We start from the raw sequence: 225,420 nt of genomic DNA on the forward strand, positions 1-225,420 counted from the left end.
GGCGGCAGGCTGCCCTTGAGGCGGGTAAAGGCATCTTCTTTATATATCTTGACCTGGCGATCCCCCCGGAACTCCTGCAGCAGCAGGGGGAAATCGGACGGGTGCAGCTCAGTCAGCACCATCCGGTCCTGCTCGCGCAGCTGGGCGCGGGCAACGCGGGGAGAGCCCGGATAGTAGCGCAACTCATCACCCTGGTTCAGCGTTTTGATCGCTTCGATATAACTGGCGATCGCAGCCGGGATATCATTCCGCTGCCAGATCCGGGCAATGCCTTGTTTGAACTCGCCGGTTTTTTCGCTGCGCTCATCTTCCAGATCGTAGCGGCCCACGCCGGAGTGGGTGTCGTGGTAGACAAAGGCTTTGTCCTTTTGCTTCAGGGCATCGAGGATCAGGCTCTGGACGATGTGTTTCACAACGTCGGCATGGTTACCGGCATGGAAACTGTGGCGATAGCTCAGCATTGCAAGGCTCTCTACAGGTCAGGGGGGAATAGGGCGCCTATTATGGCGGAATCGCGGTGGGGCGCAATAGCGGCGGATCTCCGCTGCGGGGGCGATGCTTTTGCCGGGCAGGGGGCGGATTCCGGGTTAGACTATAAGGATAAAGGTGGAATTACCGCCCTTAAGGGATTGAATTTATAAGTTTGAAGACACATCTTGTCAGTAACAGACGAATTAAGGATTAGCGCATGTCGAACCCATTACTCACCATGACGGACCTGCCTCCGTTTTCTCAGATCGAAGCGGCACATGTTAAACCAGCCATTGAGCAGGCGATTGCCGACTGTCGTGCCAAGGTTGAAGCCGTGTTGGCCAATGAGGCCGCACCGAGCTGGGACACCATTTGCGCGCCGCTGGCCGAAACTGATGATCGCCTGAGCCGGATTTGGTCACCGATCAGTCATCTGAACGCCGTTAAAAACAGCGAACAGCTGCGTGAAGCATACGAAAGCTGCCTGCCGTTGCTGTCGGATTACGGCACCTGGGTCGGGCAACATAAAGGGTTGTATGAGGCCTATAAAGCGATTAAAGCGGATGCCGGTTTCAGCCAGCTGACCCAGGCCCAGCAGAAGTCGGTGACCGATGCGCTGAAAGAGTTTGAACTGTCCGGGATTGGTCTGCCGGCGGCAGAGCAGCACCGCTATGGTGAGATCAGCAAGCGCTTGTCTGAGCTGTCGTCAACGTTCAGCAATAATGTGCTGGATGCCACCATGGGTTGGACCAAGCTGGTGACGGATGTGTCTGAGCTGGCCGGGATGCCGGAGTCGGCGCTGCTGGCGGCGAAAGCGGCTGCTGAAGACAAAGATCTCGACGGATACCTGCTGACGCTGGAGATCCCGTCTTACCTGCCGGTGATGACCTACTGTGAAAACCGCGAGCTGCGCCGGGAAATGTATGAAGCCTTTGCCACCCGTGCTTCCGATCGCGGCCCGAATGCCGGCAAATGGGACAACAGCGAAATCATTGCCGAGAAGCTGAAATTGAGCCACGAACTGGCGCGCCTGCTGGGCTTTAACTGCTATAGCGAGAAGTCTCTGGCGACTAAAATGGCCGAGACGCCGGATCAGGTGCTGAGTTTCCTGAACGATCTGGCCGCCCGGGTCAAGCCTCAGGGCGAGCGGGAAGTGGCGGAGCTGCGCGAGTATGCTGCCGCTGAATTTGGCGCAACCGAGCTCGAGCCGTGGGATCTGGGTTTTTATGCCGAGAAGCTCAAGCAGCACCGATACAGCATTTCTGATGAGCAGCTGCGTCCGTACTTCCCGGAGCATAAGGTGGTCGCAGGACTGTTTGAAGTCCTCAAGCGGGTGTTCGGGATGGACGTCAAAGAGCGTCAGGGCGTCGATACCTGGCACGAGTCGGTGAAGTTTTTTGATATCTTCGATGCCAAGGGTGAACTGCGCGGCAGCTTCTACCTGGATCTCTATGCCCGCGACAACAAGCGCGGCGGAGCCTGGATGGATGAGTGCCTGGTGCGCCGGACCCGCGCAGACGGCAGCCTGCAACCCCCGGTCGCCTACCTGACCTGTAACTTCAACAAACCGGTGGGCGGAAAGCCGGCACTGTTTACCCACGATGAAGTGGTGACGTTGTTCCACGAAACCGGCCACGGCATTCACCATATGCTGACCCGGGTTGACGTACCGGCTGTGTCCGGTATTAACGGCGTGCCATGGGATGCGGTCGAGTTGCCAAGCCAGTTCCTGGAAAACTGGTGCTGGGAAGAAGAGGCATTGTCCTTTATCTCTGGCCACTATGAAACCGGCGAGCCACTACCGAAAGCAATGCTGGAGAAAATGCTGGCAGCCAAGAACTTCCACTCGGCCATGGGGATCCTGCGCCAGCTGGAATTCGGCCTGTTCGATTTCAGCCTCTACACTGACTACGATCCGGAAATCGGTGCCCGGGTGCTGGAAACCCTGCATTATGTGAAATCGAGGGTTTCTGTAGTCCAGACCCCGGAGTGGGGACGTTTCCCGCACAGCTTCAGCCATATTTTTGCCGGCGGTTACAGCGCGGGCTATTACAGCTACCTGTGGGCCGAGTTGCTGTCTTCTGATGCCTATTCCCGCTTTGAGGAAGAAGGGATCTTCAACCCGCAAACTGGTGCTGATTTTCTCGACTGCATCCTTGAGCGCGGCGGCAGTGAAGAGCCGATGGTGCTGTTCAAGCGCTTCCGGGGCCGGGAGCCGAAGATTGATGCGTTGCTGCGTCATTCCGGCATCACCGGATAATTGACTGATTGGGCTGGTTATTTCACCTCATTGCTGCATCGGACATGCTCATTGATAGTTATCAACTCCGCGTGTCCTCTTTGCTCTGAGGTGAAATTCCTGCGCCGAATCAGCAATGATAATTTTGCAGACGAAGGGCGTGCTCATTGATGGTTATCAACGTCGCGCGCCCTCTTAGCTCTGGTTAGCTCTGGAATGAAACTCCTGCGCTGAACACCAGCCAATAAAAAAGCACCCGGTCGGGTGCTTTTTTGTGTGGGGCCTTTGTTGTTTTGGGAGCGGTTAGCTTTCGATCAGCGTCAGGGGCCAACCCATGTCAGTTTGGCGGGTGGCTTCCTGTTGCAGCTCGGCCCGGGTGAGCGGGTTGTCAGCCAGCCAGTCAGCCGGAAGGGTCAGGGTCAGTTGGTTGTCCTTGACCGCCAGGGTCGCTGGTGGCTGATTGTTGTCGTCGCGGCGGTGACACAGGATCACGGCCAGGCGCAGCAAACGCAGCAGGCGGGTCGCCGTCTGGGCCGACACCGCGTGTTGCTCCGGCAGGCTGCTCAGTTGCTCGCGGAAACGGCGCAGCAGCTCGGCGATCAGGTGCTTCTGGGCCCGGGTGAAGCCGGGTAGGTCGAGATGGCTGATCAGGTAGGCCGCATGTTCGCCGCTCTGTTTGAACTCGATACAAGTCCCGATCTCATGCAGCGAGGTACAGGCATGGAGCAGGTACTCGGCTTGCGGCTCCAGTTGCCAGTGCGGCTCGCAGCTGGCCAGCAGGGACATCGCCGTTTGGGTCACCGTCTCGGCATGCTGGCTGTCGAGCTGGAAGCGGGCGTGCAGGCTGTCCAGTGTTCGGGCCCGTACATCATGATGGCGCATCTGGCTCATCATTTCGTACACCATGCCTTCTCGCAGCGCGCCACCGGCCAGGGTCATCGACTCGATGCCCAGGGTTTCGAAAATGGCGATCAAAATCGACAGGCCGCTCGGGAACACCAGGGCCCGCTCCAGGGTCAGCCCTTCGATATCGAGATCTTCGAGGTGCTCATACTGCATCGCCTGGCGTTGCATCCGCTTGAGCTTGGGTAGGGTGATGAGCTCATCCATCCCCTGGGCCAGCATGATTTCCTGCAAGGCCTGAACGGTACCGCTGGCGCCGACGCAGGTTTCCCAGCCGAGCGTCTGGTATTGCTCAATGATCGGCTCGATGGCCAGCTTGGCAGCCTGAATGGCGGCATCAAAGTTTTCGCTGTTGAGACAGCGGTCTTTGAAGTAGCGCTCAAGCCAGGTGACGCAGCCGATTTTCAGGCTGGTCAGGGCGCTGGCATCGAGTCCTTCGCCGATCACCACTTCGGTACTGGCCCCGCCGATATCCACCACCAGGCGCTTGCCGCAGCCGCCTGATGTGTGGGCGACCCCCTGGTAGATGATCCGGGCTTCTTCTTCGCCGGGAATGATGGCGATCGGGTGGCCCAGGATCGTTTGGGCTCTGGAAAGAAAAACATCGGCATTGACGGCGGCGCGCAGGGCGGCGGTGCCGACAATCCGGATTCGCTCCGCCGGAATATCCTGCAGCCGCTCGGCAAACAGGCTCAGGCACTCCCAGCCGCGCTGCATGGCTTCATCACTGAGCTCATAGTGATCATTGAGTCCGGCTGCCAGGCGCACTTTGCGCTTGATTTTCGCCAGGGTGTGCACGCTACCGGCCACTTCCCGCACAATCCACATGTGGAAGCTGTTCGAGCCTAAGTCAATGGCGGCATACAACGGAGATACGGTTCTTTCCATAAGCCTTGTCTATGATTGTTGCTGCTTTTGCGGAGAGCGACGGCGATTGCGCTGACGCGACTGACCCTGGCCCTGACCTTTGCGCTGCGAGGAGCCGCGGCGGTTGCCACCCTGGCGTGGTGCACGTGGCACGCTGACAGGCGCCGGCAAATCGGTTAGCAGCGCTTCACTGTCATATTTGGACAGTGGGATCGCATGTTCAATATATTGCTCGATGGCCGGCAGGTTGATGGCATATTCCTCACAGGCGAAGCTGATGGAATGGCCGCTGGCGCCGGCACGACCGGTCCGGCCGATCCGGTGGACGTAGTCCTCGGCATCGTCAGGCAGATCGTAGTTAAAGACGTGGGTCACCTGCGGAATATGCAGGCCACGGGCTGCAACATCGGTTGCCACCAGGATATCCACTTCGCCCTGGGTAAACTGCTCCAGGATCCGCACGCGTTTTTTCTGCGGCACGTCGCCGGTCAGCAGGCCAACACGGTGTTGATCGGCGGCCAGGTGGGCCCAGATATCTTCACAGCGGTGCTTGGTATTGGCAAAAACAATCGCGCGATCCGGCCACTCTTCCTCGATCAGGGTTTGCAGCAGGCGCATCTTTTCTTTGTTCGATGGGTAGAACAGCTCTTCTTTGATCCGGTGGCCGGTTTTTTGCTCCGGCTCAACAATGACGCTTTCCGGGTTGTTCATGTGTTCAAACGCCAGCTCTTTCACCCGGTAGGACAGGGTGGCAGAGAACAGCATGTTCATCCGTGCTTTCGGCGCCGGCATACGGCGGAACAGGAAGCGGATATCTTTGATAAAGCCCAGATCGAACATCCGGTCGGCTTCGTCCAGCACCACGACCTGGATTGAGCGCAGGTCAATCACGCGCTGCTTATAAAAGTCGATGATCCGACCGCAGGTGCCGATCAGAATATCGACGCCGTCTTCCAGGGTCTTCTGCTGCTTCTCATAGGCTTCACCACCATAGGCCAGGCCGGCTTTGAGGCCGGTGCTGTCCAGCAACGGTTTGGCATCATTGAAAATCTGAATGGCCAGCTCGCGTGTAGGTGCCATAATGATGGCACGGGGGTGGTTTTGTTTACGTTCCTCCGGTGCCGGGTTCAATAGCAATTGGTTAAAAGTCGCTGTCAGGAAGGCCAGGGTCTTTCCGGTCCCTGTCTGCGCCTGACCAGCAATGTCTCGGCCGGTGAGCACTACCGGCAATGCCAGCGCCTGGATCGGCGTACAATGATGGAATCCTTTGGTTTCCAGTCCTTGTAAAACCAGGGGGTGTAATCCCAGGTCGGCAAATTTCTGCTCTGTGATATGAGTCGTCTTCATTCGTATAGAATATCAGCTTAGGGTTGCATTACGAAACGGATTCCATTCAAATAGAGCATCGATTTGCTGGTTAAAATCAAATCAGCCAACAAAATCAACCATTGGAGTGGAAGATGAGCGACAAGATTGTGCAGCTGACAGACGCAAGTTTTGAAAGCGATGTAATTAATGCTGCGGGCCCTGTTTTAGTCGATTTTTGGGCTGAATGGTGCGGGCCTTGTAAAATGATTGCCCCGATTCTTGACGAAATTGCGGATGAGTACGAAGGTAAGCTGACGATCGGTAAACTGAATATCGACCAAAACGCCGGCACGCCGCCGAAGTTTGGTATCCGTGGTATTCCGACCCTGCTGTTGTTCAAAGACGGCGGTGTGGCCGCGACAAAAGTAGGCGCCCTGTCAAAAAGCCAGCTGAAAGAGTTCCTGGACGCGAACCTGTAAGTGGCTTTCAGCAAACCATGCACAATTTCTCGTTGTGCATGGTTTGACTTCCGACTATGCTAGACGGACAGCGTGTTTAGTGCTAACTTATTGCACGTTAATCGTATAATCGTTCATTCCTTGACCAGCCCCATTGGTCGACACTATCTCAACTAACATAGAACCCCATTTTGACTGACAAGAAACCCACCACTATGAATCTGACAGAACTGAAAAACCAACCTATTTCCAAGTTGGTTGCGCTTGGCGAAAGCTTAGGACTCGAGAACCTGGCGCGTTTGAGAAAACAAGACATCATCTTCTCGATTCTCAAGCAGCATGCAAAAAGTGGTGAGGACATTTTTGGCGATGGTGTTCTGGAAATCCTTCAAGACGGCTTCGGCTTCCTCCGCTCAGCAGACAGTTCTTATCTCGCCGGTCCAGACGACATCTACGTTTCTCCTAGCCAAATCCGCCGTTTCAACCTTCGTACCGGTGATACCATTTCCGGCAAAATTCGCCCGCCGAAAGACGGTGAGCGTTACTTTGCGTTGCTGAAGGTGAACGAAGTTAACCACGACAAGCCGGATAACGCGCGAAACAAGATCCTGTTTGAAAACCTGACGCCGCTGCATGCCAATGATCGGATGCGGATGGAGCGCGGCAACGGCTCGACCGAAGATATTACCGCCCGTGTGCTGGATCTGGCCTCGCCAATCGGTAAAGGTCAGCGTGGTCTGATCGTGGCACCGCCGAAAGCCGGTAAAACTATGCTGCTGCAAAACATTGCGCAGAGCATTGCTTACAACCACCCGGAATGTGAGCTGATGGTGTTGCTGATTGACGAGCGCCCGGAAGAAGTGACCGAAATGCAACGTCTGGTGAAAGGGGAAGTGGTGGCGTCGACCTTCGATGAGCCGGCCTCCCGTCACGTTCAGGTTGCGGAGATGGTGATCGAAAAAGCTAAGCGTCTGGTTGAGCATAAGAAAGATGTGGTGATACTGCTCGATTCGATCACCCGTCTGGCCCGTGCCTACAACACCGTGGTGCCGTCTTCCGGTAAAGTCCTGACCGGTGGTGTGGATGCCAACGCCCTGCATCGCCCGAAGCGTTTCTTCGGTGCGGCCCGTAATGTCGAAGAAGGCGGTAGCCTGACCATTATTGCCACCGCGCTGGTCGATACCGGCTCGAAGATGGATGAAGTGATCTACGAAGAGTTCAAGGGTACCGGTAACATGGAACTGCACCTATCACGTAAGATTGCGGAAAAACGCGTCTTCCCGGCCATTGACTTCAACCGCTCCGGCACCCGTCGTGAAGAGCTGCTGGCGAAAGCGGACGAGCTGCAGAAAATGTGGATCCTGCGCAAGATTGTTCACCCGATGAGTGAAACCGACAGCATGGAATTTTTGATCGACAAGCTGTCGATGACCAAGACCAACGATGAGTTCTTCGATGCGATGCGCCGCCAGAAGTCATAATTTCGTCGGCTGACTCACAGTTTATTTAAACGCCACCTCGTGTGGCGTTTTTTATTGCCGGCGCTTGTCGCATAATCGGACACAGCAGTCGGTCAGTATGGGCGAAGAGGCAGCCAGGGTATTTCTCCGGTGATGTCATCTTCCTGTCATGCAGGTACGGTATACTGCAAGCGCCCGCAAGGAATGCCCGGAGCGCTGCCAGGATGGCGGTTGGCCGGACGCGGGACAGACATTCTCTATTCACCATAAGGAGGTGGTGATGATGCGACAAACATGGAGCCTCATGTTGCTGTTGTTCGCAGGCAGTTTGCACCCGGCGGTTGCCGCGCAGGAAGTATCACAACAGCAACTGGACCAGGTGACGACATCGGCCCGGGTTCAGGATCGGGTCATGGCCCTGACCAAATTGTACAATCGTAGTGACTTCCGGGCGCTGGAATTTAACCTGTCGCAGTTGCCGTTGTTGCAGCAGGAGGCGGTTCGGGCCCAGCTGGTCGCACATGCGTTGGCGCACGGCGCGCTGGATCAGGCCAAGGCGGACTGGCTCCAGGCGCAGTCTGATCGCAAGCAGGCCTTTACCGTGGTGGAGCAGGGCGACGGTTATCAGATCACCCAGTCTGCTTTTCACTATCCAACCCAGGCGCGCAGCCTGGTTCGCCAATGGCAGGAAACCCTGTTGGGTCAGGACATGGTGGCACAGGCCGAAGCCGGTGAGTTGGTGCTGTCGCGCTGGCTGGCCGGGGATCTCCATACCCAGCAAACCCGCCGTGATCTCTTTCTGCACTACCTGCCGCAACTCTCCGCCCAGGCGATCGCTGATCTGGTGGCCCAGTTTGCTTCTGACAGCCAGCTGATGTGGCTGCCGGATAACGGGGTGATTGCCAACCTGGCTGCTGCTTCCGGCGATCCGGCGATGTATCATCTGCTCTGGCGTCGCCGTACCGACCGCTACAGCCAGGCGGAGCTTAACCGGCTGGCAGCCAAAGCCCCGGCGCCGGCGGCTGTCGAGCAATTGATGGCAGCGACGATGAACCCTTCCCTGAAACCCCAGGCTTATAAAGCGCTGATCACGCTCAAGCCTTTACCGGCGGAGGCCCGCGCTTTCCTGGCCCAGAAACTGGATGAGGTCGATGACGGCCGTCTGGTGGCGTCGGAGCTGGCCCGTCACGGCTATAGCCAGTGGCTGACTCAACTGGCCGCGGATAGCCGGAACCCGTTGCGGCAAAAGCACTTACAAGCAGCCTTGGCCCTCGAACCCTGACGCCTTGAACTGATTTTCCCAGTGTGCTCAGGTTAACAACTCGTTATAATGGCGCCCAATTCATTGCAGATCCCGGCTCGTGATGACAGCGTGCCGGGGTTTGGCGCGTTGGGGAAAACGAGAATCACGAGCCTATGAAATTCAAGGATCTGCGAGATTTTATCAACGAGCTGGAGCAGACCGGCGAGCTGATCCGGATCACTCATCCGGTGGACCCGGATCAGGAGATGACCGAAATCTGTGACCGCACCCTGCGGGCCGGTGGCCCGGCCCTGCTGTTTGAGAACCCGGTCGGCTACGGCATGCCGGTGCTGGCGAACCTGTTCGGAACCCCGAAGCGGGTTGCGCTCGGCATGGGGCGCGAGGATGTGCTCGAATTGCGTGAGGTCGGCAAATTGCTGGCGTATCTGAAAGAGCCGGAGCCGCCACGCGGCTTTCGCGATGCGATTGATAAGCTGCCGCTGTTCCGGCAGGTACTGAACATGCCGGCCAAACGGCTGCGCAAGGCACCGTGCCAGGAGATTGTCTGGCAAGGCGATGACGTCGATCTGGATAAAATCCCGGTGATGAGTTGCTGGCCCGGTGATGTGGCGCCGCTACTGACCTGGGGGCTGACGGTGACCCGTGGCCCGAACAAGAAGCGCCAGAATCTGGGCATTTACCGCCAGCAGAAGCTGGGGAAAAACAAGGTGATCATGCGCTGGCTGGCCCACCGGGGCGGTGCGCTGGATCTGCGTGACTGGATGGAAACCCACCCGGGTCAGCCGTTTCCGGTCTCGGTCGCTTTTGGCGCCGATCCGGCGACCATTCTCGGCGCGGTAACCCCGGTGCCTGATACCTTGTCTGAGTATGCCTTTGCCGGCTTGCTGCGCGGCAGCAAAACCGAGGTGGTCAAAAGTATCAGCAATGATCTGGAAGTCCCGGCCAGCGCGGAAATCGTGCTGGAGGGGTATATCGATCCCGAGGAGTTTGCTGACGAAGGGCCGTATGGCGATCACACCGGCTACTACAATGAAGTCGAGCGCCACCATGTGTTTACCATTACTCATATCACGATGCGTAAGGATCCGATCTACCACAGTACGTATACCGGTCGTCCGCCGGATGAGCCGGCGGTGCTCGGGGTCGCACTCAATGAGGTTTTTGTACCGATCCTGAGTAAGCAATTCCCGGAGATCGTGGATTTCTATCTGCCGCCGGAAGGCTGCTCGTACCGGATGGCCGTGGTTACGATGAAAAAACAGTATCCGGGTCATGCCAAGCGGGTGATGATGGGTGTGTGGTCGTTCCTGCGCCAGTTCATGTACACCAAGTTCGTGATTGTCTGCGACGAAGATGTTGATGCGCGGGATTGGAACAGCGTGGTCCAGGCGATGACCACCCGGATGGAGCCGGTGCGTGATACCCTGATGATCGACAGCACGCCGATCGACTCGCTTGATTTTGCTTCCCCCGTGGTGGGGCTGGGCTCGAAGATGGGTCTGGATGCGACCCGCAAATGGGACGCGGAAACTGCGACCACCCCGGTCGCTGACACGCCTGAGCCGACCGCGAACCCAACGGTTGACGGCGAGGCGATTGCCGGCACGATCCGGGCGCAATTTCCTGAGGTCGTGGATTGCTATCTGCCACCGGATGCTGCCGCAGGCGGCATGGTGATGGTCAGCATGAAGAAGACGGCGGCGGATCATGCCCGCCAGCTGATGGGTGGGATCTGGCCGATGCTAGAGGCTGCGCAGCTTGAAACCAAGTTTTTGATCCTCTGTGATGAGGATGTCAATGTCCGGGACTGGCATGATGTGATCTGGGCGGTGACGACCCGGATGGATCCGAGCCGGGATACCCAGATGAGCGAGCCGGGTCCGGGCTCGCGGATGAGCCTGGACGCGACCAATAAATGGCCGGGGGAAGTGCAGCGCGAGTGGGGCACACCGATCGCCAAAGATCCCAAGGTCGTAGCCAAGGTTGATGCGATCTGGGATGCGCTCGGCATCCCGCGCTAAGCCGTGAGCAAGACGAACCGATAGCGACATCAACCGAAACGACCGGCGTGACTGCCGGGTTAGATGAGTGACCGATATGCACCAAGTACGCCTGTTGCCGCACAACATTACGTTTCCTGCCGATGGGCAGGAGACGGTCTTGCAGGCAGCGCTCAACGCAGGCGTCGCGTTTCCCAATCGGTGTCAGGTCGGGGCTTGTGCCATGTGCCTGTGCCGTAAACGCTCTGGCGAGATAAGATACCAGCTTGAACCTATGCTTACTGAGAATGAGCAAGCCGAAGGATGGATCTTTGCCTGCCAGGCGATGGCCAGGAGCGACTTGGTACTCCAGTTAGACTAGAGGAAAACAATGTCAATACAATGCGAAGTAAAGTCAGTTGAACCGCTTGCGTGTAATACCTATCGTATTCTGCTGCAGCCTGAAGAAAAGCTGGATTATAAAGCCGGCCAGTATCTGCTGGCGGTGATGGGAGAGAAAGACAAGCGCCCGTTCTCGATTGCCAGTAGCCCGTGCCGGGAAGGCGAGATTGAGCTGCACATTGGTGCGGCAGACCACAACCCGTTTGCGATGGAAGTGGTCGAAGCGATGCAAGCGGCGATGGCGGCGGGCCGTCCGTTTACCGTGGAAGCGCCGCATGGCGAAGCCTGGGTTCGGGAAGACAGTGACAAGCCGCTGCTGATGATTGCCGGCGGGACCGGGTTCTCCTACGTGCGCAGTATTCTGGATAACTGCCTGAGCCGCGGCGTCACCCAGCCGATTTTTGTTTACTGGGGCGGTCGGGATGAATGCCAGCTCTATGCCCATGAGGAGCTGGAAGCGCTGGCAGCCAAGCACAGTAACCTGACCTATGTGCCGGTGGTGGAAACGGCGCCTGAAGACTGGCAGGGCAAGGTGGGTAATGTGCTTGAAGCGGTCAGTGATGATTTTGTCAGCCTGCAGGCGTACGATATTTACCTCTGTGGCCGGTTTGAGATGGCCGGTGCCGCGCGCGAGCAATTTACGGCAGAGAAAGGTGCCGAGCGCGAACGGATGTTTGCCGACGCGTTTGCGTTCATCTGATTCGGCTTGTGACAAACCGCGCAGCAAAAAGGCGAGTCTGAAACTCGCCTTTGTCGTTATGAGCGGGTGGGCAATTTAGGCTCGCGCCATCGCCACTTTGCGTTTGACCCAGGTTTCGTTGAGCCACAGCGAGGCGATGATGATCACCCCGCCGATGACGAGGCGCGGATAGTCAACATCGCGGTTCCAGATCAGGATATTGACAATCAGGCCTGCCGGAACCAGGGCATTGTTCATAATCGCCAGGGCACCGGCGTTGACCAGGGTCGCCCCTTTGTTCCAGATAAAGTAGCCGAGGCCGGAGGCAACGATACCGAGGTAGAGCAGAATGCCCCACTGGGTGTCGGTGGTCGGCAGTTTGTCGGTGTTGCCGAACAACAGGAACATCGGCAGCGCGACACAGATAGCGCCGAGGTAGAACAGGCCGAACACGGTATGCTGCGGCAGATCGGTCTGCTCCTGCTCCATGATCCGCTTGTAGCCGACCTGGCCAATGGCAAAGCACAGGTTGGCACCCTGAACGATGAAAAAGCCGAGGATGAAGTCTTCGTTAATTCCCTCGAATTTGATCACCGCCGCTCCCAGCACGGCAATGGCCGCCGTCAGCAGGTACCAGGCTGAGAACTGCTTGCGCAGCAGATCGTAAATCAGGGTGACGTAGATCGGGGTGAAAATGGTAAACAGCAGGACTTCCGGTACGCTGAGGTAGAGGAAAGACTGGTAGTAGAAACAGTACATCAGCCCGAGCTGGCAGGCGCCGACGAACATCAGTTTGAGCGCTAGTCTCAGGTGCAGGTGCTGTTTGCGCAGAAACGGCAGGAAAACCAGGGCAGCCAAGCTGACCCGGGTCAGGACCGAGAACCAGGCATCGACCTGTCCGGCCAGATAAACCCCGATCAGGCTGAATGAAAACGCCCATAGCAGGGTGACGGCAGATAAGTATCCCATAACAACAATTCAATTTGGTTTCAGAACATGATGCCGTCAGTGTACCTGATCCTTCGGCACTGAAATATCACAAATCTGAATTGCTTGAAGTCGTTCGGTTGGGGGATGTGATGGTGCGGGTGAGGGGGTGCCGACCGGGTGGCGAGGCGTAAAAAAGCGACCCCAGGGGATCGCTTCGCATATGCAGCTGGTACGTGGGCTATTTCAGCGGTACCATCAGCAAATCGACCGGGGTGCGGTTGATCAGCTGCTTGGCTGAAGAGAGCACTTTGCTCCAGAAGTCCTGGTGGTGGCCACACACAACCAGTTCGACATCAATATCGTTGATAGCAAGGCAAATTTCTTCACTGAGATCGCCGCTGCCGACCAGGGTATGGGACACCGGGTAGTTGGCTTTTTGAGCCAGCGCTTGCAGTTGCTTCTGGGCATCTTCCGCCATCCGATGCTGGGCTTCGGCCAGGTTTATATCAATCAGGCCGGTGTAGAGTTCGGCATAGTTCACATCAATATGGATCAGCGAGAGCTTGGCATCCAGCGCTTTCGCCAGTTCGGCTGCTTTTGTCACCAGGGTAAAGCTGTCGTCAGACAGATCGACTGCCACCATAATGTGTTGATAGGCCATTCATTGCACTCCATGTCATATGTTTGGGATCATGCTAGCATCGAACCGCGGCAAAAAATATCGGTCTGATCGCATCCTGACGGCAGCGTAAATATGGCGCGCGCTGAAAAGGATTGCTTTGAGTTGCATTCTCAATGTTGCATTGTGACAATGGCTTACCGGGGATTTCTTACCAATCCACGGGATTGGTATACACTAGAATAGATAGGAGTAGTGCGATGCTAGCTCAGGCGATGGTTGAAAAACTAAACGAGCAAATCAACTTGGAGTTCTTTTCTTCGAACCTGTACCTGCAGATGAGCGCGTGGTGTGAAGACAAGGGGTTCGAAGGGGCGGCTGAGTTTTTGCGGGCCCATGCGGTGGAAGAAATGGAGCATATGCAACGTTTATTCACCTATGTGAGCGAGACCGGCTCGATGCCGATCCTGGGTGCGATTGAAGCACCGAAGCATGAGTTTGCATCGCTTGGGGATGTATTCCGCGAAACATATGAACATGAGCAGTTTATCACTCAGAAGATCAACACACTGGCTCATGTCGCGTTTACCACCCAAGACTACTCAACGTTTAACTTCTTGCAGTGGTATGTTGCAGAACAGCACGAAGAAGAAAAACTGTTTAAAGGTATCCTGGATAAGATTGAGCTGGTCGGCGAGGATGGTAAGGCTTTGTTCTTTATTGATAAAGATCTTGCTGTACTGGCCAAGGCTGAGTCGACATCCGTGATGGATACACCAGCTGGCTGATCAGTGCCGGGGCGCCGCCAGGCGCCCTTTGCTTCGCCCGGCCAGCTGTGATGACACGTTGTTCGGGGGTTGTTATGATCAGTGGTGATGCGCTTCTTTTAGCTCTCTTTTTTGTCGCAGTCGTGAATATTTCCCGCTATGTCAGTACGTTGAAAACACTTCTGGCGGTCATGCGCGAATGTGATCCATTGCTTTATCAGCAGGTTGACGGTCGCGGCTTCTTCTCCTCCCAGGGGAATGTATCGAAACAGATCCGCCTGTTTCACTACATTCGCAGCCAGCAATACCAAAATCACCATGACCCAATCTTCATGGAGAAGTGTGTGAAGGTTCGCAAGCTGTTCATTTTGGCCAGTACCTTCCTGATGGTCTTTTTCGTATCCATTTTTATCGTGGCCTACCTGGGTATTTAATGATTTGCTCATAAATGTGTCACTTGCTGCATACATGATGTTTTTTCATTGATTGAACAAAACGTTGCGATTAATTTATCGCCATTTGTAGCCAAACAATGAAAAGCGGTGATGATGAACAGAGTGTATGCATGGTGGGCGGCCCTGGAGCGTGGGGTGAGTCAGGACTGGATGAGCAATGTGGGATTGCTGTTGTTGCTCAGTGCTTGCCTGTGGGGAGCCTGGCTGCTGCTCACCCGCCATTTGCTGGTTGCGGTCGGGAAAACCCGGCTGGTGTGGGATGACGCGCTGGTTCATGCGGTCCGGCGCCCGATCAGCTGGCTGATCTGGCTCTGGCCTGCCGCGTTCTCTCTGGGCGTGGTGATTGAAAACACCTCAGACTATCCGACTCAATTTCTCTCCGTCGTCCGCCACCTGATGCTGGTGTGGACTTTTATCTGGGTGCTGCTGCGGCTGATCACCAATGCCGAAGATGCGATCAGCGAGACGGCCAAGGATGTCACCACCATTAATGCGATCTCCAAAGTGCTGCGCCTGGTGGTGCTGGTGATCGGCGGCCTGGTGATGATGCAGAACCTCGGCCTGAGCCTGTCGGGGGTGCTGACCTTCGGTGGGGTCGGTGGTTTGATTGTCGGTATGGCGGCGAAAGACTTGCTGGCCAATTTTTTCGGCGCGATCATGATTTACTTCGATAAGCCGTTTAAACTGGGCGACTGGATCCGCAGCCCGGACCGCGAGATTGAAGGTACTGTAGAGCGGATTGGCTTTCGGATGACGGTGATCCGGACCTTTGATAAGCGACCGTTGTATGTCCCCAATGCGGTGTTCAGTTCGATTGTGGTGGAAAACCCGTCGCGGATGCTCAACCGTCGGATCAAGCAAAAAGTCGGGCTGCGCTATCAGGATGCCGCTGTGATTGAGGATGTGGTGGCCGATATCAAGGCGATGTTGCTGGCACATCCGGACATTGATACCACCCAGACGATGATCGTGAGCTTTGACAACTATGGCCCGTCATCGCTGGATATTCTGGTGTACACCTTCACCAAGACCACGCACTGGATCGCCTTTAAAGAGATCCAGCAGGATGTGATGTTGCAAATTGTCGAGATTGTTCAACGCCATGGCGCCGAATTTGCTTTTCCTACCTCAACGGTGCATTTGCCGGAAGCTGAAGCGGAGGTGCAAGCACACAGGGTGGCCAAGCCGGGCCGGTTGGCCCGGGTGTAACATTGCGACACCGGTGCAGCTGGCGGCAGTCGTGACTGCGGGGTGGTATTCCGCGTCGGCCGCGGTAAAATAGCCAGGCTTTGAGGGATGCAAGCGCAGTGTGCTGGCATCCCTTTTTCATTGGCGGGCAAAAAGTGGCAACAGAAGGGTTGCGTGGTGAGCGGGACGGAAATGGCAGAAAAGTTTGATGTAGTTGTGGTTGGGGCCGGTGCGGCAGGGCTGATGTGCGCAGCCGAAGCGGGCAAACGGGGCCGCTCGGTGCTGGTGGTGGATCATGGTAAGAAGCCGGGACGGAAGATCCTGATCTCCGGCGGCGGGCGCTGCAATTTCACCAATTATGATGTCACGGCCGGCAACTACCTGTGCCGCAATCCGCACTTTGTGAAATCGGCCTTGTCCCAGTACACCCAGTGGGACTTTATTGCCATGGTTGCCAAGCATGAGATTGCGTTCGAAGAGCGCGACCACGGCCAGCTGTTCTGTGAAGACTCGGCTAAAGACATCGTTAAGATGCTGCTGGCGGAATGTGATTTGCCGTCGGTGCAGCAGCGCTACCAGGTCGATGCCCATCAGATCGAACAAACCGAGACCGGCTTTCGCCTGATGCTCAATACCGACGCGGTCGAATGTGACTCGCTGGTGATTGCCACCGGCGGCCTGTCGATGCCGAAACTCGGCGCGACCCCGTTCGGATATCAGGTGGCTGAGCAGTTTGGCCTGTCTGTGGTGCCGACCACGGCCGGTCTGGTGCCGTTCACTCTGCATAAGGAAGAAAAAGAAGCTTACGCGGAGCTGTCCGGGATCTCGATCCCGGTGGTGGTGGAAGCGGCTGATGGCACAAGTTTCAAGGAAAGCCTGCTGTTTACCCACCGCGGCCTGTCCGGGCCGGTGATCCTGCAAATCTCCTCTTACTGGACGCCGGGCCAGGCGGTCACCATCGATCTGCTGCCGGCGCTGGACTTGCAGGAGACGCTTGGTGTGATGCGCGAGAAGCATCCGAACCAGAGCCTGAAAAACTCGCTGGCGCGGCTGCTGCCCAAACGGTTTATTGAAGTGTTGATTGAGCGGGGGGATATTCAGGATAAGCCACTCAAGCAACTGAACCCGAAAGAGGTTGCCGCTGTCGCGACCTATTTCCACCAGTGGCGGATTGCGCCGAACGGCACCGAGGGCTATCGCACCGCCGAAGTGACCCTGGGCGGGGTTGATACCGATGCGCTCTCGTCCAAGACCATGGAAGCCAAGCAGATCCCGGGGCTGTATTTCATCGGGGAAGTGATGGATGTCAGTGGCTGGCTCGGCGGCTACAACTTCCAGTGGGCCTGGAGTTCCGGCTTTGTCGCCGGCCAGCATGTGTGATGTGCTGAGCCCGTCATATTAATTGACAGAGATGTCGATGCCCGGTCACACCCGTGTGGCCGGGCATTTTTGATCTGATGGCCTGCATAGAGGCTGATTCAGGCGCAGCGCATGGCCTTGTACGGATATGACATATGTCACGGCAAACTGCGAGCCGTCACAAATACTCAACAAATTGCTGTGATGGTTCGTGCTTTTTGGTTGAATATGTCCTGTATGTTTTTTAGCCTAACCAAACAATAAAAAACAAGGTGCATAGAATGGTCAGCAAACACAACAGTAAATATGCCATTATTCTGCCATGGGTCGCCGGCCTCGTCCTGGCCGGGTGTGGCGGTGGAGACAATAATAATTCGACCCCTACGCCGGGGACGGGTACACCAAATACAGTGGCGATTTCTGTGATTGACGGTTATCTGGGGGAGGCCCGGGTGTGCGTCGATCGCAACCATAACCGCAGCTGTGAGGCGGAGGAAAGGCTGGCGGCGACCACGAATACGCAGGGGGAGGTGGCGCTGGATAAAGCCGATACCCAATACGGGTTGATCGCGCAAATCAGCGCCGGAGAGACCCGGGACAGTGATCGGATCGGGTATGTCGCGAGCTCGTATCAACTCTATGCTTCAGCCGGCAGCGCCCAGGTGACGCCGTTTACCACCCTGGCGGCGTTGAAAGATGTGCCCATGTCGACGCTGGCCAGCGAGCTGGGTCTGGCTGAGTCTGTGATCGCCGGAGACTTTGTGGCTCAGAAAGCGACTCACCCGGATGCGGTGTATGCCCATCTGCTGGCTCGCAGTTTAGTCCCGCAGCTGGCTCAGTCACTTGCTGAGAATGATGTCACAGCACTGGATACGGCACTGACGCTGATCCGGGCTGAAGCGGATCGCCAGGTCAACCTGGGGACCGACCTCGACACCATTGAGGTGCGCATTGATCACCAGGGGCAGGCGGTCACCAAACGGCTGACCGGGGATCTGGCCGGTTATCTGAGTAACAAGAGCTTCTGGTTTATTCCGATGACGAACGACGATTATCTCCCGGCGAAGGTGACGCTTAAAGATCAAATCTATTCGTCGAGTCTGTTAGGACGCGATTTTCCCTATACGGTTGAAGACAATATCCTGCGCTTTTCCCGTTTCAGTGACACCTTTTTGTACGCCGACGACAATGTGGCCTTGAGTCTCAGTGAGGCCGGCCGACTGTGTCTGTGGTCTGAACAGAATTTTTGGGAACAGACGCTACCGCTGACCGAGGCGCGCTTTGCCGGAAAAACCTGGTATCACCTGCGTGATTTAGCGAAGAGTGACACTGAGATAAAGCCTGCCTTGACCCAACTTGATTTTGCTGAGAACGGCGCAGTGACCGTGACGCCGGATGGAGAGCCGGCCATTACCGGCAGCTGGGAGATGGTGGAATTAACCCTGACCGACAAGTCGACATTGCAGACCTTGAGAATTATCTTGCCGCCGGGGACGGATAGCCCGGGCCTGAATAAGGAAGAGCAATGGACGTTGGGTGCCGCGCTTGATGCCGGGGAGTTGATCATGGTGTTCAATGACGACTCCACGCTGTTTGCTGATGATCTCCTGTTCCAGGATCCGGCGTTTGCCCGCGCAGTTGCTCAGCAATGGATCAAGGCTGCGGAAGGGCCGTTTGCGCCATTCGACCGATAATCGCTGCTCTACCTCGTCGCTGCAGGGAGTCGGTTAGCGGGACTGCGGCGACAACCCCCGCCATAACATCTCAAATGCGCTGTCCTGATATTCGGGTTGCTCTGCCAGCGCCGGGTGCTCGGCGAACAGCCCGGCTGTGGCCAGGAAATGGCTGTGGCAAAAGTTGAGTACCAGGGGTTCCGGGTGTGGGGCGATCAGCCCCGCACATCGGGCCTTATCGAGTAATTCAAGCAACAAAGTCATTGAGGTCACCATCAGCTCGCGGTGTTGCTCACTGCTGCAGTAGGGGCTGTGAGCCATATGCTGCATAAACAGGATCTTGGCCGGGTTGTGTTGGGCCCAGCACAGTGCCTGCTGCCAGCAGTGCCTTACCTGATGTTCAAGCCCCTCCTGTGCCGACGCAGTCTGCATCGCCTGTCCGAGCTCGGTCTTGATCGCCTGATACAGGGCGATGACCAGCGCCTGTTTGCTGGCAAAATGGTGAAACAGGGTACCGGTTGCCACATTGGCCTGCTTGGCGATGCTGGCGGTGGACGTGGCCTCGATCCCTTGCCGGGAAAACAGGGTCAGCGCGGCATCGAGGAGTTGTTTTTTCTTTTGGGTCATGGTGTTGCTGGTCATGGTGTTGTCGGACGTCATGTCATACTCACGATGGCTGGATCTGATCATCCCGGCCCTGGTCGATGCAGGGCCGGGAAAGCATTAGCGGAGAAAGAATGCTAGCATCAGCTTTTGCAGCCAGCCGCCGTAAGGCGGGGTGATGAGTTTGCCGGTGCTGAATTTGCCACGGCTGAGTACGGTTTTGGCTTTGGAAAAAGTCAGAAACCCTTCCTTGCCGTGGTAATGACCCATCCCGGACGCGCCGATGCCGCCAAACGGGGCATCGTCGGCAGCGACGTGAAAGACAGTGTCATTGATACACATGCCGCCGGCATGGGTGGTGGTTTTCACTTGTTGCTGTAGTGCGGTGTCAAAACTCATCAGATACATCGCCAGCGGACGTGGCTGCCGGCGCAGTGTGGCCAGGGTTGTCTCGAGATCCGAGTACGGGATCACCGGCAACAGCGGACCGAAAATTTCCTCCTGCATTAGCTGCATGTTATCGCGGGTTTCAAGCACCAGATGGGTGATCATCCGGTGGCCTTGATCATCACGTGCATCAGGATGGCAGGGGAGCACCGTGGCACCTTGCTGCTCGGCTTCCGCCAGCCAGCGGGTCAGGCGCTCATATTGCCGGGCGTTTACCACCGAGGTGTAATCTTCACTCGCGACGCCCTTGGGATACATGGCCTGAAATTGTTGTTGGTATTCGGCAACAAATTCATCCCGTTTATCTTCCGGGACCAGGACGTAGTCCGGTGCGACGCAGATCTGTCCGGCATTGAGGCTCTTGCCGTAAATCAGGCGCTCCACCGCCAGGGGGATCGGCATATCCGGGGCGATCAGGGCCGGAGATTTACCGCCCAGCTCCAGGGTCACCGGGGTGAGATTGTCGGCGGCGGCGCGCATTACATGGCGGCCAACCTGGGTTGAGCCGGTAAAGAGCAGGTGATCAAACGGCAGCGCGCTGAAGGCGGCAGCAACGTCGGCTTCGCCTTCAATGACTGCGACTTCTTCGGGGGTAAACAAGTCGGCGAGCATCTTGCGCAGCACCTGGTTGGTGGCCGGGGTAAATTCGCTGAGTTTGATCATCGCCCGGTTGCCCGCTGCCAGGGCGGTGATCAGCGGGCCCAGGCTGAGCATGACCGGAAAATTCCACGGCACGATAATGCCGACCACGCCCAACGGTTGGTAGATCACTTCGACCTTGGCCGGTACCAGCATGAGTCCGGAATGGCGTCGGGATGGCTTCATCCATTTTTTCAGATGCTTGCGGGTGTAGTTCAATTGGGCGACACAGGGCAGGATGTCGGCGATCAGCGTGTCTTGGTGGCTGCGCCGGCCGTAATCCCGGCTCAGCGCCTCGCACAAGGCCTGCTTGTTTTTCAGCAGTGCGCCCTTGAGGGCTTTCAGGGCTTGCAGACGTTGTTCGAGTGACGGCATGGGCGCTGCGCGGAATGCGGCTTGTTGCGCGTGCAGGATCGTATGGAGCTGTGCGTGGTCTGTGTCGTGAGTCGACAGTGTCTCGATCGCGGTCATAGCTTGTCCCCCGGAGTTCCGTTTCGGTGCGAATGTGGTAAAACTGACTAGTCAGTCGGTTTTATCAGTATAGCGGGGTTTTCTGAACCGGGCATAAATTGATTTATTTTTTGCGATGGCCGCTTTGCTCGGCCGGAAAAGCCTCGAGAAAGGTTTGATAATAATGCGCCAGCTGCGCAGCTTGGCGGGATTCGCCGATGAGATCGAGCAGGGCAATTCCGGCTTCGCAGGTACAGAGGTTGCCTGCTTGCTGGTTGCGGCGCAGGGTGTAGCTTGAAGCTTTCGGTGCGTTCAGGCTCAGGCGCGGTATACCGGCCAGCCAGGGACTTTTGCGTACCATCTTGCGCGCTTCCTGCCAGGTCGCATCAAGCACAATAAACAGCGGCTGTTTGCCTTCGCTGGGCTGGAACGGCTCCGCCGGATGTTCAGCATCGGCGGGAAACAGCAGCCAGGGTTGCAGGTCCGGTTGGCGCAACTGGTCCAGCAGTGCCTGCGGCGGATGGACCCGATCCCAGACCTCGCGGCGACAATGGGGCAGGGTCCGCAGCATCAGCGCGCCGGTATTGGTGGATTTGCTGAGCTCACGGGGATGAGTGAGCAGGACGAACCGGGCCTGGGTGCTCAGGGCCGGCTCAGCCGGGCAAATACAATTGTAGTGAAATTGGCAGCGGGGGCAGGACACGGGAGGGCTCTTCTCAGTTCAGGTGGCGGCAGTGTGGCATAGTTGGGTGTTGGGGGGCAATGCCCTCGATCCAGAACGCTCCGGGGGCGTCCCGGCTTGTGCGCGGTTGCGGCTATGGTAGGCTGAACGCCGGAATGTGTTTCACCTGCCGGGTTGACCGGCACTAGTCAGTGAGAGTGACGATGGCCTATTGGTTATTTAAAACAGAGCCCGATACCTTTTCGATCGATACCCTGAAGCAGCAGGCGGTGTCCTGCTGGGAAGGGGTGCGTAACTATCAGGCGCGCAACATGATGCGCGATGAGGTGAAGCTTGGCGATCAGGTGTTCATTTATCATTCATCATGCAAAGATGTCGGGGTGGTCGGGATGGCGACTGTGGTGAAGGAAGCCTATCCGGATCACTTCCAGTTTGACCCGGAGAGTCCGTATTACGATCCCAAGTCGGACCCGGACAACCCGCGCTGGATCATGGTCGATGTGGAATACCAGCGCCACCTGCGGCTGGTGTCGCTTAAACGGATCAAAGCCAATCCGGCGCTGGCCGAGATGCCGCTGGTCAAGCGGGGCAACCGGCTCAGCATTATGCCGGTCACGCCGGCACAGTGGCAGGAAATCCTGTCGATGACCGGCCAGTTCTGACCGGCCCAACGGCTTGCCGCAGGAAGCTCCTCACCTGTGGCATTGCCGTGTTACAACCGGCTTGTGACCGCTGGCGGTTTACAATAAGTGCTCGGCTAGGTAACGGGCTACGGCTTCATCGCTGCTGCTGCCGATCACTCCGTTGTCCGGCAGTGCCCGTTTGACCTTCTCGTGGGCGGTGCCCATCACCAGGCCTTTGCCGGCCATGGTCAGCATTTCAACATCATTCATCCCGTCGCCGAATGCCAGGCAGTCCGCTAGGGTGTGGCCTTTCTCTTTTGCCACCGCTTCCAGTGCATGCCCTTTGGAGACATTGGCATCCATCACTTCCAGGCACCAGGGGGTCGAGAAAGCAATATTGGCACGATGGCCGAAGGTTTGCTTGAACTTCTCTTCCCACAATGCCAGCAGGTCATGATCCTGATCGTCGCGAATAAAGAACACCTTGGCGACCCCGTCCAGCGGTGGATTGTCGACATCAAACAGCTGGTAAGTAAAGGATTGGTGGAAGTCCCTGAGATTTTCATCTTCGGTGCTGATCAGCCAATCATCATTGCGGTAGATATGAATTTTCAGCGCCGGATCATGCTTGGCCATTTCGATCAGGCCCTGGATGACTTCCGGGTGCAGGTCCTGCTGAAAGATCACCTCGCCCTGGCAGTTGTGTACCCGGGCACCATTGGAGGTGATCATGTATGCCGGGATCCCCAGTTCATCGCGCATATCCGCCACGTCAATGTGGTGGCGGCCGGTGGCAAAGATAAAGTCTTTGCCCTGCTGGTGGAGCCGGGTGAGGACGTCTTTGGTAAACGGGGTAATTTGATGGTCCGGGGTGAGCAGGGTTCCGTCCAGATCGGATGCGACAATTTTATACATGGCAACTCTCGGCTGAGTGAAACAGGCCCCCGATCGTGCGCCGGGGGAACAACACGTTCAATCTTAAACCAGTTTGGCATTGAGAAAAGGGGTTAATCTAGCTTTCGATTGTTTCCGCCTTCCGGAAATGGCTGATGGTGGCGCTCAGGACGGGGTGGCGGTACTTGTCGACCTCGAACAGCAGCTCATGGCGGGCGCCTTCGATCACCTTGAGCTGGCAGTGACGCCCGGCCTGTTGCATGGTGTGACAGAACAGGTTCTGGGCCTGGTTATCAACAATGTTGTCTTCGCTGCCCTGGAGCAGCAGGATCGGGGTGGTAATATCCGGTGCCCGGGCGATACAGCGCCGGGCGGCAGCCAGCCCCTGCCAAACCCAACGGGCACTCGGGCCGCCGATTTTTAGTTCCGGCTTTTGCTCATACAGATCCCGGAACCACTGGTAGCGGATCTGGCTCTGGCAGAGCGGGTTGTCGGCAAACGGCTTCGGGTAGTAGGGAACCTGGCCCGGGGCATAGCCGGGCTGGCGTTGCATCTGCTCGACCACCCGGGCCAGCGGCGAGGCGATCGGCTTCATCCAGTTGTTGATATGGATCCCGTGCATTGGGGCGCTGAGCACCGCACTGTCGATGAGGCCCGGATTTTCGGCCAGGAACAGGCTGGCAATGGTACCGCCCATCGAGTGTGCCAGCATGAAGTGCTGGCAGTAGTTGCGCGGGGCAATCTCGCACTCAAAGAAGGTCTTGAGATCGCTGACGTAGTCATCAAACTCTTCGATATGGCCCAGCTCGGTATCTTCGGCTAATCGGTCGGAGACGCCCTGGCCGCGGTGATCCAGGGCAAAGACGTCATAGCCCTGCTGGACCAGATCATAAAACAGCTCCTGGTACTTCCAGTAGCTTTCGATCCGCCCGTTCACCACGATAATGGCTTTGTCGTGGTTGAAGCCGGTCAGGCTGACCCAGCCGACCTTGAGTTGGTCGACCCCCTCGAACATCCCTTCCTGGCGGCGCTGCCACAGCTCCGCCACCGGCCCGGCCATGGTTTCACGAAACTGCGATTCCTGGGAAAACTGAAAGTAATGTGGTGGTTGGACTGTCATGGCAATTCTCAACATCGCAAATCATTTAATCGTCAGGGAGCCGAGTGGAGAAATTCGGCAAAAATCTAAGCTTCATTATAACCTGCTTTTCTTTCCATCGGGGGGAGCTTCACCCGCAATGAGTGATCTGTTGTTAACCTCTGATGTTTGGTGGTCGCCATAAACAGGTTGGGTCGTTTATACTGCCGCGAGAGAATATATATCGTCGGGTGACGTAACGGATGAGGGTTCGGGATGAACGTTCGTGGTTGCGTCCGGCAGGCTATCGGGAGAGGGTATCATGAGTGTGGAGATCTGGCTGGCTTATCTGGCAACAGCGGTCGTGTTCAGTCTGGCGCCCGGATCGGGCACGGTGAACTCGATCAGCAACGGCATGGTTTATGGCTGGCGCAAATCCCTGGCATCGATTCTTGGCCTGCAGGTCGGGCTGGGAATCCATATTGTGCTGGTCGGCGTCGGCCTGGGGGCGATTGTAGCCCAGTCAGCAACTGCTTTTACGGTGATCAAATGGGTCGGGGTGGTCTATCTGATCTGGCTCGGGATCCAAAAGTGGCGTGAGCCGGCCCCAACCGCCGGTCAAGGTGCCAAAGGCGGTGCCAATGCCTGGCAGCTGTTTCGCCGGGCGGTGCTGGTCAACCTGACCAATCCGAAAAGCATTGTGTTTCTGGTGGCGTTGTTTCCGCAATTTATCGATCCCAACAGCTCGCAGTCGATGCAGCTGGCGGTGCTCGGGATCACCACCTTAGTGATCGATGCGCTGGTGATGCTGGGGTATGTCACCCTGTCGTCCAGGCTCACCGATTATCTGCGCTCAGGGAAAATAATGGGCGCCCTGAACCGGGTGTTCGGCTCGATGTTTATCGGCTGCGGAGCGCTGCTGGCGACCGCAAAAGCCTGAGCAGGTCCAGATACCGGATATTTGTTATAATCGAAAACTCTTTCTTTATACCTTCACCAGTCAAGAGGCACTCCAGGCATTATGTACTCTTATGTCGCACGCCAACCGATCTTTAACCGCAAGCAGCGCACGGTCGGTTATGAGCTGCTGTTTCGGGATGGCGAGAGCAACGCATTTCCGATGATCGAAGCGAACAAGGCGACATGTCGACTGCTGGTCGAAAACTATATGGCAGTCGGCGATAACCCGGCGACCGCCGGTCAGCGTACCTTTATCAACTTTCCCCATGAAAGCCTGGTGCGCCTGTTGCCGTTGCTGCTGCCCAAACGCAAAGTGATTATCGAGGTGCTGGAAACCTGTACCCCGGACGAGGAGCTGTTTACGGCGATCAAGCATCTCTATCGCCAGGGGTATGTGATTGCGCTGGATGATTTTGAACTCGATCCGCAATGGCATCGGTTTCTGCCGTATGTCCACCTGATCAAGCTGGATTTCATGACGCTCGGAGCCGACAAGGCGTGTGCATATGTGCGCAAGCATCAGGACCGTAAGCTCAAGTTCCTGGCGGAAAAAGTGGAAACCCGGGCAGAGTTTGAGGCGGCGTCTGAGGCTGGGTTTCATTTCTTTCAGGGGTATTATTTCAGCAAGCCGGAGCTGATGAAGAACCGCCAGGTCCAGCCGGAGAAACTGACCACGGTGCGGCTGCTGCAGGAGATTTGCCGCGAAGAAGTAAACTTCCAGCGGGTCGAGCAAATTATTGCCAGTGATGTCTCGCTGTCCTACCTGTTGCTGCGTTATGTCAATACGGCGGCCCACCGCACGATTGAGCCGATCAGCTCGTTTCGTCAGGCGCTGGTATATCTGGGGGAAGAAAAACTTAAAATGTTTGTCAGTGCCGTGGCGACGGCGCATGCGGCGATCGATAAACCCAAAGAGCTCTATGCCCTGTCGCTGCAGCGGGCCCGGATGTGCGAGATGCTGGCCGTGAGCGGGCACTTGGCACCGATGAAGGAAAAAGCTTTCCTGACCGGTATGTTCTCGCTGCTTGATGCGTTGCTCGACAACACCCTGGCGCAGATCCTCGGGGTGTTGCCGCTCAGCCGGGAGGTCCGGGCGGCCCTGCTCCAGCGCAGCGGCGATCTGGGGTTGTTGCTCAACCTGCTGGACGCCTATGATCGGGCGGACTGGGAGGAGGTGAGTACGTGTTGTCAGGCGCTGTCGCTGTCGGAGACTTTGGTGGCCAAGACTTATCAGCAGGCGATGCAGTGGTCGCAGAACTATCTGGAGACTTCGGGCAGTCCGGCGGCGAGGCCGCCCGTCAAGCCCGGCCCGGAGAGCTAGCGGGTATGCCCGTGAAGTTTTGGTGAAAAAGCGGCAGCAGGCCTTACCTGCTGCCGCTTTTTTCTTTACAGTGGTTATTTTGGACTATACCAGTATGGAGCGGCGTGATGTCGGGATTGGCATTGGGGTTGGTGGTGTTGTCGGCAGTGATCCATGCTGCCTGGAATTTGCTGGGAAAATCGCGCCGGCCCTCGCCGGCATTTTTTGCTGTGGCCAGCTTTGGCGCGGGTGGGCTGTTGTTGCCATTGATCGTGACCGTGCTTGGGACCGCCGCGTCGCTGCCGGGTGTGTTCTGGTGGGTGCTGCTTGGCAGCGGCTTCTGCCAGATGATTTATCTGGCCAGCTTAGCCCGGGCTTACCAGCAAGCGGATGTCGGGGTGGTGTATCCCATTGCCCGGGCCTTACCTGTGCTGATGGTGGCTGTGGTCAGTACCCTGTTGGGACAGTCGCTCCCGGTGCTGGTTTGGCTCGGGATGGGTCTGGTGACGGTAGGTTGTTTGTTGGTCCCGGTGGTGAGCTTTCGGCACTGGCGCTGGCAGGCGTATGGCCAGGCCGGGTGTGTGTGGGCTTTGTTGGCAGCACTGGGCACGGCCGGTTATTCCGTGTTCGATGATCGGGCGCTGGCCATCATGGCCGGTCATTATCCGTCCTTCATGGCCCCCGCGCTGCTGGCTTTTACGTATTTGGGGATGCAGTTTGTGGTGACCGGCAGCTGGCTGATGCTGTGGTGCTGCCATCGTGAAGGGCGGCGGCAGTGGCGCCAGAGTTGGGCCGACTGGCGGGTTGCCCTGCTAACCGGTGTCATGATGGGCGGCACCTATGGCCTGGTATTGCTGGCGATGAGCCTGACTGAGAACGTCAGTTATGTGGTGGCCCTGCGTCAGCTCAGTATCCCGGTCGGTGTGGGGTTGGGGATCTGGCTGCTGCGCGAGCCGGCGCATCGCCCCCGCCTGATTGGTGCGGGTCTGGTGTGTGCCGGGCTGGTGGCGGTCTCCCTGAAATAGCGGTGCGGCACTGCAATAAAAAGCCGGGACTGGGTCCCGGCTTGTTATTTGGTTTCGTCTCTCAGGGAGGGTTAGCCGCCGATGTTGTAGAAGGTCGCAGCACCCGGACCGACCGGGATCCCCAGCACAAAGACCCACACGTAGAACATGATGCTCCAGCCCACGATGAAGACCATCGAGTAAGGCAGCATAGTCGAGATCAGTGTTCCCAGACCCAGGTTCTTCTGGTAACGGGTTGCCACAGCCAGGATCATCCCGAAGTAGCTCATCATCGGGGTGATGATGTTGGTCACTGAGTCACCGATCCGGTAGGCAGCTTGGATGGTTTCCGGCGCGTAGCCCACCAGCATCAGCATCGGGACAAAAATCGGTGCTGTCACTGCCCACTGGGCAGAAGCAGAGCCAATCATCAGGTTGATAAAGCCACACATCAGGATGAAGGCGAAGAACAGTGCCGGGCCGGTCAGGCCGATAGATTGCAGGAAGTCTGCACCGCCGACGGCGAATACCTGGCCGAAGTTGGTCCACTTGAAGAAGGCGACAAACTGCGCGGCAAAGAAGACCAGCACAATGTACATGCCCATCGAAGACATCGATTTGGCCATGGCATCGATCACGTCACGGTCGTTCTTCATGGTGCCGACCACTTTGCCGTAGACAAAGCCCGGGATGGCGAAGAAGACAAAGATAAAGGCCACAATCCCTTTCAGGAACGGCGAGCCTGCAACCAGGCCGGTCTCCGGATGACGCAGGATGCCGTTTTCAGGCACGATAGTCAGGGCCAGCAGCGCCGAGACCACCAGGGCAGCCAGGCCGGCAGCCTTCAGGCCTTTCTTCTCCAGTGCGGTCAGTTTGCCCATTTTGTCATTGCCCAGATCTTCGCTGGCTTCTTCCGGGTTGTATTGACCCAGTTTCGGCTCGACGATTTTCTCGGTGACGAAGGCACCCATAATCGTGATGGCAAACGTCGACGCGAACATGAAGTACCAGTTCACTTCCGGACCTACGGTGTAGGTCGGGTCGATCATTTGCGCGGCAGTTTCAGTGATCCCGGACAGCAGCGGGTCAACCGTTCCCAGCAGCAGGTTGGCGCTGTAGCCACCGGAAACCCCGGCAAATGCCGCAGCCAGACCTGCCAGTGGATGGCGGCCCAGTGAGTGGAACAGCATCGCAGCCAGCGGTACCAGAACCACGTAGCCCAGCTCAGAAGCTGTGTTGGAGACAATACCGGCAAAGACCACGACCAGTGTGACCATGCGGCGTGAAGCGCCCATCACCAGGCCGCGCATCGCAGAGGACAGCAGGCCGGAGTGCTCGGCAATGGCCACACCCAGCATGGCGACCAGGACGGTCCCGAGCGGGGCGAAGCCGGTGAAGTTCTTCACCAGGTTGGCGACGATTTTCTGTGCGCCGTCTTCGTTGAGTAGGCTGACCACATGGATCATGCCGTCCGCAGCACGGCCTGGTGCGCCTTCCGGACGCGGGTCAACAACCGATACGTCAAAATAGCCGGCCACGCCTGATGCAATCAGGATTGCCAGACAGAACAGGGCAAACAGGGTTATCGGGTGTGGTAGCAGGTTGCCCAGCCATTCCACAGTGTCGAGAAAGCGGGTGAACAACGCTTTCTTGTTGGGTTGCAGTTTTTGTTGTGAAGCAGATGAGTGCATCACGACCTCCAGTTATCGTACTTATCCCATCAATGGGCACATCTCTTGTCGGTGGCGAAGGTTACGCTATTGTTAATGCAATAAACAAGATAAAATTATGTATAGATATTTTAAATGATGTTTTTTTGTCTGATTTTGGTTACTAAATTGATGCAATATACCGTTTCCTTTGGTGTTGATGGTGGCAATAATTGCTCATGATTATGAAAATGGTTGGTTATTAATCAATACCTTTGAGAACCAAGAAACAACGATTTATAAATTGGCCTGAAAATCAGATGTGATCGACCTCTCAAAAATGAAGATTGCCTCCCGTTCTGCACAGAAAATGAAACGGATTGGTAACATTTACACGGCGTTCTGATCACCGTCACACCGAAGTTCAGACCGTTTGTCAGTTGATGGCCGGGGAGCAGGGGCGGTAGCACCGTTATGTCAGAAATCGGTCAAAGGCGACGGTTGCCCGGGAGGTGACGGGGGCGCAATGCTATAGTGGAAACAAACGGATGCAGGCTGGGGGAGTGGGTGAGAGAGAAGGTTGTCTTTTTTGATGTGTTGCGCTGTGTGGCTGCGGTGGCCGTGGTCACAATCCATGTTCTCGGCCCTTATCGTGAGCAATTGGGTGTGATCAGCGACAGTGCTTGGAGCACGGCGGTTATTTTTAATAGCTTCAGCCGCTGGGCAGTGCCGATCTTTATTATGATCACCGGGGCGCTGATGCTCTCCGACACCCGCCCGTTTGAACCCGGCTATTATCTCCGGCGGCGGTTGGGCAAGGTCCTGATCCCGTTTCTGGTCTGGTCGCTGTTCTATGCCGGGCTCTCGGGCCTGAGTGCAGAGGGATATGATGCTGGACACGCCTGGGAGACGTTAAAACAGCTGCCCGTGCATGAAACCTATTATCACCTGGGTTTTTTCTATTACTTCATTCCGCTCTACTTTGTGGTGCCGTTCTTGCGTTATTACGTCCAGCACACTGATCGGACGGGCACCATCGGTCTGACCTTGACCTGGCTGGTGATGACCACGCTGTACCTGATGTCGGTCGACGGGTTGTGGAGTGAGCAGCTGATCCTCTATAGCGGTTACCTGCTGCTGGGCTACTGCTTGTTTGTTTACCGCTGGCCTTTGCTGTCATGGCTGTTAGTGCCGGGTATCGTTGCCTTGCTGCTGACGGCCTACATGGTGATCAGCCATAGCATGGCGGCGGAGGAGTACACAGTCGGCCGCTGGTTGTCTTATAAAACTCTTAATACCGCGCTCATTGCGGCGCTGATTTTTGCCCTGTGCCGCTACTGGAGCGCGCGAATGTCACCGCGCTGGCTGGCGGTTGCGGCCTTTGTCAGCCGTTATAGCCTGGGTATTTACCTGTTGCACCCGATCTTCTTATGGCCGGTACGCGCCTGGGACTGGTACTTCATCCACCCGCTGGTGATGATCCCCTGCTGGACCCTGATCATTACTGCCCTGGCTCTGGGGGCCAGCTGGTTGCTGGCGCGTAGTCGCCTGACCGCGTGGCTGGTGCCCTGAGCACAGCCTGATCGGTTTGTGCTAGTCGCGCTGGAGGGCGAAATGGCGGAAAGTCTGGCCCTGGTAGGTCAGGGTGCCCTGATCGCCGGGGTTGAGCGCATGGTAGTAGTGAACACCGACTTCGAACTCCCGTTTCGGGCCGCCTCGCAGCGGTTGCACGTAAATCCAGTAGGCTTCGCTGTCTTCCCCGGGCCGGGCACCGTCGACAGCAGCGCTCTGTTTATCCAGGATCCGGACCGCCACACGTTTCTCCGGTGCCTGCTCGCCCAGCACATGGCGGCGGTAGATCCGAATCGTATAAAGCGCTGAGATGACCAATAACCCTGCCGCGATCAGAATGAGCTCAGTAGGCACAGTTGACTCCCTGTTCACTCAATGAAGATGAATAGGGCGTATTATGAAAGAAGGGCAGTCTGGCGAGTACTTCGGGATGGAGAAACTGTGAGCTTCCCTGGCTTTCTCTGAAGTCGAGAGCACCGGATATACCTTGCGGTTATATTTACGCTGGAGCCCATCGGCTGAACGGTGGATTGATGCTTTTAAGTCTATGATTTAAATGAGTCCGTAAGGCTTGCATCTCGGCCGGGGCACGATATGTTAGGGAAGAGATGAGTCGAGAGGAGTTCGATATGGCGAATATTGAGTTAGTGGTGACACGGACGCGGCGGCTTGAGCGCTTACTCCGCCAGCACTATCATGCCGAAGGCAAAGGCCTGCATCAGCTGATCACCAGCTGTGAGCGGCGGCTGCCCCACGAAATTATTCCGACATTGCGCTTTGTCGCTACGGTGCGCAATAAAATTGTGCATGAAGATGGGTATCAGTTGGATGATAAAGCCGGGTTTATCGCGGCGTGTAAGGCGTGTGAGGCCGAGCTGACCCCGCGCAGTGGTCGCTTTGTCTGGACGATGGCAGCGCTGGTGGTGCTGGGCTTTACTGCCCTGGCACTGTGGTTTTACTCTGAAAATTGGCACCACATTCGTCTGCTGCCCTGAGCCATGATGTTCAATCACGCCTCTCCCTGTCGATCCCGTGGCATCTTGCGCTGATGCACAACTCGTTTTATTCCCTGCAAAAATGAAAAAAGGTGCCAGAAGGCACCTTTTCCTGAAAATTATTCGAGACTTAGTAGATCACAGGCAGTGTCATGAGGCCAACAACGACGGCAATCATCATAAGCCCTTGTTTTTGGGAAGATGTAAACATAGAAAAGATCCTTACTGTGCTGTTGTTGGTTAGATGGTAATCATACTAGCACCATTTTGTGGGTTTGATCAAGTTTAGTACTGTATTTGCGATAAAAAATAAATTTTATCGTGATGTTTTGCGCTTTTTATTGTGGTTTTTTATTGTGGTTGATTTTTGTTTGTCTCGGTTTTTCTCACTGATTCTTGTATTAACCTATTGATATAATTTGTTTTTATTTTTGTTGTTATGTCCTTTTGGGTTGTCTGGTTTGGTTTTGTTTTATTTTTGGTGTGATATTTCTTATTGGTTTATCAGTTCTGTGAATCTCTTGGATTGGTGGCGGTTGGTGGTTGGGTTTTGCACATTGGTTTTGCGCTTTGGTGAATGAATATGCGTTGGTTGGCCATATCCACAAGTTGAGGTGCTCAGGATGGCATGATTTCATGGGTTTTTGATCGGGCGTTTAAAAGCATGTATTTTCTTATGTTGTTGTCATTAAACATCTTGATATTAAATGACTTTATTGTTTTCTTATGCGTCATAATCACCCGGTGATTCCTTTGTTTGTGACCCGAAGTGATACTATGTTTTGTCTCATCGACTCTATTCATCTTGCACGGCAGGCGTAAACGTTTGCTATTTGTCTGTTTGAGAACCTTGCGCCAGATGGCGGGAGTGAATCCAATGTGCTTGTCATTTTTTCTCTTTGGCGGCCAGTTGGCGCAAGCGGATGTAGGGGACAGTGTTTTTATAAGCGGGGTCTAGTTCTGACGGTTCGCCGCTAGACAATCCGAAATCGGTTCCTAAACTGTCCCTGCTTATAACTATAATGATATCGGTGATGTTATGTGGGTTTGGTTAGCCATCTCATTTTCTGCACTTTTACATATAACTGCGGCATATTATGGTCCCAAATGGCAATATTATCTGTTTAAGCCGTTGACTATGGTACTGCTGCTGATCCTGGCCTGGCAGTCCGGGCTCGACAGTGTTTATCAGCAAGCGATCTTTATCGGCTTGATCCTGTCGACGTTCGGGGATGTGTTTCTTATGCTGCCCAAGGATCGCTTTATTCAGGGACTGGCGAGCTTTTTGCTGGCCCACACGGCGTACTCTGTGGCGTTCTGGAGTCAGGTGGACGGTCCGATGGTCTGGTGGTTGCCAGCCATGCTGGTAGGCGGCGGGATCATCGTCTTTTTACTGCTGTTGCCGTCACTGGGTGCAATGGTGCTGCCGGTCATGGTCTATATTGCGATGATCGTTCAGATGACTTGGGCCGCCGGGGAGTTCTGGTTGACGGTCGGCTCGACGGCTGGCTTGTTGGCACTGATTGGCGCATTGGTGTTTATTGTCTCGGATACGGTGTTGGCCGTGGATCGGTTTCGCGGTCCCTTCCGCGCATCCACGTCAGTGATTATGACCAGCTATTACCTGGCGCAGTCTTTATTTGCGGCAACGCTGCTGGTGTAGCGGCGCAGTCGCGGTAGACAGCAGACGGCTGTTGCCCGGAGCCCGGTTGTTCGTAGGGGATTGTCGGGGGACAAGCCGTATGGCCGGATGCTGCAAAGGAGTCATGATGGAGATATCCTGGGTTCGGGTGTATCAGGCGGCCAATAGCCTGGAGGCCCACAGTCTTAAGGGCATGCTCGAGAGCGAGCAGATTGAGGTGACGCTGAGCGGTGAAAGCCTGTCTGCCGGGGCGGGTGAGCTGCCGATGGACGTGGTCCAGGTGTGCCTGTGGGTGCCAGAGACCCAGGTGACGCGGGCCAGAGCCAGGCTCAAAGCCTATGAAGCGGCCGGCGAGGTGGAATGGCAGTGCCCGGACTGCCGGGAGTGGAATAGCGGCCGGTTTGAGATCTGCTGGCAGTGTGGTGGCGAGAAACCCTAAGCTAGAAACATAGTTTTGAAGTACCTGTTTCTTGCGCTGGGTCAAACCCCCTGGTGCTGGCTGTGTTTTAATCGGGTTCTCTGAATTAACCCAGGCGAGAATGACCATGACTTCAATCCATGCCCACACGGTGCTCAACCTGCTCCTGGCCGCAGAAACCCCATATAGCGAGCAGTCTCTGCAGCAGGCGATCACAGCCGAATATGGCGAAGATGTTCGGTTTCACACCTGCAGCTTGCAAGATTTGACGCTAGAAGCGTTACTGATTTTTTTCCTTGAACGCGGCAAAGTCATTCGCGAAGGTGATGCCATTGTGGCCAACCCGGCGATGATGTGCAGCCATTAAGCGCTCCCTCGTCGTAGTTTAAACCTTGCTCAGGTGGTAAAAAAGTCGCCACCTGAGTGCTCAGTTGTTATACTCACCTGCCGTTGCTCGGCTGTCTGGCCGATGCTTCTCATAATCCTTTTCTTCTGAATATTTTTCTCTGTTTGAGGTCTGCACTGTGGAAATTATCTCTGCAGCGGTCATGCTGTTTCTGATCATGGACCCGCTCGGCAATTTGCCGGTCATGCTGTCGATTTTGCGCCATATTGAGCCGAAAAGGCGGCGAATAATCATGATCCGAGAGCTCTTTATTGCGCTGGTGATCTTGTTGGCGTTCCTGTTCGGCGGCCAGAAAATGCTCAATTTTCTTCATGTCTCCACGGAAACGGTCAGTATTTCCGGTGGCATTATTCTGTTTCTGATCGCGATTCGGATGATTTTCCCGACGCCGGGCGGAGTGACCGGGCTGGCCGCGGGCGAGGAGCCCTTTATTGTACCGATGGCAATCCCGATGATTGCCGGGCCCTCGGTGCTGGCGTCGTTGCTGCTGCTGTCCAATCAGGAGCCGGGCCGGGTCGGGGATTGGGTGATCGCTGTGCTGCTGGCCTGGGGAGCAACCTTTGTGATTTTGATGTTCTACGAGGTGTTCAACCGCCTACTGGGAGAGAAAGGACTCAAAGCCGTGGAGCGGTTGATGGGGCTGTTGCTGATCATGATCTCGACCCAGATGTTTCTGGACGGGATCCGCAAGTTCTTCCAGTTGGGTGCTTAAGCGGCGAGTCATGGAAAGCGCGAGGCCTGTTAGGGCCCCGCGTTAGGTTACATCATGTGCTTGCGGCGAATATCGAGCAGGGCGAAAATGCCGAAAATCAAAATGGACCACTTTTCCCAGCGGCTCATTGAAATTTTGTCGCCGAAGGCGCCGATAAAAATCAGCATCTGCAGGCCGTGCATCATCAGCAGAAAGCCGGTCATGATATACAGGGCCATCGCCGCGACGCCCGGGAAGGGATAGAAAATGTTGATGAGCAGAACCAGCCAGACAAAGCCGATGGCTGCTTTCGCCAGGGTAATAAGCGCTTTCATGTTGCGTCTCTCTCGTAGAGCCGGTAGCTGACTTGACCGGCGGTTTTTTCCTTGAATAAATGCCAGTGGGCCGGCGTTTCCGGCAAGCCCAGCTCTTTTTCCGCCTCAATGTAAATGATGGCCTTGGGGGCCAGCCAGCCATTGTTTTCCAGCCGTGCAATCACATCTTGCAGTAAATGCTTGCGAAAAGGCGGATCTATAAAGATGATATCAAATGGTGTGCCCGGTTTGTCGAGAAAAGCCAGGCTGTCGGTTTGATGGATACGGGCATTGTCAGCCCCCAGGGTCTGGCGGTTTTTTTCCAGTTGCGCAGCCGCCTGGCGATCCAGTTCCAGCATGGTGACGCTGTCGACCCCGCGGGAGAGGGCCTCGAAGCTCAGGCTGCCGCTGCCGGTAAACAGATCCAGGCAGTTCGCCTGATACAAATCGGGGGCCAACCAGTTAAAGACGGTTTCTTTGACCCGATCGGTCGTTGGTCGGAGACCTTCAACATCGTGTACCGGCAGTTTGCGTCCGCGCCAGCGACCGCCGATGATCCTTACGACCCCTTCCCGGCGGTGATCGGGCTGATTTCGCCCGGATTGTTGCCTGCGTCTCGTCATAGATTTATTCGACCGTTGAGAAAATGTTAGTATACAGCAGTTTTTAAGCTGCAAATTGTACCAATCAAGCTTTAGGATTTGCCAATGGCAGAAAAAAAGAAACGCGGATTATTTTCGTGGCTGGGTTTTGGTTCCGAAGAACAGGCCGAGCAAACAGAGCAACAAGCCACCCAGGCTGAAGGGAAAGAACAGCAAGAGGCTGCGCCGGCGCTGACGCCGCAGGATGAAGCGACCGAGCAGCCAGCGCAGGAACAGTCCGCGCCAGACGCAGGGCTGCAAGAAACAAAACCAGCAGAAGCAAGCCATGACGAGACAGCGCAGGCCGATGTATCGGCAGCAAGTGCAGAGCCCGTCGCGGAGCGCAAAGCGCCGGCCTCTGAAGAAGCCACTGCGTCCGAAGCACCGGTTGACGCTGAAGTGGCCACGGTGGTCCAGGAGACAGCAACAGAAGATACGGCGGCAGAAAGCGAGCAAGGGCTGGCGGCTGCGGAGCAGGATAAACCGAAAAGTGAAGGTTTCTTCGCTCGCTTGATGCGTGGTCTGAAGAAAACCAAAACCAATATCGGTTCCGGCTTTGTCGGATTGTTCCGCGGCAAGCAGATCGACGACGATTTGTTTGAAGAGCTGGAAGAGCAACTGCTGGTGTCCGATGTCGGGATGGATACTACGCTCAAGATTATTGAGAGCCTGACCGAAAAAGCTGATCGCAAATCCCTGAAGGATGGCGAAGCCTTATACGGTTTGCTCAAAGAAGAGCTGGGTGAGATGCTGACGCAAGTCGAACAGCCACTGGTGATCGACACCACCCGCAAGCCTTATGTGATCCTGATGGTCGGGGTCAACGGGGTCGGGAAAACCACCACTATCGGCAAGCTGGCCAAGCAGTTCCAGAGTCAGGGTAAATCTGTGATGCTGGCTGCCGGGGATACCTTCCGCGCCGCGGCGGTGGAGCAGTTGCAGGTGTGGGGCGAGCGCAATAATGTCCCTGTGGTTGCCCAGCACACCGGGGCCGACAGTGCGTCGGTGATCTTCGATGCCATCGAGTCGGCCCGCGCCAAAAATGTGGATGTGGTGATTGCCGATACGGCTGGTCGCCTGCAGAACAAGAGCAACCTGATGGAAGAGCTGCGCAAGATTGTGCGGGTGATGAAGAAAGTCGACCCGCAGGCGCCGCATGAAATCATGCTAACGGTCGATGCCGGCACCGGGCAGAATGCGATCAGCCAGGCCAAGTTGTTCAGCGAAGTGGCGCCGGTGACCGGGATCACCCTGACCAAGCTGGACGGGACCGCCAAGGGCGGGGTCATTTTTGCCATTGCCGATCAGTTCAACATTCCGATCCGCTACATCGGCATCGGCGAGGGGATCGACGATCTCCGTCCGTTTGCGGCCAATGAGTTTATTGAAGCACTCTTTAGTGACGAGGAGTAAATCGTGATCCGGTTTCAGCAGGTCAGTAAAGCTTATCGGGGCGGGCGCCAGGCCCTGCAAAAAGTGGATTTCCACCTTCAACCGGCGGAAATGGCGTTTCTAACCGGGCACTCCGGTGCAGGTAAGAGTACCCTGCTGAAACTCATTTGTGCCATTGAACGGCCGAGTGATGGCCAGATTTTCTTCAATGGCCATGATATTACCCGGATTGAAAATAAGCACATCCCGTTTTTGCGCCGCAATATCGGGATTATTTTCCAGGATCACAAGCTGCTGATGGACCGCAGTATCTACGACAACGTGGCCCTGCCGCTGCGGGTCGAGCTGGCCTCAGAAACCGAGATTAAACGCCGGGTGTCGGCGGCGCTGGATAAAGTCGGGCTGCTCGATAAAGCCCGCTGCCTGCCGCTGCAGCTCTCCGGCGGTGAGCAGCAACGGGTCGGTATCGCCCGCGCCGTGGTCAACAAGCCCCGGCTGTTGCTGGCCGATGAGCCGACCGGGAACCTGGATGCGGCTCTGTCACAGCAGGTGATGCAGCTGTTTGAAGAGTTTAACCGGGTGGGGGTCAGCGTGCTGATGGCTACCCATGATACCTCGCTGCTCAGTACCCACCATTATCGACGCCTGGACCTGCACCAGGGGCACTTGAGGGAGGTTGCTCGTGGCGCGTAAACAACCCGGCTTTTTTGCCGTGCATAAGATGCAATGCATCGGGGCGCTGTCTGAGATGAAGCGACGGCCACTGGGCAATCTGCTGACTCTGGCGGTGCTGGCCTTTGCCCTCACGTTGCCGGCCAGTTTCTACCTGCTGGCGAAAAATATCACCTTGGTAGCCCAGGCCTGGCAGAGCCCGACCCAGTTAACTGTGTATCTGGCGCCGCAACTGCCGCAGAGCACGGCGACCCAGCTTACCGAGCAACTGGCCGCCTGGCCTGAAGTGGAAGACGTGCGCTATATCTCGCCGCAGCAGGGACTGGAAGAGTTTCGTGAGCAGGCCGGATTTGCCCAGGCGCTGACCCTGCTGGAGGAAAACCCGCTGCCGGCCGTGGTAGTGATCCGCCCGATCACGGCGTGGCAGGGCAATGAGCAGGCCACTCAGCTGGCGGCGAAGTTACGTGCCGAGCCGGATGTGGATGAAGTTCGGCTCGACAGTGACTGGCTGCAACGTCTGGCGGCGATCAAGTCGCTGGCCATCACGCTGGCCGCGCTGATCTCCGGCCTGATGTTGTTCTCGGTCTTCCTGATCGTCGGCAATACCCTGCGGTTGCAGGTCCTGAACCAGAAAGATGAGATCCAGGTGATGAAGCTGGTGGGCGCTACCGACAGCTTTATTTTGCGTCCATACCTGTACACCGGGGCCTGGTATGGCCTACTGGGCGGGATCGCCGCTTGGGTGCTGGCGGCGATCATCACTATACTGCTAGATGGTGCGGTCGCGCAGTTGGCCACGCTGTATGACAGCGGGTTCCGGTTGGTGGGATTGAGCTGGGATGAAACCCTGATCCTGCTGATGACGGCTGCGTTTCTCGGGCTGCTGGCGGCCCGGTTATCGGCCGGACGCCACTTGAAAGAAATTGAACCTGTGTGACGTTTCGGACTCTATAGATGGGCCATGTGACGGGAAATTACATGGCCGACTTGCAATGACGGCCACTTTGCGGGCATCATTACGGGTTATAGCAATGTTCCATCTGTATACAAAACACACGAGGTTTGTTGAATGGCACAAGAAATGACTTCATTGGCGTTAGTTTCCTCAGACAGCCTGGACAGTTACGTTCAGAGTGTCAACAGCTACCCGATGCTGTCGGCGGAGCAGGAGCGTGAGCTGGCTGAGCGTCTGCATTATGATGGCGATATCGATGCGGCCAAGTCCCTGGTCATGTCCCACTTGCGCTTCGTAGTGCATGTCGCGCGCGGTTATTCCGGTTATGGCCTGCCGATGGCAGATCTGGTTCAGGAAGGCAACATCGGCCTGATGAAGGCGGTGAAGCGTTTCAATCCGGAAGTCGGTGTGCGCCTGGTGTCGTTTGCGGTCCACTGGATCAAGGCTGAAATTCACGAGTACGTGCTGCGCAACTGGCGGATCGTCAAAGTCGCGACCACCAAAGCCCAGCGCAAATTATTTTTCAATCTGCGCAAGGCGAAAAAGCGCCTGGGCTGGTTCAATAACGACGAAGTCAACATGGTTGCCGAGCAGCTCGGGGTCGATGCCAGCGAAGTCCGTGAGATGGAATCCCGTCTGGCGGCCCAGGATCCGACTTTTGAGAGCCCGGTCGATGATGATGATCGCGACAGCGGCTTCAGCGCCCCGGTCTATTTCCTGGAAGATAAATCGTCCGACGTGGCCCTGAGTTATGAAGAGAATAACTGGGAGAGCCATGCCACCAACCGGTTGTCGCAGGCGCTGGCCTGTCTTGATGAGCGGAGTCAGCACATTGTCCGCTCGCGCTGGCTGGATGAGCAGAAGACCACCTTGCAGGAGCTGGCAGAGCATTATGGCGTTTCTGCAGAAAGGATCCGTCAGCTTGAGAAAAATGCGATGAAAAAGCTCAAAGAAGCGGTGGGTGACAGCCTCTGAGGATCCTCAGGAAGTATCCACAATACTGAGCACAAGGAACCGGCCTAACGCCGGTTTTTTTGTGCCTGATTTCTGGGAACTAGTTCACGTTTTGGGGTTGAAACAGAGCTGTATACCAATCTTATCCACAGATTATGATCGGATCCGATCTACATATAGTGGATCCTTTTGGAAAAAAACACATTATCAACGCTATTCACAGACTTTTCCACAGCTGGTGATTGTTTGTCCGCTCTGCCCGCTACCGTGGTGTGAGCCATCGGCAGAGCCCTTGCCCTGTCTGTAATATCGTGTATGGGTTGTAGCTGCTGAAACCCCTACATTCTGTGCGAGGTTGTGAGTAACTTTGTGGGGTACAATAGGCACCAGCGCAGATACCCCGTGATCGCTGCGGCCGGGATCCCAAAACGGAGGATCATCACAGTTTCACGGCCGGCGCGGATCCTCGGGTGGATCGGCAATCCCATAACCCCAATGCTGGCGGCGCCAGCAGCAAGTAAGTGAGGCAATCAATGGATCAGTTCGAGCATATTTCGGTAGAGCAGGCATTTGAACTGCTGCAGCAACCGGATGCCGGGGCCGTACTGGCCGATATCCGGGATCCGCAGTCGTTTGGCCTGTCACATCCGCAGGCGGCGTTTCACCTGACCAACGACACTATGGTGACGTTTATGGAGCAGGTGGATTTCGAGCAGCCGGTGATCGTGATGTGTTATCACGGGATCAGCAGCCAGGGCGCGGCCCAGTATTTGATCAACCAGGGCTATGAGACGGTTTACAGCCTGGATGGCGGGTTTGAAGCCTGGCGCCGGCAGGCGTATCCTTGTCACCAGCAGGTATCATCCTAACGGAGACGCAGATGCATCGGTTAGCCGGATTGAACAACCCTCGCCTGGCCCAGGCATTCATCGATTATATGGCATCACGGGGGATCCCCCTGAGCCTGGCCCCGGAGCCGGAAGGGCGGTTTGCAATCTGGCTCGAAGACAGCCAGTACCTGGTGGAAGCTGAAGCGGAGCTTAACCTGTTTCTGGCCAACCCCAACGACAGCAAGTATCAGGCCGCCTCGTGGGCGCTGGCTGAGTCCCGCACGGCTAAATTCACTTATCACAGCCCGGATCTGCTGACCCTGATCCGTGCCCGTGCCGGGCCGCTGACCCTGGCAGTGATGGTTGCTGCGATGGTGATTTACGGCTTGTGGCTGTTCGGGTTCGAGCAGCCGCTGTTTCGCTGGCTGCATTTTCCGCTGATGCAGGGAGATGAGTGGCAGCTGTGGCGCTTCTTCTCCCATGCCCTGATCCATTTCTCGACCCTGCATCTCCTGTTCAATTGCCTGTGGTGGTGGTTGCTGGGCGGCCAGCTTGAGCGTCACAGCGGCAGTACTAAACTGTTGCAGGTATTTCTGATCTCGGCCCTGATTTCCGGTTTTGCCCAGTTCTGGTTTCATGGGTCGGGGTTCGGTGGTCTGTCCGGTGTGGTTTACGCGCTGCTGGGGTATCTGTGGTGGATGGGATGGCTGGTGCCCGAGCGTGGCCTGGCGATCCCCAAACCTTACGTGGTGTTTATGCTGGCGTGGCTGGTGATTGGTTTTGCCCAGCCGATGGGGATGTCGATCGCCAACCAGGCGCACCTGTTCGGACTCATCAGCGGCTGCGTTATCGCCCTGGTCGACGGTAAGCTGCGTCGTCCGGCCCGGAGTTAGGGGGCGCTCACCCCGCGTTTCTGTTTGCTGGGCTGGCCCGGTCGCGCCGTCGCCCGGGCACGTCCCTTCAGTTCATGTTTACGGAACCTGTTGATCCACATGGCTACCTCTGATATTTCACAAAAAAGATAGAGTCATCGCTCTATTTGTGAAAAATTAACCTTCGTTTTTGATTCCTTTCACATTTATTTATCTTCTTTCGAGCAATAATTTGCACATTGTGAGCATTATTGAGTATTTTCGCTCATCAATTTTTTGCGCTTTCGCAAACCATCGCTAACAAAACGACAACTTTTAAAGGAACATTTTCATGTTTGGCATTTTTAAACCCGCCATGCATACGGATCGGCTATCGGACAGTCAGATCGATCCGGTGTATAAGCGCCTGCGCTGGCAACTCTTTTTCGGGATTTTCTTTGGTTACGCCGGCTATTATCTGGTCCGGAAGAACTTCAGTCTGGCGATGCCGCACCTGATTGAGGAGTACGGCTACAGCCGCGGCGATCTGGGGGTGGCCCTGGCGGCGGTATCTATCGCTTACGGTCTGTCGAAGTTCCTGATGGGGAGCGTCTCGGATCGCTCGAACCCGAGGTATTTCCTCACTGCCGGCCTGACGATGTCGGCATTGGTCATGTTGTGCTTTGGCTTTATGCCCTGGGCAACCGGCAGTATTGCGGCCATGTTCATCCTGTTGTTCCTCAACGGCTGGTTCCAGGGCATGGGCTGGCCGGCTTGTGGCCGGACCATGGTGCACTGGTGGTCGCGCAAAGAGCGGGGTGAGATTGTCTCTATCTGGAACGTGGCCCACAACGTGGGTGGCGGTCTGATCGGTCCGATGTTCCTGCTGGGTCTGTGGGCGTTCAATGACGACTGGCGCGCAGCCTTCTATGTTCCGGCGTTTTTCGCGCTGCTGGTGGCGGCATTCACCCTGCTGGTGATGCGTGATACCCCGCAGTCATGCGGCCTGCCGTCGATTGAAGAGCACAACAAAGATTACCCGGACAGCTATGACGAATCTCACGAGCAGGAGATGACAGCCAAGGAAATCTTCTTCAAGTATGTCTTCAACAACAAGCTGCTGTGGTTCATCGCCATTGCCAACGCCTTCGTTTACCTGATCCGCTACGGGGTATTGGACTGGGCACCGGTTTACCTGAGCGAAGTCAAGCACTTCACTGTCGACAAGTCTTCCTGGGCATACTTCCTGTACGAGTGGGCCGGGATCCCGGGCACCCTGCTGTGTGGCTGGATGTCGGATAAGTTCTTCAAGGGCCGTCGTGCGCCGGCGGGTATCCTGTTTATGGCGCTGGTGACGATTGCGGTGCTGGTATACTGGTTCAACCCGGCCGGTAACCCGATGGTTGATATGATGGCACTGGTGGCGATCGGCTTCCTGATTTATGGCCCGGTGATGTTGATCGGTCTGTATGCGCTGGAGCTGGCACCGAAGAAAGCAGCGGGTACCGCTGCCGGTCTGACCGGCCTGTTCGGCTACCTGGGCGGCGCAGTTGCAGCGAACGCGATTCTGGGTTACACCGTGGACCACTTTGGCTGGGATGGTGGCTTTATGGTCCTGACGGCTGCATGTGGTCTGTCCATCTTCTTCCTGACCCTGGCGCTGATCGGTGAGAGCAAGCTCCATAAGGAAGCGGTTCAGGCGCAGGCGTAACAAAATGCGTGATTGAGATCGCCGTCATTGGCATCTTGGCAACGCACTAGGTAAGATGACAAGGCTTCGCATTGGCGAAGCCTTGTTGCAATTAGGAGCCGCGTGAGCAGTGAAGCAAAGCAAACGTCATCAGGAAATCATCGATCTCGTTAAAAACCAGGGATACGTCAGCACTGACGATCTGGTGGAGCGTTTTAGCGTGAGTCCGCAAACCATCCGTCGTGACCTCAATGAGCTGGCGGCGGACAACAAAATCCGCCGGCATCATGGTGGAGCCACGATTCCGTCCAGCTCGGTCAATACCTCGTACAGCACCCGCAAGGTGATGCAACTGGCGGAGAAAGATCGGATTGCCCAGGCGATGGTTCAGCATATCCCGGACGGGGCCACCCTGTTTATTGATATTGGGACGACCCCTGAGGCTGTGGCGCGTGCACTGCTTAACCACCATGATCTGCGGATTGTCACCAACAACCTCAATGTCGCCAGTATTTTGACTGGCAAGGATGACTTCCGGGTGATCCTGGCGGGCGGGGAAGTACGCAACCGCGACGGCGGGATTGTCGGCGAAGCGACCCTGGACTTTATCTCCCAGTTCCGGCTTGATTTCGGCATTATGGGGATCAGCGGGATTGACCTTGATGGCTCGCTGCTGGATTTTGATTACCATGAAGTCCGGGTGAAGCAGGCGATTATTGAGAACAGCCGCTGTGTGATGCTGGGGGTCGATCATACCAAGTTCGGTCGCAATGCGATGGTCAATCTGGGTGATATCAGTCAGATCGATATGCTGTTCACTGATCAGCGTCCGCCCGAAGCGCTCGACAAGTGCTTGGTTGAACACGAGATCCACCTCGAAATTATTAACTGAACCATCTTCGACCCCCAATTGAATCTTGCGGGCTGCCCATCAAGGCAGCCCGTTTTTTTTCTGTTCTTGTTATCTGTCTCATACTTATGTAACAAACCGAAAATATAAATGATGATCTTCGTCAACACATGATCTATTATGTTCGTTATCGAGCATTTTTGAGCGTTTTTGAAATTTCTATTTTCGATTGAGGTGGGGATATGAGGGTAGCAACATCTGAAGTTCTGGATTTGATCGTCGTCGGCGGCGGGATTAACGGCGCAGGAATTGCCGCAGATGCAGCGGGCCGCGGCTTGAATGTCGGGCTGTATGAAGCCAATGACTTTGCTTCAGCCACGTCATCGGCCAGCTCCAAGTTGATTCACGGTGGCCTGCGTTACCTGGAGCATTATGAGTTCCGCCTGGTCGGGGAAGCCCTGGCTGAGCGGGAAGTGCTGCTGCGCAAGATCCCTCATATCGCCCGCCCGATGCGATTTCGTCTGCCGCATCGGCCGCACCTGCGCCCGGCCTGGATGATCCGTGCCGGCTTGTTCCTGTACGATCACCTGGGTAAGCGGACGACGCTGCCGGCGAGCCAGGGCCTGAAGTTCGGTGCCGACTCGGTGCTGGTACCTGAAATCACGAAAGGTTTCGAATACTCAGACTGCTGGGTCGATGATGCGCGTTTGGTGATCCTGAACGCTATGGAAGTCGCAGCCCGTGGCGGCGAAGTCCGCAACCGCTGCAAAGTGGAAAAGGCTGAACAGGACGGCGAGCTGTGGAAAGTCGTCGTGCGCGATATGATCACCGGTGAGACCTTCGAGCGCCGTGCCCATGCCCTGGTGAATGCGGCTGGCCCTTGGGTGAAAGCATTCTACGATCAAAGCCTGGATACCCCGTCGCCAAGAAATATCCGCCTGATTAAAGGCTCACACATTGTGGTGCCACGGGTCCATGATGAGCCGCAGGCCTATATTCTGCAAAATGAAGATAGCCGGATTGTGTTTGTGATCCCGTACCTGGACCGTTTCTCGATAATCGGGACCACGGATGTCGAGTACAAGGGCGACCCGCGCGAAGTGGCGATCGACGATAATGAAATTGATTACCTGCTGAAGGTGTACAACCACCACTTTACCCGCAAGATGGCGCGGGAGGATGTGGTCTGGACCTACAGTGGTGTTCGCCCGCTGTGCGATGATGAATCGGATTCGCCGCAGGCCATCACCCGCGACTATACGCTGGAGCTGGAGCAGGCCGGCAATCAGCCACCGCTGTTGTCGATTTTCGGCGGCAAGCTGACCACCTACCGCAAGCTGGCAGAAGCGGCGATGACCAAGCTGTCGCCGTTCTTCCCGCAAATGGGGGCTGCCTGGACGGCGGATGCGTTCCTGCCGGGCGGTGAAGCAAACTTTGACGGCCAGCAACTGGCGACGCAGCTGCAGCAACAGTGTCCGTGGCTATCTCGTTTTACCGCTGAGCGGATGGCGACCAACTACGGTACCCGCGCCCTGACGCTGCTGGAAGGGGTCAGTGAAGAAGCTGAGATGGGTCAGCACTTCGGGGAAGGCTTCTATGCCCTCGAACTGGACTACCTGATGAAGCATGAGTTTGTGCAGGAAGCTGAGGATGCCTTATGGCGCCGCAGCAAGCTGGGGCTTTACCTCAGTGCCGAGCAACAGCAGGCAGTGGCGGACTATATTGCGGTAAAGTACCCGGGACACTCGGCCGCGGCCTGAGTTGACGTAGCAAGATAAAGAAAAAGGCGCTCATCATGAGCGCCTTTTTCTTTTTATTACAATGGCTTAGTTGAGACATCCGCAGTGAGTCACTGGCCAGACAGGCTTGTTCAAATGCTCGATAACTGCGTGAGAACTTTTGGTTGTCGAATAACGTCTTATCTAAAAATTCTGCCTTGTTCTCAAACACTTTTCCTGCGCTATTTCTGATCACTGATTTACTTTGATTGGTATTATTATTGATACAGGTACTTGGTAAACAGCAATTCGGTCAGGATGCGCTGGCGGGTTTCCATGATCAGCAGCTCGTTGACCTTGTTGAAGCAAGCCTGGCGGATCTCTTCGCGTCCGGCGAGTGATTTTATTCGTGCTTCCGGCTGCTCGCCGATGATGTTAATAATGGCATCACGGATCAGCGGTGCGTGGTGCTCAATCTCTTTGATCAGCGATGGGTCGGCGACCATTAAGTCGACCTGAAGGCGTAAGTAGCCTAATTTTTTTCCCTGGGTGACGTAGTTGGTGGTGATGTCTGGTTCCAGGGTGTAATAGGTGTACAGTGGCGCAGCCGGGCCTTCATCATCAGCTGCCGCCTGAAATGGTGCCGTCAGGGCAGCCATACCCAGGGCAAGCGCAAAAAATAGTGGTTTCATTATGACACTCATCATGAATTTACCGCTTTCGGGCGGCGGTGAATGGTGTTCTTTCGATCGTAACGATATTCGTACCCGTTACGGCTTGCTACAATAGTGTTTCCTTATGGTAATCAATTAACACTGCGCGACCAAGCCTTTCCCAGTGCAGAGGTAGCGTTTTTATTAGAAAAATGTCGAAATTCAAGCAGTTGTACAAACCTTTATTGGATGATGCCCGCTGGCAGAGCCCGCAGGAGATCGCCATTGAAGGGACAGCGTTCGGGCCCTGGTTGCTTGAACCCGATTCGCTGTCGCGACGTTTTCAGCGATATTGCGAGCATTTTACCGTGACGCTGCTCGAGCAGCGCGTGATCGAGAATCAACAGTTGCAGCCCGATGAGCGGGCATTGCTCGGCGAGGCCGACTGCCTGCTGCGCAAAGTGGTGCTCAAAGGCGACGGGGTGCCCTGGGTCTTTGCCCGGACGCTAATCCCGCAGTCGACCCTGACCGGCCAGGAGCAGGATCTGGAGCAACTGGGTGAGATGCCGCTGGGGTTCCGGGTCTTTACCGACCGTAGCGCGCGTCGCGATGCGCTGGTGGTGGCCAACCTCCGGGATGACAAACATCCGCTGTGGGCCCGCCGTTCGCGGCTATGGGTCAATGACAAACCCATGTTGGTCGCTGAATTGTTTCTTGAACAAGCCCCGATTTATGCAAAGGAGACGCTCCGTTGGAATTAAGCAAAGCAAAAGCTTTCTGGCAACTTGCGCGATTGGATCGCCCGATTGGGAGTTTGTTGCTGTTATGGCCGACCTTGTGGGCGCTGTTTTTGGCCGCGGACGGCTGGCCGGACCCCCAGGTGCTGGTGGTGTTTGTGCTGGGCGTGATTTTCATGCGGGCGGCGGGGTGTGTCATCAATGATTATGCCGATCGTAACTTTGACGGCCATGTGAAGCGCACGGCGCAGCGGCCGATGCCGTCGGGAAAAATCTCTGAGCGCGAAGCCCTGGGGTTGTTCGGGTTTCTGATCTTAGCGTCCTTCTTGTTGGTGTTGACCATGAACGCCCTGACGATCCAGCTGTCGGTCATTGGATTGCTGCTTGCGGCGGCTTATCCGTTTATGAAGCGCTATACCCACTTGCCACAGCTGGTGCTGGGCATGGCATTTGGATGGTCAATCCCAATGGCCTATGCAGCCCAGGCCGGTGAATTGCCAGCGACAGCCTGGTTGCTGTTCGTCGCCAATATTCTCTGGACGGTGGCTTACGATACCCAGTATGCGATGGTCGATCGGGATGACGATTTGAAAATCGGCATCAAATCGACGGCGATCCTGTTTGGCCGCTTCGACAAGCTGATCATCGGTTTGCTGCAATTGGGCACGGTGTTGCTGCTGATTGTGGTCGGTGCATTACAGGGACTGCATCCGTTGTACTTCTGGGGTTTGTTGCTGGCATCTGCGCTGCTGGTTTACCAGCAAATGCTGATCCGTGGTCGTGAGCGAGAGCCCTGCTTTAAGGCCTTTCTCAACAATAACTACTTCGGTATGTTGGTGTGGCTGGGGATGGCGGTGAGTGTGGCGCTGGGATAAGCCAGTGACGCGATGGTAAGGATTGATAAAAAGCGCCGTCCGGCGCTTTTTTGATGGCTGCTGTTTTCCCGCAAAACTGCTTGCAAGCTGGCAACATTCGACGAAGGACCGGGTTTTGTGGTTGTCGTGATCCCCAAGCCGAATCACCTGGACATTCTGTGGTTTGCGACACCTGGGTTCTGGGTAGATTATAGTTTAAACTCAATAAAATCAGCTTGTTACAGGTTTTTTCGGTGTGGCTGAGCTGCCTGGTGGTGGGGGAGAGGTTGCCATGATCCACATGCTCTCAGAGCTGATCAACAGGTCTGTGGCAGGTATCGCTCGACAGTGCCGTGCCATAAAAGAGCCGGCCCGAAGGCCGGCGCTGTTTTTCAGGGGGAAGAGTGAGCGCGCCTTAGATTTCGGGCGTCATTTCTTCTCCTTTGTCTTCCCGGCTCATCACTGCCTGAATGGTCAGTTTCACTTCCGGCGATACCAGTGCGGCCAGCAGATCGGCCAGGGTTTCGACCGGGCGGGAAACGGCATGGCAATCCTCATTCAGGTAGCCTTCGTTGCGCAGGGTTTTGACCAGGGTGGCAAAGACGCCCTTATCAAAGAACTCCGGCGCATTGATGCCGTGCAGTCGGCTTAACCGCTGGGCCATCATCTGGCTCTGTTGCTCCAGATCACTCTTCATCAGCTGCGGCTCGGAGCGCAGCAGGGTCAGGGCAATGGCATAACGCTGCAGCGTTTCGGTGATCGTCCGGGCCAGTAATTGCAGCGGACCGATGCGGGCGCTGTTGAGAGCCACTGTGTCCCCGTCGCGTAGGATCAGTCGCTGTCGCACCAGTTCATCAACCTGGGCATCAATCACCTCATTCAGCTCGGCTTTGCTGTAGCGCAAGAACAGCTCTGCTTTGAGGAACGGGTAGAGCCGCTCGACCTGCTCATGAATCGCACCGACGGACAAGTGCTGGTGCTGCACTACGATATGGGCGATCAGCGATGGCAACGCAAACAGGTGGATGATGTTGTTGCGGTAATAGGTCATCAGGATCGATTGCTGGCGATCCAGCGACACGATATCGCCCAGGCTGTCGCGCTCGACAATAAACTTGTCCATGCTCAGGGCATGTTCGACCAGGACTGAGGTCTCATCAGTCGGAATGGTGCACTGCGATGAGTACGGCACATTACGCAGCAACTGCAGGTAACAGTCGATTTGCTGCTCCAGCTCTTCCCGGCTTAGGGCGCGCTGACGCGAGGCCAGCAGAGCCAGGGCACACAGGGTCAGGGCATTGGTCGCTGCGGCGTCATTGATGTGGGTCATCATTTTGTTGGCCAGATCATTGACCACCGGGTTGAGCCATTGCGGACGCTGCGGCTCGATCGGGTCGATATCCTGATGCCAGGTCGGGACTTGCTCGTTGAGGTAGCTGTTGAGCGGAATCGGCTCACCGAAGTTGACGTAGCCCTGGCCCAGGTTGCGCAGTTTGCGCAGGGTCCGCAGTACCTGACCAACGTTTTCCTTCTCTTTCCTTTTGCCGCGCAGCTCTTTGGCATAGGTGCCCACTTCCATCACGTGCTCATACCCGATATAGACCGGTACCAGGGTGACCGGCCGGTTCAACCCGCGCAGCATCGCCTGGATGGTCATCGACAGCATCCCGGTCTTTGCCGGTAACAGACGTCCGGTACGGGAGCGTCCGCCTTCGCTGAAGTACTCAACTGAATAGCCTTTGGCAAACAGCTCGGCCAGGTATTCGCGAAATACGGTTGAGTACAGGCGGTTGCCTTTGAAGCTGCGACGGATGAAAAACGCGCCGCCGCGGCGGAAAATCGGCCCGGCAGGGAAGAAGTTGAGGTTGATCCCGGCGGCAATGTGTGGTGGCACCATGCCTTCGCGATACAGTACGTAAGAGAGCAGCAGATAATCCATGTGGCTGCGGTGGCAGGGAACATAGACAATTTCATGGCCGTCCTGGGCCAGCTGGCGGACGCGTTGGGCATTGTGGACATTCAGGCCCTGGTAGAGCTTGTTCCACAGCCAGCCGAGGAAGCGATCACCACGCTTGATCAGCGAGTAGGAGAAATTGGCGGCAATCTCTTCCATCATGTCGATGGCTTCTTTGCGCACTTTTTCGATCGGTACATCGCGGCTCTGGGCCTCTTCGGTGACGACTTTTTCAATCGCTTTGGAAGCCAGCAGGCGCTTGAACAGCATATGGCGATCCGGCAGTTTAGGGCCGGAAGCTGCCAGTTGCTGACGGGAGAAGTGGATCCGGGCGACCCGGGCCAGCTTGTGGGCAATGGAGTCATCGGTGCCATGGCGATCGGCCATGTAGCGCAGTGATACCGGGGTGCTCAGGCGTACCATGCTGTCCCGGCCGCTGCCGAGCACGGCAACAAACTTTTCCGGCCCGTTGAGCGGGCGCAACGACGGCTTCTGGTTCTCTTCCCGGCCCGGCTTACGGCCCCAGAGAATGGCGGCCGGTACCACCTGAACATCCAGTTCGGGATCTTGTTTATGTTGCTCAAGTAATGCGGTAAACAGGGCCAGCGATGCTTTGGGCAGTTCGCCGTCCGAGCCGAACACGCTCGGGCCGTCAGCGACATAGACGAAGCGATCAAACAACTGGCCACCCAGCGCCAGCGGGGCCAGGGGGTCGGGCAAACCCAGCGTCAGGGCACTGCTGCGCAGGGTCATTAAATCCGTATTCGAGCGGAATGGCAGGATATAAATAATAGGACGGGATAAGTCCAGTGCCAGATCCGCGACCGGGTCTGAAGGTATAGAATGAGTTTTGACCAACAGAGAAAGCGGCAAATTCAATACTTTTCGATAAACTTTCTGCCAATTTGACATATATTTACTAGCCTCGAAATCCTAATGCGTGGCAAGGATAGCAGAAAATGCCACGTATGATGCGCTGAAATACCACATCCTGATGGTGAAAGATCAGATTTCAGCAGATTTTGTGCTAACCCATTGTTTCTTTGTTGTAGAGATCAAGAGAGCCGGTGATTTCGGGGTAGAAGGCAGCGCGTTCGGAACACAGAGCCGACAGGCTGGACCAGCTGAGTAGCTATGGCCGGGAAAATTGCTCTTTTCGTAAACAATTGTCTTTTCAACTTTGTTAACACTGGATATACTCACAGTGAACTGTATAAAAAGACAGGATAGAGCCATGAAGCCGTTAACGCCGCGCCAACAAGAAGTCTTTGACTTGATCAAAGCCAGGATTGAAGAGTCCGGAATGCCGCCAACACGCGCTGAGATTGCCCGTGAGTTGGGTTTCCGCTCGGCCAACGCTGCCGAAGAGCATCTCAAGGCGCTGGCCCGTAAAGAAGTGATCGAAATTATTCCCGGTGCATCCCGTGGGATCCGCGTGCTGGGCATGCACGGTGAGGATGCAGACCAGGGGCTTCCCCTGATTGGCCAGGTCGCGGCGGGTGAGCCTATCCTGGCTCAGGAGCACGTGGAAACCCATTATGAGGTTGACCCGGCCCTGTTTAAACCGCGTGCCGATTTCCTGCTGCGGGTGAACGGGATGAGTATGAAAGATATCGGGATTATGGATGGTGATTTGCTGGCCGTGCATAAAACCCAGGATGTCCGCAACGGCCAGGTCGTGGTGGCCCGGGTTGAAGATGATGTGACCGTGAAGCGCCTGGAGCGTCAAGGGGCTCAGGTATTGTTGCATGCCGAGAATGAAGCCTTTGCACCGATTGTGGTCGATCTCAACCAGCAACAGCTGACGATTGAGGGCATCGCGGTCGGGGTGATCCGCAATACCGACTGGATGTAAACGCTCCGGCGTCCGCCCAGGAGACTCACTTGGAAATCGTCAGGCAAAAACCTGGCGATTTTTTGTCTCCGGGTCTTTACAAAGCTTAATGATAGTCATTATCATCCACTCATGATCAGATGGAGATGATAATGACCAAAACTTCCCGTTACCACATCCCGACAGCGCTGCTGCAACCTTTATGGCTCCGGAGTCGCGAAAGCCTCGAGGATGATGGTCTGATCTATGATCCGGTTGCCGCCGCAGCGTGTAACCAGTGCCATTTAAAGCCGGACTGTCTCAGTGGCAACGTCAATGCCCGCCAGCTGCTGCACGCTACACTGACGTTGCAATGTGATCGTCTGGTTCAGCAATTTTTGCGTCGTCATCCCAATGGCTGGATCATCAATGTTGGTGCGGGTCTTGATACCCGGTTTTACCGGCTGGATAACGGCCGTTGCCGCTGGTTTGAGCTCGATACTGATGAGAACCTGTTGTGGCGTGAGCGCCTGTTCCACCGCAGCGAGCGTTACACCATGCGGCCGGGATCGGTCACCGAGCTGTCTTGGCTGAAATCGCTGCCGGTGATGGGCAATGCACCGGTCCTGCTGCTGTGCGATCAGGCACTGCTGCAGTGCACGGAGACCGAGCTGGCGCATTTCGTTCAGCAAATTGGCTGCCACTTCAGCCAGATTGAAGTGTGCCTGGTGATTGCCGGGGATCGCTGTGGCTCAGCGCTGGCCGGTCGAATGGGGTCCGGACAGTACCAGCACGGCTACAAAGATCCGGTGCGCCAAATTCTGAGCTGGCTGCCGTGGAGCGAGGTGATCAGCAGTCACAGCCCGCTGGAACAAGCTTGTCCACGTTGGCGGCCCTGGCAGCGGTGGCTGGCAAAAGTGCCCAGCCTGAAATATCGCCTGACGCCGGTATTGGTTCATTTTCGGCTGTAATGACCGGACACGCATTGTTCCCCTTCCATATCTTGCCTTGAAACGACTCATTTCCTGCTTTTTACCGGTTCAGCAACAGGCATCCCGTCATCGGCGTCTGCGAACGCAGGCGGTTGATTTTTTTTAGCCATTTTTTTGCTGATCTTTTCCTTTTTGTCCTAAGTTGAATGTAAACAAAGTGTTAATCATGTTGGTGTGATTTTGCCTGCTGGACGGGCTGGCAAACCACACATTTTGCGCTGCGCTGGAATGGGTTGAGGCGCTGGAAAAGGAGGGATTGCGGTGAAAATTCGCAAATGGCTCTGCGGGTTACCGGCTGCCGGACTGGCATGGTCGGTGGCTGCCGAAACGGATTCGATGCGCTTGAACATGACGGCCGGGGTCACCGATGTCAGTCAGCGAGTCTACGATCTTCACATGACCATTCTCTACATCTGCGTGGCTATCGGCATTGTCGTTTTCGGGGTGATGTTCTGGGCGATCCTTCATCACCGCAAATCAAAAGGGGCCGTTGCTGCCTCATTCCACGAAAGTACCAAGGTAGAAATCCTCTGGACCCTGATTCCGTTTGTGATCCTGATCCTGATGGCCATTCCGGCCACTCAAACCCTGCTGGCGATGGAAGACACCACTGAGTCGGACATCACAGTGCAGATCACCGGTTCGCAATGGAAATGGCATTATCGCTATTTTGATGAAGATGTTGAATTTTACTCGCTGTTAGCAACCACCAGGGCGCAGATCGCCAATGAGCGGGATAAGCGTGACAATTATTTGCTGGAAGTCAACCGGCCGCTAGTGCTTCCGATTGGCAAAAAAGTGCGCTTTCTAATTACCTCACAGGATGTGATCCACTCCTGGTGGGTGCCGGATTTTGCGGTTAAGAAAGACGCCAACCCGGGTTTTATCAATGAAGCCTGGACCCGGATCGACAAGCCGGGGGTCTACCGCGGCCAGTGTGCTGAGCTGTGTGGCAAGGACCACGGCTTTATGCCGATTGTGGTGATAGCCAAGTCGCAGGATGAATACCAGCAGTGGCTGCAGGCCACCAAAACTGCCCAGCGGGCTGCGTATGAGGAAGAGCAGCGCCTGCTGGCGATGGAAATGAGCATGGATGAGCTGATGAGCCTGGGTGAGCAGGTTTACGGCACCCGTTGCGCGATGTGCCACCAGATCAATGGCGAGGGGATCCCGGGTGCCTTCCCGGCGCTTGCCGGTCAGGGGGTCTCGATTGATCCGGCGCGTAAGCTCGAGCATATCAGCCTGGTCGTCCATGGCCGCAGCGGAACGGCGATGCAGGCGTTTGGCCCGCAATTGAGCCTGAAAGAGCTGGCGGCGGTGATCACCTATGAACGGAATGCCTGGGGCAATAACACCGGCGAGTCCGTACAGGCGGCGGAAGTGCAGGCTGTGATGGATGGCAAAGCGCTTTAATGGCATGTGGCTTCGGGCCAATGTTTTCAGGACACAGGTTTTTCATTCAGGGCAAGAGTTGAGGAGAACAGCGATGACGGACATGTTGCGTGAGCAGGCCGGGGTGGCGGATGAACGGACAACCGAGCATGAACATCATGACCATCCTCAATCCGGGTTCAAGCGCTGGCTGCTGACGACCAACCATAAGGATATCGGCTCGCTGTACCTGATGTTTAGTTTTGCCATGTTCCTGATCGGCGGGGCAATGGCGATGGTGATCCGCGCTGAGCTGTTTCAGCCGGGGTTGCAGCTGGTGGAGCCGAACTTCTTTAACCAGATGACCACGGTGCATGGTCTGATCATGGTGTTCGGCGCGGTCATGCCGGCGTTTACCGGGCTCGCCAACTGGATGATCCCGATGATGATTGGCGCGCCGGATATGGCGTTGCCGCGGATGAACAACTGGAGCTTCTGGATCCTGCCGTTTGCCTTCACCCTGCTGCTGGCATCACTGTTTATGGAAGGGGGCGGGCCGAACTTTGGTTGGACCTTCTATGCCCCGCTCTCGACCACTTATAGCCCCGCCAGTACCGGGCTGTTCGTGTTTGCCATCCATATCATGGGGATCAGCTCCATCATGGGGGCGATCAATGTGATTGTCACCATCGTCAACCTGCGGGCGCCGGGGATGACTTATATGAAAATGCCGCTGTTTGTCTGGACCTGGCTGATCACTGCCTTTTTGCTGATCGCGGTGATGCCGGTGCTGGCCGGGGCTGTCACTATGGTGCTGACGGACAAATACTTCGGCACCAGCTTCTTTGATGCCGCCGGCGGTGGTGATCCGGTGATGTTCCAGCACATCTTCTGGTTCTTTGGCCACCCGGAAGTTTATATTATGATTTTGCCGAGTTTTGGTATTGTTTCGGCGATTATCCCTGCCTTTTCTCGTAAGAAGCTCTTTGGCTATAGTTCAATGGTCTATGCGACGGCGTCGATTGCCGGGTTGAGCTTCCTGGTCTGGGCCCACCATATGTTTACCACCGGGATGCCGGTCGCCGCCGAGTTGTTCTTTATGTACTGCACCATGCTGATCTCGGTGCCGACCGGGGTCAAGGTCTTCAACTGGGTGGCGACCATGTGGCGTGGTTCGCTGACGTTCGAAGTGCCGATGCTGTTTGCGATCGCCTTTATCATTTTGTTTACCATCGGTGGCTTTTCCGGCTTGATGCTGGCGATCACCCCGGCGGATTTCCAGTATCACGATACCTACTTTGTGGTGGCTCACTTCCACTATGTCCTGGTCTCCGGGGCGATTTTCTCGATTATGGCTGCGGCCTATTACTGGCTACCGAAATGGACCGGGTACATGTTCGACGAGAAGCTGGCCAAGTGGCATTTCTGGTGTTCGGTGGTGTCGGTCAACATTCTGTTTTTCCCGATGCATTTCCTGGGGTTGGCCGGGATGCCACGGCGGATCCCCGATTACGCGCTGCAATTTGCGGATATCAATGCGGTGGTCAGTATCGGCGGCTTCCTGTTCGGCCTGTCGCAGCTGATCTTCCTGGCGGTGGTGGTGAAGTGCGTGCGTGGCGGACAGCAGGCGGCGGCCAAGCCCTGGGACGGGGCCGAAGGCCTGGAGTGGACGGTTGCATCGCCGGCGCCGCACCACACCTTTACCACTCCGCCCAAGATTGATTGAACGCGGATATCGGAGGCACCCATGCGCAGGAAAGCAGATCCAAAGGACATGAAACCGGCATCCGCCGAGCAGCGCAAGCGTCGCTCGATCTGGTCGTTGGTCGGCCTAGCACTGGGGATGTTCGGCTTCGCGTTCGCGCTGGTGCCGCTCTACGACGTGTTTTGTGATATCACCGGGATCAACGGCAAAACCGCCTCAACCCCGACCGCAGCCAGTGAGCGGATCGATACCTCGCGGCAGGTCACGGTAGAGTTTGTCTCGTATATCAACCCTGGCGTGCAGTGGACGTTTGAGCCGGAGGTACGGCGGATGATCGTGCACCCCGGACAGACGCAAACGGTGAATTATGCCGCGCGAAACCTGGCGCAGGAGGCGAGTATCGGCCAGGCAGTACCGTCGGTCTCACCGGGTCAGGGGGCCCAGTATCTCAATAAAATCGAATGCTTTTGTTTTAACCGTCAGCCGCTGGCGGCCGGGGAGTCAGCCCGGCTGCCGTTGGTGTTCTATGTCGACCCGGCGTTGCCGGCCGACATTCACACCCTGACGCTGGCGTATACCTTGTTTCAAGCCCCGTCGAGTGAGACGGCTCAAACCCAATGAGGTGGCACGATGGCAAATCCCTACAGCGAACATGATCAGGCAATCCAGCCTCCCCATGAACCTTATTACGTGCCGGCGACCAGTATCTGGCCGATTGTCGGGGCGGTGGCGCTGTTCCTGATTGCCCTGGGTGCCGGGGCCACGGTCGGTGGCTTGTTTGGTGGCCAGGGGCCGTGGATCCTGCTGGTCGGGGTCGGGATTTTGCTGCTGATGGTGGTGGGCTGGTTCCGGGATGTGATCCGTGAATCTATGGGCGGGCTGTACAGTCACCAGATGGATCGCTCGTTCCGTCAGGGCATGAGCTGGTTTATTTTCTCGGAAGTGATGTTTTTTGCCGCCTTCTTCGGTGCGCTGTTCTACGCCCGGATGATTGCCGTGCCCTGGCTCGGCGGGGCCGGCAATAACGCCATGACCCACGCGGTCCTATGGCCGGATTTTGTTGCTCAGTGGCCCTTGGTGGTAACGCCGGGCGGTACCACGACCGAGGCGATGGGGGCGCTCGGGCTGCCACTATATAACACGCTGATCCTGCTGACATCCTCGGTCACGGTGCATATTGCTCATACCGCGCTGGAGGAGGATAACCGGCCGCGCCTGACCTTGTTCCTGTTGCTGACTGTCTTGCTCGGCAGCCTGTTTGTCTACCTGCAGGGGGTGGAATATGTCCATGCCTATCATGAGTTGGGATTGACCCTGGATGCCGGGGTGTATGGCAATACTTTCTTTCTGTTGACCGGATTTCATGGCATGCACGTGACCCTGGGGACGGTGATCCTGTTTGTGGTCTGGTTGCGGGTGCTGCGTGGCCACTTCTCGTCTGAGAAGCATTTTGCCTTCCAGGCCGGGGCCTGGTACTGGCACTTTGTCGACGTGGTTTGGCTCGGGCTGTTTGTGTTCGTGTATATCCTCTGATGGTCGGTGGTTTATCTCGCCGGTCAGTAGGGACGGGGGTTGGGCGTGATATAGCCGGTGGCCAGCGCAATGAGCAGCAGGGCGAACAGCAATACTGAGATCAGCAGCCGCCGACCGAGGTGGCGGCTCATCGGTTGGCCCTCCCGGCCCTTGAGCATCACCGGCAACGCCCGGAACAGGTTGAGGATGATGAAAATCAGCAGACAGACAGCAAGGGCTTTTAGCAACATTGGCGCTCCATGGAATGACAGGTAAGTATGCGACGGATTGGGTTCATCTTTTTTACTGTGGTGGTCCTGGCGACATTGGTCAAGCTGGGGATGTGGCAAATGTCACGGGCGCAGGAAAAAGAGAGCCTCAGTGTGGCGCTGAAATACCGGGGTGAGCAAACTTATTTCAGCCTGGCGAGTTTGCCGGGCGATCCGCGCTGGTACCGTCTGACCCTGCGTGGTCGCTTTGATCACCGCCAGGCGGTGTTGCTGGATAACCAGTTGTATCGGGGCCAGGCCGGCTATCATCTGCTGTATCCCTTTGCTGCCGAAGATGGCTGGGTATTGGTCAATCTGGGCTGGATTGCGGCACCGACCTACCGGGATCAGATCCCGGTCCTGCCCGAGCACCATGGTGAGATGCGGATCACCGGGGTGATTGCCCCGGCCTCAACCTTGCCGGAGCTGGCGGCGACAGTGCCGGAGCAGCTCGGGGCCGGGGGGCCGCTGCGGGTACAGAACCTTGATCCGGTTGAGTTGGGCGAAATGATGGGACTGGCTCTGCAGCCCTGGGTGCTGCAAATCGAGCCGGACAGTCCGGTGGCGTTGCAGCAGACCTGGACCCCGGTGGTGATGGGGCCGCATAAGCATTATGCCTATGCGGCGCAGTGGTTCCTGATGGCGCTGGCCATTGGGGTGGCCGCATGGTGGTGGCTGAGACGGAGCAAGGGATGAAAAGATTCGGGAAGTTATGGTTGCTGCTCGCTGCATTTGCCCTGCCGGTCGGGTTGGCCCAGCTGATGTTGTCGATGCAGTGGTATCAGGGCGGAGTGACGAACCGAGGCCAGTTGCTGGACCCGCCGTTAAGCGCACCCGGGGTGGCTCAGGCAGGGCGCTGGCAACTGCTCTATGTGTTGCCGGATGACTGTGACGTGGCATGTGCTGGTGCGTTGTTTCATCTGCGTCAGATCCCGCAGGCGGTTGGAGCCGAGCGGGATCGGGTCGCGAGTTTGCTGTTGGTGAACGGTTCGGCCGGGCAAGATAATGAACTCCTGCGGGGATTGAAAGCGGCGACGGTTCCGGCGTCGTTGCTGAAGCGGTTGCAAGCGACCGAATATGGCGCGCAGGCGATTTATCTGGTCGATCCGCTCGGTAACATCCTGATGGCCTATCCGCTGGAAAGCGCTCAGCCGGCGATTCTGGCCCAGGGCAAAGATGTGCTGCGCGATCTGAAACGGCTGCTGAAAGTATCCAAAATCGGCTAAGGAGAGCCTATGCGCTGGAGACGATATCAATACCTGGTGTATCTGACGTTGGTATGGTCGCTCGGGGTGATCGTTTTGGGGGCCTATACCCGCCTGACGGAGGCCGGGCTGGGTTGCCCGGACTGGCCCGGCTGCTACGGCTTTGCGGTCGTGCCGCAGACGCCGGCGCAGCATGTGCAGGCTCAGGCAGCATTTCCCCATGCGCCGCTGGAGATGGACAAGGCCTGGAATGAGATGATCCACCGCTATTTTGCCGGGGGGCTGGGGATCCTGATTTTAGTACTTAACCTGGTGGCCTGGCGCCACCGAGAGCTGCCGCGCGGGTTGCCGGCGCTGTTGTTGGGGCTGGTGGTTTTCCAGGCGTTGCTCGGGATGTGGACGGTCACCATGGCGTTGAAGCCGATTGTTGTGATGGGACATTTGCTGGGCGGCTTTACTACTGCTGGTTTGCTGCTGCTGCTGGCAATGCGGGTGCGGCGCCGGGTCCGAGGCCACCCCGGACGGGCCACGCCGGCAAGAAACATGGGGGGGCTGACTTGGCTGGCGGCCCTGGCGTTGCTGGTGACCCTGATCCAAGTTGCGCTTGGCGGCTGGACCGCTGCCAATTATGCCGCGGTGGTGTGTACCCAGCTCCCGGTCTGTGAAGTGGACTGGGTGCAGCAGTTTGATGCTTCGGCATTCCATCCGATCCAACCACCGCACGACAGCTACCAGTACGGGGTGCTGAATTTCGAGCAGCGGGTGTCGATCCATGTCACTCATCGCCTGGGGGCGGTGGTCACGGCACTGGTGCTGGGTTTGCTGAGCTGGAAGTTGTGGCAGTCGGTCCGGCTGCGATCGCTGTCGCTGCTGGTGGGTGGGTTGCTGGCATTGCAATTGACCCTGGGGATCACCAATGTGGTCGCCAGCCTGCCGCTGATGGTCGCCGTGGGGCACAATCTGGTCGGCGTGCTGTTGTTGTTGACGTTGGTAGCGACCAATTACGCCATCTTCAGCTGTCGGGTACCGCCGGGGATGCACTTGAACATCGCAAGGGAGGGCTGAGCAGATGGCAAAGTTATTTCAGACCGCGGGGCGGGCGCATGTCAAAGGAACCATGGTCCGGCCCGGCGCGTGGCAGGATTACCTGACCATGACCAAGCCCAAGGTGGTCGCGATGCTGCTCCTGACCGCTTTGGTCGGGATGTGCCTGGCGGTGCCCGGGATCCCGCCGCTCAAGGCGGTGGTGCTGGGGCTGGCTGGGATCGGCTTGCAGTCGGCAGCGGCGGCGGCTTTCAACCATGTCCTGGATCGCCGGTTTGATGCCCAGATGGCGCGCACTCATCATCGGCCGTTGGCCAAAGGGCGGATTGCCACGGGTCGCGCTGTCGTTTTTGCAACCGTGCTGATGGTGTTCGGTTTTGTGTTGCTGTGGCAGCTCAATGCCCTGACCGCTTGGCTGACTTTTGCCAGCCTGGTGGGTTATGCGGTGGTGTATACCGTCTGGCTCAAGCACGCCACGCCGCAGAATATCGTGATTGGCGGTTTGGCAGGTGCAGCGCCGCCCTTGCTGGGCTGGACCGCAGTGACCGGGCAATTCGACCCTCACGCACTGTTGCTGGTGATGTTGGTCTTTACCTGGACTCCGCCGCATTTCTGGGCGCTGGCGATCCATCGCAAAGCGGATTATGCCCGGGCCGGGATCCCGATGCTGCCGGTCACCCACGGCATTGAATTTACCAAAACCATGGTGCTGCTCTATACCGTGATGCTGGTACTGGTCGGTTTGCTGCCCTGGCTGACCGGGATGAGCGGGCTGTTCTACCTCGCGGGCAGCAGCGTGCTGAACCTGGGGTTTGTTGCTTATGCCCTGAAGCTCAAATTTGCCGATGCGCCGGGCCATGCCTGGGCCACGTTCAAGTACTCGATCTGGCATTTGCTTGGCTTGTTTGTGGTATTGCTCGGCGATCACTGGTTGCTGGTCTTGCTGCGATGAGTCGGTGCCTTTAACGCTGCTTCATAATCCCAGTCCATGTAACCGGCTTCGGTCCGAAACTGCTCCTGGCAGTTTCGTCGTTGCCGGCAAGCCGCTACACTGTCTGCCTGATTGAAACAGCCTGCCGATACGCGGCGGGCAAAGCGTTTGAGGTTGAGAGTGCTGACTGCTTTAAGGGATTTGTCGCTACATCGCCAGGTGTTTTCCCTGGCCCTGCCGATGGTGTTGTCCAACATTACGGTGCCGCTGCTCGGGTTGGTCGATGCGGCAGTGATCGGCCATCTGGAGCATGCCTGGTTCCTCGGTGGGGTCGCGGTCGGCGGGACCATGATCAATGTGACCTTCTGGTTGCTGGGATTTCTGCGCATGGCCACCACCGGCCTCAGTGCGCAGGCCTATGGTGCCGGTGACAAAGCCGCGCAGGCCGGTTATCTGATCCAGGGGCTGGCACTGGCTTGGCTGCTGGCGTTGATCCTGATTGTTATTCACCAGCCGCTGGCGGAACTGATTTTCCATTTCAGCAGTGCCAGCGCGGAAGTCAAAACCTATGCCGGGCAGTATTTCTCGATCCGGATTTGGGGCGCGCCCGCGGCTCTGGCCAATCTGGTGATCATGGGCTGGCTGCTTGGCACCCAGAACGCCCGCTTGCCGATGTGGCTGCTGATCATTACCAATGTGGTCAATATCCTGCTCGATCTGCTGTTTGTGCTCGGCTTTGGCTGGCAGGTACGCGGCGCTGCTGCCGCCTCGGTGATCGCCGATTATAGCGGGCTGGCACTGGGGTTGTGGTTTGTTGCCCGGCAATGGCGCGCCTATGCGTTGCCGGCGTTGAAAAGCCAGCTTGGCGCGGTACGCCATGGCATGGGGCGGCTGCTCAAACTCAATCGTGATATTTTCCTGCGCAGCCTCTGTCTGCAACTGGCGTTTTCCTTTATGACCTTCCACGGGGCCAGCCTCGGCGATACCGTAGTGGCCGCCAATGCAGTGCTGATGAGCTTTTTGATGCTGGTCTCCTACGCCATGGACGGGTTTGCCTATGCGATGGAGGCGATGGTCGGTAAGGCGATCGGCGCGCGCAGCCGCGAGCTGCTGGGGCGGTCGCTGATTGGCACCACCTTCTGGAGCCTGATCATCTCACTGCTGATGACCCTGGCCTTTGCCTGCTTCGGCCGCGACATTGTCAGCCTGATCTCCGATATCCCGGCGGTACGGGCGGAAGCGGCGCGTTATCTGCCGTGGCTGGCGGCAGTCCCGTTGGTGGCGATGTGGTGTTTTCTGCTCGATGGCATCTTTATCGGGGCTACGCGAGGGCGGGAGATGCGTAATAGCATGTTTCTGGCCACCAGCAGCTTTTTCATCACCTGGTGGTTGCTAATGGATTGGGGCAATCATGGCTTATGGGCAGCGATGCTGGTGTTCCTGGCGATGCGTGGCGTTGGTCTGGCGATCGTGCTGGCCTACCAGTGGCAAAAGAATACGTTTCTGGCTGCTGAGGAAACCGGCTAGGCCCGATGAATTCATATTTCCTAACAACAAGTTAAGTTTTTTCAAGCGCTGTTGACCAAACTTTACACAAAAAAAGCCTATCTGCTACAGGATAAAATTGCTTAAAATGGTGGTTTTTTGAGCAAGTGGTAGTAGAGGATGAGGAAAGCAGTAATCGGTCTGTTGTTGACAATCATAATGCTGGGCGGCGGTGCTGCCGAGGCGAGTCTGGTCGGGAAAAAGCTTCAGGTTACCGCGACCGCATACAACTCGGTCCGGGCCCAAACCAATTCGAATCCCACGCTTGCCGCCTGGGGCGATCGCCTCAAGCCCGGGATGAAAGTGATTGCGGTTTCCCGTGATCTGCTGCGTCTGGGGATCGGGCACGGCACCCGGGTGAAGATCTCCGGTCTGCCGGGAGAATATGTGGTAATGGACAAAATGAACAAGCGCTGGACGCGCAAAATTGATATCTATATGGGTAAAGATATCCGGGCGGCGAAACAGTGGGGGCGCCGCAAAGTGACGATCACCGTGATCGGCTCCTGACGGCTGAGCGTGAATAGAGCGAGAGCCCGGCTCTCGCTTATTCATACTTGGCGCGAGGCTCAGCGGTGGGCTGAGCAGCGTCGTCCGATCTAGTAGTAAGAGTGTTCACCGCGGGCGTGTTCGGTGACATCGCGGACACCGGTCAGCTCGCCTTCAAACTGCGCCAGCAGCTCTTTTTCGATCCCTTCTTTGAGGGTCACGTCCACCATAGAGCAGCCGTTACAACCGCCGCCGAATTGCAGGATCGCCACCCCGTCTTCGGTGATTTCTGCCAGAGAGACATGGCCGCCGTGACCGGCCAGTTGCGGGTTCACCTGGGTTTGGATCACATAATCCACACGCTCCATCAGCGGGGCATCGTCCGATACCTTGCGCACTTTGGCATTCGGCGCTTTCAGGGTCAGCTGCGAGCCCATTTTGTCCGTCACAAAGTCGATTTCAGCATCTTCCAGGAACGGCAGGCTGAGCTCATCAATGAACGCCGAAAACAGACCAAACTTAATTTCGGTATCACTGGCTTCCACGGCTTCCGGCGGGCAGTAGGATACGCCGCACTCTGCGTTTTGCGTACCCGGATTAACCACGAATACACGGATATTGGTCCCTTCAGCCTGTTGGGCAAGAAGTTTGCCGAAGTGCTGCTCCGCACTTTCTGAAATAGTAATCATAGACACGACGTAATACCTGACTTAGTTAGTAAGATTAATTCTATTCTACTCCGAGATAGCCTTTGTATCATCCCCTAATCGTTTCGGCGATGGTTGCATCACATTTTACGGATGCGGCTGGTGACTCTGCATATGGTCCGGGAAGTGGCTCAGCGGGACGTCTGGCCGGGCGCCGGCGTATAGCAGAGACAATAGATATCCACCTGCTGGCACCCATGCGCCAGCAGCAGCCGGGTCAGTTCGGCCAGGGTGCTGCCGGTGGTGATCACATCATCAACCAGCGCCACATGTTCGGGCAGCGCCCTTGTATTGAGTATAAAAGCCTGGTGCAGATTCTGCTGGCGCTCGCGACGGCTGAGTGCGCGTTGGGGCGGGGTATGCCGAACCCGCCTCAGTGCGTTGCCGTGACAGGTGCTGCCCAGTGCCCGGGCGACGGCCTGCGCTAGCAGGGTGCTTTGGTTGAAGCTACGGTGCAGCCGCCGGCGCCGATGCATCGGGACAGGGATCAGGACCGGAGCGGGGACGGTGATTTCGCGCGCCAGCAACTGACCCAGCGGCTCGGCCAGCCAGAACTTGCCGCTGAATTTAAGCTGGTGGATCAACTGGTTGAGCGGAAAATGGTATTCGCCGAGACGGTAGCACTGCTGCCAGGGCGGCGGGTCGCTCAGGCAACGGCCGCAGGCGCTGGTCGGGGTGGGTGTGGTGGCGCCGCAGCGGTGACAGTAGGGCGGCCGGGGAAAACGGGCCTGGCAATGCCGGCACCACAATAGCTCTTCCCGGCCCAGGGGGAGCTGGCACAGCTGACACTGGCGCGGCGTTCGGGCCATCAGTTGGCCGAGCAGGCGATACAAATCCATTCACACCTCCGGAGCGGGGCTAGCAGACAGATTCGACCACCTGGTGCGATCAGAATGGGGGCCGGTTTGGTATGATAGCCGGTATTGCGGTTGATAGAGGAAGTGTAAATGACAGCCAAGCTGCACTGGGAAACGGAAGGTCAGGGTTCGGATCTGGTTCTCATTCATGGGTGGGGAATGAACGGGGCGGTCTGGCAGGCGCTGCTGCCGATGCTGACGCCGCACTTTCGGGTCCACCGGGTCGATCTGCCGGGATACGGCCACAGCCGCGATCTGGGCGCGAAAAGCCTTGAAGAAATGGCACAGCTGTTGCTTGAAAGTTCACCAGCGTCTGCAATCTGGCTCGGCTGGTCTCTGGGGGGACTGGTGGCCAAACAAGCGGCCCTGCTGGCTCCGGAACGGGTGAGCCAGTTGGTGACGGTGGCCAGCTCGCCGCGGTTTGCAGCCGAACACACATGGCGGGGGATCCAGCCGAAGGTACTGAGTGATTTTCAACGTCAGCTGAGCGAGGACTTCCAGTTAACGGTGGAGCGCTTCATGGCCTTGCAGGCGATGGGTAGTGCGACCGCGCGCCAGGATATCAAGCAACTGAAACAAGCGGTGTTCTCCCGCCCGCAGCCGTGCCCGCAGGCTTTGGCTGCTGGGTTGGACGTGTTGGCCGGGGTGGATCTGCGTGAGCAACTGGGACAAATCACCCAGCCCTGGCTGCGCCTTTATGGTCGGCTCGACGGGTTGGTGCCGGTCAAGGTGGCCAGTGCGCTGGACGTGCTGGCACCGCAGTCGCAGCGGCAGATTTTTGCCGCGGCCTCGCACGCGCCGTTTATCTCGCATCCGGAAGATTTTGTCCGCACTGTTTGCGAGTTTGTCCAGGCGCCTTAATCCTGGGCGGCGGTCCTGGCGTTTCATGTTGTCATGTGTGAGGCAGATCGGTGCTTTTTTGCTCAACTTTTGCAGCCGGGTGCCGATATATATCAAATGGAGTTGCTCTGTGACGGAGAGGAGCCATAATGACAATTGGAATTGTTGCAAAGACAACGGGCTACACCCCGGTTATTTTGAAGGCATCGCCCGCCATGCGGGGGGCGCAAACTGCAGCCCCTTCGGGTGAGTCGGCCAGAAGGACAGGTAACGGGGACGATACCGTCTCGCTTTCGAGCGAGGCGAAGCGACGCCAGGGGGCCGAAGCCCGGCTAGAAGAGGCAAATAACAAGAATACAGAGGCTGGTGACATAGCCCAAACGACCAAGAAAGCGGAGTCGTTTGCCTATGGGGCGCTAGGATTGGATCACCCCGATAGCGTGAAGCAACACGATGACGAGTACTATAGTGCCGGGCAGGGCTTGTCGGCATTGGGTACGGTGGCGACGGTGCTGCTGGCGGTGATCTGATGCCCCCATCAGCTGATGTCTGGAGATGTACATCAGCATGATCGTTTCCCCTACACAAGCCGGCGCGCCGACGATTGCGCCGTCCGTGAACCCGCCGACCGAGCAGGTGGCGCGGGATAATCGTGTCCGTGAAAAAATCGTCCCGCCGACCCAGACGGCGGAGTCTGCGCGGGAAAAGCCGCTCAGCAGCGATGAGAAACAGCTGAAAAAACCGGCTTGGGATCCCAGTGAGCATCCGGATTATCACGAGGCGGCGGTACGCGAGCAGCAGTATGGTTATCAGGATGACCTCGAGCAGTTAGTCAAGGCGTTGTCAGCCGACAGCTATATGGGTGATGTTAGTGAGCTGGGTTATTCGATGCATATTCAGCTGCCGCGCAATTTACTCGAAGAGCTGGAAAAGATCAGTGAGACCGAGCGGATCAAAGGTGTGGTGGCCCACCGCTATGCCCAGGCGACGGTGCCCAACCCGCCGACGGAATATCTGGTGATCCTTTAGTGTATTGCCGGTATTGGCTGCAAATGGCGCCACGGGTCGGGATTAAAAAAGAGCCAGCATGATGCTGGCTCTTTTGGATCGGGGCATGAATAATTGCGATTGCCCGGACTATTTTTTCCTGGCGTTGGCGAATGCGGCCGCGAAGGCGCCGCCCATGGCGCTGTTGCCGCCCTGATCGTTCTTACTCCGGGACTGGCGCTGCTCACGGGGTTGCTGGCGTTGGCCTTGCGGTTTGCGGCTCGTTTTTTCCTGGCCCGGCTCATCGTTGAGGCGCATCGACAGGCCAATTCGTTTGCGCTGCAGATCGACTTCCATCACCTTCACCTTGACGATATCGCCGGCTTTGACCACTTCGCGCGGATCAGAGACAAACTTGTCCGACAGTGCAGAGATATGCACCAGGCCATCCTGGTGGACACCGATATCGACGAAGGCACCGAAATTGGTCACATTGGTGATTACCCCTTCCAATACCATGCCCGGGATCAGATCTTTCACCTCGTGAACACCTTCGGCGAAGGTCGCGGTTTTAAATTCCGGTCGCGGGTCGCGGCCCGGTTTGTCCAGCTCACTGATAATATCAGTCACTGTCGGCAGGCCGAATTGCTCATTGGTATAGTCCGCAGGCTTCAGGCCTTTGAGGAAGTCACTGTTGCCGATGATTGCATCCAGCGCTTTGTCGTTCGCCGCAGCGATGTTTTTCACCACCGCGTAAGATTCCGGGTGCACCGCCGAGCTGTCGAGCGGGTTCTTGCCGTTCATGATGCGCAGGAAACCGGCACACTGCTCGAAGGCTTTCGGCCCCAGGCGGGCGACCTTCTTCAGCGTGGTGCGGGCTTCAAAGCGGCCGTTTTCATCGCGGTAGTTGACGATGTTCTGGGCGATGGTGTTGTTCAGGCCGGCCACTCGGGTCAGCAGTGCCGCAGATGCTGTATTGACGTCCACGCCGACGGCGTTGACGCAGTCTTCGACCACGGCATCGAGCCGCTTGGCCAGCATGCTCTGGCTGACATCGTGCTGGTACTGGCCCACCCCGATCGATTTCGGATCGATTTTCACCAGCTCGGCCAGCGGATCCTGCAGGCGGCGGCCAATCGACACCGCGCCGCGCAGCGAGACGTCCAGGTTCGGGAACTCGTTGGCAGCCAGTTCGGAGGCTGAATAGACCGAGGCACCGGCCTCGCTCACCATCACGCTCTGGATCTTGAGGTTGTTGTCTTTGAGCAGGGTGGTGACAAAGCTGTCGGTTTCACGTGAAGCAGTACCGTTACCAATCGCGATCAGATCGACGTCGTGTTTGGCGATCAGGGCCAACACCGTCGCTTCGGACTGGGCGACCTGGCGCTGTGGCTGGTGCGGGTAAATCGTCGCGGTATCGAGCAGCTTGCCGGTCTGATCGACGACCGCCACTTTACAGCCGGTCCGCAGACCCGGGTCCAGTGCCAGCGTGACGCGCGGGCCCGCTGGTGCAGCCATCAGCAAGTCTTTGAGGTTATCGGCAAATACCTGCATCGCGCCGTCTTCGGCTTTCTCGCGCAGGGCGCTCAGTAGCTCGGTTTCCATGTGCATCAGGATTTTGATCCGCCAGGCCCAGCTGATCACCTGCTTGCGCCAGCTGTCGGCAGGCTGGGTACCGAGGGTGATGCCGTAGTGCTCGGCAATCATCACTTCGCAGTAGGAGCCGCGGGTGCCTGCTTCCTGGTTCGGGTCGGCGATGAGGGTCAGTTGCAGCACGCCTTCGTTGCGGCCGCGGAACAGGGCCAGGGCGCGGTGTGACGGAATGTTTTTCAGTGCTTCGCTGTACTCGAAGTAATCTTTGAATTTGGCGCCTTCCTGCGCCTTGCCGTCGACGACCGTGGCGCTCAGCTCGGCCTGGTGTTGCAGGTGGCGGCGGATTTTATCCAGCAGCGCGGCATCTTCGGCAAAGCGCTCCATCAGGATAGCACGGGCACCGTCGAGGGCGGCCTTGGTATCGGCGACGCCTTTGTCTGTATCAATATAAGCTTCCGCCGCGGCTTCCGGGATCTGGCTCGGGTTGGTCCACAGGCTGTCGGCCAGCGGCTCAAGGCCGGCTTCAATCGCAATCTGGCCTTTGGTGCGGCGCTTGGGTTTGTAAGGCAGGTAGAGATCTTCGAGCCGGGTTTTGCTGTCCGCGGCCTTGATTTCCGCTTCCAGCGCCGGGGTCAGCTTGTTTTGTTCACTGATGGATTTCAAAATCACCTGGCGGCGGTCTTCCATTTCCCGCAGGTAACCGAGGCGGGATTCCAGGTTGCGCAGCTGGGTATCATCCAGCCCGCCGGTGACTTCCTTACGGTAACGGGCGATAAAAGGGACCGTATTGCCGTCATCGAGCAGGGTGACGGCTGCCGTAACTTGTTCCGGGCGCACCGTCAGTTCACGGGCAATCGTCTGGTTGATCGTGTTGCTCATCCGTTGTTTCTCTTGTTGTCGTTTGTGCCTCCATTCTACGGGCGAATGGGGCGGAGGCAAGTTGAGATCTGTCAGGGCTCTGTCAGTGTGAGCCCGGTGCCGGTTGTGGTATTTGGCATCGGTATTCACTGGGGGATAGGGCGGCCGGTGCGGCCGCCGGTGAAGATGGGCTGGATGGGAACGAGCTTAGAAGCGATCGACCCGGAAGGGCGTCGGGTCGATCGCCGGTGCTTGCCTGCGCAGCAGGCTGACCACCAGTTCGGCGCTGACGGCTGCCTGGGTCAACCCCAGGTGCTGATTGCCGAAAGCAAACAGCAGGTGGGGGTGGGTCGGATGACGGTCAATCACCGGCAGGGAGTCCGGGAGTGTCGGCCGGTGGCCCATCCATTCGCTGACTGTCAGCGCCGGATCGTCGAGGCGACGGAGCAACTGGCGGCTGTGATGACGTAGGGCCGCAAAACCCCGGGCCAGGGGCGGCAGGGTCAGGCCGCCGATTTCGGTGATCCCGACTACCCGCAAGCCGCTGTCGAGCGGACTCATGACAAAGCGTCGCTCGGCAGAGCCGATGGGGTGATTGAGAGTGATGTGTTCGGCTTCAATAGTCAGGTGATAACCGCGCTCGGCTTCCAGCGGCACGCTGAGCCCGACTTGCTGCAACAACGCTTTGCTCCACGCGCCGGTGCAGATGATCGCCTGCTCGGTATCAAAAGTGCCTCCATCAAGGGTCTCGAGCTGGACCCGGTTGGCCTGGAGGGTGATGTCGCGGATCTCCCGGCTCAGGATCTGGCCACCGCGGGCTTCAAACGCCGCCTGTAGTAATTGCGATAACTGGAAGGGATCGCGGACCCGGCAGGCATCCGGAAAATATAGCGCGTGGCTGAGGCGCTCTGCCAGCTCCGGCTCCTTAGCCGCCAGCGCTTCGCCCTGGAGCAGCTCAGTCGTGATCCCCTGCTTGGCCAGGTCGCGGGCATGGTCACGGGCGGCCTCAAGCTTGTCGGGGGATTCCCACACCAGCAGGTAGCCTGAAGGCACGAGCTGCTCGGTGGCGCCGATATCTGCCAGGCAGCGCTGCCAGGCCGGAACTGCGGCCCGGTTCAGGGCCGTCAGGGCGGCCCGGCTGTGCTCAACACGGCCTGGTGCGGCGGCGCGGAGAAAGCGCGCCAGCCAGGGCAGTGCCCGGTGCAGGTAGCGTAGTGGCAGCGACAGCGGGCCCTTGGGGTCGAGCCACATCGCCGGGGCGCCGGCCAGGGTCGCCGGGGTCGCCAGCGGGTCGACCAGTTCGGTTGCCAGGTAGCCGGCATTGCCGAACGAAGCGCCGGTACCGGGGGCGTTGCGATCGATCAGGGTGACGGTATAGCCATGGCGCTGGGCTTCCAGCGCCGTACAGAGCCCGACCACACCGGCACCGACGACCGCAAGCGGGCCCCGGGATACAGCTGGTGAGGATAGATTGGTCATGGCTTGCGCTCCTTTGTGCGATAACTGAATGATTATGAGTGTGCCGCGGACGGGGCCGGTGAAGCTTCATCCTGCGTCGGTTGGGACGCGCGGAGCGAAAACCAGCCGGTCTGGGCGTAGAGAATGCCGATTGCCGGGGAGAGCCAGCAGGCAAAAGCCAGCGGGATATACAGCAGGGCACTGTAATCGCCCGGGGCGACGGCCAGGCCGAGGGTACCCATGACAAAGGCGCCGCCGGCATTCCAGGGGATCAGCGGCGAGACCAGGGTACCGCCTTCTTCAATCGCCCGCGACAGGTTGAGCCGACTGTAGCCCAGCTTATCGTATTCCGACCCGAACATCCGGCCCGGCAGGGCAATCGACAGGTAGACGTCGCCGGAGACGGCATTGGTGGCGATCGAGGTCAGGATGGCATTGGTCTGCAGGCCGCGGAAACGGCGGGTGGTGCGCATAATGGCGCTGACCACAGACTCCAGACAGCCGGTGCGCTCCAGGGCGCCGCCGAACGCAAGGGCAAACATCATCAGGGTGATCACCCAGGTCATGGAAGAGACACCCCCGCGGTTGAGCAGGCTGTCGAGGGCCTGGGTACCGGTCTCGATTTTAAAGCCGCTGTGGGCAAAAGTCAGGATTTCATTGAGGTTGTAGCTGTATTGGTGAACCGCGACCAATGCCCCGAGGATAAAACCGGTAAACAGGGCCGGGATTGGGGCCACTTTGCAAAAGGCCAGCGCCATGACCACCCCCAGCGGCAGCAGTGGCAGGAAACCCAGCTCAAACTGTGCTTCCAGCCCCTGACGGATGTCGGTGATATGGGCCAGTTGCGACGGATCGGCACTGCTGGTCCCGCCAATGACCGCATAGATGGTCAGGGCGATCAGCATCGCCGGGATCGTGGTCGGCATCATGTTGCGGATATGGGCAAACACATTGGTTTCGGTCACCGCCGCAGCCAGGTTGGTGGTATCGGACAACGGGGAAACCTTGTCGCCGAAGAAGGCACCGGAGACCACGGCGCCGGCGGTCCAGTAGGCTGGGATCCCAAACGCATAGCCGATGCCGACCAGCGCCAGGCCAACGGTACCGACCGTGGTCCAGCTCGAGCCAATCGACAGCGAGACCAGCGAGCAGAGCAGCATGGTGGCGGCCAGGAACCAGCTCGGGTCGATCAGGGCCAGGCCGTAATAGATCAGGGTCGGAACCGTGCCGCTGGCTATCCAGGTACTGACCAGCATCCCGACCACGATCAGGGTAGCGATCGACGGCATGGCGATGTGCAGTACGCGAAATGCACCGGCTTCAATCTCCTGCCAGCGCAGTCCCTGATACCAGCCGACCAGCGCGGTGATGGCAAAGCCTATCGCCAGCGCAATATGCGGGGTAAAGTCGTCGTAGTAAAAAATCTGGATGGCCAGTAAGCCAATAGTCAGAAAAATCGGGATGATCGCCACGCCCAGATGCGGGACGGCGGAAAAGTCTGAGGTATTCTGTTTCATCATGCTGCATCCTTTCAAGGTTCGGGCCCGGGCGGATCCGGGTGCAGGCGGGAGCCGGCATCAGTGTCCTGGCTCCCGTATCGCTGCGGGCACTCAGGCCATTTGCTGGTAGGCCAGCACGGCGGCGGCGAGATCTTCGCGCGAATCGCCGACCGATTTAAAGGCGGTGATCGCCGTGTCCGGCGCTGCCAGTGCTGCGCGGCCGGTATGGGCGCCGCTGCAGAGTTCGGCAAAGCCGGCAAGAATATGGCTCTCGTCAATAGCGCCATCCTGGATCGGCAGGATCAGCTCTCCGGTTTCGACCAGGGCGGCGGCTTTGACATCGACAAACAGCGCCGCGCGTTGCATCGCTTCGTTATCGGCTTCGCGCATGGTCGGGGTGAAACTGCCGACCAGATCGAGGTGGGCGCCGGGTTTGAGCCAGGCCCCCTTGATGATCGGGGTGGTCGAGAGGGTGGCACAGCTGATCAGATCCGCTTCGCGGGCCACGCTTTCCAGTTCAGCGTCGGTGCAGGCGCTGGCATTGATGCCGCGGTCGCGCAGCTCGGTTGCCAGTTGTTTGGCGGCGGCCTGGTTGATATCCCAGATATGGATGGTGTCGAGCGGGCGAACGCTCATGTGGGCCGGGATCAGGCGGCGGGCCACCCGGCCGGCACCGACCATCAGCATGGTTCGGCTGTCTTCGCGTGACAGGTAGCTCGAAGCCAGCGCGGAAGCCGCGGCCGTGCGGCGGGCCGTGAGCTCGTTGCCGTCAATCTGGGCCAGCAGTTGCCCGGTCTGGCCGCAGCTTAGCAGGTAGTTGCTGCTCAGACCCGGCAGGTTCTTGGCACTGTTGCCGGGAAAGACGTTGACCTGCTTGACCCCGAGGTATTCGCCGGGCAGCCAGGCCGGCATCAGCAGCAGGGTGGCATCCGGACTTTCGGGCACCGACAGGGTATGGTGATGGCGGATCGGCGAAACCACATCGCGGGTAAACATGGTGCGCAGCGCGTCGATCAGTGGCTGCCACGGCAGTGCGTCCTGGACTTGATTCTGGTTGAGTTGCATTTCTGACTTCCTTCCCTGTTAATGTATTGTTATTTTATCGGCAAATAAAAGCGGGCATTTGCCTGAGACTATGGTGTTGTTAGCTCAGACTCCTGAGCTGTTGCAAAAGACGTGTAAGTGCGGGGGTTCGGGTGGAACGGAGTCAGATCAGAAGAAATTTAATTGCCCGGCAGCAGGGGGATCACCAGCATGCCTTTGCCCAGGTTCTGCTGGGCTGGCGCGGGCAGATGGCGTGTGAGTTTGAACGTGAGCAGGGCCGGCTGGTCCATGGCGGGATTGCGATTGTCCCGGACAGCGCACCACATTTCTTCAACGGGTTGAGTGAAGACAGTGAATTGCTGGTGATCGATCTGGCACCGGCCGATCCCTATCTCCAGGCGCTGGAGCAGGCGTGCGAGCAGCCGCTGCTGAGCACCCTGTTCAGCCAGCCGCATTTTCTGACCCTGACCCCGGACAGCCAGCCGCTGCTTGATTTTGCCGCCCACCAGCTCCGCCGCGCCGGAGCGCAGATCAGCCCGCAGCTCCATTGCCAGCTGATTTCGCTGTTTCTGACCCAGTTCGGCCAGATGCACGCGCCGTCGGTGGCGCGGGTGCTGAACCACAGCCGTCTCGAAGAGCAGGCGCTCAATATGTTGATTGATCAACGGCTGTCCTCGCCGCTCAGCAACGCGGCGATGGCCAGCGCGATGCACCTGAGCGAGAGTCATTTTTACTGCCTGTGCCAGCGTCAGTTCGGGATCACCCCGCAGCAGTATGTGATGCAGCGGCGGATGCGGCGGGCCCGGCAGTTGCTGTTAGAAACCAGGATGCCGCTGACCGAGCTGGCTGCCGAGGTTGGTTTTGCCCAGCTGTCCGGTTTTTCCCGCGCCTACAAACGCTTTTATCACCAAACGCCCAGCGCGACCCGGCGCCGGACGGATTAAACTGACGGAGAATATCGGCGAGGAAAACCGGGATTACTGATAGCGAATGGCGTTGACGAACCACTCTTTCTTACCGGCGGGGGTATTGACTTCAAACTCGTCGTCGACTTCTTTTTTCAGCAGCGCCCGGGCCATCGGCGAGTCGATGGAGATGTAGTCGTTGCGGCCGTAGATCTCGTCCGGGCCGACGATGCGGAAGGTTTTGACTTCGCCGTCTTCGTTTTCTATCTCGACCCAGGCGCCGAAGAAAACCTTGCCGTCCTGCTGCGGCGAGTAGTCGACCACCTGGACCTGCTCCAGGCGCTTGCGCAGGTAGCGGACCCGGCGGTCAATTTCGCGCAGGCGTTTTTTGTTGTACTGGTAATCGGCATTTTCACTGCGATCGCCGAGGCTGGCGGCCCAGGTAACTTTCTTGGTGACTTCCGGGCGCTCTTCTTTCCAGAGGAAATCCAGCTCCTCTTTCAGCTTGTCATAGCCCTCGCGGGTGATTAAGTTAGTTTTCATACGGTTGTCCTGAACTTTTGCTCCCTGCATCTTCCAATGCTTTGCCGATGACGTCAATATGAAGGCTGGCGCTTCGTGACAGTGCGGACCGATGTGCGGAGTAGGGTGACAGCATTCGATGATGATTGAGCGGATGGCCTATGATCAGCAAAGAGATTTGGACATAATCGGTAACAATTTTGGGCCGTTTTGCGGCACTTTCAGGCCGTGCTCGGCCGTGCGAGTTCAGTAGAATGGTGCCAGTGCTCGAGAACCTGAGCGATAAAGGTGAGATATGCAGGAAAATTTCAAGATTCTGGTTGTTGATGATGATATGCGTCTGCGGGCGCTGCTGGAGCGGTATCTGTCGGAGCAGGGCTTCCAGGTGCGCAGTGTCGCCAATGGCGAGCAAATGGATCGCTTGCTGTCCCGCGAGAATTTTCACCTGATGGTGCTGGATCTGATGCTGCCGGGCGAAGACGGTTTGTCGATTTGCCGCCGGCTGCGCAATGCCAACAACATGCTGCCGATCCTGATGTTGACTGCCAAGGGCGACGAAGTCGACCGGATTGTCGGGCTGGAAGTCGGCGCCGATGATTATCTGCCCAAGCCGTTTAATCCGCGCGAGCTGCTGGCCCGGATCCGGGCGGTGTTGCGTCGCCAGACCATTGAGGCTCCGGGCGCCCCGAGCGTTGACAGCAAAGTCATCGAGTTCGGTGAGTTCCGACTCAACCTCGGCACCCGAGAGATGTTCCGCGGCGAGGAAGCGATGCCGCTGACTTCGGGCGAATTTGCGGTGCTCAAGGCCCTGGTGACCAATGCCCGCGAGCCGATGTCGCGCGATAAGCTGATGAACATGGCCCGCGGCCGCGAGTACTCGGCTATGGAGCGTTCGATTGACGTTCAGATCTCGCGCCTGCGCCGGATGATTGAAGATGACCCGAGCCGCCCGCGCTACATCCAGACCGTCTGGGGGCTGGGCTATGTGTTTGTGCCTGACGGCAGTGAGGCATAAAAAAGGACGCAGCCATGCGGATGTCCCCTCGCAGTACGTTTGCCCGCACCCTGATTCTGCTGGCTGGTCTGTTGATAGCCAGCCAGATTTTTTCTTACCTGGCGGTGCTCAATTACGCCCTGCTGCCCAGTTTGCAGCAGTTTAACCGGATCCTGGCTTATGAAGTCCGGCTGATGCTCAAAGAAGACGTTGAGCTGGCGGACGGCCATACCTTCCACCTTGACACGCCGTTGCGGCGGCAGCTGCTGGAGCAACTGGGCGTGACGTTGCACAACGAAGACAGTGACTCGCTGGAGGAGTATCACCAGGCCACCCGGATTGACTATCTCAGCGAGGAAATGACCCGGGAGCTGGAGGTGCCGACCGAAGTGCGCCTGGTGCTGGGGGCTGACAGTTATGTGTTGTGGATGAAGTGCGATGCGATGCCGGGCTACCTGATGCGGATCCCGCTCTCGGAGCTGCAGGAAGAGGATTTTTCGCCGCTGTTTCACTACAGTCTGATTATCGCCTTGATGGTGATCGCCGGTGGCTGGCTGTTTATTAAAATTCAGAACCGGCCGTTGGTGGCGCTGGAGCAGGCGGCGTTGCAGGTTGCCCAGGGCGGCACTCCGCCGCATTTGCCGGAGCGGGGCGCCTCGGAGATCCGCGCGGTGACCCGGGCCTTTAACAAGATGGCGGAGGGGATCCAGCAACTGGAAGACGACCGGGCATTGTTGCTGGCGGGGGTCAGCCATGACTTGCGCACGCCGCTGACCCGGATCCGGCTGGCCACTGAGATGATGTCGCCGGAGGACAGCTATCTGGCCGAGAGCATGATAAAGGATACCGAAGAGTGCAACGCGATCATCAGCCAGTTCATGGAGTATCTTAAATCAACCCAGTTGCAGGAGCAGGAAAGCCTGGATCTGAACGGGTTGTTGCAGGAGGTGGCGGAAGCCGAAGGCGGTTATGAACAGGAGGTTGCGCTGGATTTGAATCCGATCCCCTGCGTCGTGCGCGGTAACCCGGTGGCAATTAAGCGCTCGGTAGCCAACCTGGTGATCAATGCACTGCGTTACGGCAAAGGGTGGGTCAGGGTTTCCAGCGGGGTCGCGGCCGATCGCCAGACTGCGTGGTTCTGCGTCGAAGATGACGGGCCTGGCATTGCGCCGGATCAGGTTGCGAAGATGTTCCAGCCGCTGACCCGGGGCGATAGTGCCCGTGGTAGCGAGGCGGAAGGAACCGGGCTTGGGTTGGCCATCGTCAAGCGGATCATCGACCAGCACGGGGGCAGTATTCTGGTCACCAACCGTAGTAGCGGTGGCCTGAAAGTGCAGGTTGGCCTGCCGATCCAGAACGGTAAAAAACATTAAGATCCGGGCGCGCCGCGCGCCGGGTCAAAACAAATCGGATCAAAACTAAAAAGCGCCGGCAGTGATGCCGGCGCTTTTCTTTGTGCGCCGAGCATGGCGTTGTTCTAGGAGGTGAAAGTCCTCTACGGGCTCAGTCGAGCGAGAACCGTTAGCCTATGCAAGGGTGCCCACCGTGAGGTGGGATCTGAAGGAAGCAAACGGCAAAACTTGGGTGTGACGAACAGAAACCTGATAGTAGGCCAGTACAACTTGGGTAACCTAGCAATATATAGAACAGCCCAATGCCTCGACGGGAAGTGTGTACGGGTAAATCAGGCACAGCCAAGGGAAAGAACAACGTCTTACCTCGGGAGATCTTACGACCTGTCTCGGATGAGACTAATACAACAGTGATGTTGTGTGACGGGTAATAAGAAGTCAGCAGAAGGCATAGTACCTTGGGGAAGTACAACCCAAGGGAAGGCCGGAACTGAATATATCAAGAAGCAGTCACTAGACACTCAATCATGTGGGGTCATAGCAAGATGAACAACATCTCTACGTACTACTGGGCAACACCGCAAGTGACGCTCATGGCCACGAAGAATGACAAGCATGATCGGCGTAGACAGGAGGACGAGTCTTGGTGACCTCAACTCAGTTGATGGAGCGGATCTGCTCCTCAACAAATCTGAACCAAGCCCTGAGAAGAGTGAAGAAGAACAAGGGATGTGCTGGGGTTGATAAACTCGACATAACAGCGACTATCTCGATGCTTCGGCAGTCTTCTAATGGGCAAGCGCTCCGCCAGAGCCTTCTGGACGGGAGCTACCAACCGCAACCCGTTCTGGGTGTAGAAATTCCCAAACCCAGCGGGGGAGTGAGGCAGCTAGGTATCCCAACTGTACTTGATAGGGTAGTCCAACAGGCCATTACCTCAGTACTGACAGATATCTACGAACCTCAGTTCTCAAGCAACAGTTATGGGTTCAGGCCTAACCGCAGTGCCCACCATGCATTGGTGGCAGCAAGCCACTACATCAGGGAGGGGCGGGGTTATGTAGTCGACATAGACCTGGCGAAATACTTCGATACTGTGAACCACGATAAACTGATGCACAGGCTATCGGAGGACATCACAGATAAACGGGTCCTGAAGCTGGTCAGGTCATACCTACAGGCAGGCATAATGCGAAACGGGTTAGTTGAGCAGAGGCAACGAGGGACGCCACAGGGTGGACCATTATCTCCGCTGCTATCAAATATCGTATTAGATGAGTTGGATAAAGAGCTTGAGCGAAGAGGGCATAAGTTCTGCCGATATGCAGACGACTGCCAAATCTACGTGCACAGTAAGGAAGCCGCCAATCGAGTAAAAGCCTCAATCACGGAGTTCTTGGAGCAGAAACTGAAACTCAGGGTTAACCGTGAGAAAAGTGCGGCAACGAGAGTGACAGAGCGGACTTACCTAGGCCATCGCTTTCACCGAGATGGAAGCATCTATATCTCGAAGACAGCACAAACTCAGATGAAGAAGCGAGTGCGTCAAATAACGAAGCGGAATCGAGGGCGAGAGTTGAAGACAGTCCTAGTCGAACTCACTCAATACCTAAGAGGTTGGCAACACTATTTCAAGCTTGCCATACGGAAAAGCGCGATGCAGCGCTTGGATGAATGGATAAGGCGGCGCTTACGGTGCTATCGCCTCAAGCAGCGCAAGCGCAGATACAGCATAGCGACATGGTTACGCCAAGAGGGTGTAAGCGAACGCAATGCGTGGAAGCTGGCGATGTCAGATAAAGGGTGGTGGCACTTGGCTTTATCGCCCCAGCTCAATCAGGCCATGCCAATGAAATGGTTCAAGGAGATGGGTCTGTACTCGTTGCGAGATGGGTACGAGTCACTGAAAATATATTCGGAACCGCCGTATGCGACCCACGCTTGTACGGTGGTGTGAGAGGACGGAGGCCGTGAGGCCTCCTCCTACTCGATTTTTGTGTGTGGCTTATTTATCTGGCAGTCGGAGAGATTATTTTTCTTCCGGCAGTACCAGGTTGAGCACAATCGCGGTGATCCCGCCGGCAGCCATCCCGGAGGACAGGATGCTCTGGATCCACTCTGGCATGAACTGGAGGATTTCCGGCTTCTGGGCAATGCCCAGGCCCATGGAAAACGACAGCGCCATGATCAGAATTGCCCGGCGGTCGAGGTCGCAACGAGAAATGATCCGGACCCCGGAGGCGGCAATGGTGCCGAACATCACAATGGTCGCGCCGCCGAGCACCGGCTCCGGGATCAGCTGGACTAAATTGGCTACGCTTGGCAGCAGGCCGAGCAGTACCAGCATACCCGCGACGAAGTAGCCGATGTAGCGGCTGGCGACCCCGGTCAGCTGGATAATGCCGTTGTTCTGGCTGAAGGTGGAGTTCGGGAAGCTGTTGAGCACTGCGGCCAGGGCCGAGTTGATGCCGTCGGCCAGCACGCCGCCTTTGATCCGCTTCAGATAGACCGGGCCGGCAACGGGTTGCTCGGAGGTCTCGGAGGTGGCGGTAATATCGCCGATCGCTTCCAGTGAGGTGATGGCAAACACGATCACCAGCGGGATCAGCAGCGACCAGTCAAAGCCGAGGCCGTATTGCATCGGTAGCGGCACGGCGATCAGGCCGGTGTCGGCAACGCGGGCGGTATCGAGCATCCCGGTGCCCCACGCCAGCAGGGTCCCGGCGGCCATCGCAATCATAATCGAAGAGACACGCAGGTACGGGTTCTTCACCCGGTTGAGCAGGACAATCAGGCCCAGTACCGTGCCGGCCAGCATCAGGTTATCCAGGCTGCCGAAGCTGCCGTTTTCAATCGCCGCGTAGCCGCCGCCCATGGAGGTGAGGCCGATCTGGATCAGGGTCAGGCCGATCAGGGTGACGACAATGCCCGAAACCAACGGCGTGATCACGCGCTGGGCATGTTGCAGTACGCGGGAAATCAAGACTTCAGTCAGCGACGCGGCCAGAATAGTGCCGAAAATGGCCGCCATCATGGTCGGGATATCCGCGCCGCCGGCTTTCATCGCCAGTCCGGCACCGATGATTGGACCGAGGAAATTAAAACTGGTGCCCTGGATCGACAGCAGGCCGGAGCCGACCGGACCGACGGTGCGGATCTGAATGAACGAGGCGATGCCCGAGGCGAACAGCGACATGCTGACAATGGTGTTAGTGTCGCTGGCCGGCAGGCCGAGGGCCTGGCAGATGATGAGCGACGGGGTGATCACCGCCACAAACATGGCCAGCAGGTGCTGGGTGGCGGCAAACAGGGTTTGTGGCAGCGGTGGCCGGTCTTCGAGGCGATAGATCAAATCGGATTTCTGCGGTGTTGCGATGTCGTCGTGTTGGCGTGTCATAGCCATGGTTTCCTTGATGGACTTCTTAATCCCCGGCGTTGCGCTGGATGGGCAAAGCCTGTAAAGAGCGAATAATTCTGTGATTGCTGTTAGTCAGATCCGCCGGTTCACGGGAGAAGTGCGTGTGGGTGAAATTTTGTGCGCTATTGTAATTATTTGATAGAAAATAGCAAACGTTTGCGCTGGGTTGAGCAGACTTTTTTGTTGTCCTTCCGGGGCGGTTCGGGAGTGGCTGTGGTGGCGGTGCTGCGGCCGGAAAGCGTACTTTCCGGCTGAAAATTTGGACGTTGGAGATAGCTTTGGGGACGGCTCAGGCGTTGGAGTAGTTCTCGCGCCGGCCGAGCCAGCGGGTAATGATTGCCTTGGCGTTGTCCGGGTATTGCTCGTGGATATAGCGGGCCAGTTTCTGTACCTGCGGGATCAGGTGCTGGTCGCGAACCAGATCGGCAATTTTGAAATCAGCCAGGCCGGTCTGCTTGGTGCCGAGCAGTTCACCGGGACCGCGGATTTCTAAATCGCGCTGGGCAATTACAAACCCGTCGCTGCTTTCGCGCAGCACCCCGAGGCGTTTCTGGGCGGTTTTCGACAGCGGCGCATGGTAGAGCAGCACACAATGGCTGGCAACGCTGCCCCGGCCGACACGGCCGCGCAGCTGGTGGAGCTGGGCCAGACCGAGCCGTTCGGGGTTCTCGATGATCATCAGGCTGGCGTTCGGGACATCAACCCCGACTTCAATCACTGTGGTGGCGACCAGCAGGTGCAGTTCACCGTCCTTGAAGCGTTTCATCACCGCCTGTTTTTCTGCCGGTTTCATCCGGCCGTGGACCAGGCCGATATTGAGCTCGGGCAACTGGGCAGTCAGCTCATCAGCGGTATCGGAGGCTGCCTGGGCTTCCAACACTTCGGACTCATCAATCAGGGTACAAACCCAATACGCCTGGCGGCCTTCATTAAGGCAGGCGGCGCGGATCCGTTCGACGATGTCGGCACGGCGGCTGTCGGGCACTGCCACGGTCTGGATTGGGGTCCGGCCCGGCGGCAGTTCGTCGATCACCGAGGTTTCGAGATCGGCATAGGCGGTCATCGCCAGGGTGCGCGGGATCGGGGTGGCGGTCATGATCAGCTGGTGCGGGTAGTGGCCGTTGCTGGCGCCTTTTTCACGCAGCTCCAGCCGCTGATGGACGCCGAAGCGGTGCTGCTCATCGATGATCACCAGCGCCAGGTTCTGAAATACCACTTGCTCCTGGAACAGGGCGTGGGTGCCGACCACCATTTTGGCTTCGCCGCTTTCAATTCGGGCCAGTTCGGTTTCGCGGGCCTTGCCCTTGAGCTTGCCCGCCAGCCAGCCGACTTCAATGCCGAGCGGGTTGAGCCAGTTGGCGAAGTTCAGCGCATGCTGTTCGGCCAGCAGTTCGGTCGGGGCCATCAGCGCCACCTGGTAGCCATGCTCGATAGCCCGTACTGCAGCCAGGGCTGCGACCAGGGTTTTGCCCGAGCCGACATCCCCCTGTACCAGGCGCATCATCGGATGGGGCCGGGCGAGGTCGGTTTCGATGTCGGCCACGACGCGTTGCTGGGCGCCGGTCGGGCTGAACGGCAGGCTGCCCAGAAGCTGCTTTTTCAGGGTATGGCTTGGCGGCAGCGGCCAGGCCTGGTGTTGCTGGCCCTTGCTGCGCACCGCCAGCATCGACAGGTTCTGCGCCAGCAGCTCTTCTAAGATCAGGCGTTGCTGAGCCGGGTGTTTGCCTTCTTCCAGTTGTTCGAGGGAGACATCCGGGGTCGGGCGGTGCATCAGGTGCAGCGCTTCGGCCAGGGTCATCTGGCGATCATAGAGGCCTTCGGGCAGCAGTTCACTGACGGCGGCCTTGTCGAGCAGGGCCAGGGCCTGATCGGTCAGGTTACGCAGGGTGAGCTGGCGCAGGCCGTCAGTGGTCGGGTAGACCGGGGTCAGGGTTTCCTCGACGCTGAGCTCGGTCGGCTCGGAAAATACTTTGTAGTCGGGATGGATGATCTCCAGCCCGTGCTGGCCGCGTTTGATTTCGCCATAGGCTTTGACCTGCTTGCCTTCAGCCAGGCTGTTTTTCATCGCCGCGTTGAAGTTGAAAAAGCGCAGGGTGGCACTGCCGCTCTGATCGCTGATTTTCACGGTCAGCATCCGCCGTTTGCCGAAGCTGATGTTGTTGCTGAGCACCTCGCCCTGAATGGTGAGGTGCTGGCCGGGCAGGACGCCGGCGATGGGCCAGATCCGGGTGCGGTCTTCATAGCGGAGCGGCAGGTGAAACAGCAGATCCTGTACGCTGTGCAGGCCGATTTTTTCCAGTTTTTCTGCCATTTTGGCCCCGACGCCGGAGAGTTCGGTCAGGGCGACGGTATCAAGGAGTTGTCCGCTCATCACTATTTCCGCTGATTAGTTGCGCTTTGGTTGACGTTTTTTGGGCTCGATCGCCTGCATGGTCTGCCACCACGGCTCGTCCGCGACGATCTGGCCGTGCTCGTCCAGCGGCGGATACGGCAGGCCCTTGCGGCGGGCCACTTTGGCCAGCACCGGATGACCACGCTCAAACAGGATCCGGTGGACCACTGCTTCCGGTAGCTGGGTGGTGGTGCGATCATACATCCCGACCGCCTGACGCTGGCGCTGGGCCTCGTAGAGGATCAGGGCGCTGGCCACCGAGACATTGAGAGACTGTACCATACCGACCATCGGAATGATGATATCCTGATCGGCCAGTGACAGCGCTTCAGCGGTGATCCCGTTTTTCTCGCCGCCGAGGATAATCGCGGTCGGTTTGGTGTAATCGACGTCACGAAAATCAATTGCGCTGTCTGACAGGTGGGTGGCGACGACCTGCATCCCCTGGCTTTTGAGGGTGGCCATGGCGTTGACCATGGTGTCATGAGTTTCCAGCTCAACCCAGTTGCGGGCACCGGCGGAGGTATGGCTCAGGACCCGCATATCTTCTTTCGGCCACACCGCGTGGACCTTGTGGACACCAACCGCATCGGCGGTACGGATGATGGCAGACACGTTGTTGGGTTTGTGCACTTCTTCCATGCAGACGGTCAGATCCGGCTGGCGGGTGGCCAGCACCGACTGGATCCGTTGAAAACGTTCGGGTGACATAAGCTTCTATCGTGTTCCTGAATAAAGAAAACGCCCGAGAACGGGCGTTGGTCATGAGTTGGGGAGACGTCAACGGCGTCATCACCCTTAGTTTTTCTGGCGAGAGACCCGAACCACATTCGGCATTACCCGGATCCGGCGCATAATATTCGCCAGGTGGATCCGCCCTTTGGTCGTCAGCCGTACCGTGATGGTATACAGGCGACCATCTTTCTCTTCCGTCGACAGGCCCTGGATGTTGGAGCCGGTTGCGGCAATGGTGTTGGTCAGATCGGCCAGCGCCCCCTGATGGTTTTGCATATCCACCTTGAGGTTGGTGACAAACTCCTGCTCGAAGTCCTCGCTCCACTCCACCGGCATATATTTGTCCGGCTCTTTCTGGTACCCCCGGATGTTGGCACACTCCTCGCGGTGGATCACCAGGCCTTTGCCCGGGCTGACATGGGCCATGATCGGGTCACCGTGGATGGGGTGACAGCAGTTGGCAAAAGTCAGCAGGATGCCATCTGCGCCGCGGATCGGCAGGCAGTGGGCGGTCGGTTTGTTATTGCTCTCTTCGCTGCGGCCCAGCAGGCGGCGGGCGATCACCACACTCATCCGCTCGCCGAGGCCAATGGCCGCCAGCAGATCGTCGAGGGTGTTCAGGCGCAGCTCGCTGAGGGTTTCCGCCAGATGCTCCGGGTCAATCTGATCGATATTGAGCTCGCCCAGGGCATGGTTGAGCAGGCGGCGACCCAGGGTGATCGACTCAGCCCGGCGCATGGTCTTCAGCACCTGACGGATCTTGGTCCGGGCGCGGGACGTGACCACGTAGTTGAGCCAGGCAGCGTTCGGGCGGGCACCCGGTGCACAGATAATATCGACGGTCTGGCCGTTTTTCAGCGGCTTGCTGAGCGGATACGGCTGACGCTCGACCCGGGCACCGACACAGGCATTGCCGACATCGGTATGTACCGCATAGGCGAAGTCGACCGCAGTGGCGCCGACCGGCAGTTCGACAATCCGGCCTTTCGGGGTGAAGACGTAAATTTCATCCGGGAACAGATCGGATTTGACGTTCTCGATAAACTCGAACGAGCTGCCGGCGCTTTGCTGCAGCTCCAGCAAGCTCTGCATCCAGCGCTGGGCCTTAACCTGGGCGGTGGTGCCTGAGCTTTCCCCGTCTTTGTAAGTCCAGTGGGCGGCGACGCCTTTGTCTGCCATCTGATCCATATCTTCAGTGCGGATCTGCACTTCCACCGGCACCCCGTGCGGGCCGACCAGGGAGGTGTGCAGCGACTGGTAGCCGTTGGCTTTCGGGATCGCGATGTAGTCTTTCATCCGGCTCGGGCGCGGCTTGTACAGGTTGTGGACCTGTCCCAGCACCCGGTAGCTGGTATCGAGATCTTTGACCAGCACCCGGAAGGCGTAGATATCCATGATGGAATGGAAGCGCTGTTCCTTGCTCTTCATCTTGTTATAGATGGAGTAGAGGTTCTTCTCGCGTCCCAGCACCTTGGCGTCGATCCCCGCGTCTTTGAGGCGGCCCTCAATTTCGGCGTGGATCTTATTAATCATTTCTTTGCGGTTGCCGCGCGCTGAGGCGACGACTTCTTTCAGCACCCGGTAGCGATTGGGGTAAAGGGCTTCGAAACCCAGCTCTTCGAGCTCGGTTTTAATATTGTGGATCCCCAGTCGGTGGGCCAGCGGGGCAAAGATTTCCAGGGTTTCGCGGGCAATCCGGCGGCGTTTGTCCGGGCGCAGGGCACCGAGGGTGCGCATGTTATGCGTGCGGTCGGCCAGCTTGATCAGGATCACGCGGATATCATGGGCCATGGCCATGATCATTTTGCGGAAGTTTTCCGCCTGCGCTTCTTTGCGGTCGCGGAATTTGAGTTTGTCCAGCTTGGAGACACCATCGACCAGCTCGGCCACGGTCGAGCCGAAGCGACTGTCGAGATCGTCTTTGGTGACCTCGGTATCTTCGATCACGTCATGCAGCAGCGCGGACATCAGTGTTTCGTAGTCCAGGCGCATTTCCGCCAGGATCCGGGCTACGGCAATCGGGTGGATGATATAAGGTTCGCCGCTGGAGCGGGTTTGCCCTTCGTGGGCATCGCGCGCAACGAGGTACGCCTGCCTGAGCGCTTCAATTTGAGGCTCAGGCAGGTACTCGATGACGACTTCTTTCAGGCTATCAAAGAGATACAATTCGCCCGGTTCCCTGAATTAACGTTGGTCGCCTGCAATCGCGCTCACAGCTGCCAGCTCTGCCGCTTCTTGCTCTTGAAGTTCCTGACGCTCGCGGGCATCGAGGATGTCTTTGGTGATCAGACCTTCTTCGATTTCGCGCAGGGCGATCACGGTGTACTTGTCGTTTTCTTCCGGAACCAGTGGATCCTTACCGCCAGTTTGCATCTGACGAGCGCGGCGTGAAGCAATTTGGATCAGATCGAAACGGTTGCCAATTTTATCAACAGCGTCTTGAACGGTTACGCGTGCCATGGAGGACTCCAGTGGTTATCTACAAATAAAAGATGGAAAATTGTACAAAAATAGTTACTGCTGCGCCAGTAGGGCAGTGATCATGCTGTTATATTTAGCAGCTTGTTTGTCTTGCTTCAATCGCTCAGCACGGATAATGGCTTTGAAGTCCATCAGCGCGACATCGAAATCGTCATTGACGATCACATAGTCGTACTCGTCGTAGTGAGAGATCTCTGAGCGGGCTTCCTGCATCCGGCGTTCGATCACGGCATCGCTGTCCTGACCCCGTGCATTGAGGCGTCGCTCCAGCTCTTCCTTGGAAGGCGGCAGGATAAACAGGCTCTTGGCTTGCGGCATTTGCTTGCGGATCTGACGTGCGCCCTGCCAGTCGATATCCAGAAAGACATCAATCCCTTTGTCCAACTGCTGTTCAATCCACGGACGGGATGTGCCGTAATAGTTGCCAAATACTTCAGCATGCTCGAGAAAGGCGCCTTGCTCGACCAGATCAGTAAACTCTTCGACACTGACGAAATTGTAATGAACACCGTGCTCTTCGCCGGGACGCATACCGCGCGTGGTGTGGGAGACGGATACCTTCATATCATAGGTCGGGTTGGTTTCAAGAAGGGCGTTGATCAAACTCGATTTGCCCGCGCCACTTGGGGCCGACACGATGTAAAGTGTACCTTTGCTCATTGTTCATCCACTCAGTGCTAGAAGGGCGCGCAGATTACCACGATCCGCCGGGAATTGAAATTCTCTGCCTGCCTGAAAAATCATCTTTTTCACATTTAACCAGCATCATATTAATCCTAGATGGCTTTTGGCAAAAACGGTGGATGAGCCGGGCGAACGGGGGCGTGACGTCGGTGTCGCCCGGCGTGTCGGTTTACGGGTGGGTGCTTGGGGTTGCAGCGCCGGCTCTTAGGGGCTCGGATGCGGCAGGCGTTTCAGGGCGAGCGCGATCCAGCAGCAAGGTCAGCAGGCCGGTCATGGCTATCGCGATCCCGACCCACATCGGTGAATGGAGGCTGTAGCCCCATTCGAGCACCTGCCCGCTGGCATAGCTGCCGAACATGATCCCGAGGGTGATCACCGACGCATGGACGGTGTTGACCAGCGGCCGCTCGCCGTTCGGGACCTGCATCACCCGGCTGACCATCGCCGGATTCATGCTGATCCCGGTCAGGCCGAGCCCGAGCACGGCGATGACGGCTGCCCAGGACTGATGGGTCTGCAGGGCCAGCAGAACCAGGAACAGGCTGTGTAGTACCATGCCGGTGGCGAGAATACGCAGGTTGCGCGGGCCGGCCAGTCGGGCAACGATGTGATTACCGATCAGCATGGTGATCCCGTAGGCAAACAGCAGCCAGGTCACGCTGTTGTGCGCCAAACCGGTCAGCTGGGTCAGGATGGGAACGAAATAGCTGAACGCAGCATAGGTGGCACCGATGACACAGAAACTGGTAGCAAACACTGACCAGAGCTGCCGATTGCGAAATGCCGCCAGCTCCTGGCGCAGGCCAATTTTGGCGGCGGCAGGTAAGGCGGGAAGCAGCGCGGCGGTGCCCAGGGCTGCCAGCACGGCTAAGGCGACGACGAACCAGAAGCTGGCACGCCAGCCGTAATATTCGCCGACCAGGCTGGCCAGCGGGAGGCCGAGAATGGTGCCGACCATGATCCCGGCCAGCACGATGGCGACGGCGCGGATCCCCAGCTCGGGTGCCACCAGGCGATGGCAGGTGCCCAGCGCGGTGCCGAAGAAGGCACCGGAGACGGCGCCGGTGATCAGCCGCGAGACGATCAGCATCGGATAGCCCTGGGCCAGGGCGCCCAGAATTTCACCGATAACGAAGAGGGCAAACAGCAGGTAGAAGGTTTTCTTCGGCGGTTGAGATCCCAGCCCCAGGGTGAGCAGCGGGCCGCCGAGGGCCATGGCTGCGGCATAGATGGAGACGAGATAGCCGACTTGGGAGATGGTGATCTCCAGATCCCGAGCCATCTGCGGCATCATGCCGAGCACCTGCAGCTCGCAGTTGATCATGGCGAAAATGCCCAGAGCCAGGACATAAACGGAAACCGGTATGCTCGGTTTGGCGGTGGTGTGCATAAGCGATCCTTGTAATGGAGTGGATGTCACTTGCACTAGTATCACTTATGCAATAAGTTTGATTAACCCGGTCACTATCCTTTCAGTAATGAATAAAATCATGGATCTCAATGCAATTCGCCAGTTTCTCAAAGTCGCCGAATGTCTGAGCTTTACCGATGCAGCGGCCCAGCTCGGGGTGACCCAGTCCGGGGTCTCCCGTGCGGTCAGCCGGTTGGAGCACCAGCTCGGGGTGCGCCTGCTGCACCGCAATACCCGACGCCTGAGTCTGACCCCAGACGGTATGGTGTTTTATGAGCGCAGTGCCCCGCTGCTGGGCGATCTGGAGGCACTCGGCCAGGCATTGCAGGACCGCCGAAGTTCGCCTTCGGGACGGCTGAAGATCAGTGCGCCGTCGGCATTCGGGCGGGTGGTGCTGATGCCGATCCTGGCCCGGTTGCTGGCGCAGCATCCGCAGCTGAACATCGAGGTGGTGATGAGCGATCGCATCGTCGATTTGGTGGAAGAAGGGTTCGATGCCGTGCTACGCACGGGGAATATCCGGGATCAGCGCCTGATAGCCCGGCCGCTGGCGCCGCTGACCTGGCAGACGGTCGCCTCGCCGGATTATCTGGCCCGGCATGGCACCCCGATGCATCCGGATGAGCTGGCGGGGCATAACTGTCTGCGGGTGCGTAATCCGCATACCGGGCGCCCGGTGCGCTGGCGCTTCACTGAGGCAGATCAGGAGAAAATGTTGGATGTGGACGGCAACCTGGTGTTCGACCACGGCGATCCGCTGCTCGATGCCGCGCGGCTCGGGGTCGGGGTGGTGCAGGTGATGGCGTTCTTTGCCCGCGAGGCGATCGAACGCGGCGAGCTGCAACCGATCCTGACCGAGTTCAATCCCCCGGCGCACCAGTTGTCGCTGGTTCATCAACCCTCGAAGCTGCACTCGGCCAAACTACGGGTGTTTAAGGAAGCCTTGCTGGCCGAGTGGGGCGAAGCCCCGTTGCCGCAGCGTCTCCAGGAAGAAGCGCGAGTCCGTAAATAAAGAGGGCCAGACATAAACAAGCCCTGAAGGTTCAGGGCTTGGGTTATAATGTTGCACTTTGAGGTTGCTGGCTTATTCGATGTTCTGGATCTGTTTGTCGAATAGATTTCATGACGCCAGTGTTTATAGTGCTTTCATGCTCATTTTATGCTGTAAAAATCATTTGTGTCATCATTTGTGTCATCGTTAAGTGTGGGCCAATGCCCTATAAATCAATGTGCTGCTTAATGATTAGATGTATTCAACTGTGGGTGATCCACCAGCAAAATCGGAACTATTCAGTAAGGGAAGATGGTTAGATGACCTCTGCTCGGCTAGTGGTTTCTGGTGATGTGATCTCTGTACCAGGACTCTATACTATGTGAAGCTCATACGTATTTCATCTTTGAGTAAGAGGATAATGTTATGTATGTGATTGAAAGCATAGGTGATAGTTTGCTGGTGATAAGTAAGTCGGTTTTAGGACAAAATTCAGTAGATATTTTATATAAAAGCGAAGGAATAAAATTTCGATTGAAATCTTTAGAGCTTACTCAACTATGGGCTAGTGATGGTCAACTTATCCTTGATACTTCAGTCGGGAAGATTTTCGTAGCTACTGGGGAGATCTCAGTGACAGCGGAGAGTGTTTTGAAACAAGTATTTACAGAATACTCTCAATATGAGCCGTCAGATGAGGATGGCGTTAGTTTTAAGCTTGAGGCTGGTTTATAAGCTTTTTTTTTAATGTTTTTTTAGCGTCAAGGCTTGAGCAATACGATATGGCACTTTTTCATCAAATGTGAGGTGATCGAACATTGTTATGCATTTGAGGCAAAAAGAGTTAGGACTAGAGTCCCAACTCGGTTAGTTTGGATTAGAAAAATAGACTAAATTGTCAGTTGGCAAGAACCTATACCAGCCCTTATTAATTATTTTGTATGTGTAATTAGCCAAATACGTTTTCGTTCATGAGTCGCAGACTTGTTCCCTCATAGCTAAGTCGATGACAATCACTTCAACTGCCTCTACGCCAGGATAATCGTTTGCGATGTCCTGCCAATAACAATTTAGAGCATAGGCTAGCTCGCCTAACCCGACACGACGGCTATTGATTATCCATCTCTTATCGAGTGTGCTCTGTGAGACCAACAGAAAAACACCACATCCGGCGCTTTCTTCTCGTAGATAATCGCCCACCAGCTGGTTGCGCAAGCGCTCACAAAGCTTTGGGCCTGTCCAATTTTTATCGAGCAGTTTTAGTTCTATAGGCACTGGAGAATGCACCTTTGTATTGTGCAAACAGATATCCATACGTTGTGCGTTAGCAAGTTCAAGTTCTTGCGCGATTGTGTACTGGTCTCGACTTTGTTGTCGAAGCCAACCGGCAATCAATGTGCGCATCTCTGTTTCACTATTGGTGCGCTGCCAGGTCTGCCAAGGGCTGTCGTTTCCTCGTTCCAGCCAGTTTTTTAGATCTTGTAAACGATGTACAGTCAGTTCAAAGAGCTGACGATGCGTTGCTGGGATTAGTGTTTGTGATGTGTTAAAGGCACTGATCTGTTCAGCAGACCAAGGTTCTAGATCACCATCCTCTTCGGCGCGCTTGTTGGCGCTCTTCTCCATCCAAGGTCGATAATCTGGATCGGGGTGTTCATTGATTAACTGTCTGATGACCGTATAACTTCCTTTACCTGGTATTTCCGATAGAAGGTTAAAAAGCTTGCTGCGTGCATCTTGTGCATCATCACGCAATTTTGGGGAATACACACCTCCACCACTTCGGTCGATGTCTTCCTTTGCGCGAATGTGTCTATGCATTAGGGTATACAGTGATTTTAGATGCATCGCTGTACAGAAACGACCAACATTAGCTCCTCCTTTTCGTGAATGTCTATCTCCTATTAATGTCGTAATGAAAACCTGGGCAGCATACGTCGCCGTATCTTTATCGAGACCTGACAGCCATTGCTCTAATTCAGATATTCCATTTACCGAATCGCAATCAACGCGAAGCGCATACCACCATGAGATATCGTCCGGGTTATTAGTCTGTACTATCTGTTGGCTAGCCAGCTCTGATAGCTTATCCGAGTCAGTTTCACCATTGACTAGTATTTGCAAGCAATATTGTCGGTTAGGGTTTAGACGTGTAGGGTTAGCCTCCACCCATTCCAGCAGTACGGGAGCAATGGACACATGCAGCCAGGGGGCATGGTAGACTAGTTTATGCAGAATATAGTGCATCGACTTGTATGAACTTGTGTTATCAAGTTCCCAAACTAACTCCTTAATCACAGCTTCTTCGACCAAGTCAGGATATGCCTGATGCATACGTTCAAACCAGCTAGGGAATCCATTGAGCCCCCATGTGATATAGCGTAATGCGTGGCGAACTTCCATTTCATCCAAATCGCCTGGAAACCCAATAGAATTAGCAGCTTCCATCTCAAGACCTGCCATGGCAAAGATCAATGAATAAGGAGTACTGCTTCTATCTTTACCCTCCGACCGTAGCGTCGGATTGTACTGACGCCAGTGTTTCATTGCAGCCAGGCGATAGCCATAAGCGATAGTTTCACCAAATTCTGGGATCAGCGCGCGCCAGTTCGTGAACGCGGAGCGATCCATTGCCGTACGATATTTATTTAATTCAACCATCAGAAAATATTGGTCGTTGGAAAAATCTCCCGGCTTCAGATTTTGAGGATTGTGGATTCTTTCTGGATTGGCGCGTAACTCCGCTATCCACGTATCTCGAGCCTGCTTTTCTTGTCTTTTTTTCTCTTTCTGCTTTCGGTGATATTGCGCTTGTCTTTCTTCACGCCTTCTTGTCGCCTCAGACACCGGCGGATCTAGAAAAATGTTCAATTGCTCTTGCAAGACATGATCGTCAGCAACTGCATCTTTCAGCAGAGTCAGAATGTGCTCAGCTCTGTCAGCTTGCTGATAAACCCGAAAAGCAGTGCTAAGAGCGATTAGCCTATCATCTTGAAGCGAACGAGATCGCATGTAGTCGAGCAGTCTCGGTAGGCTAGTCGTATCATAATGCCAATAATGACCAAGCCAGGAAACCGACCAATCATCTGTTAACCGTTTCCTTGAGTCTGAAGATTCAGCGGACCGAGCTTGTTCGATGCTGGCCCAATAGAGCGCATCATTGAGCTCAGGCCAATCGGGAACAAGTGCTCCTAATTCGTTTTTATGAACACTGATATCTTCACCCTGCCAATAATATAAAGCTGGAGCTTTCAACAAAATGGATTGTGACGTTACCCTGAGAGCTTCATTATTTTTGGCTTTCACCAGTCTTTCTATCGCATTTATGGCGATACTAAGAAGCCAGGCATGTTCCTTTGAAACATGACATTCTCGACGCTCAACATATGGCTGTCTGTCGAGATAGCTTTTCAATCCTTCAAGCAGCTGAGGTATGGACTTGTGGTTGTCGCCTACAGGTAATCGTTCGACAAATTCATGAAGAGTGTGACAGAGAGAACTGCTTTCATAACTACTATAAGGTGCTAATTTATCTAGTGAATTTAGCAGCTGTTTGATACTGTGGCTATCCGCATTTGCCTCTTCGACCACCTCCGCAAGCAAATCGTTGGGAATCTGGGCATCGCTTTCGTTAAGCCTTTGCCACAGACTTTCTTTCTGCTCGATAGAGCCACAAGTCATTACTGCGCGTGCAGATGCAATCCGGGCGTATATATCTCGAGAACTATCTATCGCAATGGTAAGTAAAGGGTAAATGCAATTTGCCATATCTCCCTGCCATACCAGCCTTCCGAGGAAGAAGATTGCATCATCGTTATCACAATATTCTTCTATGAGCTGCAGCGTGTCTTCTGCGAGGTCTGAATTGGCGATCCGGGCAATTGCGCTATTATCTCGCGCAGAGCGGCCATCTGTATTCGAAACAATTCGCCTGACAATGTCCGTTAGAATTTTTTTTCTTTCCGGCAGAGGTAGTTTGGATGGTTCGCCGCTTTCCACGGCAATTTCAGGATGAATTTCCAGTGCCCTGCGCCGGATATCACTATCAAGTAGGATAAGCCATGGTAAAATTGGTCGAAGCCTAGGAGTAACGATTTTCTCCCCATATTGCTCGCGGAAGAATAGAGCTTCGACCGAATTGCGACTATTGCCAGACTTTAGCAACTTTTCAAACCATTCAGCCGCAAGTAATTCGCGGACATCCCTGTGCCGAAACCGCACCGCTCCATAAATAATGTCATTGAAAATACCGCGTTCTAATAGCGCGCGAACTTCTTTGGGATCCCAATCAGAGAGGACAGACTCTGCTTCGATGCCGGGTTTGACTGATGTCACATCGGGTACATTGAGACCAGCTTTACCACTTAGCACAACTGCGGCGGCCAATCGACGTGCGCCATCTTTTGCCCTATTAATATTTAGAGGTTGGCGCTGGGCCCGATCACTGTTGTGATCATCTCGAAGTCGTTTATCAATGTTGTGGCGGAGTAACTCCTGCCGACCACCTAGGGCTTTGTCCGAGTCCCATTTAGCCAGGATACCTTCGAGATCAAATGGGCGTTCTGCTAGACTCCAAAGATTGGCACGCTCAATTTCATGTACCAAACGGCCGATCTCTTTCGCCGAACGAGCTGTACAAAAGCGTCGAACTCTTTCAACATCCAAGTGGCGCATAGTGTAGATTGTGAGTGCGCTTTGTGGTTCATCTTGTTGATTTTTTTTATCTTCCTTTCCTTCCTTTGGGGCCGCAATAAACAGAATTTCATCCATGAGTCTTCGATCTTCTCTTGGACGCCATGCGTACGGCCGACTGGAAAGATAGATGTGTGCTCTGTGAGCACCTTTTGCTATACCTTTGGCAAAGCGGCGAAGTGATTTTTCAAAGGCTCTTGGATTTTCAAGTCGTGCCTCATCGACAGAATCCAGGTAAAACCAAGCTTCGTCAGTCGATTCCAACCATGTTTGAAATTGATCTTCCTCCCCTATCTCAAAAGCCTTATAGAAGTCGCTTTCGATCTCCTCAATGCGGATAAAAAAGGATGGTTTCCCAAGGCTTTCAAGTGCTCTAGCTCGTTGACGCAATTCTTCAGTTTTTCCTGCACCGGCTTCAGCTAAAATGACACACCGAAACTCACGGTCCATATCATCCCAAGACTTGGGTTTAACATGACCCCAAGCCGAGAGAATTTCGTTTTCCTCCGCATCTTCTTGACTTGAGGGGACGGGGGAAAATTGCCGATCTAATGGAATATGGCTTGCCATAAGATGTGATCTCTATACAAGTAATGTGTGCAGGGAGGCTTTCTGAGCTAGCCCAATGTTTGATGATATGGTTTATGTGCAACCAGTTAAAGTGTGAGTTGTTGTGTTTTAAGTGACAGTGGTCAGCAGTTTGACAAATATAAGATCAAGCAAGAGTAACTACGGATGTCATAACTAACTTGGTTATTCCCAAGGCAATTTGTACTGGCGAAACCAATTATCCAAGTAATCTCTCTGGGGTTTTGTCAGCTCACGGAATAACTTATGAAACATCACCATAGGCTCGTAAACATGGAAAGCGAGGTGTGATTGTCTTTTGTCTTGGTAATAGGCATCAAGAGCTGATTGGATAATGATTAAGGCTTCAGGCGTAACGGTGTACATGATGTAGTATTTCAGCATTTCCAACGGTATCTGATCTTTCTCGACGACTTGATGTACGCTCGGCCAGTCAATAGGTTTGTTCATCATCAGTTCCACCAGCTTTTCGTAACTGGCTAATGCTCGCACAACGTACTCCTTTTTTACTGGTTTTCCAAAGTACCAGTCAGGGAAATCTTTGTAAGCATTCATCCGAGATACTATTTTTCCATACTCTGTTGTAGCTCCTGTTGAATTGCCACCGTGGAGTTTGCAGCGTCCATTTCGCAAGTTTCCCTTTCGCTTACAAGGGGTACCGTTGCGGGTTTTTGCTCCACATTGAGGGAGAGATTGAAGGTTGAATCGTTGAGCCATTTTTCTTTATTCCAATAGTTGTGCAGCTGCGCAATGAGCATGAGAAAGGATCGCTCGTAACGTCTTGGCTGCCATTCGGTGTTCGGTTCATGGGGTTCGTTTGGGATTTTGAATTTACGTGGTTCAATTGCGCACTTTCTTGCGCAACCGACTACAACCAAAAGAGTGTGTGTAGGACATAAACTGGCTCTTCCCTTCCTTTTTGGCCATGTAGCTCAGACGCATTCGAGTAGCCCGTAGTTCGCTGCCATTATCGTCTGGGCGGATTCGATAGATACGGTTACGTACCCGGAAGCTAAAGTTATCGGGGTGCATGTTTTCCCAATATGTTTGAGTTGCAATATCCACTAGCTTGCTTCGTTGGCACTTGTGTCCATTCAGCATGATAGCCATGTGGTAGTGTTGTGATTCCGCCTTGTTCTGCTCCCTGACCCAGAAATAGCCGACCTGGCTGCCGTAGTGCTTCTGGAGCTTTGCTTTCAACCTTGCAAGCATGGTAGTTAAAGGTTTGCTGCCTTGGGTGGGATTGGCTTGGTGTAGCTGAAGCAGAATGACCGTGACCTTGGTGTAATGACTCAGCATGGCATCTAGCTGGCCGAAGGCCTTATTTAGGATTTCTTTTATGATCCCTCCCTTCTTGTAAAAGATCAGGTGATGACCTTCTTGATATGGAAAGAATGCTAAGTAAGGTTTTGACGGGTGGAGGGCAATCTGGCACATACAATATCAAGTAACCTGCATGTCATTGATGGCCAATTAGGTCCGTAGCCGCATGGGCAGCGGCTTTGCGTTAAATTTCGGGCCATCATAAAGTTGGGTTTTATCTTCAAAAGCCACCAAAAGGCGTCAATTGAAGGTAAAAAAGAGGGAGCAATGTGCTCCCGTCGGCTTCAAAAGGTCTTAAATTATCCGCGCTGTTCTTTAAGCCATTGAGTAAGAGTTGAGGACAACCATCCACTGATATTCCCTTTAGGCGTACGTAATGGCTCGGGCAACCGCCCATCCTCAATCATCCGCGACACTGTTGAAGGACTTCGACCAAGCAGCCCTGTCAGCTCTTTCTTTGAAATAATCTGGATGTCTCCGCCTTTGGTCATCTCACGACTGAAATCGAAATAACGGGTTTTAGTCATGGCTTTCTACCTGTTGCTGGCTATTCAACCAATCTGATATTTCCGACAAGCGCCATGCAACAGAGCGACTTCCTAAGCGGATGCGCTTGGGAAATAGCCCTTGTTTTTCCAGCTTCCACGCTTGGGTGCGGGAAATGGTCGTTAGCTTTAGGCGTTCTGGCTCACGGATGAAACGGTCTTGTTGGGGAAGGCTTGTCATCATTTGACTCTCTTTGTTTCTACTTGTTGAAGTCATGATGCGGTTTGGTGGTGGAGTTGTCGGGGACACATAAAAAAATAATTCTGTCCCCGACAAAGCTGTTGAAGAGTTATAGGAGTGCTTCAGTCTTTACCGATAGCAGGCAAGCACGGATGTATTCGCTATCCAGCAGTTTTTTCTCAAAGGTACGGACACGCCATTTTTTGATAGTTTCACTGTCGAGCTCTAGCTGATCTATGAGCTGGGCAATCTGGCTATCGGTTAACTCCCAGATATGTCGAGGGGCGGGCCTTAGGAGCGTTGTGTTATTGCTGGCAAGTGCCTTAGATTCGGTTTCCGTCATCATGGGGTGAATGCAGTAAATTAGCAGGTCGAGATATTCGAGGGCATGTTTGTTGACGTAAGGAGCCAAAGTCTTGTTGTCTCGGGCCCGCTTGGTAACTGCGGGTTCAGGTACAGCCAGTTGGTCCCTTAGCATGTTGAGGGTGAGTTGGAGCTCATTCAGGATGGCTTTGTTACTACCACCAGCAAGGTTCACGGATAGCAGGATTTGCTGATCATTTTCTTTAATCGGGCATAGGTACTCTTGCCGTTTTAGCACTAGCTGCACGTGTTCTGAGTGGGCTTGAATTTCTTCAAGGGTAGGGTTAGCAACAAGTTCTGGCAGCGGTTCCTTGAAGAGGTTGGCTAGTTCATGTCGGTATTGCAGGTTGTCTGGTTTCTCTGTAGTGACCAGATTTCCTTGCGGCTTTGCATTATCGCGCTCAAAGCTGGCCAAGTTGGCATTGCCGGATAAGCAGGAAAATTTCCAATACTGCATCACACCATTATCAGCTTGGCTGACATAAAGCTGGTGGAAAGTGAGGTTTTGTAGGATATGCAGGCGTATTTCCAGCTCACGGGCATAGCCGAGCTCATCTTGCTTGGTGGCAAAGCTATAGTTGCGCTTGTTAAACCAAGCGGTAATTTGTGCCATAACAGCCAAGCTAGGTTGTTCTTGCAGTTTGTCAGCCAAAATTGCGTGTTTGCTGTATTGCTTACTTTGCATGTGTCTTGTTAAACCAAATAAGGGGCTAGTTTTTCGGCCAGCTTGTCGAGAGCTTCCCGACGCTCATCAAGAAAATCGTGGCGGTCATAAATGGCCTCCGTACTGCTGTGCTTGTTTTTTACTGAATGGTTGAGGCATCGTTCAGCAATATGTCCCGCTACGTTAAGGCTTGAAAGCAGGGTGCGACAGGTTCGTCGTAAGTCGTGGATGGTGAAGTGTTCAACGCCTGCTTGCCCCAGGTAGTTGGGGTAAGGTTTCTTTTTACTATCCACTTTTTTGCCAAATAGTTTGGCAAGAGCATGATTCAATGTGTCGTCGGAGATGTACCCCCTGCGCTTACTGGCCCGTCGGGCAGGGAACACATAATCAGATCCACAAGCACGTATGCGCAGCTCCTCTAGCCAAGTGAGTACGAGATCAGGCAGCGGGATGGTTATTGCAGTGTTGACCTTGTTATCTTCTGGCATGTACCAAAGGCCGTTCTCTAGGTCAAAGTCTTTCCATTGTGCTGAAGTTAATTCGGTTTTGCGTACGCCAAGACAAAGCAGCAGGCAGCAGGCGAGATAATTCTCCCTTGTGAAGATGTCCTTGTGTTGGCGGAAGGTCGCAAAGGTTTTCTGTATATCACTTTCTGTTAGAAATCGTTCTCGTGATTCTTGAATACCACCAGCATCGTTCTGGGTAAATGGCTGAGCAGGGTTAAAGACAATCAGGTTCAGCTTTACGGCATGGCGAAACATTTGCTTTGCATACATCAAAGTTTGGTTCGTGGTAGAAGGACGACCTGAAGCGCTCACTTCCTGCAGAATGACACGTATATCAGTAGGTGTAACATCCACAACGGCAAAATGGCCGAGGTAGGGCTTTATTTCTTTTGTGTATATCCGTTTGGGAATCTCAGGGTGCTTTAGCCGTTTTTGAATGTCGTGTTCGAACCAGTCTTCAAATAGTTCATTAACGTTCCCTATTTCGATCTTCTGAGCCTTTGCTCTTTCAGCCTTTGGGTCGATACCGTCTTTCACTTTGGCTCTGATGTCCAGTGCCAGCCGCTTTGCTTCAGTAATTGAGCATTTTGGGTAGGCATGGGGTAGCGCGATCTGTGCCCGTTTTCCCCTAAGCGTATATTTGACGACCCAAGAAGGTTTGCCCCTAGCAATCCGAAAGGTTAGTCCTCGATCGACAGTTTTCTGTGTGTCTTGCTTTGCCTTGATTAAAGCATCCAGTTGTTTGTTATTCATCAGCACTTCCAAAAAAGATGACACAGAGTTGTTATTGGCAGCCAATTTTGAACTGTGATTGGCTTGTGTCATCATCCGTGTCATCACTTTATCATTAACAGTGGGAAACAAGCGAATGCAAAAGGAAATAAAAAAGCCCCTTTTTACGGGGGCTTGCGTGAGCTTTTGAACGATTGGAAACCGAGTTAAACCTTATTCAATGTTCTGGATCTGCTCGCGCATCTGCTCGATCAGCACTTTGAGCTCCACGGCGGACGCGGTGATGTCGGCGTTGATCGACTTCGACGCCAGAGTGTTCGATTCGCGGTTGAATTCCTGCATCATGAAGTCGAGGCGACGGCCACAGGCGCCGCCTTTTTTCATGATCTTGCGGGTTTCCTTGACGTGTGAGTCCAGGCGGTCCAGCTCTTCGGCGACATCAACTTTCTGCGCCATCAGGATCAGCTCTTGCTCGATGCGGGTCGGATCCAGCTCAACTTTGGCTTCTTCGAAGCGGGTGGTCAGGCGCTCGCGCTGCCAGTTGATGATCTCCGGCATCTGCTGGCGCACTTTGTCGGCCTCAACGGCAATGGCGTCCAGGCGCTGCTCGATCAGGGCCTTCATGTTGTCCCCTTCGCTGGCACGGGCGGCGATAAAGTCCGTCAGGGTTTCATCAAAGCCGGCCAGCAACTCCTGGTTGATGGCATCGAGATCCTGCTCCGGGGCTTCCATCACACCCGGCCAGTTCAGCACCTGGAACGGGCTGATGCTGCCTTCCCCGGCGGTGTCTTTGACCCAGGTCGCTGCCTGGATCACCTGTTTGGCCAGCGCTTCATTGATCCGCAGGTCGCAGCTGGCGGCCGGGTTGGCTTCAAAGCGCAGGCTGCATTCGACCTTGCCGCGGGCCAGACGTTTGCGAAAACGCTCGCGTAGCACCGGCTCCAGGCTACGGAATTGCTCCGGCAGGCGCAGATAAGTTTCCAGATAACGTTGGTTTACCGAGCGGATTTCCCACACGGCAGTACCCCAGTCGCCTTTGACTTCGCGACGGGCATAGGCGGTCATGCTGTGGATCATTGGCTGATGGCCCTTTGCTTGATAGAGAAAGGAGCTACGATTTCGCTTGCGGCGCACCGGGCGCGGAAAGCGGGTATTTCAGTTAGTTCAGTGCGTAGCTCGAACAGTGCCTTGATTATACGCACCCGGGGCGATAAAGGAAATGTAGCCGCGGCGCTCGGGCGGATGGAAGTGCGTGCACCGGCTGGCAGATCTGTCTATAATCGCCGGTTAATGTCCGCAAGCCAAAGGTAACCCCGATGCGTCCAAGCGAAAGAGCGAATAACCAAGTCCGCCCCATCACCATCACGCGCCAGTTCACCGCCCATGCTGAAGGGTCGGTACTGGTTGAGTTTGGTAATACCAAAGTGATTTGTACCGCCAGTGTGGAAGAGAATGTACCGCGTTGGCTCAAGGGCAAAGGGCAAGGCTGGGTGACCGCAGAATATGGCATGCTGCCGCGTGCGACCCATTCGCGCAATCGTCGCGAGGCGGCCAGCGGCAAACAGGGTGGCCGGACGATGGAAATTCAGCGCCTGATCGCGCGTAGCCTGCGCGCCGCAGTGGATCTGAAAGCGCTGGGCGAGCAGATGATCACCGTCGATTGTGACGTGATCCAGGCTGACGGCGGCACGCGTACGGCATCCATTACCGGGGCGATGGTGGCGCTGGTTGATGCCATTAACTACATGCTGGCCAATGGTATGCTGAAAGCCAGCCCGCTGAAGCAGATGGTCGCGGCCGTGTCGGTGGGGATCTACAACGGCGAAGCGGTGTGTGATCTCGATTATGCCGAAGACTCGGCTGCCGAAACTGACATGAATGTGGTGATGACCGAAGCCGGCAAGATGATTGAGATCCAGGGCACCGCGGAAGGCGAGGCATTCAGCCATGAGGAGCTGTTGTCGATGCTGGCGTTGGCCAAAGATGGCATTGCCGACATCATCAGCGTTCAGAAGCGAGCGCTGGAAAATTGATTTTGAAGCGGTTCCTGTTGGAGCCGTTTTTTTTGTGCTGTATTTATCCATTGTGTCAGCTTGACCAATATCTGCATCGAAAGTGCTCATTTATGTTTATAAACTCCGCGCTTTCTCTTTGCTCTTGAACAAGCTGTCGTCATGGATAAGCACAGCTGAATTGTGTGATAGCACTAGCGGAACAATAAATCGCATACATAAGGAGAAACCATGAAAGCATATCAGCGTCAGTTCATCGAATTTGCCCTGGAGAAAGGGGTGCTGAAATTTGGTGAGTTTACTCTGAAATCCGGCCGTCAAAGCCCGTATTTCTTTAATGCCGGGTTGTTCAATACAGGGCGCGATTTGGCGCGTCTGGGCCGTTTTTACGCTGAAGCTTTGGTGGATGCCGGGATTGACTATGACGTGCTGTTCGGCCCGGCCTACAAGGGGATCCCGATTGCTACAACGACCGCGGTGGCGCTGGCCGATCACCATGATGTCGATACCCCATACTGCTTTAACCGCAAGGAAGCCAAAGCGCACGGCGAAGGCGGCAACCTGGTTGGCAGTGCGCTGGAAGGCCGGGTGATGCTGGTCGATGATGTGATCACGGCCGGGACGGCGATCCGTGAGTCGATGGAAATTATCAAAGCCAACGGCGCGGATCTGGCCGGGGTGTTGGTGGCGATTGACCGCCAGGAAAAAGGCAAGGGCGAGCTGTCGGCGATCCAGGAAGTCGAGCGCGACTTTGGCTGCGAAGTGATTTCGATTGTCTCCCTGGGCGATGTGGTAACTTATCTGGCTGAGCAGCCGAGCATGGAACAGCATCTGGCTGCGGTGAAGGCGTACCGGGCGCAATACGGCGTCTGAACCGGCCACCGGTGCTGAAAAAACAAAAAAGCGAGAGGCTGCCCTCTCGCTTTTTTGTTGGCTGTTGTTCTGTGATCGGAGTGGCGGATCAGCCCAGCTCGGCGCTTAGCAGGCGCCAGTAATCATCAAAACTCTCGGTCGGTTTGTACTTGAAGTTGGAGCGAACAAAGCGGTTGAGGCTGCCTTCGACCTGGCCGAGTAGCTGGGCGGCGAGAATGTTTTCGTCGACCGGGAAGCCCTTGCCTTCACGAAGTTTACGCTCGCGCAGGACTTGGCGCAGCTGGGTTTCGATTCGCTCGAACAGCTGGTTGATCCGCGCCTGCAGACGGTCTTGCTCGAACATCAGGGCGTGGCCGGTCATGATCCGGGTCAGGCCTGGGTTGCGCTCAGCAAAGCCGAGGATCAGTTGCAGCACCATCCGTAGTCGGTTCAGGGTATCTTTTTCTTCATCGAGAATGCGGTTAATGCGGGTGGTGATCGAGTCTTCGATAAATTCGATCAGGCCCTCAAACATCCGTGCCTTGCTCGGGAAATGGCGATACAGGGCGGCTTCGGAAACACCGACCTGTGCTGCCAGCTTGGCGGTCGTAATGCGTTGGCTGCCCTGGGCAGACTCCAGCATTTGCGCTAATGCTTGCAATATTTCTTCGCGGCGATTGTTTTTTTTGTTGCCAGCCATGAATAACCGTTCCTTTTCGAAATGAGTCTGCCCATTGGGCAGCACAAAACCCGCTTATCTTAGCGACGCAGTCGCGCTGTGAAAAGCACAGGTGTTAGATACTGATCGCTTTATCGGCAAAAAAGCCGGACCCTGAAGGCAAAAGGGGATTGTTGCTTGATCTTGCCCGATAAACTCGCCACCCGGTGGCGAGTTTTTATCCGCTATTGCAGTGCTAGGTGGCCGGGTGCTTGTCCCGGTACAGGGCAAGGATTTCGCTGATCAGCTGCTCGCCGATGGCTTGCTTGGAAGCCAGTGGCAGCGCTTTGTCGCCTTCGGGCCAGAACAGGTGCAGGGCATTGCAGTCGCTGTTGAAGCCTTGCTCCGGGGCGGAGACGTCGTTGGCGCAGATCAGATCCAGGTTCTTGCGGCTCAGCTTGCTACGGGCATATTGTGCGACATCCCGGGTTTCGGCAGCGAAGCCGACGGTAAACGGGCGGTGCTCAGTCAGGGCGGCGACGCTGGCGACAATATCGGGGTTTTTCACCAGTCGAAGCACCATTTCATCGCTGTCGTCGGTTTTCTTCATTTTTTGCTCGGCGATAGTCGCCGGGCGGAAGTCGGCCACGGCGGCGCAAGCGATGAAAATGTGATGACTTTGGGCATGGCTCATGGCCGCCTGGTGCATCTGCTCGGCGCTGCTGACATCCACCCGCGTGACGCCGGGTGGCGTTGTCAGATTGACCGGACCGCTGATGAGGGTGACGGCTGCACCGCGCTTAGCAGCGGCTTCGGCAATGGCATAGCCCATTTTGCCGGAGCTGTGGTTGGTCAGGTAGCGCACCGGGTCGATGGCTTCGCGGGTTGGTCCGGCAGTGATTGCCAGGGTGATCCCGGCCAGATCGGCGGGGCGGAAAAACGCTTCCACTTCGTGTACCAGCTGCATTGGCTCGAGCATCCGGCCCGGGCCGACATCGCCACAGGCCTGCTCGCCGCTGGCCGGGCCCCAGATCGGGAAATTGCGTCGGCGCAGGGTGGCGAGGTTTTCCTGGGTGGCGATGTTGCGATACATCTGCTGGTTCATCGCCGGCGCAACAGCGATCGGCGAATCGGTGGCCAGGCACAAAGTGGTGAGGAGATCATCGCCCATGCCCGCGCTGAGACGGGCTATCAGATCGGCCGTTGCCGGTGCCAGCAGCACCAGATCGGCCCACTTGGCCAGCTCAATATGACCCATCGAGGCTTCGGCGGCCGGATCCAGCAGGCTGTCGGCAACCGGCTTTCCGGAGACCGCCTGCATGGTCAGCGGGGTGATAAATTCCTTGGCCGCTTTCGTCATCACGACCCGAACTTCGGCGCCGCGTTCAATTAGTCTGCGGGTCAGCTCGGCACATTTGTAAGCGGCAATCCCGCCGCTGATCCCCAGCAGTATTTTTTTTCCGGCCAATGTTTGCATGGTGCGTTTGTCTCTCAGTACCTGTTCATTGGCCACCAAAGATAGCACCAACCGGCGGCAGATTCACCGTTTGAGATCAAGCGCCGGGCGCTGTAGTACGCGAGAGGTTGCGCTGGGCGAAGGTTTTGGCGGCGCCGGAGGGAGTGTCGGTCAGATCAAAGCCCGACAGCAGGCCTGTGTGGGTGTGCAGCCCAGAATGCGAAGGATTTCCCAACTGTCGGGAGAAAGTCTTGTCTTGTGGCGCGCGGCGACGTCTGCTGAGGCTCTTGTTGGGGAGGGACCTGAGATGTCACTGAAACAATTACCGGAAGCGAGCCGGCCACGGGAAAAGTTGCTCTCGCATGGCCCGGAGGCGCTGACCGATGCCGAACTGCTGGCGATTTTTCTGCGCACCGGGATTGCCGGGATGAATGCGCTGGAGCTGGCGACCAAGTTGCTGGCTGATTTTGGCTCATTGCGGGCACTGCTGGCGGCCAGTAAAGCGGAGTTTTGTCACCACAAAGGGCTCGGGCCGGCGAAATATGCCCTGTTGCAGGCGGTGATGGCGATGAGCCACCGTCACTTTGAGGAAACGCTGAAAAAAGAAGATGCCCTGACCAGCCCGGACCATACCCGGCGCTACTTGAGCCAGAAATTACGCGACCGGCAACGCGAAGCCTTCTTTGTGCTGTTTCTGGATAATCAGCACCGGGTGTTGAGCGGCGAAGTGCTTTTTGAAGGCACGATCGATGCGGCCAGTGTTTATCCGCGTGAAGTGGTAAAAAGATCGTTAGAACTTAATGCAGCCGCGCTCATTTTAGCGCATAATCACCCCTCGGGCGTGGCAGAGCCGAGTCAGGCAGACCGTCGAATAACAAGGAGGATCAGCGATGCGTTGGCCCTGGTTGATATTCGTATCCTGGATCATTTTGTAGTTGGCGACGGAGAAACCGTCTCTTTTGCTGAACGAGGTTGGCTATAAAACAGCCATAATTTGACCAAAAAGTTGAGAAAGGATCTGCTCGGGACTTGAGCAACTGGTTTTGACTTAGTATAATGCGCGACCTTTGATAGCTATGGCTGAATGTGAAATGTTTTTTGCATTGAAGGGGCCATGGTAGATATCGAGCTGAAACGATTTGGAGAAAGACAGTAATGTCCCGAGTATGCCAAGTAACTGGTAAGCGTCCTGTAACGGGTAACAACCGTTCACACGCACGTAATGCCACCAAGCGTCGTTTTCTGCCGAACCTGCAAACTCATCGTTTCTGGGTAGAAAGCGAAAAACGCTTCGTTAAACTACGCCTTTCTGCGAAAGGTATGCGTATCATTGATAAGAAAGGCATCGATGCCGTTCTGTCTGATATGCGTGCTCGCGGCGAGAACGTTTAAGAGGATTTGAACAATGGCTAAAGGCATTCGTGAGAAGATCCGTCTGGTATCATCTGCTGGTACAGGCCACTTCTACACTACCGACAAAAACAAGCGTAACATGCCAGGCAAATTCGAGATCAAAAAATTTGATCCAGTAGTTCGCAAGCACGTTATGTACAAAGAAGCTAAAATCAAGTAATTGGTTCTGCCTCTTTGATAAAAACCCGGCAATTTGCTGGGTTTTTTTATGCCTGGCGTTTGAGTAACAGGGTGATCAGCTATTTACTACGATTGGTATTATCCTAGACTCAGGTGATTGTTGCTAAGGTGTTGGGTATGATGATTGACTGATTGTCGTTACGGGGAATGGATATGGGCGTGAGATTGTCGCGGCGGGGCTGGAATAACGTCATTATCATTGCCGTGGTTGTTTTTATTGCCGTGATCCAGTTTCCGGAGCTGCTCAGAAATCGCCAGATGCAGGAGAGTGCCACCGATCCGGCCGTGACGTCGCTATTGCCGGCCACCGCCGTCGTGACTCGCCTGGTTCTACCTGCACATGAGCTCTCTCAAGCAAAAGCGGGCGAGTGGCAGAGCCACCCTCCGGTAGCCGGTGCCCAGCAGCTGATCACACACTGGCAGACGCTGAGCGGTACGCGGGTTGATGAGGCGGTGATGGCGCAGCTCAAACCGCAACTGAGTGCGCCGAGAACCGCGGAAATTTGGCTGGCGTCTGTCCAGGAGCCGGTCCGGGTGACGTACTACCAATTGCCTCAGTTCTGGCTGCTACGGAACTGGCAAGGGCACTGGCTGGCGGTGACTGTTGATGAAGCCTACCTGTTTCCTGTGAAGCCACAATGAATAACGAGAGATGATTGGAAGCAAAAATGCCAGAGTTACCTGAAGTTGAAGTGAGCCGGATGGGGATCACCCCCCATGTGGTCGGTCAGACGGTGAGCCGGATCGTGGTGCGCAATCCGCAACTGCGTTGGCCGGTGCCGGCCGAGATCCGGCAGATTGAAGGGCAGGTGATCCGCCGGGTGAGTCGCCGGGCTAAATACCTGTTGCTGGAGACCGATATCGGTTATGCCATTGTCCATCTCGGGATGTCGGGCAACCTACGGGTGCTGCCGGCCGATATGCCGCCGCAAAAGCACGACCATGTTGATCTGGTGCTCGCCAGCGGCGAAGTGCTGCGGTATAACGATCCCCGTCGGTTTGGTGCCTGGCTGTGGCAACAGCCTGCGGATGCTATGCATCAGGTGCTGGGCAAACTGGGTCCGGAGCCGCTGGATGCGGCATTTTCCGCTGAATACCTGGTTGAGAAGGCCAAAGGCAAACGCACGGCGATTAAACAGCTGATCATGGATAACCAGGTGGTGGTCGGGGTTGGCAATATCTACGCCAATGAATCGCTGTTCAGCGCCGGGATCCACCCGAAGCGGGCGGCCGGGCAGGTTTCCCGGCAGCGGCTGGAGAAGCTGGTGGCGGAAATCAAAGCGGTGCTGGCGTTTGCGATCGAGCAGGGCGGGACGACCCTGAAAGATTTTAAGCAAGCTGACGGTAAGCCGGGCTACTTTGCCCAGGAGTTACTGGTATACGGGAAAGCCGGTCAGCCGTGCCCGCGTTGTGACAAGCCGCTCAGCGAGGTGAAAATCGGCCAGCGGGCCACGGTCTATTGCAGCGATTGCCAGAAGTAGCCTGCCGAAAAAGACGCGCTTTTTCGGCATCAGGCGAAGGGTTAGCCGTGTAGCTTCTGCTCCAGGGCTGTCGCAATCGATGGTGAGACGAACTGGCTCACATCGCCTTTGTGCAGGGCGACTTCTTTGACGATGGTTGAGGAGATAAAGGAGTTCTCTTCGGCCGGGGTCAGGAAGACGGTTTCCAGCTCGGGCATCAGGCGGCGGTTCATGTTGGCCAGCTGAAACTCGTATTCAAAGTCCGACACCGCACGCAACCCCCGTACCAGCACATTGGCCTGGTATTCTTTGGCAAAATCAACCAGCAGTCCGGAAAAGCCGACGATTTCGACGTTGTTCAGATGGGCGGTGACGGCTTTGGCCAGGGTAACCCGCTCTTCTAAGTCAAACAGGGGTTTTTTACTCGGGCTGAAGGCAATGCCGACAATCACGTGATCGAACATCGCGGCAGCACGCTCGATCAGATCCAGGTGGCCGTTGGTAATGGGGTCGAAAGTGCCGGGGTAGATTACACGTGTTGTCATGGGTTGGTATCCAAAAAGTGAGAGATGCCGTTGTCACAGCGAGTCAGTTTATGGTGAATGGTCTTTTCAAGGATCTCGTCGTTTTTGGCCAATGATGCTCTTGAGCTTTCATCATGGTAGAGATGGTAGCCGACACCGGCAAACTTCAGATACAGGCGCTTTTTACCAGAATTCAGCATCCGGTGGACAAATTCACTATCTTCACGACCCCAGCCGACAAAGTCCTCATTAAAGCCATTTACTTTAATCAGATCTGAACGCCAGAACGCCATGTTACAACCGCGCGTTGAGGCATCGTTGTTACGCTCATATGAGCATAATCGGCTAAGCCAGGCATTGCTGATGCAATTGTGTCGATTTTTGATCCCTGGCGTGAAGATATTTGGGATGAGATTCTGATGCATGATCTGTTGGCTGGTGAGGTCGCTGGCCAGAACCCGTCCACCCTGAACGAAAAAGCCAGCTCTGGCTGCCCGCTTGTGAGAGCGGATAAAGTCTGGGGACATCACAATATCGCCATCAATCATAATGATGTAGTCCGCCTGGGTCTTCGCAATCGCACGGTTTCGGCTCATCGCTAGTTGAAACCCATTATCTGGTTGCCAGGAGTGAATCAATGAGCAGGGGAAATCCTGCTGATAAGCCTGAATCAGTTCGGCTGTGTCTTCCCGTGAGCCATCATCAGCAATAATAACCTCATCCGGGAGCTCAGATTGGCGCTTTACACTGTCCAGCACAGCCTTCAAGGCTTCTTTCCAGTTATAAGTTGTAATAATAAGAGCGACTTTCATTGATTTCTCTCTTTTTGATAATCTCGTAGCCAGAGATCAATATATTTGACGAAGGTCGAATGCATGCTGAGCCATGCCAGAATGAAACCGTGTCTCCCATCCAGGAAGCCTCGCTTTAAGATGTACATCTTAAAAAAGCTGGCAAAGGCATGAACGAGGGCAGAGCCCAGGCCGGCTTTTTTCTTGCCTTCTCGCTCATCAGTCCAGGCTTTCAGATAACCCGTGGTTTTCGCCAGGTAGTGATGTAAATGGTCGTAGGTGAAATGCAGCAGGCGGCCATTGAGCTTGTTGACCGTAAGGCCTTGCGTCAGAACTTTTTCATGGACCAGGGCATCGTTGTAGCGGGTGTCCTGGCGACGGTATAGCCGTAGGACCCAGTCCGGGGACCAGCCGGAGTGATGGATGGTTTTACCAAATGCGTCGCTGAGCCGGTTGACCAGATACGCCTGGTTGGGCTGATTCTGCGCGACGACCTGTTGGATCTCTGCTTTTAGCTCTGGTGTGACCCGTTCATCAGCATCCAGGGCGAGCACCCATTCGGTTGTCATGTGCTGTTGTGCCCGCTGGCGCTGGGGGCCAAAGCCGGGCCAGTCGTCATAGCGGTAAAACTTATCCGTGTATTGTCTGGCGATGGTTTCTGTATCATCTGTGCTGCCGGAATCGACAATCACGATTTCATCAACCCATTCAGCAACGGTATCCAAACAGGCCGCGAGGTGTTTGGCTTCGTTTTTGACGATCATAAGCACGCCGAGGGTGCTAGGGGATGCATGTAGGTCCATTGGTTTCCAATTGTCGTATCTTAGAAATGGGCGTTATTTAAGGCCCTGACGATTGATTATGCCGACCGGGATCGGGAATGTAAAACCGCTCACTTATCGATTCAGGTCTTGGCATAGCTGGTTAAACATCGTGATGACTTGGTCAGATGTGATGTTCGCCATGGCCGCTTCGTCTTTGACCCGGGTTCGCCATGCCAGCTCAGACGGCGCTTTACCGGTTTCTGCCTGAATACATTCGTCATAAACGCTGACAACGTAAGGAAGATAACGATAAGGCCCGGTTCGTTTGGGATTGTGGTGAGCATACAGGCCCAGAACCGGGGTGCCGACGGCAACGGCCATATGAGCCGGGCCGGTATCCGGTGCACACACCAAGGTGGCCTGCGCCAGCAGGGCCAACATCTGCTTCAGGCTACTCTGGCCAATCAGGTTGGTGATCGGAAAATCCACCTGCTGCTCAATCGCCTGGCCTAGTTCGACCTCAATCGCGGCCGGGCTGCCGGCCAGGACCACCTGAAAGCCCTGTTGATGGGCATGATTTGCCAAGACGGCATAGCCTTCGGCTGTCCAGTTTTTATAGGCTTTACTGGCTGCCGGGGTGATCACCAGGACTTTGTCATGGGCACGATGCTGACTCGCCCAGAGCTTGTCGGCCTCATCGAGCGGAATATGCCAGCTTGGTGTCAGATCGCGAACCCCGAGGGTGGCGGCAAATTGCATGAAGCCATCCAGGACGTGCGTGCTGGGTGGCGAAGGAACTTTGGTATTGGTAAAGAATTGCTGCAGGTCGCTGGCGCGTTCGGCATCAAAGCCCAGTTTGTATCTGGCGCGGATCCCCAAGGTGGCAATACTGGCACGAAGCGCAGTTTGCAGGTGCAATAAGGCATCAAAGCGTTCACCACGAAGCTGTTGCCACAGTCGGGTGTAGCCTCGCCACCCCTGCTGCTTATCAAACACGACCGTGTCGATGCCCGGTAAGCCTTCGATGAGTTTGGCTTCTACTTTGCCGGTGATCCAGGTGATTTTTGTCGATGGCCATTGGCGTTGAATGGCCTGGACCATAGCAATGGTATTGCACACATCGCCAATGGCAGACAGGCGCAGGATACACAGCGATTTGGGGGCAGAAGAAAATAAGACCATGATGCTCGTTGATGATCAGACAAGGTTGAATTATGCATAGGGCGGTGAGAATTGTAAAATACCACCTTTTAGTTTGGCGGAAAACGATCGTGCAAGTACTGGAATATGACAATGACCGGATCGTTTATGATCCCGAGCTTCTGGCTGAGCCCCCTCAACAGTGTTTAGAGCCGATGTACTGGCAGCAGCAGGGAGCGGTCATTGGTAGTGCCTCCGGGCGGGGAACCACCTGGTTTGTGCGTGGGAAGCGCTTGGAGATGGCGCTGCGCCATTATTACCGGGGTGGTCTGTTTGGCCGCCTGGTGCGGGATCATTACTGGTTTACCGGCTGGGAGAAAACTCGCAGTCTTGCGGAGTTGCGGCTGCTCCAGCATTTATCTGGTGCCGGGGTGAATGTACCGAGGCCGGTGGCGGCCCGGGTCCGAAAAAAAGGGTGGTTGTATCAGGCTGATTTGTTGACCGAGAAAGTTGCAGGTGCCCGGGACTTGGTGGCGCTCTTACAGCATGAACCTTTACCTCAGGAGCGTTGGGAGCAGATCGGGCAGATGATTGCCCGGATGCATGGGTGCGGTGTCTGTCATACTGATTTGAATGCGCACAACATTTTACTGGACGCCGAGCAGCAGGTTTGGTTGATCGACTTCGATAAGTGTCACCTGGCAACCGGCGAGGGTTGGCAGCAGGGTAACCTCGACCGCCTGCATCGCTCCTTTGTCAAAGAGGTTGCGAAAGCCGGGATCCGTTGGGACGCGCAAGCCTGGCAATGGTTGCTGATTGGGTATCAAGCGAAGGCGATCAGCCCGCCAGAGGCAGGCTGAGTACGGCATTAAACCAATCACAGTAAGTAAGTGATCAGAAATAGCACAGGGAAAATGCTTGAGAACAAGGCAGGATTTTTCGATAAGTGGTTATTCTACAATCAAAAACTCTAACGCAGTTATCGAGTAATTTAACAAGCTAGAATGACCCCTTATTGACTACGATTGGTATTAGTTGTCAGGAAGATCCAAAGCTGCCAGGGTGCGGGACAGCGCCCCCTGGTTGCGCTGAACGACGGCTAATGCTGCTTGACCCATTTGGGCTTGCAACACCGGCTGCGCAAACAAAGCTATCAGTTGCTGGGCCAGATGCTCGCTGTTGGCCACAATGGCCGCACCTTCGGCGGCAATCAGCTGTTGGGTGATATCGGTAAAGTTGAAATAACTCGGGCCGGTCAGTACCGGCCGGGCCAGGGCAGCCGGCTCTAACAAGTTGTGGCCACCCACCCGATCACCGATCAGGCTGCCGCCAATAAAGGCGACATCGCTGCTGGCCAGCAGCAGCATCATTTCGCCCATGGTATCGGCCAGATAAACCTGGGTGGTAGCCGCGACAGGTTGCCGGCTGGTCCGGCGAACCACTGTAAACCCCTGGCTTTGGCACTGCTCGAACACTGGATGGAAACGCTCCGGGTGACGGGGAACCAGGATCAGCAGTGCTTCCGGATACTGAGCCATCAGCGTTTGGTGGGCCTGGAGCACTTGTTCGTCTTCACCGCGGTGGGTGCTGGCCGCAATCCAGATTGGGCGTTTGCGGCCGAGTTGCTGGCGCAAAGATGCGGCCTGTTCAGGCAGGTCGACCGCCGGGGTGATATCAAATTTGATGGAGCCGGTGACACAGAGTTGTTCAGGCCGTAGCCCGAGCCGGGCAAAGCGAGCGGCATCATCCTGGTGCTGGCAAAGTACGCGGGTGATGTGTCTGGCCAGTTGGGTAAACAGTGACTGCACTTTGGCATAGCGCTGGCAGGAGCGTTCTGACAGCCGGGCATTCATCACGGTGATCGGGATCCCTGCATCATGGGTGGCGGCTAAGGTATTGGGCCACAGCTCGGTTTCCATAATATACAGCGCCCGTGGGCGGACGATCTGCAGGAAGCGCTTGACAGCCCAGGAAAAGTCCAACGGCATGTAGCGATGCTCTACCAGCTCGCCCAGTTTTGCTGCCTGCTCGGCCCCGGTCGGGGTTGTGGTTGTCAGCAGAATCGGAAGCGTCGGATGGGTGGCTTTGAGCTGCTTGATGAGCGGCGTGACGGCCAGGGTTTCACCGACAGATACAGCGTGAATCCAGACGGGGTGGTCCGCTTTGGGCGGCGGGGTCCAGCCAAAATGCTCAGGCCAGCGTTTGCCGACCGTAGGCTTCCCCGGCTGTGTACGGTAGAGCTTCAACAGCAGCGCAGGCGCAGCAAGATAAAGTAATAGACTGTAGAGTTGTTTGAGTATCATGTCCGGTACTGAAAATCTGAATACGGCCTGAGGTTCACTCCCCATGGCCATATCGGGTGTTAAAAAGACTGTTGGGACAGTTCAAAGAACTTTTTCAGCACCAATAGGGCGATAAGATCTTCCTGGGCTTTGTCCTGAAACTGTGCCACATACGCATGCGCATTATCGATAATCGCCTGGGCTTCATCCGTGTTCTCGGAATAGTAACGGATCTTTTCTTCTAAATCCGAATAGTCCTCTTTGACTTCAACATAGTGCACCCCGGGCTGGAGCGTCCCTTCCATAAACCAGGTTTCAAATTTGGGTTGGGTCATCAGGCACAGGGAGTTGGAAGACATCGCCCACTTGAGGTTGGTAGCGACATCATTGCCTTCAATACACAGAATAAACTTGTACTGGAGCTGCGCTTCGATGCTCATGAAGTCCTTTTGCCAGGGGACATCTTCGGCCGGCTTATTGGTCTGTCCGACATTGCAGAGCGGATGGTTATAGAACGCTTCGATGAATTGCCGCCGGTGCGGCATATACGCGCCACCGCGCCAGACAAGTTGGTCTTTTTTTTCCGTAAACGGAAGCGGGTCGGTGATGAAGTTAAAGTGCCGAACTTTATTCAGTTTAAACAAAACTGAGTTGGCATTGTCACCGGCGATGGGTCGCGCTTTGACCAGAAAAGGGTGGCTTTCAACCTGGGTCTCATCGCCGAAGCGGTAAGCAACCTTGAGATGTTTTGGGAAATAAACGAGGTACTCTTTGAGATCAAAGTAATAGGCGCTTTGTTTTTTTTTCTTATAGTTGCCTATCGCGACGGCGCGCGCAGGATCTAACGAGAACGGTTCGGTATGCTTCAGATAGTAGTTGACACGTCGATTGATATCACCTTGTTCAACCTTTTCAATATGTTGCAATTTTGCAGCAAGCTTGGACTGATAAAAGCGGGCTGGAATCAGCCCGCGTAGTGTATTGGTTGTATAAAAGGCAAGTTTGCTGTTCTTATATGGATTCGCCATGAAGTTACTCAGCTCGACATTGTTTTACCAGTGATAATTTGGCGGCTTCTTGCAAAGCTTATGCACCAAACCCCTCGATTGCCTGGGTCACCTTGCTTGCGGGAAGCTCTTTCAGGCATTTCAGGTGGCCGTACGGGCATTCGCGCTGAAAGCATGGGCGGCATTCGATATCGGTATGCACGATGGCAACCTGCTTTGACAGAGGCGGGGTATAGTCAGGTGATGTCGAGCCATAGACCGCTACGACTTTACAGCCAACCGCCGCAGCAACATGCATCAGCCCGGAATCATTACTCACGACGATATCACAGGCGGCCAGCAAGTCTACCGCTTCGATGAGATTCGTCTGTCCGGCTAAATTATGGCACGCCGCTTGAGCTGATTCTGGCAGAATGCTTTTGATGGCACCGGTGACAGACTGATCTTTGCCCGAACCGAACAACCAGACCTGGTAACCCTGTTGAATCATGGCTTCGGCAACCTGGGCATAGTGCTGCTCCGGCCAGCGCTTGGCCGGGCCAAATTCTGCCCCCGGGCATAAGCCGATAATTGGACGCTCACTTGTGAGCCCCAACCGCGCCATTGCCCGTTGCTGGTGCTCGGAATCTACGGTGAGTGCCGGATAGGGCAAAGGTGGCAAGGCGTCACTGCCGTGCATCTCTGATTTTGGATAGGCCAGTGCGCAGTAACGTTCGATCATCAGGCCGAAAGCTTTTTTGTTGGCGCGAAGATCGGTCAGCAGACCATAGCGGCTTTCGCCTTTCCAGCCTGTACGGATCGGGATCCCGGCAAACAAAGGGATCAGGGCTGATTTTGCTGAATTCGGCAGAATATAAGCATGCGTATAGCCGTTTGCCCTGAGCTGTTTCCCCAGCCGGTAGCGTCCGCGCAGGTTAAACTCGCCATGGCCAATCGGCATTTCAATGGCCTGATTCACTTCCGGCATGCGCTCCAGAATGGGCTTACACCAAGCCGGGGCCAGGACATCGATCTCAGCGTCCGGGTACTGTTGTTTAAGGGTGATGTATAAGCATTGTGACATCACCATATCGCCAACCCAGGAAGGGCCGATAATCAAAATTTTCATACGACACTGCTCTTTACACAATCAGTCAGGTTGTGAACACCGAGCCGGAGATACTGGCGGAATGCCAGCCAGGAGCCCCTCCACATTTGCCAAGAGCAAGAGGAGTGAATACCAAACTCGATGCGGTATTGTTGTTATTTTATGATCCAGAAAACAACGGGGAAAGAGAGCACGAACATTCAGAGGTCAGTGGTCTGTTCCCAGGCGTCTACTCAGGGGCTGCTCCCGTCCTCTTTGGGGGCCTTTCTAGGATGCCCGGAAAAAGTATTTTTGCCAGACATATAGCTTTCCCCATAAACCCAAATGCTTGGATTTCAGGAAAACCAGGCCTTTAGACTTTCTCCAGCTATGTTGGAACCAATGCGTTAAGTAAGCATTGGCTGGTTTGTCAAAGTGCATCGGCTCTCCCTGATAATTATAGAAATATTCAACAGGGTAGAGGTGGCAAGGCTCTGCTTTGCTCAGCTCTTGTTCGATCAAAAAATGGGTCATGATCCCCGGGCCCATATACAGCGGAGACTGATAAATGCCGTTTTCATAGAATTCAACCAGGGTGTTGAGCACGATAGAATCCGGCTCTGCGTATATGGATGCGGTTCCCAGCATAGTGTCAGACTCGTAGCCGACGGAAAACTTGCAGCTTTCAAACAGCGGAAAAGGGTCCTGCTGGATCGTGACGTCAACATCCAGGTACAGGCCCCCTGCGTGCTGCAGTATTTTCAGGCGCAGGTAATCTGTGACAAAGGCATATAGCCCCCTATCGTAACATTCCCGGGCAAATGCGCAGCCTGCTATCCATTGTTTGATGAGCGGGTCATTCTCGGTCCACAAGGTAAACTCATAGCCTTGCTTCTGCCAGTCATCCAGGCAGGCAAAGGCCAACGGCGGCATTTGGTGGCCAAGCCAGATCGCGTGGATTTGCTTAATCATGAGGTATCGGCTCTTTTGATTGCAAAGGGCTCAGTTTATACGTGAGGTAGAAGGTATAACAACTACCCAGCATAACATTATGAATCCACTGGCCATTATTAGAGAAAAAGAAAGATTCGAACAGGTTCACCGTCAGCCAGTAAACCGTGAACATGGCAGAGATCAGCAAAACTTCATTGATGCCCCGCTTTTCAGGGGCTACGCTAGCGGCACGGACCACCCACGCAAACACCCCGTACATCAGCAGCAATCCCACGAGACCGTAAGATACCAGCAACTCAATATGTGAGTTGTGGAGGTGGGTGAAGTGCTGCCTGATATGTGCTGGAAAATGCTGCGCATTTTGAATGACAGTGACCTTGCTATTGTAACCGCTACCCAACAACGGCCTTTCTTTGATCCATTTGAGGGATTCATGCCAAAGGTGTAGCCGGGTCCCGGCACTGTTAAATGGGATCTTGGAGATATCACCATTGGTGATGATGGTGGTTGCTGTGTTCATTTCTTGCTGCACCCTGTCATGGACTAAAGGGATAGTGGCATAGGTATAAAACGCCAGGCCAAGCAGGGAAAAGGCTCCGACAAGAATGAGCTTATTTATTTTTTCTTGATGTAAGATGGAATAGAGCAAGGTGCCCAGTACATAGGCCGCAAGGAGGGCCACCCAGACCTGGCGTGATTGAGTGGTCACCACGACGAAGGTGAAAGCCACCAGCAGCAGTGTTGCCGAACAGAGCAGGGCGATATTTTTGGCTGTTTGAGCCCGGATGCTCAGACACAGGTATTTCATGAAGAAGAAAGAGGACAGCAGGAAACCGACGCCGCTGTACATCGCCGGGTGCTGGGCATTGATAATATTAAAGTCAATCCGGACCCCTTCTAACCCAAGTAATACTTGTTGCGTAATATCCGAATGGCTGTAAAACGCGAGCAACATTCCCAGGCATAATGCCCACCACGACAGATAAACATTGAGTAAAGTGCCTTTGAGCCAGTAAGCGACAAAAATAAAAATAAACAGATCGGCGAGATCAGCGATGTGCGGCGATGGGTAAGCTAAGTCAGGGATGTCGATCAAAGCGTTCGCCCAGCTGAGGAGTTGCGTGATGATGGCGAAACCCAGCGCCCACAGCATTTTGTCTTTAAAAAGCTGCTTGCGGTCGACAAATAATGCGGCGACAGATGCCAGTATAAAGAGGGTTTGAAAAACGTCCCCAACATCCCGGTATGAGCGTTTAAATAGGATATAGCCAATTACGCAGCATAGCATGGCCAGGCAAAATCCTTTGGAATCAAGCAGCTGCTTTAATCGTACGTCAAGTTGCATTCTGGAGCGCTCTAATGATCTGTGGTGTCATGGGTTGCGGTTGATCGCCTACGTCAGGCTTGTCAGCTTTCTCATCAAGGTTTCATAAACTCTGAAACTTTCCATGTACAGTTTGTGGCACAGCCCGACGGCCTGTTTTTGTTTCCTGCAGTTCCCGATGGTCGATTGGGCCGGTGAGCGTTCAAGGACTGACGGGTAAATATGATATGCCTTGATTCCGTGGCGCCACGTCTTTTCGACATAATCATCAATTGGTTCAATAAATTGCTGCGCGTTTTCCAGAAAGCTTTTCGCGGCGGTCGGGGTAATAATGTAGCCACCTGTGCCGGCGGTCCCTTTATGATAGAGGCCGATGGAGTGGGTTTTTGAGAGCTTGAACTTCGCGCTGTACTTTCTGGGATGCGTGGCCGTCAGTTTAATAAACTGGCACTGCGCGATGTATGGCATGACTGCGGTGAGGATACTTTTTAAATCTGAGCATATGGAAATGTTATCTTCCAGGATCAGAATCGGCTCACCCAGATCAACACACTTCTCCCAAAGGGCATAATGACTGGCAAAGCAAGCCACTTCCGCAGGGGTAAGGTGATAACCTTTACGCTTGAATGTGATTTCTGGAGCGGCTTTTTCGCTGTAGCGAAACGCTGCAGAGGTGGTACCGTCGATGGCATCAAAAAACTCAAACGGAATGCCAGCCTGTTCCAAGACAGCTTGCATTTGTTGCCGGCGGTCAGAGGAGCGAGCAAGGCTGACCACAAAAGTAGGTATCGTCATTACATCTTTTCTTTCTGCGAGTCAGCGACGCACCTGTTGGAAGATGTGCCGCTGAGCGGTTGCTTTGTGGTTGTTAGTTATCCAGCAGGGCCATATACTCCGCCACGCCTTCGGCAACCGACTTGAATTCGTGCGGATAACCGGCGGCGCGGACCTTGGTCAGATCGGCCTGGGTAAATTTCTGGTAGCGGCCTTTCAGGTGCTCCGGGAACGGGATTTCTTCCACTTCCCCTTTACCGTAGTATTTCACCACGGCTTTGGCGACTTCAGTGAAAGACTCGGCTTTGCCGGTGCCGCAGTTGAAGATGCCGGAGACACCTTGTTCCCAGAACCACAGGTTCATTTTACAGACATCACCGACGTAGACAAAGTCGCGCTTGAGGCTGTCCGAGCCTTCGAACAGTTTCGGGTTTTCGCCCTTGCTGAGCTGGGTATGGAGGTGGAATGCGACCGAGGCCATGCTGCCTTTATGCTGCTCGCGCGGCCCGTAAACGTTGAAGTAGCGAAAGCCGGTGATCTGCGACAGGGTTTCACCGTGGGCCTCGGCATCCTGCCACAGGCGACGGACGTAGTTGTCAAATTGCTGCTTGGAGTAGCCGTAGACGTTCAGGGCACCTTCATACGGTTTTTCTTCGATGAAATCATGGTCGCGGCCGCCGTACGTGGCAGCAGAAGACGCATACAGGAACGGGATCTGACGCTCCAGGCAGTAGTGCAACAGCTCCTTTGAATATTCATAATTGTTCAGCATCATGTATTTGCCGTCCCACTCCGTGGTTGCAGAGCAGGCGCCTTCATGAAATACGGCATCAATCGGGCCGAACTCATCGCCGGCCATGATCTGGGTGATGAAGTCTTCCTTATCCATGTAATCGGCGATATCGAGGTCAACCAGGTTGGCGAACTTGGTGCCGTCTTTGAGGTTGTCGACCACCAGAATATCGTTGCGACCTTGCTCGTTCAGCGCTTTGACAATGTTGCTGCCGATCATACCGGCGCCACCAGTTACAATAATCATGCTCATTCCCGTGTTTGATGCATTGGGACCACGGCCGCATCACTGCCACCGCGATGAATACTCTTGTGATAACATTACATCATTGCCCTCGGGTGACGATAGTGAGAAGCAAATGAAGACCCGCGATAGAATTATTCAGGCAGCACTGGCGCTTTTCAACGAAAGCGGTGAGCCAAACATAACCACGAACCATATTGCCGCTCATCTGGGGATCAGCCCCGGCAATCTGTATTATCATTTTCGCAATAAAGAAGAGATTATACACAGTATTTTTGATGAATACGCTCAGGATTTGAGGATTCGTTTCCAGCCCCAAGCTGAGGCGACCGTAACCGCTGATAATTTATTGGGTTATCTGGATTCTGTGTTCATGCTGATGTGGCGTTACCGGTTCTTCTATGCCAATTTGCCGGATATCCTGCGTCGGGATCCTGAGTTGCAGCAGAAATACCTGGCAGCTCAGGAGTCGTTGCACAGCAATATTATGGCAATGATGAAGAGTTTCCGGGCCAGCGGCTTGCTCGATTTGGATGATGCCGAGTTACTCAGCCTGGCTAATATCTTGAAGCTGGTTGCCTCGAGCTGGATCTGTTACCAGACAACCCAGGCAGCCGGAGCCAAAATTACCAAGGCGGTGATTTACCAGGGCGTGTTGCAGATGCTCAGCATTGTGCGCCCGCTGACTACGGAGAAAGGCAGGACGCAGGTCCAGGCGTTGGAGTTACACTACTGTGAGCAGGTGGCCCGGAATGAGTAATTCGGCTCGATTGGCGGGTGATTTGGTTTAAAGATACAGCTCGGACAGGCGGACCAGCCGGACATCCTGCTCGGCCAGTGTCGGGAGTTGCTCGGCCAGGGTGCTCAGGGTCTCCGGGTAGGGATGGCCTATGGCAATGGCATAGCCGTCGCGCTGAGCGCGTCGGATCGCCTGTCGGAGCTGGCGGCGGACAAACGCCGGGGTTTTCTGGTGGTCGAGAAAAATATGGCGGCGCAGGGCGCCGACGCCCTGAAGGCTGGCGCGCCTGAGGGCGACCGATTTTGCTGTGGTGCGGCTGTCGAGAAAGTACAGGCCCCGCTCACGCAGAACCTCCATCACCCAATCCATTGCCCTGGCATTCTGGGTTAGGGCACTGCCCATATGGTTATTCATCGCCACGGCATGCGGAACCCGGCTCAGGGCGTGGCGTAGCGTGGTTTGTAAGCGGTGGCGCGACATCGCCAGAGTCAGGGTGGTCTGTTCGAGCGGGGCATCGTGTGCAGGCTCCATCGGCATATGCAGCAGAATGTCTCGCTGCTGCCCCCGGGCCAGGTAGGCAGTATTCAGATCATAAGGGGTGTCGGGCAAAATCGAGATGCTGATCTCTGCTGGCAGGCGGGCCAGTTCCGCGGGCATCGCCTGGTAACCGAGATCGTCAATGACAATGGCCAGCCGTGCAGCAGCCAGCGGGCCCGGCAACCATAATCCCCAGAGCAGAGAAACCCAAATTGCAATCCGTTGCATTCCTGTTCAGCTCCCGTATTGGTTACCTCGTCAGCCAGCTTTGTGGATCGAGGGCGGTCCCCTTGCGGCGGATCTCAAAATAAAGCGCCGAGGTCTCCTGGCCGCCGCTGTCGCCTACCAGCGCAATAGCCTCGCTTGGTTGCACTGTATCGCCGACCTTTTTCAGCAAAGTCTGGTTATAGCCGTAAAAGCTCATGTAGCCTTTGCCGTGATCAATCGCGACCATCAGACCATAGCCGCGTAGCCAGTCGGCAAAGACGACTTTGCCGCCGTAGATGGCATTGACCTGGCTGCCCTTGGGCTTGCTGATCACCATCCCTTTCCAGCGTAATTCACCCTGCAGCGGGCTGCCATAGCGATGGCGGATCGTACCTTTGACCGGCCAGGGCAGCTTGCCTTTTTGTCCGGCCAGCCCGTTCATTGCCACCCGGCGTGCCGCTTCTGCGGCGGCCTTGGCCTTGGCTATCTCCGCCACCAGGCGCTTTTCATTGTTTTTGAGCTCAGACAGGTAACGGGTATCTGATTTGAGCTGACCCTTGATGGTGCGGACCGTTTTTTGCCGCTGCTGCTGCTCGCGCTCCAGCCGGCGCTTTTCATCGGTAAGCTGGGCAAGCAGATCCTGTTGTTGCTGGCGCTGCTGAGACAGTTGATGGGTTTTGAGCTGCAGCTCGGTCTTGGTCGCGGCCAGGTCATCCAGGGTGTGGGCCCGGGCCTGGCTGAGTCGCTCGGCATAGACGGTCATGCGATCCAGCCGGTCCTGATCCATTCCGCTGAGCAAGGTAGCGAGCTGGCTGCTTTTCCCCTGACGGTAGTGGGTGTTGAGCAGCTCTTTCAGCATCTCCTGCTGGCCCAACTGTTGCTGCAACAGCGCCTGCTGTTCTTGCTGCAGGGCCTGAATTGAGCGCGCCAGGGTGCGGACTGTTGCTTCTGCCTGGTGGATCTTTTTTGCCGTCGCGGCAATCGCCAGCTCTTGCTGCTTGAGCGATTGCTGCAGGGTATTGATTTTTTTCTGCTTGCTGCTCAACTGGTTTTGCTGACGGGAGATTTCCTGTTTGACGCCGTCGAGCTGTTGCTGGCTGGCCGACAGCGCCGGCGGGGTAAATGTCAGGCATAGTAAAGCGCCAGTGCTGAAAGCACTGGCGCGGAGCAGTTGGGTGAGGCGTTTGATCTGATCCCGCATAGCAGGGATTATTTCAGATCAAACAGCACCTGACCAGACATCTCTGACGGGATTTCCAGATCGGACAGGGCCAGCATGGTCGGCGCCAGATCAGACAGCTTACCGCCCTCTTTCAGGGTCAGCGCCTTGCTGCCGACGTAGATCAGCGGGACCGGCAGGTTGGTGTGCGCGGTGTGGATACCCCCGGTTTCCGGGTTGACCATCATCTCGGCATTGCCGTGGTCCGCGGTGATCAGCAGCTGACCGTCCACTTCGCGGATGGCCTCGACAATACGGCCGATGCAGCTGTCAACGGCTTCACAGGCTTTCACTGCAGCGTCGTAAACACCGGTGTGGCCGACCATGTCACCATTCGGGTAGTTACAGATAATGGTGTCAAATTCACCGCCTTTAATGGCTGCAACCAGTTTGTCAGTCAGCTCCGGTGCACTCATTTCCGGCTGCAGATCGTAAGTCGCTACTTTCGGTGAGGCAACCAGCTGGCGTGATTCGCCGTCAAACTCGGCCTCGACCCCGCCGTTGAAGAAGAAGGTGACGTGGGCGTATTTCTCGGTTTCAGAAATCCGCAGCTGCTTCTTGCCTTGTTTCGACAGCCACTCACCCAAGGTGTTTTCCAGGCTCTCCGGCGGGAAGGCGATCGACAGGTTAATGTCGGCCGCATATTGGGTCAGCATCACGAAATCAGCCAGTTGCGGGAACTGAGCCCGCTCGAAGCCGGCAAAGTCGGCTTCAAAGGCGCGGGTGATCTGACGGGCACGGTCGGCACGGTAGTTCATGAAGATCACGGCATCGCCATCGACCATGGCGGCGTCATCCTGACCTTCAGCGCGGATCACGGTCGCTTTGACGAACTCGTCGTTTTCGTTACGGGCATACGCCGCTTCCAGACCTGCCACGGCGCTGTCTGCGGTGAACTCTGCCTTGGCCGCGGTCAGCAGATCATAGGCCTGCTCGACCCGGTCCCAGTTGTTGTCCCGGTCCATCGCGTAGTAGCGGCCCACCAGCGATGCAGTGCGGCCTTTACCCAGTTTGGCAAACAAGGCGTCGAAACGCTCCAGCGATGCCTGGGCGCTGCGTGGTGGTGTGTCACGGCCGTCCAGGAAGCAATGCAGGTAAATTTTCCCGGCGCCACGCTCGGCAGCCATGGCCACGGCTGCGGCAATGTGATCTTCATGGCTGTGAACACCGCCCGGCGACATCAGGCCCATAATGTGCACGGCTTTACCGGCCTTGATCGCTTTGTCCATGGCGTTGACCAGGGCTTCATTGTGGTGGAACTCACCATCAGCGATGGATTTGGTAATGCGGGTCAGGTCCTGGTACACCACGCGGCCGGCACCGATATTGGTGTGGCCCACTTCAGAGTTCCCCATCTGGCCGTCCGGTAGACCCACATCCATGCCTGAGGCAGAAATCAGTGTGCTCGGTTCGTTGGCAATCAGTCCATCCAGAACCGGGGTGCTGGCATTGGCAATGGCGTTGCTGGTGTTGTCTTCGCGGTAGCCCCAACCATCCAGGATCACTAAAGCCAGTGGCTTCTTAGCAGACATATCTTGTCCTCTCGTAAAGTTAGAAATCTGAGTTTTAATTTAGACCAATTACCTGAGCCTTCTGGGCCGTTCGGGGAGAGGGCTCAGGGAATTGGGCTGGCTAATCTGTAATTTTACTACAGATAATGGCCCAAAATGTAGGCCGGGATCAAACAAAGCTGTAAATGGATTGTTATCTTCTTACGCGAAAATATATTCATTTCTGGCGGGAAGTGTAAGCCCTGAATGAGAGTTTTTTTCAATTTCACCGAAAGGTGGAACCGAACAGAGGCTGATTACCGCGTATACTGCTGATGGCGGGAACCAGTGAGCCATGGCGCGGAATTGTTGTTGCTTGCTGTACAATAAGGTTGCCGCGGGTATACTCAGGGTCCATTTAAGCTGGCGTCTGGCCCTGGCTTCAGGTGTCTGATATTGAGAGAAATAGAGCGAAAGTCATGCAGCAATATATCGATTTTGTTACAAGTAATCCCATCTTATCGCTGATTTGGGTCGGTCTGGTTGTGGCGATCATTGCGTCGTACGTCAAACAGAAGACTGCGGGCTATGCCGTGGTGACCCCGAACCAGGCGACAGCGCTGGTCAATCGTGAAAACGGTGTCTTTATCGATATCCGTAGCCGCGATGAGTACCGCCAGGGCCATATTTCGGGTGCACTTCACATTTTGCCGAGCCAAATCAAAGAGCAAAACTTTGCTGAGCTTGAAAAGCACAAATCCGACCCAATCATTGTGGTATGCAAAACAGGCCAGACTGCGCAAGAAAGCGCTAACCTGTTACATAAAGCCGGGTTCGAAAAAGTCAGCCTGCTCAAAGACGGCCTGATTTCCTGGAATGAAGCCAACCTGCCGCTGATCCGCAGCAAGTCAGGTAAAGGCAAGCGATAAGTATTCGGGCGGGATGGTGCGTCCATTCCGCCTGACCCTTTGTGTAGTCCGTGGCGACTGATGCGCACGGCTGCGAATTTGAAAATCTCATGTAATTGAGAATGAGAGAAAAAGGACACAAACATGGCTGAAGCAGCAAACAACGAAGCGCAACAGAACTTCCAGATCCAGCGTATCTTCCTGAAAGATGTATCTTTTGAAGCGCCAAACTCACCAGAAATGTTCCAGAAAGAGTGGAACCCTGATGTGAAACTGGATCTGGATACCCAAAGCCGCGAGCTGGGGGAAGGTGTGTTTGAAGTGGTTCTGCGCCTGACGGTTACGGTGAAAAATGCCGATGACACCGCGTTCCTGTGCGAAGTTCAGCAAGGTGGTATTTTCTCTGTCGCTGGCATGGAAGCGCCGCAACTGGCTCATTGCCTGGGTGCGTTCTGCCCGAACATCCTGTTCCCGTATGCCCGTGAAACGATTTCCAGCCTGGTGGTGAAAGGAACCTTCCCGCAGCTGAACCTGGCCCCGGTGAACTTTGACGCGCTGTTCATGAACTACCTGCAAAACCAAGCGCAGGAAAACACTGAAAATAGCGAAGCTTAATTCGCTGCGTGGCCGATATGAATCAGAACGTCGATCAAGCGATCACCATGACAGTGCTGGGTGCGGGCTCTTACGGCACCTCCCTGGCGATTTCACTGGCCCGTAACGGGGCCAATGTTATCTTGTGGGGCCATGATCCGGCGCATATGGCGCAGCTGGAAATGGATCGCGCCAATGAAGCCTTCCTGCCGGGCGTTGCGTTTCCCGACTCGCTGATCATCTCGGCGGATCTCGAGGCGGCGGTCAAAGCCAGCCGGGATCTGCTGGTGGTGGTGCCGAGCCATGTGTTTGGTGAAGTCCTGTCGAATGTAAAGCCTTTCCTGCGGGAAGATTCGCGGATCTGCTGGGCCACCAAGGGGCTGGAGCCGGAAACCGGTCGCTTGCTTAAAGACGTGGCCATCGAAGCGCTGGGCGAGGCGATTCCGCTGGCGGTGCTGTCCGGACCGACATTCGCCAAAGAGCTGGCGGCCGGGCTGCCGACCGCGATTGCGGTGTCGTCACCGGACGAGGCGTTTGTGCGTGATCTGCAGGAGAAAATTCACTGCAGCAAAACCTTCCGGGTCTACAGCAATAACGACTTTACCGGTATGCAATTGGGCGGCGCGGTGAAGAATGTGATTGCCATTGGCGCCGGAATGTCGGATGGCATTGGCTTTGGTGCCAATGCCCGCACCGCGCTGATCACCCGAGGCTTGGCGGAAATGTGCCGCCTGGGCGCAGCGCTGGGCGCGCAGCCGGAAACCTTTATGGGGATGGCTGGCCTGGGCGATTTGGTGCTGACCTGTACCGACAATCAGTCGCGCAACCGGCGTTTCGGCCTGGCCTTGGGCCAGGGCAAAGATGTCGATACCGCGCAGGTTGAGATTGGCCAGGTGGTCGAAGGGTATCGCAACACCAAGGAAGTCTGGGTTCTGGCCCGGCGCTACGGGGTGGAGATGCCAATCACTGAGCAAATCTATCAGGTGCTGTACCAGGGTAAAGATGCCCGCGATGCGGCTAAAGCCTTGCTGGCGCGTGAGAAAAAAGACGAGTGATTGTCGTACGCTCTGATCCGTGACTATCAATCAACGCGAGCCTTCAGGCTCGCGTTGTTTTTTTTGCTGAGCGCGCTAAAGTGATAGCCAGCTGAGCAGTGAATCAGCTGGGTGTTTGGCAACTGATGACGATACAGAGGATGATGTGAGGGAATGTCAACAACATGAGGTCTGGCAGGCGATCAAGCGGGAAGCGCGGCAGCAGTCAGAGCAAGAGCCAATGCTGGCGAGCTTCTATCATGCCACCATTATCAAACATGATAACTTAGCGGCGGCATTGAGTTATATCCTAGCCAATAAACTGGCCACCCCTTCGATGCCGGCGATGGCGGTGCGGGAAGTGATTGAAGAGGCCTTTGCGGCGGACTGTATGATCACTGAATCAGCGGCGTGTGATATCCGGGCAGTCGTAGAGCGTGACCCGGCGGTGGAGATGTACTCGATCCCTCTGTTATACCTCAAAGGTTACCACGCCCTGCAGGGATATCGGGTCGCCAACTGGCTGTGGAAACAGCAGCGGGTGGCGCTGGCGGTGTATTTGCAAAACCAGATTTCTGTGACCTGTCAGGTGGATGTGCATCCGGCAGCCCGGATTGGCCAGGGGATCATGTTTGACCATGCCACCGGGATTGTGATTGGGGAGACGGCGGTGATCGAAAATGATGTATCGATCCTGCAGGATGTGACCCTGGGCGGGACCGGGAAAGAAAGCGGTGATCGTCACCCGAAGATCCGTGAAGGGGTGATGATTGGTGCCGGGGCCAAGATCCTCGGCAATATTGATGTCGGGGAAGGGGCCAAGATTGGCTCATGCTCGGTGGTGCTCAACCCGGTACCGCCGCATACCACAGTCGCCGGGGTCCCAGCGAAGGTTGTCGGTCGCCCGAGCAGTGAAAAACCGGCGATGGATATGGACCAGCAGTTCAACGGCACGACGCAGACCTTTATTGCCGGCGACGGGATTTAGCACTGATCTTTGCGCCAATATTTCGTCTTGGCCGAAACAAGAAAAAGCGAGAGGGCCACTCTCGCTTTTTTGATCGCGCAACCATGATCCAAGCTCTTGAACACGGTCGTTAGCTTGCGCCCTGGAAGCCCAGCTGGCGCCAGGCTTCATAACCGATAATCGCCGCGGCATTGGACAGGTTGAGGCTGCGACTGTCGGGGTGCATCGGGATCCGCAGGCGCTGCGCCGGTGGCAGGCTGTTGATGACTTCAGTCGGCAGGCCGCGGGTTTCCGGCCCGAACAGCAGGATATCGCCTGCCTGAAATTCGGCCTGGGTGTGAAACTGGGTTGCCTTGGTGGTGCAGGCAAACAGCCGGCGCTCGCCAACAGCAGCCAGAAAGGCTTCGAAGTTAGCATGGCGGGTGACATGGGCCAGATCGTGGTAGTCCAGCCCGGCGCGGCGCAGTTTTTTCTCTTCCAGATCAAAGCCCAGGGGTTCAATCAGGTGGAGGTTGGCACCGCAGTTGGCACACAGGCGGATAATATTGCCGGTATTGGGGGCGATTTCCGGCTCATACAAGGCTATATCAAACATAGTTCTGCCAGGGAAAAATAAGGTGCCGCCATTGTGGCAAGTCAGGTGGCGGGGCGCAAATGCAAATGCTGCCCCCGCGCCCGGCAGGCAAGCCATTTCATGTATTGATTCGTTTGCTCAGGGCCGATGCGGGTCGAGCGGCAAAGAGATGCAGATCCGCAGCCCGCCCAGGGGGCTGCGGCTGGCGCTCACGGTCCCGTTGTGCTGGCGAATCGCGCTGTCGGTAATGGCAAGGCCTAGGCCGGTGCCGCCACTGCTGCGGTCCCGGGCGGTGGAGACGCGATAGAAGGGACGGAATATATCACTCAGTTCATTGTCCGGCACGCCTTCCCCGTTGTCGTCAATCTGTATTGTCAGTTGAGCCGCGCCGGGAGTGAAGCGGATCTGAACGGTATCGCGGCCATACTTGATGGCATTGCGGACCACGTTTTCCAGGGCGCTGATGAGCAAGCCCGGGTTACCGCTGAGCGGCCAGGCCTCCAGCTCGCCGTAGTCGAGGTGCTTCTGGCTTTGCTCGGCTTCAAAGCGGGCATCTTCCAGCATCTCCTGCCACAGGCTGCGGGCATCGGTGTGCTCGCGTTGCTCCTGGCCGTGACTCTGCATGCGCGAGAGCTCCAGCAGCTCGCTGATCATTTTCTCCAGCCGCTCAGCCTCGGTGTCGACCCTATCCAGCTCCGGGCTCTCGCCCTGTTTACGTTTGGCCAGCGCGGTTGCCATCCGCAGTCGGGTCAGCGGCGAGCGTAGCTCATGGGAAATATCCGACAGCAGGCGCTGCTGGCCGCTGATGGTCTGGTTGATCGCCCGGACCATCTGGTTGAAGCTGGCCCCGGCCTGGCGAAACTCGCGCGGACCGGCCTCCAGTGTCGGATCGGCCTCGAACTGGCCGGTCGCAACCCGCTCGGCCGCTTGTTGCAGGCGCCGGGCCGGGATGCTGACCGCCCAGGCCAGCCACAGCAGCAAGGGGGTGCTGACCAGCATGGTGACCAGCAGCAGCTGAAACGGCTTATCGAGGATCTGAATGAAAAACGGTGGCGGCCGGTGCCAGAACCGGCCGATGTACATCAGCACCGGCTCCGGCTGGGTGCTGATTGTAAACGGCCCGGCCATCATCCAGCGTCCGTAGAGCCGCTGCCGCGGCTTGGTGGGGTCGTCGGCCATGGTGATGAAATTGCGCAGGGCTTTGTTGCGCCCGTCCGGGGCGAGGATTTCCCCCTCCGTTGAGGTGAAATAAAGCTGAAACCCTTTGCGCCGGCTGTGATGGGCAAATCGCAGCAGCCGCTGCGACAGCGGGCCGCGATCATCGGCCAGCCGTAAGCCGACACTTTCGGCTGAGGCCTGAAAACGTTTCAGATCGGGCTCGGGAATGGTGTGCTGGGTGCGGGGATCGAGGATCGGCAGCAATACCAGGGTTAATACCACCAACAGCAGGGTGAGCCAGAAAATCGCAAAAATCCGGCCGTAAAGACTGGAGAGCAGCGGCAGTTTTACCACCTTCTCCTTATGCCGGGTTGCAGCGGCGCGCCAGCGGTCAAGTGTTTGGTTCATTGTGATGCTGCCTCAACCAGCAGGTAGCCTTTGCCCCGCAGGGTTTTGATCCGGGGTTTGCCGTCACGGCGTGGCGGCAGCTTTTTACGCAGGTTTGAAACATGCATGTCAATCGCCCGGTCAAACGGCGTCAGGCGCTTGCCCAGCACTTGCAGGCTCAGCTCTTCTTTGGCAATGATGGTTCCGGGGTGGCGAATGAAGTGGGTTAAGAGCGCCAGCTCGGTACCGGTCATGACCAGCGCGGTTCCCTGGCACAGCGCTTCCTGGCGGCCCGGGTAAATCTCTATATCCTGGTAGCGCAGGCACTCGGGAGTGTCGCGTTGCTCCTCCTGCGACGGGCGGGTGCGGCGTAAAATCGCCCGCATCCGGGCCAAAAGCTCGCGGTCGCTGAACGGTTTGGGCAGATAATCGTCTGCACCCAGCTCCAGGCCCAGCACCCGGTCAATCTCTTCCCCTTTTGCCGTCAGCATCAACACCGGGGTCTGATGCTGTTCACGCAACCGGCGCAGCATTTCGGTGCCGTTCATCACCGGCATCATCACATCCAGCAGGATCAGATCAATCCTGTCGTCTACCTTAGCCAGCCCCTGCTCACCGTTATGGGCGGCAATGACGGTAAAGCCTTCCAGCTCGAGAATGTCGGTCAGCAATGCCGTCAGCTCGGTATCATCGTCGACCAGCAGGATGTTTGTCATGGTGCTTACCTTTTATATGCCTGTTCGCGACCCGGGCCGCGGGGGAGAATCGGGATGGTCACAGTATCGCTAAACTTGTCGCCCGAACCAAGTCAGGGCACGGCGCTTTACGCAGCTTTACGTTCTGCCGACAGCAGTTTACCTGGCGCTGGTTATGCTTATTCCATACCTGCAAACCACGAGATGGGAGAGGAATACATGAAAAAGATGAAGACGATGATGCTGGCGATGACACTGCCCCTGCTCATTGGTTCGGCTTCAGTGCTGGCCTACGGTGGCCACCACGGCAAAGGTGAGGGCCGTGGTGGGTGCGGCATGGATGGCGGCCGCAAGCTAATGTATGAGCTGGATTTGAGCGATGATCAGAAACAACAGCTCAAAACGATGCGCCAGACCAAACGTGAAGCGATGAAAGCCGGGTTTGCGGATCAGCGAGAACCTATGAGGGCGCATTATCAGCAAATGCAGGCCCTGGTGTTGGCAGACAGCTTCGATGAAGTTGCGGCGCGCGAGCTGGCGCAGAGCATGGTCGAGCAACAGGTGGGTCGCCGGGTGGCAATGATGGAAAGTCGTCATGAGATACTCAGTGTGCTGACCGAGGCCCAGAAAACCCAGTACCGACAGTTGATGGCTGAGCGGCAGGCCGAGTGCCAGCAGCGCTGGGCCGACAAAAACCAGTAAGTTTTCCCGGGCCGCAGTATTGCTGCGGCCGGTGATTCTGCTTTCAATCCCTCAAACTCAAATTTCCCTCGCGAAAAACAGATTCCTTCCTTTTTTGTTATTAATTTTCAACGTAAAAAAGCTATACTGCGGAACATTACCCAGTGAGTGTCCGGGAGCCGGCGTGATTATCATGGATGAAAAAGAAGCTCGCCCACGGTTGTCACTCCCCCTCACGCGCAGCTGGTGGCTCTGATCACAGGATATATACTTAGGGCATAATGTAGGGTTGTGCGCTTTGGAGCCTGGTTGTTCATCCGAATGTAATTGGTTTTGATTTATCTTGGCCTGAGCCCGTGATCAGCGGTGCCAGAGTCCGAGGTGATCGTGACATGAATCAACAAATGTTTTTATCAAAATTGTAATACTCCTACATTAGTAGGAAAGTTACAGTTTACACGAGCATCAGTTCTGTAACGTGCTGATGAGACCGAGAGGGGGAACCTCGGTCACTCGTGTCGGATTTGATTTTTCAATTCCCAAAGTTCAGAGGGTAACCATGATTAAAAAGATTGGTGTTTTGACCAGTGGTGGTGACGCACCTGGTATGAATGCGGCGATCCGCGGTGTGGTTCGTGCCGGATTGTCTGAAGGCCTGGAAGTGTACGGTGTGTATGACGGTTATCAGGGCCTGCACCAGAACCGCATTGAGAAGCTGAGCCGTTCAAGCGTGTCAGACGTGATCAACAAGGGCGGGACATTTCTGGGCTCGGCACGTTTTCCGGAATTCAAAGACGAGAAAGTTCGTGCCCAGGCGATTGAAAACCTGAAAATCCACGGGATTGATGCCCTGGTGGTGATCGGCGGTGACGGCTCTTACATGGGGGCGAAGAAGCTGACCGAAATGGGTTACCCGTGCATCGGCTTGCCGGGCACGATTGATAATGATGTGGCAGGCACCGACTACACCATTGGTTACCTGACGGCGCTCAATACTGTGATTGATGCCATTGACCGGCTGCGGGATACCTCGTCTTCTCACCAGCGGATCTCGATTGTTGAGGTGATGGGCCGCCACTGTGGCGATCTGACCCTGATGTCGGCCATTGCCGGCGGGTGTGAGTACATCATTACCCCGGAAACCGGTCTGAACAAAGAGCAGCTGCTGGCCAAGATCAAAGAAGGGATCTATAAAGGCAAGAAGCATGCGATTGTCGCGCTGACAGAGCTGATGACCGATGCCAATGAGCTGGCCAAGTATATTGAAGATGAAACCGGCCGTGAAACCCGCGCGACTGTGCTGGGTCATATCCAGCGTGGTGGCCAGCCGACGGCATTTGACCGTATCCTGGCGTCCCGCATGGGCGCCTACGCGGTTGAGCTGCTGATGAAAGGGGAAGGCGGTCGTTGCGTGGGGATCCAGAACGAGCAGATGGTTCATCACGACATCATTGATGCAATTGAGAACATGAAGCGCCCGGTTCGCACGGATCTGTACGATCTGGCCAACAAGCTGTTTTAAGCCAGGCTTCGTCTCCATTGAAAACCGGCGATCTTCGTCGGTTTTTTTATGCGTTTTCGCCAGGTGTCTTTGTCTAGCGCCTCAAAAAGCGAGGTATTATACCAATCGTAGTAAATAACTGGTCATCCTAGCTTGTTAAAACGCTCGATAACTGCGTTAGAATTTTTGATTGTAGAATAACTACTTATCGAAAAATCCTGCCTTGTTCTCAAGCATTTTTCCTGCGCTATATCTGATCACTTACTTACTGTGATTGGTATTAAAAAACCGCCCGGAGGCGGTTTTTCAAAAGCTTATCGCGGGACGCTTATTTCTTCGCTTCCGCTGCGGCTTTGGCAATGGCAGCAAAGCTTTCAGCATTCAGCGCAGCGCCGCCAACCAGGGCACCGTCGATGTCCGGCTGGGCGAAGTAAGCTGCGGCGTTCTCTGGCTTCACTGAGCCGCCGTACTGAATGATCACTTGCTTCGCAACGTCTTCGCTCTTCTCAGCGATGTGGGCACGGATGGCAGCGTGAATGCGCTGGGCATCATCTGCTGTAGCTGCTTTACCGGTGCCGATCGCCCAGATTGGCTCATAGGCGATGATCGCGCCGTTCAGTGCTTCGACGCCTTGGGTGTTGATCACCGCGTCGATTTGACGGGCACACACAGCTACCGTTTCGCCGGCTTCGTTCTGCGCTTCAGATTCACCGATACACAGCACTGGCGTCAGGCCGTGTTCTTTCAGGAAGGCAAATTTCTTGGCCACGAACTCGTCAGATTCGTTGTGGTATTCACGACGCTCAGAGTGGCCGATGATGATGTGGCTGGCGCCAAAGTCTTTCAGCATCTCCGGAGAGATGTCACCGGTGAAGGCACCGCTGGCATTAACGTCCACGTTCTGGGCACCCAGAATGATTTTGTTGCTGGCTTTGCTGATCAGCTGCTCGGCCAGATCCAGGTACATCGCCGGTGGAGCAACCGCTACGTCAACACCTTCAACACCGTTGAGTTCGGCATCAAGGCCCTTGAGCAGGTCAGATACCATTTCCTTGCTACCGTTTAGCTTCCAGTTACCCATAACCACAGGATGGCGCATAGCTTTTCTCCAAATCAATTTGATGTAAAAAAGAATACCAAAAAGCGTAGTTCTCTGAACGCGGTCAGACAACTAGGCTATTGGGTATCCGCGCGAATGAAAAAATATAACAGTTTTCAGTGCTATTTTTCCTGTCCGAAATCATTTCTGTGCCCGGTTGTACCTTTTTCACCGCGAAAAGTGAACTCCTGGTAGGGATTATTTTAAAAAAAATGTGGTTTGCGGTTGCGCGCTCGCAACAACAGAGCGTGATCGGCGATAGAAAAAGCGGCCGTGGTTTTGGCGTCTGTCAGGGGGATCGGGTAACGTGAGTGGCTGGTAGACAGGGGGGCTGATGGAGCCCAGCAATATTCATGGAGGAAAATGTGCCGAATCTTGTAATGGAATATGCCGAGCCGGTTGCGGAGCGGGTCAATGTCCCCGGCTTACTGGAAGACTTACATCAGTGCCTGCTGCGCTGCGGCCTGTTTGAAGCCGCGGCCGTCAAATCCCGCAGTTACCCGTGCCGCGCCTGGCTGGTGGGTGAGGCGGGCGATCTCAACAGTTTTATTCATGTCGAGCTGAGCCTACTATCGGGTCGCGAACCATCACAAAAGCGGACGCTCTCGCGCGGCTTGATGGCGGTACTGGAGCAGCATGGTTCGGGGATTAACAGCCTGACGGTTGAGATCCGCGATATGGACAGGGATTGTTTTATGAAGCTCACTCACTAGTCCGCGATGGCGTGTCGTCGGACGCCTCCGGGCGGCTGAACGGCATCACTTTGGCCTCATGCTCGGTCAGGGTCTCCGGTGCATTGAGTGCCTGGGCAAAGCGCTTGAGTTGCTGCTGCAGCTCAGACATCAGCATCATATTTGTGTGGTTGGGGTTTTTGCCTGTGGCGATGACCTGGTTGATATGACTCATCTGGGCCCGCAGGCGCGGTTGCATCGCCGGGCTGGCGCGGTTGATAATGGCTTCGCTCATTGAAATCCGCAGCGCTTCGAGGGCCTGCGGATCTTTCTCGGCCATGGCTTTGAGTTCATCAAATGACGGTAAGTCTTGCATAACAGCTTCCCTCATCGAGCGCGATGCGCTGCTATTTCCCTGGTGCGATACAGCGCGCCACAAGGAATTTGGTTGATGTGTTATGCCTTAAAGTTAGCCAGCCGGCGCGATGGCGGCTGGCTCATTCCTGAGATCATGCATGAGATTGCTGTGAGACATTTTGAATCCGGGGTTGGGGAGCCCTGTTACCAGTAGCGCTCCATGGTGATCTGGCCCGGATTGCGGCGCAGGTTTTTGCGAAAACCCAGTGTTTCGAGCACATTACGGGTATCCCGGACCATCTCCGGGTTGCCGCACAGCATGATCTGGCTTCGTTCCGGGGTGAGCGGCAGGCCGATATGGCGCTCAAGCATGCCGTCTTCAATAGCCTGTGGGATCCGTCCCGGTAGTGACAGCGGCGCAGGCTCGCGACTGACGAAGGGCTGCACGATCAATTGCTCGGGGTAGTATTCCTTCAGCGCATTGATTTCGGCCTGATAGGTGAGATCGGCGGCGTAGCGCACGGCATGCACGAGAATGATTTTGCGAAACCGCTGCCAGACCTGCGGTTCACGCAGAATCGACAGGTAGGGACCGATGGCTGTCCCCGTGGCCAGCAGCCAGAGGTGCTCGCCGGGCGGGACTTCATCGAGGGTGAAGTAGCCACTGGCACGTGCTGAAATATAGACCATATCCCCGCAATCCAGGGCATGCAGCCGCGGGGAGAGCTCGCCGTCGGCAACCCGGGTAGCGTAAATTTCCAGTAGCGGATCGCTGGGCGGGTTGACAAAAGAGTAGGCACGCTGGATTAGTTTACCGTCAATTTCCAGACCCAGCTTGGTAAATTGTCCGGCTTTGAAGGGTTCAATATTGGCCTGTAATTTCAGGCTGAATAAGTCACTGTTCCAGTGGCGGTTGGTGATGACTTCTGCGGGGATCCAGTCGGCCATAATTCTCTCCTATTTACATTTTTTGTATTCGATAAGCGCAGCGCCTCTCTCCGGCAATAATGTGTTCGTTGCGTTCGACCTGATACTCTGCGCCCAGCAGGCGCTGAAAGACGGCGAGTTCCGATTTGCATAATGAAGGGCAGCGTTTGGCGGCATGGCAAATGGGGCAGTGGTTTTCGACCAGGACGAATGAGTCGCCGTCCTGGTGCAGCTCTGCCATGTAGCCTTCCTGTTCCCTCAGTGTAGTCAGTATTTCCAGTTTTTCTCTTAAATCGGCGCTGGTCGCCATCGCCTGCTGATATTGTTCAAAGGTTTGATTCTCCCGTCGCTCAACGACTTGGCTCAGTCCGTCGGTGCCAAAAATCTCTTCAACAGAATCAAGCATTTGAATAATAAGCTCGCCGTGGCGATCGGTAAAACGGCGGTGGCCTTTTCCGGTCAGGTTCCAGTGCCGGGTCGGTCGGCCGACTTTGGCTTTGATGTCCTGAAAGTCCACCAGACCTTCTTCTTCGAGCCCCTGTAAGTGCTGACGTACGCCCATAGTCGTCAGGCTGAGCTCATCAGCCAGCATTTTTGCGGTGACCGGGCCGTCACGTTTCATCCGGTTGAGGATTTTATCAATGGTTTTCATAGCAGCTTTATTTTCCTGTGTCGGTTTATTATGTAGCCAGCCAAGTAAATAAAGCAACAGCTTTACAAATCTAAGTATAGTGGCAGACAGGAAAAAGGTGGGAAATTCAGTATGGGTGGGGATGACGGGTGGCCGGGCGCCAGCGGCACCCGGCCTGAGCCGGTTAGAGAATGTGGCCTTTGATGGCGTCATCCTTACGATCTAAGTAGTGGGTCGATTTGATCCGGCGGATGGTGCGGCATTTACCGCGGATCAGCAGGGTTTCGGTGGTGGCAATGTTGCCCTGACGGCTGATCCCGTCGAGCAGATCGCCCTTGGTGATGCCGGTGCCGGCAAAAATCACGTTATCGCTCTGGGCCATGTCTTCCATCCGCAGCACGGTGTTGGCTTCTATCCCCATCTCGCGACAGCGCGCGCTCTCAACTTCGCCCAGGCGGCGGTTGTCTGCATTATCCCCCTTGACCAGGTGGCGTGGTAGCAGGCGGCCCTGCATGTCACCGCCGAGGGCGCGGATCGCCGCGGCAGAGACCACGCCTTCCGGGGCACCGCCGATGCAGTACATCACATCGACTTCGCTGTCCGGCATACAGGTCAGGATCGAGGCGGCCACATCCCCATCGGGGAAGGCAAACACCCGCACGCCCATCGCCTGCATTTCGGCAATCACCGCGTCGTGGCGTGGCTTGGCCAGGGTGGTTACGGTCAGCGTGTCGAGGGTTTTGCCGAGGGCGGCGGCAATCTTTTCCAGGTTGACCGCCAGCGGCTGGCTCAGATCAATGACCCCTTTGGCGGCGGGGCCGACCACCAGCTTTTCCATGTACATATCCGGCGCTTTGAGGAACGAGCCCTTTTCGCCGGCGGCCAACACGGCCAGGGCGTTGTTCTGGCCCATGGCGGTCATGCGGGTGCCTTCAATCGGGTCAACGGCAATATCGACGGCATCACCGCCGGTGCCGACCTGTTCGCCGATATAGAGCATCGGGGCGTCATCAATTTCGCCTTCGCCGATCACTATCTCACCGGCAATGTCGGTTTGGTTCAGCAGGGTGCGCATCACTTCCACGGCGGCACCGTCCGCAGCGTTCTTATCGCCGCGGCCAAGCCATTTGTAGCCGGCCAGGGCGGCGCCTTCGGTTACTCGGGAAAATGCCATTGCTAAATCGCGTTTCATGGGAACTCCGGAATCTGGAAAAACTGGGGGCTGAAAATCTGGTCGCGATTTTATCACAGACCAAGGGAAACGTTTGCCTTATTTCATCAGGCGCGATTGGGGTGTGAACGGTTGGTAAGCTGACCATCCGGGTTTTATGGCGATCCATAAAAAAGAGGCCTGCTGGGCAGGCCTCCGGTTTACTTGTTACAAGGCGGGATTAGATTTCCTCTTCGTTTAGCGCCCAGCCTTTGGCGCACTCAACCGCACGCTTCCAGCCTTGGTAGCGGCGCTGACGTTTCTGCTCGTCGCCGCAAGGGATGAAGCTGCGATCCAGCTTGGCCTTGTCTTTCAGCTCGTCAATGCTGCCCCAGAAACCCACCGCCAGGCCGGCCAGGTAAGCGGCGCCCAGCGCGGTGACTTCAGTCACTACCGGACGGTGGACTTCGGTGTTGAGGATATCTGACTGGAACTGCATCAGGAAGTTATTGGCTACCGCGCCGCCATCCACGCGCAGGTTGGCCAGCTCAATGCCGGAGTCTGCCTGCATTGCATCGAGCACGTCGCGGGTCTGGTAGGCAATCCCTTCCAGGGTGGCGCGGATGATGTGGTTGGCATTGACGCCGCGGGTCAGGCCGACGATGGTGCCGCGGGCATATGGGTCCCAGTACGGTGCGCCCAGGCCGGTAAAGGCCGGCACCAGGTAAACGCCGTTGGCGCTGCCGACTTTCTCGGCAAAGTACTCGGAGTCGCTAGCATCATTAAGTAGCTTCATTTCGTCACGCAGCCACTGGATGGATGCACCGCCCATAAATACCGCGCCTTCCAGCGCATAAGCTACTTCGCCTTCCGGACCGCAGGCCAGGGTGGTCAGCAGGCCGTTCTGCGAAGCGACTTTTTCCTTGCCGGTGTTCATCAGCAGGAAGCAGCCGGTGCCGTAGGTGTTTTTGGCCTGACCGGCTTCGACACACATCTGGCCGAACAGCGCGGCTTGCTGATCCCCGGCGATCCCGGCAATTGGGATCCGGGTCCCGCCCTTACCGCCGATGTTGGTCTGGCCGTAGACTTCTGATGAAGCTTTGACTTCCGGCATCATTGACAGCGGGATATCCATCGCCTTGAGCAGTTTCTCGTCCCACTCGAGGGTGTTGATGTTGAACACCATGGTCCGCGAGGCGTTGGTGAAGTCGGTCACGTGGACACGGCCCTGGGTCATCTTCCAGATCAGCCAGGTATCGACGGTACCGAACAGCAGGTTGCCGGCTTCGGCTTCCTCGCGGGCACCTTCCACGTTATCGAGGATCCACTTGATCTTGGTGCCGGAGAAGTACGGGTCGACCACCAGGCCGGTGTTGTCGCGGATGTACTCTTCCAGGCCCTGCGCTTTGAGTTCGTTACAGATGTCGGCAGTACGGCGGCATTGCCAGACAATCGCGTTGTAGACCGGTTTGCCGGTATTTTTGTTCCAGACAATGGTGGTTTCACGCTGGTTGGTGATGCCAATCCCGGCGACCTGGTCGGAGCGGATCCCGGCTTTGGCCAGGGCTTCAACCAAGGTTGAGCTTTGCGTCGCGTAAATTTCCAGAGGATCATGCTCCACCCAGCCGGCTTTCGGATAGATTTGAGTAAATTCACGCTGTGACGAGCACACAATGTTCGCGTTGTGATCCAGCACAACGGCGCGGGAGCTGGTTGTGCCTTGATCAAGGGCAACAATGTATTTTTGCTCTGTAGTCATGATGCTTTCCTCTTGCAGTCATTATAAGGGTAGCCGAGAGCGGCTCAGGCTTTGGCGGTTTCAGGTGCTTCCGCGTCTTGTGCTGATTCAGGTTGTGCGTTGCCCGGCAGGTAGGCTCCGATCGCTTTCGGGTAGAGCCAGCCGCCGAAGGCAGCACCGCAAATTGGTGCCAGCAGTGGGACAATCAGGTATGGGATGTCTTTGCCGCCTGTCAGTGCGATATCGCCCCAACCGGCCAGGTAAGCGAAGAATTTCGGGCCCAGGTCACGGGCCGGGTTCATGGCAAAGCCGGTGAGCGGGCCCAGGGAGCCGCCGATCACGGCAATCAGGATCCCGATCAGCAGCGGGCCCATGGCGCCGCGCGGCGCACCGTTTTTCTCATCACCAATCGCCAGGATGGCAAACATCAGCACCGCGGTGATCACAAACTCCACCGCAAACGCGCCGCCGAAGGACAGCGCCGGGTTCGGGTAAGTCGAGAAAATACCGGCGGTGGCCAGGCTGGCTTCGCTACCGCGAACGATCTGCTGGCTGGCTTCAAAATCTGCAAATAGGTTGCCGTAAAGGGTGTAGACCAGCGCGGCGGTGCAGAAGGCGCCCAGCATTTGTGCGGCAATGTAGGGGCCGACTTTGCGTTTGTCGAAACCGTGGAACAGGGCCAGGGCGATGGTGACTGCCGGGTTGATGTGGGCCCCGGAAACACCGGCGGTGCAGTAGATGGCGATGGTGACACCAAAGCCCCAAACGATGCTAATTTCCCACTGGCCGAATTCGGCACCGGTCAATACCAGTGCAGCGACGCAGCCAACGCCGAAGAAGATTAACAAACCGGTGCCGATAAACTCGGCGAGGCACTCGCCAAGCAATGTGTGTTGCTTCTGGGTCGTCATGATTCAGTCCTTTTGTCAGAGTGGGGGTCATTGTTTTTCTTATTCGCTCTTAATGTACTCAAATAAAACGTGATGAAAATGTTAAGAAATAAAAACTGTGCGTTCGAGCATAAAATAAACGCACTTTTGTTCGATTGCGCAAACGTTTTCTTTTTGTCTGATAAATTCGAAAGCCAAAGGCTGGTGGTGCGGCTGGCCGGGCAGTTGATCCGTGTCGTGGCAGGTGTTTGTTCTTATCTGGTTGACCTGGAAGTAAAAAGCCCGGACGATTTGGCCGGGCTCGCCCAAATGGGGCAATATCCTGGAACATTCCAAGAGAGATACGATCAGGCTAGAAATTAGCACGCCGTCGGTGCCCGAAAATAGAGTCCGATCGCAATTTTACCCATTCTCGTAAGGCCCGGTGCGCCTGCCGATGCGCGATTACATCGCGCCTGTACCGGAAGGCGGATCGGGGTGAAGAAGGTGGCGGGAGCAGGTGGTAAAATCAGCGTCAGAATTGGGTAAAAAATGTTCACTTGCCACAAAGCAACCGAATTGTAGATGCCAGACGGCAGTGGCCTCGTTAGAATAGGCGCAACAGTAATGTAATTATGCCTGAGGGAAATTACCTTAACGGTTTAGGGTAATCAGCCAGGCGGAGACCGGGTGAACCATATGTCATTAGAAATGTTGGAAAAGCTAGAAGCCAAAGTGCAAATGGCGGTGGATACAATTTCCCTGCTGCAAATGGAAGTTGAAGAGCTGAAAGAAAAGAATGATGCCCTGGCCAGTGAAGCTCAGGAGCTGCGTTCCGGCCGCGAAGCGCTGGAGCAGGACAATGTTAAGCTGCGCAACGACCATCAGGCATGGCAAGAGCGCGTTCGCAACCTGCTGGGCAAAATGGACAGCGTGGAATAAGGCGAACTGCGGGGCGGTTGCGAGCGCAACAGCCTTGCGTCAGCGCTGAAAAAACAGAGCCGCTCGGCTCTGTTTTTTTATGGATGCGAGCTCGTCCGGGTTTGCGGCGAATTATTCGATATCCAGCGGATCGGGTGAGAGGATCACCCCGGTGTTATCGGCGTAGAGATGATCTTCAGGCAGGAAGGTCACCCCGCCGAAATTAACCGGCACATCGATATCGCCAATACTTTGCTGATCGGCGCCAACCGGGATCGACGCCATGGCATGGATCCCGAGCTCCAGTTCATCGAGCTCATCGACATGGCGCACGCAGCCATACACCACCAGGCCTTCCCACTCGTTGTCCGCTGCCAGTTGGGCAATTTCGGCGTCGACCAGCGCCCGTCGCAGTGAGCCACCGCCATCGATCAGCAATACCCGCCCGGCTCCGGATTGCTCTAGCACTTCACGGATCAGACCATTGTCCTCAAAACACTTGATGGTGGTGATCTGGCCGCCAAATGAGCTGCGACCGCCGTAAGAGCTGAACATCGGCTCAACAACATCGACCTGATCGAGGTAAATATCGCATAGTTCGGAGGTATTGTATTCCATAAACTCGCTTCTTCTTTGTGGCAATAGAAAAGATGTTGCCCGGCGGCATGCCACCATCGGCACAGGCTAACCTGTTGAAAGTATAACCACCTGCCTTGGCATTGCAATCATCACCGACGGATAGCGCTATTTGGTGGGCGTCGCGCGATGATTGCGGGGGCTGACGTCAGGCGGCCAGCACCACCCCGGCAGCAAACAGCAGGTTGGTGAGCAGGGCACATTTGACCATGGTCGCCATCATCGGCCGCAGCGCGGCACCGTCGGCGGCCTGGAGCACTTGCCTGGCGTGGCGAAACAGCAGCGGGGCACTGAGGGCGAACAGCCAGCCGTACGGCGACTCCAGCTCCAGCAGTGCGAACAGCGCCAGGCAGATCACGCTGGCCAGCAGCAGGCACAGGTGGTATTTGCGTCCCCAGGCCGGCCCCATCCGTACCGCCAGGGTCAGCTTGCCGCAGGCGCGGTCGTTGTCGATATCCCGCAGGTTGTTGATATTGAGCACCCCGACGGCCAGCAGGCCGCAGGCGGTAGCCGGCAGCATGATCACCGAGTCAATCTGGCCCGCCTGCAGGTAGTAGGTTCCGGCGACGCCGAGCCAGCCGAAGAACATCAATACCGACAGATCGCCCAGGCCCCGGTACCCATAGGGTTTGTTGCCGACGGTATAGGCAATGGAAGCGGCAATGGCCATCAGGCCGAGCAGGAGAAAGCCGACAATATCCTGCGGGGTGCTGCAGGCAATCAGGATCAGGCTCAGGCCGCTGCTGACGGTGAGGATGACATTGAGGAGCATCGCATTGCGCATCGCCTCGGGGGTGATGTGGCCGGACTGGATCGCCCGTTGCGGGCCGAGGCGATCGGCGTTATCAGTGCCTTTGGCAGCATCGCCGTAATCATTGGCCAGGTTCGATAAAATTTGCAGCAGCAGGGCGGTGAGCAGCGCCAGACCGGCGATCAGGGCAGAGAAGTGTCCCTGCCAGGCGGCAACGGCGCTGCCACAGACAATCGAGGCGACGGCCAGCGGCAAGGTTTTTGGCCTTGCGGCATCCAGCCAGATGGCGAATGAGGAAGAAGTCATAATGTGCTTTTTTCGAAACCCAACGAAAAGCCATTATGGCGCATATGCAGCGCGGGGCAACTTTATCGACTCAATGTTTGTCCGAGAACAAAAAACGGTGCCCGTGGGCACCGTTTGGCTGTGAAATGATTGACCGGGTCAATGATTGCGCCTTAGAGGATAAAGCGGCTCAGATCTTCGTCTTCCACCAGCTCGCCCAGACGCTCGGTGACATAGGCATCGTCAATCACGATTTGCTCGCCGGACTTTTCGCTGGCATCGTAAGAGAGCTCTTCCATCAGGCGCTCCATCACGGTGTGCAGGCGGCGGGCACCGATGTTCTCGGTTGTCTCGTTGACCTGCCAGGCGGCATCGGCCAGCTTGTTGATCCCGCTCTCGTCAAACGCGATGTTCACCGACTCGGTGGCCATCAGCGCCTGGTACTGCTCGGTCAGCGAGGCATTCGGCTCGGTCAGGATGCGCTTGAAGTCATCGCTGCTCAGTGCTTCGAGCTCAACGCGGATCGGCAGGCGGCCTTGTAGTTCCGGGATCAGATCGGAAGGCTTGGCCACCTGGAATGCGCCGGAGGCAATAAACAGGATGTGGTCGGTGCGTACCATGCCGTGCTTGGTGGACACCGTACTGCCTTCAACCAGCGGCAGCAGATCGCGCTGGACCCCTTCGCGGGAGACATCCGGGCCGGAGGTGTCGCCGCGCTTACAGATTTTATCGATCTCATCGAGGAACACGATACCGTGGTTTTCGACCGCGAAGATCGCCTGCTCTTTGAGCTCATCCTGGTTGACCAGCTTGGCTGCTTCCTCTTCGGTGGCGGCTTTCATTGCGTCTTTGATTTTCATCTTGCGCTTTTTGGTGGTGTTGCCGGCCAGGTTCTGGAACATCCCCTGTAGCTGGTTGGTCATCTCTTCCATGCCCGGAGGCGCCATGATTTCAACACCCATTTGTGGCGCGGCGACATCGATTTCGATCTCTTTGTCATCCAGCTTGCCTTCGCGCAGCTTTTTGCGGAAGGACTGGCGGGTCGATGAGCTGTGGTCTGCTTCTTCGTTCTGGCCCCAGGCATCACGGGCCGGTGGCAGCAGCACGTCCAGGATCCGATCTTCGGCCAGCTCTTCGGCGCGGAAACGAACTTTTTCCATCGCTTGCTGGTGGGTCATCTTCATCGCAACATCGGTTAGATCGCGGATGATGGTTTCGACTTCTTTGCCGACATAGCCGACTTCGGTAAATTTGGTCGCCTCAACCTTAATGAACGGCGCATTGGCCAGCTTGGCCAGGCGACGGGCGATTTCGGTTTTACCGACACCGGTCGGGCCGATCATCAGAATGTTTTTCGGGGTGACTTCTACCCGCAGCTCTTCAGGAAGCTGCATGCGGCGCCAGCGATTGCGCAGGGCGATAGCAACAGCGCGCTTGGCTTTGTCCTGACCGATGATATGGCGATCAAGCTCGTGGACGATTTCGCGAGGCGTCATCTCAGACATACGACTTCCTTACTTGCTCTCAAGTTCTTCGATGGTATGGAACTGGTTGGTGAAGACGCAGATATCACCAGCGATCTTCAGCGACTTCTCGGCAATCTCCCGGGCATCGAGATCGGTATTTTCCAGCAGTGCGGTGGCTGCGGCCTGGGCGAAGTTGCCGCCGGAGCCGATCGATATCAGATCATTTTCCGGCTGCACCACATCGCCGTTCCCGGTAATGATCAGCGAGCAAGTTTCATCGGCGACAGCCAGCAGGGCTTCCAGGCGTCGCAGCATGCGGTCGGTGCGCCAGTCTTTGGCCAGTTCGACGGCGGCTTTCATCAGGTGGCCCTGGTGCATTTCCAGCTTGCGCTCGAAACGCTCGAATAGGGTGAAGGCGTCCGCTGTACCGCCGGCAAAGCCTGCCAGTACTTTATTGTTGTATAAACGGCGCACTTTGCGAGCGTTACCTTTCATCACGGTGTTGCCCAGGGAAACCTGGCCATCACCGGCAATAACGACTTTACCGTTTCGACGTACAGATACGATTGTGGTCACGGTTTTACCTCTTTGAGTCTGTCCGGCCTGGGCCGGAATCGGTATAAAGGTATATTTGGGGGTCGGCGGTTTGGTTTTCAAGGAAGCGATACAAGAAAAGGATGCCGTGGCATCCTTTTCGGTGAGGAGGTTTATTCCCAGAACCAGATGGCGCAGGGCTCAATACCGGCGCGGCGCAGCTGGTTTCGGTCGCTTTCGGCTTTGCGTTTTTGCGGATACGGGCCGAGGATCACCCGGTACCAGCGGCCTTTCTCGCCCTGGCTGATCTTAATCTGGCTGGTGAGTCCCTGGAAGGCAATCATCGCCTTGCGCTGCTCGGCCTGATCGGCACTACGGTAGGCGCCGCATTGCATCAGGTAAGGCCGGGTCGGCTTTTCCTGCTGCTTGGCTTCGACTTTCACTTCTTTATTTTCCAGCTCTTCGATATAGCGCCATTTTTCTTCCGGTTTTGGCGGCAGGGATGTTTGCGGCTTCGGCGCAGGTTTTGGCGCTGGCTTGGGGACCGGTTTCGGCGCCGGTTTGGGCTGGGGTGCTGTTGCGGGTTCGGGGGCCGGGCTGGTCGACAGGAAATACAGGCCATAGCCCAGGGCACTGACCAGGCACAGCGCGATCAACGCCCATTTGAACGGAAAACCGCCGGAGGCCGGCGCCTTGCGAGTATTGCGAGTCGACTTTTTTGGCGCTCGCCCACGTTTGACATAATCTTTGGTGGCCACAGTCAGGATCTGTATCAACGGAAATAGGAATGGGCGTTATGGTACAAAGTTGCGCCGGGACTGACCAGTGGCAGGAGTCAATCCGGCGTGTAAGCCGGGATGCGTTTGAGTGTTTTTTGTGAGCTTATGCCCAAAACATAAGCTCACAGTGGATGTTGGTGCCCAGTTTAGGCGGCAGGGGGCGCCGCACTTTCCCGGATCACTAGCTTGGCATCGAGCAGGCGCGAACCGGAGTTGATGTCTTTGCCCTGGAGGATATCGAGCAGCATCAGCATGGACTGGCGGCCGATCTCATAGCGCGGCTGGGAGACGGTGGTCAGCGGCGGATCGCAGTACTCGGCGAACTGAATGTCGTCGAAACCGACAATCGACAGGTCTTGCGGGACCCGAAAGCCCAGGCGCTTGGCTTGCTGCATCGCGCCGATAGCCATCACGTCGTTGTGGCACAGCAGCGCGGTCGGCGGCTCCGGCAGCGACAGCAGGGCAGTTACCGCGCGGGCGCCGGCGGCAAAGGAAAAGTCGCCCTTGACGGTATAGGCCGGATTGAGGTCGACCCCGGCACGGCGCAGGGCCTGCTGATAGCCCTGGGAACGGAACTGGCACAGCACCGCCGTATCGGGGCCGGCAATCTGGGCGATCCGGGTGTGGCCCATCTGGGTCAGGTAGTTGACGGCTTCAAAGGCGGCGGTCAGGTTGTCGATGTGGACCGTCGGGAGCTCCAGCTCCGGGGCAAATTCGCACGCCATCACCATTGGCGGCAGGTTTTTCTGCTCCGGTTTGCTAACATCAAACGGCAGATCAGTGCCGAGTAGCAGCATGCCGTCAGCTTGTTTGGTAAACACCAGGTTGACGAAAGAGTTTTCGCGGGTCTTCTGTTGCCCGCTGTCACCTAACAGCACCAGGTAGCCGTGCTCCATGGCGGCTTCTTCAATGCCGCGAATGATCTCGGTAAAATAGGGATCACAGATATCCGGTACGATTGTGACAATGGTTTTTGATTCGTTACGACGCAGGTTCCTAGCCAGGGAATTGGGGGAATAGCCAGCATCCATGACAGCCTGTTCAACCTTTTTACGGGTTGAGGCCGACACTTTTTCCGGGTTCATCAGGGCACGGGAGACCGTGGCCGTCGATACACCGGCTAGCTGGGCAACATCCTTCATTGTCGCCATAGTTGCAGTTCCTCTCTATTTATTATCTGTCTCATCATTGCCGGAGGATCCTAGCCAAACCGGGCAGATACCTATACCAGCGAGCCTACTATTGTAGGCGCTCCTTCCGGGATTAAACATGGTCAAATCAGCATAAATTACATCCGGGATGTGATGTAAGTCGCATTGTTCATTTTAAGTTAAATCCTGGGGTTCGACATCGATCGACCAGCGAATTTTGCGCGCCAGCGGCAGCATCTGGATGGCTGGTTTGGCGACGGTCAGCATTCGCTGCAGGGTTTTGCGATCCGGCGCCTGGAGCAGCAGCTGCCAGCGGTAGCGCCCGGCCCGGCGGGCCAGCGGGGCCGGATTGGGACCGAGGACCGGGGTAGATTGGTCATACAGCGGGCTGGTTTCGAAAATGCCCCGGATCTGGTGCAGGAACTGCTCGGTCTGCTCACTACTGTTGGCTTCGGCCCGAAACAGCGCCAGGTAGGTGAACGGCGGCAGCCAGGCCTGTTTGCGCTCGGTCAGGGCGTCGCGGGCAAAGGCACCGTAGCCCTGATGGAGCAGCGCCTGCAGCAGGGCGTGCTCCGGGTGGTGGGTCTGGAGCAGGACTTCGCCGGGTTTGCTGGCCCGTCCGGCCCGTCCGGCAACCTGAATAAACAGCTGGGCCAGCCGCTCGCTGGCACGAAAGTCGTTGCTGAACAGGGCGCTGTCGACATCAATCAGGCCGACCAGGGTGACATCCGGGAAGTGGTGGCCCTTGGCCAGCATCTGGGTGCCGATCAGGATCTGGTATTCGTTGTTGCGGATCGCCTCGAGGTAGCTCTCCAGGCTGCCCTTGCGCCGGGTGCTGTCGCGATCGATGCGGACGGTTTTGTAGTCGGGAAACAGGGTCGCCAGCTGCTGCTCGAGCTGCTCGGTGCCGACCCCGACCGCGTGGAGCTGGGTGGAGCCGCACTGGTGGCACTGGGGCATCACCGGCCGCTGGGTGGCACAGTGGTGGCAGCGCAGCTCGCCCGACTGCTGGTGGAAAGTGTAATAGGCATCGCAGCGCTTGCACTCGGCCAGCCAGCCGCAGGCATGGCACATAATCGCCGGGGCATAGCCGCGGCGGTTGAGAAACAGCATCACCTGGTTGCCGGCTTCGAGGTGCTTGCGCATCTGGGCGATCAGTGGTGCCGACAGCCCGGCTTCGAGGTACAGCCCTTTGACATCCAGCACCCCGTGTCGGGCCTGGCGGGCATTGCCGGCCCGGCGGGTCAGGGTCAGGTGGTGGTACTTGCCGCTCTTGGCATTGTGCAGGCTCTCCAGCGCCGGGGTCGCGGAGCCGAGGATGATTGGAATATTCTCTTTGCTGGCCCGCATGACCGCCAGATCGCGAGCATGGTAGCGCAGGCTGTCCTGCTGCTTGTACGAGGCGTCATGCTCTTCATCGACAATGATCATCCCGAGGTTGTGGCACGGGGTGAACAGCGCCGAGCGGGTGCCGATAATGATCCCGGCCTGGTTGTCGCGGCCGGCCAGCCAGGCGGCCAGCCGCTCGCTGTCATTGAGCCCGGAATGGACAGTTTCAAGCGGGACGTTGAAGCGGCGGCGAAAGCGGTTGATGGTTTGCGGGGTCAGGCCGATTTCCGGCACCAGGATCAGCGCCTGTTTGCCGGCGGCGAGCACCGGCTCGAGCAGGTTGAGGTAGACCTCGGTTTTGCCAGAGCCCGTCACCCCTTCGAGCAAATAGCAGCCGAAGCCGGGATTGGCGTTGACCGACGCCACCGCCAGCGCCTGCTCTTCGTTGAGCCGGGGTTTTTCTTCGGTGATGGCAAAGTCATCGGCCCAGACCTGATGCTGGGGCTGGGCTTCGCAGGCTTCGATCCAGCCCTTGTCGCTGAGGTTTTTGAGGATTGCGGTGCTGATCTCCTCGGCCTGCAGGGCCTCGTGGCTCCAGGAGCCGCTGCGCAGCATCTTGAGCACCTGGGCCTGGCGGGGCGCGCGGGTCGGGAGCGGCTGCTCGCGGCCGGTGTCGGTCAGCTGCCAGACCTTGAGGCTGGCCGGGGAGGCTTCACGTCCCTTGCGCAGCAGGGTCGGCATGGCATTGGCCAGGGTGTCGCCGAGCGGATACTGATAATAGCTGCTGGCCCAGCGCAGCAGCGCCAGCAGTGGGGCTGGCCACAGCGGCGCGGGATCCAGCACGGCCGAGATCCCTTTGAGCTGCGCCAGCGGAAAATCCGAGCTGTCGCTGAGGGCGGTGACGATCCCCACCAGCTGCTGGCGGCCGAACGGTACCCGTACCCGGGCCCCGACCACCGGAGAGTGGCCTGGCGTGATCAGGTAGTCGAACTGTTTATCCAGGGGGACGGGGAGTGCCACACGGGCAATCTTGGAGGCCATAACAAACCGCAATTATCAGCATTGACTAAGATCAGAGAGTGTACCTTGCCCGAGGGCAGGCGCAAAGCGGCGAAAAAGGGAGCGTATTGGTTGATTTGGGCGGATTGATTGATTACTATACGCCGCCTGAATTTGGCGTACTGGGAACACCATTACGCTTATTGTTATTAACGACGTGTGGTGCCCGGCTTAGGATCGGGAGAGCGACACGGCCTTACTATTGAGGTTATCCCATGAAACAAGGTATCCACCCAGAATACACAGAAGTTAACGCGAAATGTTCTTGTGGCAACGCGTTCGTATTCAAGTCAACGCTGGGCAAAGACATCAACCTGGATGTATGTGACAAGTGTCACCCATTCTACACTGGTAAGCAGCGTCAAGTGAGCACCGGTGGTCGTATCGACAAGTTCAACAAGCGTTTCGGTGCGCTGTCTAGCAAGTAATTGCCAGCACTATTCCGAAAAAAGGGGACGCCAGGCGTCCCCTTTTTGTTTTCCTGCAGCCCGCACGTAATTTAGTCTATTCTGCCGCGTTTGGCCGACGAACCCGGGAAGTCTGCGGGCCTGAGATACCATTTCCACCCATTTTACGGTATGCGGATCATAAATTCGCGATACCTGACTGCGACAGTGGGAGATTATTGGCTCGACCAGCCGGGCCCGGCTAGGATTTTCTACCGCTATAGCATATGATTTATCTCCCACTACCCAACTGAACCTCATTTTCTTTCAGGATCTGAAACACTATGTCTGAAGACTTTCGCCAACAAGCGCTTCATTACCATGCTTACCCTGTACCAGGCAAAATTGCCGTAGAGCTTTCCAAGCCTGCTGATACTGTTGAAGACCTAGCACTTGCCTATAGCCCGGGTGTGGCTGAGCCGGTGCGTGAAATTGCCCAAAACGCCGACAATGTTTACAAGTACACTGCCAAAGGCAACATGGTGGCGGTGATCAGTAACGGTACCGCGATCCTTGGCCTGGGCAACCTGGGGCCGCTGGCGTCCAAGCCAGTGATGGAAGGGAAGGCGCTGCTATTTAAGCGTTTTGCCGGCCTGGACTCGATTGATATCGAAGTCAAACACCGCACCATTGACGAGTTTGTCGATACGGTGGCCAACATTGCTGATACCTTCGGCGGCATCAACCTGGAAGATATTAAAGCCCCGGACTGTTTTGAAATTGAAAAGCGCCTGATCGAGCGCTGCCAGGTGCCGGTGTTCCACGATGATCAGCACGGCACGGCGATTGTGACCGCGGCTGGAATGCTTAATGCCCTGGAACTGCAGGGTAAAGAGATCAGCGAAGCGGTGATCGTTTGTCTGGGTGCCGGTGCGGCAGCTGTCGCCTGTATGGAACTGCTGATCAAGTGCGGTGCTCAGCGTGAGAAGATCTACATGCTGGACCGTAAGGGCGTGATCCACACCCGTCGTGACGACATCAACGAATACAAACAGCTGTTTGCTAACAACACCGACAAACGCACGCTGGAAGATGTCATTGAAGGCGCAGATATTTTTGTCGGCGTATCCGGTCCGGATCTGCTGTCGCCGGAAGCGCTGAAGCTGATGGCGGATAAGCCGGTGGTCTTTGCCTGTTCAAACCCGGATCCGGAAATCAAGCCGGCGCTGGCGCACCAGGTGCGTGACGATTTGATCATGGGAACCGGCCGCTCGGACTATCCGAACCAGGTCAACAACGTGCTGTGTTTCCCGTTTATCTTCCGTGGCGCCCTGGACGTGCGTGCCAGCGCGATTAACGACGAGATGAAACTGGCGGCCGTGAACGCGATCCGTGAGCTGGCCAAAGAGCCGGTTCCGGCGGAAGTACTCAAAGCGGCTGGCGTCGACAGCCTAGCCTTCGGTCCGGAGTACATTATTCCGAAACCGATGGATCCACGCCTGTTGCCGCGCGTGGCTAAAGCCGTGGCGGTGGCTGCGGTTGAATCCGGTGTTGCCCGTATTGAAATGCCGGTCAATTACATGGCTGATAAATAATACAGCCGGATATGAAAAAACCAGCCTTCGGGCTGGTTTTTTTGTCTCTGGCGGCAGAAGCGCAGCGATTATTCGTTGATGTCTTCGTACTTGATACCCATCTCGTCCATCAGAGCCTTGGCCTCGGCCGGCAGATCATCCGGACGGTCTTTGCGGATGTCATCGTCGGTAGGCAGCGGCTGGCCGGTGTAGGCATGGAGAAATGCCTCGCACAGCAGCTCACTGTTCGTGGCGTGACGCAGGTTGTTGATCTGACGGCGGGTACGCTCGTCAGTCAGAATTTTCAGTACCTTCAATGGAATCGAAACGGTGATTTTTTTGACTTGCTCGTTTTTCTTACCGTGTTCCGCATATGGGCTGATGTACTCGCCATTCCACTCTGCCATTTTCTACCTTCTCAGCGATATTGGATTGAATAAATTTGATGATGGGTGAATTTTAGCGGGATTTACCGCCACAAGCAAAGACATATAGACGTCCAGAAGTGTTGACGTCTTTATGGATTATGGCTAATGTTGATGCTTATGAGTTGTTCGCCGCAGGGTCAGCCCCAGACAAGGAAAGTAAATATGAGTGATAAGAAGCTTGCCACCGTTGCCGTGCGCACCGGGATTGAGTCCGATACCCAGTTCAATGCGGTGGTCCCGCCCATCTACCTTACTTCGACTTATGGTTTCTCACAACTGGGGGAGGTGCCTCAGTTCGATTACTCCCGTTCGGGTAATCCAACCCGCAATACGCTGGCTGAGGCGCTTGCGGAGCTGGAGGGGGGCGCCGGCGCTGTTGTCACCAACTGCGGCACGGCGGCGATTAACCTGCTGGTCAGTGCCTTGCTGGGGCCGGAGGATCTGGTGGTGGCGCCGCACGATTGCTATGGCGGGACCTATCGCCTGTTTGATACCCGGGCCGGAAAAGGGGACTTTCAGGTTGTTTTCGTCGACCAGACCGACCCGGCCGCATTGGCTGAGGCGCTGGCACGAAACCCTAAGCTGGTCTGGGTCGAAACCCCGTCCAACCCGCTGCTGCGCGTGGTCGATCTGGCCGTCTTGTGCGCTGACGCCCGTCAGGCCGGCGCGCTGGTGGCGGTCGATAACACCTTCCTGTCGCCGATCTTGCAGCAGCCGATTGCACTGGGCGCTGATTTCGTCGTCCATTCCACCACCAAGTATATCAACGGCCACTCCGATGTGCTGGGCGGGGTGCTGATTGCCAAAACGCCGGAGCAGGCAGAAACGTTGTCCTGGTGGGCCAACTGTATCGGTGCCACCGGCGCGCCGTTTGATGCATATCTGACCCTGCGCGGGTTGCGGACCCTGGCACCGCGGATGAGGCTTCATGAAGAAAACAGCGCCAAAATCCTGGACTACCTGCAAAGCCAGCCGTTGGTGGGGCAAATTTATCACCCGAGCCAGCCGGAGCATCCGGGCCATGCCATTGCACTGAAACAGCAGCAGGGCTTCGGGGCGATGCTCAGTTTCGAAATCGCCGGCAGCCAGGCACAACTGGCGGCGTTTGTCCGTCAGCTCCAGTGTTTCTCGCTGGCCGAGTCCCTTGGCGGGACTGAAAGCCTGATCTGCCACCCGGCCAGCATGACCCACCGGGCGATGTCGGATGAGGCTCAGGCCGAGGCCGGGATCAAGCCCAGCCTGCTGCGCCTGTCCGTGGGGCTGGAAGATGCGGATGATTTGATTGCTGATTTGGCCCAGGCATTTGCAAAGGCTGCGGAGGTGACAGAATGAGTCAGCCGACAGCCCGACAACTGCACAAATTTGGCGGCAGCAGCCTGGCGGATCCGGCGTGCTATCGCCGGGTCGCTGAAATCATCCGCGAGTATGCCGGCCCGGAAGATTTAATTGTGGTCTCAGCCGCCGGCAAGACCACCAACCAGCTGATTGACTGGGTGGCACTGCTGAAAAAGGATGGCCGCCAGGCCCATGAGGCGCTGCAGGAATTGCGGGCGTTTCAGCAGACATTGATCAGTGAGCTGCTGAGCGGACCGGAAGCTGACGATTTGCAAACTCAGCTCCATCTGGAGCTGAGTGAGCTGGCACAGCTCAGCAGCCCGGATTTGTCGGAGGCGGTGATTGCTTCCGTGCTCGGCCACGGTGAACTGTGGTCCGCCCGCCTGCTGGCCGCGCTACTGGCGCAGCAGGCGATGCCGGCGGTGCACCTCGATTCGCGAACATTCCTACGGGCCGAACGAGCGGCGCAGCCGGAAGTGGATCGCGCCCAGTCCTGGCCGCTGCTGAGCGCTGAGCTGGCCCAGCACAGCCAGCACCGGATTGTGATCACCGGGTTTATGGCCCGGAATGCGGCCGGAGAAACCGTGCTGCTGGGTCGCAACGGCTCGGATTATTCGGCGACGGTGATCGGCGCCCTGGCTGAAGTGGCCCGGGTGACGATTTGGAGTGATGTGGCCGGGGTGTACAGTGCCGATCCACGGCTCGTCGCGGATGCCTGTCTGTTGCCGCTGTTGCGTCTTGATGAAGCCAGTGAGCTGGCCCGTCTGGCGGCACCGGTGCTGCATAGCCGGACGCTGCAACCGGTGGCTCAGAGTGCGATTGATCTGGCGCTGCGTTGCAGCCATCAGCCGGAATCGGGCTCAACCCGGGTCGAGCGGGTCCTGGCGTCGGGACGGGGGGCCAAGATCATTACCTCGCTTGATGATGTTTGCCTGATAGAGCTCGATATTGCCCGCTCCCATGATTTGGCCCCGATCCAGGCCGAGCTGGCCCGGCTGCTGCAACGAATTCAGTTGCAGCCGCTGGCCCAGAGTGTCGAAGCGGACAAGGGACGGATCCGGCTCGCCTACACCCGGGAAGTGGTCAACGGCGTGCTGGGATCGCTGCAGGACAGCGGGATCACGGCCGAGCTGCGCCTGCGGGAAGGTTTTGCCTTGGTCGCGGCCGTAGGGGCCGGAGTGATTGGTAATCCGGTCCACTGCTACGGCTTTTCGCATCAGCTCAAGAACCAGCCGGTGGAGTTTATCTGTGAGTCTGAGCAGGGCCTCAGCCTGGTCGCGGTGCTGCGCCGGGTCGATACCCGGGATCTGATCAGCCAGATCCACCAGAGCCTGTTCCAGGCCCAGAAACGTATTGGCCTGGTGTTGTGCGGCAAAGGCAATATCGGCAGCCGCTGGCTGGAGTTGTTCCAGGATGAGAAAGCCAACCTGGAAAAACGTCATGGCAAGAGTTTTACCTTGATCGGGGTGGCCGGGAGCAACCGTCACTGGATTGATTTCCAGGGCATCGATCCGACGCGGGCGTTAACCGCTTTTGAAGATGAAGCGGTAGAGTATGCTGAGGGGGAACTGTTCCAGACTCTGGCCAGCCATCCCTATGATGATGTGGTGGTGCTCGATGTCACCGCCAGTGCGGCGCTGGCGGCGCAATACCCGCAGATCGCCGAAATCGGCCTGCATCTGATTTCGGCCAACAAGGTGGCAGGCTCGGCCTCGGGGCCGGATTATCACCGGGTGCAGGATGCTTTTGCCAAAAGCAGTCGCCACTGGTTCTACAACGCTACGGTCGGTGCCGGGCTGCCGGTGAATCATACCGTGCGTGATCTGCTGGAGAGCGGGGATGAAATCCTGGCCCTGTCGGGAATTTTCTCCGGGACCCTGTCGTGGCTGTTCCAGCAGTATGACGGCAGTGTGCCGTTCACCCAGCTGATTGAACAGGCCTGGCAACAGGGGCTGACAGAGCCGGATCCGCGCCATGATCTCGATGGTAGCGATGTGATGCGCAAATTGGTGATCCTGGCGCGAGAGTCGGGCCTGATGCTGGAGCCGGAGCAGGTTCGGGTGGAGTCTCTGGTCCCGGAGGAGCTGGCAGCGTTGAGCCTGGACGGCTTCTTTGAGCAGGGGGAGGTGCTGGATCAGCGGCTCGGCAAGCGCCTGGCCAAGGCGCAGAAGGAGGGTCTGGTGCTGCGTTATGTCGCGCGGCTGGATAAACAAGGGCGTGCCGTAGTCGGGGTTGAAGCACTGTCGCCGGAACATGCGCTGGCCAACTTGTTGCCGTGCGACAACATCTTCGCGATTGAAAGTCGCTGGTACCGGGATAACCCGCTGGTGATCCGCGGACCGGGAGCGGGGCGGGATGTCACTGCCGGGGCGCTGTTGTCGGATATCAACCGCCTGGCGGCCCTGTTGTAGCTGGCGCTGTCTCCGCGATAGATCCTGTCGTTGACGGCCGGGGGAGTGGAAATCGCCGCCTATACTTTGATTTATGGCGGTAACCACTACCTGATATTCAAAAGCCCGCAGACTGCGGGTTTTTGTGTCTTGAGCGGGGTCGTTGGTGGTTGAAGATCGTGCACGATCAAGTTGAATAAATTTCATGATGGGCCGGTTGACAAGAAATTGGTTACAAGACATTCTGTAGACATATAGACGTCTAAACGTTTGTTCGACGTCATCACGGATCAGGATCTCGGCAGGGCCGGAGCAGAAGGAAAAGATTATGGGGTATTCATACGCAAGCCATTTTGACGCACTGAATCAGAACATCGCGGATTTGGACGGCAACATTAATGTGTCATTTGAATTTTTTCCGCCGAGCTCTGAGCAAATGGAGCAGACCCTGTGGCAATCCATTCACCGCCTGAAAAGCCTGAAACCGAAGTTTGTTTCGGTGACCTATGGCGCGAACTCCGGTGAGCGGGATCGCACCCATTCCATTATCAAAGATATTAAAGAGCAGACTGGTTTGGTGGCTGCCCCGCACCTGACCTGTATCGATGCCACCCGCGATGAGCTGCGCACGATTGCCCGGGATTACTGGAATAACGGCATCCGGGATATTGTCGCCCTGCGCGGGGATCTGCCGCCACAGGGGGGCAAACCGGATATGTATGCAGTGGATCTGGTGAAGCTGCTACGCGAAGAAGCGGACTTTGATATCTCTGTCGCGGCTTACCCGGAAGTTCACCCGGAAGCCAAGAGCGCCCAGGCCGATCTGATCAACCTCAAGCGCAAGGTCGATGCCGGGGCCTGCCGGGCGATCACCCAGTTTTTCTTTGATGTCGAAAGTTACCTGCGGTTTCGGGATCGCTGCGTGGCGGCCGGGATTGATGTCGAGATTGTGCCGGGGATCCTACCGGTGTCGAACATGAAGCAGGCCAAGCGGTTTGCCCTGGCTAATAACGTGAAGATCCCGAACTGGCTGGAGAAACAGTACGAAGGACTGGATGACGACTTGCTGAGCCGTCAGATGGTGGGGGCGAGCAACGCCATTGATCTGGTGCGGGTGCTGAGCCGCGAAGGGGTGAAGGATTTCCACTTCTATACGCTCAACCGGGCAGAGCTGACGTACGCTATCTGCCATACCCTGGGGGTGCGCGCCGAGCAGGAACAAATCGCCTGAGGCAAGCGCTCCAAGTCGTATCAGGACCGGCTACAGGCCGAAAAAAAGCCGCAATTGCGGCTTTTTTGGTCTCGGTAGGGCTTGCAGACGATAGTTTAGTCGTTGAGGGCGACTTTACTGTCGGCGCTGTCCATGTCTTTCAGCTCAGCCAGCACTTCTTCTGCCCAATCGATCCAGGCCTGGCGGTTATGGATGCCGCGACGCAGGGTCAGGCGATCCAGGCGGGCCTGGCGATCCATGTTCTTGTAATCGCCGAAGTGAACCTTTTCCAGCTCGTGGTAGTGGTTCATCAGGGTGTGAGATTCTTCAATCAGGGCTTCCAGTTGCTGCTGCATCGGTACGGAGTTGTACACGCCGCAGACCAGTAGTTTGGCTGAAAACTCATCACGAATGGTCGGGTTGCGTGCCGGCTCCTGGAACCACTCAAACAGGGCCTGACGGCCAAGATCCGTGATGGAGTAGACTTTGCGATCCGGCTTACCTTCCTGTGGCTCCAGCTTACAGGTGACCTGGTCGTTGGTTGCCATCTTGTTCAGCTCACGGTACACCTGCTGGTGACTAGCTTTCCAGAAGTAGCCGATACTGTGTGAAAACTCTTTGGTGATATCGTAACCGGTTGCGTCGCGATTGCTCAGCACGGTCAAAATTACATGTGGTAGTGACATCTCTTCTATCCGTTAAAATACTACAAATATAAAAACAATCAGGTCACGTTACTCGTCGCTCTTTGGCGTCCGTTATAATCGTCTTGTTGCAGTGCCTGATCGGGATCACGTAGGATACACATCAATGTGATCTTTATCGACACCGAATTGTGATAATAACTATTTTTAGTCACGGCTAATTGTTCATCTTGTGATGTTTGTCTATATCTTAAGGTTTAAGATGCACTGCAATAATGTTTGATTCACCCTTGTTCACAGTGCATGAGATCACTTTAGACTATGCGCCCAGTTACACTTCGTCTCATTGTTGAGTCATTGCACGAAAAAAGTTTTTAACGGTCGCTGTGGTCAATACGTGTCGCGATGGCCAGACAGAATCACAACAGGCCACCGCACGGGGCGGTGGCCTGTATCGTTTCAGGTTGAAAACCCGGGTTAGCCGGTGTTACGCATCCCGGTGGCAATCCCGGCGATGGTGATCATCAGCGCTTCTTCCAGGATAGGCGACGGGTTTTCCTGTTGGCGGGTCCGGTACAGCAGCTCGGCCTGTAGCATGTTCAGCGGCTCAACGTAGATGTTTCGCAGGCGGATGGACTCCGCACCCCACGGGTTCTGCTCCATCAGGTGGGCGCTGTTCTCAACGGTCAGCACGGCCTTGATGTCCTGCTGCAGTTGCGCGCGTAGTTGCTCGCCCAGCGGCCACAGGGATTGGTCGGTCAGGCGGCGATCATAATACTTGGCGATGTCGGTGTTGGTTTTGGTGTACACCATTTCCAGCATTCCCAGGCGAGTAGAGAAGAACGGCCACTCGCGGCACATCTCTTCCAACTGCTTGGCATGACCTTTATCGATTGAGTACTGGATCGCCTCCCCGGCACCCAGCCAGGCTGGGAGCAGCAGGCGGTTCTGGCTCCAGGCGAAAATCCACGGGATGGCGCGCAGGCTTTCCACCCCACCTTGCGGGTTCCGTTTCGACGGGCGGGAGCCCAGCGGTAGCTTGCCCAGCTCCAGCTCTGGCGTTGCAGCTCTGAAGTACGGCACGAAATCCGGATTGCCCCGGACGATGCCGCGGTAGGCATCGCAGGAGATCTCCGACAGCACATCCATCAGTTCACGCCAGTCCTGCTTGGGGGCCGGTGGCGGCATCAGGTTGGCTTCGAGGATCGCGCTGGCATAGAGGTTCAGGCTGTTGACGGCCACTTCCGGCAGCCCCAGTTTGAAGCGGATCATTTCGCCTTGCTCGGTCACCCGCAGGCCGCCTTTGAGGCTGCGTGGCGGTTGGGAGAGCAGGGCTGCATGGGCCGGCGCCCCACCGCGGCCAATCGAGCCGCCGCGGCCGTGGAACAGCGTCAGTTCGACCCCGGCTTCTTCACACACGTCGACCAGGGCTTCCATCGCACGGTACTGGGCCCAGCCAGCAGCCATGACTCCGGCATCTTTGGCCGAATCGGAGTATCCGATCATGACCATCTGGTGATTCTGGATGAAGCCGCGGTACCAGTCGATATTCATCAGTTGGCTGATCACTGACTCGGCATTGTTGAGATCATCCAGGGTTTCGAACAGCGGGCAGACATCCAGGCGGAACGGGCAGCCGGCTTCCTGCAGCAGCAGGTGGACCGCCAGCACATCCGAGGCGGTCCGGGCCATGGAAATGACATAGGCGCCCAGGGCATCGCGCGGTTGCTCGGCAATTGTACGGCAGGTGTCGATGACTTCCTGGACCTCCTCAGACGGTTGCCAGTCACGCGGCAGCAGCGGGCGCTTGGAAGACAGCTCGCGGACCAGGAAGGCGACCTTGTCCTGTTCGCTCCACTGGTCGTAATCGCCCAGGCCCAGATAGCGGGTCAGCTCGGAAATGACATCGGAGTGGCGGGTGCTCTCCTGGCGGATATCGAGGCGGACCAGATGAATGCCGAAGCACTTGATCCGGCGTAGCACGTCCAGCAGCAGGCCGTCGGCAATGATCCCCATTCCGCACTCGTGCAGCGACTGGTAACAGGCGTAGAGTGGTTCCCACAGCTCGTTTACATCCTGAATCGTGGTGACGTTCGGTACCGGCTGGCCCTTGATTTTGGCATCCAGGACATCGCGGGTGTCGGTCAGCTTGGTGCGTAGCCCCTTGAGGATCGCCCGGTACGGCTCGTGCTCGTTCCCGGCCAGCTCGCGAACCTGGTCGTTGCATTTGACCATCGACAGCTCGCTGACCAGCTCCTGGATATCGCCAAGGTAGAGGTCGGCGGCTTTCCAGCGTGACAGCAGCAGCACTTCGCGGGTGACGTCGGCGGTCACGAACGGGTTGCCGTCACGGTCGCCCCCCATCCAGGAGGAGAACTTGACCGGCGCGGCATCAATCGGCAGCCCCTCGCCGAGGTGGTGGGTCAGCTTTTCGTCAAACTGGCGCAGAAACTCCGGCACCGCCTGCCACAGTGAGTTTTCGACCACGGCAAAGCCCCACTTGGCTTCATCGAGCGGGGTCGGGCGCTGCTGGCGGATCACGTCGGAGTGCCATGCCTGGGCAATGAGTTGCTCCAGGCGTTGCTCAACCCGCTTGCGCTCGCTGTGCGACAGCTCGCTCAGTTCCAGCTTGGACAGGCATTTGTTGATCTGGATGAGTTTGTGGATCATGGTGCGACGGGCAATTTCCGTCGGATGGGCGGTCAGCACCAGTTCAATATTCAGATCGCGTACTGCCTCGGCGGAGTCCAGCTTGTTGATCTGCTGCTGGTTAAGCCTGGCAAATAAATCGTCAATGGCATCGGGGTTGCAGATATGGGCTTCGCAATGACGAGAGACCGTATGATATTGCTCGGCGATATTGGTCAGGTTGAGGAACTGGCTGAAGGCACGGGCAACCGGCAGCAGTTGATCGTCGGGCAGGTTTTGCAGCTCATCGATCAGCTTGTCGCGATCAGCCTGATTGCCGCTGTGGGCCGACTTCGAGAGCTTACGTATTGTCTCGACCTTATCCAGGAGCGGCTCGCCGTGGGCATCTTTAATGGTATTGCCCAGCAGGTGGCCGAGCATACTGACGTTACTTCTTAAAGCGCTGTACAGTTCGTTCATAGCGTATCCATCTCGTAATTTTGTTACATCCAATTGACTTGTCTTTAGCTGACAATCTATCTGTGATCCCGGCCAAAGGTCAACTTTGATCCTTTTTTAGGCTAACTCAGATGCCATGAGTTTGATATTTATCATGATCAGCCAAGCATACTGTAAAAAACTTTCATAAATACTCCATCACACTGATGCGAGAGGGGAAGCACCTGCCTCTTCAGGTTATAGCAGCCAATCTGACCGCCGGGCATGAAATTGCCACTTTTTTTGATGCTGTGGTTGACAGGCGATGGCGGAATCGGTAAACATACAAATGCAGAGTTTATGAATAAAAATTTAAACCAGAATGAATGGTTCACAGCAATGATAAAAATGCGCCGTGAGCCGTAAAGCGACAATGATTGTAGGAAGTTGTTAACATGAACCAGGCGAGCATTCACAATTCACTTTCCCTCCGACGACGCTAAGTCTCATCGCCTGGTGCGCTTGCACCCCGTCACGGCTGTTTCACAGCACAGTATTAAAATCCCTGAAAGTCAAAACTACGGAATCAGTTATGTTGAACACCTTTATTATCGGTGCCAGCGGCTATACCGGCGCAGAGCTGGCTAGCATGGTGAGTCGCCACCCTCAGCTGCATCTGGCCGGACTGTATGTCTCCGCCGGCAGCCTGGATGCCCACAAGCCAGTCAGTCAGTTGCACGGCCAGTTGAAGGGGATTGTGGACTTGCCACTCCAGCCTTTGACCGACCCGCAAGCCGTGGCGACCGAAGCTGACATTGTTCTGTTGGCCACGGCCCATGAAGTGAGCCACGACCTGGCTCCGGTGTTTCTGGCTGCAGGTTGTCAGGTCTTTGATTTATCGGGTGCCTTTCGGGTGGAAGGGGATGCGTTTTACACCCGCTACTACGGCTTTGAACATCAGCATCCGAACTGGCTGGAACAGGCCGTTTACGGCTTAGCGGAGTGGAATCACCAGGCGATTGCCCAGGCGCAGCTGGTGGCGGTTCCGGGATGCTACCCGACGGCGGCGCAGCTGGCGCTCAAGCCGCTGCTGGAGCGTGAGCTGCTCGATACCACCCAGTGGCCGGTGATCAATGCGGTCAGCGGCGTCTCCGGTGCCGGGCGTAAGGCCAGTATGGTCAACAGCTTTTGTGAAGTGAGCCTGCAGGCCTATGGGGTGTTCGCTCACCGCCACCAGCCGGAAATCGCTACCCATCTGGACTGCGATGTGATTTTTACCCCGCACCTGGGCAACTTCAAGCGCGGGATCCTGGCCACCATTACCGCCAGGCTGGCAGAGGGGGTTGAGTCCGGAGAGGTGAGTGCGGCGATGACCAAGGCCTACCAGAGCCAGGGAATTCCCAATGCAGTCCGCCTGCTCGGCGAGCAGCCGGCCCGGCTCCAGGATGTGGTCAATACCTGCTTCTGTGATATTGGCTGGCAGGTACAGGATGGGCACATTATTTTAACATCTGCGATTGACAATTTATTGAAAGGTGCATCGTCGCAGGCGGTGCAGTGCATAAACATTCGGAATGGCTTTGCGCCGTTAACCGCCCTGGTTTAAGGGCGGACAGGTATTGGTTGAGGAGAGAGCACCATGAATCGGGTTCCGTTGGTGATTAAGTTGGGGGGTGCGGCACTGTCGTGTACTGAGACCCTGGAGAAGCTGTTCAATGCAATTAGCCAGTACCGTGAGCAGGCTCAGCGTCCGCTGCTGCTGGTGCATGGCGGCGGCTACCTGGTCGATGAGCTGATGAACAAAATGCAGCTTGAGACCGTGAAGAAAGATGGCCTGCGGGTGACGCCGAAAGATCAGATCCCGGTCATTGCCGGTGCGCTGGCGGGCACGGCTAACAAGCTGTTGCAGGGCCAGGCGATCAAAGCCGGTGTGGCGGCTGTGGGCCTGAGCCTGGCGGATGGCGGCCTGTGCCAGGTCAGTGAGCTGGATCCGGAACTGGGCGCGGTGGGCAAAGCAGCGCCGGGCAACAGCACGCTGGTGAAGCAAATTATGGCTGCGGGTTATGTGCCGATCATCAGCTCGATTGGCCTCGACAATGATGGCGAGCTGATGAATGTCAATGCCGATCAGGCCGCGGTGGCGGTGGCGGCGGCGCTGGAAGCCGAGCTGGTGCTGCTGTCGGATGTCAGCGGCGTGCTGGACGGTAAGGGACGGCTGATCCCGGCGCTGAATGAGCCCGAGGCGGAAGCCCTGATTGCTCAGGCTGTGATCACCGACGGCATGGTGGTCAAGGTCCGGGCGGCCTTTGAAGCGGCGAAAGCGCTGGGCCGGCCGATTGAAGTCGCCACCTGGCGCTACCCCGACAAACTGACCGAGCTGTTTGAAGGGCAGAGTATCGGGACTAAATTTTCAGTGTAAGCCGTAGGCTTCAAAACACATTTTATTTCAATGATTGAAGATGCCTGAGCGCGGTGACCGTCGAGCAGGCAAGCAGGAGAGCATGATGAGTCAAGTAACAAAAGTCGTATTGGCCTATTCCGGCGGTCTGGACACCTCAGCCATTATCCCTTGGCTGAAAGAGAACTATGGCTGTGAAGTGGTGGCATTTGTCGCCGATGTCGGTCAGGGTGAAGCTGAGCTGGAAGGAATTGAAGCAAAAGCGTTGGCTTCCGGAGCTTCGGCCTGCTACATCGCCGATCTGAAAGATGAGATGGTGGCCGATTATATTTATCCGAGCCTGAAAACCGGCGCGATTTATGAAGGCAAATACCTGCTGGGCACCTCGATGGCCCGGCCGATCATCGCCAAGGCCCAGGTTGAGTGTGCGCTGGAAATCGGTGCCGATGCCCTGTGCCACGGCTGTACCGGCAAAGGCAATGATCAGGTGCGTTTTGAAAGCGCGTATGCCGCGCTGGCGCCACAACTGACTGTGATCGCCCCGTGGCGGGAGTGGGATCTGCGCAGCCGTGAAGCCCTGCTGGATTACCTGGCCGAGCGGAACATTCCGTGTACCGCATCGCTGGAAAAAATCTACTCCCGTGATGCTAACGCCTGGCATATTTCGACCGAAGGCGGGGTACTGGAAGATACCTGGAACCAGCCGAATGAGCTGTGCTGGGTCTGGACTAAAGACCCTGAAGATGCGCCGAACACACCGGAAACCGTCTCTATCCTGATTGATAAAGGTGAAATCGTGGCCGTGGACGGCGAAGCCATGTCACCGCTGCAGGCGCTGACCTATCTCAATGAGAAAGGGGCTGAGCACGGCGTCGGCCGGATTGATATCGTCGAGAACCGTCTGGTGGGGATGAAATCCCGCGGTTGCTACGAAACCCCGGGTGGCACCATCATGAATGAAGCCCTGCGCGCGGTCGAGCAGCTGGTGCTGGACAAAGAATCGTTTGAATTTCGTGAGTCGCTGGGCCTGAAAGCCTCGCACCTGATCTACGACGGCCGCTGGTTCACGCCGCTGTGTAAATCGCTGCTGGCTGCGGCAGACGCGTTGGCCCAGGATGTGACCGGTGAGGTTGTGGTGAAATTGTATAAAGGGCAGGCTACCGTGGTGCAGAAGCGCTCGCTCAACAGTCTGTACTCGGAAGAGTTTGCCACCTTCGGCGAAGATGAGGTCTACGATCACAGTCATGCGGAAGGCTTTATCCGCCTGTACTCGCTGGCCAGCCGGATCCGCGCGCTGAACGAACAGAAGAAAAACAAATAACCCTACACAGCAAGCAATGAGACACGTCGAATAGCGAAACATAGGAGAAGTACCATGGCATTATGGGGCGGACGTTTTAGTCAGGCAGCAGACACACGGTTTAAAGAGTTTAATGATTCCCTGCGCTTTGATTACCGCTTGGCGGAGCAAGATATCGTTGGCTCCATTGCCTGGTCGAAGGCGCTGCGCCAGGTCAATGTATTGACCGAAGACGAGCAGCAGCGGTTGGAGCTGGTTCTGAATGAGCTGAAGCTGGCGGTGATGGAAGATCCGGAGCAGATCCTCAATTCGGATGCGGAAGATATCCACAGCTGGGTCGAGCAGCAGCTGATCAGCAAGGTCGGGGATTTGGGCAAGAAGCTTCATACCGGCCGGTCGCGTAACGATCAGGTCGCAACTGATCTCAAACTCTGGTGCCGCCAGCAGGGTCAGCAATTGCTGATGATGCTGGACAAGCTGCAAAACCAGCTGGTGTCGGTGGCGCGGGAAAACCAGGGCACGGTGCTGCCGGGTTATACCCACCTGCAGCGGGCGCAGCCGGTGACGTTTGCCCACTGGTGCCTGGCCTATGTCGAGATGTTCGAGCGGGATCATTCGCGCCTGCAGGATGCGCTGAGCCGGCTGGATACCTGTCCGCTTGGCTCGGGCGCACTGGCCGGGACGGCGTATCCGATTGATCGGGAAGCGCTGGCCCACAGCCTGGGCTTTCACCGGGCGACACGCAACAGCTTGGACTCGGTCTCCGACCGTGACCATGTGATGGAGCTGTTGTCGACGGCGTCGATCTCGATGCTGCACCTCTCAAGGATGGCCGAAGATCTGATCTTTTATAACTCCGGCGAGTCGAACTTTATCGAGCTGGCTGATACGGTGACTTCGGGCTCCTCCCTGATGCCGCAGAAGAAAAACCCCGATGCCCTCGAGCTGATCCGGGGTAAATGCGGCCGGGTTTACGGTGCGATGACCGGAATGATGATGACGGTCAAAGCGCTGCCGCTGGCCTATAACAAAGATATGCAGGAAGACAAGGAAGGCTTGTTTGATGCGCTGGACAGCTGGCACGACTGTATGGAAATGGCAGCGCTCTGTTTTGACGGCATCAAGGTGAACAAGGCACGGACGCTGGAAGCTGCGATGCAGGGCTACTCTAACGCGACTGAGCTGGCTGATTATCTGGTCGCCAAGGGCATTCCGTTCCGCGAAGCGCACCACATCGTCGGGGTCGCTGTGGTGGCTGCGATTGCCAAAGGTTGCGCACTGGAAGAAATGTCGCTGGCTGAGATGAAGTCATTCTCGGAGGTGATTGATGACGATGTTTATCCGATCCTGACCATAGATTCGTGTCTGGAGAAGCGCTGCGCTCTGGGTGGGGTGGCGCCGAACCAGGTGGACTATGCGATTTCCCAGGCTGAAAAACGGCTTGAGAAACGTTACACCCCGGGGGGCAAAGTCCGCGGTGCCCGCCTGACCGATCTCGACGCCATTGAAGGTATGGTGGCCTACTGGGCGGGGTTAGGGGAAAATCTGCCAAGGATGCGCAATGAACTGGTGCGGGATATCGGCTCGTTTGCGGTGGCTGAGCATCACGGCACGGTGACCGGATGTGCGTCGCTCTATGTCTACGACTCCGGGCTGGCGGAAATTCGCTCGCTGGGTGTCGAAGCCGGTTGGCAGCATCAGGGGCAGGGCAAAGCCATTGTTGATTTCCTGATTGAAAAGGCCGATCAGATGGCAATCAAGAAAGTGTTTGTACTGACCCGGGTCCCTGAGTTTTTCATGAAACAGGGCTTTGTCCCGACCTCGAAATCGTTGTTGCCGGAGAAAGTGATGAAAGACTGCGATCGTTGTCCGCGCCAGCATGCCTGTGATGAGGTGGCGCTGGAAGTGCGGCTCGATAAAGAGCAGGCGATCCCGAGTGTCAGTGTTGCCTGAATCAATAGTGCTTAAATCAATACTGCCTCAATCAATGTGATGTTGAATTTTTGAGTCCTAGTTCTAGTCCGACCCGGCCCGATCCCTCTGGTATCGCGGCCGGCTTTTTTTGTTGGCGCAGTTGGTGGTGTCAGGCTTGGCGAGAGCGGGGGCTGAGCCTGCGCGCCAGGGCAGCCACACCATGGGCGAACAGCAGCAGGCTGAAGGCGCTGGCTGTAAATAACAGGGTGATGGATTCCACCTTGGTCGGGGTTGGCAGGTAGTAATAGAGCCAGGCGCTCCAGCTCAGGGAGCTGAGCAGGATCAGTTGCAGAATGCAGCGGCGACAGCGGCCGAGCTTGCGGCGAAAGGCTTGAGTCTGGTGGCAGTGAGGGCAGCCCATGTCCATGCTCCGAAACGTCTGATGGACTGAAATTGTACTGGAAAAAAGCCCTCCGGAGGAGGGCAAATCATCGTGTAAAGCCGTGCGCAGGAGAGTGAGGAAGCGGTTAGCAGCCCGGACCGCAGTCGAGGCAGTGTTTGATCATCTGCGGGCCCAGGTGCAGCTTGGCATTGAGATCACGCAGTGCAGTCCGGACCCCTTCTTCGATCACCGGGTGGTAGAATGGCATGTCGAGCATTTCCGCCACGGTCATCTTGTTCTGGTGCGCCCAGGCCAGCAGGTGCGCCAGGTGCTCGGCATTTGGTCCCATCATTTCGGCACCGAGGAAGCGGCCGGTGCCGTGCTCGCCGTAAACGTGCAGCAGGCCCTTGTTGCGCAGCATCACCCGGGAGCGACCCTGGTTCTCAAACGAGACGGCACCGGTTTCGAAACAGCCGCAGTTGCCCAGGCGCTCGGTGACTTCCTGATAAGTTTCCCCGATCAGCGCAATTTGCGGATCGGTGAACACGGCGGAAATTTTCGAGCGGCGCAGCCCGGCACGGATATCCGGGAAGCGACCGGCGTTGTCTCCGGCAATCCGCCCCTGATCCGCCGCTTCATGTAGCAACGGCAGCTGGTTGCTGGCATCGCCGGCAATGAAAATGGTGTCGACCGAGGTTTGCAGCGTAAAGTGGTCGGCCATCGGGACGCCACGCTCATCCAGGCTCATGCTGGTGTGCTCAATCGCCAGCTTGTCGACGTTCGGCCGGCGGCCGGTTGCGGCGAGGACATAATCGACTCGGATCACCGCCAGTTCACCTTGCTTGTCCAGGTACTGGATCTCAACCTGGTCGCCGTCGCGTTTCATGCTTTCGACCTTGACGTCGGCATCGAGATAGAATTCTTCATTAAAGGCTTGATCGGCATAAGCCATGATTTTCGGATCGGTCAGCGGGCCCACCTGGCCACCCAGGCCGAACATCACCACCTCAACACCCAGGCGTTTGAGCGCCTGACCCAGCTCCAGGCCGATGACGCCCGGACCGAATACCGCCACGGCGCTCGGCAGATCGTCCCACTCAAAGACATCATCATTGATGATCAGGCGATCGCCCAGCTCGTGCCACGCCGCCGGGTAGGCCGGCCGGGAGCCGGTCGCGATCACGATGCGCTTGGCTTCGATGCGGGTATGATCATCCACCATCAGCGTGGTGTTATTGACAAATTGGGCATAGCCGGCAATCTTGTCTTCGGCCGGGATCTCATCCACGCTTTCCAACACGAAGCCGGCAAACCGGTCCCGCTCGCGCTTCACCCGATCCATCACCTCGCGGCCGTTGATCAGGATCTCCCCTTGCGGGTGGACGCCGAATCCCGGCGCTTTTTCGATCTGGTGAACGCTTTCTGCTGCGGCAATCAGCAGTTTGGATGGCATACAGCCGACACGGGCACAGGTGGTGCCATACGGGCCGCCTTCGATCATTACGACACTGTCGCTATGTGCCTTGGCTGCACGGTAGGCACCCAGGCCGGCGGTCCCGCCGCCAATGATTGCCACATCAACATTCAGGGTCTTCATTTTTCTCTCCAGTTCACTTTGCCGATAAAGGCAGGGCCGACGGCCCTGCAACACGATGCTTGCTCGCGACTCAAGCGCTTAGGAACGCATCCAGCTCTTCGCTGCCACCGATGTGCTTGCCGCCGATGAAAATCTGGGGCACGGTGCTGCGGCCGGTTACCGCGCGCAGGCTGACCGTGGTGGCATCTTTGCCCAGGATCACTTCTTCATATTGCAGCTTGCTGTCGATCAGGCGCTGCTTCGCTTTGGCACAGAACGGGCAGCCCGGCTTGGTAAAGACCGTAATCGATTCTTGTAGCTGATGCTCTGGGGCAATATAGTTAAGCATAGTATCGGCATCGGAAACCTTGAACGGGTCGCCCGGCTCGTCGTTCTCGATGAACATTTTTGCCACCACGCCGTTTTTCACCAGCATGCTGTAGCGCCATGAGCGTGCGCCGAAGCCCAGTTCTTCTTTGTTGACCAGCATCCCCATGCCCCGGGAGAATTCACCGTTGCCGTCCGGGATAAAGGTGATGTTGTCGGCTTCTTGATCGGCTTTCCAGGCGTTCATGACAAAGGTGTCGTTGACCGAAACACACAGGATGTCGTCGACACCGTGCTCGGCAAAGACGGAGGCCAGCTCGTTATAGCGCGGCAGGTGGCTCGATGAGCAGGTTGGGGTAAAGGCACCCGGCAGGCTGAAGACAATCACGGTTTTGTCCGCGAACAACTCAGCAGTGGTGACATCGACCCACTGATCGCCCTGGCGGGTGTGGAACGTGACTTGTGGGACGGCTTGGCCTTCTTTTGATGCAAACATAATATTTCCCCTTAACTGGATAACTCATTTGATTTGTGGTTTTGGTGACAACCGGAGCCTTGTTCATCCTGCTCCGTGTTGATGGGAGAATTATGTCGCGAACCCATTGATAGCTCTAATCGTTTGCTGCTATGGTTTTGATAGTTTTATTCTATTAAAAAGTAAGGGGCGCCATGAACATCCGCGATCTTGAATATCTGGTGGCATTGTCTGAGCACAAGCATTTTCGCAAGGCGGCGGAAGCCTGCTTTGTCAGCCAGCCGACCCTGAGCGGGCAGATCCGTAAGCTGGAAGATGAGCTGGGGGTGTCGCTGCTCGAGCGCACCAGCCGCCGGGTGCTGTTTACCGATGCCGGCCTGAGCCTGGTGGCCCAGGCCCAGAAGATCCTGATGGAAGTGAAAGTGCTGACTGAACTGGCCAGTCAGCAGGGCGACAGTATGGCCGGGCCGCTGCATATCGGATTTATTCCGACGGTGGGGCCGTATCTGCTGCCGCATATTATCCCGCATCTCAAAGCCGAGTTTCCGCAGTTGGAGCTGTACCTGCATGAGGCGCAGACCCATCAACTGGTCCAGCAGCTTGAAGAAGGCAAGCTCGACTGTATTGTGCTGGCGGCGGTGAAGGAGACCGAGCACTTGGTTGAGTTGCCACTGTACCATGAGCCGATGGTGCTGGCGGTTCCGCAGGAGCATCCGTGGGCGGCGCAGGAGAGCCTGGCGATGGCCAAGCTCAATGGCCAGACCTTGCTGATGCTGGGGGATGGCCACTGCCTGCGTGATCAGGCGATGGGGTTCTGTTTTGCGGTCGGGGCGCAGGAGGATGGCAGTTTCAAGGCGACCAGCCTGGAGACCCTGCGTAATATGGTCGCGGCGGGGAGCGGGATCACCTTGTTGCCGCAACTGGCCACGCCGGCGACGCGCCAGCGGGACGGGATTTGCTATATTCGCACGCTTGATCCCGAACCAACCCGGCAGATTGTGCTGGCCTACCGGCCGGGCTCACCGCTGCGGGGCCGCTATGAAAAACTGGCAGCGCTGGTTGGCGAGAAGATGCAACCGCAGCTGGTCCGGGAAGCAGCGCCCAACCCGGGCTCGGCGCATTCCGATCTGGCGTAGGGCTTGTCCTCTCGCTCTGGGGCCGGGTCGTTTAAACCCGATCGTCCCGGCAAATCGTCGGCGAGCTACCGAGAAAAAAAAGCGCCCCCTGAATGTTCAGGGGGCGCTTTTTGATCACTGTCGCCGTTTTCAATCAGAACAGTTCATCTGAGCTGTCGGCTTCGAAAATGCCGCCGGCACCGCTCTCGCTGACCGTCTCGGTCGGCTCAGACCCTTTCTCGAAATATTCAAACATCGAGGTGAAGTCGGTCCGGTTACTCAGCTTACCGGTATCGCGGTCGATGCGGACCTGGATGATCCCGTCCGGTAACTGCTTGCGTTGTACCGGAACATCTTCCAGGGCTTGCTCCATAAAGGCGACCCAGGCCGGTTGGGCGGTTTTAGCCCCGGCTTCGGCACCAGAAATCTGTTCTTTGCCGAGGTTATTGTTCCAGCCGGTGCGGCCGAGTTTGCGGCTGTGATCATCAAATCCAACCCAGGCCGTAGCGACGATGTTCGGGCCAAAGCCAGAATACCAGGCATCCTTCGAGTCGTTGGTGGTGCCGGTTTTGCCGCCGATATCCCGGCGTTTCAGCTCTTGCCCACGCCAGCCGGTCCCGTTCCAGCCGGTCCCGTGGCGCCAGTCACCCCCCCCCCAGATATTGCTCTCCAGCATTTCGCGGATCAGGAAGGCGTTTTGCTCCGAAATTACTTGCGGCGCATAGCGCGGGGCCTGCCCGGCATCGGCACTACCGCTGTCACCCAGTTCCTGCTCGCTGATGGCAATGTCGTGCAGCACGGCTTTGCTGGCAGTAACCGGCTTGCCGGCTTGTTGTTGTCCGCGCTGACACTCGGTATCACAGACCTGGTTCGGGTTGGCCTGATAGATCAGGTTGCCGTAGGCATCCTCGACCCGTTCAATGAAGTAAGGCTCGACATAGTAGCCACCGTTGGCAAACACCGAGAAGCCCTGGGCCATCTCCAGTGGGGTCAGGCTGCCGGCCCCCAGTGCGATGGCTTCGGCGCGCGGCAAGTCTTCGCGCTTGAAGCCAAAGCGGGTCAGGTAGCTGATCGCATCATCCAGGCCGACATTTTGCAGAACACGCACCGCCATGACGTTTTTCGACTGGGCCAGGCCCAGGCGCAGCCGGGTCGGGCCGTTGTAGGTCGGCGGGGAGTTCTTTGGTCGCCAGGCTGTGCCCATGCTCTGATCCCAGCGGTTGATCGGGGCGTCATTCACCAGGGTCGCCAGGGTCATGCCTTTGTCCAGTGCTGCCGAATAGATAAAGGGCTTGATACTGGAACCGACCTGGCGGATGGATTGGGTAGCACGGTTAAACTTGCTGTGGACGAAGTTAAAGCCGCCCACCATGGCTTTCACGGCGCCGTTTTGCGGCGAGACGGCGACAAAGGCGGTATTGGCATCCGGGACCTGGCTCAGGACCCAGTCCTGCTCGCGCTGCTGAACCCAGATTTGCTCACCCGGGCTGAGGATCTCGGTCGCCGCTTTCGGGGCTGCGCCTTGACGCTCGTCGGTAATATAGCGGCGGGCCCATTTCAGGCCGTCCCATGCCAGGGTGTGTTGGGCCCCGTCTTTGGTGATCACTTGGGCAGACTTGGCGTCGACGGCGGTGACCACAGCGGCCTGCAGTTCGCCGTAGCTTGGCTGTTGGCGCAGGTGCTCGGTAATTTTCTCGCTTGGCCAGGCCGCTTGTTTCGGTTGCCACAGCGTTGCCACCGCGCCGCGGTAGCCATGCCGCTGGTCGTAGTCCAGCAGGTTGTTGATGGCAGCGGCCTGCGCGGCCTGCTGGAGTTTCGGATCCACTGTGGTGTAGATCCGCATCCCGGAGGTATAGGCTTCTTCGCCATAGCGTTCCACCATCCAGGCGCGGGCGCGCTCGGCAAAATACGGCGCACTGAGTTCAATTTCCGCACCGTGGTAGCGGGCGACAATCGGCTCGGCACGGGCCTGATCCAGCTCGGCCTGGCTGATATAGCCTTCGTCGAACATCCGGCTCAGCACCACATTGCGGCGGGTGGTTGCCCGGTCAATGGAGTAGAGCGGGTTCATGGTTGACGGTGCTTTCGGCAGCCCGGCAATGATCGCAATTTCGCTCAGGGTCAGCTGGCTGACTTCCTTGCCGAAATAAACCTGTGCGGCGGCACCCACCCCGTAAGAGCGGTAGCCGAGGTAAATTTTGTTGAGGTAGAGCTCCAGGATCTCTTCTTTGCTCAGCAGCTGCTCAATGTGAATTGCAATAAAGATCTCTTTGATCTTCCGCATGATCTTTTTCTCGTTGGTGAGAAAAAAGTTCCGCGCCAGTTGCTGGGTAATGGTACTCGCCCCTTGTTTGGCAGAGCCTGAAATGGCCACGACGATAGCGGCGCGGGCAATCCCGATCGGGTCAATCCCCGGGTGCTCATAGTAGCGGCTGTCCTCGGTGGCAATGACCGCATTGATCATTTGCGGGGGAATTTCATCAAGTGACAGCGGGATCCGACGCTTCTCACCAAATTGGGAAATCAGTTTGCCGTCGGCACTGAAAACTTGCATAGGTGTTTGTAACTCAACATTTTTCAGCGTTGCCACATCCGGGAGCTCGGGCTTTACATATTGGTAAAAACCAAAAATTGTACCGACCCCAAGAAATATGCAAATCAATGCAAGTATAAGTAATCGCTTTATGAACTTCACTTGAGAATTCCTGCTACACCATCGTTTGACCGTTCACTCTATTTCAATCAGTAGTATAAAGATAACTCAAAGAAAATTAACGCTGTAGGTTGGTGTTTAGATGAAAAATATATTGCATGTCCACTACCGGGAGCATAGCACGGTATGTTTCAAAGCCCATTAACTGTCGGGATCGATATCGGCCACCATAGTATCAAAGCCGTTGTGCTGAGCCAGAAGAAATCGCAGCTGGCGCTGAGCGCGTTTGCCGAAGTTGTACCGCCGGCCCCGATTTTAAATGACCAGCATACCGTGGATCCCGAAGGCCTGTTGTCAGCAATACGTCAAATCCGGAAAAGCCTGCCCCGCGCTGCCCGCCGGGCGATCCTGGCCCTGCCGGATAGCGCGGTGATCAGCAAGGTGATCCAGCTTGATACCAACCTCACTGATGAAGAAGCAGAGTTTGCGGTCACCCAGGCCCTGAGTGCCTCATCGCCGTTTCCGGTCGATGAACTGCGGCTCGATTTTTACCCGGCGGTGTCTCCTGGGCTGAGTGAAATGGGCACGACTGCGCCATATCAGGTCTTCGCGGCGCGAAAAACCACCCTTGACCCCCGGATCACGGCATTGAAAAAAGCAGGGCTGCGTCCGGCGATCATGGAGTTGCAGACCCATGCGCTGCTCTGGCTGGCAGACTTTACGGCTGAACAACTGGGATTGTCCGGTCAGTGGGGCGTGGTGGATATTGGCCAGCGGTTGACTGAATTTGCGGTGTGTCCGGCCGGCGGCAGCGCCTACCACCGGGAAATTGCCTGGGGGCTCGGTCAGCCTGTGGCAGCGCAGGGGGCGGAGACGCCGGCCCTGACTCTGCTCTCTCCCGAGCAGAGCGAAACTCAGACCAAGCAGTTGGCGGATCAGCTCCGGCGTCAGCTTCAGCTCTATAACTCAACCCATGCCGCGGCACCGCTGGAAGGCGTCTGGCTGTGCGGTGGTGGTCAGCATGTAGTGTCAGAGACCTTGCTTGAGCGGCTGCTGGGCCTGGAAGTTCAGTGGCTGAACCCGTTTCGCTGTTTGCCAAGCGGTAAGCGGCTGGGGGAGATTGCCGGCGAGCATACCTATAGCCAGTATGCGGTGGCGACCGGGCTGGCGCTGCGGGGTGTGGCGTCATGATGGAAAAACTCAACCTGTTGCCCTGGCGTGATCTGCAGCGTCAGGCGTATCGTCAGCAATTTTATGCTCTGATCGCCGCAGCCTGTCTGGTGGCAGCGGCTGGTGTCGGGGGCGCACATGTTTACCTGACCGGGCAGCAGGCGCAACAGCAGGGGCGAAACCAGCAGTTGGAGCAGGCGATTGCCGCTCTGGAACACCAGTTGTCACTGTTGCCGAAACTGGAGCGCCAGCGGCTGGCATTTCGTGAACGGCTGGCGGTGATTAAAGATATCCAGCAAGAGCGGAATCAGGTGACCCATCTGCTCAATTTGCTGCCGACACTCGTACCGCAGGGGGTGTACCTCAACCAAGTGACCCTGGCGGCGCGCCGGGTCACCCTGGAAGGGGAGGGAGACTCCAACGGTCAGCTGGCCATGCTATTGTCCCGGGCTGAGCACTCCCCCTGGCTCAGTGATGTAGCGATACACTCCATTGTGGTTGCCGGCGGGGAAGATGAACCCGCGACGATTGCGTTCAATGCCTCTTTTGTGCTGGCGCCACCGCAAGCCGGGGAGACAGGCTCGACTGCGCAAGGAGAGACGCCGTGACCGAATGGCAGGATCTGGAACTTGATGAAATTGCTGACTGGCCCCGGATACCACAATGCCTGGCCGCGTTGGTGCTGGCGCTTGCGTTGGCAGGCGTGGGGTATTGGTTCTGGCTCACGCCGGCCCAAACAACCCTGGCAGGGCTCAAGCAGCGTGAAGCGGCGCTGCATCAGCAATTGGTCCTCCGGGCGAATCAGGCGGCGGCACTGCCATTGATCCGCCAGCAACTGACGACGCTGGGCGGGCGTTATCAGCAGGTGGTTCAGCAATTGCCGGAGGAAAAAGAGCTCGCCAGCCTGCTGTCCGGGATCAATGACATCGGGATCCGCAATGGTCTCGAATTTCAACGGATTGAATGGGCCCCGACGGTAGAGCACCCGCTGTTTTTCGAGCTGCCGATCAGTATCGAGCTGACCGGTAGTTATGAGGAAATTGGCCAGTTCGCCGCGGCGGTTGCGGCGTTGTCCCGGATTGTCACCTTGAATGATTTCAAGCTGGATCTGGTGAGTCAGCCATCCTCAGTAGTGGTGCTGAAGCTGACGGTCTCAGCCAGTACGTATCGCTTCAAACCGCCACAGCAAGGAGGAACGTGAGAGATGCAACGATGGAGCTGGCTTGCGGTTGCCATGCTGCTATGGGGCTGTCAGGCGAATGAAGGCTCAGTCGAGCAGGTGATTGCCCGGGTGACGGCGCAGGCAAGCGCGCAGACGGCTGATTTGCCGGCGGAGTATGTCTACCGGGCCGATCCCTTTGTACTGGCTGGCGAGCGGGTCCCGTTTGCCCGCCCGCGTGCCGAGGCGCGGGTGCCAGAACCGCAGGAAGAAACAGCCTGCTGGCAGCCCGAAGGACAGCGCAAACCAATGCCGCTGGAGCAGTTTGCGCTGGAGCAGCTTGAAATGAAAGGGGTGATCGGCGATGGCCAGCGGCGCTGGGCCCTGATTTACACCCCGGCCAAGCAATTGGTGAAAGTACGCCGGGGACATTACCTCGGCTTGAATTACGGCCGGGTGACCCGAGTGAAAGCCACGGGACTGGAGCTGGTTGAAACACTGCCGGATGGTGCCGGGTGCTGGCTGACGCGGACGGTTTCACTACCGATTGCTGTAACGGAGCCGACAGGATAAAAGGAACAGAAGTACGCATGATGAACTGCGAAGTAAGCGTGAACAGGGCGGGATGCTGGGGAGCCGCGAGGCAATGGGTGATCGGGATGTTGCTGTGGTTGATGACGGCATCCGCGACGTCCATTGAGGTGGTGGATAATAAGATCCTGGATATGGATTTTCGGCGTGACGGCGAAGGGCGCGGGATTGTTAGCGTGGCGCTGGCCAAGTCCAGTGCGCTGGTGGATGTGCGCCAGGTGGGCCGCCAGCTTTATGTGGATCTGGTCGACGCGGCGATTGACGATGAGATGCTCTATATACTCGATGTGGCGGACTTTGCGACCGCGGTGACGTCGATAGAGACGGTGCGGGGAGAGCAGGGGACCCGGCTCAAGCTCCTGATGAATGATGACTTTCACTATGATTACCGACTGAACGGACCGCAGCTCCAGGTGATCGTTGCCGCACAGCCCAAAATATCGGAGGCAGCGCAGATCCGTTATAGCGGCAAGCCGATTTCGATTAACTTTCAGGATATCCCGGTCCGAAATGTCTTGCAGCTGATCGCCGAGTACAATGATTTTAACCTGGTGGTGTCCGACAGTGTGTCCGGTACGGTGACGTTGCGACTCGATGATGTGCCCTGGCCGCAAGTGCTCGATATTATTCTGCAGGCCAAAGGACTGGACAAGCGAGTGAAAGACTCGGTGGTGTTGATTGCGCCGAAACAGGAGCTGGATCAGCGTGAGCAGCAGGCGATGGCAGCGAAGCAAAAGGCGCTGGAGCTGGCTTCGTTGCGATCGGATATTGTTCAGGTCCACTATGCCAAAGCCACGGATCTGGCGGAGTTGCTGCGGGGCCAGGAGGAGGGGGCCAGTATGCTGTCGGCGCGCGGTTCGCTGCATGTCGATGAACGAACCAATTCGCTAATTATCAATGATCTGGCCAGCCAGATTGATAATATCAAAACCATTGTTGCTGCGCTGGATATCCCGGTGAAGCAGGTTCATATCGAAGCCCGGATCGTCTCGGTCAATGAGGATGATGTCGATGAGATCGGGGTCCGTTGGGGGGTGCTGGGCAGTAATGGCGATACCACGGTTGGCGGTTCGATTGAAAGTAGCCTGGGCTCGGCCGGGTTGCTCGACAGTGACAGCGAGTCCCCGGTCGATGATTTCCTCAATGTGAACCTGGGGGCAACCCAGCCGGGTGCGGCGCGGGTGGCATTCCAGGTGGCGAAAATGGGGGATATTTTGCTGGATCTCGAACTCTCGGCCCTGCAGTCGGAGAAAAAGCTGGAAATCATCTCCAGCCCCCGGCTGGTCACCACGGATAAAAAGATGGCGTATATTGAGCAGGGGACGGAGATCCCTTATCTCGAAGCGTCCTCCAGCGGCGCGGTTTCTGTCGGGTTTAAAAAGGCGGTACTGAGCCTGATGGTGACCCCGCAGATCACGCCGGATAACAAACTGGTGCTGGATTTGATGGTCACCCAGGACAAAAAAGGCGAAGAGGTGAAGACCGGGAACGGGGAGGCGGTCGCGATTGATACCCAGCGGATCGGCACTCAGGTGCTGGTGGAAAATGGTGAGACCGTGGTGCTCGGTGGGATTTACCAGCATCAGATCAATAATATCATGCGTAAAGTCCCGTTATTGGGGGATTTACCGGTACTGGGGGCGTTGTTTCGCCACAAGCTGGAGCAGTTTACCAAGCGTGAGCTGCTGATTTTCGTGACCCCGAAAATCGTCATGCAGTAACCGCGGCGCGGCGTCCGGGCGGGAATTAAATTCGGAATGAATGGCTCTAGCTATTGCCAAGTGATAGCGAGTCCTGAGATAATTTTCGGTCTTATCACGAATAAAAAGTGAGGAACTTGGCGCCTCGGGCTTCTGTAATCGATAGCCTGCGGGCGGTGTCGTTTTATTAACCGCGCGTAAAATTGCTAAAAATGGCTGAAAAACGAAATATTTTCCTGGTCGGTCCAATGGGTGCCGGCAAAAGTACTATTGGTCGACATCTTGCACAGCAGCTGCATATGGAGTTCCTGGATTCGGACTCTGTGATTGAAGAGCGTACTGGAGCCGATATCAGCTGGGTCTTCGATGTTGAAGGTGAAGAGGGTTTCCGTGTTCGCGAGGAGAAAGTGATCGATGATCTGACTCAAGAACAAGGGATCGTACTGGCGACAGGAGGTGGTTCTGTAAAAAGTAAAGACAACCGCAACCGTCTGTCTGCCCGCGGTATCGTGGTATATCTTGAAACTACCATTGAAAAACAGTTGGCACGGACCCAGCGTGACAAGAAACGGCCTCTGCTTCAGACCGATACCCCACGAGAAGTACTGGAAGAGCTTGCAAAAGAGCGTAATCCTTTGTATGAAGAGGTAGCAGACTACGTTGTCCGCACTGATGACCAAAGCGCCAAAGTGGTGGCGAACCAAATCATCAAGATGCTGGAAGAACGATAATTTATTGAAGAAGAGATACTGACCATGGAACGGATCCACGTAAACCTTGATGACAGAAGTTACCCAATCTCCATCGGCGCCGAGTTATTTGATGACCCGGCGCTGTTTTCCTCTGTCATCAAGTGTGGACAACGCGTTGTTGTGGTCAGCAACGAGACGGTGGCGCCACTGTATGCCGAACAGGTGATGGCGACCATCCGTTCTCTGCAATGCGAAGTTTCCCTCCTTTCCCTGCCGGACGGCGAACAGTTCAAATCCCTGGATACCTTTAATCAAATCATGACCTTCCTGCTGGAAGGCAACTATGGCCGCGATGTGGTACTGGTTGCCCTGGGCGGCGGCGTGATTGGGGATGTGGTCGGCTTTGCGGCGGCCAGCTATCAGCGGGGCGTGGACTTTATTCAGGTGCCGACCACCTTACTGGCCCAAGTCGACTCGTCGGTCGGCGGTAAAACTGCGGTTAACCACCCGTTGGGCAAGAATATGATCGGTGCGTTTTACCAGCCCAAAGCCGTGGTGATTGATACCCATTGCCTGCACACCCTGCCGGCCCGTGAATTTGCCGCCGGTATGGCGGAAGTGATCAAGTACGGTATCATTGCAGATCATGAGTTTTTTGTCTGGCTGGAGCAGAACATGGCCAAGCTCCAGGCGCTGGATACTGAGGCGCTGGCGTATGCCATCCGACGCTGTTGCCAAATCAAAGCCGATGTCGTGGCGGCAGACGAGAAAGAATCCGGTGTGCGGGCCCTGCTGAACCTGGGGCATACTTTCGGCCATGCGATTGAAGCGGAAATGGGCTACGGTAACTGGCTTCATGGCGAAGCGGTCGCAGCCGGGACGGTTCAGGCGGCGCAAACGGCGTGCCACCATGGCTTGCTGGCCCAGGAAGATGTCGAGCGCATCACCCGTTTGCTGGCGCAGGCGAATTTGCCGACGACCGCGCCTGCAGGGATGGGTTTCGATTGCTATATGAAGCACATGATGCGAGATAAGAAAGTTTTGTCCGGCCAGCTGCGGCTGGTGTTGCCGACGTCTATCGGCAGTGCCGAGGTTGTCGCTGACGTGCCGCATGATATGCTACGCCGTGTGATTCAATCTTGATGTTGTGAAACCACATGACTCGTGACACCTCAGTCGCTATGCTGGATGTGGACAGCCAGATCCAGCTTCTTTCCCGCCTTCAGTTCCTGACCCGTTTTAGTTCCAACCTGATCCAGATCACCGGTGGTGACGGCGCGGGCAAAACCTGGCTGGCGCAACGCTATCTGGAGCAATGGGCTGCTCAGAGTAACCAGAGCCTGTTGTTATGTCATCCATCCCAGTCACCGGCTCAGCACCGCTCCATTCTCTTAAAACAGCTGATCGCCAAACCGGTTTTTAACGAGCAAGACCCGATTTTGCAAAGTTTGGAGCATATGCTGGCAGGCGCGATGCCGGTAGATCTCTTGCTGGTGATTGATGATGCACATCTGCTGAGCGCCACATTGGTGGCTGAGCTGTGGGCCCTGGTCCAGAAAGCCAGAATGACTCCGGGATGGCAGGTGAATGTATTATTGTTCAGCCAGCCGGGGCGGCTGGATAAATATCTGAGCCAGGCATCGCATGGTCAGGGAAGTACGCCGCTGGAACTGGAAATTACCGACTTCAGTGAACAGGAGGCCCTGACCTTTGTCGAAGTGATATTTGCGTTCGACCGGTTGGATGCCAATCGTCGGCGCAGTCTCAAGGAGCAGGCCAGGCAAGTGGCACCACGGCCTGGGGCACTGATGCAATTAGAGAATACGGAGCAAGCAGCCATGGCAGGTGTATCGACACGAAAATTTTCTCCTCTGATCCTGATGGTCATCCTGCTGGTCGTGGCTGCGGGTGGAATCGGCACCTGGTTATTCAGCCAGCCTGAGCCGGCACAGGGGACTGATGTTGGTTCTGCGCCGGGCACTGACGTATTGCCGGTCCCGGAGCAACAAGCCGCTCAAGCCTCACAGGAGATCCTGTCGACCGGGCGGTTTGATGAGCCGCAATCGCCGCTGCCGGCAGTTTCGGTAACGGATGAGGCCCGTCAGGCAGTCTCGGACCAACCGGCAAGGAGTGGGCAGCCGGTGCTCGATGACTCGGGCCGTCTACCGCAGGAAGTGTCGATTGAAGGCCTGACGGTCGGGCGCAGTGATTCGCCGCCGCGGGTGGTGGTGCCGTCGGATGTGGTTGATGCCATGCTGACCGAACAAGCCCGGGGCGGCAGTGGCGAGCAAGCTGCTGCAGCGTTAGCCCCCGCAACGGAAACGGCTGTGGCATCGCAAACGCAAACATCGCAAGCAGACGCTTCGCCGGCCGCAACACCGGCCCTGGTCACCGAGCCGGTCCAATCACCGGCAACAGCGCAGCCGTCCGGGCAAGCACCCCCGGAGCGGGGGAGCGAGCCCGTGCCGGCAGCCGAGCCTGCACCGCAGCTGGGTGTGGCGCTGAAGGCAGTGGATGCCCGCCATTACGCGTTGCAACTGGCCGCGCTGCGATCCCTGACGGCAGCCAACCAGTTTATTGCCCAATATGATATTGCCCGGATTGCCGAGATTTACGAAACCCGTCGCAATGGCGAGCCGTGGTTTATCATTGTCACCGGCGATTTCCCGAGCGTTGTTTCCGCCCGTCGTGCCGAATCGCGGCTGCCGGCTCGGTTGCAGCAGGTTCAGCCCTGGGTTAAATCTTACGCGCAAATTCACCGCGAGATCGATCGGGTGAAATAATGGCAGAGACAGGCAGATATTTACGTGAACCGGTATCAGAGTTGGGGCGAAATGGGGTACAATCCGCCACCTTTCGAAACAATATCGGTACTGGTGGTGGTAAGCTGAATGAAAAAGCATCGTGCATTCCTGAAATGGGCTGGAGGCAAATACTCTCTGGTCGAGGATATCGAGCGGCATTTACCACCTGCGCGTAAACTGGTTGAGCCCTTTGTCGGGGCTGGCTCTGTGTTTCTCAACACCGACTTTGAGCAGTATCTGCTGGCGGATATCAACCCGGATCTGATCAACCTGTACAACATCCTCAAAACGGAGCCGGAGCGCTACATCAAGGATGCCCGCGAGCTGTTTACCCCGGCGTACAACAAAAAGGGGGCGTACCTGGAAATCCGAGCGGCCTTCAACCAGACCCAGGATCCGTATCAGCGTTCGCTCTACTTCCTCTACATGAACCGCCATGGCTTCAACGGCCTGTGCCGCTATAACAAGAAAGGCGGCTTTAACGTGCCGTTTGGCTCCTATAAAAAGCCTTATTTCCCGGAAGATGAAATGGGGTATTTTTCCGAAAAAGCCAAACGGGCGACTTTCGTCTGCGAAGGCTACCATCAGACGTTTTCCCGGGCGCGGAAAGGGTGCGTAATTTATTGCGATCCACCGTATGCGCCGCTTTCGACCACTGCGAACTTTACCTCCTATGCCGGTAATGGTTTCAGTCTGGACGATCAGGCTGCACTGGCTGATGCGGCGGAAAGGGCTGCGCTGGAGCGCGAGATTCCGGTGCTGATCTCCAATCACGACACCACGTTAACCCGCCGCCTGTATCACGGCGCCGAGCTCTCGGTGGTGAAAGTGAAGCGGACCATCAGCCGCAACGGCAGTGGTCGCAACAAAGTCGACGAATTACTGGCGCTTTTTCGCCCGCAATAACGCCGTCCACAATTGCTCGCTGACACCAGCGCGGCCCGCTGCAGGCTAAGCGCCTGTTGTTACTGTCACCAGATGCACGATGAACAGCAGTACAGCGACAAACAAGATGATCCCGACAACCCCGGCAAGAATAAACGGCCGGGCTGAAGACTGGCTGAAATCGGCATGTCGGTTTTGCTCCGATTGCACCCCGAACAGGGCGGCTGCCGCGCTGAGGATAGGCCGCGAGTTTTTCCCCGGTTGGGTTGGTCGTTGCGGGGGATGCTGGTTGTCCATGTCCCTGCTCCTTATCTGTCCCTCAAATTCAAAATATCCTCAAGCGCCGCCGTTGACCCAAGCCAAACGGCTTTTTCCCACCACGCTTGTCTTTCAAGCATAGTCATCCTGGCCGAACTGTTCGACCCCGCTGACCGGGAAAGCCGTCAGGCGCTGGTTTGAGATAAGACATCTGTGCCCGGATCGGGTAGAATTGCGCCGATTTCTGATCCCGTAACTACCGTATAGAGGCTGAACATGAAGGATTTTTTGATCGCTCCATCGATCCTGTCTGCAGATTTTGCGCGTCTTGGCGAAGATGTTGAGAAAGTGCTGGCAGCGGGTGCAGATGTCGTGCACTTTGACGTGATGGATAACCACTATGTGCCGAACCTGACATTCGGGGCGCCGATCTGTAAGGCGCTGCGCGATTACGGGATCACCGCGCCGATTGATGTCCACCTGATGGTTAAGCCGGTGGATCGGATCATCCCGGATTTTGCCAAGGCCGGGGCGACCATGATCACCGTGCATGCCGAAGCGACCGAGCATCTGGATCGAACCCTGCAGCTGATCAAAGAGCATGGCTGCCAGGCCGGGGTGGTGTTTAATCCGGCCACCCCGCTGCACTATCTTGATTACATCATGGATAAGGTCGACATGATCCTGCTGATGTCGGTCAATCCGGGCTTCGGTGGTCAGTCGTTTATCCCGGGTACCCTGGATAAGCTGCGTGAAGTGCGCCGCCGCATTGATGCCTCCGGGCGCACCATCCGCCTGGAAATTGATGGCGGGGTTAAGGTCGACAACATTCGCGAAATCGCAGAAGCCGGTGCCGATATGTTTGTTGCCGGCTCGGCGATTTTCGGCCAGCCGGATTACAAGGCCGTGATTGATGAAATGCGGGCCGAGCTGGCCAAGGTGACACGCGCATGAAGATGATTGACGGGATTAAATTTGTCGCCTTTGACCTTGACGGCACCCTGCTGGACAGTGTGCCGGATCTGGCCGATGCGGTGAACAAAACCTTGCAGGCACTGGGGCGCCCTGAAGTGACGATTGCCCAGATGACGACCTGGATCGGTAACGGTGCCGAGATCATGCTCGGCCGTGCTCTGAGCCGCAGCATCGAAGTCGACCCGGATTTGGATCCTGCGCTGCACCGCGAGGCCCGCCAGCTGTTTGACCGTTTCTACGATGAAGGCGGCCACCGCCAGAGTGCGCTGTATCCGGGCGTGAAGGACACGCTGGATGCGCTGCGCGAGGCCGGGATCCCGATGGCGATTGTGACCAACAAACCGGCGCAGTTTTTGCCGCACCTGCTGGCACAGCACGGGATTGCCGAGTATTTTGTTGACGTAATTGGCGGCGATACCTTTCCGCTTAAAAAGCCTGATCCGTATGCCCTGCACTGGCTGATGGAAAAACACTGCCTCGCCGCCAGCGAGCTGCTGATGGTGGGCGACTCGCGCAATGACATTCTGGCAGCCAAAGCGGCCGCATGTTATGTTGTCGGTCTGACGTATGGCTACAACTACGGCCAGCCGATCAGTGCCAGTGATCCCGATATTGTGCTGGATCACTTTAGCCAGCTGGCCGAAGTAGTTAAACTAGGCCGCTAGTACAGTCAGCGGTTCTGACTGGATCCCCCGTATTTGATTTAGACAGCGGCCTTGGGCCGCTGCTTACTTAAGTGACATAGGATAATCGCATCATGAGCAAACCCATTGTATTGAGTGGCGTCCAGCCTTCTGGTGAATTAAGTATCGGTAACTATCTGGGTGCGCTGCGTCAGTGGGAACAGATGCAGGATGATTATGACTGCCAGTACTGCGTGGTCGATCTGCACGCGATCACCGTTCGTCAGGACCCGCATGCCCTGCGCGAAGCGACGCTGGACGCACTGGCCATCTGTCTGGCGGTCGGTGTCGACCCGAAGAAAAGCACTTTGTTTGTTCAGTCGCATGTGCCGGAGCACGCACAGCTGGGCTGGCTGCTGAACTGCTACACCCAGATGGGTGAGCTGAGCCGGATGACCCAGTTTAAGGACAAGTCGGCGCGTCACGCCAACGACGTCAATGTCGGTCTGTTTGACTATCCGGTGTTGATGGCGGCCGATATCCTGCTCTACGGTGCCAACCAGGTGCCGGTCGGCAGCGATCAGAAACAGCACTTGGAACTGGCGCGGGATATCGCGACCCGTTTTAACAACATCTACAGCCCGGACAGCCCGATCTTTACTGTGCCGGAGCCGTATATCCCGACCGTCAATGCCCGCGTGATGAGCCTGCAGGATGCGAGCAAGAAGATGTCGAAGTCGGATGATAACCGCAAGAACGTGATCACCTTGCTTGAAGAGCCGAAGTCGATCATCAAGAAGATCAACAAGGCGCAGACTGATACCGAAACGCCGCCGCGCATCGCGCACGATCTCGAGAGCAAGGCCGGGATCTCGAACCTGATGGGGCTGTATTCGGCAGCGACCGGGATGAGCTTTGCCGACATCGAAGCCAAATACCAGGGCGTGGAAATGTACGGCCCGTTCAAGAAGGATGTTGGCGAGGCGCTGGTGGCGATGCTTGAGCCGATCCAGGCCGAGTACCGACGCATTCGTGAAGATCGCGCCTATATGGATGAGGTGATGAAAGCCGGGGCCGAGAAAGCCTCTGCCCGTGCCGCCGGAACATTGAAAAAAGCCTTTGAGGCTGTGGGCTTCGTCCCGCGCCCGTAACGGCGTCTGTTTCTGGCAAGCGCGATCAAGCCGACCTGCGGGTCGGCTTTTTGTTGCCCGGTTATTCAATGACGATCGCCCCGGGAGTTTTGCGGCTGGTCGGGAGGACATGCCCGACGCGCATTCGACTTGCCTTTCTGGTTCGCTATAGCACAATAGGGCGCCGACTTACCCGAGAGCTGATGTATCTATGCTGTTGATGATCGATAACTACGACTCCTTTACCTACAACCTCTATCAGTACTTTTGCGAATTGGGCGCCGATGTAAAGGTGGTCCGCAATGACGAGATCGATCTGGCCGGGATTGAAGCGCTGGCACCGAGCCATCTGGTGATTTCGCCGGGGCCCTGCACCCCCAATGAAGCCGGAGTTTCCTTGCAGGCGATTGAGCATTTCGCCGGCAAGCTGCCGATTCTGGGCGTCTGCCTGGGTCATCAGTCGCTGGCACAGGTGTTCGGCGGCGAAGTGGTGCGGGCTCGTCAGGTCATGCACGGGAAAACCTCGCCGGTGGTCCATACCGGGCGCAGTGTGTTTGCCGGATTGAATCAACCGTTAACGGTGACCCGCTACCATTCTCTGGTGGTGAAGGCTGACACCTTGCCCGATTGTTTCGAGATCACCGCTTGGACTGAACGTGACGGTGCGATGGATGAGATTATGGGAATTGCCCATAAAACACTGCCGCTGGAAGGGGTGCAATTTCACCCCGAGAGCATCCTGACCGAGCAGGGGCATCAGCTGTTAGCCAACTTTCTTCGTCGCTGAGGCACACGAAAAGGGTTGCAACAGTAGAATATGCTATTTCTGACCAGGCGACAGGGTGAAATTGGCACTCCGCTGAGATAACCCACGCTGGGATTTCTGCCTGCTGTCGTCCCATTCGGGTCTCAATTTCGAGACCTCTATCACTCTTTTTAACAATTCCTCCATCTTCTCGGTGTCATTCCGGCGGGCAATCTTATGCACCGCCAGAGGGGCTGCTGCCCGGTATTTCCTATATGGAAAAACACTTTTATCCATGTGGCGGTTAATAATTCTCATACAAACCCGCATAAATATGTATCGCGCAGAGTGTTGACCAAGTCAGAGCAGCGTTAAAAAAAATTTTCTGCTATTGAATTGGTTAATAAAATGTAAATACTATGCTGTAGAAGCAAATCACAGAAGGAAAGGATGATGGCAATGGATCAAAAAGTAGGACGTGAGCTGTTTGATGAGGTCATGGTGCCTTGTTATTCCCCGATGCAGATTGTTCCGGTCAAAGGCCGGGGGGCGCGGGTTTGGGATCAGGATGACCGGGAATACGTTGACTTTGCCGGTGGCATCGCAGTGAGCTGTCTGGGACATTGTCATCCGGTTATGGTCGATGCCCTGAAAACTCAGGCTGACAAACTGTGGCACCTGAGTAACGTGATGACCAACGAGCCGGCACTGCGCCTGGCGAAAAAACTGACTGAGCTGACGTTTGCCGAGAAAGTCTTCTTTGCCAACTCCGGCGGTGAAGCCAACGAAGCGGCCCTGAAGCTGGCCCGTCGTTACGCCGTTGATAAGTTCGGTCCGGAAAAATCAGAAATTATTTCCTTTAAACAGGGTTTCCACGGCCGGACATTCTTTACCGTGACGGTCGGCGGCCAGGCGGCATACTCTGACGGGTTCGGTCCGAAGCCGGGCGATGTAACCCACATGGTTTACAACGAGCTGGAGACGCTGGCGGAGCACATGTCTGATCGCACCTGTGCGGTGATGATGGAGCCGCTGCAGGGTGAGGGCGGCATTATTTCTCCGACGCCTGAATTCATTCAGGGGGTTCGTGAGCTGTGTGACAAGCACAATGCGCTGCTGATCTTTGATGAAGTTCAAACCGGGAACGGCCGTACCGGTGACTTCTTTGCCTACGAAGGCCTGGGCGTCACCCCGGATATCCTCAGCACTGCGAAGTCGCTGGGCGGTGGCTTCCCGATTGGTGCCATGCTGACCACCACAGAGCTGGCCAAGCACCTGAAAGTGGGCACGCATGGTTCGACCTATGGCGGTAACCCGCTGGCGTGTGCTGTTGCTGAAGCCGTAATTGATGAAATATCCAAGCCTGAAGTGCTGGAAGGCGTGAAACAGCGTGAGCAGTGGTTCCGTGACGGCCTGGCGAAAATTAATGCCAAATACCCAATTTTCGCCGAAGTGCGCGGTAAAGGCCTGCTGCTGGGTGCGGCCCTGAACGAGGAGTGGCAGGGGCGTGCGCGTGACATCCTGGTCGCTGCTGGCGAAGAAGGCCTGATGGTACTGGTTGCCGGTGCTAACGTGGTGCGCTTTACCCCGTCGCTGGTAATTGACAAAGCCGACATTGATGAAGGCCTGGCACGTCTGGAGCGTGCAATCGCCAAACTATACCAATAAGTCCTATCTGATTGATTGCAGCGGCTGACAGGAGCTGGCCGCTGCGTTTTTGCCTGCGTAGAAGACAGGTCACCCACACCAATTTATAACGATAAGTTAGTGGCGTCATGCCGCTACCTGCATCTGGAGGGAGTGCGATGCTGGTTATTCGTCCGATTACAGAAGCCGACCTGCCGGCGCTGATGCAATGTGCAGAAGAGTCTGGGCATGGTTTTACCTCACTACCGGTCAATGAAGAGATCCTGAGCAATCGGATCGCCCATTCGGTAGAAAGTTTTGCCAAGCAAGTGACCAAGCCGGGGCCGGAAGGCTACCTGATGGTTGCGGAAGATACGGAAACCGGAGAGATTGCCGGTACGACAGCGATTGAAGCTGCCGTCGGGCTGGACACCCCATTTTATACTTATCATTTGAGCACCGTGGTCCATTCATCCCGTCGCCTCAACGTCCACAATGTGGTGAAAACCCTGACCTTGGGCAATGACTACACCGGGGTGAGCGAACTATGCACCTTGTTCCTGCGCCCGCAGTGGCGGGAAGGACTGAACGGCCGTTTGCTGTCCAAGTGTCGCTTCATGATGCTGGCTGAACACCCGGAGCGTTTTGATAAGACGATTATTGCGGAAATGCGTGGCGTTTCTGATGACGAAGGCCACTCGCCATTCTGGGAGTGGCTCAAAGAGCATTTCTTCTCCATTGATTTTACCCTGGCCGATTACCTGACCGGGATTGGCAAGAAAGGCTTTATCGCCGATCTGATGCCGAAGCTGCCGATTTACGTCAACCTGCTGAGCCCGGAAGCCCAGGCAGTGATTGGCGAGGTGCATGAAAAGACCCGGCCGGCACTGCGCCTGCTGGAAAAAGAAGGCTTCAGCTGCAAGGGTTATGTTGACATTTTTGATGCCGGCCCGACGGTGGAATGTGACGTGCGCCATATCGAGTCGGTCCGCCATTCTCAGCGCCTGACCGTTGCCATCGGCGAGGTGGTCGATGGGGGCGATTGTATCCTCAGTAATACCTCGTTCGAGAATTTCCGTGCCGTGGTTGGCAAGGTGGCATTGCAAAGCGAGAAGCAAGTGGCAGTGATGAGCGCTGAAATGGCAGAAGCACTGCAAGTACAAGCGGGCGATCAGGTTCGCCTGATTGAGCAATAACAGACGGGAGAACATCATGACACAATGGATTGCGGGTAAATGGCAACCTGGCCAAGGCGAAGCGATGCAGTCGCTTAACCCATTTAGCGGTGAGGTGATCTGGCAGGGCCAGAGCGCGACGGCTGAGCAGGTGGAGCAAGCCGTTGCCAGTGCCCGTCAGGCACTACTGAGCTGGCGCAAGACCGATCTGAGCGAGCGCCGGGCAATTGTTGAACGGTTTGCTGAGTTGGTGAAAGAGAACAGCGAGCACATTGCCCGGACGATTGCCGAAGAAACCGGTAAGCCGTTGTGGGAAACCCGCACCGAAGCCGGCGCTATGGTGGGCAAGATTGCCATTTCCCTGCGCGCCTATGAAGAGCGCACAGGCTATAAGCAGAAAGAAGTTGCCGGCGGTACCCAAGCCGTGCTACGCCACCGTCCGCTGGGCGTAATGGCCGTCTTCGGCCCGTACAACTTCCCGGGCCACCTGCCCAACGGCCATATTGTTCCGGCTTTGCTGGCGGGCAACACCGTGGTCTTCAAGCCGTCGGATCTGACGCCGAAAGTGGCGGAAGAAACCATGAAGCTGTGGCAACAGGCCGGCCTGCCGGATGGCGTGATCAACCTGGTCCAGGGCGCGCGTGCGACCGGTGAAGCCCTGGCGGGCTCACATGGCATTGACGGCCTGCTGTTTACCGGCAGTGCCAATACCGGCCATATCCTGCACCGTCAGTTTGCCGGTCAGCCGGGTAAAATGCTGGCGCTGGAAATGGGCGGCAACAACCCGATGGTGATCTCCAAAGATTATGGCGAGCTCGATGCCACTGTCTACACTATTATTCAGTCGGCCTTTATCAGTGCCGGTCAGCGTTGCACCTGTGCCCGTCGTCTGTACCTGCCGAAAGGCCCTGAAGGTGATGCTGTCTTGGCGCGTCTGGTTGAAGCGGCGTCTCAGCTCAACGTTGATGGCCCGTTTGCCGAACCGCAGCCGTTTATGGGCCCGCAGATCTCGGTTGCAGCTGCGGACAACATTATCCGTGCCCAGGCCAACCTGGTTGAGCTGGGTGGTGAGATGCTGCTGGAAGCCAAGCGTGGTCAGGGGGCGGTGGTGACACCGGGGATCATCGAAGTCAGCAAGATTGCTGAGCTGCCGGATGAAGAATACTTCGGTCCGCTGCTGCAGGTTGCACGCTATGACGATCTGGCGCAAGCGGTTGAGCTGGCCAATGACACGCGCTATGGCCTGTCAGCTGGTCTGGTCAGCACCCAGGACGATGAATGGCAGTACTTTATCGACCATATTCGTGCCGGGATTGTGAATCGCAACCGTCAGCTGACCGGGGCCAGCGGTGATGCGCCGTTCGGTGGTCCGGGCGCTTCCGGTAACCTGCGTCCGAGCGCGTACTATGCCGCCGATTACTGTGCGTACCCGATGGCCTCAATGGAAGGCGAGCACACCGAACTGCCGGCACAATTGTCGCCGGGGATCACTATGTAAGTCGCGCCGGCCGCGACACCGCGATTAGGTAAGGGGAACAAGTATCATGGAAAGGGTCGAGCAATTGTTTAACGCGCTGTGGCAGGATTATACCCAGCGCTTGTGTCCATCAGCCGCGCAGGTCCATGACCTGCTCGAGGAAGATGAACCCCTGCTCAACGATCATATCGCGCTGCGGACATTCAACCTGCCGCAGGTCGGTCTGGATCGTCTGGCGGCACCATTTATCGCCATTGGCTATAAGCCTTGCGGTAAGTACCACTTCGAAGCGAAAAAGCTGTATGCCGAGCACTTCGAGCACCCGAATCCGGCGGCGCCGAAGGTGTTTATCAGTGAGTTGCTGGTGGGTCAGTTCTCATCCTTGCTGCAGCAGACGGTACGTGATCTGGTGAACCAGGTGCCGGATGCGGCGCTGAAGGATCCGGCATTCCTCTACGGTGGCCGGTTGTGGGATCTCGATTATGCCACCTATGAGCTGTTGTCGGCGGAAAGTGAGTACGCCGGCTGGGTTGCGGCCCATGGCTTTGGTGCTAACCACTTTACCGTCAGCGTCAACCAGTTGGAGCAGTTTACTGAGGTACGCGAGGTGAATCACTTGCTGCGTCATAATGGTTTTGCGATCAATGAAGCGGGCGGTGAAGTGAAAGGCAGCCCGGCAGTGCTGCTGGAGCAGTCATCGACCATGGCCGATCGGGTACCGGTGAGCTTCCTGGATGGGATCCGTGAGATCCCGGGCGGCTTCTATGAGTTCGCCAAGCGCTATCCGACCGAAGATGGCGAGCTGTATCGCGGTTTTGTCGAAGCATCAGCCGATAAGATCTTCGAAAGTACAAATCAGTGATGGCGTGATCATCAGATATCCGGCGAAGCGCGAACCGTTTCGCTGAGCACTCAGCAGCCAGGGTAAGGTAACTACCCTGGCTGTTTTTTTCTAAGTGAGTAAAGTTGGTAATGGCTCGTGCTGGTTGTCGAGTGGTGGCACCCAGTCGCTTTCCTGATCCTGGTGGCGGCTTTCGGGATCTAGCGGCGGTTGTTGTTCCAGGTAATGGCGCGGGTCGCTAAAGCCGGTCATCTCGATGGTGGCGGGCAGTGCCTGCAAAACGGCTGGTGGTGTTGTGCTGGTGTTGGGGGCAAAACGCTCGATATCCATATCGTGACTTTCCGCTGCTTGTTGATGTGGTTGGTATCGTTCGCCAGTTGCTGCGTTGCTATCGGGCCGCAATGGCGGAGGATACTGATCCCATTGATATGCTCAATTTAGCAGCAAATATGCAGAGTGCAAGGGCGGAGAGGCGCCGGAAGTTAGGTCCAAATCACGGCGATGAAAAAAGCCGCACGGGGTGCGGCTTTTGAACGATTGAGCGGTCGGCGTTTAGCGAGTGCCGTAAACGACAATGGTTTTGCCGTGGGCTGAAATCAGGTTTTGTTCTTCCAGCATCTTCAGGATACGGCCGACGGTTTCACGTGAACAACCGACGATTTGACCAATTTCCTGACGCGTGATCTTAATCTGCATACCGTCCGGGTGGGTCATGGCATCTGGTTGCTTGGCCAGGTTCAGCAGGGTTTGGGCAATCCGACCGGTCACATCCAGGAAGGCCAGGTCACCGACTTTCTGGCTGGTGACTTGCAGGCGGCTCGCCATTTGCGCAGAAAGACGCATCAGGATATCCGGGTTGACCTGGATCAGCTGACGGAATTTCTTAAAGGAGATTTCAGCCACTTCACATGGGGTCTTGGCACGAACCCAGGCGGTACGCTCCTGGCCTTCTTCGAACAGGCCCAGCTCGCCAATGAAGTCGCCCTGGTTGAGGTAAGACAGGATCATCTCCTTGCCTTCTTCATCCTTGATCAATACGGCAACAGAACCCTTGACGATGTAGTAGAGTGTTTCTGCTTTCTCGCCGGCATGGATCAAAGTGCTCTTTGACGGGTATTTGTGGATGTGGCAATGGGAAAGAAACCACTCTAGCGTTGGATCTGTTTGAGGTTTACCTGGAACCATATTACTAACTTCCTCTGCGTTTGTTGCCCAGCAATGACATCCCTATAATTCGCGGCTGGGCATCACAATAACATTGTTCGCCGACTAGGATATGCCAGTCAGCCGCTGGGCTGCAAGCTCACGTGAATAATTAGTTGAGAGTTTATCTTTTTTCGCCGGGTTTTTCTTGATATTGATCTATCTGAAATTGGCATTTTGCCGTTGTAACTGTGCACATGATCACACACTTGTGAGATAGTGTCTGAAACCCCTGTCAGCAGTAAGGAGTAAGCAATGCAATCGCGAGTGAAATGGGTCGAAGAGATGACGTTTTTAGGTCAGTCCAACTCCGGCCACAGTGTGGTGATGGATGGCAATGGCGGGGCGACCGCACCGAGCCCGATGGAGCTGGTGCTGATGGCCGCCGGTGGCTGCAGCTCGGTTGATGTGGTGGACGGGCTAAAATCTGCCGGCCAGAAAATTACCGGCTGTGAAGCGCAAATTTCCTCCGAGCGCCGGGAGCAGGCACCGCGGATTTTTACCACGGCTAACCTGCATTTTGTGGTCACCGGTCACGACTTAGATGAAGCCCTGGTTGCCAAGACTGTAGCCGATTCGCTGGAGAAATACTGCTCGGTGTGCCTGATGCTGGGCGAAGGGGTGGAAATGACCCACTCCTGGGAAGTGGTTCCGGCCTAAACGGAGACGTGACGAGAAGGGCTGCCTTCTTGTCACGTCCCGGTGACAGGGCCGTCGTTGGCTTAGCCAATCTTCCCGGTTTCGATCAGCTGTTGGATCAGGGGCCGCATGATCAGCTCCATGGCGAAACTCATCTTGCCGCCCGGCACTACCAGGGTATTGTGGCGCGACATGAACGAGCCTTGGATCATTGCCAGCAGATACGGGAAATCGACATTTTTGATGCCGCGGAAACGGATCACCACAAAGCTCTCGTCCAGGCTGGGGATCGCCTTGGCGGTAAACGGGTTGGACGTGTCGACCGTCGGGACCCGCTGGAAGTTGATGTGGGTGCGGGAGAACTGCGGGGTGATGTAGTTGAGGTAATCATCCATCGAGCGGACCACCGACTCCATCACCGCTTCCCGGGAGTGGCCGCGGTCGCGGGTATCGCGGACAATTTTCTGGATCCATTCCAGGTTAACGATCGGCACCATGCCGATCAGCAAATCCACATGTTGGGCGACGTTGACATCGCCATCCACCACCCCACCGTGCAGCCCTTCATAGAACAACACATTGGTATTTTCCGGCAGATCCTGCCAGGGCGTGAAGGTGCCCGGCATCTGGTTATAGGGCACGGCTTCGTCAAAGGTGTGGAGATAGCGGCGAAATTTCCCGCTGCCGTCGTCGCCGTACTGGCGGAAAAAGTTCTCCAACTGGGCAAAGTCATTGGCCTGGGGACCAAAGTAACTGATGTGCCGGCCTTGTTCTTTTGCCTTGCGGATCTCGACGTCCATTTCCGGACGGGTGAAGCGGTGGAAGCTGTCGCCTTCCAGCCAGGCCGCATTGATGCCCATCATGTTGAACATTTTGCGAAAGGCTTCGGAAGTGGTCGACGTTCCGGCGCCCGAAGACCCCGTAACTGCAATAATTGGATGTTTTGCAGACATGACAAACCCTGTCGTTAACAATAACGGAAAGAGTTATTAACAGGCGAGCAGGGGGCAGGTCAAGCCGGATTGTCAAAATTGCAGGGGATCTGCCGCGATCGCGGAACGTTACGTACCCAGTTGGCGGCGAAGTTTGATATCGACCGTTTCATGCAGCTCGGAGAACACAATCACCGCTTCGCCGCTCTGCAGTTGCTGGCGCACGTGGCTGACCTTCTCGCGCATGCTGAGCTCCTGCTCACCGTAATCGGTGCCCTCACGCAGCACGAAGTGCTCAATCAGGTTGGTCAGGGTGTCCGGGTCGATCTCTTGCCAGGGAATAATCATGGTAAAACTCTACGCGCAATGTCAGATACTACGTCGATTATATTGACAATTTCATCGCTTGTAGAGTTCTCATCCCATGGTTTGAGCGCGACGGGTTCAGGTGCTGTGCCCAGTACGGGCTTCAAACCAGGCCGGGACGGTGTGTTCAAGCCAGAACTGTGGCTTGTTCCACGATCCGGCGACGAACCCGACATGGCCGCCATATGGACTGAGGTGGTAGTCAATGTTGTCAGGCAAGGGGGAGCGCGGGATCACGGCCGGGGTCATAAACGGATCGTCGGCGGCATGGATGATCCGCAGCGGGATGGTGATGTGCTGGAGCTTGTCGAGCCCGCTGCACTGGCGGTAGTAGTCCTCGGCATCTTTGAAGCCGTGCAGGGGGGCGGTGACCCTGTCGTCGAACTGGCGCAGGGAGCGGATGGCATCGACCTGCTCGAGGGCCAGCGGCATCTCCTCCGGCAGCGCCAGGACTTTCTGGCTGAGGTTTTTCTTCATCGAGCCGAGCAGGTATTGCTGGTAGAGCCGTGAGAAGCCCTGTTCGATCCGTGCCGAGCAGGACGCCAGGTTCAGCGGCGGGGAGATCACCTGGGCTGCGGCAAGCTCGCTGCGATCTTGATGCTCGGCCAGGTAGTTGACCAGCATGTTGCCGCCGAGCGAGACGCCGACGCCCCACAGTGGGTTGTCGGGAAACTGCTGTCGTAGCCAGCGCAGGAAGAAAGTCGCATCACTGGTCTCGCCTGAGTGGTAACTGCGTGCCAGGCGATTGATCTCGCCGCTGCAGCCGCGAAAGTGCATCATTACCCCGAGCCAGCCCCGGCGTTTTGCCGCATAGAGCAGGCCGTTGGCATACGGACTGTGAAAGCTGCCTTCCAGGCCATGAAACAGCACCAGGATCGGCTGATCACCCGGATAGCTGTCACTGGGGCCGGTCCAGGCGAGATCGAGAAAATCCCCGTCCGGGGTTTCAATCCGCTGAGTTTGCGGGGTAAAGAGCGGGGTACGCCGCAACAGGCGCGGCAGCAGGGTTTGCAGATGGGCGTTGCGCAGGCCACTGGCCGGTTCAAAAGGAGTCATGGGTGCTGGCTGATTGAGTTGAGTTCTTGGTGTTATAGCACAACTGCGGCTCAGATTGCGTCGTAGCCCTGAAGCCGGCGGAGCAGATCAAGCGGTACGGCCAGGGTGCGGGCGTACTGTTGCAGGTTGCTGGCAGAGGCCTCCCGGCGCAAGGGCAGCTGCGCCAGCTGGTCGAGCAGTGCTTGTTGCTGGCGTTTTTCTAAGGTGAGTTCAAAGTCGAGCAGCTGCTGATAGCCCGGGCGGTCGAGCTGGGGTTTGAGTGCGCGGCGCATGGCCCGGTAGGGGGTGAGCAGCGACTCGGTCTCGCTTAGTGCCTGGCACAGTTGATCCTGTCCGTGTTCGGGCAGGGCCTGCGCCTGGGTGTCGAGCCAGTGTAGTAGCAAGGCCAGATTGACATTACCGCGGTAGCGCTCTTGCAGCGTCAGGCAGGCTGGTTCGACGCCGGGGCGGACATAGTGCGCGAGGCAAAAAGGCCAGAACCCGGCCGGATCGGGCCGGGTCTGATCATGCGGCTGAGCCTGGGGCTGAGTGTGGGATTTGGCGTCAGCCATTGAACTCGGCTTCCATAGCTTCCAGCTGCTCCTGCAGATCCATCCAGGTCATCTCCATGTCTTCGAGCGCCGATTTGGCATCGCCCTGGCGTTGCAGTTGCTCGTTGAGGCGGGCTTTGTTCTCCGTGTCATAAATGCTCGGGTCAGACAGCTGGGCTTCGGCGTCGCTGATCTGAGCCATCAGTTTTTCCATCTGCTGGTCGAGTTTGTCGATCTGTTTGCGCAGCGGCGCGGTTTGTTTTCGAAACTCTGCTTCCAGTCGCTTTTGCTCTTTGCGCGAGGCGGCGCTGTGGTCTTTGTTGGTTTCCGGTTTGGTCGCCTGCTGTTCGCGGCGTTCGCTGCGCTGTTGCTCGGTCAGCCATTTGTGGTAGTCGTGCAGATCGCCGTTGAACGGCTCGACCTGTTGATCGTGCACCAGGTAGAGATCATCGGTGGTCGCCCGCAGCAGATAACGGTCGTGGCTGACGATGACCATAGCGCCGTCATAGGATTGCAGGGCCAGGGTCAGGGCCTGGCGCATGTCGAGATCCAGGTGGTTGGTCGGCTCATCGAGCAGCAGCAGGTTCGGGCGCTGCCATACAATCAGGGCCAGCACCAGGCGGGCTTTCTCGCCGCCGGAGAACGGGCCGACCGGCTCTAAGGCTTTGTCACCCTGAAAGCCAAAACTGCCGAGGTAGTCGCGCAGCTGTTGCTCGGTCGCCTGCGGGGCGATCCGCATCATGTGCTGTACCGGGGTATCTTCCAGGTACAGGGTTTCGAGCTGGTGCTGGGCGAAGTAGCCGATTTTGACTCCTTGCGAGTAGGTCAGATCGCCCGCTTTGGCGGGCAGCTCCCCGGACAGCAACTTGATCAGGGTTGACTTACCGGCGCCGTTGCGACCCAGCAGGCCGATCCGGCTGCCCGGCACCAGGTTGAGACGAATGTTATTCAAGATCAGTTTGTCGCCGTAACCTGCCATCACCTGATCCATCATCAGGATCGGGTTCGGCAGGGCCGCCGGTTCGCGAAATTCAAAAGTGAACGGGTTATCGAACTGTGCCGGCAGCACTTTTTCCATCCGCTCCAGCGCTTTGATCCGGCTCTGGGCCTGACGGGCCTTGCTGGCTTTGTAGCGGAAGCGGTCAATGTAGGACTGCATATGCGCCATTTGCTTCTGCTGCTTCTGGAACATCGCCTGTTGCAGGATCATCTTTTCCGCCCGCTGGGTTTCAAACGATGAGTAGTTGCCGGTATAGCTGTTCAGAGTCTGGTTTTCGATGTGGATGATCCGCCCGACCACAGGATCGAGGAAATCACGGTCGTGGGAGATCAGCACCAGGGTTCCGCGGTAGCTTTGCAGCCATTTCTCCAGCCACATCACGGCATCGAGATCCAGGTGGTTGGTCGGCTCATCGAGCAGCAGGAGATCGGAGCGGCACAGCAGCGCCTGGGCCAGGTTGAGGCGCATCCGCCAGCCCCCGGAGAACTGGGTCAGGTGCCAGTCCATTTGCGCCTGGGAAAAGCCCAGGCCGTCGAGCAGCTCGGCCGCCCGGGCCCGGATACTGTAGCCGCCGATGGTATCGAGCTTGCCGTGCAGTTCAGCCACCCGGGTGCCGTTATCGGCAGCTTCGGCAGCAACCAGGGCCTGCTCCAGCTGGCGGTATTCCCGATCGCCGTCAATCACGTATTCAATCGCGCTGCGCTCGAGCGCCGGGGTTTCCTGGGCCACCCAGGCCAGCTCCCAGTTGGCCGGCAACTGGCAGGTGCCGGCATCGACACTCAGTTCACCTTTCAGTAACGCAAACAGGGTAGACTTGCCGCAACCGTTCTTGCCGACCAGGCCGACTTTGTCGCCGGGATGGATGGTGGCTGAGGTATTGTTGAGAAGGGCTTTACCGCCCCGTAATAGCTGAATATCCGAAAAGGTGATCATCAACAGTATCGGGGGAACCCCGCTCCGCAAAAGTGCACGAAATGAGCGGCAGTCTATACCAAACATTCACGGACTGCTAACTTGAGAGCCTGAACCGCACGATATTGCAACAGAAACTGCTATGTGTGCAGATTCATGTCACTCAGGCGGCTGCAATTCTGTATGATGGGAGAGCGCTGTCGCATCATCGTTCTGCCTGCGCCCCGCGCCGCAGGTCAATGAAAGGGAAGTTATGACCACGCCAGAACAATCAAACCTTGGCTCACAGCTGCCGCGGATCCTGGTGATTTATGCCCACCCGGATCCGCAGGAATCGGTCGCCAACCAGGCGATGCTCCGCGGGATCGCGGATCTGCCGCATGTCACCATTCACGATCTGTACGGGACCTACCCGGATTTTTTTATTGATATCAGCCATGAACGCGAGCTGATCCGCCAGCACGACATCATCGTGTTCCAGCATCCGCTCTATATGTATTCCTGTCCGGCGCTGCTCAAGGAATGGATTGATACCGTGCTGAGCAAGGGCTTTGCCCATGGCGACGGTACCGGAACCATCGGCAAATACTGGCGCTCGGTGATCACAACCGGCGGGGCGGCAGAAGCCTACACCCCGGATGGTTATAACCGCTGTACCGTGGCGGAGATCCTGCGCCCGTTCGAGCTCTGTGCCGATCTGTGCCAGATGAGCTGGCTCGAGCCCCTGACCCTGCACTGGGCGCGGCGGATCCCGGCGCTGGAACTGGCCCAGCATATCGCGACCTACCGCGCATGGCTGACAGACCCATTTCACCCTGAGCAGGAGGTCGCGGATGGCGAGTGATGTGTTATCGGTCAGTGTGGTCTTTCTCGCTGCAGCTGTGGTCGCGGTGCCGATCGCCCAGCGTCTGGGCCTGGGCTCTGTGCTGGGATATCTGCTGGCGGGGATCGCGATTGGGCCCTGGGGACTGGGGCTGATCTCCGATGTCGATGCGATTTTGCATTTCTCTGAATTCGGGGTGGTGCTGCTGCTGTTTTTGATCGGCCTGGAGCTGAACCCCAAAAAGTTATGGCAGATGCGCAAACCGATCCTCGGCCTCGGCGGGAGCCAGGTGGTGGTGACCAGTGCGGTGATCACCGCGCTGGTGCTGGCCAGTCGCAACTTTTTTCCGGAGATCAGCTGGCGCGATGCGCTGGTGGTCGGCATGGGACTGGCGCTGTCGTCGACCGCGATTGCCCTGCGGGTGATTGAAGAGCAGAGCCTGGGCGGCAGCGAAACCGGGCAGGCCGGGTTTGCGGTGTTGCTGTTTCAGGATATCGCGGTGATCCCGATGCTGGCGGTGCTGCCGGCGCTGGCCGGTGGCGGGGGCGGCAGCTGGCTTGATTTTGCCTGGATGATCGGCGGCATTCTGGCCTTGCTGGTTGGCGGCCATTTTCTGCTCCGGCCGCTGTTTCGCTGGGTGGTGGTCAGCGGGGTGCGGGAGCTGTTCAATGTCGCCGCTTTGCTGCTGGTGATCGGGATCGCCCTGGGGATGCAATCGCTCGGCCTGTCGATGGCGCTGGGGACGTTTCTCGCCGGGGTGCTGCTGGCCGAGAGTGAATATCGTCATGAACTGGAAATTGCCATTGAGCCGTTTAAAGGCCTGCTCCTCGGCCTGTTCTTTATCTCGGTCGGGATGGCGGTCAATCTCGGCTTGTTGCTGGAGTATCCGTTGCAGATCCTGGCTGCGGTGATTGCACTGGTGTGTGTGAAGGGGCTGCTGCTTTACGGCCTGGCCCGGCTGTTCGGGATCCGCGCCAAGTCGCGCAGCCAGATGGCGGCGATCCTCAGTCAGGGTGGGGAGTTTGCCTTTGTGCTGTTTACCGCGGCAATGGGCGAGGGGCTGCTGGGGGCACAACTTTCTTCATTCTTGCTGGTGGTGGTCAGTCTCTCGATGATGACCACCCCGCTGATCCTGCTGCTGCAGGAGAAATGGTTTATCCGCACCTTCAGGGCTGAAGCCGAGGAGAGCATGGAAAGCGATGTGATTGATCGCGAGCCGCGGGTGATCATTACCGGGTTTGGCCGTTTCGGTCAGGTGGTGGGCCGGCTGCTGTTTGCCAATAAAATCCGGGTGACGGTGCTGGAGCGGGATCCGAGCCAGATCCAGTTTCTGCGCAAGTTCGGTTATAAGGTCTATTACGGTGATGCCACCCAGCTTGATCTACTGCGGGCCGCTGGGGCCGACAAAGCCGAGGCCATTATCATCTGTACTGATGAGCCCGATGAGGTGATGAAAATCGTCACCCTGTGCCAGCAGTATTTTCCGCAGCTCAAAGTATTGGCCCGGGCCCGGAGCCGGGTTGAAGCGCATCAATTGTTGGGACACGGGGTGGAGAGCTTTTCGCGGGAAACTTTTGCCGGCGCCCTTGATTTGGGTCGCCAGGCCCTTATATCTCTCGGCATGCATCCGTATAAAGCCCAGCGAGCAGAGGCGCATTTTCGTAAACTGGATACAACAGCCCTGCGTGATTTGTTGCCGCAACACTCCGAAGACGTCCATTTAGCTTCACGGGCCAAAGAGGCCCGCAAAGAACTGGAAGAGATTTTTGACCGGGAAATGCGCGGTGAGCGGGAGCGGCACAACGGCTGGGATTAATCAGGCTGCGTAGGCAGCCGACAAACAAGGAACTGGGTTATGGCAAAGAAACGTTTTATTGCCGGTGCGGTCTGCCCGCAGTGCCAGCAGAAGGATACCCTGCGCTGGTGGCAGGAAAATGAGATTGAACGGGTGGAGTGCGTGGCGTGTGAATACACTGATAGCCGGGCACCCCAGGCGGTTGAAGAAAGCGAGCAGCTGTCGCAGCAAACCAAAGATCAAGTAATTGGGATCTTTAAACCACAATAACGTCGTGGGGGTTGGCATCCGGGCCCCATTATCCGTTATCATGCGGGAAGATTTACACCGGGTACGGCTGGGCCGGCGCTGCGCCGAGAAGTCGATACTCACTCAACATCCTATACTGGAGTGAACATGAAAGTCGCTAAAGACATCGTAGTAAGCCTGGCTTATCAAGTGAAAACTGAAGATGGCGTGGTGGTAGACCAGTCGACAGCTGAAGCACCGCTGGATTACCTTCACGGCCACAACAACCTGATTGTGGGTCTGGAGAAAGCACTGGAAGGTCGTGAAGCAGGCGACAAATTCGAAGTGACCGTTGCTCCGGAAGAAGCCTATGGCGAGCACGTGGCTGAAATGGTGCAGCGTGTACCGGCCGATGTTTTCCAGGGCGTTGACGAAATTACCGTCGGCATGCGTTTCCTGGCTGAAACCGATCAGGGCCCAATCCCGGTTGAAGTGACCGAAGTCGACGGCGATCACGTAGTGGTTGACGGCAACCACATGCTGGCTGGTCAGACGCTGACTTTCAATGCAGAAGTTGTTGCCCTGCGTGAAGCGACGGCAGAAGAAATCGCTCACGGCCACATCCACCAGGGCGGTGGTTGTTGTGGTGGCGGCAGCTGTGGTGATCACGACCATGATCACGACCACGACGGTGGTTGCTGCTCGCACTAAGCCATCTGGCTTAGGCAAGGATTAAAAAAGGAAGCCTCGGCTTCCTTTTTTTTATCGCTACGCCGGCGAGGCCGGCACTGGGGGATATTAATAGTGTGGCGGTGGGGTCTCTTCGGACTCGCTGGCCATATTGGAAGGTTCTATCCCTTTGACTTTCCCAACCAGGAACTGCATCTGCGTTTGCATCTTGTCGATCACAAACTGTTGCTGGGTCAGCGCCTGATTGAGCTCTTCAATAGTCTGCTCCTGAAAGGCCTGCTTCATCTCCAGTTCGTCGATTTGGGCCTGTAGTTTTTCAATCTCGGTCATAGGGCAAAGGTCCGTTATTCTGTGATCCAGGCCTGGGCAATCCCGGCGGAAGTGCCGGAGACGACCTGCCCGTCTGGGGTAATGGCGACATCATACACCACTGCTGCCGGGGGTCGAGTGTCTTGTTGCGGCGCCGCTTCCCAGCGGCCGAGGTTTTCGCCGCTGGTGGTATCCCACAGCTCGATGCGCCGCGCCGGGGTGCCGGTGGCCAGCAGGCGGCCGTCATCGGAAAAGCGGGCGCTGGAGAGGTTCTGTTGCCGTAGTCGTACCGCCAGTTCGGCCTGTTTGTCGCCCGAGGCGAGGTTCCACAGATAGATATCATTGCCGCCGTCGGCGGTGAGGGCGAGGTTACCGTCGCGGTGCAGGGCGACCCGGCTGATCCGGGAGCTGTGGGCAAACTGGTAAATCACCTGGCCGGACTGGGTTTCCCACAAATAGGCATTGTGGTCATTGCCGCCGGACAGGGCGTACTGGCCGTTGGCTGACAGGGCCACCGAATTAACTTTTTCCCGGTGGGCCAGGAACTCCAGCCGCCGGCCGGTGCCTAAGTCGACGTACAGCGCCTTCCCGTTGGATAAACCGAGCAGGACATGCTGGCCGTTGTTGGCGATATCGACATCGCGGATGATCCCGTCTGAGATCGACCACAAGCCGTCGGACTGTCCCCAGGCCAGATCCCAGACTGCGAAATTCTGCGCCGTCGCCGTAATGGCATAGCGGTGGTTGTCGGATATCCGGCTCGACAGGACGGGATTGTGATGTGGATCTTGAGAACCAAAACCAGCTAACCTTTTGTTTTGCTGTAAGTCCCACAGCACGATACCTTGTTGTGTTGAATGAAAAAGCGCAAACCGGCCATCCCGGCTCAGGCTGAAGCTGGTGGCGCCTTCGGGGGCCAGTTTCCAGCGTTGGGATTCAGAACCTGAAAAAAAACAGCCGGTCAGGGTGAACAGTGCCAAAATAATGCTTAAGACTGGAATTTTTTTGTGCATTGCGTCAGGTTCCGGTTACTGGGCGTGTGATAGAACTGGGCAGTTTGAGTAAGTGACTGATTAAAAACCAATAAGGCAGTGACTTACTCCGGTTGCTATTAGTATATTGATATAGCGCGCTTTTCACACCCATAGTGAAGAGCCGAGGATAATTTTGAGGCATCCCCTCAGCAAATGATGGAGAAATACATGAAACCTGTTCTAAAGATGTCTGTTTTGGCTGCAACAATCCTACTGGCTGTAGGCTGCCAAGATGAGAAAGCAGCTGAAGCACAACCTGAAGCACCTGCCAAGGTGGAGCAGGTCGCATCTGATGCTGCAACAGAGTTTGCGTCTGAAAATGATAAAGCCGCCTATGCGATTGGTGCCTCACTGGCACAATACCTGTCGGCCAACCTGGATCAGCAGAAAGAGCTGGGCATGACGCTGGATCGTGAGCAGGTACTGGCAGGTGTCCGTGACGTGTTTGCCGGCAACAGCCGCCTGACGCCGGAAGAAACTCAACAGACGCTGCAGGATCTGGACAAGCGTGTTTCTGAGATGATGATGGCCAAAGCCCAGGAAGAAGCGGACAAGAACAGTAAGGTGGGTGATGATTTTCGCGCTGAGTTCGAAAAGCAAGAGGGCGTGATGAAGACGGATTCCGGCCTGCTGTACCAGGTGGAAACACAGGGAGAAGGGGAGAAGCCACAGGCAACCGATACGGTGAAAGTGCATTACAAAGGCACGCTGACCGACGGTACTGAGTTTGACAGTTCGTACAAGCGCAACCAGCCGGCGACCTTCCCGCTCAATCAGGTGATCCCGGGCTGGACTGAAGGGGTGCAACTGATGCCGGTTGGCTCGAAGTTCAAGTTTGTAATCCCGCCAGAGCTGGCTTACGGCTCGCAGGCAAACCCAAGCATTCCGGCCAACTCAACGTTGGTGTTTGAGGTTGAGCTACTCGATATCGTCAAATCTGAGCAGGCGGCGCCTGCAGCAGAAGACGAAGCAACGCAATAATTTGCGGGGCGGGCTGAAATGGCCCATCTGAACAACATAGAGAGAATAACCCGGCGATTGCCGGGTTTTTCATCATAAAGCGGGATAACCGGAGAGAGATAAATGTTCAGGCAGCTATCAGTATTCTGATAAACTTGCTAGAAAGATTTGAATGTATACCTCGTGTATTTCGTTTCAACATCGGGATTGGTGCTGAAACTAAATAAATAGGGTTTTGCAAGGAAGATATGACAAGTGGTTTCGACAGATAACTTTGGCACTGAAGTCATGGTAGAAAGTGACCTGATTGAAGCGCGGGCTTTCACTGAACATGACTATACCATTCTGCGCTCTTATGAAGCGGTCGTTGACGGGCTGGCAGCCCTGATCGGTCCGTTCTGTGAGATCGTGCTGCATTCGCTGGCCGATCTGAACACCTCGGCGATTAAAATTGCCAACGGTGAAAACACCGGCCGCAAAGTCGGCTCGCCGATCACCGATCTGGCGCTGCGGATGCTGCGCGATATCGAGGGCTCTGAGCGTAATTTTTCCCGGGCGTACTTTACCCGGGCAAAAGGCGGCGACCTAATGAAGTCGATCACCATTGCGATCCGCAATGGCGAGGGTCGGATCATCGGCCTGCTGTGTATTAATATCAACCTGGATGCGCCGTTCTCCCAGATCCTGCAATCGTTCATGCCGACTGATGAAGCCAAGCAGGCGGCTTCAAGCGTGAACTTTGCCAGCGATGTCGACGAGCTGGTGGATCAGACTGTCGAGCGGACGATAGAAGAGATCAACGCCGATAAGAATGTCTCCAACAATGCCAAGAACCGTCAGATTGTGATGGAGCTGTATGACAAGGGGATCTTTGATATCAAAGATGCTATCAACCGGGTGGCGGAGCGGCTGAACATTTCAAAACATACCGTGTATCTGTATATCCGCCAGCGCAAGACCGAGGATGGCGAGAAATGAGCCTGAACTATGCGCTGGTTGTCGACGGGCCGGCCTACGGTACCCAGGCGGCACGCTCAGCATTTCAGTTTGCCCAGGCGGTGATCGAACAAGGTCATCGCCTGTCTCGTGTGTTCTTCTATCAGGACGGGGTGCACAACGGCTCTGCGTTGTCGGCACCGGCATCTGATGAGTTCGATCTGGTGGCGGCCTGGCAACAGCTGGCAGCCCAGCACCAGATTGAGCTGCAAACCTGTGTCGCCGCTGCCCTGCGCCGCGGGATCGTCAGTGAGCAGGAAGCCGCGCAAAACCAGCTGCCGGGTCAGAATCTGGCAGCCGGGTTTGAACAAGCCGGGCTCGGCGGATTGTCCGAAGCCATGCTGACCGCTGATCGGGTGATCCAGTTTTAACGTATTTGATGTAAGAGCAGTGCATGAACTCATTAGGCTTTGTTTTTCACACCGCCCCTCATGGCAGCACCAGCGGCCGTGAAGGCCTGGATGCAGTGCTGGCGACGTCAGCTTACAGTGAAGCAATCCAGGTGTTTTTTATCGGTGACGGGGTGTTCCAGCTGCTGGCCGGCCAACAGCCGGAGCTGATCCTGTGCCGGGACTATATTGCCACCTTTAAGATGCTGGAGTTGTACGATATTGAGCAGGTGTATGTTTGTCAGCAGTCGCTGTCAGAGCGCGGAGTCGATCCCGCATCCCTGTTGATTGAAGCCGAAGTGCTCCCTGTCGATGCACTCAGTGCCCAGCTCCACCAATGTCAGCGTGTGCTGAGTTTCTGAGGACTTTATGCTTCATACCATATCAACTTCCCCGTTTCAGACTCAGGCCCTGCAGCGCTGCCTTCGCTACCTCGGCCCAGAAGACGAAATTCTGCTGATCCAGGATGCGGTGGTGGCCGGGATTGAAAAAAATACCTGGTGCGAGACGCTCGCCCTGGCGGGCGTAAAAATATATTTACTGGAAGCTGATCTGTTGGCCCGAGGATTGCGGGGACAGGTAGTTGATGGCTTTTATATTGTTGATTTATCAGGGTTTGTTGAGTTGACGGTACGTCATGACACACAAATGAAATGGGCATAGTTTCCGCTTGTCGGCTGGGCTACCGTCCGCTTTGACCGATTGTCTAAGAAATGATCATCCCATTGATCGTTGGTTATATCTTGACACCCATAGGTCCGATGCCTAAAATTTCGCGTCCTCCTGTTGTTGGGAGGCAGATTTTTCACACTTACGAAAGTAATTTCAGGAGCTATTTAATGGCAACTATTAACCAGCTGGTACGCAAGCCACGTGCAAAGCAAGTTGTTAAAAGCAACGTGCCTGCACTAGAAGCGTGTCCACAAAAACGTGGTGTATGTACTCGTGTATACACTACTACTCCTAAGAAACCAAACTCAGCACTACGTAAAGTGTGCCGTGTTCGTCTGACGAACGGTTTCGAAGTAACTTCATACATCGGCGGTGAAGGCCACAACCTGCAAGAGCACAGTGTTGTTCTGATCCGTGGTGGTCGTGTTAAAGACCTTCCTGGTGTTCGCTACCACACTGTTCGTGGTGCACTTGACTGTGCAGGCGTTAATGACCGTAAACAAGGTCGTTCTAAGTACGGTGTGAAGCGTCCTAAGTCTTAATGGATTCCGTTAAGTAAGGCCAAACACTAAAATTATTTAATTTTGAAGAAACTGAAAAGTTTTGGATAACCTGAAGAAGACAACGGAGAATTTCCATGCCACGTCGTCGCGTAATCGGTCAGCGTAAGATCCTTCCAGATCCAAAGTTCAAATCTGAACTGCTGGCAAAATTCGTTAACATCCTAATGGTTGACGGTAAAAAATCTACTGCAGAGAAAATTGTTTACACTGCACTGGATTCAATGGCTGAGCGTTCTGGTGAAGAACACCTGGCTATCTTTGAAAAAGCTCTTGAAAACGTTCGTCCAGCGGTAGAGGTTAAATCTCGCCGTGTGGGTGGTTCAACTTACCAGGTGCCAGTAGAAGTACGTCCAGTACGTCGTAATGCTCTGGCAATGCGTTGGTTGGTTGAAGCTGCGCGTAAGCGTGGTGAAAAATCTATGGCTCAGCGTCTGGCTGCTGAAATGCTGGATGCCGCTGACAACAAAGGTTCTGCTGTTAAGAAACGTGAAGACGTTCACCGTATGGCAGACGCGAACAAAGCGTTCGCACATTACCGCTGGTAATCACCCCGGTAATACCAATTGGGCGCAGCAAGCTTGGCTTGCTGCGCCTGCACCATATTCTAAGGACCCCCTTAGTAAGAGGATACAGCCGTGGCTCGTAAAACGCCTATCGAGCGCTACCGCAATATCGGTATCTGTGCTCACGTTGACGCCGGTAAAACAACAACTACCGAGCGTATCCTGTTTTATACAGGCTTGTCTCACAAAATCGGTGAAGTTCACGACGGCGCAGCTACCATGGACTGGATGGAGCAGGAGCAGGAGCGTGGTATCACCATCACATCTGCTGCAACGACTACCTTCTGGCGTGGTATGGAAGCGCAGTTCCCTGAACATCGCGTCAATATCATCGATACTCCAGGACACGTTGACTTCACTATCGAAGTAGAGCGTTCCCTGCGTGTGCTTGACGGTGCTGTGGTCGTGTTCTGTGGTTCTTCCGGTGTAGAGCCTCAGTCTGAGACTGTATGGCGTCAGGCTGATAAATACCATGTTCCTCGTATGGTATTCGTAAACAAGATGGACCGTGCTGGTGCTGACTTCCTGCGGGTGGTTGACCAGATCAAAAACCGTCTTGGTGCGACCCCAGTTCCAATTCAGTTGAACATTGGTGCTGAAGACGAATTCAAAGGTGTTGTTGATCTCATCAAGATGAAGGCCATCAACTGGAATGAAGCCGATCAGGGTATGTCATTTACCTATGAGGACATTCCGGCAGATATGGTCGAACTTGCTGAAGAATGGCGTCAGAACCTAGTTGAATCTGCGGCAGAAGCTTCTGAAGAGCTGATGGATAAGTACCTGGAAGAAGGTGACTTGTCTGAAGCCGAGATCAAAGCCGGTCTGCGTCAGCGTACGCTGGCGAACGAGATCGTGCTGGCAACCTGTGGTTCAGCATTTAAGAACAAAGGGGTTCAGGCGGTACTGGATGCCGTGATTGAATTCCTGCCTTCACCGACGGACGTGAAATCGATCCGGGGTGAGGACGAACAAGGAAACGAGATTGAACGTCACTCCAGCGATGATGAACCATTTGCTGCGCTGGCGTTTAAGATCGCAACCGACCCGTTTGTTGGGACATTGACCTTCATGCGTGTGTACTCGGGCGTTGTGAATTCCGGCGATACCGTCTACAACTCTGTTAAAGAGAAGCGCGAGCGTTTCGGTCGTATCGTTCAGATGCACTCGAACAAGCGTGAAGAAGTCAAAGAAGTCCGTGCGGGTGATATTGCAGCAGCAATCGGCCTGAAATACGCAACGACCGGGGATACCCTGTGCAATCCGGATCACAAAGTGATTCTGGAGCGGATGGAATTCCCAGAGCCGGTGATTCAGATTGCTGTTGAGCCGAAGTCGAAAGCGGACCAGGAAAAGATGGGGATCGCGCTGGGTAAACTGGCGGCAGAAGATCCATCATTCCGCGTTGAGACGGATGATGAAACCGGTCAGACACTGATCTCTGGGATGGGTGAGCTGCACCTGGACATCATCGTAGACCGTATGAAGCGTGAGTTCAGCGTTGAATGTAACGTGGGTAAACCTCAGGTTGCATACCGTGAAACCATTCGTGGTAAGGCGGAAGTTGAAGGCAAATTCGTACGTCAGTCCGGCGGTCGTGGCCAGTACGGTCATGTCTGGCTGAAAATTGAGCCGTCAGAGCAAGGTGAAGGCTTTGTCTTTGTTGATGAAGTCGTCGGTGGTGTGGTTCCGAAAGAATATATCAGCTCCGTTGCCAAAGGTATCGAAGAGCAGATGAATAACGGTGTTCTGGCCGGTTATCCGGTACTGGACGTGAAAGCGACACTGTTTGACGGCTCTTACCACGATGTTGACTCCAGCGAAATGGCGTTTAAGATCGCGGGCTCAATGGCCTTCAAGAAAGGGGCGCTTGAAGCAACCCCTGTTATTCTTGAGCCAATGATGAAAGTTGAAGTAACCACACCAGAAGACTGGATGGGTGATGTTGTGGGTGACCTGAACCGTCGCCGCGGCATGATCGAAGGGATGGATGAAGGCCCAGCGGGTCTGAAAATCATCCGCTCTCAGGTCCCTCTGTCTGAGATGTTCGGTTACGCAACCGATCTACGTTCAGCAACTCAGGGTCGTGCATCCTATTCGATGGAGTTCAGCGAATATGCTGAAGTTCCTAAGAATGTTGCCGATCGAATTATTGCTGAGCGCACTTAATTTGAATATTGCGTCATGCTTCGTTGGCGCATAGAATACAGGCTTCGGACGCGCCCCCGACCTAGTAGGGGGCGTATCTTAACTAGGAAGGAACACGATCGTGTCTAAAGAAAAATTTGAACGTACGAAACCGCACGTTAACGTTGGTACTATCGGCCACGTTGACCACGGTAAAACTACTCTGACTGCAGCTATCTGTACTACTCTGGCAAAAGTTTACGGCGGTGAAGCAAAAGACTTCGCTTCTATCGATAACGCGCCAGAAGAGCGTGAGCGTGGTATCACCATCGCGACTTCTCACGTTGAGTACGACACGCCAGCTCGTCACTACGCACACGTAGACTGCCCAGGACACGCCGACTATGTTAAAAACATGATCACCGGTGCTGCGCAGATGGACGGTGGTATCCTGGTTGTTGCTGCAACTGATGGCCCTATGCCTCAGACTCGTGAGCACATCCTGCTGGGTCGTCAGGTTGGTATCCCTTACATCATCGTATTCATGAACAAGTGTGACATGGTTGATGATGAAGAGCTGCTAGAGCTGGTTGAAATGGAAGTTCGTGAACTTCTGTCTGAGTACGACTTCCCAGGTGACGACTGCCCAGTAATCATGGGTTCTGCTCTGGGCGCTCTGAACGGCGAGAAAGAGTGGGAAGACAAGATTGTTGAGCTGGCTGAAGCACTGGATTCTTACATCCCAGAGCCAGAGCGTGCGATCGACAAGCCATTCATCCTGCCAATCGAAGACGTATTCTCAATCCAGGGCCGTGGTACTGTTGTAACTGGTCGTGTTGAGCAAGGTGTTATCACTGTTGGTGACGAAGTAGAAATCGTTGGTATGAAAGATACAACAACGACTACTTGTACTGGCGTTGAGATGTTCCGTAAGCTTCTGGACGAAGGCCGTGCCGGTGAGAACGTTGGTGTTCTGCTGCGTGGTACTAAGCGTGACGAAGTTGAGCGTGGTCAAGTTCTGGCGAAGCCAGGTTCTATCACTCCGCACACTAAGTTCGAGTCTGAAGTATACGTGCTGTCTAAAGACGAAGGTGGCCGTCATACGCCGTTCTTCAAAGGCTACCGTCCACAGTTCTACTTCCGTACAACTGACGTGACTGGTACTATCGAGCTGCCAGAAGGCGTTGAGATGGTAATGCCAGGCGACAACATCAAGATGGTTGTTGAGCTGATCGCTCCAATCGCAATGGACGAAGGTCTGCGCTTCGCAATCCGTGAAGGTGGCCGTACCGTTGGTGCTGGTGTTGTTGCAAACATCCTCGCTTAATTGCGTGATTGTTTGACGACATAAAAAGGGGAGCTTCGGCTCCCTTTTTTGATCCTGCAAAACTACTTAAATAACCAGCAGGCATACGGGGGTAGAAAAAGTTATACATCAATGTATGTATATTATTATTTAGAATAATATCGCGAAGGTAATAGCAAAACCATCTAACTAGCGAGACAGAAAAGGGTAGTAATGAAAACTATTCTTGTTTATATTTCTGGAATCACCAACGAAGATGGATTAAAAATGTACGTTTGCCTGTGTCATGGAATTACGGATAAAAAAATCATGAAGCTGAGCCAGGAGCACGGCATTTATGATGTTCGCGGGATCCGCCAAATTACTCCGCTGGGCTCTCAGTGTGGCAAATGTATCCGGACGGCGAAAGAAGTGATCGAAGCCTCCGTGGCAACGACGTTCAAAAAAGCCAGCTAATCGCGTACCACCTGGTACCGGTTCGAACCATCGGATTGTCCGCCAGCATCAGCGGACTGCTTACGTGAATGGATCCGCCAAGGTTCTGGATCTGGACGATGGTTTTCATGTCAAATTGAACAACGATGCTTACCCTTCCCCGACCACACCATCTCCCTGTAAGCCCAGTTTTCTTTGCCGGCCTTTTCACTGTTTTCGCACCTCGCACCTCGATGATTATTTTCCACCCAAAGGGTTGCACTGAAAAACGTGATCTGTATAATGCTCGCCACTGCCTGAGATATTAAGGTCTCGTAACTGCAGTTGTGAACCAATAAGCGTTGAGGAAGAAGCTGTTAGACAGCTTAATAATGTATACTCTGACTTATGTTCGCAGTCATTAAATTGGCTGACAATGTGTCCAAACGGGACACTACGTTCACATAAATCAATCGGCATTCCCTCGTCCTGACGAGCGTGAGTGGCGATATTGTTTGTGTAAATTTTCTATTTGGAGCTCTGTCTCATGCAGAACCAACGTATTCGTATCCGCCTAAAGGCGTTCGATCACCGTCTGATCGATCAGTCGACTGCGGAAATCGTTGAAACAGCCAAGCGCACTGGTGCGCAGGTGAAGGGTCCAATCCCTCTGCCTACTCGCAAAGAGCGTTTCACTGTTCTTATTTCTCCACACGTCAATAAAGACGCGCGTGACCAGTACGAAATCCGTACTCACAAGCGCCTTATCGACATCGTTGAGCCAACAGATAAAACTGTTGATGCTCTTATGCGTCTAGATCTAGCTGCTGGCGTTGACGTTCAGATCAGCCTGGGTTAATGGGGAGATAAGAGAATGATTGGTCTAATCGGTCGTAAAGTGGGCATGACCCGCGTATTTACCGAAGATGGCGTTTCTATCCCAGTAACTGTGGTTGAAGTTGAAGCGAACCGTGTTTCTCAGGTTAAATCTGTTGAAACTGACGGCTACAACGCAATCCAGGTAACTACTGGTACTAAGAAAGCTAACCGTGTTTCTAAGCCAGAAGCTGGCCACTTTGCCAAAGCTGGTGTTGAAGCAGGTCGCGGTCTTTGGGAATTCCGTCTAGAGAACAATGAAGAGTTCGCAGTTGGCGCTGAGCTGAATGTTGAGCTGTTCAACGAAGTTAAAAAAGTAGACGTTACTGGTACTTCTAAGGGTAAAGGTTTCCAAGGTGCTGTGAAGCGCTGGAACTTCCGTACTCAAGATATGTCCCACGGTAACTCCTTGTCTCACCGCGCTCCTGGTTCTATCGGTCAATGTCAGACTCCAGGTCGCGTATTTAAAGGCAAGAAAATGGCTGGTCACATGGGTGCTGAGCGTGTAACGACTCAAAACCTAGAGATCGTACGTGTTGACGCTGAACGTAACCTGCTGCTCATTAAAGGTGCAGTCCCAGGTGCGACAGGTGGCAACGTGATCGTTAAACCAGCTGTTAAAGCGTAACGTCGAGGAGTTAGTAATGGAATTGGTAGTCAAAGGCGCTGACGCGCTAACTGTCTCCGAAACTACTTTTGGGCGTGATTTTAATGAAGCGCTTGTACATCAGGTAGTTGTTGCTTACGCAGCAGGTGCTCGTCAAGGTACTCGTGCTCAGAAAACTCGTTCTGACGTTTCTGGTGGTGGCGCGAAGCCATGGCGCCAGAAAGGTACAGGCCGCGCTCGTGCAGGTACAATCCGTAGCCCACTATGGCGTACCGGTGGTGTAACTTTCGCTGCTCGTCCACAGGACCACAGCCAGAAAGTTAACAAGAAAATGTACCGTGGTGCTATGCAGAGCATTCTGTCTGAGCTGGTTCGTCAAGAGCGTCTGATCGTTGTTGACAACTTCTCAGTTGAAGCGCCAAAAACTAAGGCACTAGTTGCCAAGCTGAAAGAGCTTGAGCTGACTGATGCGCTGATCGTAACTGGCGAACTAGATGAGAATCTGTTCCTGGCTGCACGCAACCTGTACAAGGTTGACGTACGTGATGCTAAGGCAATTGATCCAGTTAGCCTGATCGCTTTCGATAAAGTTGTGATGACTGCTGATGCAGTTAAACAAGTTGAGGAGATGCTGGCATGATCACTGAAGAGCGTATTCTAAAAGTTCTACGTGCTCCGCACATCTCTGAAAAAGCGACTATGGCTGCAGAGAACGGTAACACTATCGTTTTCAAAGTAGCGAAAGACGCAACGAAGAGAGAGATCAAAGCAGCAGTTGAAAAACTGTTCGAGGTTGAAGTTAAGTCTGTAAATACTCTTGTTGCTAAGGGTAAGACCAAACGTCAAGGTATGCGCGAAGGCCGTCGTAGCGACTGGAAGAAAGCGTACGTTATCTTGAAAGAAGGTCAAGACATCGACTTCGCTGGTAGTGCAGAGTAAGGCTAGGAGCAAAGAAGAATGGCTATTGTAAAATGTAAGCCGACTTCCCCAGGTCGTCGCCACGTTGTTAAAGTGGTTAACTCTGACCTGCATAAGGGTAAGCCGTACGCACCACTGCTTGAGAAAAAATCTAAGACTGGTGGTCGTAACAATAACGGTCGTATCACAGTACGTCACATCGGTGGTGGTAACAAAAATGCTTACCGTATCATCGATTTCAAACGTACTAAAGATGGTATCCCAGCGAAAGTTGAGCGTCTTGAATACGATCCAAACCGTAGCGCAAACATTGCTCTGGTTCTGTACGCAGACGGTGAGCGTCGCTACATCATTGCACCGAAAGGCCTGAAAGCTGGTGATTCAATCCAGTCTGGCGCAGATGCTGCGATCAAAGTTGGTAACACACTACCAATGCGCAACATTCCAGTAGGTTCAACCGTACACTGTGTTGAACTGAAGCCAGGTAAAGGCGCACAGCTGGCTCGTTCAGCCGGTGCTTACGCTCAGATCGTTGCGCGTGCAGGCACTTACGTGACTCTGCGTCTGCGTTCTGGTGAGATGCGTAAAGTTCTAGCCGAAGGTCGTGCGACCCTTGGTGAAGTGGGTAACTCTGAGCACATGCTGCGTGAACTGGGTAAAGCCGGTGCTTCACGTTGGCGCGGTGTTCGCCCAACCGTACGTGGTGTTGTAATGAACCCAGTCGACCACCCACACGGTGGTGGTGAAGGTCGTACTTCTGGTGGTCGTCACCCAGTGACGCCATGGGGCGTACCGACTAAGGGTTACAAGACTCGTAAGAACAAGCGTACCGACAAGTACATCGTACGTCGTCGTAACAAGTAATTTATATCAGAGGATAAGCCATGCCACGTTCTCTCAAGAAAGGTCCTTTTATTGACCTGCACTTGCTGAAGAAGGTAGAGAAAGCGGTGGAAAGCGGTGACAAGAAGCCTGTTAAGACTTGGTCCCGTCGCTCAATGATCATCCCTCAGATGATTGGTTTGACCATCGCTGTCCATAATGGTCGTCAGCACGTTCCTGTTTTCGTTTCTGAAGAAATGATCGGTCACAAGCTTGGCGAATTTGCACCAACACGCACTTACCGCGGCCACGCTGCGGATAAGAAAGCTAAGAAGCGCTAAGAGGAGTATAGGTAATGGAAGCTATCGCTAAACATCGCTTTGCTCGCATCTCACCGCAGAAAGCACGTTTGGTTGCAGATCAACTGCGCGGCAAGCCAGTTGCTCAAGCTCTAGAAATTCTGCAGTTCAGCAACAAAAAAGCTGCTGACCTGATCAAGAAGGTTCTGGAATCTGCTATCGCTAACGCAGAACACAACGAAGGCGCAGACATCGATGATCTGAATGTTGCGAAAATCTTCGTTGACGAAGGTCCTACCATGAAGCGTATTATGCCTCGTGCTAAAGGCCGTGCCGATCGCATCTTGAAGCGTTCTAGCCACATCACTGTTGTTGTAGCAGACCGCTAAGAGACTAGGAGAGAAAGCAATGGGTCAAAAAGTACATCCTAATGGTATTCGTCTTGGCATCGTTAAGCCATGGAATACCACTTGGTTTGCTAACAGCCAAGAGTTCGCTGACAACCTAGACGGCGACTTCAAGGTACGTCAGTTCCTGACTAAGGAACTATCTAAAGCGTCTCTGTCACGCATCGTTATCGAGCGTCCTGCTAAGAGCATCCGTGTAACTATTCACACGGCTCGTCCAGGCGTTGTTATCGGTAAGAAAGGTGAAGACGTAGAAAAACTACGCGCTCGCGTTGCTAAGATCGCTGGTGTTCCAGCTCAGATCAACATCGCTGAAGTACGTAAGCCTGAGCTAGACGGTCAACTGGTTGCAGACAGCATTTCGTCTCAGCTGGAGCGTCGTGTTATGTTCCGTCGCGCGATGAAGCGTGCGGTTCAAAACGCTATGCGTCTTGGCGCGAAAGGTATCAAAGTAGAAGTAAGCGGCCGTCTTGGCGGTGCTGAAATCGCACGTTCTGAGTGGTACCGTGAAGGTCGTGTACCTCTACACACTCTTCGTGCTGACATTGATTACGCAACTTCTTCGGCTCACACCCAGTACGGTGTCATTGGTGTTAAAGTTTGGATCTTCAAAGGTGAAGTTCTGGGCGGCATGCCAGTTGCTGAGCCAAAGGCTGACAAGCCTAAGAAGCAGCGCAAAGGCCGTAAATAAGGAGTTTATCGATGCTGCAACCTAAACGCACTAAATTCCGCAAGACTCATAAGGGTCGTAACCGCGGTCTAGCGAACGGTACTGACGTAAGCTTCGGCACATTTGGTCTGAAAGCTGTTGGCCGTGGTCGTATCACTGCACGCCAAATCGAAGCGGCTCGTCGTGCTATGACTCGTCACATTAAACGTCAAGGTCAAATCTGGATTCGTATCTTCCCAGACAAACCAATTACCTCTAAGCCTCTTGAAGTTCGTCAAGGTAAAGGTAAGGGTAACGTTGAGTACTGGGTAGCCCAGATCCAACCTGGTAAAGTTCTGTATGAGATGGATGGTGTTTCAGAAGAACTAGCTCGCGAAGCATTCGAGCTGGCTTCTCGTAAGCTACCTATCAAGACTACATTCGTAACTAAGGCGGTGATGTGATGAAAGCACAAGATCTGCGCGCTAAAAGCGTTGAAGAACTGAATGCTGAGCTTGTGGGCCTTCTGCGCGAGCAGTTCAACCTGCGCATGCAGGCTGCGACTGGTCAACTACAGCAGACTCACACTCTGAAAGCTGTACGTCGCGATATCGCACGTGTTAAAACCGTTCTTAATGAGAAGGCTGAAGCATAATGAGCGAGAAAATTCGTACTCAGCAAGGTCGTGTAGTTAGCAACAAAGGCGACAAGTCTATTGTTGTTGCAATCGAGCGTAAAGTGAAACACCCAATCTACGGGAAGTACATCACTCGCACGACTAAACTTCACGCACATGACGAAAACAACGAGTGTGGCCAAGGCGATACTGTTGAAATTCGCGAGTGCCGTCCACTGTCTAAGACAAAGTCTTGGACTCTGGTACGCGTCGTTGAGAAAGCTCGCATCTAAGCGAACTTGACAACAACCTAACTGAGCGGCCCCGAAAATTTTGGGGCCGTTTATTTTTTGTCTACCCATCGGGCGAAAAGAGTGTTATCATTCGCCGCCTTTGTAGAAAAGGCAAAGCGACCCGAGATGGGTCTAGATGTTTAAAATTAGCGGAGCACTAACATGATCCAAATGCAAAGTATGCTAGAAGCAGCCGATAACTCCGGCGCTCGTAGCGTAATGTGTATTAAGGTTCTGGGTGGTTCACACCGTCGCTATGCACATATCGGTGACATCATCAAAGTTACTGTTAAGGAAGCAATTCCACGCGGTAAAGTTAAAAAGGGTGATGTACTGAAAGCGGTGGTTGTGCGCACTCGTAAAGGCGTACGTCGTCCAGACGGCTCTGTCATTCGTTTTGACCGTAATGCTTGCGTATTGTTGAATGACAACAGTGAGCAACCAATCGGTACTCGTATTTTCGGCCCTGTGACTCGTGAGCTTCGTAACGATAAGTTCATGAAGATCGTTTCACTAGCGCCAGAAGTACTGTAAGGAGTAATTCAAATGGCAGCTAAAATCCGTCGTAACGACGAAGTTATCGTTCTTACTGGTAAAGATAAAGGTAAGAAAGGTAAAGTATCTAAGGTTCTAGCAACCGGTAAAATCATCGTTGAAGGTATCAACCTTGTGAAGAAGCACCAGAAGCCTGTTCCGGCTATGGGCATCCAAGGTGGCATCGTTGAAAAAGAAGCAGCAATTGACGCTTCTAACGTTGCAATCGTAAACGGTGAAGGTAAAGCGGACCGTGTAGGCTTCCGATTCGAAGACGGCAAAAAAGTTCGTTTCTTCAAATCGACTGGCGAAACTATCAAGTAATTCTGGAGTAGTACACTATGGCGAAACTGCATGATTACTACAAAGAGACTATTGTAAAAGAGCTTGCTGACAAGTTCGAATACAAGAGCATCATGCAAGTCCCAAGGATCGAAAAAATCACACTGAACATGGGTGTGGGCGACGCGATCAACGACAAAAAACTGCTAGAGAACGCAGCTGCTGACATGACTGCAATTGCAGGTCAGAAGCCGCTGATCACTAAAGCACGTAAGTCTGTTGCTGGCTTCAAGATCCGTGAGGGCTACCCTATTGGCTGTAAAGTAACTCTACGTGGCGAACGTATGTGGGACTTTTTCGAGCGTCTAATCTCAATTGCTGTACCGCGTATCCGCGATTTCCGTGGTCTGAACCCGAAATCATTCGACGGTCGTGGTAACTACAGCATGGGCGTTCGTGAGCAGATTATCTTCCCAGAGATCGATTACGATAAAGTTGATCGTGTCCGTGGTCTAGACATCACGATTACGACTTCTGCGAACTCTGACGAAGAAGCTCGTGCTCTGCTATCTGCTTTTAACTTCCCATTCCGTAAGTAAAAGTAAGGGTTACTAATGGCTAAAGAATCCATGAAGGCGCGCGAAGTAAAACGCGCCAAGCTAGTAGCAAAGTACGCGGAAAAGCGTGCTGCGCTGAAAGCTCTAATCAACGACGTGAACGCGTCTGAAGAAGACCGCTGGAATGCAGTGCTTAAACTTCAGTCACTACCACGTGATTCTGCGAAGTCTCGTCAGCGTAACCGCTGTAACCAGACTGGACGTCCACACGGCTACCTACGTAAGTTTGGTCTATGCCGTATCAAGGTTCGTGAAGCTTGCATGAAAGGCGAGATTCCGGGTCTGCGTAAAGCTAGCTGGTAATTTGTTACCAAATTAGAATCACGGAGTAATTGACTTATGAGCATGCAAGATCCGATTTCGGATATGCTGACCCGCATTCGCAACGGTCAGGCAGCGAAAAAAGTTGCTGTTAAAATGCCATCTTCTAAGCTGAAAGTTGCTATCGCTAAACTGCTGAAAGAAGAAGGTTATGTGGCTGACTACACCATCGTTGGTGAAGTGAAGCCTGAGCTAGAAGTGACTCTTAAGTACTTCGAAGCGAACCCAGTTATTGAGCAAATCCAACGTGTATCACGTCCAGGTCTGCGCATCTACAAGAAAAAAGATGCTCTGCCTTCAGTGATGGGCGGTCTGGGTATTGCTGTTGTATCCACTTCCAAAGGTCTGATGACTGACCGCGCTGCTCGCAAAGCGGGTCTTGGCGGTGAGATTATCTGCTACGTAGCTTAAGGAGTAGGAAATGTCTCGTGTTGCAAAAGCACCTGTAGTAATTCCTGCCGGCGTAGAAGTTAAACTAAACGGTCAGGAAATCACTGTTAAAGGTGGTAAGGGCGAACTAACTCGCACTATCAACGAAGCAGTTGTTCTTTCCCAGGAAGAGAACACAATCACTTTCGGTCCTCGCGAAGGTTTCGAAAAAGCTTGGGCACAAGCAGGTACTGCTCGTGCACTGGTTAACAACATGGTTGTTGGTGTTACTGAAGGCTTTACTAAAAAGCTGATTCTTAAGGGTGTAGGTTACCGTGCTGCCATTAAAGGCAACGCAGTTGGCCTGACTCTAGGTTTCTCGCACCCAGTTGAGCACGAACTGCCAGCAGGTATCAAAGCTGAATGTCCATCTCAGACTGAAATCGTACTGACAGGTACTGATAAACAGCTGATTGGCCAGGTAGCTGCTGATATTCGCGCTTACCGTAGCCCTGAGCCTTACAAAGGCAAAGGTGTTCGTTACGCCGACGAAGTTGTGCGTACTAAAGAAGCTAAGAAGAAGTAAGGTAACACTATGGATAAGAAAGCATCTCGTATCCGTCGTGCGACCCGTGCACGTCGTAAGATTGCTGAACTGGGCGTAACACGCCTGGTTGTACACCGCACTCCACGTCACGTGTACGCTCAGGTAATCGCACCGAATGGTTCAGAGGTTATCGCAGCCGCTTCTACAGTAGAAAAAGCGATCCGTGAGCAGGTTAAGAGCACCGGTAACAAAGACGCTGCTGCAGCTGTAGGTAAGGCTATTGCTGAGCGCGCGATTGAAAAAGGCATCTCTAACGTTGCATTCGATCGTTCTGGTTTCCAATACCACGGCCGTGTTGCTGCACTAGCAGAAGCTGCTCGTGAAGCTGGTCTGAAATTCTAAGGTAGGCGGAAGATGGCTAACGAAAAAACTCAATCAGATTTGCATGAAAAGCTGATCGCTGTTAACCGTGTATCTAAGACGGTTAAAGGTGGTCGTATTTTCAGCTTTACTGCACTAACAGTTGTTGGTGACGGTAACGGTCGCGTTGGTTTCGGTTACGGCAAGGCACGTGAAGTTCCTGCTGCGATCCAGAAAGCGATGGAAAAAGCTCGCCGCAACATGGTGAATGTTGCCCTGAACGACGGTACTCTGCACCACGCTGTTAAAGGCCGCCACACTGGTTCTAAAGTGTACATGCAGCCTGCATCAGAAGGTACTGGTATCATCGCCGGTGGTGCAATGCGTGCAGTACTGGAAGTTGCTGGCGTTCACAACGTACTGGCGAAAGCATACGGCTCTACAAACCCTATCAACATCGTTCGCGCGACTATTGATGGTTTGAGTGGCATGAACTCTCCAGAAAAGATCGCCGCGAAGCGTGGTCTTTCTGTTAAAGAAATTCTGGAGTAATCGACATGGCTAAGACTATTAAAGTAACGCAGACCAAGAGCTCAATCGGCCGTCTGCCAAAGCACAAAGCTACTTTGCGTGGCCTGGGTCTACGTCGCATCAACCACACTGTAGAACTTGAAGATACACCGTGCGTACGCGGTATGATCAACAAGGTTATCTACATGGTTAAAGTTGAGGAGTAATCAGAATGCGTTTGAATACTCTATCTCCGGCTGCGGGTTCTAAGCCTTCTCAGAAGCGCGTAGGCCGTGGTATCGGTTCAGGTCTGGGCAAAACTTGTGGCCGTGGTCACAAAGGTCAGAAATCACGTTCAGGTGGTTCTGTACGTCCAGGCTTCGAAGGCGGTCAAATGCCTTTGAAACAGCGTCTACCAAAATTCGGTTTTACTTCTCGCAAGAGCCTGGTAACAGCTGAAGTTCGTCTAGCAGAGCTGGCGAAAGTTGAAGGTGACGTAGTAAGCCTGGAAACACTGAAGGCTGCGAATGTAATCACTAAGAACATTGAGTTCGCGAAAGTTGTACTTTCGGGTGAAATCGCTCGTCCAGTAACAGTGAAAGGCCTACGCGTGACTAAAGGCGCTAAAGCTGCGATCGAAGCTGCAGGCGGTAAAATCGAGGAATAATTAACTCGAGGATGAGGTACAGATGGCTAAACAACCAGGACAAGATTTTCGTAGTGCCCAAGGCGGCCTAGCAGAGCTTAAGACACGCCTACTCTTTGTATTAGGTGCGATCTTAATTTTCCGAGCAGGCTCTTTTGTGCCTATTCCTGGTATTGACGCTGCTGTACTTGCCGATCTGTTCGAACAGCAAAAGGGCACCGTCATTGAACTGTTTAACATGTTCTCTGGTGGTGCACTTGAGCGTGCTTCCATCTTGGCGCTGGGGATCATGCCGTATATTTCGGCATCGATCATTGTCCAGTTGCTGACGGTTGTTCATCCGGCTCTGGCCGAGTTGAAAAAGGAAGGGGAGTCTGGCCGTCGTAAGATCAGCCAGTACACTCGTTACGGCACGCTTGTTTTGGCAACCTTCCAAGCAATTGGTATTGCAACGGGGTTACCAAGTATGATCCCTGGCCTGGTCATTAACCCGGGCCTCGGATTTTACTTTGTCGCGGTAGTAAGTTTGGTTACCGGTACCATGTTCCTGATGTGGTTGGGTGAGCAAATTACCGAGCGTGGCATTGGTAACGGTATTTCAGTAATTATCTTTACTGGTATCGTTGCAGGTTTGCCGCCAGCTATTGGACAGACCGTAGAGCAAGCACGTCAAGGTGAATTGCACGTACTTCTTCTACTATTAATTGCAGTTATCTCTTTCGCTGTAATTTATTTTGTAGTGTTCATGGAGCGTGGTCAGCGTCGTATCGTCGTCAACTACGCCAAGCGTCAGCAGGGCCGTCGTGTTTTTGCTGCGCAAAGCACTCACCTGCCGTTGAAAATCAACATGGCAGGGGTAATTCCAGCGATTTTTGCATCCAGTATTATTCTGTTTCCGGGGACACTGGCTCAGTGGTTCGGTCAGAATGAGAACTTGGGTTGGCTCAGCGATATCTCACTGGCGCTCAGCCCTGGTCAACCACTATATGTGATGCTGTATGCTGCTGCGATTATTTTCTTCTGTTTCTTCTATACCGCGTTGGTGTTTAATCCACGCGAGACAGCGGACAACTTGAAGAAGTCTGGTGCGTTCGTACCTGGTATTCGCCCGGGTGAACAGACCGCGAAGTATATTGATAAAGTGATGACTCGTCTGACTTTGGCAGGCGCTCTGTACATTACCTTTATCTGTCTGATCCCCGAGTTTATGATGATTGCATGGAATGTCCGCTTCTACTTTGGCGGTACATCACTACTGATTGTAGTTGTAGTTATTATGGACTTCATGGCTCAAGTTCAGACACATCTGATGTCTCAACAATATGAGTCTGTTTTGAAAAAGGCTAACCTTAAAGGCCACGGCCGATAAGACTAGTTATCCATTTACGGAGTTTAGCAATGAAAGTTCGTGCTTCCGTTAAGAAAATCTGCCGTAACTGTAAAGTTATCAAGCGCAACGGTGTTGTGCGCGTAATTTGCAGTGAGCCAAAGCACAAACAGCGCCAAGGCTAATTAGCAGAAATATTTCTTGCAAATTGAAGGTGGGTTGGCTAAATTAGCCAACCAATCTTTTGTGTGTGCAAAAGAATTGTTCCACCGCTGCGTATCCTAAACGGGCTTTGCAGCGGTTATTCTTGAAAAGTACTAGGAGTGAATAGTGGCCCGTATTGCAGGCATTAACATTCCTGATCAGAAACATTCTGTAATCGCTCTTACTGCGATCTACGGCATTGGTAAAACTCGCTCAAAAGCTATCCTAGCTGAAGCGGGTATTGCTGAAAATGTTAAGATCAGTGAACTGACTGAAGAGCAGATCGATCTACTGCGTGATGGTGTAGCCAAGTACACTGTAGAAGGTGATCTACGTCGTGAAGTATCTATGAACATCAAGCGTCTGATGGACCTTGGCTGTTTCCGTGGTCTTCGTCATCGTCGCAGTCTACCACTACGTGGACAGCGTACTAAAACCAACGCACGTACCCGTAAGGGTCCGCGCAAGCCGATCAAAAAATAATCGGATAAGGTAGAGTACAATGGCAAAACAACCAACTCGCGCTCGTAAGCGCGTACGTAAGCAAGTTGCTGATGGCGTTGCGCACATTCATGCTTCTTTCAACAACACAATCGTAACCATCACTGACCGTCAGGGTAACGCTCTGTCTTGGGCGACTGCCGGTGGTTCTGGTTTCCGTGGTTCTCGTAAATCTACGCCGTTCGCTGCACAGGTTGCTGCTGAGCGTTGTGGTGAAATGGCCAAAGAATATGGCGTTAAGAACCTGGAAGTTATGGTTAAGGGCCCAGGTCCTGGTCGTGAGTCCACTATCCGCGCTCTGAATGCTGCGGGTTTCCGTATCACTAACATTGTTGATGCGACTCCGATCCCTCATAACGGTTGTCGTCCACCTAAGAAACGTCGCGTATAACGTTTCGTTTCTAGGAAAACTGGAGAAAGAACATGGCAAGATATTTGGGTCCTAAGCTGAAGCTTAGCCGTCGTGAAGGTACAGACTTGTTCCTTAAGTCTGGTGTCCGCGCGATTGATACCAAGTGTAAAATTGATAACGCACCAGGTGTACACGGCGCTCGTCGCGGTCGTCTATCTGACTATGGCGTTCAGCTTCGTGAGAAGCAAAAAGTTCGTCGTACTTACGGCGTTCTGGAAAAACAATTCCGTAACTACTACAAAGAAGCTGCTCGTATCAAGGGCAACACAGGTGAAAACCTGCTTCAGCTTCTGGAAGGTCGTCTGGATAACGTCGTTTACCGCATGGGCTTCGGCTCAACTCGTGCCGAAGCACGTCAGCTGGTAAGCCACAAAGCGATCCTAGTTAACGGTCAAGTCGTAAACGTTCCTTCTTTCAAGGTAGCGGCTAACGACGTTGTTAGCGTTCGTGAGAAAGCTAAGAACCAAGCACGCATCAAAGCAGCTCTAGAAGTTGCTACTCAGCGTGAACTACCGACTTGGGTCGAAGTAGACAACAGCAAGATGGAAGGTACGTTCAAGCGTCTTCCAGAACGTTCTGATTTGTCTGCCGACATCAACGAACACCTGATCGTCGAGCTTTACTCTAAGTAAGGCTATAGTTAAGAGAGGACACAATGCAGGGTTCTGTAACAGAATTTCTTAAGCCGCGTCTTGTTGATATTGAACAAGTTAACACGACGCATGCAAAAGTAACTCTTGAGCCGCTAGAGCGTGGTTTCGGTCACACCCTAGGTAATGCTCTACGTCGCATTCTACTATCTTCAATGCCAGGCTGTGCCGTCACTGAAGTAGAAATCGACGGTGTGTTACACGAGTACAGCACCAAAGAAGGAGTACAGGAAGATGTTCTTGAGATCCTTCTTAACCTTAAAGGCCTGGCCGTTAAGGTTGAGGGTAAAGACGAAGTTATCCTTACTCTGAACAAGTCTGGTGCAGGCCCTGTTGTTGCAGGTGACATCACCCACGACGGTGATGTTGAGATTGCGAACCCAGAACACGTAATCTGCCACCTAACTGATGACAATGCTGACATCAGCATGCGCATCAAGGTAGAGCGTGGTCGTGGCTATGTACCAGCGTCTGCTCGTATTCATTCTGAAGAAGATGAGCGCCCAATTGGTCGTCTGCTAGTTGATGCAACTTTCAGCCCAGTTGACCGTATCGCTTATGCTGTTGAGGCTGCACGTGTTGAACAACGTACAGACCTGGACAAGCTGATTATCGATATGGAGACTAACGGTACTCTTGATCCTGAGGAAGCGATCCGTCGCGCAGCAACAATTCTTGCTGAGCAGCTGGATGCATTCGTAGATCTGCGTGATGTACGAGTTCCTGAAGAGAAAGAAGAGAAGCCGGAGTTCGATCCGATCCTACTGCGTCCTGTAGACGATCTTGAACTAACTGTTCGCTCTGCTAACTGTCTGAAAGCAGAAGCGATCCACTACATCGGTGATCTTGTTCAGCGTACCGAGGTTGAGCTACTGAAAACGCCTAACCTGGGTAAGAAGTCTTTAACTGAAATTAAAGACGTGCTGGCGTCACGTGGTCTGTCTCTGGGCATGCGCCTGGAAAACTGGCCGCCGGCATCAATCGCTGAAGATTAATAGTTACTGATATCTAGTTAGAAGGATTAGGTCATGCGCCATCGTAAGAGTGGTCGTCAACTCAACCGCAACAGCAGCCATCGCAAAGCGATGTTCAGCAACATGGCTGGCTCTCTGGTACGTCACGAACTTATCAAGACTACCCTGCCTAAGGCAAAAGAGCTGCGTCGCGTAATTGAGCCATTGATTACCCTAGCTAAGACTGACAGTGTTGCTAACCGTCGTCTGGCATTCGCACGTACTCGTGATAACGAAGTTGTTGCGAAACTGTTTAACGAATTAGGTCCACGTTTCGCTCAGCGTCCAGGCGGTTACACTCGCATCATGAAATGCGGTTTCCGTGCTGGCGATAAAGCCCCTATGGCTTATATCGAGCTAGTAGACCGTCCTGAAGCTCAGGAAGAAGCTGCTGCTGAATAAGCACTAGCGCGTTAAATGAAAGAGGCCGAGTCACTGACTCGGCTTTTTTTATACCTGAAATTCTGCATCAGTGTTTTCAGGTTTTACCGCCGCTTATTTCTATCCTGAATGTCCTCTTTATTATTTTATCTCTTCGCTCTGAACTTCTCTTTTTTATCTATCTTCCTATTTTCAGTGGTAGAGAAGGTTCTTTAAGTCTATCGATTTACCGGAAATAGAGATTAAAGCCAGGGGGGAGGTGTTAATTCTAGCATCTTAGTTCGATTTTGGTTGCTTTTTCATCGGCTGTGGTTTTTTTTGAAATTTAGGCTTGCCAATAAGGTGAGCTTCTCTATAATGCCGCCTCACTGAGACGGAGAAGGCAGGCAAAACAGCAAGTCGATTCCTTCGGTAAGGCAGCAAGAATTAATTTCAAAAAGTGTTTGACACAAGAGATTGATTCGCTAGAATGGCTGCCCTGTTCAACAAGAATATTTCAGTTGTCTGTATTTAACTTGTTGAAAGGTTTGTTCTTTAACAATTTGACCATGCAATCTGTGTGGGCACTCGTGGAATGATAGTCAAAAGATTTATCAGTGAACTGAGTGACCAAATCGATACTTAGGTATCGGCACAGTCAATTTATCAGTAATCACTGAGCCGTTTCTTCGGAAACAACAAAACTTTAATTGAAGAGTTTGATCATGGCTCAGATTGAACGCTGGCGGCAGGCCTAACACATGCAAGTCGAGCGGCAGCGACTTAACTGAACCTTCGGGGAACGTTAAGGGCGGCGAGCGGCGGACGGGTGAGTAATGCCTGGGAATATGCCCTGATGTGGGGGATAACCATTGGAAACGATGGCTAATACCGCATAATCTCTTCGGAGCAAAGAGGGGGACCTTCGGGCCTCTCGCGTCAGGATTAGCCCAGGTGAGATTAGCTGGTTGGTGAGGTAACGGCTCACCAAGGCGACGATCTCTAGCTGGTCTGAGAGGATGATCAGCCACACTGGAACTGAGACACGGTCCAGACTCCTACGGGAGGCAGCAGTGGGGAATATTGCACAATGGGGGAAACCCTGATGCAGCCATGCCGCGTGTGTGAAGAAGGCCTTCGGGTTGTAAAGCACTTTCAGTCGTGAGGAAGGCGGCCAGGTTAATAGCCTGGTTGTTTGACGTTAGCGACAGAAGAAGCACCGGCTAACTCCGTGCCAGCAGCCGCGGTAATACGGAGGGTGCGAGCGTTAATCGGAATTACTGGGCGTAAAGCGCATGCAGGCGGCTTGTTAAGCCAGATGTGAAAGCCCGGGGCTCAACCTCGGAATCGCATTTGGAACTGGCAGGCTAGAGTCTTGTAGAGGGGGGTAGAATTTCAGGTGTAGCGGTGAAATGCGTAGAGATCTGAAGGAATACCGGTGGCGAAGGCGGCCCCCTGGACAAAGACTGACGCTCAGATGCGAAAGCGTGGGGAGCAAACAGGATTAGATACCCTGGTAGTCCACGCCGTAAACGATGTCTACTTGGAGGCTGGGGTCTTGAATTCTGGCTTTCGGAGCTAACGCGTTAAGTAGACCGCCTGGGGAGTACGGTCGCAAGATTAAAACTCAAATGAATTGACGGGGGCCCGCACAAGCGGTGGAGCATGTGGTTTAATTCGATGCAACGCGAAGAACCTTACCTACTCTTGACATCCAGAGAACTTAGCAGAGATGCTTTGGTGCCTTCGGGAACTCTGAGACAGGTGCTGCATGGCTGTCGTCAGCTCGTGTTGTGAAATGTTGGGTTAAGTCCCGCAACGAGCGCAACCCTTATCCTTGTTTGCCAGCACTTCGGGTGGGAACTCCAGGGAGACTGCCGGTGATAAACCGGAGGAAGGTGGGGACGACGTCAAGTCATCATGGCCCTTACGAGTAGGGCTACACACGTGCTACAATGGCGCATACAGAGGGCGGCGAGCTAGCGATAGTGAGCGAATCCCAAAAAGTGCGTCGTAGTCCGGATTGGAGTCTGCAACTCGACTCCATGAAGTCGGAATCGCTAGTAATCGTGGATCAGAATGCCACGGTGAATACGTTCCCGGGCCTTGTACACACCGCCCGTCACACCATGGGAGTGGGCTGCACCAGAAGTAGATAGCTTAACCTTCGGGAGGGCGTTTACCACGGTGTGGTTCATGACTGGGGTGAAGTCGTAACAAGGTAGCCCTAGGGGAACCTGGGGCTGGATCACCTCCTTAACGATATGACGCATTGTTTGATGCAGTGTCCACACAGATTGCCTGGTTAAAATGTAAAAGAGCGAAACGATGCTGGGTCTGTAGCTCAGGTGGTTAGAGCGCACCCCTGATAAGGGTGAGGTCGGTGGTTCAAGTCCACTCAGACCCACCACTTCCTGCCCAAGGGAAGCTGGTGAGGCATCGGAAACGTTGGGGCTATAGCTCAGCTGGGAGAGCGCCTGCTTTGCACGCAGGAGGTCAGCAGTTCGATCCTGCTTAGCTCCACCACTCTTTAAGGGTTTTCCCTGAGAATCTTTAAACAGTGGTTTGTATCTCTGCGGAGATAACGAAACACATGCTCTTTAACAATCTGGAAAGCTGACTAGTAAATTGAATGTTTGACATTCAATACTAAAGTTTCATCGAAAGATGGAACGAGTTCTCAAGCAACACACATTCAAGTGTCTTGTGTATGTTTGCTTTCACTTTTCAAAGTGAAGACAGACAAAGAGTCCGGCAAAACAAACTAATCCGTCAAGTCATTGATGGAAACCTTGGTCGTTTGCGATACAGACCCCTTGGGGTTGTATGGTTAAGTGACTAAGCGTACACGGTGGATGCCTGGGCAGTCAGAGGCGATGAAGGACGTACTAACTTGCGATAAGCGTAGATGAGGCAGTAAGAGCCACTTGAGTCTACGATTTCCGAATGGGGAAACCCAGCTGCAGCAGCAGTTATCATTAAGTGAATTCATAGCTTAATGAGGCGAACCGGGGGAACTGAAACATCTAAGTACCCCGAGGAAGAGAAATCAACCGAGATTCCGGCAGTAGCGGCGAGCGAAACCGGATTAGCCCTTAAGTTGGTTTGGTGTCAGGTGAAGGCTCTGGAAAGTGCCGCGATACAGGGTGATAGCCCCGTAACCGACAACACCTTATCAGTGAAAACGAGTAGGACGGGACACGTGTTATCTTGTCTGAAGATGGGGGGACCATCCTCCAAGGCTAAATACTCCTGACTGACCGATAGTGAACCAGTACCGTGAGGGAAAGGCGAAAAGAACCCCTGTGAGGGGAGTGAAACAGAACCTGAAACCGTGTACGTACAAGCAGTAGGAGCACCCTCGGGTGTGACTGCGTACCTTTTGTATAATGGGTCAGCGACTTAATTTCAGTAGCAAGGTTAACCGTATAGGGGAGCCGTAGGGAAACCGAGTCTTAACTGGGCGTGCAGTTGCTGGGATTAGACCCGAAACCAGGTGATCTAGCCATGGGCAGGTTGAAGGTGCGGTAACACGCACTGGAGGACCGAACCGACTAATGTTGAAAAATTAGCGGATGACTTGTGGCTAGGGGTGAAAGGCCAATCAAACCTGGAGATAGCTGGTTCTCCCCGAAAGCTATTTAGGTAGCGCCTCGGACGAATACTACTGGGGGT

231 protein-coding genes, 2 tRNA genes and 2 rRNA genes (2 of these 235 running past the window's edge) are annotated in these 225,420 nt (G+C 55.6%); 146 read left to right on the forward strand and 89 right to left on the reverse strand.

What is annotated here, in order from left to right; all coding sequences use genetic code 11:
* Positions 1–461: the 5' portion of a 23S rRNA (adenine(2030)-N(6))-methyltransferase RlmJ gene (locus NNL38_RS00280; RefSeq protein ID WP_255389054.1), read on the reverse strand. The gene continues 379 nt to the left of window position 1, outside the view; the window shows 461 of its 840 coding nt (coding positions 1–461); its start codon is at positions 459–461; the stop codon falls past the left edge of the window.
* A gap of 227 nt (positions 462–688) precedes the next feature.
* Between NNL38_RS00280 and prlC the strand changes: the two genes are divergently transcribed.
* Positions 689–2,731 (forward strand): oligopeptidase A, encoded by a 2,043-nt coding sequence (gene prlC, locus NNL38_RS00285; protein WP_255389055.1) that lies wholly within the window; start codon positions 689–691, stop codon positions 2,729–2,731.
* Between the two features lie 282 nt (positions 2,732–3,013).
* Here prlC and gppA read toward each other — a convergent pair whose 3' ends face one another.
* Together gppA and rhlB are read right to left on the reverse strand one after the other, a co-directional pair.
* Entirely contained in the window at positions 3,014–4,501 is a 1,488-nt protein-coding gene (gppA, locus tag NNL38_RS00290) for a guanosine-5'-triphosphate,3'-diphosphate diphosphatase (RefSeq protein WP_255389056.1), read from the reverse strand.
* Between the two features lie 9 nt (positions 4,502–4,510).
* Positions 4,511–5,827, reverse strand: a complete 1,317-nt coding sequence (gene rhlB / locus NNL38_RS00295; RefSeq protein WP_255389058.1) for an ATP-dependent RNA helicase RhlB — start codon at positions 5,825–5,827, stop codon at positions 4,511–4,513.
* 113 nt (positions 5,828–5,940) lie between these two features.
* Between rhlB and trxA the strand changes: the two genes are divergently transcribed.
* From trxA to fre, 6 genes are all read left to right on the forward strand, one after another.
* Positions 5,941–6,267: a thioredoxin TrxA gene (gene trxA, locus NNL38_RS00300; RefSeq protein ID WP_255389059.1), complete on the forward strand. Its 327-nt coding sequence runs from the start codon at positions 5,941–5,943 to the stop codon at positions 6,265–6,267.
* A gap of 194 nt (positions 6,268–6,461) precedes the next feature.
* Positions 6,462–7,727, forward strand: a complete 1,266-nt coding sequence (rho, locus tag NNL38_RS00305) for a transcription termination factor Rho (RefSeq protein WP_255389060.1) — start codon at positions 6,462–6,464, stop codon at positions 7,725–7,727.
* 259 nt (positions 7,728–7,986) lie between these two features.
* Positions 7,987–8,988 (forward strand): hypothetical protein, encoded by a 1,002-nt coding sequence (locus tag NNL38_RS00310; protein ID WP_255389061.1) that lies wholly within the window; start codon positions 7,987–7,989, stop codon positions 8,986–8,988.
* Positions 8,989–9,122: 134 nt separating this feature from the next.
* The gene (gene ubiD / locus NNL38_RS00315) at positions 9,123–10,991 is read left to right on the forward strand and encodes a 4-hydroxy-3-polyprenylbenzoate decarboxylase (RefSeq protein WP_255389062.1); all 1,869 of its coding nucleotides are present in this window, start codon (positions 9,123–9,125) and stop codon (positions 10,989–10,991) included.
* Positions 10,992–11,067: 76 nt separating this feature from the next.
* Positions 11,068–11,331: a 2Fe-2S iron-sulfur cluster-binding protein gene (locus tag NNL38_RS00320; RefSeq protein WP_255389063.1), complete on the forward strand. Its 264-nt coding sequence runs from the start codon at positions 11,068–11,070 to the stop codon at positions 11,329–11,331.
* 9 nt (positions 11,332–11,340) lie between these two features.
* Positions 11,341–12,051 (forward strand): NAD(P)H-flavin reductase, encoded by a 711-nt coding sequence (gene fre, locus NNL38_RS00325; RefSeq protein WP_255389064.1) that lies wholly within the window; start codon positions 11,341–11,343, stop codon positions 12,049–12,051.
* A 75-nt stretch (positions 12,052–12,126) separates the two neighbouring features.
* Here the strand turns inward: fre and NNL38_RS00330 are convergent, their stop codons facing one another.
* Both NNL38_RS00330 and NNL38_RS00335 read right to left on the reverse strand, forming a co-directional pair.
* Positions 12,127–12,999, reverse strand: coding sequence for a carboxylate/amino acid/amine transporter (locus NNL38_RS00330; protein ID WP_255389065.1), 873 nt, complete (start codon positions 12,997–12,999; stop codon positions 12,127–12,129).
* Between the two features lie 199 nt (positions 13,000–13,198).
* Positions 13,199–13,621 carry a universal stress protein gene (locus NNL38_RS00335; protein ID WP_255389066.1) on the reverse strand — a complete coding sequence of 141 codons (423 nt, stop codon included), beginning with the start codon at positions 13,619–13,621 and terminating at the stop codon, positions 13,199–13,201.
* Between the two features lie 218 nt (positions 13,622–13,839).
* On the opposite strand from NNL38_RS00335, the gene ftnA reads away from it, so the two are divergent.
* The 5 genes from ftnA to NNL38_RS00360 all read left to right on the forward strand — a co-directional run bounded on the left by ftnA (position 13,840) and on the right by NNL38_RS00360 (position 19,042).
* On the forward strand, positions 13,840–14,367 hold the full coding sequence (gene ftnA / locus NNL38_RS00340; RefSeq protein ID WP_255389067.1) for a non-heme ferritin: 528 nt from the start codon (positions 13,840–13,842) through the stop codon (positions 14,365–14,367).
* 74 nt (positions 14,368–14,441) lie between these two features.
* Positions 14,442–14,780, forward strand: coding sequence for a universal stress protein UspB (gene uspB, locus NNL38_RS00345; RefSeq protein ID WP_255389068.1), 339 nt, complete (start codon positions 14,442–14,444; stop codon positions 14,778–14,780).
* Positions 14,781–14,894: 114 nt separating this feature from the next.
* Positions 14,895–16,010: a mechanosensitive ion channel family protein gene (locus NNL38_RS00350; protein ID WP_439651381.1), complete on the forward strand. Its 1,116-nt coding sequence runs from the start codon at positions 14,895–14,897 to the stop codon at positions 16,008–16,010.
* A 171-nt stretch (positions 16,011–16,181) separates the two neighbouring features.
* Positions 16,182–17,369, forward strand: a complete 1,188-nt coding sequence (locus NNL38_RS00355) for a BaiN/RdsA family NAD(P)/FAD-dependent oxidoreductase (RefSeq protein WP_255389070.1) — start codon at positions 16,182–16,184, stop codon at positions 17,367–17,369.
* Between the two features lie 260 nt (positions 17,370–17,629).
* On the forward strand, positions 17,630–19,042 hold the full coding sequence (locus tag NNL38_RS00360) for a hypothetical protein (protein ID WP_255389071.1): 1,413 nt from the start codon (positions 17,630–17,632) through the stop codon (positions 19,040–19,042).
* A gap of 33 nt (positions 19,043–19,075) precedes the next feature.
* Here NNL38_RS00360 and NNL38_RS00365 read toward each other — a convergent pair whose 3' ends face one another.
* The 3 genes from NNL38_RS00365 to NNL38_RS00375 all read right to left on the reverse strand — a co-directional run bounded on the left by NNL38_RS00365 (position 19,076) and on the right by NNL38_RS00375 (position 21,863).
* A complete protein-coding gene (locus NNL38_RS00365) occupies positions 19,076–19,681 on the reverse strand; it encodes a TetR/AcrR family transcriptional regulator (RefSeq protein WP_255389072.1) in 606 nt (201 codons plus the stop codon).
* A 63-nt stretch (positions 19,682–19,744) separates the two neighbouring features.
* Complete coding sequence (locus NNL38_RS00370; RefSeq protein ID WP_255389073.1) at positions 19,745–21,181, reverse strand: coniferyl aldehyde dehydrogenase; 1,437 nt, start codon at positions 21,179–21,181, stop codon at positions 19,745–19,747.
* A gap of 103 nt (positions 21,182–21,284) precedes the next feature.
* The gene (locus NNL38_RS00375) at positions 21,285–21,863 is read right to left on the reverse strand and encodes a tRNA-uridine aminocarboxypropyltransferase (RefSeq protein ID WP_255389074.1); all 579 of its coding nucleotides are present in this window, start codon (positions 21,861–21,863) and stop codon (positions 21,285–21,287) included.
* Positions 21,864–22,045: 182 nt separating this feature from the next.
* Here NNL38_RS00375 and NNL38_RS00380 point away from each other — a divergent pair, with 182 nt between their 5' ends.
* Positions 22,046–22,504 (forward strand): EVE domain-containing protein, encoded by a 459-nt coding sequence (locus NNL38_RS00380; protein WP_255389075.1) that lies wholly within the window; start codon positions 22,046–22,048, stop codon positions 22,502–22,504.
* Positions 22,505–22,582: 78 nt separating this feature from the next.
* Here the strand turns inward: NNL38_RS00380 and NNL38_RS00385 are convergent, their stop codons facing one another.
* The gene (locus tag NNL38_RS00385; protein WP_255389076.1) at positions 22,583–23,380 is read right to left on the reverse strand and encodes a Cof-type HAD-IIB family hydrolase; all 798 of its coding nucleotides are present in this window, start codon (positions 23,378–23,380) and stop codon (positions 22,583–22,585) included.
* Between the two features lie 97 nt (positions 23,381–23,477).
* On the reverse strand, positions 23,478–24,479 hold the full coding sequence (locus tag NNL38_RS00390) for an alpha/beta fold hydrolase (RefSeq protein ID WP_255389077.1): 1,002 nt from the start codon (positions 24,477–24,479) through the stop codon (positions 23,478–23,480).
* A 280-nt stretch (positions 24,480–24,759) separates the two neighbouring features.
* Between NNL38_RS00390 and rhtB the strand changes: the two genes are divergently transcribed.
* The 3 genes from rhtB to NNL38_RS00405 all read left to right on the forward strand — a co-directional run bounded on the left by rhtB (position 24,760) and on the right by NNL38_RS00405 (position 27,722).
* Positions 24,760–25,377 carry a homoserine/homoserine lactone efflux protein gene (gene rhtB / locus NNL38_RS00395; RefSeq protein ID WP_255389078.1) on the forward strand — a complete coding sequence of 206 codons (618 nt, stop codon included), beginning with the start codon at positions 24,760–24,762 and terminating at the stop codon, positions 25,375–25,377.
* Between the two features lie 81 nt (positions 25,378–25,458).
* Positions 25,459–26,718, forward strand: a complete 1,260-nt coding sequence (locus NNL38_RS00400) for an EAL and HDOD domain-containing protein (protein WP_255389079.1) — start codon at positions 25,459–25,461, stop codon at positions 26,716–26,718.
* Between the two features lie 107 nt (positions 26,719–26,825).
* The gene (locus NNL38_RS00405) at positions 26,826–27,722 is read left to right on the forward strand and encodes an EamA family transporter (RefSeq protein ID WP_255389080.1); all 897 of its coding nucleotides are present in this window, start codon (positions 26,826–26,828) and stop codon (positions 27,720–27,722) included.
* A 71-nt stretch (positions 27,723–27,793) separates the two neighbouring features.
* Here the strand turns inward: NNL38_RS00405 and NNL38_RS00410 are convergent, their stop codons facing one another.
* Complete coding sequence (locus NNL38_RS00410) at positions 27,794–29,392, reverse strand: AbgT family transporter (protein WP_255389081.1); 1,599 nt, start codon at positions 29,390–29,392, stop codon at positions 27,794–27,796.
* Positions 29,393–29,917: 525 nt separating this feature from the next.
* Here NNL38_RS00410 and NNL38_RS00415 point away from each other — a divergent pair.
* Positions 29,918–30,922, forward strand: a complete 1,005-nt coding sequence (locus tag NNL38_RS00415) for an acyltransferase (RefSeq protein WP_255389082.1) — start codon at positions 29,918–29,920, stop codon at positions 30,920–30,922.
* Between the two features lie 21 nt (positions 30,923–30,943).
* Here NNL38_RS00415 and NNL38_RS00420 read toward each other — a convergent pair whose 3' ends face one another.
* Positions 30,944–31,276: a DUF2500 domain-containing protein gene (locus NNL38_RS00420; RefSeq protein WP_439651361.1), complete on the reverse strand. Its 333-nt coding sequence runs from the start codon at positions 31,274–31,276 to the stop codon at positions 30,944–30,946.
* A gap of 275 nt (positions 31,277–31,551) precedes the next feature.
* On the opposite strand from NNL38_RS00420, the gene NNL38_RS00425 reads away from it, so the two are divergent.
* The 5 genes from NNL38_RS00425 (at position 31,552) to NNL38_RS00445 (ending at position 35,095) form a co-directional block, all read left to right on the forward strand.
* Positions 31,552–31,917 carry a DUF4145 domain-containing protein gene (locus tag NNL38_RS00425; protein ID WP_255389083.1) on the forward strand — a complete coding sequence of 122 codons (366 nt, stop codon included), beginning with the start codon at positions 31,552–31,554 and terminating at the stop codon, positions 31,915–31,917.
* 1,039 nt (positions 31,918–32,956) lie between these two features.
* Entirely contained in the window at positions 32,957–33,580 is a 624-nt protein-coding gene (locus NNL38_RS00430; protein ID WP_255389084.1) for a lysoplasmalogenase, read from the forward strand.
* Positions 33,581–33,683: 103 nt separating this feature from the next.
* Positions 33,684–33,998, forward strand: coding sequence for a putative signal transducing protein (locus NNL38_RS00435; protein WP_369414561.1), 315 nt, complete (start codon positions 33,684–33,686; stop codon positions 33,996–33,998).
* Between the two features lie 100 nt (positions 33,999–34,098).
* On the forward strand, positions 34,099–34,344 hold the full coding sequence (locus NNL38_RS00440) for a YecH family metal-binding protein (protein WP_255389085.1): 246 nt from the start codon (positions 34,099–34,101) through the stop codon (positions 34,342–34,344).
* Between the two features lie 157 nt (positions 34,345–34,501).
* On the forward strand, positions 34,502–35,095 hold the full coding sequence (locus NNL38_RS00445) for a YhgN family NAAT transporter (protein WP_255389086.1): 594 nt from the start codon (positions 34,502–34,504) through the stop codon (positions 35,093–35,095).
* 47 nt (positions 35,096–35,142) lie between these two features.
* Here the strand turns inward: NNL38_RS00445 and NNL38_RS00450 are convergent, their stop codons facing one another.
* Both NNL38_RS00450 and rsmD read right to left on the reverse strand, forming a co-directional pair.
* A complete protein-coding gene (locus tag NNL38_RS00450; protein ID WP_255389087.1) occupies positions 35,143–35,409 on the reverse strand; it encodes a DUF1145 domain-containing protein in 267 nt (88 codons plus the stop codon).
* Positions 35,406–36,011, reverse strand: coding sequence for a 16S rRNA (guanine(966)-N(2))-methyltransferase RsmD (gene rsmD / locus NNL38_RS00455; RefSeq protein WP_255389088.1), 606 nt, complete (start codon positions 36,009–36,011; stop codon positions 35,406–35,408). Before rsmD ends, NNL38_RS00450 begins: the two co-directional genes overlap by 4 nt.
* Before the next feature lie 84 nt (positions 36,012–36,095).
* Here rsmD and ftsY point away from each other — a divergent pair, with 84 nt between their 5' ends.
* The 9 genes from ftsY to glpD all read left to right on the forward strand — a co-directional run bounded on the left by ftsY (position 36,096) and on the right by glpD (position 45,983).
* The gene (gene ftsY / locus NNL38_RS00460) at positions 36,096–37,442 is read left to right on the forward strand and encodes a signal recognition particle-docking protein FtsY (protein WP_255389089.1); all 1,347 of its coding nucleotides are present in this window, start codon (positions 36,096–36,098) and stop codon (positions 37,440–37,442) included.
* Positions 37,443–37,445: 3 nt separating this feature from the next.
* Entirely contained in the window at positions 37,446–38,114 is a 669-nt protein-coding gene (gene ftsE / locus NNL38_RS00465; protein ID WP_255389091.1) for a cell division ATP-binding protein FtsE, read from the forward strand.
* The gene (ftsX, locus tag NNL38_RS00470) at positions 38,104–39,030 is read left to right on the forward strand and encodes a permease-like cell division protein FtsX (protein ID WP_255389092.1); all 927 of its coding nucleotides are present in this window, start codon (positions 38,104–38,106) and stop codon (positions 39,028–39,030) included. The genes ftsE and ftsX overlap by 11 nt, the downstream gene beginning before the upstream one ends.
* 132 nt (positions 39,031–39,162) lie before the next feature.
* Positions 39,163–40,023 carry an RNA polymerase sigma factor RpoH gene (rpoH, locus tag NNL38_RS00475; protein WP_255389093.1) on the forward strand — a complete coding sequence of 287 codons (861 nt, stop codon included), beginning with the start codon at positions 39,163–39,165 and terminating at the stop codon, positions 40,021–40,023.
* Positions 40,024–40,535: 512 nt separating this feature from the next.
* Positions 40,536–40,871 carry a thiosulfate sulfurtransferase GlpE gene (gene glpE / locus NNL38_RS00480; RefSeq protein WP_255389094.1) on the forward strand — a complete coding sequence of 112 codons (336 nt, stop codon included), beginning with the start codon at positions 40,536–40,538 and terminating at the stop codon, positions 40,869–40,871.
* 11 nt (positions 40,872–40,882) lie between these two features.
* Positions 40,883–41,725 carry a rhomboid family intramembrane serine protease GlpG gene (gene glpG / locus NNL38_RS00485; RefSeq protein WP_255389095.1) on the forward strand — a complete coding sequence of 281 codons (843 nt, stop codon included), beginning with the start codon at positions 40,883–40,885 and terminating at the stop codon, positions 41,723–41,725.
* Between the two features lie 310 nt (positions 41,726–42,035).
* Positions 42,036–43,394 carry a glycerol-3-phosphate transporter gene (glpT, locus tag NNL38_RS00490; protein WP_255389096.1) on the forward strand — a complete coding sequence of 453 codons (1,359 nt, stop codon included), beginning with the start codon at positions 42,036–42,038 and terminating at the stop codon, positions 43,392–43,394.
* 109 nt (positions 43,395–43,503) lie between these two features.
* Complete coding sequence (locus NNL38_RS00495; protein ID WP_255389097.1) at positions 43,504–44,265, forward strand: DeoR/GlpR family transcriptional regulator; 762 nt, start codon at positions 43,504–43,506, stop codon at positions 44,263–44,265.
* Between the two features lie 200 nt (positions 44,266–44,465).
* Positions 44,466–45,983, forward strand: a complete 1,518-nt coding sequence (glpD, locus tag NNL38_RS00500) for a glycerol-3-phosphate dehydrogenase (protein WP_255389098.1) — start codon at positions 44,466–44,468, stop codon at positions 45,981–45,983.
* A gap of 236 nt (positions 45,984–46,219) precedes the next feature.
* Here glpD and NNL38_RS00505 read toward each other — a convergent pair whose 3' ends face one another.
* Positions 46,220–46,633 (reverse strand): flagellar basal body-associated protein FliL, encoded by a 414-nt coding sequence (locus NNL38_RS00505; protein WP_255389099.1) that lies wholly within the window; start codon positions 46,631–46,633, stop codon positions 46,220–46,222.
* Between the two features lie 173 nt (positions 46,634–46,806).
* Here NNL38_RS00505 and NNL38_RS00510 point away from each other — a divergent pair, with 173 nt between their 5' ends.
* Positions 46,807–47,355, forward strand: coding sequence for a chorismate--pyruvate lyase family protein (locus NNL38_RS00510; protein WP_255389100.1), 549 nt, complete (start codon positions 46,807–46,809; stop codon positions 47,353–47,355).
* Complete coding sequence (ubiA, locus tag NNL38_RS00515; RefSeq protein WP_255389101.1) at positions 47,346–48,206, forward strand: 4-hydroxybenzoate octaprenyltransferase; 861 nt, start codon at positions 47,346–47,348, stop codon at positions 48,204–48,206. The genes NNL38_RS00510 and ubiA overlap by 10 nt, the downstream gene beginning before the upstream one ends.
* A 394-nt stretch (positions 48,207–48,600) precedes the next feature.
* Here the strand turns inward: ubiA and plsB are convergent, their stop codons facing one another.
* Positions 48,601–51,051 carry a glycerol-3-phosphate 1-O-acyltransferase PlsB gene (plsB, locus tag NNL38_RS00520; RefSeq protein WP_255389102.1) on the reverse strand — a complete coding sequence of 817 codons (2,451 nt, stop codon included), beginning with the start codon at positions 51,049–51,051 and terminating at the stop codon, positions 48,601–48,603.
* 322 nt (positions 51,052–51,373) lie between these two features.
* On the opposite strand from plsB, the gene lexA reads away from it, so the two are divergent.
* The 6 genes from lexA to NNL38_RS00550 all read left to right on the forward strand — a co-directional run bounded on the left by lexA (position 51,374) and on the right by NNL38_RS00550 (position 57,553).
* Positions 51,374–51,994 carry a transcriptional repressor LexA gene (gene lexA, locus NNL38_RS00525; protein ID WP_255389103.1) on the forward strand — a complete coding sequence of 207 codons (621 nt, stop codon included), beginning with the start codon at positions 51,374–51,376 and terminating at the stop codon, positions 51,992–51,994.
* Positions 51,995–52,125: 131 nt separating this feature from the next.
* A complete protein-coding gene (locus NNL38_RS00530; RefSeq protein ID WP_255389104.1) occupies positions 52,126–52,923 on the forward strand; it encodes a class I SAM-dependent methyltransferase in 798 nt (265 codons plus the stop codon).
* Between the two features lie 282 nt (positions 52,924–53,205).
* A complete protein-coding gene (gene coxB / locus NNL38_RS00535) occupies positions 53,206–54,357 on the forward strand; it encodes a cytochrome c oxidase subunit II (protein WP_439651362.1) in 1,152 nt (383 codons plus the stop codon).
* 73 nt (positions 54,358–54,430) lie between these two features.
* Positions 54,431–56,041, forward strand: a complete 1,611-nt coding sequence (gene ctaD / locus NNL38_RS00540) for a cytochrome c oxidase subunit I (protein ID WP_255389105.1) — start codon at positions 54,431–54,433, stop codon at positions 56,039–56,041.
* 21 nt (positions 56,042–56,062) lie between these two features.
* Complete coding sequence (locus NNL38_RS00545) at positions 56,063–56,641, forward strand: cytochrome c oxidase assembly protein (protein WP_439651363.1); 579 nt, start codon at positions 56,063–56,065, stop codon at positions 56,639–56,641.
* A gap of 9 nt (positions 56,642–56,650) precedes the next feature.
* Complete coding sequence (locus tag NNL38_RS00550; protein ID WP_255389106.1) at positions 56,651–57,553, forward strand: cytochrome c oxidase subunit 3; 903 nt, start codon at positions 56,651–56,653, stop codon at positions 57,551–57,553.
* A 23-nt stretch (positions 57,554–57,576) separates the two neighbouring features.
* Here the strand turns inward: NNL38_RS00550 and NNL38_RS00555 are convergent, their stop codons facing one another.
* Positions 57,577–57,783, reverse strand: a complete 207-nt coding sequence (locus NNL38_RS00555; protein WP_255389107.1) for a DUF2909 domain-containing protein — start codon at positions 57,781–57,783, stop codon at positions 57,577–57,579.
* A gap of 27 nt (positions 57,784–57,810) precedes the next feature.
* On the opposite strand from NNL38_RS00555, the gene NNL38_RS00560 reads away from it, so the two are divergent.
* From NNL38_RS00560 to NNL38_RS00585, 6 genes are all read left to right on the forward strand, one after another.
* The gene (locus NNL38_RS00560) at positions 57,811–58,497 is read left to right on the forward strand and encodes an SURF1 family protein (protein WP_255389109.1); all 687 of its coding nucleotides are present in this window, start codon (positions 57,811–57,813) and stop codon (positions 58,495–58,497) included.
* On the forward strand, positions 58,494–59,027 hold the full coding sequence (locus tag NNL38_RS00565) for a redox-active disulfide-containing membrane protein (RefSeq protein WP_255389110.1): 534 nt from the start codon (positions 58,494–58,496) through the stop codon (positions 59,025–59,027). The genes NNL38_RS00560 and NNL38_RS00565 overlap by 4 nt, the downstream gene beginning before the upstream one ends.
* 9 nt (positions 59,028–59,036) lie before the next feature.
* Entirely contained in the window at positions 59,037–60,071 is a 1,035-nt protein-coding gene (locus NNL38_RS00570) for a COX15/CtaA family protein (RefSeq protein WP_255389111.1), read from the forward strand.
* Positions 60,072–60,123: 52 nt separating this feature from the next.
* Positions 60,124–61,002: a heme o synthase gene (gene cyoE, locus NNL38_RS00575; RefSeq protein ID WP_255390523.1), complete on the forward strand. Its 879-nt coding sequence runs from the start codon at positions 60,124–60,126 to the stop codon at positions 61,000–61,002.
* 159 nt (positions 61,003–61,161) lie between these two features.
* Positions 61,162–62,508, forward strand: a complete 1,347-nt coding sequence (dinF, locus tag NNL38_RS00580) for an MATE family efflux transporter DinF (RefSeq protein WP_255389112.1) — start codon at positions 61,162–61,164, stop codon at positions 62,506–62,508.
* A gap of 177 nt (positions 62,509–62,685) precedes the next feature.
* Positions 62,686–63,036: a 3D domain-containing protein gene (locus tag NNL38_RS00585; RefSeq protein WP_255390524.1), complete on the forward strand. Its 351-nt coding sequence runs from the start codon at positions 62,686–62,688 to the stop codon at positions 63,034–63,036.
* Positions 63,037–63,125: 89 nt separating this feature from the next.
* Here the strand turns inward: NNL38_RS00585 and nfuA are convergent, their stop codons facing one another.
* Both nfuA and NNL38_RS00595 read right to left on the reverse strand, forming a co-directional pair.
* Positions 63,126–63,704: a Fe-S biogenesis protein NfuA gene (nfuA, locus tag NNL38_RS00590; RefSeq protein WP_255390525.1), complete on the reverse strand. Its 579-nt coding sequence runs from the start codon at positions 63,702–63,704 to the stop codon at positions 63,126–63,128.
* Positions 63,705–63,853: 149 nt separating this feature from the next.
* Positions 63,854–64,561 (reverse strand): ComFC family protein, encoded by a 708-nt coding sequence (locus NNL38_RS00595; RefSeq protein ID WP_255389113.1) that lies wholly within the window; start codon positions 64,559–64,561, stop codon positions 63,854–63,856.
* Positions 64,562–64,669: 108 nt separating this feature from the next.
* On the opposite strand from NNL38_RS00595, the gene bioH reads away from it, so the two are divergent.
* The 3 genes from bioH (at position 64,670) to NNL38_RS00610 (ending at position 66,448) form a co-directional block, all read left to right on the forward strand.
* A complete protein-coding gene (bioH, locus tag NNL38_RS00600; RefSeq protein ID WP_255389114.1) occupies positions 64,670–65,440 on the forward strand; it encodes a pimeloyl-ACP methyl ester esterase BioH in 771 nt (256 codons plus the stop codon).
* Positions 65,441–65,568: 128 nt separating this feature from the next.
* Positions 65,569–65,949: a hypothetical protein gene (locus NNL38_RS00605; protein ID WP_255389115.1), complete on the forward strand. Its 381-nt coding sequence runs from the start codon at positions 65,569–65,571 to the stop codon at positions 65,947–65,949.
* Between the two features lie 37 nt (positions 65,950–65,986).
* Positions 65,987–66,448: an ATP-dependent Lon protease gene (locus NNL38_RS00610; RefSeq protein ID WP_255389116.1), complete on the forward strand. Its 462-nt coding sequence runs from the start codon at positions 65,987–65,989 to the stop codon at positions 66,446–66,448.
* A 108-nt stretch (positions 66,449–66,556) separates the two neighbouring features.
* On the opposite strand, the gene NNL38_RS00615 is transcribed toward NNL38_RS00610, so the two are convergent.
* The 4 genes from NNL38_RS00615 to lhpI form a co-directional block, all read right to left on the reverse strand.
* Positions 66,557–68,878: a Tex family protein gene (locus tag NNL38_RS00615; RefSeq protein WP_255389117.1), complete on the reverse strand. Its 2,322-nt coding sequence runs from the start codon at positions 68,876–68,878 to the stop codon at positions 66,557–66,559.
* A gap of 186 nt (positions 68,879–69,064) precedes the next feature.
* On the reverse strand, positions 69,065–70,336 hold the full coding sequence (locus NNL38_RS00620; protein ID WP_255389118.1) for an NAD(P)/FAD-dependent oxidoreductase: 1,272 nt from the start codon (positions 70,334–70,336) through the stop codon (positions 69,065–69,067).
* Between the two features lie 32 nt (positions 70,337–70,368).
* On the reverse strand, positions 70,369–71,835 hold the full coding sequence (gene nhaC, locus NNL38_RS00625; RefSeq protein WP_255389119.1) for a Na+/H+ antiporter NhaC: 1,467 nt from the start codon (positions 71,833–71,835) through the stop codon (positions 70,369–70,371).
* A 90-nt stretch (positions 71,836–71,925) separates the two neighbouring features.
* Positions 71,926–72,879, reverse strand: coding sequence for a bifunctional Delta(1)-pyrroline-2-carboxylate/Delta(1)-piperideine-2-carboxylate reductase (lhpI, locus tag NNL38_RS00630; RefSeq protein ID WP_255389120.1), 954 nt, complete (start codon positions 72,877–72,879; stop codon positions 71,926–71,928).
* Between the two features lie 131 nt (positions 72,880–73,010).
* On the opposite strand from lhpI, the gene NNL38_RS00635 reads away from it, so the two are divergent.
* Positions 73,011–73,802, forward strand: coding sequence for a helix-turn-helix transcriptional regulator (locus NNL38_RS00635; protein ID WP_255389121.1), 792 nt, complete (start codon positions 73,011–73,013; stop codon positions 73,800–73,802).
* Positions 73,803–73,835: 33 nt separating this feature from the next.
* On the opposite strand, the gene greB is transcribed toward NNL38_RS00635, so the two are convergent.
* Complete coding sequence (gene greB, locus NNL38_RS00640) at positions 73,836–74,306, reverse strand: transcription elongation factor GreB (protein ID WP_255389122.1); 471 nt, start codon at positions 74,304–74,306, stop codon at positions 73,836–73,838.
* A 274-nt stretch (positions 74,307–74,580) separates the two neighbouring features.
* Here greB and ompR point away from each other — a divergent pair, with 274 nt between their 5' ends.
* The 3 genes from ompR (at position 74,581) to ltrA (ending at position 78,588) form a co-directional block, all read left to right on the forward strand.
* Positions 74,581–75,300, forward strand: coding sequence for an osmolarity response regulator transcription factor OmpR (gene ompR, locus NNL38_RS00645; RefSeq protein WP_255389123.1), 720 nt, complete (start codon positions 74,581–74,583; stop codon positions 75,298–75,300).
* A gap of 14 nt (positions 75,301–75,314) precedes the next feature.
* On the forward strand, positions 75,315–76,652 hold the full coding sequence (gene envZ, locus NNL38_RS00650; RefSeq protein ID WP_255389124.1) for a two-component system sensor histidine kinase EnvZ: 1,338 nt from the start codon (positions 75,315–75,317) through the stop codon (positions 76,650–76,652).
* 643 nt (positions 76,653–77,295) lie between these two features.
* Positions 77,296–78,588: a group II intron reverse transcriptase/maturase gene (ltrA, locus tag NNL38_RS00655; protein ID WP_369414609.1), complete on the forward strand. Its 1,293-nt coding sequence runs from the start codon at positions 77,296–77,298 to the stop codon at positions 78,586–78,588.
* Positions 78,589–78,660: 72 nt separating this feature from the next.
* Here ltrA and NNL38_RS00660 read toward each other — a convergent pair whose 3' ends face one another.
* The 7 genes from NNL38_RS00660 to NNL38_RS00690 form a co-directional block, all read right to left on the reverse strand.
* The gene (locus NNL38_RS00660) at positions 78,661–80,028 is read right to left on the reverse strand and encodes a uracil-xanthine permease family protein (RefSeq protein WP_255389125.1); all 1,368 of its coding nucleotides are present in this window, start codon (positions 80,026–80,028) and stop codon (positions 78,661–78,663) included.
* A 310-nt stretch (positions 80,029–80,338) separates the two neighbouring features.
* The gene (recG, locus tag NNL38_RS00665; protein ID WP_255389127.1) at positions 80,339–82,420 is read right to left on the reverse strand and encodes an ATP-dependent DNA helicase RecG; all 2,082 of its coding nucleotides are present in this window, start codon (positions 82,418–82,420) and stop codon (positions 80,339–80,341) included.
* A gap of 15 nt (positions 82,421–82,435) precedes the next feature.
* Complete coding sequence (gene trmH / locus NNL38_RS00670; protein ID WP_255389128.1) at positions 82,436–83,152, reverse strand: tRNA (guanosine(18)-2'-O)-methyltransferase TrmH; 717 nt, start codon at positions 83,150–83,152, stop codon at positions 82,436–82,438.
* An 87-nt stretch (positions 83,153–83,239) separates the two neighbouring features.
* A complete protein-coding gene (gene spoT / locus NNL38_RS00675) occupies positions 83,240–85,342 on the reverse strand; it encodes a bifunctional GTP diphosphokinase/guanosine-3',5'-bis pyrophosphate 3'-pyrophosphohydrolase (protein ID WP_255389129.1) in 2,103 nt (700 codons plus the stop codon).
* 18 nt (positions 85,343–85,360) lie between these two features.
* Positions 85,361–85,636 carry a DNA-directed RNA polymerase subunit omega gene (gene rpoZ, locus NNL38_RS00680; RefSeq protein WP_255389130.1) on the reverse strand — a complete coding sequence of 92 codons (276 nt, stop codon included), beginning with the start codon at positions 85,634–85,636 and terminating at the stop codon, positions 85,361–85,363.
* Positions 85,637–85,690: 54 nt separating this feature from the next.
* Positions 85,691–86,317, reverse strand: coding sequence for a guanylate kinase (gene gmk, locus NNL38_RS00685; protein WP_255389131.1), 627 nt, complete (start codon positions 86,315–86,317; stop codon positions 85,691–85,693).
* A gap of 193 nt (positions 86,318–86,510) precedes the next feature.
* The gene (locus NNL38_RS00690; RefSeq protein WP_255389132.1) at positions 86,511–87,731 is read right to left on the reverse strand and encodes an MFS transporter; all 1,221 of its coding nucleotides are present in this window, start codon (positions 87,729–87,731) and stop codon (positions 86,511–86,513) included.
* Positions 87,732–87,831: 100 nt separating this feature from the next.
* On the opposite strand from NNL38_RS00690, the gene NNL38_RS00695 reads away from it, so the two are divergent.
* On the forward strand, positions 87,832–88,764 hold the full coding sequence (locus NNL38_RS00695) for a LysR family transcriptional regulator (protein WP_255389133.1): 933 nt from the start codon (positions 87,832–87,834) through the stop codon (positions 88,762–88,764).
* A 405-nt stretch (positions 88,765–89,169) separates the two neighbouring features.
* Positions 89,170–89,478 carry a hypothetical protein gene (locus NNL38_RS00700; protein ID WP_255389134.1) on the forward strand — a complete coding sequence of 103 codons (309 nt, stop codon included), beginning with the start codon at positions 89,170–89,172 and terminating at the stop codon, positions 89,476–89,478.
* A 234-nt stretch (positions 89,479–89,712) separates the two neighbouring features.
* On the opposite strand, the gene hyoA is transcribed toward NNL38_RS00700, so the two are convergent.
* From hyoA to NNL38_RS00740, 8 genes are all read right to left on the reverse strand, one after another.
* A complete protein-coding gene (hyoA, locus tag NNL38_RS00705; protein ID WP_255389135.1) occupies positions 89,713–94,005 on the reverse strand; it encodes an NACHT domain-containing antiphage protein HyoA in 4,293 nt (1,430 codons plus the stop codon).
* A 183-nt stretch (positions 94,006–94,188) separates the two neighbouring features.
* Positions 94,189–94,740: an HGGxSTG domain-containing protein gene (locus tag NNL38_RS00710; RefSeq protein WP_255389136.1), complete on the reverse strand. Its 552-nt coding sequence runs from the start codon at positions 94,738–94,740 to the stop codon at positions 94,189–94,191.
* Between the two features lie 123 nt (positions 94,741–94,863).
* Positions 94,864–95,460, reverse strand: coding sequence for a YagK/YfjJ domain-containing protein (locus tag NNL38_RS00715; RefSeq protein WP_255389137.1), 597 nt, complete (start codon positions 95,458–95,460; stop codon positions 94,864–94,866).
* A 185-nt stretch (positions 95,461–95,645) separates the two neighbouring features.
* Positions 95,646–95,873: a helix-turn-helix transcriptional regulator gene (locus NNL38_RS00720; protein ID WP_255389138.1), complete on the reverse strand. Its 228-nt coding sequence runs from the start codon at positions 95,871–95,873 to the stop codon at positions 95,646–95,648.
* Positions 95,866–96,075: a helix-turn-helix transcriptional regulator gene (locus NNL38_RS00725; protein WP_255389139.1), complete on the reverse strand. Its 210-nt coding sequence runs from the start codon at positions 96,073–96,075 to the stop codon at positions 95,866–95,868. The genes NNL38_RS00720 and NNL38_RS00725 overlap by 8 nt, the downstream gene beginning before the upstream one ends.
* Before the next feature lie 106 nt (positions 96,076–96,181).
* Positions 96,182–97,120, reverse strand: a complete 939-nt coding sequence (locus NNL38_RS00730) for a DUF6387 family protein (protein ID WP_255389140.1) — start codon at positions 97,118–97,120, stop codon at positions 96,182–96,184.
* Positions 97,121–97,128: 8 nt separating this feature from the next.
* Positions 97,129–98,442, reverse strand: a complete 1,314-nt coding sequence (locus NNL38_RS00735; RefSeq protein WP_255389141.1) for a tyrosine-type recombinase/integrase — start codon at positions 98,440–98,442, stop codon at positions 97,129–97,131.
* A 108-nt stretch (positions 98,443–98,550) separates the two neighbouring features.
* Entirely contained in the window at positions 98,551–99,414 is an 864-nt protein-coding gene (locus NNL38_RS00740; RefSeq protein WP_255389142.1) for a YicC/YloC family endoribonuclease, read from the reverse strand.
* A 239-nt stretch (positions 99,415–99,653) separates the two neighbouring features.
* On the opposite strand from NNL38_RS00740, the gene rph reads away from it, so the two are divergent.
* Both rph and pyrE read left to right on the forward strand, forming a co-directional pair.
* Entirely contained in the window at positions 99,654–100,370 is a 717-nt protein-coding gene (gene rph, locus NNL38_RS00745; RefSeq protein ID WP_255389143.1) for a ribonuclease PH, read from the forward strand.
* A gap of 210 nt (positions 100,371–100,580) precedes the next feature.
* Positions 100,581–101,222 carry an orotate phosphoribosyltransferase gene (gene pyrE, locus NNL38_RS00750; protein WP_255389144.1) on the forward strand — a complete coding sequence of 214 codons (642 nt, stop codon included), beginning with the start codon at positions 100,581–100,583 and terminating at the stop codon, positions 101,220–101,222.
* 88 nt (positions 101,223–101,310) lie between these two features.
* Here pyrE and slmA read toward each other — a convergent pair whose 3' ends face one another.
* Both slmA and coaBC read right to left on the reverse strand, forming a co-directional pair.
* Positions 101,311–101,901 carry a nucleoid occlusion factor SlmA gene (slmA, locus tag NNL38_RS00755; protein ID WP_255389145.1) on the reverse strand — a complete coding sequence of 197 codons (591 nt, stop codon included), beginning with the start codon at positions 101,899–101,901 and terminating at the stop codon, positions 101,311–101,313.
* A 214-nt stretch (positions 101,902–102,115) separates the two neighbouring features.
* Entirely contained in the window at positions 102,116–103,336 is a 1,221-nt protein-coding gene (gene coaBC / locus NNL38_RS00760) for a bifunctional phosphopantothenoylcysteine decarboxylase/phosphopantothenate--cysteine ligase CoaBC (protein WP_255390527.1), read from the reverse strand.
* Between the two features lie 286 nt (positions 103,337–103,622).
* Between coaBC and radC the strand changes: the two genes are divergently transcribed.
* The 5 genes from radC to mutM all read left to right on the forward strand — a co-directional run bounded on the left by radC (position 103,623) and on the right by mutM (position 106,389).
* A complete protein-coding gene (gene radC, locus NNL38_RS00765) occupies positions 103,623–104,297 on the forward strand; it encodes a RadC family protein (protein WP_255389146.1) in 675 nt (224 codons plus the stop codon).
* 173 nt (positions 104,298–104,470) lie between these two features.
* On the forward strand, positions 104,471–104,707 hold the full coding sequence (rpmB, locus tag NNL38_RS00770) for a 50S ribosomal protein L28 (RefSeq protein WP_047875542.1): 237 nt from the start codon (positions 104,471–104,473) through the stop codon (positions 104,705–104,707).
* 13 nt (positions 104,708–104,720) lie between these two features.
* A complete protein-coding gene (rpmG, locus tag NNL38_RS00775; protein ID WP_004405486.1) occupies positions 104,721–104,888 on the forward strand; it encodes a 50S ribosomal protein L33 in 168 nt (55 codons plus the stop codon).
* A gap of 173 nt (positions 104,889–105,061) precedes the next feature.
* Positions 105,062–105,550, forward strand: coding sequence for a hypothetical protein (locus tag NNL38_RS00780; protein WP_255389147.1), 489 nt, complete (start codon positions 105,062–105,064; stop codon positions 105,548–105,550).
* A 26-nt stretch (positions 105,551–105,576) separates the two neighbouring features.
* A complete protein-coding gene (gene mutM, locus NNL38_RS00785) occupies positions 105,577–106,389 on the forward strand; it encodes a bifunctional DNA-formamidopyrimidine glycosylase/DNA-(apurinic or apyrimidinic site) lyase (protein ID WP_255389148.1) in 813 nt (270 codons plus the stop codon).
* 41 nt (positions 106,390–106,430) lie between these two features.
* Here the strand turns inward: mutM and coaD are convergent, their stop codons facing one another.
* The 4 genes from coaD to NNL38_RS00805 all read right to left on the reverse strand — a co-directional run bounded on the left by coaD (position 106,431) and on the right by NNL38_RS00805 (position 109,629).
* On the reverse strand, positions 106,431–106,913 hold the full coding sequence (coaD, locus tag NNL38_RS00790; protein ID WP_255389149.1) for a pantetheine-phosphate adenylyltransferase: 483 nt from the start codon (positions 106,911–106,913) through the stop codon (positions 106,431–106,433).
* The gene (locus NNL38_RS00795) at positions 106,910–107,704 is read right to left on the reverse strand and encodes a glycosyltransferase family 2 protein (protein WP_255389150.1); all 795 of its coding nucleotides are present in this window, start codon (positions 107,702–107,704) and stop codon (positions 106,910–106,912) included. The genes coaD and NNL38_RS00795 overlap by 4 nt, the downstream gene beginning before the upstream one ends.
* Positions 107,701–108,486 (reverse strand): glycosyltransferase family 2 protein, encoded by a 786-nt coding sequence (locus NNL38_RS00800; protein WP_255389151.1) that lies wholly within the window; start codon positions 108,484–108,486, stop codon positions 107,701–107,703. The genes NNL38_RS00795 and NNL38_RS00800 overlap by 4 nt, the downstream gene beginning before the upstream one ends.
* 93 nt (positions 108,487–108,579) lie before the next feature.
* Positions 108,580–109,629, reverse strand: coding sequence for a glycosyltransferase family 9 protein (locus tag NNL38_RS00805; RefSeq protein ID WP_255389152.1), 1,050 nt, complete (start codon positions 109,627–109,629; stop codon positions 108,580–108,582).
* A gap of 89 nt (positions 109,630–109,718) precedes the next feature.
* Here NNL38_RS00805 and NNL38_RS00810 point away from each other — a divergent pair, with 89 nt between their 5' ends.
* Complete coding sequence (locus tag NNL38_RS00810; RefSeq protein ID WP_255389153.1) at positions 109,719–110,447, forward strand: 3-deoxy-D-manno-octulosonic acid kinase; 729 nt, start codon at positions 109,719–109,721, stop codon at positions 110,445–110,447.
* 171 nt (positions 110,448–110,618) lie between these two features.
* Here NNL38_RS00810 and waaA read toward each other — a convergent pair whose 3' ends face one another.
* The 7 genes from waaA to rfaD form a co-directional block, all read right to left on the reverse strand.
* The gene (waaA, locus tag NNL38_RS00815; protein ID WP_255389154.1) at positions 110,619–111,890 is read right to left on the reverse strand and encodes a lipid IV(A) 3-deoxy-D-manno-octulosonic acid transferase; all 1,272 of its coding nucleotides are present in this window, start codon (positions 111,888–111,890) and stop codon (positions 110,619–110,621) included.
* Between the two features lie 59 nt (positions 111,891–111,949).
* Entirely contained in the window at positions 111,950–112,897 is a 948-nt protein-coding gene (locus NNL38_RS00820) for a glycosyl transferase family 90 (protein WP_255389155.1), read from the reverse strand.
* Between the two features lie 58 nt (positions 112,898–112,955).
* Positions 112,956–113,984: a lipopolysaccharide heptosyltransferase II gene (gene waaF / locus NNL38_RS00825; RefSeq protein ID WP_255389156.1), complete on the reverse strand. Its 1,029-nt coding sequence runs from the start codon at positions 113,982–113,984 to the stop codon at positions 112,956–112,958.
* A gap of 246 nt (positions 113,985–114,230) precedes the next feature.
* Positions 114,231–114,914 (reverse strand): glycosyltransferase family 32 protein, encoded by a 684-nt coding sequence (locus NNL38_RS00830; RefSeq protein WP_255389157.1) that lies wholly within the window; start codon positions 114,912–114,914, stop codon positions 114,231–114,233.
* Positions 114,907–116,241 carry an O-antigen ligase family protein gene (locus NNL38_RS00835; protein ID WP_255389158.1) on the reverse strand — a complete coding sequence of 445 codons (1,335 nt, stop codon included), beginning with the start codon at positions 116,239–116,241 and terminating at the stop codon, positions 114,907–114,909. Before NNL38_RS00835 ends, NNL38_RS00830 begins: the two co-directional genes overlap by 8 nt.
* A gap of 48 nt (positions 116,242–116,289) precedes the next feature.
* A complete protein-coding gene (locus NNL38_RS00840; protein ID WP_255389159.1) occupies positions 116,290–117,015 on the reverse strand; it encodes a glycosyltransferase family 25 protein in 726 nt (241 codons plus the stop codon).
* A 73-nt stretch (positions 117,016–117,088) separates the two neighbouring features.
* Positions 117,089–118,033 carry an ADP-glyceromanno-heptose 6-epimerase gene (rfaD, locus tag NNL38_RS00845; protein ID WP_255389160.1) on the reverse strand — a complete coding sequence of 315 codons (945 nt, stop codon included), beginning with the start codon at positions 118,031–118,033 and terminating at the stop codon, positions 117,089–117,091.
* A 112-nt stretch (positions 118,034–118,145) separates the two neighbouring features.
* Between rfaD and NNL38_RS00850 the strand changes: the two genes are divergently transcribed.
* Positions 118,146–118,790, forward strand: a complete 645-nt coding sequence (locus NNL38_RS00850) for a TetR/AcrR family transcriptional regulator (RefSeq protein WP_255389161.1) — start codon at positions 118,146–118,148, stop codon at positions 118,788–118,790.
* Between the two features lie 27 nt (positions 118,791–118,817).
* On the opposite strand, the gene NNL38_RS00855 is transcribed toward NNL38_RS00850, so the two are convergent.
* The 3 genes from NNL38_RS00855 to gpmM are packed head-to-tail and all read right to left on the reverse strand — an operon-like array spanning position 118,818 to position 122,264.
* The gene (locus tag NNL38_RS00855) at positions 118,818–119,534 is read right to left on the reverse strand and encodes a divergent polysaccharide deacetylase family protein (RefSeq protein WP_255389162.1); all 717 of its coding nucleotides are present in this window, start codon (positions 119,532–119,534) and stop codon (positions 118,818–118,820) included.
* A gap of 22 nt (positions 119,535–119,556) precedes the next feature.
* Positions 119,557–120,714: a peptidoglycan DD-metalloendopeptidase family protein gene (locus NNL38_RS00860; RefSeq protein ID WP_255389163.1), complete on the reverse strand. Its 1,158-nt coding sequence runs from the start codon at positions 120,712–120,714 to the stop codon at positions 119,557–119,559.
* 8 nt (positions 120,715–120,722) lie between these two features.
* On the reverse strand, positions 120,723–122,264 hold the full coding sequence (gene gpmM / locus NNL38_RS00865) for a 2,3-bisphosphoglycerate-independent phosphoglycerate mutase (RefSeq protein WP_255389164.1): 1,542 nt from the start codon (positions 122,262–122,264) through the stop codon (positions 120,723–120,725).
* A 437-nt stretch (positions 122,265–122,701) separates the two neighbouring features.
* Between gpmM and NNL38_RS00870 the strand changes: the two genes are divergently transcribed.
* The 4 genes from NNL38_RS00870 to cysE all read left to right on the forward strand — a co-directional run bounded on the left by NNL38_RS00870 (position 122,702) and on the right by cysE (position 125,746).
* Positions 122,702–123,151, forward strand: coding sequence for a rhodanese-like domain-containing protein (locus tag NNL38_RS00870; RefSeq protein ID WP_255389165.1), 450 nt, complete (start codon positions 122,702–122,704; stop codon positions 123,149–123,151).
* 123 nt (positions 123,152–123,274) lie between these two features.
* The gene (secB, locus tag NNL38_RS00875) at positions 123,275–123,745 is read left to right on the forward strand and encodes a protein-export chaperone SecB (protein ID WP_255389166.1); all 471 of its coding nucleotides are present in this window, start codon (positions 123,275–123,277) and stop codon (positions 123,743–123,745) included.
* Between the two features lie 17 nt (positions 123,746–123,762).
* Entirely contained in the window at positions 123,763–124,779 is a 1,017-nt protein-coding gene (gene gpsA, locus NNL38_RS00880) for an NAD(P)H-dependent glycerol-3-phosphate dehydrogenase (protein WP_255389167.1), read from the forward strand.
* A 145-nt stretch (positions 124,780–124,924) separates the two neighbouring features.
* Complete coding sequence (gene cysE, locus NNL38_RS00885; protein ID WP_255389168.1) at positions 124,925–125,746, forward strand: serine O-acetyltransferase; 822 nt, start codon at positions 124,925–124,927, stop codon at positions 125,744–125,746.
* 109 nt (positions 125,747–125,855) lie between these two features.
* Here cysE and trmL read toward each other — a convergent pair whose 3' ends face one another.
* From trmL to NNL38_RS00900, 3 genes are all read right to left on the reverse strand, one after another.
* Positions 125,856–126,320 (reverse strand): tRNA (uridine(34)/cytosine(34)/5-carboxymethylaminomethyluridine(34)-2'-O)-methyltransferase TrmL, encoded by a 465-nt coding sequence (trmL, locus tag NNL38_RS00890; RefSeq protein ID WP_255389169.1) that lies wholly within the window; start codon positions 126,318–126,320, stop codon positions 125,856–125,858.
* A 117-nt stretch (positions 126,321–126,437) separates the two neighbouring features.
* On the reverse strand, positions 126,438–127,865 hold the full coding sequence (cpxA, locus tag NNL38_RS00895) for an envelope stress sensor histidine kinase CpxA (protein WP_255389170.1): 1,428 nt from the start codon (positions 127,863–127,865) through the stop codon (positions 126,438–126,440).
* Complete coding sequence (locus NNL38_RS00900; RefSeq protein WP_255389172.1) at positions 127,862–128,560, reverse strand: response regulator; 699 nt, start codon at positions 128,558–128,560, stop codon at positions 127,862–127,864. Before NNL38_RS00900 ends, cpxA begins: the two co-directional genes overlap by 4 nt.
* Before the next feature lie 198 nt (positions 128,561–128,758).
* On the opposite strand from NNL38_RS00900, the gene NNL38_RS00905 reads away from it, so the two are divergent.
* Together NNL38_RS00905 and pfkA are read left to right on the forward strand one after the other, a co-directional pair.
* Positions 128,759–129,241 carry a CpxP family protein gene (locus NNL38_RS00905; RefSeq protein WP_255389173.1) on the forward strand — a complete coding sequence of 161 codons (483 nt, stop codon included), beginning with the start codon at positions 128,759–128,761 and terminating at the stop codon, positions 129,239–129,241.
* A gap of 538 nt (positions 129,242–129,779) precedes the next feature.
* Positions 129,780–130,742 carry a 6-phosphofructokinase gene (gene pfkA / locus NNL38_RS00910; RefSeq protein WP_255389174.1) on the forward strand — a complete coding sequence of 321 codons (963 nt, stop codon included), beginning with the start codon at positions 129,780–129,782 and terminating at the stop codon, positions 130,740–130,742.
* Between the two features lie 307 nt (positions 130,743–131,049).
* Here the strand turns inward: pfkA and tpiA are convergent, their stop codons facing one another.
* The gene (tpiA, locus tag NNL38_RS00915; RefSeq protein WP_255389175.1) at positions 131,050–131,820 is read right to left on the reverse strand and encodes a triose-phosphate isomerase; all 771 of its coding nucleotides are present in this window, start codon (positions 131,818–131,820) and stop codon (positions 131,050–131,052) included.
* Between the two features lie 365 nt (positions 131,821–132,185).
* On the opposite strand from tpiA, the gene NNL38_RS00920 reads away from it, so the two are divergent.
* Positions 132,186–132,533 (forward strand): 5-carboxymethyl-2-hydroxymuconate Delta-isomerase, encoded by a 348-nt coding sequence (locus NNL38_RS00920; protein ID WP_255389176.1) that lies wholly within the window; start codon positions 132,186–132,188, stop codon positions 132,531–132,533.
* Here NNL38_RS00920 and NNL38_RS00925 read toward each other — a convergent pair.
* From NNL38_RS00925 to NNL38_RS00950, 6 genes are all read right to left on the reverse strand, one after another.
* Positions 132,523–132,867, reverse strand: a complete 345-nt coding sequence (locus NNL38_RS00925) for a DUF3135 domain-containing protein (protein WP_255389177.1) — start codon at positions 132,865–132,867, stop codon at positions 132,523–132,525. The two genes, NNL38_RS00920 and NNL38_RS00925, sit on opposite strands and share 11 nt — an antisense overlap.
* A 185-nt stretch (positions 132,868–133,052) precedes the next feature.
* A complete protein-coding gene (locus NNL38_RS00930) occupies positions 133,053–133,796 on the reverse strand; it encodes a ferredoxin--NADP reductase (RefSeq protein ID WP_255389178.1) in 744 nt (247 codons plus the stop codon).
* Positions 133,797–133,809: 13 nt separating this feature from the next.
* Entirely contained in the window at positions 133,810–134,427 is a 618-nt protein-coding gene (locus NNL38_RS00935; RefSeq protein WP_255389179.1) for a helix-turn-helix transcriptional regulator, read from the reverse strand.
* 163 nt (positions 134,428–134,590) lie between these two features.
* The gene (glpX, locus tag NNL38_RS00940) at positions 134,591–135,598 is read right to left on the reverse strand and encodes a class II fructose-bisphosphatase (protein WP_255389180.1); all 1,008 of its coding nucleotides are present in this window, start codon (positions 135,596–135,598) and stop codon (positions 134,591–134,593) included.
* Positions 135,599–135,797: 199 nt separating this feature from the next.
* Positions 135,798–137,315: a glycerol kinase GlpK gene (gene glpK, locus NNL38_RS00945; protein WP_255389181.1), complete on the reverse strand. Its 1,518-nt coding sequence runs from the start codon at positions 137,313–137,315 to the stop codon at positions 135,798–135,800.
* A 44-nt stretch (positions 137,316–137,359) separates the two neighbouring features.
* The gene (locus tag NNL38_RS00950; RefSeq protein WP_255389182.1) at positions 137,360–138,205 is read right to left on the reverse strand and encodes an MIP/aquaporin family protein; all 846 of its coding nucleotides are present in this window, start codon (positions 138,203–138,205) and stop codon (positions 137,360–137,362) included.
* Positions 138,206–138,283: 78 nt separating this feature from the next.
* Between NNL38_RS00950 and NNL38_RS00955 the strand changes: the two genes are divergently transcribed.
* Positions 138,284–138,547: a hypothetical protein gene (locus NNL38_RS00955; RefSeq protein WP_255389183.1), complete on the forward strand. Its 264-nt coding sequence runs from the start codon at positions 138,284–138,286 to the stop codon at positions 138,545–138,547.
* A 315-nt stretch (positions 138,548–138,862) separates the two neighbouring features.
* Positions 138,863–139,105, forward strand: coding sequence for a cell division protein ZapB (gene zapB, locus NNL38_RS00960; protein WP_255389184.1), 243 nt, complete (start codon positions 138,863–138,865; stop codon positions 139,103–139,105).
* A 111-nt stretch (positions 139,106–139,216) separates the two neighbouring features.
* Here zapB and rraA read toward each other — a convergent pair whose 3' ends face one another.
* The 7 genes from rraA to priA form a co-directional block, all read right to left on the reverse strand.
* Entirely contained in the window at positions 139,217–139,702 is a 486-nt protein-coding gene (rraA, locus tag NNL38_RS00965) for a ribonuclease E activity regulator RraA (protein ID WP_255389185.1), read from the reverse strand.
* 166 nt (positions 139,703–139,868) lie between these two features.
* Positions 139,869–140,777 carry a 1,4-dihydroxy-2-naphthoate polyprenyltransferase gene (locus NNL38_RS00970; protein ID WP_255389186.1) on the reverse strand — a complete coding sequence of 303 codons (909 nt, stop codon included), beginning with the start codon at positions 140,775–140,777 and terminating at the stop codon, positions 139,869–139,871.
* Between the two features lie 152 nt (positions 140,778–140,929).
* Positions 140,930–142,261, reverse strand: coding sequence for an ATP-dependent protease ATPase subunit HslU (gene hslU, locus NNL38_RS00975; protein ID WP_255389187.1), 1,332 nt, complete (start codon positions 142,259–142,261; stop codon positions 140,930–140,932).
* A gap of 9 nt (positions 142,262–142,270) precedes the next feature.
* On the reverse strand, positions 142,271–142,798 hold the full coding sequence (hslV, locus tag NNL38_RS00980) for an ATP-dependent protease subunit HslV (protein ID WP_255389188.1): 528 nt from the start codon (positions 142,796–142,798) through the stop codon (positions 142,271–142,273).
* A 131-nt stretch (positions 142,799–142,929) separates the two neighbouring features.
* Positions 142,930–143,514, reverse strand: coding sequence for an SPOR domain-containing protein (locus NNL38_RS00985; RefSeq protein ID WP_255389189.1), 585 nt, complete (start codon positions 143,512–143,514; stop codon positions 142,930–142,932).
* Positions 143,515–143,681: 167 nt separating this feature from the next.
* A complete protein-coding gene (cytR, locus tag NNL38_RS00990; protein WP_255389190.1) occupies positions 143,682–144,686 on the reverse strand; it encodes a DNA-binding transcriptional regulator CytR in 1,005 nt (334 codons plus the stop codon).
* A gap of 174 nt (positions 144,687–144,860) precedes the next feature.
* On the reverse strand, positions 144,861–147,056 hold the full coding sequence (gene priA, locus NNL38_RS00995; protein WP_255389191.1) for a primosomal protein N': 2,196 nt from the start codon (positions 147,054–147,056) through the stop codon (positions 144,861–144,863).
* A gap of 233 nt (positions 147,057–147,289) precedes the next feature.
* On the opposite strand from priA, the gene rpmE reads away from it, so the two are divergent.
* Both rpmE and NNL38_RS01005 read left to right on the forward strand, forming a co-directional pair.
* Positions 147,290–147,502 carry a 50S ribosomal protein L31 gene (gene rpmE / locus NNL38_RS01000; protein WP_255389192.1) on the forward strand — a complete coding sequence of 71 codons (213 nt, stop codon included), beginning with the start codon at positions 147,290–147,292 and terminating at the stop codon, positions 147,500–147,502.
* A gap of 302 nt (positions 147,503–147,804) precedes the next feature.
* Complete coding sequence (locus NNL38_RS01005) at positions 147,805–149,055, forward strand: malic enzyme-like NAD(P)-binding protein (RefSeq protein WP_255389193.1); 1,251 nt, start codon at positions 147,805–147,807, stop codon at positions 149,053–149,055.
* 68 nt (positions 149,056–149,123) lie between these two features.
* Here NNL38_RS01005 and metJ read toward each other — a convergent pair whose 3' ends face one another.
* On the reverse strand, positions 149,124–149,441 hold the full coding sequence (gene metJ / locus NNL38_RS01010; protein ID WP_255389194.1) for a met regulon transcriptional regulator MetJ: 318 nt from the start codon (positions 149,439–149,441) through the stop codon (positions 149,124–149,126).
* A 183-nt stretch (positions 149,442–149,624) separates the two neighbouring features.
* On the opposite strand from metJ, the gene NNL38_RS01015 reads away from it, so the two are divergent.
* The 3 genes from NNL38_RS01015 to metF all read left to right on the forward strand — a co-directional run bounded on the left by NNL38_RS01015 (position 149,625) and on the right by metF (position 154,418).
* Positions 149,625–150,794 (forward strand): O-succinylhomoserine (thiol)-lyase, encoded by a 1,170-nt coding sequence (locus NNL38_RS01015; protein WP_255389195.1) that lies wholly within the window; start codon positions 149,625–149,627, stop codon positions 150,792–150,794.
* Positions 150,791–153,208 carry a bifunctional aspartate kinase/homoserine dehydrogenase II gene (locus NNL38_RS01020; RefSeq protein WP_255389196.1) on the forward strand — a complete coding sequence of 806 codons (2,418 nt, stop codon included), beginning with the start codon at positions 150,791–150,793 and terminating at the stop codon, positions 153,206–153,208. The genes NNL38_RS01015 and NNL38_RS01020 overlap by 4 nt, the downstream gene beginning before the upstream one ends.
* A 307-nt stretch (positions 153,209–153,515) precedes the next feature.
* On the forward strand, positions 153,516–154,418 hold the full coding sequence (gene metF / locus NNL38_RS01025; protein WP_255389197.1) for a methylenetetrahydrofolate reductase: 903 nt from the start codon (positions 153,516–153,518) through the stop codon (positions 154,416–154,418).
* Between the two features lie 95 nt (positions 154,419–154,513).
* On the opposite strand, the gene NNL38_RS01030 is transcribed toward metF, so the two are convergent.
* Positions 154,514–155,083 (reverse strand): PadR family transcriptional regulator, encoded by a 570-nt coding sequence (locus NNL38_RS01030; protein WP_255389198.1) that lies wholly within the window; start codon positions 155,081–155,083, stop codon positions 154,514–154,516.
* Between the two features lie 435 nt (positions 155,084–155,518).
* On the reverse strand, positions 155,519–158,149 hold the full coding sequence (ppc, locus tag NNL38_RS01035) for a phosphoenolpyruvate carboxylase (protein WP_255389199.1): 2,631 nt from the start codon (positions 158,147–158,149) through the stop codon (positions 155,519–155,521).
* A gap of 550 nt (positions 158,150–158,699) precedes the next feature.
* On the opposite strand from ppc, the gene argC reads away from it, so the two are divergent.
* The 4 genes from argC to argH all read left to right on the forward strand — a co-directional run bounded on the left by argC (position 158,700) and on the right by argH (position 163,758).
* Positions 158,700–159,713 carry an N-acetyl-gamma-glutamyl-phosphate reductase gene (gene argC / locus NNL38_RS01040; protein WP_255389200.1) on the forward strand — a complete coding sequence of 338 codons (1,014 nt, stop codon included), beginning with the start codon at positions 158,700–158,702 and terminating at the stop codon, positions 159,711–159,713.
* 33 nt (positions 159,714–159,746) lie between these two features.
* Positions 159,747–160,526 carry an acetylglutamate kinase gene (gene argB / locus NNL38_RS01045; protein ID WP_255389201.1) on the forward strand — a complete coding sequence of 260 codons (780 nt, stop codon included), beginning with the start codon at positions 159,747–159,749 and terminating at the stop codon, positions 160,524–160,526.
* Between the two features lie 85 nt (positions 160,527–160,611).
* The gene (locus NNL38_RS01050; protein WP_255389202.1) at positions 160,612–161,826 is read left to right on the forward strand and encodes an argininosuccinate synthase; all 1,215 of its coding nucleotides are present in this window, start codon (positions 160,612–160,614) and stop codon (positions 161,824–161,826) included.
* Positions 161,827–161,880: 54 nt separating this feature from the next.
* Positions 161,881–163,758: an argininosuccinate lyase gene (gene argH / locus NNL38_RS01055; RefSeq protein WP_255389203.1), complete on the forward strand. Its 1,878-nt coding sequence runs from the start codon at positions 161,881–161,883 to the stop codon at positions 163,756–163,758.
* A 130-nt stretch (positions 163,759–163,888) separates the two neighbouring features.
* Here argH and NNL38_RS01060 read toward each other — a convergent pair whose 3' ends face one another.
* The 3 genes from NNL38_RS01060 to NNL38_RS01070 all read right to left on the reverse strand — a co-directional run bounded on the left by NNL38_RS01060 (position 163,889) and on the right by NNL38_RS01070 (position 166,500).
* Positions 163,889–164,140, reverse strand: a complete 252-nt coding sequence (locus NNL38_RS01060) for a DUF3624 domain-containing protein (protein WP_255389204.1) — start codon at positions 164,138–164,140, stop codon at positions 163,889–163,891.
* Between the two features lie 106 nt (positions 164,141–164,246).
* Complete coding sequence (locus NNL38_RS01065) at positions 164,247–165,698, reverse strand: dihydrolipoyl dehydrogenase (RefSeq protein WP_255389205.1); 1,452 nt, start codon at positions 165,696–165,698, stop codon at positions 164,247–164,249.
* A 70-nt stretch (positions 165,699–165,768) separates the two neighbouring features.
* The gene (locus tag NNL38_RS01070; protein ID WP_255389206.1) at positions 165,769–166,500 is read right to left on the reverse strand and encodes a glutathione peroxidase; all 732 of its coding nucleotides are present in this window, start codon (positions 166,498–166,500) and stop codon (positions 165,769–165,771) included.
* Positions 166,501–166,673: 173 nt separating this feature from the next.
* Between NNL38_RS01070 and oxyR the strand changes: the two genes are divergently transcribed.
* On the forward strand, positions 166,674–167,615 hold the full coding sequence (oxyR, locus tag NNL38_RS01075) for a DNA-binding transcriptional regulator OxyR (RefSeq protein WP_255389207.1): 942 nt from the start codon (positions 166,674–166,676) through the stop codon (positions 167,613–167,615).
* Positions 167,616–167,748: 133 nt separating this feature from the next.
* On the opposite strand, the gene NNL38_RS01080 is transcribed toward oxyR, so the two are convergent.
* Positions 167,749–170,289, reverse strand: coding sequence for a penicillin-binding protein 1A (locus tag NNL38_RS01080; protein WP_255389208.1), 2,541 nt, complete (start codon positions 170,287–170,289; stop codon positions 167,749–167,751).
* A gap of 144 nt (positions 170,290–170,433) precedes the next feature.
* Between NNL38_RS01080 and pilM the strand changes: the two genes are divergently transcribed.
* The 9 genes from pilM (at position 170,434) to NNL38_RS01125 (ending at position 179,269) form a co-directional block, all read left to right on the forward strand.
* The gene (gene pilM / locus NNL38_RS01085) at positions 170,434–171,438 is read left to right on the forward strand and encodes a type IV pilus biogenesis protein PilM (protein ID WP_255389209.1); all 1,005 of its coding nucleotides are present in this window, start codon (positions 170,434–170,436) and stop codon (positions 171,436–171,438) included.
* Positions 171,435–172,025, forward strand: coding sequence for a PilN domain-containing protein (locus tag NNL38_RS01090; RefSeq protein WP_255389210.1), 591 nt, complete (start codon positions 171,435–171,437; stop codon positions 172,023–172,025). Before pilM ends, NNL38_RS01090 begins: the two co-directional genes overlap by 4 nt.
* Positions 172,022–172,618 (forward strand): type IV pilus inner membrane component PilO, encoded by a 597-nt coding sequence (locus NNL38_RS01095; RefSeq protein WP_255389211.1) that lies wholly within the window; start codon positions 172,022–172,024, stop codon positions 172,616–172,618. The genes NNL38_RS01090 and NNL38_RS01095 overlap by 4 nt, the downstream gene beginning before the upstream one ends.
* A 3-nt stretch (positions 172,619–172,621) precedes the next feature.
* Entirely contained in the window at positions 172,622–173,149 is a 528-nt protein-coding gene (locus NNL38_RS01100; RefSeq protein WP_255389212.1) for a pilus assembly protein PilP, read from the forward strand.
* 101 nt (positions 173,150–173,250) lie between these two features.
* Positions 173,251–174,888: a type IV pilus secretin PilQ gene (locus tag NNL38_RS01105; protein ID WP_439651382.1), complete on the forward strand. Its 1,638-nt coding sequence runs from the start codon at positions 173,251–173,253 to the stop codon at positions 174,886–174,888.
* A gap of 191 nt (positions 174,889–175,079) precedes the next feature.
* Positions 175,080–175,598 (forward strand): shikimate kinase AroK, encoded by a 519-nt coding sequence (gene aroK / locus NNL38_RS01110; protein WP_255389213.1) that lies wholly within the window; start codon positions 175,080–175,082, stop codon positions 175,596–175,598.
* Positions 175,599–175,622: 24 nt separating this feature from the next.
* Entirely contained in the window at positions 175,623–176,702 is a 1,080-nt protein-coding gene (gene aroB / locus NNL38_RS01115; RefSeq protein ID WP_255389214.1) for a 3-dehydroquinate synthase, read from the forward strand.
* A gap of 14 nt (positions 176,703–176,716) precedes the next feature.
* Positions 176,717–178,342 carry an AAA family ATPase gene (locus NNL38_RS01120; protein ID WP_255389215.1) on the forward strand — a complete coding sequence of 542 codons (1,626 nt, stop codon included), beginning with the start codon at positions 176,717–176,719 and terminating at the stop codon, positions 178,340–178,342.
* 108 nt (positions 178,343–178,450) lie between these two features.
* Positions 178,451–179,269 (forward strand): Dam family site-specific DNA-(adenine-N6)-methyltransferase, encoded by an 819-nt coding sequence (locus NNL38_RS01125; RefSeq protein WP_255389216.1) that lies wholly within the window; start codon positions 178,451–178,453, stop codon positions 179,267–179,269.
* Positions 179,270–179,314: 45 nt separating this feature from the next.
* Here the strand turns inward: NNL38_RS01125 and NNL38_RS01130 are convergent, their stop codons facing one another.
* Positions 179,315–179,545 (reverse strand): DUF2970 domain-containing protein, encoded by a 231-nt coding sequence (locus tag NNL38_RS01130; RefSeq protein WP_255389217.1) that lies wholly within the window; start codon positions 179,543–179,545, stop codon positions 179,315–179,317.
* Positions 179,546–179,782: 237 nt separating this feature from the next.
* Between NNL38_RS01130 and rpe the strand changes: the two genes are divergently transcribed.
* The 8 genes from rpe (at position 179,783) to NNL38_RS01170 (ending at position 188,119) form a co-directional block, all read left to right on the forward strand.
* Positions 179,783–180,460 (forward strand): ribulose-phosphate 3-epimerase, encoded by a 678-nt coding sequence (gene rpe / locus NNL38_RS01135; protein WP_255389218.1) that lies wholly within the window; start codon positions 179,783–179,785, stop codon positions 180,458–180,460.
* Entirely contained in the window at positions 180,457–181,146 is a 690-nt protein-coding gene (locus NNL38_RS01140; protein ID WP_255389219.1) for a phosphoglycolate phosphatase, read from the forward strand. Before rpe ends, NNL38_RS01140 begins: the two co-directional genes overlap by 4 nt.
* 92 nt (positions 181,147–181,238) lie before the next feature.
* Positions 181,239–182,255, forward strand: a complete 1,017-nt coding sequence (gene trpS, locus NNL38_RS01145) for a tryptophan--tRNA ligase (RefSeq protein ID WP_255389220.1) — start codon at positions 181,239–181,241, stop codon at positions 182,253–182,255.
* A gap of 190 nt (positions 182,256–182,445) precedes the next feature.
* Positions 182,446–183,021, forward strand: coding sequence for an aminodeoxychorismate/anthranilate synthase component II (locus NNL38_RS01150; RefSeq protein WP_255389221.1), 576 nt, complete (start codon positions 182,446–182,448; stop codon positions 183,019–183,021).
* Positions 183,022–183,432: 411 nt separating this feature from the next.
* A complete protein-coding gene (locus tag NNL38_RS01155; RefSeq protein WP_255389222.1) occupies positions 183,433–184,647 on the forward strand; it encodes an aspartate aminotransferase family protein in 1,215 nt (404 codons plus the stop codon).
* Between the two features lie 137 nt (positions 184,648–184,784).
* A complete protein-coding gene (gene astA, locus NNL38_RS01160) occupies positions 184,785–185,801 on the forward strand; it encodes an arginine N-succinyltransferase (RefSeq protein WP_255389223.1) in 1,017 nt (338 codons plus the stop codon).
* Between the two features lie 16 nt (positions 185,802–185,817).
* Positions 185,818–187,278 (forward strand): succinylglutamate-semialdehyde dehydrogenase, encoded by a 1,461-nt coding sequence (gene astD / locus NNL38_RS01165; protein WP_255389224.1) that lies wholly within the window; start codon positions 185,818–185,820, stop codon positions 187,276–187,278.
* Between the two features lie 46 nt (positions 187,279–187,324).
* Positions 187,325–188,119: a DUF1338 domain-containing protein gene (locus NNL38_RS01170; protein ID WP_255389225.1), complete on the forward strand. Its 795-nt coding sequence runs from the start codon at positions 187,325–187,327 to the stop codon at positions 188,117–188,119.
* Positions 188,120–188,209: 90 nt separating this feature from the next.
* On the opposite strand, the gene NNL38_RS01175 is transcribed toward NNL38_RS01170, so the two are convergent.
* Together NNL38_RS01175 and crp are read right to left on the reverse strand one after the other, a co-directional pair.
* Entirely contained in the window at positions 188,210–188,428 is a 219-nt protein-coding gene (locus NNL38_RS01175) for a hypothetical protein (protein ID WP_255389226.1), read from the reverse strand.
* A gap of 222 nt (positions 188,429–188,650) precedes the next feature.
* Positions 188,651–189,283: a cAMP-activated global transcriptional regulator CRP gene (gene crp / locus NNL38_RS01180; RefSeq protein WP_036801200.1), complete on the reverse strand. Its 633-nt coding sequence runs from the start codon at positions 189,281–189,283 to the stop codon at positions 188,651–188,653.
* Between the two features lie 273 nt (positions 189,284–189,556).
* Here crp and NNL38_RS01185 point away from each other — a divergent pair, with 273 nt between their 5' ends.
* Positions 189,557–189,961 (forward strand): OsmC family protein, encoded by a 405-nt coding sequence (locus tag NNL38_RS01185; RefSeq protein ID WP_255389227.1) that lies wholly within the window; start codon positions 189,557–189,559, stop codon positions 189,959–189,961.
* A gap of 62 nt (positions 189,962–190,023) precedes the next feature.
* On the opposite strand, the gene NNL38_RS01190 is transcribed toward NNL38_RS01185, so the two are convergent.
* From NNL38_RS01190 to NNL38_RS01210, 5 genes are all read right to left on the reverse strand, one after another.
* Positions 190,024–190,893 carry a phosphoribulokinase gene (locus NNL38_RS01190; RefSeq protein WP_255389228.1) on the reverse strand — a complete coding sequence of 290 codons (870 nt, stop codon included), beginning with the start codon at positions 190,891–190,893 and terminating at the stop codon, positions 190,024–190,026.
* A 108-nt stretch (positions 190,894–191,001) separates the two neighbouring features.
* Positions 191,002–191,220 (reverse strand): YheU family protein, encoded by a 219-nt coding sequence (locus NNL38_RS01195; RefSeq protein WP_255389229.1) that lies wholly within the window; start codon positions 191,218–191,220, stop codon positions 191,002–191,004.
* A gap of 96 nt (positions 191,221–191,316) precedes the next feature.
* Positions 191,317–192,294, reverse strand: a complete 978-nt coding sequence (locus NNL38_RS01200; protein ID WP_255389230.1) for a hydrolase — start codon at positions 192,292–192,294, stop codon at positions 191,317–191,319.
* Between the two features lie 50 nt (positions 192,295–192,344).
* A complete protein-coding gene (locus tag NNL38_RS01205) occupies positions 192,345–192,845 on the reverse strand; it encodes a TIGR02444 family protein (protein ID WP_255389231.1) in 501 nt (166 codons plus the stop codon).
* The gene (locus NNL38_RS01210) at positions 192,838–194,757 is read right to left on the reverse strand and encodes an ABC transporter ATP-binding protein (protein WP_255389232.1); all 1,920 of its coding nucleotides are present in this window, start codon (positions 194,755–194,757) and stop codon (positions 192,838–192,840) included. The genes NNL38_RS01205 and NNL38_RS01210 overlap by 8 nt, the downstream gene beginning before the upstream one ends.
* Positions 194,758–194,989: 232 nt before the next feature.
* On the opposite strand from NNL38_RS01210, the gene kefG reads away from it, so the two are divergent.
* From kefG to slyD, 4 genes are all read left to right on the forward strand, one after another.
* Positions 194,990–195,580 (forward strand): glutathione-regulated potassium-efflux system ancillary protein KefG, encoded by a 591-nt coding sequence (gene kefG / locus NNL38_RS01215; RefSeq protein ID WP_255389233.1) that lies wholly within the window; start codon positions 194,990–194,992, stop codon positions 195,578–195,580.
* A complete protein-coding gene (gene kefB / locus NNL38_RS01220; protein ID WP_255389234.1) occupies positions 195,570–197,375 on the forward strand; it encodes a glutathione-regulated potassium-efflux system protein KefB in 1,806 nt (601 codons plus the stop codon). The genes kefG and kefB overlap by 11 nt, the downstream gene beginning before the upstream one ends.
* A gap of 39 nt (positions 197,376–197,414) precedes the next feature.
* Positions 197,415–197,624: a YheV family putative zinc ribbon protein gene (locus tag NNL38_RS01225; protein ID WP_255389235.1), complete on the forward strand. Its 210-nt coding sequence runs from the start codon at positions 197,415–197,417 to the stop codon at positions 197,622–197,624.
* A 126-nt stretch (positions 197,625–197,750) separates the two neighbouring features.
* Positions 197,751–198,293 carry a peptidylprolyl isomerase gene (slyD, locus tag NNL38_RS01230; RefSeq protein ID WP_255389236.1) on the forward strand — a complete coding sequence of 181 codons (543 nt, stop codon included), beginning with the start codon at positions 197,751–197,753 and terminating at the stop codon, positions 198,291–198,293.
* A gap of 87 nt (positions 198,294–198,380) precedes the next feature.
* Here slyD and NNL38_RS01235 read toward each other — a convergent pair whose 3' ends face one another.
* Both NNL38_RS01235 and NNL38_RS01240 read right to left on the reverse strand, forming a co-directional pair.
* Complete coding sequence (locus NNL38_RS01235) at positions 198,381–198,602, reverse strand: SlyX family protein (protein ID WP_255389237.1); 222 nt, start codon at positions 198,600–198,602, stop codon at positions 198,381–198,383.
* A 14-nt stretch (positions 198,603–198,616) separates the two neighbouring features.
* The gene (locus NNL38_RS01240) at positions 198,617–199,594 is read right to left on the reverse strand and encodes a WD40 repeat domain-containing protein (RefSeq protein ID WP_255389238.1); all 978 of its coding nucleotides are present in this window, start codon (positions 199,592–199,594) and stop codon (positions 198,617–198,619) included.
* A gap of 189 nt (positions 199,595–199,783) precedes the next feature.
* Here NNL38_RS01240 and fkpA point away from each other — a divergent pair, with 189 nt between their 5' ends.
* The 42 genes from fkpA to NNL38_RS01450 all read left to right on the forward strand — a co-directional run.
* A complete protein-coding gene (gene fkpA / locus NNL38_RS01245; protein ID WP_255389239.1) occupies positions 199,784–200,596 on the forward strand; it encodes an FKBP-type peptidyl-prolyl cis-trans isomerase in 813 nt (270 codons plus the stop codon).
* A 234-nt stretch (positions 200,597–200,830) separates the two neighbouring features.
* Positions 200,831–201,553 carry a helix-turn-helix transcriptional regulator gene (locus NNL38_RS01250; RefSeq protein WP_255389240.1) on the forward strand — a complete coding sequence of 241 codons (723 nt, stop codon included), beginning with the start codon at positions 200,831–200,833 and terminating at the stop codon, positions 201,551–201,553.
* Entirely contained in the window at positions 201,550–201,942 is a 393-nt protein-coding gene (tusD, locus tag NNL38_RS01255; protein WP_255389241.1) for a sulfurtransferase complex subunit TusD, read from the forward strand. Before NNL38_RS01250 ends, tusD begins: the two co-directional genes overlap by 4 nt.
* Before the next feature lie 23 nt (positions 201,943–201,965).
* Positions 201,966–202,322, forward strand: coding sequence for a sulfurtransferase complex subunit TusC (gene tusC / locus NNL38_RS01260; protein WP_255389242.1), 357 nt, complete (start codon positions 201,966–201,968; stop codon positions 202,320–202,322).
* A gap of 7 nt (positions 202,323–202,329) precedes the next feature.
* Positions 202,330–202,623, forward strand: coding sequence for a sulfurtransferase complex subunit TusB (gene tusB / locus NNL38_RS01265; RefSeq protein ID WP_255389243.1), 294 nt, complete (start codon positions 202,330–202,332; stop codon positions 202,621–202,623).
* Positions 202,624–202,799: 176 nt separating this feature from the next.
* Positions 202,800–203,174, forward strand: coding sequence for a 30S ribosomal protein S12 (gene rpsL, locus NNL38_RS01270; RefSeq protein ID WP_004399892.1), 375 nt, complete (start codon positions 202,800–202,802; stop codon positions 203,172–203,174).
* 95 nt (positions 203,175–203,269) lie between these two features.
* Complete coding sequence (gene rpsG, locus NNL38_RS01275; RefSeq protein WP_255389244.1) at positions 203,270–203,740, forward strand: 30S ribosomal protein S7; 471 nt, start codon at positions 203,270–203,272, stop codon at positions 203,738–203,740.
* A 90-nt stretch (positions 203,741–203,830) separates the two neighbouring features.
* Positions 203,831–205,927 (forward strand): elongation factor G, encoded by a 2,097-nt coding sequence (fusA, locus tag NNL38_RS01280; protein ID WP_255389245.1) that lies wholly within the window; start codon positions 203,831–203,833, stop codon positions 205,925–205,927.
* Positions 205,928–206,027: 100 nt separating this feature from the next.
* Entirely contained in the window at positions 206,028–207,212 is a 1,185-nt protein-coding gene (gene tuf / locus NNL38_RS01285; protein ID WP_255389246.1) for an elongation factor Tu, read from the forward strand.
* Between the two features lie 246 nt (positions 207,213–207,458).
* On the forward strand, positions 207,459–207,647 hold the full coding sequence (locus NNL38_RS01290; RefSeq protein ID WP_255390529.1) for a (2Fe-2S)-binding protein: 189 nt from the start codon (positions 207,459–207,461) through the stop codon (positions 207,645–207,647).
* Between the two features lie 505 nt (positions 207,648–208,152).
* Positions 208,153–208,464 (forward strand): 30S ribosomal protein S10, encoded by a 312-nt coding sequence (rpsJ, locus tag NNL38_RS01295; RefSeq protein WP_002541412.1) that lies wholly within the window; start codon positions 208,153–208,155, stop codon positions 208,462–208,464.
* 15 nt (positions 208,465–208,479) lie between these two features.
* Positions 208,480–209,109: a 50S ribosomal protein L3 gene (rplC, locus tag NNL38_RS01300; protein ID WP_255389247.1), complete on the forward strand. Its 630-nt coding sequence runs from the start codon at positions 208,480–208,482 to the stop codon at positions 209,107–209,109.
* A gap of 16 nt (positions 209,110–209,125) precedes the next feature.
* A complete protein-coding gene (gene rplD / locus NNL38_RS01305) occupies positions 209,126–209,728 on the forward strand; it encodes a 50S ribosomal protein L4 (protein ID WP_255389248.1) in 603 nt (200 codons plus the stop codon).
* Positions 209,725–210,027 (forward strand): 50S ribosomal protein L23, encoded by a 303-nt coding sequence (gene rplW / locus NNL38_RS01310; RefSeq protein ID WP_255389249.1) that lies wholly within the window; start codon positions 209,725–209,727, stop codon positions 210,025–210,027. Before rplD ends, rplW begins: the two co-directional genes overlap by 4 nt.
* Before the next feature lie 18 nt (positions 210,028–210,045).
* Positions 210,046–210,870 carry a 50S ribosomal protein L2 gene (gene rplB / locus NNL38_RS01315; protein ID WP_255389250.1) on the forward strand — a complete coding sequence of 275 codons (825 nt, stop codon included), beginning with the start codon at positions 210,046–210,048 and terminating at the stop codon, positions 210,868–210,870.
* Positions 210,871–210,890: 20 nt separating this feature from the next.
* Positions 210,891–211,169 (forward strand): 30S ribosomal protein S19, encoded by a 279-nt coding sequence (gene rpsS / locus NNL38_RS01320; RefSeq protein WP_007469141.1) that lies wholly within the window; start codon positions 210,891–210,893, stop codon positions 211,167–211,169.
* Between the two features lie 14 nt (positions 211,170–211,183).
* Positions 211,184–211,516 (forward strand): 50S ribosomal protein L22, encoded by a 333-nt coding sequence (rplV, locus tag NNL38_RS01325; protein WP_255389251.1) that lies wholly within the window; start codon positions 211,184–211,186, stop codon positions 211,514–211,516.
* Between the two features lie 19 nt (positions 211,517–211,535).
* A complete protein-coding gene (gene rpsC / locus NNL38_RS01330; protein ID WP_255389252.1) occupies positions 211,536–212,225 on the forward strand; it encodes a 30S ribosomal protein S3 in 690 nt (229 codons plus the stop codon).
* 11 nt (positions 212,226–212,236) lie between these two features.
* On the forward strand, positions 212,237–212,647 hold the full coding sequence (gene rplP / locus NNL38_RS01335) for a 50S ribosomal protein L16 (protein ID WP_255389253.1): 411 nt from the start codon (positions 212,237–212,239) through the stop codon (positions 212,645–212,647).
* Entirely contained in the window at positions 212,647–212,838 is a 192-nt protein-coding gene (gene rpmC, locus NNL38_RS01340; protein WP_255389254.1) for a 50S ribosomal protein L29, read from the forward strand. Before rplP ends, rpmC begins: the two co-directional genes overlap by 1 nt.
* Positions 212,838–213,092, forward strand: coding sequence for a 30S ribosomal protein S17 (rpsQ, locus tag NNL38_RS01345; protein ID WP_255389255.1), 255 nt, complete (start codon positions 212,838–212,840; stop codon positions 213,090–213,092). Before rpmC ends, rpsQ begins: the two co-directional genes overlap by 1 nt.
* A 162-nt stretch (positions 213,093–213,254) precedes the next feature.
* Positions 213,255–213,626 carry a 50S ribosomal protein L14 gene (gene rplN, locus NNL38_RS01350; protein ID WP_255389256.1) on the forward strand — a complete coding sequence of 124 codons (372 nt, stop codon included), beginning with the start codon at positions 213,255–213,257 and terminating at the stop codon, positions 213,624–213,626.
* A gap of 12 nt (positions 213,627–213,638) precedes the next feature.
* Positions 213,639–213,950 (forward strand): 50S ribosomal protein L24, encoded by a 312-nt coding sequence (gene rplX, locus NNL38_RS01355; RefSeq protein WP_255389257.1) that lies wholly within the window; start codon positions 213,639–213,641, stop codon positions 213,948–213,950.
* Positions 213,951–213,967: 17 nt separating this feature from the next.
* On the forward strand, positions 213,968–214,507 hold the full coding sequence (gene rplE, locus NNL38_RS01360) for a 50S ribosomal protein L5 (protein WP_255389258.1): 540 nt from the start codon (positions 213,968–213,970) through the stop codon (positions 214,505–214,507).
* A gap of 15 nt (positions 214,508–214,522) precedes the next feature.
* Positions 214,523–214,828 (forward strand): 30S ribosomal protein S14, encoded by a 306-nt coding sequence (gene rpsN / locus NNL38_RS01365; RefSeq protein ID WP_255389259.1) that lies wholly within the window; start codon positions 214,523–214,525, stop codon positions 214,826–214,828.
* A gap of 36 nt (positions 214,829–214,864) precedes the next feature.
* Positions 214,865–215,257, forward strand: a complete 393-nt coding sequence (gene rpsH / locus NNL38_RS01370; RefSeq protein ID WP_255389260.1) for a 30S ribosomal protein S8 — start codon at positions 214,865–214,867, stop codon at positions 215,255–215,257.
* Between the two features lie 10 nt (positions 215,258–215,267).
* On the forward strand, positions 215,268–215,801 hold the full coding sequence (rplF, locus tag NNL38_RS01375) for a 50S ribosomal protein L6 (RefSeq protein ID WP_255389261.1): 534 nt from the start codon (positions 215,268–215,270) through the stop codon (positions 215,799–215,801).
* Between the two features lie 9 nt (positions 215,802–215,810).
* Positions 215,811–216,164 carry a 50S ribosomal protein L18 gene (gene rplR / locus NNL38_RS01380; protein ID WP_255389262.1) on the forward strand — a complete coding sequence of 118 codons (354 nt, stop codon included), beginning with the start codon at positions 215,811–215,813 and terminating at the stop codon, positions 216,162–216,164.
* 12 nt (positions 216,165–216,176) lie between these two features.
* Entirely contained in the window at positions 216,177–216,674 is a 498-nt protein-coding gene (rpsE, locus tag NNL38_RS01385; RefSeq protein ID WP_255389263.1) for a 30S ribosomal protein S5, read from the forward strand.
* A gap of 5 nt (positions 216,675–216,679) precedes the next feature.
* Complete coding sequence (gene rpmD / locus NNL38_RS01390) at positions 216,680–216,859, forward strand: 50S ribosomal protein L30 (protein ID WP_007469101.1); 180 nt, start codon at positions 216,680–216,682, stop codon at positions 216,857–216,859.
* A 5-nt stretch (positions 216,860–216,864) separates the two neighbouring features.
* A complete protein-coding gene (gene rplO, locus NNL38_RS01395; protein WP_255389264.1) occupies positions 216,865–217,299 on the forward strand; it encodes a 50S ribosomal protein L15 in 435 nt (144 codons plus the stop codon).
* Between the two features lie 22 nt (positions 217,300–217,321).
* Positions 217,322–218,647, forward strand: a complete 1,326-nt coding sequence (secY, locus tag NNL38_RS01400; RefSeq protein ID WP_255389265.1) for a preprotein translocase subunit SecY — start codon at positions 217,322–217,324, stop codon at positions 218,645–218,647.
* A 29-nt stretch (positions 218,648–218,676) separates the two neighbouring features.
* Entirely contained in the window at positions 218,677–218,790 is a 114-nt protein-coding gene (gene rpmJ, locus NNL38_RS01405) for a 50S ribosomal protein L36 (RefSeq protein WP_000868186.1), read from the forward strand.
* 145 nt (positions 218,791–218,935) lie between these two features.
* Positions 218,936–219,292 carry a 30S ribosomal protein S13 gene (rpsM, locus tag NNL38_RS01410; RefSeq protein WP_255389266.1) on the forward strand — a complete coding sequence of 119 codons (357 nt, stop codon included), beginning with the start codon at positions 218,936–218,938 and terminating at the stop codon, positions 219,290–219,292.
* Positions 219,293–219,311: 19 nt separating this feature from the next.
* The gene (gene rpsK, locus NNL38_RS01415; protein ID WP_005370963.1) at positions 219,312–219,701 is read left to right on the forward strand and encodes a 30S ribosomal protein S11; all 390 of its coding nucleotides are present in this window, start codon (positions 219,312–219,314) and stop codon (positions 219,699–219,701) included.
* Between the two features lie 32 nt (positions 219,702–219,733).
* On the forward strand, positions 219,734–220,354 hold the full coding sequence (gene rpsD, locus NNL38_RS01420; RefSeq protein ID WP_255389267.1) for a 30S ribosomal protein S4: 621 nt from the start codon (positions 219,734–219,736) through the stop codon (positions 220,352–220,354).
* 23 nt (positions 220,355–220,377) lie between these two features.
* Entirely contained in the window at positions 220,378–221,367 is a 990-nt protein-coding gene (locus NNL38_RS01425) for a DNA-directed RNA polymerase subunit alpha (protein ID WP_255389268.1), read from the forward strand.
* Between the two features lie 33 nt (positions 221,368–221,400).
* Entirely contained in the window at positions 221,401–221,787 is a 387-nt protein-coding gene (rplQ, locus tag NNL38_RS01430) for a 50S ribosomal protein L17 (RefSeq protein ID WP_007468807.1), read from the forward strand.
* A gap of 665 nt (positions 221,788–222,452) precedes the next feature.
* Positions 222,453–224,004: ribosomal RNA gene (locus NNL38_RS01435) — 16S ribosomal RNA — on the forward strand.
* Positions 224,005–224,078: 74 nt separating this feature from the next.
* Positions 224,079–224,155: transfer RNA gene (locus tag NNL38_RS01440), tRNA-Ile, on the forward strand.
* A gap of 40 nt (positions 224,156–224,195) precedes the next feature.
* Positions 224,196–224,271: transfer RNA gene (locus tag NNL38_RS01445), tRNA-Ala, on the forward strand.
* Between the two features lie 302 nt (positions 224,272–224,573).
* Positions 224,574–225,420: ribosomal RNA gene (locus NNL38_RS01450) — 23S ribosomal RNA — on the forward strand; it runs 2,048 nt beyond the window's last position.
* The 16S and 23S rRNA genes sit together here with 2 tRNA genes alongside, the layout of an rRNA operon.

Source organism: Photobacterium atrarenae (assembly GCF_024380015.1).
Taxonomy (GTDB): Bacteria; Pseudomonadota; Gammaproteobacteria; order Enterobacterales; family Vibrionaceae; genus Photobacterium; species Photobacterium atrarenae.

Bases quoted from the DNA above. Each gene is read 5' to 3' on its own strand.
- NNL38_RS00930 (WP_255389178.1), bottom strand. From the start codon at position 133,796: ATGGCCGACTGGATCCCCGCAGAAGTCATCACCAACCGCCACTGGAAC.
- NNL38_RS00380 (WP_255389075.1), top strand. From the start codon at position 22,046: ATGGCCTATTGGTTATTTAAAACAGAGCCCGATACCTTTTCGATCGAT.
- NNL38_RS00855 (WP_255389162.1), bottom strand. From the start codon at position 119,534: ATGCAACGGATTGCAATTTGGGTTTCTCTGCTCTGGGGATTATGGTTG.
- rpmB (WP_047875542.1), top strand. From the start codon at position 104,471: ATGTCCCGAGTATGCCAAGTAACTGGTAAGCGTCCTGTAACGGGTAAC.
- NNL38_RS01060 (WP_255389204.1), bottom strand. From the start codon at position 164,140: ATGGGCTGCCCTCACTGCCACCAGACTCAAGCCTTTCGCCGCAAGCTC.
- rplD (WP_255389248.1), top strand. From the start codon at position 209,126: ATGGAATTGGTAGTCAAAGGCGCTGACGCGCTAACTGTCTCCGAAACT.
- NNL38_RS01235 (WP_255389237.1), bottom strand. From the start codon at position 198,602: ATGACCGAGATTGAAAAACTACAGGCCCAAATCGACGAACTGGAGATG.
- NNL38_RS00725 (WP_255389139.1), bottom strand. From the start codon at position 96,075: ATGATGACAAGCCTTCCCCAACAAGACCGTTTCATCCGTGAGCCAGAA.
- rpmJ (WP_000868186.1), top strand. From the start codon at position 218,677: ATGAAAGTTCGTGCTTCCGTTAAGAAAATCTGCCGTAACTGTAAAGTT.
- rplF (WP_255389261.1), top strand. From the start codon at position 215,268: ATGTCTCGTGTTGCAAAAGCACCTGTAGTAATTCCTGCCGGCGTAGAA.
- astA (WP_255389223.1), top strand. From the start codon at position 184,785: ATGCTGGTTATTCGTCCGATTACAGAAGCCGACCTGCCGGCGCTGATG.
- NNL38_RS00690 (WP_255389132.1), bottom strand. From the start codon at position 87,731: ATGCACACCACCGCCAAACCGAGCATACCGGTTTCCGTTTATGTCCTG.
- NNL38_RS01225 (WP_255389235.1), top strand. From the start codon at position 197,415: ATGGCAAAGAAACGTTTTATTGCCGGTGCGGTCTGCCCGCAGTGCCAG.
- NNL38_RS00430 (WP_255389084.1), top strand. From the start codon at position 32,957: ATGTGGGTTTGGTTAGCCATCTCATTTTCTGCACTTTTACATATAACT.
- NNL38_RS00335 (WP_255389066.1), bottom strand. From the start codon at position 13,621: ATGGCCTATCAACACATTATGGTGGCAGTCGATCTGTCTGACGACAGC.
- rpsD (WP_255389267.1), top strand. From the start codon at position 219,734: ATGGCAAGATATTTGGGTCCTAAGCTGAAGCTTAGCCGTCGTGAAGGT.
- metF (WP_255389197.1), top strand. From the start codon at position 153,516: ATGGGGTATTCATACGCAAGCCATTTTGACGCACTGAATCAGAACATC.
- radC (WP_255389146.1), top strand. From the start codon at position 103,623: ATGTCACTGAAACAATTACCGGAAGCGAGCCGGCCACGGGAAAAGTTG.
- NNL38_RS00970 (WP_255389186.1), bottom strand. From the start codon at position 140,777: ATGACTTCTTCCTCATTCGCCATCTGGCTGGATGCCGCAAGGCCAAAA.
- envZ (WP_255389124.1), top strand. From the start codon at position 75,315: ATGCGGATGTCCCCTCGCAGTACGTTTGCCCGCACCCTGATTCTGCTG.
- ompR (WP_255389123.1), top strand. From the start codon at position 74,581: ATGCAGGAAAATTTCAAGATTCTGGTTGTTGATGATGATATGCGTCTG.
- greB (WP_255389122.1), bottom strand. From the start codon at position 74,306: ATGAAAACTAACTTAATCACCCGCGAGGGCTATGACAAGCTGAAAGAG.
- rplB (WP_255389250.1), top strand. From the start codon at position 210,046: ATGGCTATTGTAAAATGTAAGCCGACTTCCCCAGGTCGTCGCCACGTT.
- gppA (WP_255389056.1), bottom strand. From the start codon at position 4,501: ATGGAAAGAACCGTATCTCCGTTGTATGCCGCCATTGACTTAGGCTCG.
- NNL38_RS01015 (WP_255389195.1), top strand. From the start codon at position 149,625: ATGAGTGATAAGAAGCTTGCCACCGTTGCCGTGCGCACCGGGATTGAG.
- glpT (WP_255389096.1), top strand. From the start codon at position 42,036: ATGTTTGGCATTTTTAAACCCGCCATGCATACGGATCGGCTATCGGAC.
- rpmG (WP_004405486.1), top strand. From the start codon at position 104,721: ATGGCTAAAGGCATTCGTGAGAAGATCCGTCTGGTATCATCTGCTGGT.
- gpsA (WP_255389167.1), top strand. From the start codon at position 123,763: ATGAATCAGAACGTCGATCAAGCGATCACCATGACAGTGCTGGGTGCG.
- cpxA (WP_255389170.1), bottom strand. From the start codon at position 127,865: ATGAACCAAACACTTGACCGCTGGCGCGCCGCTGCAACCCGGCATAAG.
- NNL38_RS00950 (WP_255389182.1), bottom strand. From the start codon at position 138,205: ATGACGACCCAGAAGCAACACACATTGCTTGGCGAGTGCCTCGCCGAG.
- rpsE (WP_255389263.1), top strand. From the start codon at position 216,177: ATGGCTAACGAAAAAACTCAATCAGATTTGCATGAAAAGCTGATCGCT.
- NNL38_RS01125 (WP_255389216.1), top strand. From the start codon at position 178,451: ATGAAAAAGCATCGTGCATTCCTGAAATGGGCTGGAGGCAAATACTCT.
- slyD (WP_255389236.1), top strand. From the start codon at position 197,751: ATGAAAGTCGCTAAAGACATCGTAGTAAGCCTGGCTTATCAAGTGAAA.
- nfuA (WP_255390525.1), bottom strand. From the start codon at position 63,704: ATGATTACTATTTCAGAAAGTGCGGAGCAGCACTTCGGCAAACTTCTT.
- NNL38_RS01050 (WP_255389202.1), top strand. From the start codon at position 160,612: ATGAGTCAAGTAACAAAAGTCGTATTGGCCTATTCCGGCGGTCTGGAC.
- rplV (WP_255389251.1), top strand. From the start codon at position 211,184: ATGGAAGCTATCGCTAAACATCGCTTTGCTCGCATCTCACCGCAGAAA.
- crp (WP_036801200.1), bottom strand. From the start codon at position 189,283: ATGGTTCCAGGTAAACCTCAAACAGATCCAACGCTAGAGTGGTTTCTT.
- NNL38_RS01090 (WP_255389210.1), top strand. From the start codon at position 171,435: ATGATGGAAAAACTCAACCTGTTGCCCTGGCGTGATCTGCAGCGTCAG.
- NNL38_RS00405 (WP_255389080.1), top strand. From the start codon at position 26,826: ATGTCGGGATTGGCATTGGGGTTGGTGGTGTTGTCGGCAGTGATCCAT.
- NNL38_RS01030 (WP_255389198.1), bottom strand. From the start codon at position 155,083: ATGTCACTACCACATGTAATTTTGACCGTGCTGAGCAATCGCGACGCA.
- rpsN (WP_255389259.1), top strand. From the start codon at position 214,523: ATGGCTAAAGAATCCATGAAGGCGCGCGAAGTAAAACGCGCCAAGCTA.
- rpsH (WP_255389260.1), top strand. From the start codon at position 214,865: ATGAGCATGCAAGATCCGATTTCGGATATGCTGACCCGCATTCGCAAC.
- rpsK (WP_005370963.1), top strand. From the start codon at position 219,312: ATGGCAAAACAACCAACTCGCGCTCGTAAGCGCGTACGTAAGCAAGTT.
- NNL38_RS01195 (WP_255389229.1), bottom strand. From the start codon at position 191,220: ATGATTATTCCCTGGCAAGAGATCGACCCGGACACCCTGACCAACCTG.
- fkpA (WP_255389239.1), top strand. From the start codon at position 199,784: ATGAAACCTGTTCTAAAGATGTCTGTTTTGGCTGCAACAATCCTACTG.
- kefB (WP_255389234.1), top strand. From the start codon at position 195,570: ATGGCGAGTGATGTGTTATCGGTCAGTGTGGTCTTTCTCGCTGCAGCT.
- NNL38_RS01005 (WP_255389193.1), top strand. From the start codon at position 147,805: ATGTCTGAAGACTTTCGCCAACAAGCGCTTCATTACCATGCTTACCCT.
- cytR (WP_255389190.1), bottom strand. From the start codon at position 144,686: ATGGCGACAATGAAGGATGTTGCCCAGCTAGCCGGTGTATCGACGGCC.
- tusC (WP_255389242.1), top strand. From the start codon at position 201,966: ATGAACTCATTAGGCTTTGTTTTTCACACCGCCCCTCATGGCAGCACC.
- rplQ (WP_007468807.1), top strand. From the start codon at position 221,401: ATGCGCCATCGTAAGAGTGGTCGTCAACTCAACCGCAACAGCAGCCAT.
- rpmE (WP_255389192.1), top strand. From the start codon at position 147,290: ATGAAACAAGGTATCCACCCAGAATACACAGAAGTTAACGCGAAATGT.
- NNL38_RS00510 (WP_255389100.1), top strand. From the start codon at position 46,807: ATGTCGAAATTCAAGCAGTTGTACAAACCTTTATTGGATGATGCCCGC.
- NNL38_RS00840 (WP_255389159.1), bottom strand. From the start codon at position 117,015: ATGACGATACCTACTTTTGTGGTCAGCCTTGCTCGCTCCTCTGACCGC.
- aroK (WP_255389213.1), top strand. From the start codon at position 175,080: ATGGCTGAAAAACGAAATATTTTCCTGGTCGGTCCAATGGGTGCCGGC.
- NNL38_RS01100 (WP_255389212.1), top strand. From the start codon at position 172,622: ATGCAACGATGGAGCTGGCTTGCGGTTGCCATGCTGCTATGGGGCTGT.
- NNL38_RS00400 (WP_255389079.1), top strand. From the start codon at position 25,459: ATGTACTCTTATGTCGCACGCCAACCGATCTTTAACCGCAAGCAGCGC.
- waaF (WP_255389156.1), bottom strand. From the start codon at position 113,984: ATGAAAATTTTGATTATCGGCCCTTCCTGGGTTGGCGATATGGTGATG.
- NNL38_RS00595 (WP_255389113.1), bottom strand. From the start codon at position 64,561: ATGGATTTGTATCGCCTGCTCGGCCAACTGATGGCCCGAACGCCGCGC.
- rplX (WP_255389257.1), top strand. From the start codon at position 213,639: ATGGCAGCTAAAATCCGTCGTAACGACGAAGTTATCGTTCTTACTGGT.
- prlC (WP_255389055.1), top strand. From the start codon at position 689: ATGTCGAACCCATTACTCACCATGACGGACCTGCCTCCGTTTTCTCAG.
- glpG (WP_255389095.1), top strand. From the start codon at position 40,883: ATGCATCGGTTAGCCGGATTGAACAACCCTCGCCTGGCCCAGGCATTC.
- NNL38_RS01065 (WP_255389205.1), bottom strand. From the start codon at position 165,698: ATGAAGACCCTGAATGTTGATGTGGCAATCATTGGCGGCGGGACCGCC.
- NNL38_RS00360 (WP_255389071.1), top strand. From the start codon at position 17,630: ATGGTCAGCAAACACAACAGTAAATATGCCATTATTCTGCCATGGGTC.
- NNL38_RS01290 (WP_255390529.1), top strand. From the start codon at position 207,459: ATGTACGTTTGCCTGTGTCATGGAATTACGGATAAAAAAATCATGAAG.
- ctaD (WP_255389105.1), top strand. From the start codon at position 54,431: ATGACGGACATGTTGCGTGAGCAGGCCGGGGTGGCGGATGAACGGACA.
- gpmM (WP_255389164.1), bottom strand. From the start codon at position 122,264: ATGTCTGCTAAGAAGCCACTGGCTTTAGTGATCCTGGATGGTTGGGGC.
- NNL38_RS01155 (WP_255389222.1), top strand. From the start codon at position 183,433: ATGGCAATGGATCAAAAAGTAGGACGTGAGCTGTTTGATGAGGTCATG.
- pilM (WP_255389209.1), top strand. From the start codon at position 170,434: ATGTTTCAAAGCCCATTAACTGTCGGGATCGATATCGGCCACCATAGT.
- secY (WP_255389265.1), top strand. From the start codon at position 217,322: ATGGCTAAACAACCAGGACAAGATTTTCGTAGTGCCCAAGGCGGCCTA.
- aroB (WP_255389214.1), top strand. From the start codon at position 175,623: ATGGAACGGATCCACGTAAACCTTGATGACAGAAGTTACCCAATCTCC.
- NNL38_RS00565 (WP_255389110.1), top strand. From the start codon at position 58,494: ATGAAAAGATTCGGGAAGTTATGGTTGCTGCTCGCTGCATTTGCCCTG.
- NNL38_RS00830 (WP_255389157.1), bottom strand. From the start codon at position 114,914: ATGATTAAGCAAATCCACGCGATCTGGCTTGGCCACCAAATGCCGCCG.
- rsmD (WP_255389088.1), bottom strand. From the start codon at position 36,011: ATGACGAGACGCAGGCAACAATCCGGGCGAAATCAGCCCGATCACCGC.
- NNL38_RS00740 (WP_255389142.1), bottom strand. From the start codon at position 99,414: ATGATCCACAGCATGACCGCCTATGCCCGTCGCGAAGTCAAAGGCGAC.
- rplC (WP_255389247.1), top strand. From the start codon at position 208,480: ATGATTGGTCTAATCGGTCGTAAAGTGGGCATGACCCGCGTATTTACC.
- NNL38_RS00850 (WP_255389161.1), top strand. From the start codon at position 118,146: ATGAAGACCCGCGATAGAATTATTCAGGCAGCACTGGCGCTTTTCAAC.
- NNL38_RS00955 (WP_255389183.1), top strand. From the start codon at position 138,284: ATGTTAAGAAATAAAAACTGTGCGTTCGAGCATAAAATAAACGCACTT.
- gmk (WP_255389131.1), bottom strand. From the start codon at position 86,317: ATGAGCAAAGGTACACTTTACATCGTGTCGGCCCCAAGTGGCGCGGGC.
- NNL38_RS00720 (WP_255389138.1), bottom strand. From the start codon at position 95,873: ATGACTAAAACCCGTTATTTCGATTTCAGTCGTGAGATGACCAAAGGC.
- mutM (WP_255389148.1), top strand. From the start codon at position 105,577: ATGCCAGAGTTACCTGAAGTTGAAGTGAGCCGGATGGGGATCACCCCC.
- NNL38_RS00735 (WP_255389141.1), bottom strand. From the start codon at position 98,442: ATGACACGGATGATGACACAAGCCAATCACAGTTCAAAATTGGCTGCC.
- NNL38_RS00570 (WP_255389111.1), top strand. From the start codon at position 59,037: ATGCGCTGGAGACGATATCAATACCTGGTGTATCTGACGTTGGTATGG.
- rpoZ (WP_255389130.1), bottom strand. From the start codon at position 85,636: ATGGCACGCGTAACCGTTCAAGACGCTGTTGATAAAATTGGCAACCGT.
- tusD (WP_255389241.1), top strand. From the start codon at position 201,550: ATGAGCCTGAACTATGCGCTGGTTGTCGACGGGCCGGCCTACGGTACC.
- NNL38_RS00555 (WP_255389107.1), bottom strand. From the start codon at position 57,783: ATGTTGCTAAAAGCCCTTGCTGTCTGTCTGCTGATTTTCATCATCCTC.
- trmH (WP_255389128.1), bottom strand. From the start codon at position 83,152: ATGTCACCCGAACGTTTTCAACGGATCCAGTCGGTGCTGGCCACCCGC.
- rplP (WP_255389253.1), top strand. From the start codon at position 212,237: ATGCTGCAACCTAAACGCACTAAATTCCGCAAGACTCATAAGGGTCGT.
- ftnA (WP_255389067.1), top strand. From the start codon at position 13,840: ATGCTAGCTCAGGCGATGGTTGAAAAACTAAACGAGCAAATCAACTTG.
- NNL38_RS01170 (WP_255389225.1), top strand. From the start codon at position 187,325: ATGGAAAGGGTCGAGCAATTGTTTAACGCGCTGTGGCAGGATTATACC.
- NNL38_RS00860 (WP_255389163.1), bottom strand. From the start codon at position 120,714: ATGCGGGATCAGATCAAACGCCTCACCCAACTGCTCCGCGCCAGTGCT.
- NNL38_RS00560 (WP_255389109.1), top strand. From the start codon at position 57,811: ATGCGACGGATTGGGTTCATCTTTTTTACTGTGGTGGTCCTGGCGACA.
- NNL38_RS00320 (WP_255389063.1), top strand. From the start codon at position 11,068: ATGCACCAAGTACGCCTGTTGCCGCACAACATTACGTTTCCTGCCGAT.
- NNL38_RS01150 (WP_255389221.1), top strand. From the start codon at position 182,446: ATGCTGTTGATGATCGATAACTACGACTCCTTTACCTACAACCTCTAT.
- argC (WP_255389200.1), top strand. From the start codon at position 158,700: ATGTTGAACACCTTTATTATCGGTGCCAGCGGCTATACCGGCGCAGAG.
- NNL38_RS00310 (WP_255389061.1), top strand. From the start codon at position 7,987: ATGATGCGACAAACATGGAGCCTCATGTTGCTGTTGTTCGCAGGCAGT.
- NNL38_RS01210 (WP_255389232.1), bottom strand. From the start codon at position 194,757: ATGATCACCTTTTCGGATATTCAGCTATTACGGGGCGGTAAAGCCCTT.
- ltrA (WP_369414609.1), top strand. From the start codon at position 77,296: ATGGAGCGGATCTGCTCCTCAACAAATCTGAACCAAGCCCTGAGAAGA.
- pyrE (WP_255389144.1), top strand. From the start codon at position 100,581: ATGAAAGCATATCAGCGTCAGTTCATCGAATTTGCCCTGGAGAAAGGG.
- bioH (WP_255389114.1), top strand. From the start codon at position 64,670: ATGACAGCCAAGCTGCACTGGGAAACGGAAGGTCAGGGTTCGGATCTG.
- NNL38_RS01140 (WP_255389219.1), top strand. From the start codon at position 180,457: ATGAAGATGATTGACGGGATTAAATTTGTCGCCTTTGACCTTGACGGC.
- NNL38_RS00350 (WP_439651381.1), top strand. From the start codon at position 14,895: ATGAACAGAGTGTATGCATGGTGGGCGGCCCTGGAGCGTGGGGTGAGT.
- kefG (WP_255389233.1), top strand. From the start codon at position 194,990: ATGACCACGCCAGAACAATCAAACCTTGGCTCACAGCTGCCGCGGATC.
- NNL38_RS00610 (WP_255389116.1), top strand. From the start codon at position 65,987: ATGATCGTTTCCCCTACACAAGCCGGCGCGCCGACGATTGCGCCGTCC.
- argB (WP_255389201.1), top strand. From the start codon at position 159,747: ATGAATCGGGTTCCGTTGGTGATTAAGTTGGGGGGTGCGGCACTGTCG.
- rplR (WP_255389262.1), top strand. From the start codon at position 215,811: ATGGATAAGAAAGCATCTCGTATCCGTCGTGCGACCCGTGCACGTCGT.
- pfkA (WP_255389174.1), top strand. From the start codon at position 129,780: ATGATTAAAAAGATTGGTGTTTTGACCAGTGGTGGTGACGCACCTGGT.
- NNL38_RS00425 (WP_255389083.1), top strand. From the start codon at position 31,552: ATGGCGAATATTGAGTTAGTGGTGACACGGACGCGGCGGCTTGAGCGC.
- glpX (WP_255389180.1), bottom strand. From the start codon at position 135,598: ATGAAACGCGATTTAGCAATGGCATTTTCCCGAGTAACCGAAGGCGCC.
- metJ (WP_255389194.1), bottom strand. From the start codon at position 149,441: ATGGCAGAGTGGAATGGCGAGTACATCAGCCCATATGCGGAACACGGT.
- NNL38_RS00365 (WP_255389072.1), bottom strand. From the start codon at position 19,681: ATGACGTCCGACAACACCATGACCAGCAACACCATGACCCAAAAGAAA.
- NNL38_RS01175 (WP_255389226.1), bottom strand. From the start codon at position 188,428: ATGGATATCGAGCGTTTTGCCCCCAACACCAGCACAACACCACCAGCC.
- NNL38_RS00530 (WP_255389104.1), top strand. From the start codon at position 52,126: ATGACCAAAACTTCCCGTTACCACATCCCGACAGCGCTGCTGCAACCT.
- rpsJ (WP_002541412.1), top strand. From the start codon at position 208,153: ATGCAGAACCAACGTATTCGTATCCGCCTAAAGGCGTTCGATCACCGT.
- NNL38_RS00330 (WP_255389065.1), bottom strand. From the start codon at position 12,999: ATGGGATACTTATCTGCCGTCACCCTGCTATGGGCGTTTTCATTCAGC.
- NNL38_RS00925 (WP_255389177.1), bottom strand. From the start codon at position 132,867: ATGCAAGACTTACCGTCATTTGATGAACTCAAAGCCATGGCCGAGAAA.
- NNL38_RS00700 (WP_255389134.1), top strand. From the start codon at position 89,170: ATGTATGTGATTGAAAGCATAGGTGATAGTTTGCTGGTGATAAGTAAG.
- rfaD (WP_255389160.1), bottom strand. From the start codon at position 118,033: ATGATTATTGTAACTGGTGGCGCCGGTATGATCGGCAGCAACATTGTC.
- astD (WP_255389224.1), top strand. From the start codon at position 185,818: ATGACACAATGGATTGCGGGTAAATGGCAACCTGGCCAAGGCGAAGCG.
- NNL38_RS00620 (WP_255389118.1), bottom strand. From the start codon at position 70,336: ATGACCAATCTATCCTCACCAGCTGTATCCCGGGGCCCGCTTGCGGTC.
- rpe (WP_255389218.1), top strand. From the start codon at position 179,783: ATGAAGGATTTTTTGATCGCTCCATCGATCCTGTCTGCAGATTTTGCG.
- plsB (WP_255389102.1), bottom strand. From the start codon at position 51,051: ATGTCAAATTGGCAGAAAGTTTATCGAAAAGTATTGAATTTGCCGCTT.
- trxA (WP_255389059.1), top strand. From the start codon at position 5,941: ATGAGCGACAAGATTGTGCAGCTGACAGACGCAAGTTTTGAAAGCGAT.
- NNL38_RS00695 (WP_255389133.1), top strand. From the start codon at position 87,832: ATGGATCTCAATGCAATTCGCCAGTTTCTCAAAGTCGCCGAATGTCTG.
- nhaC (WP_255389119.1), bottom strand. From the start codon at position 71,835: ATGATGAAACAGAATACCTCAGACTTTTCCGCCGTCCCGCATCTGGGC.
- rplW (WP_255389249.1), top strand. From the start codon at position 209,725: ATGATCACTGAAGAGCGTATTCTAAAAGTTCTACGTGCTCCGCACATC.
- argH (WP_255389203.1), top strand. From the start codon at position 161,881: ATGGCATTATGGGGCGGACGTTTTAGTCAGGCAGCAGACACACGGTTT.
- rpmC (WP_255389254.1), top strand. From the start codon at position 212,647: ATGAAAGCACAAGATCTGCGCGCTAAAAGCGTTGAAGAACTGAATGCT.
- tpiA (WP_255389175.1), bottom strand. From the start codon at position 131,820: ATGCGCCATCCTGTGGTTATGGGTAACTGGAAGCTAAACGGTAGCAAG.
- NNL38_RS00435 (WP_369414561.1), top strand. From the start codon at position 33,684: ATGATGGAGATATCCTGGGTTCGGGTGTATCAGGCGGCCAATAGCCTG.
- lhpI (WP_255389120.1), bottom strand. From the start codon at position 72,879: ATGCAACTCAACCAGAATCAAGTCCAGGACGCACTGCCGTGGCAGCCA.
- rpmD (WP_007469101.1), top strand. From the start codon at position 216,680: ATGGCTAAGACTATTAAAGTAACGCAGACCAAGAGCTCAATCGGCCGT.
- rplN (WP_255389256.1), top strand. From the start codon at position 213,255: ATGATCCAAATGCAAAGTATGCTAGAAGCAGCCGATAACTCCGGCGCT.
- NNL38_RS00805 (WP_255389152.1), bottom strand. From the start codon at position 109,629: ATGGTCTTATTTTCTTCTGCCCCCAAATCGCTGTGTATCCTGCGCCTG.
- NNL38_RS00450 (WP_255389087.1), bottom strand. From the start codon at position 35,409: ATGAAAGCGCTTATTACCCTGGCGAAAGCAGCCATCGGCTTTGTCTGG.
- NNL38_RS00780 (WP_255389147.1), top strand. From the start codon at position 105,062: ATGGGCGTGAGATTGTCGCGGCGGGGCTGGAATAACGTCATTATCATT.
- NNL38_RS00900 (WP_255389172.1), bottom strand. From the start codon at position 128,560: ATGACAAACATCCTGCTGGTCGACGATGATACCGAGCTGACGGCATTG.
- NNL38_RS01120 (WP_255389215.1), top strand. From the start codon at position 176,717: ATGACTCGTGACACCTCAGTCGCTATGCTGGATGTGGACAGCCAGATC.
- trmL (WP_255389169.1), bottom strand. From the start codon at position 126,320: ATGTTTGATATAGCCTTGTATGAGCCGGAAATCGCCCCCAATACCGGC.
- coaD (WP_255389149.1), bottom strand. From the start codon at position 106,913: ATGACAACACGTGTAATCTACCCCGGCACTTTCGACCCCATTACCAAC.
- NNL38_RS01205 (WP_255389231.1), bottom strand. From the start codon at position 192,845: ATGGCTGACGCCAAATCCCACACTCAGCCCCAGGCTCAGCCGCATGAT.
- rpsL (WP_004399892.1), top strand. From the start codon at position 202,800: ATGGCAACTATTAACCAGCTGGTACGCAAGCCACGTGCAAAGCAAGTT.
- NNL38_RS00870 (WP_255389165.1), top strand. From the start codon at position 122,702: ATGCAGCAATATATCGATTTTGTTACAAGTAATCCCATCTTATCGCTG.
- ubiD (WP_255389062.1), top strand. From the start codon at position 9,123: ATGAAATTCAAGGATCTGCGAGATTTTATCAACGAGCTGGAGCAGACC.
- zapB (WP_255389184.1), top strand. From the start codon at position 138,863: ATGTCATTAGAAATGTTGGAAAAGCTAGAAGCCAAAGTGCAAATGGCG.
- glpD (WP_255389098.1), top strand. From the start codon at position 44,466: ATGAGGGTAGCAACATCTGAAGTTCTGGATTTGATCGTCGTCGGCGGC.
- NNL38_RS00370 (WP_255389073.1), bottom strand. From the start codon at position 21,181: ATGACCGCGATCGAGACACTGTCGACTCACGACACAGACCACGCACAG.
- glpE (WP_255389094.1), top strand. From the start codon at position 40,536: ATGGATCAGTTCGAGCATATTTCGGTAGAGCAGGCATTTGAACTGCTG.
- NNL38_RS00550 (WP_255389106.1), top strand. From the start codon at position 56,651: ATGGCAAATCCCTACAGCGAACATGATCAGGCAATCCAGCCTCCCCAT.
- NNL38_RS01240 (WP_255389238.1), bottom strand. From the start codon at position 199,594: ATGCACAAAAAAATTCCAGTCTTAAGCATTATTTTGGCACTGTTCACC.
- glpK (WP_255389181.1), bottom strand. From the start codon at position 137,315: ATGACTACAGAGCAAAAATACATTGTTGCCCTTGATCAAGGCACAACC.
- NNL38_RS00820 (WP_255389155.1), bottom strand. From the start codon at position 112,897: ATGGCGAATCCATATAAGAACAGCAAACTTGCCTTTTATACAACCAAT.
- rpsQ (WP_255389255.1), top strand. From the start codon at position 212,838: ATGAGCGAGAAAATTCGTACTCAGCAAGGTCGTGTAGTTAGCAACAAA.
- NNL38_RS00800 (WP_255389151.1), bottom strand. From the start codon at position 108,486: ATGGACCTACATGCATCCCCTAGCACCCTCGGCGTGCTTATGATCGTC.
- oxyR (WP_255389207.1), top strand. From the start codon at position 166,674: ATGAACATCCGCGATCTTGAATATCTGGTGGCATTGTCTGAGCACAAG.
- recG (WP_255389127.1), bottom strand. From the start codon at position 82,420: ATGAGCGGACAACTCCTTGATACCGTCGCCCTGACCGAACTCTCCGGC.
- NNL38_RS01200 (WP_255389230.1), bottom strand. From the start codon at position 192,294: ATGACTCCTTTTGAACCGGCCAGTGGCCTGCGCAACGCCCATCTGCAA.
- rph (WP_255389143.1), top strand. From the start codon at position 99,654: ATGCGTCCAAGCGAAAGAGCGAATAACCAAGTCCGCCCCATCACCATC.
- NNL38_RS00440 (WP_255389085.1), top strand. From the start codon at position 34,099: ATGACCATGACTTCAATCCATGCCCACACGGTGCTCAACCTGCTCCTG.
- rpsG (WP_255389244.1), top strand. From the start codon at position 203,270: ATGCCACGTCGTCGCGTAATCGGTCAGCGTAAGATCCTTCCAGATCCA.
- NNL38_RS00615 (WP_255389117.1), bottom strand. From the start codon at position 68,878: ATGAGCAACACGATCAACCAGACGATTGCCCGTGAACTGACGGTGCGC.
- NNL38_RS00795 (WP_255389150.1), bottom strand. From the start codon at position 107,704: ATGAAAGTCGCTCTTATTATTACAACTTATAACTGGAAAGAAGCCTTG.
- rpsS (WP_007469141.1), top strand. From the start codon at position 210,891: ATGCCACGTTCTCTCAAGAAAGGTCCTTTTATTGACCTGCACTTGCTG.
- NNL38_RS01190 (WP_255389228.1), bottom strand. From the start codon at position 190,893: ATGTCTGCAAAACATCCAATTATTGCAGTTACGGGGTCTTCGGGCGCC.
- lexA (WP_255389103.1), top strand. From the start codon at position 51,374: ATGAAGCCGTTAACGCCGCGCCAACAAGAAGTCTTTGACTTGATCAAA.
- NNL38_RS01425 (WP_255389268.1), top strand. From the start codon at position 220,378: ATGCAGGGTTCTGTAACAGAATTTCTTAAGCCGCGTCTTGTTGATATT.
- rhtB (WP_255389078.1), top strand. From the start codon at position 24,760: ATGAGTGTGGAGATCTGGCTGGCTTATCTGGCAACAGCGGTCGTGTTC.
- NNL38_RS00390 (WP_255389077.1), bottom strand. From the start codon at position 24,479: ATGACAGTCCAACCACCACATTACTTTCAGTTTTCCCAGGAATCGCAG.
- hslU (WP_255389187.1), bottom strand. From the start codon at position 142,261: ATGTCTGAGATGACGCCTCGCGAAATCGTCCACGAGCTTGATCGCCAT.
- trpS (WP_255389220.1), top strand. From the start codon at position 181,239: ATGAGCAAACCCATTGTATTGAGTGGCGTCCAGCCTTCTGGTGAATTA.
- priA (WP_255389191.1), bottom strand. From the start codon at position 147,056: ATGGCCTCCAAGATTGCCCGTGTGGCACTCCCCGTCCCCCTGGATAAA.
- NNL38_RS00935 (WP_255389179.1), bottom strand. From the start codon at position 134,427: ATGAAAACCATTGATAAAATCCTCAACCGGATGAAACGTGACGGCCCG.
- coaBC (WP_255390527.1), bottom strand. From the start codon at position 103,336: ATGCAAACATTGGCCGGAAAAAAAATACTGCTGGGGATCAGCGGCGGG.
- NNL38_RS00410 (WP_255389081.1), bottom strand. From the start codon at position 29,392: ATGCACTCATCTGCTTCACAACAAAAACTGCAACCCAACAAGAAAGCG.
- NNL38_RS00355 (WP_255389070.1), top strand. From the start codon at position 16,182: ATGGCAGAAAAGTTTGATGTAGTTGTGGTTGGGGCCGGTGCGGCAGGG.
- cyoE (WP_255390523.1), top strand. From the start codon at position 60,124: ATGGTCCGGCCCGGCGCGTGGCAGGATTACCTGACCATGACCAAGCCC.
- slmA (WP_255389145.1), bottom strand. From the start codon at position 101,901: ATGGCTGGCAACAAAAAAAACAATCGCCGCGAAGAAATATTGCAAGCA.
- secB (WP_255389166.1), top strand. From the start codon at position 123,275: ATGGCTGAAGCAGCAAACAACGAAGCGCAACAGAACTTCCAGATCCAG.
- NNL38_RS00660 (WP_255389125.1), bottom strand. From the start codon at position 80,028: ATGACACGCCAACACGACGACATCGCAACACCGCAGAAATCCGATTTG.
- NNL38_RS00585 (WP_255390524.1), top strand. From the start codon at position 62,686: ATGCTGGGCGGCGGTGCTGCCGAGGCGAGTCTGGTCGGGAAAAAGCTT.
- rpsC (WP_255389252.1), top strand. From the start codon at position 211,536: ATGGGTCAAAAAGTACATCCTAATGGTATTCGTCTTGGCATCGTTAAG.
- NNL38_RS00385 (WP_255389076.1), bottom strand. From the start codon at position 23,380: ATGTATAAAATTGTCGCATCCGATCTGGACGGAACCCTGCTCACCCCG.
- fre (WP_255389064.1), top strand. From the start codon at position 11,341: ATGTCAATACAATGCGAAGTAAAGTCAGTTGAACCGCTTGCGTGTAAT.
- NNL38_RS00605 (WP_255389115.1), top strand. From the start codon at position 65,569: ATGACAATTGGAATTGTTGCAAAGACAACGGGCTACACCCCGGTTATT.
- NNL38_RS00710 (WP_255389136.1), bottom strand. From the start codon at position 94,740: ATGGCTCAACGATTCAACCTTCAATCTCTCCCTCAATGTGGAGCAAAA.
- NNL38_RS00545 (WP_439651363.1), top strand. From the start codon at position 56,063: ATGCGCAGGAAAGCAGATCCAAAGGACATGAAACCGGCATCCGCCGAG.
- NNL38_RS01105 (WP_439651382.1), top strand. From the start codon at position 173,251: ATGACGGCATCCGCGACGTCCATTGAGGTGGTGGATAATAAGATCCTG.
- hyoA (WP_255389135.1), bottom strand. From the start codon at position 94,005: ATGGCAAGCCATATTCCATTAGATCGGCAATTTTCCCCCGTCCCCTCA.
- NNL38_RS00835 (WP_255389158.1), bottom strand. From the start codon at position 116,241: ATGCAACTTGACGTACGATTAAAGCAGCTGCTTGATTCCAAAGGATTT.
- rraA (WP_255389185.1), bottom strand. From the start codon at position 139,702: ATGGAATACAATACCTCCGAACTATGCGATATTTACCTCGATCAGGTC.
- rpoH (WP_255389093.1), top strand. From the start codon at position 39,163: ATGGCACAAGAAATGACTTCATTGGCGTTAGTTTCCTCAGACAGCCTG.
- tusB (WP_255389243.1), top strand. From the start codon at position 202,330: ATGCTTCATACCATATCAACTTCCCCGTTTCAGACTCAGGCCCTGCAG.
- NNL38_RS00715 (WP_255389137.1), bottom strand. From the start codon at position 95,460: ATGTGCCAGATTGCCCTCCACCCGTCAAAACCTTACTTAGCATTCTTT.
- NNL38_RS01070 (WP_255389206.1), bottom strand. From the start codon at position 166,500: ATGTTTGCATCAAAAGAAGGCCAAGCCGTCCCACAAGTCACGTTCCAC.
- ftsY (WP_255389089.1), top strand. From the start codon at position 36,096: ATGGCAGAAAAAAAGAAACGCGGATTATTTTCGTGGCTGGGTTTTGGT.
- rplE (WP_255389258.1), top strand. From the start codon at position 213,968: ATGGCGAAACTGCATGATTACTACAAAGAGACTATTGTAAAAGAGCTT.
- NNL38_RS00505 (WP_255389099.1), bottom strand. From the start codon at position 46,633: ATGAAACCACTATTTTTTGCGCTTGCCCTGGGTATGGCTGCCCTGACG.
- waaA (WP_255389154.1), bottom strand. From the start codon at position 111,890: ATGATACTCAAACAACTCTACAGTCTATTACTTTATCTTGCTGCGCCT.
- NNL38_RS01020 (WP_255389196.1), top strand. From the start codon at position 150,791: ATGAGTCAGCCGACAGCCCGACAACTGCACAAATTTGGCGGCAGCAGC.
- NNL38_RS00730 (WP_255389140.1), bottom strand. From the start codon at position 97,120: ATGCAAAGTAAGCAATACAGCAAACACGCAATTTTGGCTGACAAACTG.
- NNL38_RS00905 (WP_255389173.1), top strand. From the start codon at position 128,759: ATGAAAAAGATGAAGACGATGATGCTGGCGATGACACTGCCCCTGCTC.
- rhlB (WP_255389058.1), bottom strand. From the start codon at position 5,827: ATGAAGACGACTCATATCACAGAGCAGAAATTTGCCGACCTGGGATTA.
- NNL38_RS01185 (WP_255389227.1), top strand. From the start codon at position 189,557: ATGCAATCGCGAGTGAAATGGGTCGAAGAGATGACGTTTTTAGGTCAG.
- uspB (WP_255389068.1), top strand. From the start codon at position 14,442: ATGATCAGTGGTGATGCGCTTCTTTTAGCTCTCTTTTTTGTCGCAGTC.
- NNL38_RS01130 (WP_255389217.1), bottom strand. From the start codon at position 179,545: ATGGACAACCAGCATCCCCCGCAACGACCAACCCAACCGGGGAAAAAC.
- ppc (WP_255389199.1), bottom strand. From the start codon at position 158,149: ATGAACGAACTGTACAGCGCTTTAAGAAGTAACGTCAGTATGCTCGGC.
- rplO (WP_255389264.1), top strand. From the start codon at position 216,865: ATGCGTTTGAATACTCTATCTCCGGCTGCGGGTTCTAAGCCTTCTCAG.
- rho (WP_255389060.1), top strand. From the start codon at position 6,462: ATGAATCTGACAGAACTGAAAAACCAACCTATTTCCAAGTTGGTTGCG.